General features: G+C 71.8%; 212 protein-coding genes and 2 pseudogenes (2 of these 214 running past the window's edge). 104 read left to right on the forward strand and 110 right to left on the reverse strand.

Annotated elements, in window-relative coordinates:
- On the forward strand, nt 1-2,012 hold the 3' portion of the coding sequence (locus ACFY0K_RS01205; RefSeq protein WP_390638012.1) for a SpoIIE family protein phosphatase. 94 nt of this gene lie to the left of the window's left edge; the window shows 2,012 of its 2,106 coding nt (coding positions 95-2,106); its start codon lies off the left edge, out of view; the stop codon is at nt 2,010-2,012.
- A 136-nt stretch (nt 2,013-2,148) separates the two neighbouring features.
- Entirely contained in the window at nt 2,149-3,012 is an 864-nt protein-coding gene (locus ACFY0K_RS01210; protein ID WP_390638013.1) for an Fpg/Nei family DNA glycosylase, read from the forward strand.
- A gap of 7 nt (nt 3,013-3,019) precedes the next feature.
- On the opposite strand, the gene ACFY0K_RS01215 is transcribed toward ACFY0K_RS01210, so the two are convergent.
- From ACFY0K_RS01215 to ACFY0K_RS01225, 3 genes are all read right to left on the reverse strand, one after another.
- Complete coding sequence (locus tag ACFY0K_RS01215; protein WP_390638014.1) at nt 3,020-3,676, reverse strand: zf-HC2 domain-containing protein; 657 nt, start codon at nt 3,674-3,676, stop codon at nt 3,020-3,022.
- A 149-nt stretch (nt 3,677-3,825) separates the two neighbouring features.
- On the reverse strand, nt 3,826-4,341 hold the full coding sequence (locus ACFY0K_RS01220; protein ID WP_390638015.1) for a hypothetical protein: 516 nt from the start codon (nt 4,339-4,341) through the stop codon (nt 3,826-3,828).
- 144 nt (nt 4,342-4,485) lie between these two features.
- A complete protein-coding gene (locus tag ACFY0K_RS01225) occupies nt 4,486-5,034 on the reverse strand; it encodes a sigma-70 family RNA polymerase sigma factor (RefSeq protein WP_390638016.1) in 549 nt (182 codons plus the stop codon).
- Between the two features lie 221 nt (nt 5,035-5,255).
- Between ACFY0K_RS01225 and ACFY0K_RS01230 the strand changes: the two genes are divergently transcribed.
- Entirely contained in the window at nt 5,256-6,404 is a 1,149-nt protein-coding gene (locus ACFY0K_RS01230) for a CapA family protein (protein WP_390638017.1), read from the forward strand.
- A 22-nt stretch (nt 6,405-6,426) separates the two neighbouring features.
- Here the strand turns inward: ACFY0K_RS01230 and ACFY0K_RS01235 are convergent, their stop codons facing one another.
- The gene (locus ACFY0K_RS01235) at nt 6,427-6,900 is read right to left on the reverse strand and encodes a MarR family winged helix-turn-helix transcriptional regulator (RefSeq protein ID WP_390638018.1); all 474 of its coding nucleotides are present in this window, start codon (nt 6,898-6,900) and stop codon (nt 6,427-6,429) included.
- Between the two features lie 74 nt (nt 6,901-6,974).
- Between ACFY0K_RS01235 and ACFY0K_RS01240 the strand changes: the two genes are divergently transcribed.
- Nucleotides 6,975-7,790: an alpha/beta fold hydrolase gene (locus ACFY0K_RS01240; protein WP_390638019.1), complete on the forward strand. Its 816-nt coding sequence runs from the start codon at nt 6,975-6,977 to the stop codon at nt 7,788-7,790.
- Here the strand turns inward: ACFY0K_RS01240 and ACFY0K_RS01245 are convergent.
- Nucleotides 7,787-9,199 (reverse strand): amino acid permease, encoded by a 1,413-nt coding sequence (locus ACFY0K_RS01245; RefSeq protein ID WP_390638020.1) that lies wholly within the window; start codon nt 9,197-9,199, stop codon nt 7,787-7,789. The genes ACFY0K_RS01240 and ACFY0K_RS01245 overlap by 4 nt on opposite strands.
- A 60-nt stretch (nt 9,200-9,259) precedes the next feature.
- Nucleotides 9,260-10,210: a LysR family transcriptional regulator gene (locus ACFY0K_RS01250; RefSeq protein ID WP_390638021.1), complete on the reverse strand. Its 951-nt coding sequence runs from the start codon at nt 10,208-10,210 to the stop codon at nt 9,260-9,262.
- A gap of 102 nt (nt 10,211-10,312) precedes the next feature.
- Between ACFY0K_RS01250 and ACFY0K_RS01255 the strand changes: the two genes are divergently transcribed.
- Nucleotides 10,313-11,560: an MFS transporter gene (locus ACFY0K_RS01255; RefSeq protein WP_390638022.1), complete on the forward strand. Its 1,248-nt coding sequence runs from the start codon at nt 10,313-10,315 to the stop codon at nt 11,558-11,560.
- On the opposite strand, the gene ACFY0K_RS01260 is transcribed toward ACFY0K_RS01255, so the two are convergent.
- Nucleotides 11,496-11,951: a universal stress protein gene (locus ACFY0K_RS01260; protein WP_382727743.1), complete on the reverse strand. Its 456-nt coding sequence runs from the start codon at nt 11,949-11,951 to the stop codon at nt 11,496-11,498. The genes ACFY0K_RS01255 and ACFY0K_RS01260 overlap by 65 nt on opposite strands.
- Before the next feature lie 250 nt (nt 11,952-12,201).
- Here ACFY0K_RS01260 and lysX point away from each other — a divergent pair, with 250 nt between their 5' ends.
- Nucleotides 12,202-15,474: a bifunctional lysylphosphatidylglycerol synthetase/lysine--tRNA ligase LysX gene (gene lysX / locus ACFY0K_RS01265; protein ID WP_390638023.1), complete on the forward strand. Its 3,273-nt coding sequence runs from the start codon at nt 12,202-12,204 to the stop codon at nt 15,472-15,474.
- 116 nt (nt 15,475-15,590) lie between these two features.
- Entirely contained in the window at nt 15,591-16,427 is an 837-nt protein-coding gene (locus ACFY0K_RS01270) for a polysaccharide deacetylase family protein (protein WP_351955516.1), read from the forward strand.
- A 28-nt stretch (nt 16,428-16,455) separates the two neighbouring features.
- Here the strand turns inward: ACFY0K_RS01270 and ACFY0K_RS01275 are convergent, their stop codons facing one another.
- Nucleotides 16,456-17,130: a class F sortase gene (locus tag ACFY0K_RS01275; protein WP_390638024.1), complete on the reverse strand. Its 675-nt coding sequence runs from the start codon at nt 17,128-17,130 to the stop codon at nt 16,456-16,458.
- Nucleotides 17,131-17,465: 335 nt separating this feature from the next.
- Between ACFY0K_RS01275 and ACFY0K_RS01280 the strand changes: the two genes are divergently transcribed.
- Nucleotides 17,466-18,242: a hypothetical protein gene (locus ACFY0K_RS01280; RefSeq protein WP_390638025.1), complete on the forward strand. Its 777-nt coding sequence runs from the start codon at nt 17,466-17,468 to the stop codon at nt 18,240-18,242.
- A gap of 65 nt (nt 18,243-18,307) precedes the next feature.
- Here ACFY0K_RS01280 and ACFY0K_RS01285 read toward each other — a convergent pair whose 3' ends face one another.
- The 3 genes from ACFY0K_RS01285 to ACFY0K_RS01295 form a co-directional block, all read right to left on the reverse strand.
- Nucleotides 18,308-19,096, reverse strand: a complete 789-nt coding sequence (locus ACFY0K_RS01285) for a hypothetical protein (protein WP_390638026.1) — start codon at nt 19,094-19,096, stop codon at nt 18,308-18,310.
- Nucleotides 19,097-19,292: 196 nt separating this feature from the next.
- Entirely contained in the window at nt 19,293-20,027 is a 735-nt protein-coding gene (locus ACFY0K_RS01290; RefSeq protein ID WP_390638027.1) for a DUF4239 domain-containing protein, read from the reverse strand.
- Nucleotides 20,028-20,087: 60 nt separating this feature from the next.
- Nucleotides 20,088-20,666: a hypothetical protein gene (locus ACFY0K_RS01295; protein ID WP_390638028.1), complete on the reverse strand. Its 579-nt coding sequence runs from the start codon at nt 20,664-20,666 to the stop codon at nt 20,088-20,090.
- 268 nt (nt 20,667-20,934) lie between these two features.
- Between ACFY0K_RS01295 and ACFY0K_RS01300 the strand changes: the two genes are divergently transcribed.
- The 3 genes from ACFY0K_RS01300 (at nt 20,935) to ACFY0K_RS01310 (ending at nt 25,187) form a co-directional block, all read left to right on the forward strand.
- Nucleotides 20,935-21,903 carry an SCO0930 family lipoprotein gene (locus ACFY0K_RS01300; RefSeq protein ID WP_390638029.1) on the forward strand — a complete coding sequence of 323 codons (969 nt, stop codon included), beginning with the start codon at nt 20,935-20,937 and terminating at the stop codon, nt 21,901-21,903.
- A 330-nt stretch (nt 21,904-22,233) separates the two neighbouring features.
- Nucleotides 22,234-23,046 carry an SAM-dependent methyltransferase gene (locus ACFY0K_RS01305; RefSeq protein WP_390638030.1) on the forward strand — a complete coding sequence of 271 codons (813 nt, stop codon included), beginning with the start codon at nt 22,234-22,236 and terminating at the stop codon, nt 23,044-23,046.
- Nucleotides 23,043-25,187 carry an EAL domain-containing protein gene (locus tag ACFY0K_RS01310; RefSeq protein ID WP_351955508.1) on the forward strand — a complete coding sequence of 715 codons (2,145 nt, stop codon included), beginning with the start codon at nt 23,043-23,045 and terminating at the stop codon, nt 25,185-25,187. Before ACFY0K_RS01305 ends, ACFY0K_RS01310 begins: the two co-directional genes overlap by 4 nt.
- 26 nt (nt 25,188-25,213) lie before the next feature.
- Here ACFY0K_RS01310 and ACFY0K_RS01315 read toward each other — a convergent pair whose 3' ends face one another.
- Nucleotides 25,214-25,537: an L-rhamnose mutarotase gene (locus tag ACFY0K_RS01315; RefSeq protein WP_382727719.1), complete on the reverse strand. Its 324-nt coding sequence runs from the start codon at nt 25,535-25,537 to the stop codon at nt 25,214-25,216.
- A gap of 245 nt (nt 25,538-25,782) precedes the next feature.
- On the opposite strand from ACFY0K_RS01315, the gene ACFY0K_RS01320 reads away from it, so the two are divergent.
- The 6 genes from ACFY0K_RS01320 (at nt 25,783) to ACFY0K_RS01345 (ending at nt 34,471) form a co-directional block, all read left to right on the forward strand.
- The gene (locus tag ACFY0K_RS01320; RefSeq protein WP_390638031.1) at nt 25,783-26,601 is read left to right on the forward strand and encodes a FadR/GntR family transcriptional regulator; all 819 of its coding nucleotides are present in this window, start codon (nt 25,783-25,785) and stop codon (nt 26,599-26,601) included.
- Nucleotides 26,602-26,823: 222 nt separating this feature from the next.
- Complete coding sequence (locus ACFY0K_RS01325; protein ID WP_390638032.1) at nt 26,824-30,081, forward strand: discoidin domain-containing protein; 3,258 nt, start codon at nt 26,824-26,826, stop codon at nt 30,079-30,081.
- A 53-nt stretch (nt 30,082-30,134) separates the two neighbouring features.
- On the forward strand, nt 30,135-31,232 hold the full coding sequence (locus tag ACFY0K_RS01330; protein ID WP_390638033.1) for an enolase C-terminal domain-like protein: 1,098 nt from the start codon (nt 30,135-30,137) through the stop codon (nt 31,230-31,232).
- A gap of 25 nt (nt 31,233-31,257) precedes the next feature.
- Complete coding sequence (locus ACFY0K_RS01335) at nt 31,258-32,631, forward strand: ABC transporter substrate-binding protein (protein ID WP_390638034.1); 1,374 nt, start codon at nt 31,258-31,260, stop codon at nt 32,629-32,631.
- Entirely contained in the window at nt 32,628-33,560 is a 933-nt protein-coding gene (locus ACFY0K_RS01340) for a carbohydrate ABC transporter permease (RefSeq protein ID WP_388601142.1), read from the forward strand. Before ACFY0K_RS01335 ends, ACFY0K_RS01340 begins: the two co-directional genes overlap by 4 nt.
- Nucleotides 33,557-34,471, forward strand: coding sequence for a carbohydrate ABC transporter permease (locus ACFY0K_RS01345; RefSeq protein WP_390638035.1), 915 nt, complete (start codon nt 33,557-33,559; stop codon nt 34,469-34,471). The genes ACFY0K_RS01340 and ACFY0K_RS01345 overlap by 4 nt, the downstream gene beginning before the upstream one ends.
- A gap of 95 nt (nt 34,472-34,566) precedes the next feature.
- On the opposite strand, the gene ACFY0K_RS01350 is transcribed toward ACFY0K_RS01345, so the two are convergent.
- Nucleotides 34,567-35,451 carry a LysR family transcriptional regulator gene (locus tag ACFY0K_RS01350; RefSeq protein WP_390638036.1) on the reverse strand — a complete coding sequence of 295 codons (885 nt, stop codon included), beginning with the start codon at nt 35,449-35,451 and terminating at the stop codon, nt 34,567-34,569.
- Nucleotides 35,452-35,570: 119 nt separating this feature from the next.
- Between ACFY0K_RS01350 and ACFY0K_RS01355 the strand changes: the two genes are divergently transcribed.
- The 5 genes from ACFY0K_RS01355 (at nt 35,571) to ACFY0K_RS01375 (ending at nt 40,946) form a co-directional block, all read left to right on the forward strand.
- The gene (locus ACFY0K_RS01355) at nt 35,571-36,242 is read left to right on the forward strand and encodes a succinate dehydrogenase (RefSeq protein WP_351955770.1); all 672 of its coding nucleotides are present in this window, start codon (nt 35,571-35,573) and stop codon (nt 36,240-36,242) included.
- 2 nt (nt 36,243-36,244) lie between these two features.
- Complete coding sequence (locus ACFY0K_RS01360; protein ID WP_390638037.1) at nt 36,245-38,194, forward strand: fumarate reductase/succinate dehydrogenase flavoprotein subunit; 1,950 nt, start codon at nt 36,245-36,247, stop codon at nt 38,192-38,194.
- Nucleotides 38,191-38,940: a succinate dehydrogenase/fumarate reductase iron-sulfur subunit gene (locus ACFY0K_RS01365; RefSeq protein WP_390638038.1), complete on the forward strand. Its 750-nt coding sequence runs from the start codon at nt 38,191-38,193 to the stop codon at nt 38,938-38,940. Before ACFY0K_RS01360 ends, ACFY0K_RS01365 begins: the two co-directional genes overlap by 4 nt.
- A 369-nt stretch (nt 38,941-39,309) precedes the next feature.
- Nucleotides 39,310-40,083, forward strand: coding sequence for a GNAT family N-acetyltransferase (locus tag ACFY0K_RS01370; protein ID WP_390638039.1), 774 nt, complete (start codon nt 39,310-39,312; stop codon nt 40,081-40,083).
- A complete protein-coding gene (locus ACFY0K_RS01375; RefSeq protein ID WP_390638040.1) occupies nt 40,083-40,946 on the forward strand; it encodes a lysophospholipid acyltransferase family protein in 864 nt (287 codons plus the stop codon). Before ACFY0K_RS01370 ends, ACFY0K_RS01375 begins: the two co-directional genes overlap by 1 nt.
- Here the strand turns inward: ACFY0K_RS01375 and ACFY0K_RS01380 are convergent.
- The 3 genes from ACFY0K_RS01380 to ACFY0K_RS01390 all read right to left on the reverse strand — a co-directional run bounded on the left by ACFY0K_RS01380 (nt 40,901) and on the right by ACFY0K_RS01390 (nt 43,679).
- Nucleotides 40,901-41,041, reverse strand: a complete 141-nt coding sequence (locus ACFY0K_RS01380; protein ID WP_390638041.1) for a hypothetical protein — start codon at nt 41,039-41,041, stop codon at nt 40,901-40,903. The genes ACFY0K_RS01375 and ACFY0K_RS01380 overlap by 46 nt on opposite strands.
- A 35-nt stretch (nt 41,042-41,076) precedes the next feature.
- Complete coding sequence (locus tag ACFY0K_RS01385; RefSeq protein WP_390638042.1) at nt 41,077-43,413, reverse strand: ATP-binding cassette domain-containing protein; 2,337 nt, start codon at nt 43,411-43,413, stop codon at nt 41,077-41,079.
- A 74-nt stretch (nt 43,414-43,487) separates the two neighbouring features.
- Nucleotides 43,488-43,679, reverse strand: coding sequence for an antitoxin (locus ACFY0K_RS01390; RefSeq protein ID WP_382727684.1), 192 nt, complete (start codon nt 43,677-43,679; stop codon nt 43,488-43,490).
- Nucleotides 43,680-43,893: 214 nt separating this feature from the next.
- Here ACFY0K_RS01390 and ACFY0K_RS01395 point away from each other — a divergent pair, with 214 nt between their 5' ends.
- Complete coding sequence (locus ACFY0K_RS01395; RefSeq protein WP_390638043.1) at nt 43,894-46,365, forward strand: ATP-dependent Clp protease ATP-binding subunit; 2,472 nt, start codon at nt 43,894-43,896, stop codon at nt 46,363-46,365.
- Between the two features lie 9 nt (nt 46,366-46,374).
- Here the strand turns inward: ACFY0K_RS01395 and ACFY0K_RS01400 are convergent, their stop codons facing one another.
- Nucleotides 46,375-47,373: an LLM class flavin-dependent oxidoreductase gene (locus tag ACFY0K_RS01400; protein WP_390638044.1), complete on the reverse strand. Its 999-nt coding sequence runs from the start codon at nt 47,371-47,373 to the stop codon at nt 46,375-46,377.
- 111 nt (nt 47,374-47,484) lie between these two features.
- Here ACFY0K_RS01400 and ACFY0K_RS01405 point away from each other — a divergent pair, with 111 nt between their 5' ends.
- Nucleotides 47,485-47,976 (forward strand): hypothetical protein, encoded by a 492-nt coding sequence (locus ACFY0K_RS01405; RefSeq protein WP_390638045.1) that lies wholly within the window; start codon nt 47,485-47,487, stop codon nt 47,974-47,976.
- Between the two features lie 19 nt (nt 47,977-47,995).
- On the opposite strand, the gene ACFY0K_RS01410 is transcribed toward ACFY0K_RS01405, so the two are convergent.
- Nucleotides 47,996-48,211, reverse strand: coding sequence for a dodecin (locus ACFY0K_RS01410; protein WP_293996087.1), 216 nt, complete (start codon nt 48,209-48,211; stop codon nt 47,996-47,998).
- A 195-nt stretch (nt 48,212-48,406) separates the two neighbouring features.
- On the opposite strand from ACFY0K_RS01410, the gene ACFY0K_RS01415 reads away from it, so the two are divergent.
- Entirely contained in the window at nt 48,407-49,669 is a 1,263-nt protein-coding gene (locus tag ACFY0K_RS01415) for an extracellular solute-binding protein (RefSeq protein WP_390638046.1), read from the forward strand.
- Nucleotides 49,670-49,801: 132 nt separating this feature from the next.
- Here ACFY0K_RS01415 and egtD read toward each other — a convergent pair whose 3' ends face one another.
- From egtD to egtA, 4 genes are read right to left on the reverse strand one after another with little or no spacing between them, the layout of a single operon-like run.
- Nucleotides 49,802-50,764, reverse strand: coding sequence for an L-histidine N(alpha)-methyltransferase (gene egtD, locus ACFY0K_RS01420; RefSeq protein WP_390638047.1), 963 nt, complete (start codon nt 50,762-50,764; stop codon nt 49,802-49,804).
- Entirely contained in the window at nt 50,761-51,552 is a 792-nt protein-coding gene (gene egtC, locus ACFY0K_RS01425; RefSeq protein ID WP_390638048.1) for an ergothioneine biosynthesis protein EgtC, read from the reverse strand. The genes egtD and egtC overlap by 4 nt, the downstream gene beginning before the upstream one ends.
- On the reverse strand, nt 51,552-52,877 hold the full coding sequence (gene egtB / locus ACFY0K_RS01430; RefSeq protein ID WP_390638049.1) for an ergothioneine biosynthesis protein EgtB: 1,326 nt from the start codon (nt 52,875-52,877) through the stop codon (nt 51,552-51,554). The genes egtC and egtB overlap by 1 nt, the downstream gene beginning before the upstream one ends.
- Nucleotides 52,874-54,211 carry an ergothioneine biosynthesis glutamate--cysteine ligase EgtA gene (gene egtA, locus ACFY0K_RS01435; RefSeq protein WP_390638050.1) on the reverse strand — a complete coding sequence of 446 codons (1,338 nt, stop codon included), beginning with the start codon at nt 54,209-54,211 and terminating at the stop codon, nt 52,874-52,876. The genes egtB and egtA overlap by 4 nt, the downstream gene beginning before the upstream one ends.
- Nucleotides 54,212-54,511: 300 nt before the next feature.
- Here egtA and ACFY0K_RS01440 point away from each other — a divergent pair, with 300 nt between their 5' ends.
- On the forward strand, nt 54,512-55,339 hold the full coding sequence (locus ACFY0K_RS01440; protein ID WP_390638051.1) for a TIGR02452 family protein: 828 nt from the start codon (nt 54,512-54,514) through the stop codon (nt 55,337-55,339).
- Nucleotides 55,340-55,468: 129 nt separating this feature from the next.
- Here the strand turns inward: ACFY0K_RS01440 and ACFY0K_RS01445 are convergent, their stop codons facing one another.
- Together ACFY0K_RS01445 and ACFY0K_RS01450 are read right to left on the reverse strand one after the other, a co-directional pair.
- Entirely contained in the window at nt 55,469-55,918 is a 450-nt protein-coding gene (locus ACFY0K_RS01445) for a type II toxin-antitoxin system PemK/MazF family toxin (protein ID WP_390638052.1), read from the reverse strand.
- Between the two features lie 19 nt (nt 55,919-55,937).
- On the reverse strand, nt 55,938-56,738 hold the full coding sequence (locus ACFY0K_RS01450; protein ID WP_390638053.1) for an alpha/beta fold hydrolase: 801 nt from the start codon (nt 56,736-56,738) through the stop codon (nt 55,938-55,940).
- A 62-nt stretch (nt 56,739-56,800) separates the two neighbouring features.
- Here ACFY0K_RS01450 and ACFY0K_RS01455 point away from each other — a divergent pair, with 62 nt between their 5' ends.
- The gene (locus ACFY0K_RS01455) at nt 56,801-57,214 is read left to right on the forward strand and encodes a MarR family winged helix-turn-helix transcriptional regulator (protein ID WP_390638054.1); all 414 of its coding nucleotides are present in this window, start codon (nt 56,801-56,803) and stop codon (nt 57,212-57,214) included.
- Between the two features lie 203 nt (nt 57,215-57,417).
- Here ACFY0K_RS01455 and ACFY0K_RS01460 read toward each other — a convergent pair whose 3' ends face one another.
- The 3 genes from ACFY0K_RS01460 to ACFY0K_RS01470 form a co-directional block, all read right to left on the reverse strand.
- On the reverse strand, nt 57,418-58,908 hold the full coding sequence (locus ACFY0K_RS01460; RefSeq protein ID WP_390638055.1) for an SPFH domain-containing protein: 1,491 nt from the start codon (nt 58,906-58,908) through the stop codon (nt 57,418-57,420).
- Nucleotides 58,909-59,041: 133 nt separating this feature from the next.
- Complete coding sequence (locus ACFY0K_RS01465) at nt 59,042-59,260, reverse strand: hypothetical protein (RefSeq protein WP_366356216.1); 219 nt, start codon at nt 59,258-59,260, stop codon at nt 59,042-59,044.
- Nucleotides 59,261-59,320: 60 nt separating this feature from the next.
- Nucleotides 59,321-60,745 (reverse strand): amidase, encoded by a 1,425-nt coding sequence (locus ACFY0K_RS01470; protein ID WP_390638056.1) that lies wholly within the window; start codon nt 60,743-60,745, stop codon nt 59,321-59,323.
- A 225-nt stretch (nt 60,746-60,970) separates the two neighbouring features.
- On the opposite strand from ACFY0K_RS01470, the gene ACFY0K_RS01475 reads away from it, so the two are divergent.
- The gene (locus tag ACFY0K_RS01475) at nt 60,971-62,359 is read left to right on the forward strand and encodes an AbfB domain-containing protein (RefSeq protein WP_390638057.1); all 1,389 of its coding nucleotides are present in this window, start codon (nt 60,971-60,973) and stop codon (nt 62,357-62,359) included.
- A 270-nt stretch (nt 62,360-62,629) separates the two neighbouring features.
- Nucleotides 62,630-62,968, forward strand: a complete 339-nt coding sequence (locus ACFY0K_RS01480; RefSeq protein ID WP_390638058.1) for a hypothetical protein — start codon at nt 62,630-62,632, stop codon at nt 62,966-62,968.
- Nucleotides 62,969-63,008: 40 nt separating this feature from the next.
- On the opposite strand, the gene ACFY0K_RS01485 is transcribed toward ACFY0K_RS01480, so the two are convergent.
- From ACFY0K_RS01485 to ACFY0K_RS01495, 3 genes are all read right to left on the reverse strand, one after another.
- Complete coding sequence (locus ACFY0K_RS01485; RefSeq protein WP_390638830.1) at nt 63,009-64,208, reverse strand: homoserine O-acetyltransferase; 1,200 nt, start codon at nt 64,206-64,208, stop codon at nt 63,009-63,011.
- Nucleotides 64,205-65,566, reverse strand: coding sequence for a bifunctional o-acetylhomoserine/o-acetylserine sulfhydrylase (locus ACFY0K_RS01490; RefSeq protein ID WP_390638059.1), 1,362 nt, complete (start codon nt 65,564-65,566; stop codon nt 64,205-64,207). The genes ACFY0K_RS01485 and ACFY0K_RS01490 overlap by 4 nt, the downstream gene beginning before the upstream one ends.
- A gap of 250 nt (nt 65,567-65,816) precedes the next feature.
- Entirely contained in the window at nt 65,817-66,656 is an 840-nt protein-coding gene (locus ACFY0K_RS01495; RefSeq protein ID WP_390638060.1) for a hypothetical protein, read from the reverse strand.
- Nucleotides 66,657-66,684: 28 nt separating this feature from the next.
- Between ACFY0K_RS01495 and ACFY0K_RS01500 the strand changes: the two genes are divergently transcribed.
- A complete protein-coding gene (locus tag ACFY0K_RS01500; protein ID WP_351955448.1) occupies nt 66,685-66,906 on the forward strand; it encodes a hypothetical protein in 222 nt (73 codons plus the stop codon).
- 76 nt (nt 66,907-66,982) lie between these two features.
- Here ACFY0K_RS01500 and ACFY0K_RS01505 read toward each other — a convergent pair whose 3' ends face one another.
- The 4 genes from ACFY0K_RS01505 to ACFY0K_RS01520 form a co-directional block, all read right to left on the reverse strand.
- Nucleotides 66,983-67,633: an NAD(P)-dependent oxidoreductase gene (locus tag ACFY0K_RS01505; RefSeq protein WP_390638061.1), complete on the reverse strand. Its 651-nt coding sequence runs from the start codon at nt 67,631-67,633 to the stop codon at nt 66,983-66,985.
- 170 nt (nt 67,634-67,803) lie between these two features.
- Nucleotides 67,804-68,025, reverse strand: a complete 222-nt coding sequence (locus tag ACFY0K_RS01510; protein ID WP_390638062.1) for a helix-turn-helix domain-containing protein — start codon at nt 68,023-68,025, stop codon at nt 67,804-67,806.
- Nucleotides 68,025-68,516 (reverse strand): DUF2975 domain-containing protein, encoded by a 492-nt coding sequence (locus ACFY0K_RS01515; RefSeq protein WP_390638063.1) that lies wholly within the window; start codon nt 68,514-68,516, stop codon nt 68,025-68,027. The genes ACFY0K_RS01510 and ACFY0K_RS01515 overlap by 1 nt, the downstream gene beginning before the upstream one ends.
- Before the next feature lie 114 nt (nt 68,517-68,630).
- Nucleotides 68,631-68,801, reverse strand: a complete 171-nt coding sequence (locus tag ACFY0K_RS01520) for a hypothetical protein (protein ID WP_390638064.1) — start codon at nt 68,799-68,801, stop codon at nt 68,631-68,633.
- Nucleotides 68,802-69,139: 338 nt separating this feature from the next.
- Here ACFY0K_RS01520 and ACFY0K_RS01525 point away from each other — a divergent pair, with 338 nt between their 5' ends.
- Nucleotides 69,140-69,325 (forward strand): hypothetical protein, encoded by a 186-nt coding sequence (locus tag ACFY0K_RS01525; protein ID WP_390638065.1) that lies wholly within the window; start codon nt 69,140-69,142, stop codon nt 69,323-69,325.
- Between the two features lie 10 nt (nt 69,326-69,335).
- Here the strand turns inward: ACFY0K_RS01525 and ACFY0K_RS01530 are convergent, their stop codons facing one another.
- Nucleotides 69,336-70,562 carry a glucuronyl hydrolase gene (locus tag ACFY0K_RS01530; protein WP_390638066.1) on the reverse strand — a complete coding sequence of 409 codons (1,227 nt, stop codon included), beginning with the start codon at nt 70,560-70,562 and terminating at the stop codon, nt 69,336-69,338.
- A gap of 213 nt (nt 70,563-70,775) precedes the next feature.
- A complete protein-coding gene (locus tag ACFY0K_RS01535) occupies nt 70,776-71,450 on the reverse strand; it encodes a DUF4097 family beta strand repeat-containing protein (protein WP_390638067.1) in 675 nt (224 codons plus the stop codon).
- A 235-nt stretch (nt 71,451-71,685) separates the two neighbouring features.
- On the opposite strand from ACFY0K_RS01535, the gene ACFY0K_RS01540 reads away from it, so the two are divergent.
- The 3 genes from ACFY0K_RS01540 (at nt 71,686) to ACFY0K_RS01550 (ending at nt 74,068) form a co-directional block, all read left to right on the forward strand.
- On the forward strand, nt 71,686-72,444 hold the full coding sequence (locus ACFY0K_RS01540; RefSeq protein WP_390638068.1) for a helix-turn-helix domain-containing protein: 759 nt from the start codon (nt 71,686-71,688) through the stop codon (nt 72,442-72,444).
- A gap of 225 nt (nt 72,445-72,669) precedes the next feature.
- The gene (locus tag ACFY0K_RS01545; protein ID WP_390638862.1) at nt 72,670-72,816 is read left to right on the forward strand and encodes a hypothetical protein; all 147 of its coding nucleotides are present in this window, start codon (nt 72,670-72,672) and stop codon (nt 72,814-72,816) included.
- Nucleotides 72,817-72,880: 64 nt separating this feature from the next.
- Complete coding sequence (locus ACFY0K_RS01550; protein ID WP_390638069.1) at nt 72,881-74,068, forward strand: hypothetical protein; 1,188 nt, start codon at nt 72,881-72,883, stop codon at nt 74,066-74,068.
- On the opposite strand, the gene ACFY0K_RS01555 is transcribed toward ACFY0K_RS01550, so the two are convergent.
- Nucleotides 74,069-74,686 (reverse strand): helix-turn-helix domain-containing protein, encoded by a 618-nt coding sequence (locus ACFY0K_RS01555; protein ID WP_390638070.1) that lies wholly within the window; start codon nt 74,684-74,686, stop codon nt 74,069-74,071.
- Between the two features lie 111 nt (nt 74,687-74,797).
- Here ACFY0K_RS01555 and ACFY0K_RS01560 point away from each other — a divergent pair, with 111 nt between their 5' ends.
- The gene (locus ACFY0K_RS01560; protein WP_390638071.1) at nt 74,798-75,589 is read left to right on the forward strand and encodes an IclR family transcriptional regulator; all 792 of its coding nucleotides are present in this window, start codon (nt 74,798-74,800) and stop codon (nt 75,587-75,589) included.
- Between the two features lies 1 nt (nt 75,590).
- Here ACFY0K_RS01560 and ACFY0K_RS01565 read toward each other — a convergent pair whose 3' ends face one another.
- Both ACFY0K_RS01565 and ACFY0K_RS01570 read right to left on the reverse strand, forming a co-directional pair.
- Nucleotides 75,591-76,529: a 3-carboxyethylcatechol 2,3-dioxygenase gene (locus tag ACFY0K_RS01565; protein WP_390638072.1), complete on the reverse strand. Its 939-nt coding sequence runs from the start codon at nt 76,527-76,529 to the stop codon at nt 75,591-75,593.
- Nucleotides 76,526-77,521, reverse strand: a complete 996-nt coding sequence (locus tag ACFY0K_RS01570; RefSeq protein ID WP_390638073.1) for a zinc-binding dehydrogenase — start codon at nt 77,519-77,521, stop codon at nt 76,526-76,528. The genes ACFY0K_RS01565 and ACFY0K_RS01570 overlap by 4 nt, the downstream gene beginning before the upstream one ends.
- Before the next feature lie 101 nt (nt 77,522-77,622).
- On the opposite strand from ACFY0K_RS01570, the gene ACFY0K_RS01575 reads away from it, so the two are divergent.
- The 11 genes from ACFY0K_RS01575 (at nt 77,623) to ACFY0K_RS01625 (ending at nt 88,432) form a co-directional block, all read left to right on the forward strand.
- Nucleotides 77,623-79,020, forward strand: a complete 1,398-nt coding sequence (locus ACFY0K_RS01575; RefSeq protein ID WP_390638074.1) for an SRPBCC family protein — start codon at nt 77,623-77,625, stop codon at nt 79,018-79,020.
- The gene (locus ACFY0K_RS01580) at nt 79,017-79,352 is read left to right on the forward strand and encodes a non-heme iron oxygenase ferredoxin subunit (RefSeq protein ID WP_390638075.1); all 336 of its coding nucleotides are present in this window, start codon (nt 79,017-79,019) and stop codon (nt 79,350-79,352) included. Before ACFY0K_RS01575 ends, ACFY0K_RS01580 begins: the two co-directional genes overlap by 4 nt.
- Nucleotides 79,349-80,551, forward strand: coding sequence for an NAD(P)/FAD-dependent oxidoreductase (locus ACFY0K_RS01585; RefSeq protein WP_390638076.1), 1,203 nt, complete (start codon nt 79,349-79,351; stop codon nt 80,549-80,551). The genes ACFY0K_RS01580 and ACFY0K_RS01585 overlap by 4 nt, the downstream gene beginning before the upstream one ends.
- A gap of 4 nt (nt 80,552-80,555) precedes the next feature.
- Complete coding sequence (locus ACFY0K_RS01590; protein ID WP_390638077.1) at nt 80,556-81,107, forward strand: aromatic-ring-hydroxylating dioxygenase subunit beta; 552 nt, start codon at nt 80,556-80,558, stop codon at nt 81,105-81,107.
- A 39-nt stretch (nt 81,108-81,146) separates the two neighbouring features.
- The gene (locus tag ACFY0K_RS01595) at nt 81,147-81,995 is read left to right on the forward strand and encodes an alpha/beta fold hydrolase (protein WP_390638078.1); all 849 of its coding nucleotides are present in this window, start codon (nt 81,147-81,149) and stop codon (nt 81,993-81,995) included.
- Nucleotides 81,995-82,816, forward strand: coding sequence for a 3-(cis-5,6-dihydroxycyclohexa-1,3-dien-1-yl)propanoate dehydrogenase (gene hcaB, locus ACFY0K_RS01600; protein ID WP_390638079.1), 822 nt, complete (start codon nt 81,995-81,997; stop codon nt 82,814-82,816). Before ACFY0K_RS01595 ends, hcaB begins: the two co-directional genes overlap by 1 nt.
- Before the next feature lie 121 nt (nt 82,817-82,937).
- On the forward strand, nt 82,938-84,527 hold the full coding sequence (locus tag ACFY0K_RS01605; protein ID WP_390638080.1) for a long-chain fatty acid--CoA ligase: 1,590 nt from the start codon (nt 82,938-82,940) through the stop codon (nt 84,525-84,527).
- Between the two features lies 1 nt (nt 84,528).
- Complete coding sequence (locus ACFY0K_RS01610; RefSeq protein WP_390638081.1) at nt 84,529-84,990, forward strand: hypothetical protein; 462 nt, start codon at nt 84,529-84,531, stop codon at nt 84,988-84,990.
- 16 nt (nt 84,991-85,006) lie between these two features.
- A complete protein-coding gene (locus ACFY0K_RS01615; RefSeq protein ID WP_390638082.1) occupies nt 85,007-85,933 on the forward strand; it encodes a LuxR C-terminal-related transcriptional regulator in 927 nt (308 codons plus the stop codon).
- A 129-nt stretch (nt 85,934-86,062) separates the two neighbouring features.
- Complete coding sequence (locus ACFY0K_RS01620; RefSeq protein ID WP_390638083.1) at nt 86,063-87,286, forward strand: alpha/beta hydrolase; 1,224 nt, start codon at nt 86,063-86,065, stop codon at nt 87,284-87,286.
- 120 nt (nt 87,287-87,406) lie between these two features.
- On the forward strand, nt 87,407-88,432 hold the full coding sequence (locus ACFY0K_RS01625) for an alcohol dehydrogenase (protein WP_390638084.1): 1,026 nt from the start codon (nt 87,407-87,409) through the stop codon (nt 88,430-88,432).
- Between the two features lie 390 nt (nt 88,433-88,822).
- Here ACFY0K_RS01625 and ACFY0K_RS01630 read toward each other — a convergent pair whose 3' ends face one another.
- Entirely contained in the window at nt 88,823-90,658 is a 1,836-nt protein-coding gene (locus ACFY0K_RS01630) for a SpoIIE family protein phosphatase (RefSeq protein WP_390638085.1), read from the reverse strand.
- Nucleotides 90,659-90,896: 238 nt separating this feature from the next.
- Here ACFY0K_RS01630 and ACFY0K_RS01635 point away from each other — a divergent pair, with 238 nt between their 5' ends.
- Nucleotides 90,897-94,991: a molybdopterin-dependent oxidoreductase gene (locus tag ACFY0K_RS01635; RefSeq protein ID WP_390638086.1), complete on the forward strand. Its 4,095-nt coding sequence runs from the start codon at nt 90,897-90,899 to the stop codon at nt 94,989-94,991.
- 3 nt (nt 94,992-94,994) lie between these two features.
- On the opposite strand, the gene ACFY0K_RS01640 is transcribed toward ACFY0K_RS01635, so the two are convergent.
- Complete coding sequence (locus ACFY0K_RS01640; protein WP_390638087.1) at nt 94,995-96,083, reverse strand: helix-turn-helix domain-containing protein; 1,089 nt, start codon at nt 96,081-96,083, stop codon at nt 94,995-94,997.
- A gap of 194 nt (nt 96,084-96,277) precedes the next feature.
- Between ACFY0K_RS01640 and ACFY0K_RS01645 the strand changes: the two genes are divergently transcribed.
- On the forward strand, nt 96,278-98,332 hold the full coding sequence (locus ACFY0K_RS01645; protein ID WP_390638831.1) for a molybdopterin cofactor-binding domain-containing protein: 2,055 nt from the start codon (nt 96,278-96,280) through the stop codon (nt 98,330-98,332).
- 31 nt (nt 98,333-98,363) lie between these two features.
- On the forward strand, nt 98,364-98,822 hold the full coding sequence (locus ACFY0K_RS01650) for a (2Fe-2S)-binding protein (RefSeq protein WP_390638088.1): 459 nt from the start codon (nt 98,364-98,366) through the stop codon (nt 98,820-98,822).
- A gap of 262 nt (nt 98,823-99,084) precedes the next feature.
- Here the strand turns inward: ACFY0K_RS01650 and ACFY0K_RS01655 are convergent, their stop codons facing one another.
- Nucleotides 99,085-100,059, reverse strand: coding sequence for an alpha/beta hydrolase (locus tag ACFY0K_RS01655; RefSeq protein ID WP_390638089.1), 975 nt, complete (start codon nt 100,057-100,059; stop codon nt 99,085-99,087).
- A gap of 334 nt (nt 100,060-100,393) precedes the next feature.
- Between ACFY0K_RS01655 and ACFY0K_RS01660 the strand changes: the two genes are divergently transcribed.
- Nucleotides 100,394-101,275 carry an LLM class F420-dependent oxidoreductase gene (locus ACFY0K_RS01660; protein WP_390638090.1) on the forward strand — a complete coding sequence of 294 codons (882 nt, stop codon included), beginning with the start codon at nt 100,394-100,396 and terminating at the stop codon, nt 101,273-101,275.
- 80 nt (nt 101,276-101,355) lie between these two features.
- Here the strand turns inward: ACFY0K_RS01660 and ACFY0K_RS01665 are convergent, their stop codons facing one another.
- Nucleotides 101,356-101,913, reverse strand: coding sequence for an NAD(P)H-dependent oxidoreductase (locus ACFY0K_RS01665; RefSeq protein WP_351955416.1), 558 nt, complete (start codon nt 101,911-101,913; stop codon nt 101,356-101,358).
- A gap of 103 nt (nt 101,914-102,016) precedes the next feature.
- Here ACFY0K_RS01665 and ACFY0K_RS01670 point away from each other — a divergent pair, with 103 nt between their 5' ends.
- Nucleotides 102,017-102,697, forward strand: coding sequence for a TetR/AcrR family transcriptional regulator (locus ACFY0K_RS01670; RefSeq protein ID WP_382729186.1), 681 nt, complete (start codon nt 102,017-102,019; stop codon nt 102,695-102,697).
- On the opposite strand, the gene ACFY0K_RS01675 is transcribed toward ACFY0K_RS01670, so the two are convergent.
- Nucleotides 102,672-103,868 (reverse strand): FAD-dependent oxidoreductase, encoded by a 1,197-nt coding sequence (locus tag ACFY0K_RS01675; RefSeq protein WP_390638091.1) that lies wholly within the window; start codon nt 103,866-103,868, stop codon nt 102,672-102,674. The two genes, ACFY0K_RS01670 and ACFY0K_RS01675, sit on opposite strands and share 26 nt — an antisense overlap.
- Before the next feature lie 9 nt (nt 103,869-103,877).
- Complete coding sequence (locus ACFY0K_RS01680) at nt 103,878-104,549, reverse strand: TetR/AcrR family transcriptional regulator (RefSeq protein WP_390638092.1); 672 nt, start codon at nt 104,547-104,549, stop codon at nt 103,878-103,880.
- Between the two features lie 215 nt (nt 104,550-104,764).
- On the opposite strand from ACFY0K_RS01680, the gene ACFY0K_RS01685 reads away from it, so the two are divergent.
- Nucleotides 104,765-105,811, forward strand: coding sequence for a LacI family DNA-binding transcriptional regulator (locus tag ACFY0K_RS01685; protein WP_382729192.1), 1,047 nt, complete (start codon nt 104,765-104,767; stop codon nt 105,809-105,811).
- A 36-nt stretch (nt 105,812-105,847) separates the two neighbouring features.
- Here ACFY0K_RS01685 and trxA read toward each other — a convergent pair whose 3' ends face one another.
- The gene (gene trxA / locus ACFY0K_RS01690) at nt 105,848-106,228 is read right to left on the reverse strand and encodes a thioredoxin (RefSeq protein ID WP_390638093.1); all 381 of its coding nucleotides are present in this window, start codon (nt 106,226-106,228) and stop codon (nt 105,848-105,850) included.
- Nucleotides 106,229-106,363: 135 nt separating this feature from the next.
- Here trxA and ACFY0K_RS01695 point away from each other — a divergent pair, with 135 nt between their 5' ends.
- A complete protein-coding gene (locus ACFY0K_RS01695; RefSeq protein WP_390638094.1) occupies nt 106,364-107,791 on the forward strand; it encodes a dihydrolipoyl dehydrogenase family protein in 1,428 nt (475 codons plus the stop codon).
- Between the two features lie 118 nt (nt 107,792-107,909).
- Here the strand turns inward: ACFY0K_RS01695 and ACFY0K_RS01700 are convergent, their stop codons facing one another.
- Nucleotides 107,910-108,554 (reverse strand): peptide deformylase, encoded by a 645-nt coding sequence (locus ACFY0K_RS01700; RefSeq protein WP_390638095.1) that lies wholly within the window; start codon nt 108,552-108,554, stop codon nt 107,910-107,912.
- 123 nt (nt 108,555-108,677) lie between these two features.
- Between ACFY0K_RS01700 and ACFY0K_RS01705 the strand changes: the two genes are divergently transcribed.
- The 3 genes from ACFY0K_RS01705 to ACFY0K_RS01715 are packed head-to-tail and all read left to right on the forward strand — an operon-like array spanning nt 108,678 to nt 111,487.
- Nucleotides 108,678-110,084: a PepSY-associated TM helix domain-containing protein gene (locus ACFY0K_RS01705; protein WP_390638096.1), complete on the forward strand. Its 1,407-nt coding sequence runs from the start codon at nt 108,678-108,680 to the stop codon at nt 110,082-110,084.
- 59 nt (nt 110,085-110,143) lie between these two features.
- Complete coding sequence (locus ACFY0K_RS01710) at nt 110,144-110,560, forward strand: BlaI/MecI/CopY family transcriptional regulator (protein ID WP_390638097.1); 417 nt, start codon at nt 110,144-110,146, stop codon at nt 110,558-110,560.
- A gap of 6 nt (nt 110,561-110,566) precedes the next feature.
- On the forward strand, nt 110,567-111,487 hold the full coding sequence (locus ACFY0K_RS01715; protein ID WP_390638098.1) for a M56 family metallopeptidase: 921 nt from the start codon (nt 110,567-110,569) through the stop codon (nt 111,485-111,487).
- 66 nt (nt 111,488-111,553) lie between these two features.
- On the opposite strand, the gene ACFY0K_RS01720 is transcribed toward ACFY0K_RS01715, so the two are convergent.
- Nucleotides 111,554-111,913: a tetratricopeptide repeat protein gene (locus ACFY0K_RS01720; RefSeq protein WP_390638099.1), complete on the reverse strand. Its 360-nt coding sequence runs from the start codon at nt 111,911-111,913 to the stop codon at nt 111,554-111,556.
- Between the two features lie 137 nt (nt 111,914-112,050).
- Between ACFY0K_RS01720 and ACFY0K_RS01725 the strand changes: the two genes are divergently transcribed.
- Entirely contained in the window at nt 112,051-112,365 is a 315-nt protein-coding gene (locus ACFY0K_RS01725; protein ID WP_390638100.1) for a DUF6343 family protein, read from the forward strand.
- A 2-nt stretch (nt 112,366-112,367) separates the two neighbouring features.
- Here the strand turns inward: ACFY0K_RS01725 and ACFY0K_RS01730 are convergent, their stop codons facing one another.
- Complete coding sequence (locus tag ACFY0K_RS01730) at nt 112,368-112,655, reverse strand: hypothetical protein (RefSeq protein WP_388598900.1); 288 nt, start codon at nt 112,653-112,655, stop codon at nt 112,368-112,370.
- A gap of 208 nt (nt 112,656-112,863) precedes the next feature.
- On the opposite strand from ACFY0K_RS01730, the gene ACFY0K_RS01735 reads away from it, so the two are divergent.
- Entirely contained in the window at nt 112,864-113,436 is a 573-nt protein-coding gene (locus tag ACFY0K_RS01735; protein ID WP_390638101.1) for a dihydrofolate reductase family protein, read from the forward strand.
- A 41-nt stretch (nt 113,437-113,477) separates the two neighbouring features.
- On the opposite strand, the gene ACFY0K_RS01740 is transcribed toward ACFY0K_RS01735, so the two are convergent.
- Nucleotides 113,478-114,260, reverse strand: a complete 783-nt coding sequence (locus ACFY0K_RS01740; protein ID WP_390638102.1) for an Fpg/Nei family DNA glycosylase — start codon at nt 114,258-114,260, stop codon at nt 113,478-113,480.
- Between the two features lie 183 nt (nt 114,261-114,443).
- On the opposite strand from ACFY0K_RS01740, the gene ACFY0K_RS01745 reads away from it, so the two are divergent.
- Complete coding sequence (locus tag ACFY0K_RS01745; protein ID WP_382729210.1) at nt 114,444-114,644, forward strand: hypothetical protein; 201 nt, start codon at nt 114,444-114,446, stop codon at nt 114,642-114,644.
- Between the two features lie 127 nt (nt 114,645-114,771).
- The gene (locus ACFY0K_RS01750) at nt 114,772-115,629 is read left to right on the forward strand and encodes a chitosanase (RefSeq protein ID WP_390638103.1); all 858 of its coding nucleotides are present in this window, start codon (nt 114,772-114,774) and stop codon (nt 115,627-115,629) included.
- A gap of 73 nt (nt 115,630-115,702) precedes the next feature.
- On the opposite strand, the gene ACFY0K_RS01755 is transcribed toward ACFY0K_RS01750, so the two are convergent.
- The 3 genes from ACFY0K_RS01755 to ACFY0K_RS01765 are packed head-to-tail and all read right to left on the reverse strand — an operon-like array spanning nt 115,703 to nt 117,700.
- Nucleotides 115,703-116,509, reverse strand: coding sequence for an SAM-dependent methyltransferase (locus tag ACFY0K_RS01755; RefSeq protein ID WP_390638104.1), 807 nt, complete (start codon nt 116,507-116,509; stop codon nt 115,703-115,705).
- A gap of 34 nt (nt 116,510-116,543) precedes the next feature.
- On the reverse strand, nt 116,544-116,828 hold the full coding sequence (locus ACFY0K_RS01760) for a DUF397 domain-containing protein (RefSeq protein WP_390638105.1): 285 nt from the start codon (nt 116,826-116,828) through the stop codon (nt 116,544-116,546).
- Nucleotides 116,825-117,700 carry a helix-turn-helix domain-containing protein gene (locus tag ACFY0K_RS01765; protein ID WP_390638106.1) on the reverse strand — a complete coding sequence of 292 codons (876 nt, stop codon included), beginning with the start codon at nt 117,698-117,700 and terminating at the stop codon, nt 116,825-116,827. Before ACFY0K_RS01765 ends, ACFY0K_RS01760 begins: the two co-directional genes overlap by 4 nt.
- A gap of 285 nt (nt 117,701-117,985) precedes the next feature.
- On the opposite strand from ACFY0K_RS01765, the gene ACFY0K_RS01770 reads away from it, so the two are divergent.
- The 7 genes from ACFY0K_RS01770 to sbnA all read left to right on the forward strand — a co-directional run bounded on the left by ACFY0K_RS01770 (nt 117,986) and on the right by sbnA (nt 128,229).
- Entirely contained in the window at nt 117,986-118,426 is a 441-nt protein-coding gene (locus ACFY0K_RS01770; RefSeq protein ID WP_390638107.1) for an ATP-binding protein, read from the forward strand.
- A 101-nt stretch (nt 118,427-118,527) separates the two neighbouring features.
- Nucleotides 118,528-118,809, forward strand: a complete 282-nt coding sequence (locus ACFY0K_RS01775) for a hypothetical protein (protein WP_390638108.1) — start codon at nt 118,528-118,530, stop codon at nt 118,807-118,809.
- 321 nt (nt 118,810-119,130) lie between these two features.
- Nucleotides 119,131-121,704, forward strand: a complete 2,574-nt coding sequence (locus ACFY0K_RS01780) for a Pls/PosA family non-ribosomal peptide synthetase (protein ID WP_390638109.1) — start codon at nt 119,131-119,133, stop codon at nt 121,702-121,704.
- Nucleotides 121,705-121,717: 13 nt separating this feature from the next.
- Nucleotides 121,718-124,990 (forward strand): amino acid adenylation domain-containing protein, encoded by a 3,273-nt coding sequence (locus tag ACFY0K_RS01785; protein WP_390638110.1) that lies wholly within the window; start codon nt 121,718-121,720, stop codon nt 124,988-124,990.
- 39 nt (nt 124,991-125,029) lie between these two features.
- The gene (locus ACFY0K_RS01790) at nt 125,030-126,034 is read left to right on the forward strand and encodes a TauD/TfdA family dioxygenase (protein ID WP_390638111.1); all 1,005 of its coding nucleotides are present in this window, start codon (nt 125,030-125,032) and stop codon (nt 126,032-126,034) included.
- Entirely contained in the window at nt 126,031-127,101 is a 1,071-nt protein-coding gene (gene sbnB / locus ACFY0K_RS01795; protein ID WP_390638112.1) for a 2,3-diaminopropionate biosynthesis protein SbnB, read from the forward strand. Before ACFY0K_RS01790 ends, sbnB begins: the two co-directional genes overlap by 4 nt.
- A gap of 36 nt (nt 127,102-127,137) precedes the next feature.
- Nucleotides 127,138-128,229 carry a 2,3-diaminopropionate biosynthesis protein SbnA gene (gene sbnA, locus ACFY0K_RS01800; protein WP_390638113.1) on the forward strand — a complete coding sequence of 364 codons (1,092 nt, stop codon included), beginning with the start codon at nt 127,138-127,140 and terminating at the stop codon, nt 128,227-128,229.
- 81 nt (nt 128,230-128,310) lie between these two features.
- Here sbnA and ACFY0K_RS01805 read toward each other — a convergent pair whose 3' ends face one another.
- Together ACFY0K_RS01805 and ACFY0K_RS01810 are read right to left on the reverse strand one after the other, a co-directional pair.
- A complete protein-coding gene (locus tag ACFY0K_RS01805) occupies nt 128,311-129,516 on the reverse strand; it encodes a cytochrome P450 (RefSeq protein ID WP_390638114.1) in 1,206 nt (401 codons plus the stop codon).
- Nucleotides 129,517-129,555: 39 nt separating this feature from the next.
- Nucleotides 129,556-130,326 carry a hypothetical protein gene (locus ACFY0K_RS01810; protein WP_390638115.1) on the reverse strand — a complete coding sequence of 257 codons (771 nt, stop codon included), beginning with the start codon at nt 130,324-130,326 and terminating at the stop codon, nt 129,556-129,558.
- Between the two features lie 120 nt (nt 130,327-130,446).
- Between ACFY0K_RS01810 and ACFY0K_RS01815 the strand changes: the two genes are divergently transcribed.
- The gene (locus ACFY0K_RS01815) at nt 130,447-130,965 is read left to right on the forward strand and encodes an adenylate kinase (protein ID WP_390638116.1); all 519 of its coding nucleotides are present in this window, start codon (nt 130,447-130,449) and stop codon (nt 130,963-130,965) included.
- A gap of 16 nt (nt 130,966-130,981) precedes the next feature.
- On the opposite strand, the pseudogene ACFY0K_RS01820 reads toward ACFY0K_RS01815, so the two are convergent.
- Nucleotides 130,982-131,444 (reverse strand): annotated as a pseudogene (locus ACFY0K_RS01820) (VOC family protein).
- Here ACFY0K_RS01820 and ACFY0K_RS01825 point away from each other — a divergent pair.
- Entirely contained in the window at nt 131,330-132,250 is a 921-nt protein-coding gene (locus tag ACFY0K_RS01825) for a helix-turn-helix transcriptional regulator (RefSeq protein WP_390638832.1), read from the forward strand. The pseudogene ACFY0K_RS01820 and the gene ACFY0K_RS01825 sit on opposite strands and share 115 nt — an antisense overlap.
- Nucleotides 132,251-132,323: 73 nt before the next feature.
- Here ACFY0K_RS01825 and ACFY0K_RS01830 read toward each other — a convergent pair whose 3' ends face one another.
- Nucleotides 132,324-132,686 (reverse strand): winged helix-turn-helix transcriptional regulator, encoded by a 363-nt coding sequence (locus ACFY0K_RS01830; RefSeq protein ID WP_390638117.1) that lies wholly within the window; start codon nt 132,684-132,686, stop codon nt 132,324-132,326.
- Between the two features lie 229 nt (nt 132,687-132,915).
- Between ACFY0K_RS01830 and ACFY0K_RS01835 the strand changes: the two genes are divergently transcribed.
- A complete protein-coding gene (locus ACFY0K_RS01835; protein WP_390638833.1) occupies nt 132,916-133,926 on the forward strand; it encodes a zinc-binding alcohol dehydrogenase family protein in 1,011 nt (336 codons plus the stop codon).
- Between the two features lie 149 nt (nt 133,927-134,075).
- On the opposite strand, the gene ACFY0K_RS01840 is transcribed toward ACFY0K_RS01835, so the two are convergent.
- Both ACFY0K_RS01840 and ACFY0K_RS01845 read right to left on the reverse strand, forming a co-directional pair.
- On the reverse strand, nt 134,076-134,504 hold the full coding sequence (locus ACFY0K_RS01840; RefSeq protein WP_351955384.1) for a VOC family protein: 429 nt from the start codon (nt 134,502-134,504) through the stop codon (nt 134,076-134,078).
- A 34-nt stretch (nt 134,505-134,538) separates the two neighbouring features.
- Nucleotides 134,539-136,020, reverse strand: a complete 1,482-nt coding sequence (locus ACFY0K_RS01845; protein ID WP_390638118.1) for an FGGY-family carbohydrate kinase — start codon at nt 136,018-136,020, stop codon at nt 134,539-134,541.
- Between the two features lie 364 nt (nt 136,021-136,384).
- Here ACFY0K_RS01845 and ACFY0K_RS01850 point away from each other — a divergent pair, with 364 nt between their 5' ends.
- Entirely contained in the window at nt 136,385-139,171 is a 2,787-nt protein-coding gene (locus ACFY0K_RS01850; protein WP_390638119.1) for a lectin, read from the forward strand.
- Between the two features lie 61 nt (nt 139,172-139,232).
- Here the strand turns inward: ACFY0K_RS01850 and ACFY0K_RS01855 are convergent, their stop codons facing one another.
- Nucleotides 139,233-140,360 (reverse strand): glycoside hydrolase family 19 protein, encoded by a 1,128-nt coding sequence (locus ACFY0K_RS01855; RefSeq protein WP_390638834.1) that lies wholly within the window; start codon nt 140,358-140,360, stop codon nt 139,233-139,235.
- A gap of 85 nt (nt 140,361-140,445) precedes the next feature.
- Complete coding sequence (locus tag ACFY0K_RS01860; RefSeq protein WP_390638120.1) at nt 140,446-141,267, reverse strand: lectin; 822 nt, start codon at nt 141,265-141,267, stop codon at nt 140,446-140,448.
- Between the two features lie 158 nt (nt 141,268-141,425).
- Between ACFY0K_RS01860 and ACFY0K_RS01865 the strand changes: the two genes are divergently transcribed.
- Entirely contained in the window at nt 141,426-143,099 is a 1,674-nt protein-coding gene (locus ACFY0K_RS01865; protein ID WP_390638121.1) for an esterase-like activity of phytase family protein, read from the forward strand.
- 86 nt (nt 143,100-143,185) lie between these two features.
- Here the strand turns inward: ACFY0K_RS01865 and ACFY0K_RS01870 are convergent, their stop codons facing one another.
- The 5 genes from ACFY0K_RS01870 to ACFY0K_RS01890 form a co-directional block, all read right to left on the reverse strand.
- Nucleotides 143,186-144,742 carry an oxidoreductase gene (locus ACFY0K_RS01870; protein ID WP_390638122.1) on the reverse strand — a complete coding sequence of 519 codons (1,557 nt, stop codon included), beginning with the start codon at nt 144,740-144,742 and terminating at the stop codon, nt 143,186-143,188.
- A 58-nt stretch (nt 144,743-144,800) separates the two neighbouring features.
- Complete coding sequence (locus ACFY0K_RS01875) at nt 144,801-145,589, reverse strand: SAM-dependent methyltransferase (RefSeq protein ID WP_390638123.1); 789 nt, start codon at nt 145,587-145,589, stop codon at nt 144,801-144,803.
- A gap of 135 nt (nt 145,590-145,724) precedes the next feature.
- On the reverse strand, nt 145,725-146,489 hold the full coding sequence (locus ACFY0K_RS01880; protein WP_390638124.1) for an SDR family oxidoreductase: 765 nt from the start codon (nt 146,487-146,489) through the stop codon (nt 145,725-145,727).
- A 265-nt stretch (nt 146,490-146,754) separates the two neighbouring features.
- Nucleotides 146,755-147,516, reverse strand: coding sequence for an SDR family oxidoreductase (locus ACFY0K_RS01885; RefSeq protein ID WP_390638125.1), 762 nt, complete (start codon nt 147,514-147,516; stop codon nt 146,755-146,757).
- Nucleotides 147,517-147,533: 17 nt separating this feature from the next.
- Complete coding sequence (locus tag ACFY0K_RS01890) at nt 147,534-148,712, reverse strand: phytanoyl-CoA dioxygenase family protein (RefSeq protein WP_390638126.1); 1,179 nt, start codon at nt 148,710-148,712, stop codon at nt 147,534-147,536.
- Nucleotides 148,713-148,821: 109 nt separating this feature from the next.
- Here ACFY0K_RS01890 and ACFY0K_RS01895 point away from each other — a divergent pair, with 109 nt between their 5' ends.
- Entirely contained in the window at nt 148,822-149,868 is a 1,047-nt protein-coding gene (locus ACFY0K_RS01895) for a LacI family DNA-binding transcriptional regulator (RefSeq protein WP_390638127.1), read from the forward strand.
- 106 nt (nt 149,869-149,974) lie between these two features.
- A complete protein-coding gene (locus ACFY0K_RS01900; RefSeq protein ID WP_390638128.1) occupies nt 149,975-150,208 on the forward strand; it encodes a hypothetical protein in 234 nt (77 codons plus the stop codon).
- A 434-nt stretch (nt 150,209-150,642) separates the two neighbouring features.
- Here ACFY0K_RS01900 and ACFY0K_RS01905 read toward each other — a convergent pair whose 3' ends face one another.
- Both ACFY0K_RS01905 and ACFY0K_RS01910 read right to left on the reverse strand, forming a co-directional pair.
- On the reverse strand, nt 150,643-151,038 hold the full coding sequence (locus ACFY0K_RS01905) for a DUF2267 domain-containing protein (RefSeq protein WP_390638129.1): 396 nt from the start codon (nt 151,036-151,038) through the stop codon (nt 150,643-150,645).
- A 103-nt stretch (nt 151,039-151,141) separates the two neighbouring features.
- Nucleotides 151,142-151,573, reverse strand: a complete 432-nt coding sequence (locus ACFY0K_RS01910) for an Hsp20/alpha crystallin family protein (protein WP_390638130.1) — start codon at nt 151,571-151,573, stop codon at nt 151,142-151,144.
- A 231-nt stretch (nt 151,574-151,804) separates the two neighbouring features.
- On the opposite strand from ACFY0K_RS01910, the gene ACFY0K_RS01915 reads away from it, so the two are divergent.
- Nucleotides 151,805-152,506, forward strand: coding sequence for a Rieske 2Fe-2S domain-containing protein (locus ACFY0K_RS01915; RefSeq protein ID WP_390638131.1), 702 nt, complete (start codon nt 151,805-151,807; stop codon nt 152,504-152,506).
- 129 nt (nt 152,507-152,635) lie between these two features.
- On the opposite strand, the gene ACFY0K_RS01920 is transcribed toward ACFY0K_RS01915, so the two are convergent.
- From ACFY0K_RS01920 to ACFY0K_RS01970, 11 genes are all read right to left on the reverse strand, one after another.
- Nucleotides 152,636-153,088, reverse strand: a complete 453-nt coding sequence (locus ACFY0K_RS01920; protein WP_390638132.1) for an SsgA family sporulation/cell division regulator — start codon at nt 153,086-153,088, stop codon at nt 152,636-152,638.
- A gap of 158 nt (nt 153,089-153,246) precedes the next feature.
- Nucleotides 153,247-153,966 (reverse strand): glycosyltransferase, encoded by a 720-nt coding sequence (locus ACFY0K_RS01925; protein WP_390638133.1) that lies wholly within the window; start codon nt 153,964-153,966, stop codon nt 153,247-153,249.
- A complete protein-coding gene (locus ACFY0K_RS01930; RefSeq protein ID WP_390638134.1) occupies nt 153,963-154,580 on the reverse strand; it encodes an SAM-dependent methyltransferase in 618 nt (205 codons plus the stop codon). Before ACFY0K_RS01930 ends, ACFY0K_RS01925 begins: the two co-directional genes overlap by 4 nt.
- Complete coding sequence (locus tag ACFY0K_RS01935) at nt 154,577-155,362, reverse strand: PIG-L deacetylase family protein (protein WP_390638135.1); 786 nt, start codon at nt 155,360-155,362, stop codon at nt 154,577-154,579. The genes ACFY0K_RS01930 and ACFY0K_RS01935 overlap by 4 nt, the downstream gene beginning before the upstream one ends.
- Entirely contained in the window at nt 155,359-156,405 is a 1,047-nt protein-coding gene (locus ACFY0K_RS01940) for an acyl-CoA dehydrogenase (protein WP_390638136.1), read from the reverse strand. Before ACFY0K_RS01940 ends, ACFY0K_RS01935 begins: the two co-directional genes overlap by 4 nt.
- Nucleotides 156,406-156,474: 69 nt before the next feature.
- The gene (locus ACFY0K_RS01945; RefSeq protein WP_390638137.1) at nt 156,475-156,738 is read right to left on the reverse strand and encodes a DUF5133 domain-containing protein; all 264 of its coding nucleotides are present in this window, start codon (nt 156,736-156,738) and stop codon (nt 156,475-156,477) included.
- Between the two features lie 489 nt (nt 156,739-157,227).
- Entirely contained in the window at nt 157,228-158,247 is a 1,020-nt protein-coding gene (locus ACFY0K_RS01950; protein WP_390638138.1) for an NADPH:quinone reductase, read from the reverse strand.
- A gap of 107 nt (nt 158,248-158,354) precedes the next feature.
- Entirely contained in the window at nt 158,355-159,248 is an 894-nt protein-coding gene (locus ACFY0K_RS01955; protein ID WP_390638139.1) for an aldo/keto reductase, read from the reverse strand.
- Nucleotides 159,245-159,802: a TetR/AcrR family transcriptional regulator gene (locus ACFY0K_RS01960; protein ID WP_390638140.1), complete on the reverse strand. Its 558-nt coding sequence runs from the start codon at nt 159,800-159,802 to the stop codon at nt 159,245-159,247. Before ACFY0K_RS01960 ends, ACFY0K_RS01955 begins: the two co-directional genes overlap by 4 nt.
- 426 nt (nt 159,803-160,228) lie before the next feature.
- Nucleotides 160,229-162,397 (reverse strand): SpoIIE family protein phosphatase, encoded by a 2,169-nt coding sequence (locus ACFY0K_RS01965; RefSeq protein WP_390638141.1) that lies wholly within the window; start codon nt 162,395-162,397, stop codon nt 160,229-160,231.
- Nucleotides 162,398-162,460: 63 nt separating this feature from the next.
- The gene (locus tag ACFY0K_RS01970; protein ID WP_390638142.1) at nt 162,461-162,631 is read right to left on the reverse strand and encodes a hypothetical protein; all 171 of its coding nucleotides are present in this window, start codon (nt 162,629-162,631) and stop codon (nt 162,461-162,463) included.
- Between the two features lie 52 nt (nt 162,632-162,683).
- Here ACFY0K_RS01970 and ACFY0K_RS01975 point away from each other — a divergent pair, with 52 nt between their 5' ends.
- The 5 genes from ACFY0K_RS01975 to ACFY0K_RS01995 all read left to right on the forward strand — a co-directional run bounded on the left by ACFY0K_RS01975 (nt 162,684) and on the right by ACFY0K_RS01995 (nt 166,973).
- Entirely contained in the window at nt 162,684-163,517 is an 834-nt protein-coding gene (locus tag ACFY0K_RS01975; RefSeq protein ID WP_390638143.1) for an alpha/beta fold hydrolase, read from the forward strand.
- A 19-nt stretch (nt 163,518-163,536) separates the two neighbouring features.
- Entirely contained in the window at nt 163,537-164,442 is a 906-nt protein-coding gene (locus ACFY0K_RS01980; RefSeq protein ID WP_390638144.1) for an alpha/beta fold hydrolase, read from the forward strand.
- Nucleotides 164,439-166,037, forward strand: a complete 1,599-nt coding sequence (locus tag ACFY0K_RS01985; RefSeq protein ID WP_390638145.1) for an FAD-dependent oxidoreductase — start codon at nt 164,439-164,441, stop codon at nt 166,035-166,037. Before ACFY0K_RS01980 ends, ACFY0K_RS01985 begins: the two co-directional genes overlap by 4 nt.
- Nucleotides 166,034-166,291: a hypothetical protein gene (locus ACFY0K_RS01990; protein WP_390638146.1), complete on the forward strand. Its 258-nt coding sequence runs from the start codon at nt 166,034-166,036 to the stop codon at nt 166,289-166,291. Before ACFY0K_RS01985 ends, ACFY0K_RS01990 begins: the two co-directional genes overlap by 4 nt.
- 139 nt (nt 166,292-166,430) lie before the next feature.
- On the forward strand, nt 166,431-166,973 hold the full coding sequence (locus ACFY0K_RS01995) for a TetR/AcrR family transcriptional regulator C-terminal domain-containing protein (RefSeq protein WP_390638147.1): 543 nt from the start codon (nt 166,431-166,433) through the stop codon (nt 166,971-166,973).
- Between the two features lie 108 nt (nt 166,974-167,081).
- On the opposite strand, the gene ACFY0K_RS02000 is transcribed toward ACFY0K_RS01995, so the two are convergent.
- Together ACFY0K_RS02000 and ACFY0K_RS02005 are read right to left on the reverse strand one after the other, a co-directional pair.
- Nucleotides 167,082-167,447: a DUF3500 domain-containing protein gene (locus tag ACFY0K_RS02000; protein ID WP_390638148.1), complete on the reverse strand. Its 366-nt coding sequence runs from the start codon at nt 167,445-167,447 to the stop codon at nt 167,082-167,084.
- Nucleotides 167,448-167,523: 76 nt separating this feature from the next.
- A complete protein-coding gene (locus tag ACFY0K_RS02005; RefSeq protein WP_390638835.1) occupies nt 167,524-168,099 on the reverse strand; it encodes a DUF3500 domain-containing protein in 576 nt (191 codons plus the stop codon).
- A gap of 299 nt (nt 168,100-168,398) precedes the next feature.
- On the opposite strand from ACFY0K_RS02005, the gene ACFY0K_RS02010 reads away from it, so the two are divergent.
- Both ACFY0K_RS02010 and ACFY0K_RS02015 read left to right on the forward strand, forming a co-directional pair.
- Nucleotides 168,399-168,743, forward strand: a complete 345-nt coding sequence (locus ACFY0K_RS02010) for a DoxX family protein (RefSeq protein ID WP_390638149.1) — start codon at nt 168,399-168,401, stop codon at nt 168,741-168,743.
- 338 nt (nt 168,744-169,081) lie between these two features.
- Complete coding sequence (locus ACFY0K_RS02015; protein ID WP_390638150.1) at nt 169,082-170,431, forward strand: ferric reductase-like transmembrane domain-containing protein; 1,350 nt, start codon at nt 169,082-169,084, stop codon at nt 170,429-170,431.
- Between the two features lie 115 nt (nt 170,432-170,546).
- On the opposite strand, the gene ACFY0K_RS02020 is transcribed toward ACFY0K_RS02015, so the two are convergent.
- The 4 genes from ACFY0K_RS02020 to ACFY0K_RS02035 form a co-directional block, all read right to left on the reverse strand.
- Nucleotides 170,547-171,170 carry a TetR/AcrR family transcriptional regulator gene (locus ACFY0K_RS02020; RefSeq protein WP_390638151.1) on the reverse strand — a complete coding sequence of 208 codons (624 nt, stop codon included), beginning with the start codon at nt 171,168-171,170 and terminating at the stop codon, nt 170,547-170,549.
- Nucleotides 171,171-171,338: 168 nt separating this feature from the next.
- Nucleotides 171,339-171,644, reverse strand: a complete 306-nt coding sequence (locus ACFY0K_RS02025; RefSeq protein WP_390638152.1) for a hypothetical protein — start codon at nt 171,642-171,644, stop codon at nt 171,339-171,341.
- Nucleotides 171,641-172,657, reverse strand: a complete 1,017-nt coding sequence (locus tag ACFY0K_RS02030; protein WP_390638153.1) for an alpha/beta hydrolase — start codon at nt 172,655-172,657, stop codon at nt 171,641-171,643. Before ACFY0K_RS02030 ends, ACFY0K_RS02025 begins: the two co-directional genes overlap by 4 nt.
- Nucleotides 172,658-172,812: 155 nt before the next feature.
- Complete coding sequence (locus ACFY0K_RS02035) at nt 172,813-174,120, reverse strand: MFS transporter (protein WP_390638154.1); 1,308 nt, start codon at nt 174,118-174,120, stop codon at nt 172,813-172,815.
- A gap of 520 nt (nt 174,121-174,640) precedes the next feature.
- Here ACFY0K_RS02035 and ACFY0K_RS02040 point away from each other — a divergent pair.
- On the forward strand, nt 174,641-175,417 hold the full coding sequence (locus tag ACFY0K_RS02040; RefSeq protein ID WP_390638155.1) for a hypothetical protein: 777 nt from the start codon (nt 174,641-174,643) through the stop codon (nt 175,415-175,417).
- Here the strand turns inward: ACFY0K_RS02040 and ACFY0K_RS02045 are convergent.
- Nucleotides 175,359-176,009 carry a hypothetical protein gene (locus tag ACFY0K_RS02045; protein WP_390638156.1) on the reverse strand — a complete coding sequence of 217 codons (651 nt, stop codon included), beginning with the start codon at nt 176,007-176,009 and terminating at the stop codon, nt 175,359-175,361. The genes ACFY0K_RS02040 and ACFY0K_RS02045 overlap by 59 nt on opposite strands.
- Nucleotides 176,010-176,905: 896 nt before the next feature.
- Here ACFY0K_RS02045 and ACFY0K_RS02050 point away from each other — a divergent pair.
- The gene (locus ACFY0K_RS02050; protein ID WP_390638157.1) at nt 176,906-177,175 is read left to right on the forward strand and encodes a hypothetical protein; all 270 of its coding nucleotides are present in this window, start codon (nt 176,906-176,908) and stop codon (nt 177,173-177,175) included.
- Between the two features lie 70 nt (nt 177,176-177,245).
- On the opposite strand, the gene ACFY0K_RS02055 is transcribed toward ACFY0K_RS02050, so the two are convergent.
- The 3 genes and pseudogenes from ACFY0K_RS02055 to ACFY0K_RS02065 form a co-directional block, all read right to left on the reverse strand.
- Nucleotides 177,246-177,482, reverse strand: coding sequence for a hypothetical protein (locus ACFY0K_RS02055; RefSeq protein WP_390638158.1), 237 nt, complete (start codon nt 177,480-177,482; stop codon nt 177,246-177,248).
- A 34-nt stretch (nt 177,483-177,516) separates the two neighbouring features.
- On the reverse strand, nt 177,517-178,017 hold the full coding sequence (locus ACFY0K_RS02060; RefSeq protein WP_020131489.1) for a cupin domain-containing protein: 501 nt from the start codon (nt 178,015-178,017) through the stop codon (nt 177,517-177,519).
- Between the two features lie 38 nt (nt 178,018-178,055).
- Nucleotides 178,056-179,001, reverse strand: a pseudogene (locus ACFY0K_RS02065) (NADP-dependent oxidoreductase).
- A gap of 251 nt (nt 179,002-179,252) precedes the next feature.
- Here ACFY0K_RS02065 and ACFY0K_RS02070 point away from each other — a divergent pair.
- A complete protein-coding gene (locus ACFY0K_RS02070; protein WP_390638159.1) occupies nt 179,253-180,197 on the forward strand; it encodes a helix-turn-helix domain-containing protein in 945 nt (314 codons plus the stop codon).
- A 354-nt stretch (nt 180,198-180,551) separates the two neighbouring features.
- Here the strand turns inward: ACFY0K_RS02070 and ACFY0K_RS02075 are convergent, their stop codons facing one another.
- The 6 genes from ACFY0K_RS02075 to ACFY0K_RS02100 form a co-directional block, all read right to left on the reverse strand.
- Nucleotides 180,552-181,517, reverse strand: a complete 966-nt coding sequence (locus tag ACFY0K_RS02075) for a pirin family protein (RefSeq protein WP_390638160.1) — start codon at nt 181,515-181,517, stop codon at nt 180,552-180,554.
- 213 nt (nt 181,518-181,730) lie between these two features.
- A complete protein-coding gene (locus ACFY0K_RS02080) occupies nt 181,731-183,461 on the reverse strand; it encodes an RICIN domain-containing protein (protein WP_390638161.1) in 1,731 nt (576 codons plus the stop codon).
- Nucleotides 183,462-183,492: 31 nt separating this feature from the next.
- The gene (locus tag ACFY0K_RS02085) at nt 183,493-184,254 is read right to left on the reverse strand and encodes a carbohydrate ABC transporter permease (RefSeq protein ID WP_388713455.1); all 762 of its coding nucleotides are present in this window, start codon (nt 184,252-184,254) and stop codon (nt 183,493-183,495) included.
- 44 nt (nt 184,255-184,298) lie between these two features.
- On the reverse strand, nt 184,299-185,186 hold the full coding sequence (locus tag ACFY0K_RS02090; protein WP_390638162.1) for a carbohydrate ABC transporter permease: 888 nt from the start codon (nt 185,184-185,186) through the stop codon (nt 184,299-184,301).
- 87 nt (nt 185,187-185,273) lie between these two features.
- On the reverse strand, nt 185,274-186,512 hold the full coding sequence (locus tag ACFY0K_RS02095) for an extracellular solute-binding protein (protein WP_390638163.1): 1,239 nt from the start codon (nt 186,510-186,512) through the stop codon (nt 185,274-185,276).
- Nucleotides 186,513-186,546: 34 nt separating this feature from the next.
- A complete protein-coding gene (locus tag ACFY0K_RS02100) occupies nt 186,547-188,466 on the reverse strand; it encodes a glycoside hydrolase family 127 protein (RefSeq protein ID WP_390638164.1) in 1,920 nt (639 codons plus the stop codon).
- 298 nt (nt 188,467-188,764) lie between these two features.
- Here ACFY0K_RS02100 and ACFY0K_RS02105 point away from each other — a divergent pair, with 298 nt between their 5' ends.
- Together ACFY0K_RS02105 and ACFY0K_RS02110 are read left to right on the forward strand one after the other, a co-directional pair.
- Nucleotides 188,765-189,787, forward strand: a complete 1,023-nt coding sequence (locus ACFY0K_RS02105) for a LacI family DNA-binding transcriptional regulator (protein ID WP_390638165.1) — start codon at nt 188,765-188,767, stop codon at nt 189,785-189,787.
- Between the two features lie 143 nt (nt 189,788-189,930).
- On the forward strand, nt 189,931-192,207 hold the full coding sequence (locus ACFY0K_RS02110) for an MFS transporter (RefSeq protein WP_390638166.1): 2,277 nt from the start codon (nt 189,931-189,933) through the stop codon (nt 192,205-192,207).
- A gap of 96 nt (nt 192,208-192,303) precedes the next feature.
- Here ACFY0K_RS02110 and ACFY0K_RS02115 read toward each other — a convergent pair whose 3' ends face one another.
- Entirely contained in the window at nt 192,304-193,008 is a 705-nt protein-coding gene (locus ACFY0K_RS02115) for a GntR family transcriptional regulator (RefSeq protein ID WP_382727111.1), read from the reverse strand.
- A 99-nt stretch (nt 193,009-193,107) separates the two neighbouring features.
- Here ACFY0K_RS02115 and ACFY0K_RS02120 point away from each other — a divergent pair, with 99 nt between their 5' ends.
- Entirely contained in the window at nt 193,108-193,683 is a 576-nt protein-coding gene (locus ACFY0K_RS02120; protein WP_351955248.1) for an IS607 family transposase, read from the forward strand.
- Nucleotides 193,680-195,137 (forward strand): IS607 family element RNA-guided endonuclease TnpB, encoded by a 1,458-nt coding sequence (gene tnpB / locus ACFY0K_RS02125; RefSeq protein WP_390638167.1) that lies wholly within the window; start codon nt 193,680-193,682, stop codon nt 195,135-195,137. The genes ACFY0K_RS02120 and tnpB overlap by 4 nt, the downstream gene beginning before the upstream one ends.
- A gap of 66 nt (nt 195,138-195,203) precedes the next feature.
- Here tnpB and ACFY0K_RS02130 read toward each other — a convergent pair whose 3' ends face one another.
- Genes ACFY0K_RS02130 through ACFY0K_RS02150 form a run of 5 tightly spaced genes read right to left on the reverse strand, consistent with a single transcriptional unit; the run spans nt 195,204 to nt 200,066 of the window.
- Nucleotides 195,204-196,205: a proline racemase family protein gene (locus ACFY0K_RS02130; protein WP_390638168.1), complete on the reverse strand. Its 1,002-nt coding sequence runs from the start codon at nt 196,203-196,205 to the stop codon at nt 195,204-195,206.
- A gap of 28 nt (nt 196,206-196,233) precedes the next feature.
- Nucleotides 196,234-197,142, reverse strand: a complete 909-nt coding sequence (locus tag ACFY0K_RS02135; protein WP_390638169.1) for a dihydrodipicolinate synthase family protein — start codon at nt 197,140-197,142, stop codon at nt 196,234-196,236.
- The gene (locus ACFY0K_RS02140) at nt 197,142-198,626 is read right to left on the reverse strand and encodes an FAD-dependent oxidoreductase (protein ID WP_390638170.1); all 1,485 of its coding nucleotides are present in this window, start codon (nt 198,624-198,626) and stop codon (nt 197,142-197,144) included. The genes ACFY0K_RS02135 and ACFY0K_RS02140 overlap by 1 nt, the downstream gene beginning before the upstream one ends.
- Entirely contained in the window at nt 198,619-198,918 is a 300-nt protein-coding gene (locus ACFY0K_RS02145; protein ID WP_390638171.1) for a (2Fe-2S)-binding protein, read from the reverse strand. The genes ACFY0K_RS02140 and ACFY0K_RS02145 overlap by 8 nt, the downstream gene beginning before the upstream one ends.
- On the reverse strand, nt 198,915-200,066 hold the full coding sequence (locus ACFY0K_RS02150) for an NAD(P)/FAD-dependent oxidoreductase (protein ID WP_390638172.1): 1,152 nt from the start codon (nt 200,064-200,066) through the stop codon (nt 198,915-198,917). The genes ACFY0K_RS02145 and ACFY0K_RS02150 overlap by 4 nt, the downstream gene beginning before the upstream one ends.
- Before the next feature lie 117 nt (nt 200,067-200,183).
- Here ACFY0K_RS02150 and ACFY0K_RS02155 point away from each other — a divergent pair, with 117 nt between their 5' ends.
- Nucleotides 200,184-200,549, forward strand: coding sequence for a cupin domain-containing protein (locus tag ACFY0K_RS02155; RefSeq protein WP_390638173.1), 366 nt, complete (start codon nt 200,184-200,186; stop codon nt 200,547-200,549).
- Between the two features lie 50 nt (nt 200,550-200,599).
- On the opposite strand, the gene ACFY0K_RS02160 is transcribed toward ACFY0K_RS02155, so the two are convergent.
- Entirely contained in the window at nt 200,600-202,006 is a 1,407-nt protein-coding gene (locus tag ACFY0K_RS02160; RefSeq protein ID WP_390638174.1) for a VWA domain-containing protein, read from the reverse strand.
- A complete protein-coding gene (locus ACFY0K_RS02165; protein ID WP_390638175.1) occupies nt 202,003-202,860 on the reverse strand; it encodes an AAA family ATPase in 858 nt (285 codons plus the stop codon). The genes ACFY0K_RS02160 and ACFY0K_RS02165 overlap by 4 nt, the downstream gene beginning before the upstream one ends.
- Before the next feature lie 155 nt (nt 202,861-203,015).
- Here ACFY0K_RS02165 and ACFY0K_RS02170 point away from each other — a divergent pair, with 155 nt between their 5' ends.
- The 5 genes from ACFY0K_RS02170 (at nt 203,016) to ACFY0K_RS02190 (ending at nt 206,625) form a co-directional block, all read left to right on the forward strand.
- Nucleotides 203,016-203,588, forward strand: a complete 573-nt coding sequence (locus tag ACFY0K_RS02170) for a TetR/AcrR family transcriptional regulator (protein WP_390638176.1) — start codon at nt 203,016-203,018, stop codon at nt 203,586-203,588.
- Nucleotides 203,589-203,647: 59 nt separating this feature from the next.
- Nucleotides 203,648-204,328 carry an ABC transporter permease gene (locus ACFY0K_RS02175; RefSeq protein WP_390638177.1) on the forward strand — a complete coding sequence of 227 codons (681 nt, stop codon included), beginning with the start codon at nt 203,648-203,650 and terminating at the stop codon, nt 204,326-204,328.
- Nucleotides 204,325-204,996 (forward strand): ABC transporter permease, encoded by a 672-nt coding sequence (locus ACFY0K_RS02180; RefSeq protein ID WP_390638836.1) that lies wholly within the window; start codon nt 204,325-204,327, stop codon nt 204,994-204,996. The genes ACFY0K_RS02175 and ACFY0K_RS02180 overlap by 4 nt, the downstream gene beginning before the upstream one ends.
- On the forward strand, nt 204,993-205,934 hold the full coding sequence (locus ACFY0K_RS02185) for an ABC transporter substrate-binding protein (protein ID WP_390638178.1): 942 nt from the start codon (nt 204,993-204,995) through the stop codon (nt 205,932-205,934). The genes ACFY0K_RS02180 and ACFY0K_RS02185 overlap by 4 nt, the downstream gene beginning before the upstream one ends.
- Before the next feature lie 85 nt (nt 205,935-206,019).
- Nucleotides 206,020-206,625 (forward strand): hypothetical protein, encoded by a 606-nt coding sequence (locus ACFY0K_RS02190; RefSeq protein ID WP_390638179.1) that lies wholly within the window; start codon nt 206,020-206,022, stop codon nt 206,623-206,625.
- A 20-nt stretch (nt 206,626-206,645) separates the two neighbouring features.
- Here ACFY0K_RS02190 and ACFY0K_RS02195 read toward each other — a convergent pair whose 3' ends face one another.
- From ACFY0K_RS02195 to rhaI, 7 genes are all read right to left on the reverse strand, one after another.
- Nucleotides 206,646-207,800, reverse strand: a complete 1,155-nt coding sequence (locus ACFY0K_RS02195; RefSeq protein ID WP_390638180.1) for an ABC transporter ATP-binding protein — start codon at nt 207,798-207,800, stop codon at nt 206,646-206,648.
- A 22-nt stretch (nt 207,801-207,822) separates the two neighbouring features.
- Nucleotides 207,823-208,491, reverse strand: a complete 669-nt coding sequence (locus ACFY0K_RS02200) for a lactate utilization protein C (RefSeq protein ID WP_390638181.1) — start codon at nt 208,489-208,491, stop codon at nt 207,823-207,825.
- On the reverse strand, nt 208,488-209,990 hold the full coding sequence (locus tag ACFY0K_RS02205) for a LutB/LldF family L-lactate oxidation iron-sulfur protein (protein WP_390638182.1): 1,503 nt from the start codon (nt 209,988-209,990) through the stop codon (nt 208,488-208,490). Before ACFY0K_RS02205 ends, ACFY0K_RS02200 begins: the two co-directional genes overlap by 4 nt.
- Nucleotides 209,987-210,742, reverse strand: a complete 756-nt coding sequence (locus tag ACFY0K_RS02210) for a (Fe-S)-binding protein (protein ID WP_390638183.1) — start codon at nt 210,740-210,742, stop codon at nt 209,987-209,989. The genes ACFY0K_RS02205 and ACFY0K_RS02210 overlap by 4 nt, the downstream gene beginning before the upstream one ends.
- A 119-nt stretch (nt 210,743-210,861) precedes the next feature.
- On the reverse strand, nt 210,862-212,307 hold the full coding sequence (locus ACFY0K_RS02215) for a rhamnulokinase family protein (protein WP_390638184.1): 1,446 nt from the start codon (nt 212,305-212,307) through the stop codon (nt 210,862-210,864).
- The gene (locus tag ACFY0K_RS02220) at nt 212,304-214,343 is read right to left on the reverse strand and encodes a bifunctional aldolase/short-chain dehydrogenase (protein WP_390638185.1); all 2,040 of its coding nucleotides are present in this window, start codon (nt 214,341-214,343) and stop codon (nt 212,304-212,306) included. Before ACFY0K_RS02220 ends, ACFY0K_RS02215 begins: the two co-directional genes overlap by 4 nt.
- A gap of 140 nt (nt 214,344-214,483) precedes the next feature.
- Nucleotides 214,484-215,653 carry an L-rhamnose isomerase gene (gene rhaI, locus ACFY0K_RS02225; RefSeq protein WP_390638186.1) on the reverse strand — a complete coding sequence of 390 codons (1,170 nt, stop codon included), beginning with the start codon at nt 215,651-215,653 and terminating at the stop codon, nt 214,484-214,486.
- Between the two features lie 268 nt (nt 215,654-215,921).
- Here rhaI and ACFY0K_RS02230 point away from each other — a divergent pair, with 268 nt between their 5' ends.
- The 9 genes from ACFY0K_RS02230 to sigJ all read left to right on the forward strand — a co-directional run.
- Complete coding sequence (locus tag ACFY0K_RS02230; RefSeq protein ID WP_390638187.1) at nt 215,922-217,439, forward strand: sugar ABC transporter ATP-binding protein; 1,518 nt, start codon at nt 215,922-215,924, stop codon at nt 217,437-217,439.
- Nucleotides 217,436-218,476 (forward strand): ABC transporter permease, encoded by a 1,041-nt coding sequence (locus ACFY0K_RS02235; protein WP_390638188.1) that lies wholly within the window; start codon nt 217,436-217,438, stop codon nt 218,474-218,476. The genes ACFY0K_RS02230 and ACFY0K_RS02235 overlap by 4 nt, the downstream gene beginning before the upstream one ends.
- The gene (locus ACFY0K_RS02240) at nt 218,469-219,446 is read left to right on the forward strand and encodes an ABC transporter permease (protein ID WP_352358555.1); all 978 of its coding nucleotides are present in this window, start codon (nt 218,469-218,471) and stop codon (nt 219,444-219,446) included. Before ACFY0K_RS02235 ends, ACFY0K_RS02240 begins: the two co-directional genes overlap by 8 nt.
- Nucleotides 219,447-219,562: 116 nt before the next feature.
- On the forward strand, nt 219,563-220,645 hold the full coding sequence (gene rhaS / locus ACFY0K_RS02245) for a rhamnose ABC transporter substrate-binding protein (RefSeq protein ID WP_390638189.1): 1,083 nt from the start codon (nt 219,563-219,565) through the stop codon (nt 220,643-220,645).
- A gap of 17 nt (nt 220,646-220,662) precedes the next feature.
- A complete protein-coding gene (locus ACFY0K_RS02250) occupies nt 220,663-220,983 on the forward strand; it encodes an L-rhamnose mutarotase (protein WP_390638190.1) in 321 nt (106 codons plus the stop codon).
- A gap of 19 nt (nt 220,984-221,002) precedes the next feature.
- The gene (locus tag ACFY0K_RS02255; RefSeq protein WP_390638191.1) at nt 221,003-222,418 is read left to right on the forward strand and encodes a BNR repeat-containing protein; all 1,416 of its coding nucleotides are present in this window, start codon (nt 221,003-221,005) and stop codon (nt 222,416-222,418) included.
- 100 nt (nt 222,419-222,518) lie between these two features.
- A complete protein-coding gene (locus tag ACFY0K_RS02260) occupies nt 222,519-223,544 on the forward strand; it encodes a LacI family DNA-binding transcriptional regulator (RefSeq protein WP_390638192.1) in 1,026 nt (341 codons plus the stop codon).
- Nucleotides 223,545-223,641: 97 nt separating this feature from the next.
- Complete coding sequence (locus ACFY0K_RS02265; protein ID WP_390638193.1) at nt 223,642-224,943, forward strand: alpha/beta fold hydrolase; 1,302 nt, start codon at nt 223,642-223,644, stop codon at nt 224,941-224,943.
- A 79-nt stretch (nt 224,944-225,022) separates the two neighbouring features.
- Nucleotides 225,023-225,233: the 5' portion of an RNA polymerase sigma factor SigJ gene (sigJ, locus tag ACFY0K_RS02270; RefSeq protein ID WP_390638194.1), read on the forward strand. It continues 686 nt past the right edge of the window; 211 of the gene's 897 nt are visible here — the first part of the coding sequence; its start codon is at nt 225,023-225,025; its stop codon lies off the right edge, out of view.

The raw sequence follows: 225,233 nt of genomic DNA on the forward strand, positions 1-225,233 counted from the left end.
TCGACTGGGATCTCGACGCCGGCCTGTTCCACATGGACACCCAGGCGTACGAGGTGTTCGACCTGACCCCCGAGGAGTACGACGGCCGCCCCGAGTCCCTCGCCCTGCGGGTACCCCCCGCCGAGTCCAGCAGGCTGGACGCGGTGGTGTCCCAGGCCATCAAGGACGGCAGCGAGAACTACGGGACCTACTTCCGCATCCGGCGCCGCGACGGCACCTCGCGCTGGACCCACACGCAGGGCCACATCCGGCGCGACGAGACGGGCCGCCCGCGCCGGGTCGTCGGGATCGTCCGGGACGCCACCCAGGAACTGGAGGACAGCGAGGCCCGCAACCTCCGGGACGCCCAGGGGCAGGCACTGCGCCGGCAGACGGGTGTCGTCCAGGCGGTCACCGCCGCGCTCGCCCACGCCAGCAGCGTCCAGGAGGTCATCGACGTCCTCAAGGACACCCACGGCATCCCCAACCTGGGCGCCACCAGCCTGGTGATGGGCCTGGTCGAGGCCGGCCGGATCCGGCTGGTCGCCGAGGGGCCGGCCGGCAGCTTCGTGCCCGGCACCCGGATCACCCGGATAGACGAGCCCTACCCGATGGGCGAGGTGGTGCGGACCCTGGCCCCACGCTTCATCGAGTCTCCGGAGGAGTTCGCCGAGGGCTACCCGATACTGTGGCCGCACATCACCGACCTGCGCATCACCTCGGCCGCCTACCTGCCGCTGATCGCCCAGGCCCGGCCGATCGGCGCCATGGGCCTGCTCTACAACGACCGGCTCGGCTTCTCCACCGAGGAACGCGCCGTCCTGGTCGCCCTCGGCAGCAGCATCGCGCAGAGCCTCCAGCGGGCCATGCTCTTCGAACAGGAGAAGGACCTCGCCCAGGGCCTCCAGCAGGCCATGCTGCCGCGCACCATCCCCAGCGTGCCCGGTGCCGACGTCGCCGTCCGCTACCGCTCCGCGGCCGCCGGCGGCTCCCTGGGCCGGGACATCGGCGGCGACTGGTACGACCTCATCCCGCTGCCCGGCGGCCGGGTCGGCGCGGTCATCGGCGACGTCCAGGGCCACGACACGCACGCGGCGGCCGTCATGGGCCAGCTGCGCATCGTGCTGCGCGCCTACGCCGCCGAGGGCCACGCGCCGGCCACCGTGATGGCCCGCGCCTCCGTCTTCCTGGACGAGCTCGACACCGACCGCTTCGCCACCTGCCTGTACGCCGAGGCCGATCTGGCCACCGGCGTCGTCCAGGTGGTCCGTGCCGGGCACATCGATCCGCTGGTCCGCACCGTCGACGGCGGCTGCCGCCGGGTGCCCGTCGAGGGCGGGCTGCCGCTCGGCCTGTCCGCCGAGTTCCACAGCCTGGAGTACCCGGTGTCCACCCTGGAGCTGGACCCCGGCGAGACGCTGCTGCTGTGCACCGACGGGCTCGTCGAACAGCCCGGCAAGGACCTCGGGGACGGCATCCGGACGCTTGCCGAGCAGGTCGCCAAGGGGCCGGACGACGTGCGCGAACTCGCCGACCTGCTGATCGAGATCGCCGACGAGCAGGGCGGTGACGACGACGTGGCCCTGCTCCTGCTGCGCCGCCGCGGCTCCGACACCGCGCAGGCCGTCGGCCGCCTCCAGCAGCACGTGGCCTCCGGCGACCCCGAGGCGCTCGCCCTGGCCCGGCACATGGTCCGTGCCGCCGTCCGCGCCTGGGGCGCCGGGGACCGCGCCGACGAGATCGAGCTGGTCGCCGACGAACTGATCACCAACGCGCTGATGCACACCGAGGGCTCCGCGATCGTCACCCTCCGGGTCCTCGTCGGCACCGACCGCCGGGTGCGCGTCGAGGTCGAGGACTCCTCCAGCGCCCTGCCACGCCGCCGCGAGGCCGGCGAGGACGGCGTCTCCGGACGGGGCCTGCTGCTCGTCGACCAGATCGCCGACGCCTGGGGCGTCGAGGCACGCGGCGGCGGCAAGGCGGTCTGGTGCGAGTTCCGCATGCCGGAGAAGGACGACGGCAGCGCCCCGTAAGGGGCGCTGGGGGTACCCCCGGCCGAAGGCTGGGGGAGGAACTGCGAGACCGGCCCCCACGGCGCCGCAGCCGCACCACGACCCGATGCGGCACTTCCGGCGGACCGCACCGCGCAGCGGATGGCACCCTGGACGCATGCCCGAACTGCCCGAGGTCGAAGCACTCAGGGACTTCCTGACCGAGAACCTGGTCGGCCGCCAGGTCGTGCGCGTGCTGCCGGTCGCCATCAGCGTCCTGAAGACGTACGACCCTCCGGTCGGCGCCTTCGAGGGCAGCGAGGTCGTCGCCGTGCACCGGCACGGCAAGTTCCTGGACATCGAGGGCGACCGCGGACTGCGGTTCGTGACCCACCTGGCCCGCGCCGGCTGGCTCCAGTGGAAGGACCGGCTGCCGGACGGGCTGCCCCGCCCCGGGAAGGGCCCGCTGGCGCTGCGGGCGGCCCTGGAGACGGGCGCGGGGTTCGACCTCACCGAGGCCGGCACCCAGAAGAAGCTGGCCGTGTACGTCGTCCGCGACCCGCAGGACGTCCCCGGTATCGCCCGGCTCGGTCCCGACCCGCTCGCCGCGGACTTCGACGAGGCCCGTCTGGCCGCCCTGCTGGCGCCCGAGCGACGGCAGCTCAAGGGCGCCCTGCGCGACCAGAGCCTGATCGCCGGAGTGGGCAACGCCTACAGCGACGAGATCCTGCACGCGGCGAAGATGTCCCCGTTCAAGCTGGCCGCGTCCCTGACACCGGAGGAGACGCACCGGCTGTTCGAGGCGCTGCGCACCACCCTCACCGAGGCGGTGGAGCGCTCCCACGGCCTGGCGGCGGGGCGGCTCAAGGCCGAGAAGAAGAGCGGTCTGCGCGTCCACGGCCGGACCGGTGAGCCCTGCCCGGTCTGCGGCGACACGATCCGCGAGGTCTCCTTCAGCGACTCCTCGCTGCAGTACTGCCCGACCTGCCAGACCGGCGGCAAGCCGCTCGCGGACCGCCGCATGTCCCGGCTGCTCAGGTAGCCGGCGCTCACTTGGGGTCCAGGGTCACCAGGCGCTGCCCGTCCGCGTTGCGCACCTCGTAGCGGTCGATCTCGTCGGGGTGCATCGAGGAGCCGCCCGTCATGGTGCTCACCCGGCCGTCGTGGTCTCGCTCCGCCCAGGTGGTGACGATCTGCTCGGAGCCGTCGTCGCCGACGGCGACCAGCCGGCAGGAGCGCGGCCCGTCCGGGTCCTTGACCTGCAGCTCGATCGTGCTGCCCGAGTCCGTGTCCTCCGACTTCACCTGCGCCCAGATGCCGGAGTGCGCGTCGGTGGCCGCGGTGACCTGCACGGCCGGCGCGGTCTCGTGGCCGACGTAGGCCGCGATGCCGGGGCCCGCGACCGCGAAGACCACCGAGGCGGCCAGGCCGTACAGCAGCTTGCGGCGCTTGGCCCGGTGCCGGGTCGCCACCTCGGCGAGCAGCCGGTCCAGGAGCCGGGGCCCGGGCTGGGCCATGGGGTGCACGAAGCGCGGCGTGGCCCGGCGGTACAGCATCAACTGCCGTGCCGCGGGGCCGAACTCGGTCACGTGTGCCGTGCAGCTGGGGCACTCCATGAGATGGTCCTCGAAGCGGAAGGCCTCCGCCTCGTCCAGCACGCCGAGCGCGTACGCGCCGACGTCGCGATGCCTTTCCAGGGACCTCATGCCGAATCCTCGTGCCGATGGGTGCGGGTGGGGGTTACTCGTTGTTCCTTGCTCCCACCCGTACGCAGTCGGCAGCCGTTTCACTCAAGCCACGTACAGAATCGTAATCAACGGATTCGGAGCGGCCGGGCCCGCGGATTGGTCCTGAATCAAAAAAGATGGATGGCGAGGTGTCCGAGGGGCAGGCCGAGCCGCCAGGCGGGGGTCCACACCTTCGGTCCGTCGTCCTCGCCGAACACCGAACCGCCGCCCGGCACCGCGTCCAGGTCGGGCGCCAGCAGCTCGGTCTCCTCCAGCCAGCGCCAGGCGGCCGTGGCCAGATCCAGGTCCGGTGACGGGCCGCCCGACTCGGCCGACTCGGCCGTCACCACTGTCATACGTTCGCTGACCCAGTCCTGCCACGGCTGGTCGTACGCCGTGAGCGAAAGCCAGTTCTCCAACTGGGACACGACCCGGATGCCCGACAGTTCGCCGTCCGTGTCGGAGAGGAAGATGGTCAGCGCCAGCGCGTCGCGGCCGGCCCGGAACTCGAAGGACGTCGGTGGCATGAGATCGCCGGTGCGCAGCAGCTCGTCGGCGATGTACTCGGCGTACAACCAGGCCATCGGGACCGCCAGTTCCCCGCTCCCGGCCCCGTCCGTGCTCTCTTGACCTCTGTGCAGCATCCCGTCCTGCCTTCCTCCGGTGCGCGCGTGGCCCCGACCCCGGGTCCGTCCCTCTCCCGGTGCGGAACACGGATGAAGACAGCTGATTGCCCAAACATGGTCCTCAGCAAGGCGCTTTACCGAGGTTTGACCTGGCTTGCGGTTTCAGTGCAGGTCGGGTGCATAACCGGGCAGAACCCGGCGCAGGGCGCGCAGCGCGTAGTACGCCCGCGACTTCACGGTACCGGGTGGGATCCCGAGGGTCTGGGCTGCTTCCGCCACACTCGCCCCCTGGAAATACACCAGCACCAGGACTTCACGGTGCTCGGGGGTGAGAGTCTTCACAGCCTCCCGGACGTCGAGCGTCGCGACGGCGCGTTCGGCGTGGTCGCCGGCGGCCCGGGTGTTCTCCAGGACGGCGTCGTGCACCTCGGCGGGCCGCGCCTGCCGGGCCCGGCGCGCGTCGATGGCGAGCCGCCGGCCGACCGTCAGCAGCCAGGGCAGCACGGAGTCGAAGTCGTCGGCGCGCAGCGCCTCGGGGTGCTGCCAGGCGCGTACGAGGGTCTCCTGGACGAGGTCCTCGGCCCGCTGCCGGTCCCCGTCGCTGAGCCGGAGCAGCAGCGCGAAGAGCGGTCGGCCGTGCTCGCGCTGGAGTGCGACGAGCTCGTGCTCGGCGGTCGTCGTCCCGTGGGGAAGGGTGGTTCCGGCCGTCATGGCGGTATGGCATCGCAGGGCCCGGGCGGGGGACAGGGGGCAGGCCGTGATGTGCGGCGGACGGTCGATCGCGTCGGTGAACGGTGCGACGAACGGTCCCGCACCCCCCGAACCCGACCCGGATGGGTCAATCGGGGCGCCTGAGTTGTTTGCGGCCGCCTCCACCTTCGTACCCATTGATCTGTAAATCGGACAAGGCTTGCGACTCTGGGGTACTCCTGATGATCAATCGCAGACGCCAGGCGGCCCTGGCCCTGACCGCCCTGCTCGCCGCCGCGGCCGCATGCCAGAACCACGCGCGGGAGGAGAGCGCCGCCCCGCCCCCGCAACCGGCACCGGCCGTGCCCGCCACCGGCTTCACCCTCGTCGCTTCGGGTGACGTCATGCCGCTGAACTCCGCGTACGACCACGCGAACTTCGACGCGGGCGGCAACGGCTACGACTTCCGCGCGATGCTCGCCGGCGTCGAACCCGTCGTCTCCCGCGCCGACCTGGCGCTCTGTCACCTGGCGACCGTCACCGGCAAGGACGGCGACCGGGCCGGGCTCACCTCCCCGCCGCAGCTCGCGGAGGCACTGGCCGCCATCGGCTACGACGGCTGCTCCACCGCCTCCGACCGCGCCCTGGACGACGGCGCCGCGGGCATCCAGCGCACCCTCGACGCCCTGGACCGGGTGGGCGTCAGGCACGCCGGCACCGCCCGCACCCAGTCCGAGGCCGGCACCCTCACCCTGATGAACGCGGGCCGCGCCAAGGTCGCCCAGCTCTCCTACACCTACGACGTCAACGGCAACTCCCTGCCGCCCGGTCAGCCCTGGGCGGTCGGCCTCCTCGACGAGAACCGCATCCTCGCCGACGCCCGCGCCGCCCGGCAGGCCGGTGCCGACGTGGTCGTGGTCTCCGTGCACTGGGGCGCCGAGGGCACGGACGCCCCCGACCAGCAGCAGCTCACCCTCGCCAAACGGCTCACCGAGGCCCGCACCGGCGGCCGCCCCGACATCGACCTGATCCTCGGCACCCACGCACACATCCCGCAGGCCTACGAGAAGGTCAACGGCACCTGGGTGGTCTACGGCCTCGGCGACCAGCTGGCCGGCGAGATGTACAACAGCCAGGGCCGGCAGGACCCGCGCGGCAACCAGTCCACCCTCGCCCGCTTCACCTTCACCCCGCCCACCACCCCGGGCGGCCGCTGGGAGGTCGCCAAGGCCGAGTTCGTCCCGCAGCTCTACGACGTCGACGCCGGCCGGGTCGTCGACCTCAACGCGGCCATCGACCAGGGGGCCGACTTCACCGCCGCCCGGGACGCCATCCGGGACGTCGTGCTCAGCCGTGGCGCCGCCAAGGACGGGCTGATCATGGGGGAGTAGCAGAGGTCACCGCACGGGCCGGTCACTCGACGTCGACGTGGTCGAAGGTCACCAGCAGCTGCTTCAGCACCCGCACGCACGCCGTGAGCTCGGCGTCGGTCAGGTCGCCGCCGACCTGCCGGTTCAGGGCGTGCTCGCGGGCGAGGACCGCGGTGATGGTCGCCCGGCCCTCGTCCGTGAGCCGGATCAGGGAGGAGCGCTGGTGCGCCGGGTTGGGGGTGACCTCGGCCCAGCCGCGCGCCACCGCGTCGTTCACCATGCGCTGCACGAACTGCCGGCTCAGCGCCATGATCCGGCCCATCTGGGGCACCGTCATGGGCTCGTACCGGCGCAGCAGGTCCAGCACCGAGCGCACCCCGACCGAGGCCCCCTCGATCTGCTCGCCCTGCTCGACCTTGCGGAAGGCGCGCCGGTAGAGGGGGCCGATCAGATCGAACACCTCGGTGATGCGCTCGCCCAGCTCGTCGGGGGCGAGGGGCTTGTCGATGTCGTTCACCCGGCCATCATGCACCTCCCGTCAAGATGACAACTGGGTTGTCAAAGTCTCTCGATGATGACACCTTGGTTGTCATGAATGCTGCTGCGGACGTCCGCTTCCACCCGTCCTCCGACGGCGACCTCGCCTACCTCGACACCGGCTCCGGCGACCCGGTGGTCCTGCTCCACTCCGGGTACGTCGACCACCGCTTCTGGTACCGGCAGATCCCGGCGCTCGCCGCCGAGTACCGGGTGATCGCCCCGGACGTGCGCGGCCACGGCTTCTCCGCCAACGCGAGCGAGCCGTTCCGCTGGGCCGACGACCTCGCCGCGCTCCTGCGCCACCTCGACGCCGGGCCCGCCGTCCTCGTCGGCGTCTCCATGGGCGGGGTGATCGCCACCGACACCGTGCTGGAACACCCCGAACTGGTCCGCGCGGTGGTCACCTGCGGGGCGGTGACGGGCGACTTCCGGTACACGGACCCCTGGCACACGGAACTCCAGGCCGAGTACGCCCGCACCCTGGGCGCCGGTGACATCGAGGGCTGGCTCGACGCCTTCGTGAAGGTCGTGGCCGGCGAGCACCGCACCCTCGACGCCGTCGACCCGGAGATCCCGCGCCGGCTGCGGGAGCTGGCCCTGCACATGATCTCCAAGCACGCGCCCGACGAGCCCGACCGGCTGGTGCGCGTGACCGACTCCTGGTCACGGGTGCCGAAGATCGACGTCCCGGTGCTCACGGTCAACGGCGGCCTGGAACCCGCCGACCTGCTCGCCGCCGCGGAACGCCTGGCCCGCGAGGTCCCCGACGGCCGCGCCGAGATCGTCGAGGGCGCCGGCCACTACCCGAACCTGGAGAAGCCCGAGGAGTTCAACGCCCTCCTGCTCGGCTTCCTCCGTGGCCTCTAACGCCCGGCCAGCCGCGACCTCTTGTACGAGTAGCCGAAGTAGATCACGCACCCGATCACGAACCAGACCGCGAACCGCACCCAGGTCTCCCACTTCAGGAACGTGATCAGCCAGATGGAGAAGACGACACCCAGCGCCGGCACGAACGGCATCCACGGGGTACGGAAGGTGCGCGGCAGCTCCGGCTGCCGGTAGCGCAGCACGATGACCGCCGTGCACACCACCACGAACGCCAGCAGGATGCCGATGTTGGTGAGTTCGGCCGCCTCGCCGATCGGCACGAACCCCGCGAGCAGCGCCGAGGCCACCCCGACGATCCAGGTCACCCGGGTCGGCACGTGCCGCGTCGGGTGCGTCTTCGCGAACCAGCCGGGCAGCAGCCCGTCCCGCGACATCGAGAACCAGACGCGGGTCACGCCCAGCATGAACGTGAACATGACGGTCAGGATGCCGATGATCGCGCCCACCGCGATCACGTCCGCGAGGCCGCTCAGCCCCACCGACTTGAACGCCGTCGAGAAGCCGCTCTCCGGGTCGATGTCCTTGTAGTTCTGCATGCCCGTCAGGACCAGGCAGGCCGCCACGTACAGCACCATCGAGATCGCCAGCGAGTAGATGATCGCCTTCGGCATGTGCCGCTGGGCGTCCTTCGACTCCTCGGCCGCCGTCGACATCGCGTCGTACCCGAAGACCGCGAAGAACACGGTCGCCGCGCCGGTGAACGCGCCGCTGATGCCGAACGGGAAGAAGGGGTGGTAGTTCGACGTGCTGATGTGGAACACGCCGACGGCGATCACCAACAGCACCACCAGCACCTTGAGCACCACCACGAACGTCTCGAAGCGGGCCGCACTGCGGATGCCGAGGTTGAGCAGATACGCGATGAGGAGACAGAGCAGGGCGGCGAACAGGTCGACCCGGTGGCCGTCGCCGGTGCCGGGCGCGCCGAGCATCCAGTGCGGCAGGTTCGCGCCCATCTCCTCGACCAGGAAACCGAAGTACCCCGAGATGCCGATCGCGACCACCGCCACGATCGCCGTGTACTCCAGGAGCAGGTCCCAGCCGATGAACCAGCCCGCGAACTCGCCGAGCACCGCGTAGCCGTACGTGTACGCCGACCCCGCCTTCGGGATCAGCCCGGCGAACTCGGCGTACGACAGCGCGGCGCAGGCGCTCGCCACCCCGGCGATGAGGAACGAGACCAGGACGGCGGGCCCGGCCGTCTCGTTGGCGACCGTGCCCGCGAGCGTGAAGATGCCCGCGCCGATGATGCCGCCCACGCCGATCGCGGTGAGCTGCACCAGCCCGAGCGACCTGTCGAGCCGGGCGCCCTCGGTGACCTCGGTCTCCTCGATGTGTTCGATGGGTTTGCGACGGAGAATTCCTTCACCCATACGGAGCTTGGCCATGTGCCTCACCTCTTCGCCGATCGCGAACGGCTGACGGCCGATCATGATGGCCCAGTGGTCTCAGGGACGGAAGACGCCACGCACGGTCTCGGCCCAGCCCGGCGTCCAGGTCCGGGCGGCGGTGCGCGGCGGGCGGGTCCCGACGAGATGGGCGCGCAGCGCGGCGAGCGCCGGGTGCGGGTTGGCGGTGGCCCAGAGCAGGGAGTGGGGGTAGAGGGGGGTCGGGTCGAGCAGCGGGATCCGGCGCAGGTCGTGGCCGTCCGGCCAGGTCAGCCTGGTCTCCTCGGTGACCAGGGTCGCCACGGTGCCGGAGGCCGCGAGGGCGTCCTGCAACGCCCCGGAGAAGTTGGCGCCGGAGGAGTCGACGGCGAGTCCGAACTCGGCGGCGAGGGAGGCGTAGTACGCGGCCCACTCGGTGCCCGCCACGATCCCCGGGATCCAGATCCGGTGCCCGGCCAGCTCGGCGGGAGTGACCGAGGCCCGGCCGGCCAGGGCGTGCCCGGGGCCGGTGAGCAGCTGGACCGGATCGTCGCACACCCGGACCGCCTCGATCCCCCTCGGCAGCGGCCGGCCCGGCATGGCGACCGCCCGGAAGGACGCGTCGACGGCGCCGGAGCGCAGGGCGGTCAGCGCCGACTCCACGTCGAAGAGGGTGACGACGTCCAGGGCGAGGTCCGGGTGCGTCTCGTGGAAGCCGCGCAGCAGCGCCGCCGGGGCGAGCCGGGCGCCGACCACGTCGACCCGCAGCGGGCGCCGGCCCCGCCGTACCGAGGCGGCCGCCCGCTCCTCGGCCAGCAGCAGCTCGCGGGCGGGCGGCAGGAAGGCCCGGCCGTCGGCGGTCGGCTCGGCACCCCGCGCGGTCCGGGTGAACAGCCGCACCCCCAGCTCCTTCTCCAGCGAGGCGATCCGCTTGGACACGGCCTGCTGGGTGACCCCCAGCACGGCCGCGGCCTCCTGGAACTGCCCGGAGTCGGCCACGGCGACGAAGGTGCGCACGGCGGTGAGGTCCACCTCCACACCGTACAACCGATGGTTGTGGCGGCGGGCCCGGAGGTTGTTTGATCCCACGGCCACCTGCGCGTTTTCATGTCCCGGGTCAACGGGAGGTTGTGCATGGGGCGGCGGTTCGGGTGGCTGTGGGCCGCGTACTCGGTGAGTGCGCTCGGCACCTGGCTCGCCTTCGACGCGTTCTCGGTGATCGCCGTCATCGCGCTGCACGCGGGGCCGTCCGAGGTGGCGCTGCTCGCCGCGGCCGGCCCCGCCGTGGGCGCGGTGGCCGCGCTGCCGCTGGGGCCGTGGGTGGAGTTCCGGCGCAAGCGGCCGGTGATGACGGCGATGGACCTGATCAGGTTCGCGGCCCTGCTCACCGTCCCCCTCGCCCACGCCCTCGGCGACCTCGGCCTCGGCCAGCTGCTGCTCGTCTCGGTGGTCGTCGCGGCCGCCGACATCACCTTCAACGCGGCCTCCGGCGCCTTCCTGAAGTCCCTCGTCCCGGCCGACCGGCTGCTCACCGCGAACGCGCGGTTCGAGTCGACCAACTGGACCGCGCTGGTTCTCGGCCCGCCCCTCGGCGGCGCCGCGATCGGCCTGTTCGGGCCGGTGACGACCGTCGCGGCGAACGCGGTCAGCTTCCTGCTGTCGGCGCTCGGCATCCGGGCCGTCGGCGGCGGCGAGCCGCGCCCCGCACCACGGGACGTGCAGCGGCTGCGCGCCGCGGACCTGCTCGACGGCTGGCGGCACATCCTCACCAGCCCCGCCCTGCGGCCCCTCTTCTTCAACAGCCTCGCCGGCAACGCCCTGATCATGGTCGCCGCACCCCCGCTGGCGGTCCTCATGCTCGGCCGGCTCGGCTTCACCCCCTGGCAGTACGGCCTCGCCTTCGCCGTGCCCTGCCTGGGCGGCCTCCTCGGCGCCCGCGCCGCCCGGCCGCTGGTCGCCCGGTACGGCCAGTGGCGGGTGCTGCGCGCCGCGAGCGCCCTCCGTGCCGTCTGGCCCCTCGGGCTGGCCTTCGTCGGGCCCGGGCTGCCCGGACTGCTGCTGGTGATGGTCCTGGAGTTCGGGGTGATCACCTGCTCGGCCGTCTACAGTCCGGTCTACGCCACCCGCCGCCTGGAGCACACCCCGGACGACCGGGTCGCCCGCACCCTGTCCGCGTGGTCGGTCACCGGCAAGGCCACCACGGCCGCCCTGACCGCCCTGTGGGGCCTGCTGGCGAGCCTCACCGGACCGCGCACCGCGATCGCACTCGCCGGCATCCTGCTCCTGGCGACCCCGCTGCTGCTCCTGCGGGAGACCACTACGGCACGACCGTCACCGGCCACCGTCCCGCCTTCACCAGACGGATCGCGACCGAGCCGATGAAGCGGTGGCCGGCCTGCTCGGAGGCGCCCACCACGACCGCGTCGGCCTTCAGCTCGTCGGCCGCCTTCACCATGCCGTTGTAGGCGTCGCCCCGGAAGGTGTGGAACTCCCAGCGCACCTCGAATATCCCCCTGAGCCGCTCGGCCGCCTCCCGGATCTGCCCGACCAGCTCCTCCGCGATCTCGTCCGTGGTCTCCGCCACCGGCGCCCCGAGCGCCGCGCCGGCCGCCAGGACCGGCTGGACGTACACGATGGCCAGCAGCGCGTGCTGCCGCCGGGCCAGACCCGCGGCGTAGGAGGTCGCGCGCCACGAGGAGTCCGAGCCGTCCATGCCGACCACGATGACCTTGGGGCCGTCCGTGCCCCGCTCGAACTGGTGTTGTTCCGCCACGATCCGAGGCTATCGGAATACGCAGGTCCGGTCAGTGCCCGGGGCGTCCCGCCGGGCTGGCCGTGTGCCGTACGGGTGCGGGCTGTGGGGGGCTGGCCGCGCAGTTCCCCGCGCCCCTGACGGGGCGCCGTGCAGCCCCCTGCTTCTAGGGGCGCGGGCTGCGCGACCAGCCCCCACCGGCCCGCAGCCGCCCTTCGGCCGCGACCGGCTCGACGGGCGGGCCCGGCGGGCTCTTCCTACAGTCGGAGACATGAGTGCCGCCGTGCAGCCCGCCACGGGCAGAGAGCCGGCGGGGCCGATACGCCCGCCTCGCGGCGGACGGCTGACCTGGGTGCCCGAGGCCTTCGGGACGTTCTTCGGCGCCCTCGCCCTGCTGTGCGCCCTGCTCTCCTTCATCGCCCCGCTGCGCGTGCTGCTCCACCCGGTCGTGCACTTCGTCGACGCCGTCGTGGTGCCCGTCAGCCCCAACCTGGCCTACGCGGTCTTCCTGTTCCTGCTCGGCGGCGCCACCGCCGCCCGCAAGAAGGTCGCCTGGTGGCTGGTGGTGATCTACCTCGGCCTGCTGGTGCTGGCCGACGTCCTGACCGTCGCCTTCGGCTTCGGCTGGTACCCGTTCAGCTCACTGGTGGTCTGCGGACTCGCCCTCGCCCTGCTGATCGTGGCCCGCCGGGAGTTCTACGCGGCCTCCCGCAGAGCCGCCGTACGCCGCGCCCTCGCCGTCCTGCTGATCGGCCTGGTCGTGGCGATCCTGGCCGGCTGGGGCCTGGTCTCGCTCTTCCCCGGCTCGCTCCCGCACGGCCAGCACCTGGCCTGGGCGGCCGACCGGGTCTGCGGCGGCCTCGTCTCCGGCGGCAGCTACGGCGGCCGCCCGCCCCGCTTCGTAGCCTTCCTGCTCGGCCTCTTCGGCGCCCTCGCCCTGCTCAACGCCGCCGCCACCCTGTTCCGTTCGCAGCGCCTCGAAGCGGCCCTGCACGGCGACGAGGAGGCCCGCATCCGCGCCCTCCTCAAGGCCTACGGCGACCGGGACTCCCTCGGCTACTTCGCCACCCGGCGCGACAAGGCCGTGGTCTTCTCACCCAGCGGCAAGGCCGCCGTCACCTACCGGGTGGAGGCCGGGGTCTGCCTGGCCAGCGGCGACCCCGTCGGCGACCCGGAGGCCTGGCCGCACGCCATCGCCGCCTGGCTGGACGTGGCCCGCCGGCACGCCTGGGTGCCCGCGGTGATGGGCGCCTCCGAGGACGGCGCCAAGGCCTACGTCCGCGCCGGACTCGGCGCCCTGCAACTCGGCGACGAGGCGATCCTGCACGTCGCCGACTTCGACCTGGGCGGCCGCGAGATGCGGGTCACCCGGCAGGCCGTCAACCGCGTCCGGCGCACCGGCGCGACCAGCCGCATCCACCGCCACGCCACCCTCACCGAGACGGAGATGGAGGAGGTCGTCGACAAGGCCGACGCCTGGCGCGACACCGAGACCGAGCGCGGCTTCTCCATGGCCCTGGACCGGCTCGGCGACCCCGCCGACGGCGACTGCCTGCTCGTCGAGGCCGTGTCCGAGGACGGCCGGCTGCTCGCCCTGCTCTCCTTCGTGCCCTGGGGCCGCGACGGGATCTCCCTGGACCTGATGCGCCGTGACCGCGCCGCCCCCAACGGGGTCATGGAGTTCATGGTCGCCGACCTGTGCGAGGCCGCCCCCAAACTGGGCGTGCGCCGCATCTCGCTGAACTTCGCCGTCTTCCGCTCGGTCTTCGAGGAGGGCGCCCGCATCGGCGCCGGACCGGTGCTGCGGCTGTGGCGCCGGCTGCTGCTGTTCTTCTCCCGCTGGTGGCAGCTGGAGGCCCTGTACCGCTCCAACGCCAAGTACCGCCCCGAGTGGTACCCGCGCTTCCTCTGCTACGGCGAGGCCGGCTCCCTCGCCCGGATCGGCCTCGCCTCCGGAATCGCCGAGGGCTTCGTCTCCGTACCGTCCCTGCGCAAACTCTGGGGAAAGGGGCACCCGCAGACCGGACCGCGGCCCGTCGAGGCGCCGCAGTCCGCGCCGGTGCCCGGTGTCGATGGAGGGGACGGAACCGGGCCCGGCGCACCGGACGCCGGGCTGCCGGACCAGTTCCGGGTCCGGCGCCGCAAGCTGGACCGGCTGCGGGCGGCGGGCGCCGACCCCTACCCGGTGGCCGCCGGCCCACCGCCCCGCGCCCTCGCCGAGGTGCGCGAGGGCGAGACGGCCACCGTGGCCGGACGGGTCATGCTGGTCCGCGACTTCGGCGGCATCGTCTTCGTGACGCTGCGCGACTGGTCCGGCGACCGCCAACTGGCCCTGACCCGCGACGGGTCGGGAGCCGCCCTCGACCGGTTCACCGCCGACACCGACATCGGCGACCAGATCACCGCGACCGGCCGCATGGGCGTCAGCGACCGGGGCGAACCGACCCTCTTCGTCACCGACTGGCGGCTCACCGCCAAGTGCCTGCGCCCGCTGCCCGACAAGCACCGCGGGCTCGCCGACCCCGAGGCCAGGGTCCGCCGCCGCTACCTCGACCTCGCCACCAGCCCCGCCGCCCGCGCCGTCGTCCGTACCCGCTCCACCCTCGTACAGGCGCTGCGCCAGGGACTCCTGGACCGGGGCTACCTGGAGGTCGAGACCCCGGTCCTCCAGCAGATCCACGGCGGCGCCAACGCCCGGCCCTTCACCACCCACAGCAACGCCTACGACCTCGACCTGCACCTGCGCATCGCCCCCGAGCTGTACCTCAAACGGCTCTGCGTCGGCGGCCTGGAGAAAGTCTTCGAACTCGGCCGGACCTTCCGCAACGAGGGCGTCTCCCACAAGCACAACCCCGAGTTCACGATGCTGGAGGCCTACCAGGCGTACGCCGACTACGACGTGATGCTCGACCTCGCCCGCGAACTGGTCCAGGGCGCCGCGACCGCCGCCTTCGGCACACCGGTGGCCCGCAGGGACGGACAGGAGTACGACATCTCGGGCACCTGGCCGGTCCGGACCGTGTACGGGGCGATCTCCGACGTGCTGGGCGAGGAGATCGGCCCCGGCACCGAACTGCTGCGGCTGCACCGGCACTGCGACCGGACCGGGGTGCCGTACACCGCCGACGACGGGCCCGGCGACGTGGTCCTCGAGATGTACGAGCGCCTGGTGGAGGAGCGGACCCGGCTGCCCACCTTCTACAAGGACTTCCCCACCGACGTCTCCCCGCTCACCCGGCAGCACCGCACCGACCCCCGGCTCGCCGAGCGCTGGGACCTGGTCGCCTTCGGCACCGAACTGGGCACCGCCTACTCCGAACTGACCGACCCGCTCGAACAGCGCCGCCGGCTCACCGCCCAGTCGCTGCTCGCCGCCGGCGGCGACCCCGAGGCGATGGAGCTCGACGAGGACTTCCTCGACGCCCTCGAATACGCGATGCCGCCCACCGGCGGACTTGGCCTGGGCGTCGACCGGCTGGTCATGTTCCTCACCGGCCTGACCATCCGTGAGACGCTTCCTTTCCCTTTGGTCCGCCATCGCTGACGCTTCTTGGTCTTTTCTTACCGAAACCTTTTGTTGCTGGTCCGTGCGGGTGCTTTCCCACCGCCGCACCGGTGTTGATGTGCTGCGCCGGAGTCCTGCCGGGCGACTGATGAGTCATGCAGAAGGATCAGTTGTTCACCCGGCGCCGGCTGCTGCTCGCCGGTGGTGCCGCTCTGGGAGCCGCGGGCACCGCGGGCATCGTGCTGGCGGGCAGCGCCGCTGAGACGGCCGGCGGGGCGGCCGCCCCGGCCGCGGGTCCGCAGGCCCGCCCGGCGCTCAAGTCCTCCGCCTTCCGGCTCCAGCCGCTCACCGGGTACGGCCCGCCGCGCACCGCGCCGCGCAAGCTCAAGGTCCGCACGGAACCCATCACGGAGATCTCCCGCAGCGGCCGGCGCATGATGCTCACCTTCGACGACGGCCCCAACCCGAACTACACCCCGCACATCCTGGACACCCTCGCCAAGTACGACGTGCGGGCGATGTTCTTCCTGTGCGGGGAGTGCATCGTCGTGAACCGGGAACTGGTCGCGCGGATGGCCGAGGCGGGCCACGTCGTGGGCAACCACACCTGGACGCATCCGCTGCTGACCACCCTGAACCGCCGTGCGATCCGCGACGAGATGACGAGCACCAGCGACGCCATCGAGGACACCTACGGCGAACGCCCGCAGTGGTTCCGCGCCCCCTACGGCGCCTGGAACCGCGCCGCCTTCCAACTCGGCGCCGAGATGGGCATGGAGCCGATGGCCTGGACCGTGGACAGCACCGACTGGACCGAACCGGGCACCCGCACCATCGTCGACACGATCGAGAACGGCGCCGCCCCCGGTGTCGTGATCCTCTCCCACGACGCCGGGGGCGACCGCTCGCAGAGCGTCAAGGCGCTGCGCGAGTACCTGCCCTACCTGCTGGACAACGGCTACCGCCTGACCGTGCCCCGCCGCCGGACCTGAACGGGCCCGCGCCCGCCCGGTGGCGGCCTCAGCGGGCCTCGACCAGGCGGGCGAAGACCACGACGTTCCCGTCGTAGCCGTTCTGCTTCGAGAAACCGCCGCCGCAGGTGATGACGCGCAACTCCGGTGTGCCCTTGGAACCGTAGACCCGGTCGCCCGGGAAGTTGGCCTTCGCGAAGACCTCGATTCCGTAGATCTCGAACACCGCCGTCCGGCCGTCCTGGCGGTCGACCTCGATCCGGTTTCCCTTCTTCAGGGAACCGAGCCCGTAGAAGACGGCCGGGCCCTTCGTGTTGTCGACATGGCCCACGACGACGGACGTGCCCTTCTCCCCGGGCGAGACGCCACCGCTGAACCATCCGGCCAGATTCGGGTCGTCCGGTGGCGGCGCCGCGATCCAGCCGTCCGTGTCCAGACCCACCGGCATCACCGGCGCGTCGACCCGGATCGCCGGGATCCTGATCCGGTCCGCCGCGGCGAACGGCAGCGCGGCCGGCGCCGTGGCGAAGGTGCCCGGAACCGTGATACGGCTGTCCGGGGCGGCGGCCGAGGCCGGCTGCGGCGGACCGACGTCGAACTCTCCCGAACCGTTGCGAATGAGCGCCAGACCGGTCAGCAGAACGAGCGCTATCACGCCCCAGGGGGCACGCTTCCTCCGGCGCTCCTCCTCTTCGGCGAGCTCGGAAAGTTCGGACGCAGACATTCGCCATCCCCTCTCGACGCGGCCGCCCTCGGGTCCGTATCACGCATGGGAAAAAGCTAAGTCCCCCACGCGCGTGCGGCGACGGGGCGACGGGCGAACGGGTGGCCCGCGGGTATGCGGGTGCGCCATCCGAGTTGCCGTTCTCAGGATTTTTCTGACGGTCCGTGACCTGCGGCAATATCTGATTGTGCGCTTTTCGTTCGGCGTGTCCCCTCACCAGGACGGACCATTCTCGAAATGCGGGCGTGTTCCGGGCAACTGAGGGTCTATTCGGGAGGTGCTTTCTCGCCGATCCACCGGGGACGGTTCCCGGGGCGCCTTCCGCGGAGGAAGAGATGCGAAACTCACGTGCGCTGGCGGCCGCGTGCACCGTGGTCGCCGTTCTCGGCGCCGCCGCCCCCGTGGCCGTCGCCGACGGCCTGGGCAACCCAGGCGGCCCGCCCAACACCCAGGCCCCGGTCGTCGGTGGGGGGGGCGTCGCCCCCGGGACCGGAGTCGGCGGGGTCGGCGGGGTCGGCGGGGTCGGTGGTGTCGGCGGTGTCGGCGGGTTCGGAGTCGGCGGTGTCGGTGTCGCCCCCGGTGTCGCAGGTGTCGGAGTGGTCCCCGGGGTAGTGGTCCCCGGATACGGGGTGGGCGGGTTCGGCGACGGGCGTTTCAACAACGGCAACCGCGGCCGGCGTGAGGACGGGCGCTTCGACGACTTCGACCGCCGGGACGACGGCGCGCGTGACATCGACGTCCAGCCCCGGTCGATCGCCACCGGCCAGCGGATCACCGTCACCGTCAACGACTGCCGCAGCGGCTCCATGACCTCGCGCGCCTTCCGTACGACGTCGCTGTTCCCGTTCGGCGGTGACATGGCGCGCGGTGTCGCCACCATCGACCGGAACGCCAGCCCCGGCCCGTACGACCTGACCGTGCGCTGCGACGGACGCACCCTGCTGCGGCGGGACGCGTTCTTCGTGCTCGGCGGCGTCCGCGGCGGACTCGGCGGCAGCGTCTCCAGCGGGGCCACCCCCGCGGACATGGCCATCGGCGGTGGCCTGGTGGGTGCGTCCGTGCTCGCCGGCTGCGGGTTCTGGCTGCGCCGCCGGAGCGAGAAGCGGCTCTGAGCCGGCGTATCCGTGTCCCGGTCCCGCGGCGGACCGGGACAGGGACCCGCACGGCCGCACCACGATCAGGCGCCCTCCTCCTCGCCGGCGTGTCCGCGCGAGCGCCGGTACGCCGTACCGACCGACACCGCGACGAGCGCCGCACCGAAGCCGATCTCCCCGAGATCGAACCCGCCGACGCTGCCGCCCTCACCGGCCCGGACACCGCGCCCGGGCGGCAGGGGCTGCGGGTTGAGCGCCTGGCGGCTGCCGGAACCGGCGGTGTCCGCACGGCCGTCGACCACACCGTCGGCGCGACCGTCCGTACCGCTGCCGCTGTGCGTACCCGCGTCCGTACCGCTGTCGGTGCCGCTGCCCGCGTGCTCATCGGTACCGCTGTCCGTACCTCCGCCGGCCTGCTCGTCGGTGCGCCCGCTTCCCTCGCTGTTCCCGTCGCCGTGCCCGGCCGCGTGCACGGCGTCCCGTCCGGCCTGCGTGCTGCTGGCGATGGCCAGCTCGGTCGACGCGCTGGTGCCGTCGCAGTTGAACGTCACCCGGTACGACGACTGCGACTTCGCCGTCCGGTCGACCGTGGCCGTGCCCGAGTCCCGCCCCGACGGGATGCGGACCGTGTCGAAGAGACCAGAGGTGACGGTCGCGGCGCCCCGGCAGCCGCTGCCGCGGTCCAGGTGCAGGCTCACCCGGCCGCCCGCCGTGACGGTGGTGGGCGTGATCCGGAAGCCGAAGGACGTGTCACTGGCCCGGCCGCCCTCCCGGCCGCCGCCGGCGGTGTCGCTCGCGAGGATGACCGGGGCGCAGAGGGCGAAGGCGCCGAGGCCCAGCAGGGCGGCCGAGGCAACGCGTATCGCGCGCATGGTGGTTCCTCCGGTCCCCGAGGAGCGGCCTGCGGACCTGTTCCGCCGGTGCCGGAAATGCACCTCGATGATCGGAACGCTAGAAACCTCCGCACATGCGCGCGAACGCTGTAGGGCGAACGGGGGACCAGGATGGGCCGTCCGGGGGACACGGGCGGCGTGGCGCGCCGCTGCACGACGTCCCCCGGTGTGCCCGCTACCCCTTGATGTGCGGGAAGAGGTTCAGGAACGGCTGCGCCGTCGCCGTGATCCCCCGGCTGTACGGCTCGTCGAAGTCCCAGATCAGGAACAGCATGAAGGTGATGGTCGCGGTGAACAGACCGGCCAGGACCAGCTCGCGCCGGGAACGCCTGATCTGCAGCGCGAAGACCATGCCGATGGTGATCGCCGCTCCGGTCAGCAGGCCGATCCACACCACGTTCGGCATGGTCGCCCCGGTCGAGTCGGCCCGGGAGCTGCGCGCCTGGTCGAGCGCGGCCACCTGGTCCACCAGCGGCTGGTAGGCCTGCGCCTGGAAGTCGGACTTCGGCTCGTAGTCGGTGACGTCCTGACGGATCTGCGCGAGCAGCTCGGCACCGTGCCGGGAGAGCCGCCCGTGGTCGGCCATCTCCTTCCATTCCCTGTCGACCACCTGGGCGACGTAGGCGTCCACGTCCGCCCGGATCCGGTCACGAGTGTCGGGCGGATACACCCGCACCCGTTCGTAGATCTCGTGCAGCGCCTGCGCCTCCGCCTGCACATGGTCCTGGGCGGCGCTGCGGGCCTCCCACACCCCGGCCACCGCCAGACCGAGGACGATGGCGTAGATGACGCCGATCCACATGGTCATGTACTCGATGACGTCCGGCGTCTCGGAGGGATCCTCGTCCTCCGCCGCCCTCTTGTCGCGGACGAGGGTGATGATGACGACCACGACAACGGCCGCGAGCATCGCGAGGACGAGAACAAGCCAATCCGGCAACGGAAGCCTCCAGGTTCGGTGGGTCGGCCGTCAGCGCGCGCGGAACGCGGCGACGGCGATGATCGCGGGTACGGCGATGAGCAGGACGTAGGTGACCGGGGAGGTGCGGTTCGGGGCCGTCGCACCGGCCGACCGGACGTGGTACGGCGGGTAGGTCACCGGGGTCGGCGAGGGCCGCGGGGTGGGTTTCGGCGGCGGGGTGGGGGCCGGCTTGGGCCGCGGCGCCGGTGGCGGGGTGGGGGTGGGCGTGGGCTTCGGGGCCGGTGCCCGCCGGGGTGGCGGCGGGGGTGCCGGGCGCGGCGGCTTCGGGGTGGGCGTGGGCTTGGGTTTCGGGGTGGGTTTCGGCGGCGGGGTGGGTGTCGGAGTGGGTGTGGGCGTCGGGGTCGGCGTGGGGCAGGGCGGCGGGGTGGGCGCCGGACACGGCGGGGGAGTGGGCCAGGAGCCCCCGGCGACGGCCACCGCGTGGATGCCGTCGGGACCCGTCGAGGCGTAGGCGCAGGCGTCGGCCGACGCCGTGCCGGCCGGGCAGCCCGCCAGGGCCCACGTCAGCGTCAGCAGGGCCAATACCCTCGGGACGGGCGCGAGTCTGGTCGCTTCGGGTGCATGCACGACGGAGATCATGGGGCGTCGGGCGCCGTCGCACGCCGGAGTACCGGGTGATTGGCCCGAACGGGGGACATGTGACGTAAACCGGTTTGAATCACACCGCATCGCGAATGGCTCGAAGCGTACGCCCGTGCGGGACGCGGTCCACGGCCACAGTGTCCCGAAAGAAATTTGTGCGGTCGTTGAACACTTCGGCCCCCGGCATCCGTACCTGGTGTCGTGCGGCGGCGCAGAGGCGCTGCAATAACCAGGCGATTATGGGGAGTTGACGATGAAGACCTCGTGGAGGAGCGCCTCGCTGGTGGCCACGGCCGCGGGGGTGATGGTGTTCGCGACGGCGTGCGGTCAGGACAACACGACCACTCCGTCCTCGGCGGCCCAGAACGTCGGTGCCACGGCGCCGGCCGGCATCGGCAGCATCACCAACCCCTCTGCCTCCACCGGGGCGGCCAACGGCTACGGCGCCGACGGCAGCCAGGCCTCCAGCTCCCCGGCCGCGGTCGCGCCCGCCGGCAAGCTGACCGTCGCCAGCAACCCCGACCTGGGCAAGGTGCTGACCGACGGCAGCGGCCTCACCCTCTACCGTTTCGACGCGGACACCGCCAATCCCCCCAAGTCGAACTGTGACGGCGACTGCGCCACCACCTGGCCGCCGGTGCCCGCCGGCGACGCCACGGCCGGTGCCGGCATCGACAAGTCGCTGCTCGGCGAGGTCACCCGCTCCGACGGCACCAAGCAGCTGACCGTCGCCGGCTGGCCGATGTACCGGTACGCCAAGGACGTCAACGCCGGTGACGTCAACGGCCAGGGCGTGGGCGGCAAGTGGTTCGCGACCGCCCCCGACGGCAAGAAGGCCACGCTGGCCGCCCTGCCCGGTCTTTCGGTCCGCAAGGACGCCAAGCTCGGCGACATCATCGTCGACAAGAACGGCATGACGGTCTACCGCTTCATCAAGGACAAGGCGTGGCCCAAGGTGGTCTCGAACTGCACCGGCGACTGCCTCGTGAAGTGGCCGGCCGTCGCCGAGGTCGCCTCCAGCGACACCAAGGGCATCGTGAAGAAGGGCCTGATGGGCTTCACCCGCCCCGACGACGGCGCCAAGCAGCAGACGGTCAACTGCTGGCCGATCTACACCTTCTCCGGCGACACGAAGGCCGGTGACACCAACGGCCAGGGCGTCGGCGGTACGTGGTACGCCGTCTCTCCCGAAGGGAAGCTGGTCGGCGCGCCGAGCAACTAGGCATCACCTCAACAGGGTTGACCGCCCGCCCCCTCCGCACCGCACGGAGGGGGCGGGCTTCTGCGCGTCCCCGGGTACTTTTGGCGCCCCCGCTGCAGCGCGCCCCAAAGGGGCGCGGGGCTGTGCCGATATGCGGCTCCGCCGCGTGGGCGCGGGCAACCACGAACCACCCGCACCCGACGAACAAGCCGAACGCCCCCCAAACCGCACACCTGAATTCCCAGGCAGTGACCGGGAACGGATGGTCAATTTCCGTTTCGGCTACCCGCGTTCGCAGGCGATCAGTAGCCTCAGCTCGAACACCGGATCGCCTCAGCCTTGGAGAGATACATGGAGCGTCCCGCCTGGGCCCCACGGAGCATCGACATCTCGGTGCCGAGCGTTTCGCGTATCTACGACTTCTACCTGGGCGGTTCGCACAATTTCGAGGTCGACCGGGAAGCCGCCCGCAAGGCGATGGCCCACCTGCCGGGACTGCCGAAGATCATGCAGGCCAACCGCGCCTTCATGCGCCGCGCCGTCCGGCACGCGGTGGGCACCGGCATCGACCAGTTCCTGGACATCGGCTCCGGCATCCCCACCTTCGGCAACGTCCACGAGGTCGCACAGCAGGCGCACCCCGGCGCGCGCGTGGTGTACGTCGACCACGACCCGGTGGCCGTGGCGCACAGCAACGCCGTCCTCGCGGGGAACGAGGACGCGGACGTGGTCGCCGCCGATCTCCGCAAGCCCCAGGAGATCCTGTCCAGCCCTCAGGTGGAGCGCCTGATCGACCTGAATCGGCCAGTGGCGTTGCTTCTCGTTGCCATACTGCACTTCGTGGAAGACGCGGACGACCCGTACGGGGCAGTGGCACAGCTGCGCGACGCACTCGCGCCCGGCAGCCTGCTTGTTCTCACGCATGCCTCGTACGAGGGAATCCCGTTGCCTGCCGAGCGGGCCGAGGGCGCGGTGGACGTATACAAGGACATTCGCAACCCGCTGATCATGCGCTCACGCGACGAGATCGCAAGGTTCTTCGAGGGGTACGACATGGTGGAACCCGGACTGGTGCCGATGCCGCACTGGCGGCCGGAGTCGGCGCCGGAGGAAGAGGATCCGTTCGCCTTCTCCGGATTCGCCGGCGTGGGGATCGCGGCGTGACCGCGGAGCCGGGCGGCCCGGAGGACAGACTGCGCAGGTTCGCGACGATCTGGAGCCGGGCGGTGTTCCCGGTCACCTCGACGTCCCTGACCCGCCCGGAGTTCGAGGAGCAGCTCCTCCCGCTGGCCCGCCGGCTGAGCGAGATCCTGCTGGCGCACGGCTTCGACACCGACGAGGCCCGGCAGGTGGGCGCCGCGCTCATCGACGCGCACTGCACCGACCCCGAGGCGCTGACCCGCTCCCTCGACTGCGTCGACGCCTACCTGGTCCTGTACTGCGGCGAGGACGGCCCCCAGGACGAGCTGCGGATGCGGTCCTCGCGGATCCAGCACGCGATGGCCGCCGGGTTCGCCCAGGCGCTGCGCGAGCGCACGCTGGCCGAGCAGGAGGCCATCGCCCAGGCCGCGTTGCGCGCCCAGGGCGTGGTCGCGCAGGCACTGCACGCCAGCGAGGCCCGCTTCCGGGCCGTCTTCGAGGGTGCGGCGATAGGAATCGGCATCGCCGACCTCGAAGGCAACGTCCTCCAGGTGAACGGCGCGCTGCTGCGCATGTTCGGCGGCTCCGAGCAGACCCTGCGCGGGCGCAAGGTCAGGGAGTGGGCGCATCCCGAGGACGCCCCCCAGACCTGGCGGCTCTACGAGGAGCTGGTGCGCGGCGACCGCGAGCATTACCACGTCGAGAAGGCCTTCAACCGCTCCGACGGCACGGTCCTGTGGACCAACCTGACGGTCTCCCTGCTCCGGGACGCGGACGGCGAACCGCAGTACCAGCTGGCCCTCATGGAGGACACCACCGAGCGCCGGCTGCTCAACCTCCGGCTGCGCTACGAGGCCACCCACGACGCGCTCACCGGCCTGCCGAACCGCACGCTGTTCTTCGAGCGCCTGGAGAAGGCCCTGTCGGCCGGTGAGGGCCAGCGCTTCGGCCTGTGCTACCTCGACCTGGACGGCTTCAAGACCATCAACGACAGCCTCGGCCACTCGGCCGGCGACCGGCTGCTCGTGGAGGTCGCCGACCGGCTGCAGTCCTGCGCGACCGCACCCGGCGAGATGGTCGCCCGGCTCGGCGGCGACGAGTTCGTGGCCCTGACCACGGGACCGGCCACCCAGCGCGAGGTCGACGACCTGGCCGACCGCATCATGAACGCCCTGGTCACGCCCATCAGCATCGACGGGCGCGAACTCATGGTCCGCGGCTCCATCGGCATCGTCGAGGGCCCGGCGGGCGAGCGCACCCCGGCCGAGGTGCTGCGCAGCGCCGACATCACGATGTACCGGGCCAAGTCGGCGGGCGGCAACCGCTTCGAGCTGGCCGACCCCGAGGCGGACGCCCGCGCGATCACCCGGCACGGCCTGACCACGGCACTGCCGGCCGCCCTGGACCGGAACGAGTTCTTCATCGAGTACCAGCCGCTGGTCCACCTCGGCGACGGCAGCGTCCGCGGCGCCGAGGCCCTGGTCCGCTGGCTGCACCCGCAGCACGGCGTGCTCGGCCCCGACCGGTTCATCCCGCTCGCCGAACACACCGGCCTCATCGTCCCGTTGGGCCGCTGGGTCCTGGAGGAGTCGATCCGCCAGGCCCGCGAGTGGCGAGAACGCTACGGTGAGCACGACAGCGCCGGCCCGCTGCGGATCAACGTCAACCTCTCCCCGTGCCAGCTCTCCCACCCCGGCCTGGTCCAGGACACGGTGGACATCCTGGAGCGGACCGGGGTGGCCCCCGACGCCCTCTGCCTCGAGGTCACCGAGTCCGCGCTCATCGGCGCCGACGACGACCTCCTCAAGCCGCTGCGGCGCCTCGCCGAGATGGGCGTGGACATCGCCCTGGACGACTTCGGCACCGGCTACTCGAACCTCGCGAACCTGCGCCGCCTGCCGGTGAGCATCCTCAAACTGGACCGCTCCTTCACCCAGAGCATGCAGCAGTTCCCCGCGGACCCGGTCGACCTCAAGATCGTGGAGGGCATCGTCACCCTGGCCCACAGTCTGGACCTCGCGGTCACGGTGGAGGGCGTGGAGACGGGGGCCCAGGCGGAACAGCTCCGGATACTGGGCTGCGACACGGCCCAGGGCTGGTACTACGCCCGCCCGGGCCCGCCGGAGCGCCTGCACGAGCTGGCCCTGGTGGACGCGACGGGCTGACCCGGACGCCCCGTCGGCAAGGGCCCTCAGTCGAGGTGGAAGACCTCCTCGGCGGGGGCCCACCGTTCACCGGGGGCCGCGGTGTCCAGCGGCTCCTGGCACGGGTCGGTGAGCGTCCACCACTCGCGGGTCACCGGGTCGGCGGCGATCCGCGCGGTGTCGGCGGCGTAGTCGCTTCCCGAGTACTCGAGATAGCTGAACAGCAGCCCGTCCCGCAGGAAGATCGAGTAGTTGCCGATGTGGGCGCGTCTGAGGGTGTCCAGCACGCCCGGCCAGGCGGCCGCGTGCAGTCGGCGGTACTCGGACTCCTTCTCCGGACGCAACCGGATGACCGCGGCGAAGCGCTGCACCTTGCCCACCTTTCCCTCCCGGGGACGAACGGCGAAGAATCTGTTTCATCCGACGGGCAGGACCCTAAGGATCAGATCCTTCCGGCGCAATGGTCCGGGCGGATGTCCCTTACGTGTGCAATCACTGCGCCTCGCCAGGTACTTGAACCAGTTCCGTCCAACATCTTCCCTCCGTGTAACGCGGGTGTCATAGTGACCACCGCCGATGAACCTGATTCATCCGAACATCGAGGAGGGGGTGCGCCGTGACGGATCCGTCACCGGGCTCCGACGGTCCCTACCGGCCGGGGTACGAACTGGTCGCCGAGCAACTGCTGGAGTACATCGCCGAGCAGAAACTCCGGCCGGGCGACCGGCTGCCCACGGAGGCGGGCCTGGCCGAGATCCTGGGCGCGACCCGCAACGTCACCCGTGAGGCGGTCAAGGTGCTGGCCGCCATCGGCCGGCTGAGCGTGCGGCGCGGTGCGGGCATCTTCGTCGCGGAGGCGTCCGGCGGGCTGGTGGACGACCACCTCTCGCACTTCCGCCCGACGAGCATGGAGGACGTCCTCATGCTCCTCGACTACCGCACGGTGATCGAGTCGGAGACGGCCCGCCGGGCGGCCGGCCTCGCCACCCCCATCGAGGTCCGCACCATCCGGGAGGGCGCGAGCAGTTCCCTGACCGCGGCCCAGCAGAACGACGGGCACGCCTTCGCCCGGGCCGACGAGGCCTTCCACGACGCGGTCGGCGCGGCCTCGCACAACGTGTTCCTGCGCTCGAGCGTCGCCGGCGTACGGCGCCTCGCGTCCCAGTCCGACGTGCTGCTCTTCCACGGCGACGCCCCCGGCTCGCTGGAGGTCGCCGCACGGCAGCATCTCGCCATCGCAGAGGCGGTCGCCGCGGGGGAGGCCGATCTCGCGAGCGAGCTGATGGTGGACCACATCGCCACCACGCAGAGCCAGTTCGAGCGGAAGATCCGCGACCGGCTGTTCAACCTCGGCGACCGCGGTGCCACCGCGCGGCCGACCACGGACAGCGGCCTTGGGGACTCCGGCCTTCCGCCGCAGACGTCGGTGTCGTAGGCCCGTCGTCCGGGTGCGGGCCGGTGGGGGCCGGCCGCGCAGTTCTCCGCGCCCCTTCAGGGGCGGCCGGAACTGCGCGAGCAACCACCTACTGCCCGCATCCGGACGACGAAGGCCCGCACCCCGGGAACCGGGCGGACGACCCGGTTCCGATGCTCCATCCCCATCTCACCAGGCGATTGGATCTCCGTGTCTGTTCTGTCTGTGCGCAGGGGCAGAGCCGTGCCCCTGCCGAGAACCCTCATAACCGCCCTGCCCCTCGCCCTTGCGGTGGCCCCCCTGGCCGCCGCCCCGGCCCAGGCGGCCCCGACAGCGTCCGGTCTCACCGTCTACGTCTCCCCGGCCGGCAAGGACACCGGCCGCGGCACCGCCGACCACCCCTTCAAGTCCCTGGAACACGCACGGGACTACGTGCGCGACGCCAAGGGCAAGGTCCACGGCGACGTCCATGTCCGGCTGCTGTCCGGTACCTACCGGCTCAGCCGCACCTTCGCCCTCACCGCCCAGGACTCCGGCAAGGACGGGCAGCGGATCGTCTACGAGGCCGCCCCCGGCGCGCACCCGGTGATCAGCGGCGGCAAGCAGGTCGCCGGCTGGACCAAGGCCGATCAGGACGGCAAGGTCTACAAGGCGAAGCTGACCGGCCTCGACACCCGCCAGCTCTACGTGAACGGCGAGTTGCGGACCCGGGCCCGCAGCGGGAAGAACCCCGCGGGCTTCAGCAAGACGGCCACCGGTTACACCTTCACCGACAGCAGTATCAGCGGCTACAAGAACCCCTCCGACCTCGAAGTGGTCAGCTCCTGGGGCTGGAAGCTGATGCGCTGCCCGGTCGAGTCGATCTCCGGCAACACGATGACGATGCAGCAGCCCTGCTGGCACAACGCCAACCTCCAGCAGGGCCAGGAGATCCAGAACCCGACCTGGCTGGAGAACGCCCGCGAGCTGCTGGACAGCCCGGGGGAGTGGTACCTCGACAAGAGCGCGGGCGAGATCTACTACATGCCCGAGCCGGGCGAGAACATGGAGACCGCGGACGTCACCGTGCCCGTCGTCCAGGACCTGGTCGACCTGAACGGCACCCGTGACCACCCCGTCGCGGACGTGTCCTTCCAGGGCATCACCTTCTCCTACTCCACGTGGCTCGAACCGAGTTCGTCCGACGGGCTCATCGAGGGCCAGGCCGGCTTCCGGATGGTCGGTGACGACAACCCGACCTTCGACTCCACCCGCCTGAACTGGAAGAAGACCCCCGGGGCCGTCAACGTCGGCCACGGGCAGGGCGTCGAGTTCACCGGCAACACCTTCACCCACCTCGGTGCCGTCGGCCTGAACCTGAACACCGGTACCCAGCACACCACGATCACCGGCAACGTCTTCCAGCAGATCGCCGCGACCGGCATCCAGATCGGCGGGGTCACCTGGGGCGACGCCCATCCCGACGACCCCCGTGACATCACGAAGGACACCCTGGTCGGTGACAACGTCGTCACCAAGGTCGCCGACCAGTACAACGGCTCTCTGGGCATCCTGGCCGGCTACACCGACTCCACGGTGATCACCCACAACAAGGTGTACGACCTGCCCTACAGCGGCATCTCCGTCGGCTGGGGCTGGGGGCTGACCGACCAGGGCGGCAACTCGGCGTACCCGAACAACGCCGGCGTCCCGGTCTCCGACACCCCGACGATCAGCCGTGACAACGTCGTCAGCGACAACGAGATCAGCGACATCATGCAGTCGCAGGCCGACGGCGGAGCGATCTACACGCTCAGCAGCGACCCCGGCGGCAAGGTCACCGGCAACTACATCCACGGCATCCCGGCCCCCGCCTACGGCGCCGTCTACCACGACGAGGGCAGCCGGCACTGGCAGAACACCGGCAACGCGTTCTGCGACGTCTCCTTCCAGTGGCTGCTGATGAATCACGCCCAGGACAACGCGGCGACGGGCAACTTCACCACCCAGCCCGCCTTCAGCGTCCAGTACCTGAGCCAGAACAACGACGTCAGCGGCAACACCACGGTCGGCTCCTGCGACCAGCTGCCCGCCTCGATCGTGCACAACGCCGGCCTGGAGAAGGCCTACCAGCACCTCGACCCGGGCCCCGCGGTCACCGACCACCAGGCGCCCACCGCACCGGGCGGCCTGACCTCGGTCACCGACTTCCCGACCGTCGCCGACCTCAGCTGGACGGCGGCCACGGACGACACCGCCGTCACCGGCTACTCCGTCTTCCGGGACGGCAAGCTGGTCAGCGCCTCCGGCAAGACCTCCGTACGGCTCTCCGGCCTGACGGCGGGACAGACGTACACCTTCACCGTCACCGCCCGGGACGCCGCCGGCAACGAGTCCGCGCCCAGCCAGTCGCTGAAGGTCACCATGCCGGACGGCGCGGACCTGGCGCTGAAGAAGCCGGTCACCGCGTCCTCCGACTCCGAGGGCAACGTCCCGGCCAAGGCGGTCGACGGCGACCTGTCGACGCGCTGGGCGCAGGGCCTGGGGCTGCCCGACCCGTCCTGGATCCAGGTCGACCTCGGCGCGTCGTACGACGTGACCGGAGCGATCACCACCTTCGAGAAGAGCAGCGGCTACAAGTACCGCATCGAGGTGTCACCGGACGAGGTCCACTGGCAGACCCTCGCGGACCACACCGCGGACAACACCACCGCGCAGACCGACTACGCCGACGCCGGCACCCCGGTCACCGGCCGCTTCGTACGGCTCACCGTCACCGGCTCCAGCGGCAACGGCGGCAGCATCTACGACTTCCAGGTCTACGGCACCGCCCGCGCCCCCGGCTCCGACCACACCGCCCCCACCAGCCCCGGACAGCCCACCGCCAAGGCGCTGCTGCCCAGCCTGGTGGACGTCAGCTGGCCGGCCGCCACCGACGACACCGGCGTGACCAGCTACGTCGTCTACCAGGACGGCACCCGCATCGGTGTCACCGGAGACACCACCTACCGGATCTCGGGCCTGCAGCCCGGGACGAAGTACTCCTTCACCGTCGTCGCCCGGGACGCCGAGCTCAACGCCTCCGACCCCGGTCCGGCGGCGGAGGTCACCACCCCGGCCGACGACGACCTGGCCCTGAACAAGACGGCGACGGCCTCCTCCGACTCGGAAGGAAACGTTCCTGCCAAGGCCTTCGACGGCGACCTGTCGACGCGCTGGGCGCAGGGCCTCGGGCTGCCCGACCCGTCCTGGCTCCAGGTGGACCTCGGCAAGGACACCAGCGTCTCCGCGGTGGTGACCACCTTCGAGAAGTCCGGCGGCTACAAGTACCGCCTGGAGTACTCCACCGACGGCCAGAACTGGTCGACCTTCGAGGACCACACCGCCGACAACACCGTCGCGCAGACCAACTACTCCTTCGTCGACCAGCCCGTCACCGCCCGCTACCTGCGCCTGACCGTCACCGGCTCCAGCTGGAACGGCGGCAGCGTCTACGAACTCCAGGCGTACGGCGGCTTCTGAGCCGACCGGTCGCGGTCGCCGCCGTCACCCCACCCACAGAAACGAAAGCCAGGATGAAGATCACCCATGTCGAAGTACACCGGATCGACGTTCCGGCGGCCAGCCCGCCCTTCCGCTGGCGGGACGGGCTGAGCGGCAGCGCTCCGGTCGGCGACGGCGCGGTGCTGCGCATCGGCACGGACGAGGGGGCCGAGGGAGTCGCTCTGTTCGCCCGGCCGGGCGCCTTCACCACCCTCACCGAACTGGTGGACCGGGTCTTCCGCGAGGAGCTGGTCGGGGCCGACCCGTTCCAGCGGGAGTGGCTGTGGCACCGGGTGTGGGAGCTGGACCGCATCCACGAACTCCCGCTCCCCACCCTGGGCCTGATCGACATCGCCCTGTGGGACCTGGCCGGCCGCTACCACGGCCAGCCGGTCTGGCGGCTGCTCGGCGGCTTCCGGGACGCCATCCCGGCGTACGCCTCCACGTCGACGTTCGCCACCACCGAGGAGTTCCTCGACGTCGCCGACCAGTGCCTGGACCTCGGCTACCGGGGCATCAAGCTGCACGCCTGGGGCGACGCCCGCCGGGACGCCGACCTCTGCCTCGCCCTGCGCGAGCACGTCGGCCCCGACGTGCCGCTCATGTACGACGGCTCGGCCGGCTTCGACCTGCCCGACGCGATCCGCCTCGGGCGGGCCCTCTCCGAGGCGGACTACCTCTGGTACGAGGAGCCGATGCGCGAGTTCAGCGTCTCCGCGTACCAGCAGCTCGCCGCGGCCGTGGACGTCCCGCTGCTGGTCGCCGAGACCTCCGACGGCGTCCACATGAACTCCGCGGACTTCATCCGGGCCGGCGCCGCCACCTTCGGCGTCCGGGCCGGCACCACCCTGCGGGGCGGCATCACCGGGGCCATGCGCACCGCCCACCTCGCCGACGCCTACCGGCTCCGCGCCGAGGTGCACGGTTCGGACATCCCCAACCACCACCTGTGCATGGCCATCTCCAACACCACCTACTACGAGTCCCTGGTCACCGCCACGACGGTCGTGCGCGAACGCCACGTGGACGACCAGGGCCTGGTCCACGCCCCCACGGGACCCGGCATCGCCCTTCCCCTCGACCTCGGCTACGGCAGCGAACTCCTGCCGTTCGTCGAGCAGCCGCGCTGACCGGCAAGAACAGAAAGGCAAGACGATGAGGTCTTCCGTCTCCAAGAGAGCGGGCGTGCTGCGTACGGCCGCCGCCGCGCTCTGTCTGACCACCGCGGCGCTCCTGGCCGGGTGCGCCAGCGCCGACACCACCGCGCAGTCCTCCTCCGACCAGTCGACGTTCAAGCCGGCCACGCAGAAGGACGGTTCACAGATCACGGTCTGGGCGGACTCGACCCGGCTGCCGTCCGTGCAGGCGTACCAGAAGGCCCACCCGGACGTGAAGATGGACATCGTCACGTACGACGGCGGGGCCGACGGCTCGACCTACCTCCAGTCCAAGGTGCAGCTCTTCGACCGCACCGGCAGCGGCTGGCCGGACGTGGTCTTCGGCTCGCCCACCGACGTCACCTGGGCCTCCGAGCCCACCAAGCCCGGCGCACAGCCGTTCGCCGCCCCGCTGGACGACAAGCTCGTCCCGCAGAACACCCTGGACGGCTTCGCCAAGGGCTCCCTGACGCCCTGCCAGTTCAACGGCCACACCTACTGCCTGCGCAACGACATCGCCCAGGTCGTCCTCTGGTACAACAAGTCCCTCATGGACAAGTGGGGTTACCAGGTCCCCACCACCTGGGAGGAGTACGAGGCCCTCGGCAAGCAGGTCGCCAAGGAACACCCCGGTTACCTCGTCGGTTCGGTCGGCGACACCAACTCCCACGAGTCGTACTTCTGGTCCGGCCAGTGCCCGGCGTTCGACCTGGTGAAGCCGGACACCCTGCGCACCGATCTGCAGGACCCGAACTGCACCCGCACGGCGAAGCTGCTGGACGGCCTGATCGACGCGAAGGCCGTCACCACCAAGGGCTTCTTCAGCCAGGGCTTCGCCAAGGACAGCGGCAGCAAGGTCCTGATGGCGTACGGCCCGTCCTGGTACGGCCAGTACCTCTTCAAGGCCGCCTTCAAGACCCCGGCCAAGCAGATCGCCGCGGCACCCCCGCTCACCTGGCAGGGCGAGACGAAGGCGGCCACCGGCAACGTCGGCGGCGGGGTCTGGATGGTGTCCTCGCACAGCGCCAACCTCAAGGCCTCCACGGACCTGGTCACCTGGCTGACCACGTCCGACGAGAACCAGGCGTCCGCGCCCACCTACCCCGCCTACACCAAGGCCGCGCAGGCCTGGCTGAAGAACCCGGCCAACAGCGACTACTTCGCCGGCGACGTCAGCGGAGCGTTCGAGCAGGCCGCCGACGAGGTGTGGACCGGCTGGTCCAACACCAAGTTCTCCGACGCCACCGCCTGGTCGAGCGTCGTGCTGCCCGCCCTCACCGCCGGCAAGAGCCTGACCGGCACGCTGCCGGCCTGGCAGCAGGAGATCAGCAACGAGGCGAAGGCACACGGATACAAGGTGGAGAACAAGTGACCCTGCTGGAGACCGAGCACGTCGCCGTCTCCTCCCCGCGCCGTGGCACCCCGCCGCGGCGCGGGGCCCGCGGCCGTGCGGGCTACTGGTTCGTCGCCGCCTACACGCTGCTCCTGCTCGCGTTCGGCATCGTGCCGACCGCCTACTCCTTCTACCTGTCGTTCACCAACGACCAGGGCCAGTTCACCGGCCTCAACCAGTTCGTCAAGGTGGTCCAGGACTACCGCTTCGGGCCCGCCTTCACCCACATGCTGATCTACCTGCTGCTGTGGCTGGCCGCCCTGGTGATCCTGGTCGTCCTGGTCGCGGTGATCCTGCGCAGCCGGGTCCGCCCCGGCACCTCCGCCCTCTTCCGTTTCCTCTACTACATCCCCGGCGCCCTCGCCGGCGTGGCCAGCGTCCTGGTCTGGCTGTTCATGCTGGATCCCGACGTCAGCCCGGTGTCCTGGCTGCTGAAGAGCATGGGCATGCAGACCTTCGCGGCCGTCCTCGCCCCCGCCAACCTCCCCCTGATCCTCATGCTCATCGCCTTCTGGACCGGCGCGGGCGGCTGGATGGTGGTGATGTACGGGGCGCTGAACAACATCCCCGACGAGGTCCTCGAAGCCGCCCGGATGGACGGCGCGGGTCCCTGGCGCACGGCCTGGCACATCCAGATCCCGATGATCCGGCAGTGGATCGTCTACATGACCATCATGGCCTTCGCCACCGGCACCCAGCTGTTCGTCGAGCCCCAGCTGCTCCAGACGGCCAGCCTCGGCCGGGTCAGCCCCACCTGGTCGCCCAACCAGCTCGCCTACGTGTACGCCTTCCAGCAGGGCGACTTCAACGGCGCCGCCGCGATCTCCGTCGTCCTGCTCGCCGTGGGACTCCTGGCCGCCGGCCTGCTGGTCGCCCGCTCGAACCTGTTCAAGTTGGATGAGTCATGACGCAATCAACTCTTCCCCCGGCAGCGGCGGTCCGGCGCGTCCGGCCGTCCCGGGCCCTCTCCTTCCTGATCGTGGCCGTCCTGCTGGCCTTCCTCCTGGTCTTCTTCGTCCTGCCGGTGGTCTGGCTGCTGCTCGCCCCGTCGAAGACGGCCGGCGAGGTGGTCCGCGACAACCCACTGTCCTTCGGCTCGTTCCACCAGATCGGTGCGGCCTGGCGCCACCTCTTCGCGTTCCAGGACGGCGCGATGCTCACCTGGCTGAAGAACTCGGCGATCTACTCGGGCGGTTCACTCGTTCTCACCCTCGCCGTCAGCGTGCCGGCCGGCTACGCCCTGGCCCTGACGAGGTTCAGGGGCCGCAAGACGCTCCTCGTGATCACCCTGGTCACCATGATCATGCCGCAGGCCACCCTGGTGCTCCCGGTCTTCCTGGAGCTCAACCGCTTCCACCTGATCGGCACGGTCTGGTCGGTGATCCTGCCCTTCTCCTTCTACCCGTTCGGCGTGTACCTCGTGTACATCTACTTCGGCAGCAGCCTCCCCAGGGACCTGCTGTCGGCCGCGCGCATCGACGGCTGCACCGAGTGGCAGCTCTTCTCCCGCATCGCCCTGCCCCTGGCGAAGCCGGTGATCGGCCTGGTCGCCTTCTTCAGCTTCGTGGGCAACTGGAACAACTTCTTCCTGCCCTACCTGGTCCTCCCGAACAGCAACGAGTTCCCGGTCCAGGTAGGCCTCAACCAACTCCTCACCTCCACCCCGTCGTTCAACCCGGTGGCCGGCGCAGGCCTCAACATCACCATCCCCGAACTGGCGTTGGCGATCATCATCGCGATCCTGCCGGTCCTGGTCCTGTTCCTCTTCTCCCAGCGCACGCTGGTGTCGGGGATGCTGGCCGGGTCCACGAAGGAATAGGCGGTGCTGACAGCGCCCCTTCTTTTCTTGGGGGCGCGGGGAACTGCGCGAACAGCCCCCACGCACCCGCACCCAACCACGGCGCTCCCACCCCGTCACCTCTCCAACAGCATCCTCTGAAGCTCCCGAGCAGCCCGCGGCGGCGCCACATCACTCCGGTGCGCCAACGCGATCGTCCGATGCAACCCCGGCGGGGCCAACGGAGTGACCCGCAACCCCCGCCCCGACCGCGCCGCCACCATCCGGGGCACCACGGCCACCCCCAACCCGGCCCGCACAAACCCCAGCACCGCGTCCATCTCGCCCCCCTCGACCGCGAAGCCCGGCTCGAACCCAGCGGAGCGACACGCCGCGACGGTCAGCTCCCGCAGGTCGTACCCGTGCCGGAACATGACCAGCCGCTCCCCCTCCAGATCGGAGATCTTCACCCCGCCCCGCCCCCGGCCGGGCACCGTCGCCTCGGGCGAGGACACCACCACCAGGTCCTCCCGCAGCAGCTCCACGGTCGTCAGCGCGGGCGACGCCGGCGGCAGCGGCAGCACGATCAGCGCCAGGTCCAGCGCCCCGCGCGCCAGCTCCCGCACCAGGTCGTGGGAGCCGCTCTCCTCGATCAGCAGCTGGATCCCCGGGTACCGGTCGTGGAACGCCCGCAGCACGTCCGGCAGCAACCCGGTGCACAGACTCGGCGTCGCCCCCAGCCGTACCCGGCCGCTGCGCAGCTGCACCAGTTCCTGCACCTCGTGCCGGGCGGTGTCCGCGTCCGCGAGGATGCGCCGGGCCAGCGGCAGCAGCGCCTCGCCCGCGTCGGTGAGGGTGATGTTGCCCCGCGCCCGCAGGAACAGATCCGCCCCCAGCTCCCGCTCCAGCGCCTTGATCTGCTGGGACAGCGACGGCTGGGCGACATGGACCAGCTCGGCGGCCCGGGTGAAGTGCCGGGTCTCGGCCACGGCGACGAAGTACTGAAGCTGCTGGAACTGCATGGTGACACGATAGCTTGCGGCTATGGAATCCAGCCGTACCATGTCTTGGACCGATCAGGTGGTCCGGCCTTAGCGTCATCCCCATGGCTCTGGCAACGCGGACGGACCGACGGCCGTCCATGGCGCGCACGATGTGGGACAGCTCCGTCGGCAAGAAGACCGTGATGGCCGTCAGCGGCCTCATCATGCTGCTCTACCTGGTCGTCCACATGATCGGGAACCTGAAGATCTACTTCGGGGCCGGCGAGTTCAACCACTACGCCCACTGGCTGCGCACCATCGGCGAACCGTTCATGCACTACGAGTGGACGCTCTGGCTCATCCGGATCGTCCTGGTCGTCGCCGTGGTCGCCCACGCCACGTCCGCCTACCAGCTCAGCCGCCGCGACATCAAGGCACGCCCGAGCAAGTACGTGCACAAGAAGCAGCGGGCCTCCTACGCCACCCGCACCATGCGCTGGGGCGGGATCATCCTCGGCCTGTTCATCGTCTGGCACATCCTCGACCTGACCACCGGCACCGTGCACTCCGGCGGCTTCCAGGAGGGCCACCCGTACCAGAACGTCGTGGACACCTTCTCCACCTGGTACGGCGACGTCATCTACATCGTCGCGATGCTCGCGCTCGGCCTGCACGTGCGGCACGGCTTCTGGAGCGCCGCCCAGACCCTCGGCGTCGGCAGCCGCACCCGCGACCGCGCCCTCAAGATCACGGCCGACGTCCTCGCACTGCTGCTCACGGCCGGATTCATCGCCGTACCCGTGGGTGTCATGACCGGAGTGGTGAGCTGAACATGACCGAATACGTGAACTACACGACCGGCGAACCCGTCTCCGACGGCAAGGCCCCCGCGGGACCGGTCAACGAGCGCTGGGACAAGCGCCGTTTCGAGGCCAAGCTGGTCAACCCCGCCAATCGGCGCAAGCACACGGTGATCGTCGTCGGCACCGGCCTGGCCGGCGGCTCCGCCGGGGCCACCCTCGCCGAACAGGGCTACCACGTCGTCCAGTTCTGCTACCAGGACTCCCCGCGCCGCGCCCACTCGATCGCCGCTCAGGGCGGGATCAACGCCGCGAAGAACTACCGCAACGACGGCGACTCCGTCCACCGGCTGTTCTACGACACCGTCAAGGGCGGCGACTTCCGGGCCCGCGAGTCCAACGTCCACCGCCTCGCACAGATCTCCGTCGAGATCATCGACCAGTGCGTGGCGCAGGGCGTGCCGTTCGCCCGCGAATACGGCGGGCTGCTCGACACCCGGTCCTTCGGCGGCGTCCAGGTGTCCCGCACCTTCTACGCCCGCGGCCAGACGGGCCAGCAGCTGCTCCTCGGCGCCTACCAGGCCCTGAGCAGGCAGATCGCCGCCGGGAACGTGGAGATGCATCCGCGCACCGAGATGCTCGACGTGATCGTGGTCGACGGACGGGCGCGCGGGATCGTCGCCCGGGACCTGATCACCGGGAAGATCGACACCTACTTCGCGGACGCCGTCGTCCTCGCCAGCGGCGGCTACGGCAACGTCTTCTACCTGTCGACGAACGCCATGAACTCCAACGCCACCGCGATCTGGCGGGCGCACCGGCGCGGCGCGTACTTCGCCAACCCGTGCTTCACGCAGATCCACCCCACCTGCATCCCGCGCACCGGCGACCACCAGTCCAAGCTCACCCTGATGAGCGAGTCGCTGCGCAACGACGGGCGGATCTGGGTGCCCACGGCCAAGGGCGACACCCGGCCGGCCAACCAGATCCCCGAGGACGAGCGCGACTACTACCTGGAGCGCATCTACCCGTCCTTCGGCAACCTGGTCCCGCGCGACATCGCCTCCCGCGCCGCGAAGAACGTCTGCGACGAGGGCAGGGGTGTCGGCCCCGGCGGGCAGGGCGTCTATCTCGACTTCGCCGACGCCATTCAGCGGATGGGGCGGGCGGCCGTCGAGGCCAAGTACGGCAACCTCTTCGACATGTACCAGCGGATCACGGACGAGGATCCGTACGAGGTGCCGATGCGGATCTACCCCGCCGTGCACTACACGATGGGCGGGCTCTGGGTCGACTACGACCTCCAGACCACCGTCCCCGGCCTGTTCGCGGTCGGCGAGGCCAACTTCTCCGACCACGGCGCCAACCGGCTCGGCGCGAGCGCGCTGATGCAGGGCCTGGCCGACGGCTACTTCGTCCTCCCGGCCACCATCAACGACTACCTCGCCCGCAACCCCCACCAGGACGCGGTGACCGGCGAACACCCCGTCGTCCAGGAGGTGCTGGCCGAGACCGAGGACCGGCTGAACCTGCTGCTGTCCGTCGACGGCGACCGCACCCCCGACTCCTTCCACCGCGAACTCGGCGAGCTGATGTGGGAGTTCTGCGGCATGGCCCGCACGGACGCCGGACTGCGCAAGGCACTTGAGCGCATCCCGCAGATCCGCGAGGAGTTCTGGCGGCGGATCAAGGTCCCGGGGACCGGCGAGGAGTTCAACCAGTCCCTGGAGAAGGCCAACCGCATCGTCGACTACCTGGAACTCGCCGAGCTGATGTGCCTCGACGCGCTGCACCGCGCCGAGTCCTGCGGCGGCCACTTCCGGGAGGAGTCCCAGACGCCGGACGGCGAGGCCGCCCGCAAGGACGACGAGTTCGCGTATGCGGCCGCCTGGGAGTTCACCGGTACCGGGGACGCCCCGGTGCTGCACAAGGAAGACCTGGTCTTCGAGTACGTCCACCCCACCCAGCGGAGCTACGCATGAAGCTCACCCTGCGCGTCTGGCGGCAGCAGAACGCCGACGCCGACGGCGCGATGTCCACGTACGAGGTGGACGGCATCTCCTCCGACATGTCGTTCCTGGAGATGCTCGACACCCTCAACGAGGAACTCATCCTGCGCGGCGAGGACCCCGTCGCCTTCGACCACGACTGCCGCGAGGGGATCTGCGGCGCGTGCTCCCTGGTGATCAACGGGGATGCGCACGGGCCTGAGCGCACCACCACCTGCCAGCTGCACATGCGGTCCTTCAAGGACGGCGACACGATCGACGTCGAGCCGTGGCGGGCGTCCGCGTTCCCGGTGATCAAGGACCTGGTGGTGGACCGGTCGGCGTTCGACCGGATCATCCAGGCCGGCGGGTACATCACCGCGCCGACCGGGGCGGCGCCGGAGGCGCACGCCACGGCGGTGCCGAAGGCCGACGCCGACTTCGCGTTCGAGCACGCCGAGTGCATCGGGTGCGGGGCGTGTGTGGCGGCGTGCCCGAACGGGGCGGCGATGCTGTTCACGTCCGCCAAGGTGAACCACCTGAACGTCCTGCCCCAGGGGGCGCCCGAGCGGGAGACGCGGGTGCTGGACATGGTGGCGCAGATGGATGCGGAGGGGTTCGGTGGGTGCACGCTGGCGGGGGAGTGTGCGACGGCCTGTCCGAAGGGGATTCCGCTGGTGTCCATTACGAGCATGAACAAAGAGTGGCTGCGGGCTACCCGGAAGGTGGGGAAGCGGTAGCGCCGTCGGGGAGTGCGGGTGTGTGGGGGCTGGTCGCGCAGTTCCTCCCCCGGCCTTCGGCCGGGGGTACCCCCAGCGCCCCTAAAGGGGCGCTCCTGCGAGGGCGCTGACATGTGAAAGACGTTCGCCGTCAGGTGCGGACGGGCGGGGTCGGTGTTGGTGCTCACCGGCCCCGTCTCGCGTTCTTTACGGCCGTTTGATCACGGTGGCGTTACCCTCAGGCGTCCGTGAGTGACCGGAGAGGCCCCGACCCCCGGCATTCAGCAGTCCCACATCCACGGGTCCCGCGCATGTCACGCCGAGTCCAGCCTGCCACGGAAGAAAGCAGGTGCAGATTTCCTCAGCTTCCGCTCGGCGCAGGAGACCTCCATGACCGCCATGCCCGCCTCACCCCCCGCTCTCGCCGCCCCGCCCGGGGACTCCGGCTACCTGGTACAGCTCGCCCGTGACGAGGACGACGTCCGGGCCGCACAGCGGCTGCGCCACCAGGTGTTCGCCGGAGAGATGGGCGCCCGGCTCGACGGGCCGGAGCCGGGACTGGACGTGGACGCCTTCGACGCGTACTGCGACCACCTCCTCATCCGCGAGGCCCTCACCGGCGAGGTCGTCGGCACCTACCGGCTGCTGCCGCCGGAGCGCGCCGCGCTCGCCGGCCGCCTCTACTCCGAGGGCGAGTTCGACCTGAGCCCGCTCGCCCCCATCCGCTCCGGCCTCGTCGAGGTCGGCCGCTCCTGCGTGCACCCCGCCCACCGCGACGGTGCCGTCATCGGCCTGATCTGGGCCGGCATAGCCCGGTACATGGTCGACCGCGGCCACGAATGGCTGGCCGGCTGCTGCTCCGTCCCGCTCGCCGACGGCGGCGCCCTCGCCGCCGCCACCTGGGACCGGGTGCAGGCCAAGCACCTCGCGCCCGAGGAGTTCCGGGTACGGCCGCTGAACCCCTGGGTCCCCGGCGTGCCGGCGTCCGAGGGCCGTACCGAGCTGCCCGCCCTGCTGCGCGGTTACCTTCGCCTCGGCGCCTGGGTGTGCGGCGAGCCCGCGCACGACCCGGACTTCGGGGTCGCCGACATGTACGTGCTGCTGTCGATGCGCCGCGTCAACGCGCGCTATCTGCGGCACTTCCTCTCGCTCGTTCCGGCCTGATGAGCGTCTGGCTGCCCAGCGCGCCCTGCACCCCGGGCGCGTGCGTGGAGCGTGCGGGGTCCCTGACGACCCTGCCCCGGGCCGTGCTGCGGTTCGCCGCGGTGGTGGTCCTGATGCTCGTCGCCATCGCGCTGCTGCCGCTCGGCGGGAGGATCCCCACCGAGTGGGTGCGGCGGTTCTCCCGCACGCTCATCCGGGCCGCCGGGGTCCAGGTCCGGATCACCGGCAGCGCCCCGAGCACCGGCGGGGTGCTGCTCGTCGCCAACCACATCTCCTGGATGGACATCCCGCTGCTGGCCGCCGTCCGGCCGGCGCGGATGCTCGCCAAGAAGGAGATCCGCGAGTGGCCGGTGGCCGGGGCGCTGGTGGCCGGGGCCGGGGCGCTGTTCATCGACCGGGACCGGCTGCGTGCCCTGCCGGACACGGTCGGCCGGATCGCGGGGGCGCTGCGGGAGGGGGCCGCGGTGGTCGCCTTCCCGGAGGGCAGCACCTGGTGCGGCCGGGCCCAGGGACGGTTCCGGCGCGCCGTGTTCCAGGCCGCGCTGGACGCCGGCGCGCCCGTGCAGCCGGTGCGGCTGCACTACCGGCTGGAAGCCGGAGCGGCCAGCACCGTGCCCGCCTACGTCGGCGCGGACACGCTGCTGGCCTCCCTCTGGCGAGTGGTCTCGACCCGCGGCCTGGTGGCCGAGGTGGACATACGGCCAGTGATAGCGGCCGGCAGCCACCCGGACCGTCGTACCCTCGCCCGCGCCGCCCAGCCGGTGACCCACGAGCCGGCCTGGACGCACGCGGCTCTGGTGAGCCCCGAGCGGGCCTCTCAGTGGTCGGTCTCCAAGTGGAGCTTGAGCAGGTCGACGCCGTAGTCGCCGCCGTTGGGCGTGCGGATGACGGTGTGGATGTGCTGCTGGGTGGGCGTGCCGTTCGGGGGTGCGGGGGTGGTGTCCGTGCATGCGCTCAAGGTTCCGGGGCAACCTGAAGCGTTTCTGAAGACCCTCAGGGGAGGGAACGGGACAGATAGGGCGCGGTGACGCTGTCCCCGGCCCGGGCCACCTCGGCAGGCGGGCCCGCCGCGACGATCCGCCCGCCCTGGTCCCCGCCGCCCGGCCCCAGATCGATCACCCAGTCGGCGTCGGCCACCACCGTCATGTCGTGCTCGACCACCACGACCGTGTGCCCGGCGTCGACCAGCCCGTGCAACTGCCGCATCAGCACCTCGACATCGGCCGGGTGCAGTCCTGTCGTCGGCTCGTCGAGGAGGTAGAGGCTGTGGCCGCGCCGGCCGCGCTGCAGCTCGCCCGCCAGCTTGATGCGCTGGGCCTCGCCGCCGGACAGCTCGGTGGCGGGCTGCCCGAGCCGCAGATAGCCGAGGCCCACGTCGAGGAGCGTGGCCAGGCTGCGCACGGCGGCCGGGGTGTCCGCGAAGAACTCCGCCGCGCCCGCCACGGTCAGGTCCAGCACCTCGGCGATGTTCCGCCCCCGGTAGGTCACTTCGAGCGTCTCGGGGTTGTAGCGCGCCCCGCCACAGTCCGGGCACGGCGCGTAGGTGCTCGGCAGGAACAGCAGCTCCACGCTGACGAACCCCTCGCCCTGGCAGGTCTCGCAGCGGCCCCCGGCCACGTTGAAGGAGAACCGCCCGACGCCGTAACCCCGTTCCCGCGCCTGCCCGGTGGCCGCGAACACCCTCCGTACGACGTCGAACAGGCCGGTGTAGGTGGCCAGGTTGGAGCGCGGGGTGCGGCCGATCGGCTTCTGGTCGACGGCGACCAGACGTCCGACCTCGGCCGGTTCCCCGGTGATCTCGCCGATCAGCGTCGACTTGCCGGAGCCGGAGACCCCGGTGACGGCGGTGAGGACACCGAGCGGGAACCGGGCGGTGACCCCACGGAGGTTGTGCCGGGTCACCGGGCCCACCGTCAGCCAGCCGCCGGCGGGCCGCGGTGCGCGGGCCGGGACGGGATCCCGCGCGAACAGGTAGCGGGCGGTGGCGGACTGCGCGACGCCGGCCAGCTCCGCCACCGGTCCGCTGTGCAGCACCTCGCCGCCGTGCTCGCCGGCCCGTGGACCCACGTCCACCAGCCAGTCGGCGGCGCGCACCACGTCCAGGTGGTGCTCCACCACGAACACCGAGTTCCCGGCCGCCTTCAGCCGCTTCAGCACGGTCAGCAGCGCCTCGGTGTCCGCCGGGTGCAGACCGGCCGACGGCTCGTCCAGGACGTAGACGACGCCGAACAGCCCGGACCGCAACTGGGTGGCCAGGCGCAGGCGTTGGAGTTCGCCCGCGGAGAGGGTGGGGGTGGCCCGGTCGAGGCTGAGATAGCCGAGCCCCAGTTCGGTGACGGGTGCGATGCGGGCGGTGAGGTCCGCGGTGAGGACCCGCACGGTCTCCGACTCGGCCTGCCCGCCGAGGAGCCGGGACAGTTCCGTCAGCGGCAGCGCGACGAGTTCGGCGATCGTACGGCCGGCGAACGTCACGGCGAGCGCCTCCGGCCGAAGCCTGCTGCCGCCGCACACCGGGCAGGGCGCACTGGTCAGGAACCGCTCCGCCTTCGCCCGCAGCGTCGGGCTCCGGGAGTCCGAGAAGGTCTTCAGCACGTACCGGCGGGCGCTCATGTACGTGCCCTGGTACGGCCGTTGGATGCGGTCGGCGTCCCGGACCGGGTGCACGGTGACCACGGGCTGCTCGTCCGTGAAGAGGATCCACTCGCGCTGCTCGGCGGGCAGGTCGCGCCACGGCAGGTCGACGTCGTGGCCGAGCGCGTCCAGGATGTCCCGCAGGTTCTTGCCCTGCCAGGCACCCGGCCAGGCGGCGATCGCGCCCTCGCGAATGGACAGCGAAGGGTCGGGGACCAGGGACTCCTCGGTGGTCCGGTGCACCCGGCCCAGGCCGTGGCACTCGGGGCAGGCGCCCGCCGCCGTGTTGGGGGAGAACGCGTCGGAATCGAGCCGCTCGGCGCCCGGCGGATAGTCCCCGGCGCGCGAGAACAGCATGCGCAGGGAGTTGGAGAGGTTGGTGACCGTGCCGACCGAGGAGCGGGAGGTGGGGGCCGAGCGGCGCTGCTGCAGCGAGACCGCCGGCGGCAGCCCGCTGATCTCCGCGACCTTCGGTGCCCCGACCTGGTGGATCAGCCGGCGCGCGTACGGCGCGACCGACTCGAAGTAGCGCCGCTGGGCCTCGGCGTAGATCGTGCCGAACGCCAGGGACGACTTCCCCGAGCCGGACACACCGGTGAAGACGGCCAGCACGTCCCGGGGGATGTCCACGTCGGCGCCCCTGAGGTTGTGCTCACGGGCGCCGCGCACGCGGACGTACGGGTCGTGGGGGCTGTGCATCGGACGGACACTCCGTGACGGACGGCTCGCGGGGCAGGGACAAACCCCGCGATCCTAGCCCGCGCGGTCGGCGTCTACTGCGGAGGGTCGCCCCGCCTCCGCTCCCGTTCGATGTAGTCGTCGGCCTGCTTCTGGGCCGTGTCGACCTGGGACTGGTACTTGTTCCCGGTCCGCTGGTCGATCATGTCGCCGCCCTTTTGGACGCCCTGTCTGGCCTGGTCCTCGTGGCCCTTGAGCATCCCCTTGAGCTTGTCCAGCATGGACATGGCAGCCCTCCTCGCTGGTTTGCGGCTTTCACCCCCAGCGTCACCGGCCGGGGCGCCGTCCGCATCTCGGCGGCCGTCCCCGTGCGGGTCCGGCGCGCCTGTGCGAGCTTGGAAGGCGCGGATTGCCGCCGATCGCGAAGCCCTCCGGAGAGGCTGTCGCGCAGCCGCCCCGCGGCGCCGCCCCGCACAGCTGTCCGCAGAAAGGCCCGGCCCCATGAGTACTTCCGGTTTCGGTTTCGGACGCAGCCCCTTCGAGGAGTTCGACGAGCTGATGTCCCGCTTCTTCGGCGGCGCGGGAGCGGGTGCCCAGCCCCGCCGCGCCCAGCGCGTGGACATCGGCAGTCTGCTGTCCGAACGGGCCCGGGAGCTGGTCGCCGAGGCCCGCGACCTCGCCGCCGTCGAGGGCAGCGACGAACTGGACGCCCGGCATCTGCTGGCCGCGGCCACCACCCACGACTCCACCCGGCGGCTGCTCACCGAGGCCGGCGCCGACCCCGACCAGCTCAGGGCTCGGCTCACCGCCGGCCACGGCGGCGGCGAGAAGGCGGAGCCCACCACCCTCACCCCGGCCGCCAAACGCGCCCTCCTCGACGCGTACCAGATCTCCCGTGCCGAGGGCGCCTCCTACATCGGCCCCGAGCACCTGCTGCGCGCGCTCGCCGCGAACCCGGAGTCGGCGGCCGGCCGGGCGCTCGGCGAAAGCGGCTGGGAGCCGACCCGGATGCCGGCCGAGGGTACCGGGGACCGCAGGAAGCCCAGCACCACGCCGACCATCGACGAGTACGGCCGTGACCTCACCGAGGACGCCCGGGCCGGGCGCCTGGACCCGGTGATCGGGCGGGACGAGGAGGTCGAGCAGACCATCGAGGTGCTCTCCCGGCGCAGCAAGAACAACCCGGTCCTGATCGGTGACCCGGGCGTCGGCAAGACCGCCATCGTGGAGGGGATCGCGCAGCGGATCGTCGCCGGGGACGTGCCCAAGACGCTCGAGGGCAAGCGGCTGGTCTCCCTGGACCTGGCCGGGATGGTGGCCGGCACCAAGTACCGGGGTGAGTTCGAGGAACGGCTGAAGAAGCTGCTCGACGAGGTCCGCGAGCAGCGTGACGAACTCGTGCTGTTCCTCGACGAACTGCACACGGTCGTGGGTGCGGGCGGGGGTGGGGACGGCTCCCTCGACGCGGGCAACATCCTCAAACCGGCCCTCGCGCGTGGCGAGTTGCACCTCATCGGTGCGACCACCGTCGACGAGTACCGCAAGCACATCGAGAAGGACGCGGCCCTGGAGCGCCGGTTCGCGCCCATCCTGGTCGGTGAGCCCACCGTCGACGACACCATCGAGATCCTGCGCGGCCTGCGCGACCGCTACGAGGCCCACCACCAGGTCCGCATCACCGACGAGGCGGTGGTCGCGGCGGCAGAGCTGTCCGACCGGTACATCACCTCGCGGTTCCTGCCCGACAAGGCGATCGACCTGATGGACCAGGCGGCGGCCCGGGTCCGGCTGCGCTCGAAGACCCCGCCCACCGACACCCGGGACATCGAGGACCGCATCGCCGCCCTGAACCGGGAGAAGGACCAGGCCGTCGCCGACGAGGAGTACGAGCGGGCCAAGGAGCTCCGCGACCGCATCAAGGACACCGAGGCCGAGCTTGAACAGGCCGGCGCCGCCGAGGAACACGCGCCCAAGGTCACCGCCGAGGACATCGCCGAGGTCGTCTCCCGCACCACCGGCATCCCGGTCGCCGAGCTCACCGAGGAGGAGCGGGAGCGCCTGATGAAGCTGGAGGAGCACCTGCACGAGCGGGTCGTCGGCCAGGACGAGGCGATCACCGCCGTCGCCCGCGCGGTCCGCCGTGCCCGCGCCGGCATGAGCGACCCCAACCGGCCCGTCGGCAGCTTCCTCTTCCTCGGCCCCACCGGCGTCGGCAAGACCGAACTGGCCCGCGCCCTGGCCGCCGCCCTCTTCGGCGACGAGACCCGCATGATCCGCCTCGACATGAGCGAGTTCCAGGAGCGCCACACGGTCTCCCGGCTGGTCGGCGCCCCGCCCGGATACGTCGGCCACGAGGAGGCCGGCCAGCTCACCGAGGCGGTGCGCAGGCAGCCGTACGCCGTGCTGCTCCTCGACGAGGTGGAGAAGGCCCACCCGGACGTCTTCAACACCCTGCTCCAGCTCCTGGACGACGGCCGCCTCACCGACGCCCAGGGCCGTACCGTCGACTTCAAGAACACCGTCGTCATCATGACGTCGAACATCGGTGCCGACCGCATCCTGGCCGCCGGCACGGAGGACTACGCCAAGGTCCGCGAGGCGGTCATGCCCGCCCTCCAGCAGCACTTCCGGCCGGAGTTCCTGAACCGCATCGACGAGATCATCGTCTTCCGCGGCCTGGACCGCACCCAGCTGCGCGAGATCGTCGACCTGCTGCTGGAACACACCCGACGCCGGCTGCACGCCCAGGACGTCACGCTCGAAGTCACCGACAGCGCCGCCGAGTTGCTCGCCGACCTCGGTCACCAGCCGGACTTCGGTGCCCGTCCGCTGCGCCGCACCATCCAGCGCGAGGTCGACGACCGCCTCGCCGACCTGCTGCTGTCCGGCCAGCTCGTGGCGGGCGAGCGGGCGGTGGTGGACGCGGCGAACGGTGAGATCGTGATCCGCTCCGACAAGCCGGCCACGGTCTGACCGGTCCGGTCAGGAGGCGATGATCCCGGCCAGCCGCCGGTACGAGTCCAGCAGAGCCGCACGGTCGTACGTGCTCGTGGTGACCAGCACCTCGTCGGCACCGGTCTCCTTCAGGACCGTCTCCAGTTCGTGGGCGACCTGGTCCTCGGTGCCGGCGATGTGCCCGGCGAGCCCGGACGCGTAGAAGCCGCGTTCCCGCGCGGTCATCGTCCGGGCCTCGACGGCCTCGGCCGGGGGCAGCGGGGGGAACGTGCCGTGGGTGCGGGAGTACGCCATCGACCAGGCCTCCGGGACGAGCAGCCGGCGGGCCGCCTCGGGGGTCTCGGCGACGGCGACCGTCCCGGAGATCACGACGTACGGCTCGGCCGCCCACGGGGAGGGCCGGAAGCGGTCGCGGTAGCGCTCGATGCCGTGCCGCATCTTCTCGCGGCCCCGGAGGTCGCCGATGACCACGGGCAGCCCGGCCCGGGCCGCGATGTCCGCGCCCTCGCCCATCGCCAGCACGAACGGCGGCACCCGCAGTCCCTCCGCCGGGCGGGCCCGTACCCCCGTCGGCGAGGTCCCCTCGAACCAGCCGAGCAGCTCGCCGAGCTGCGCCGCGAAGTCCTCGGCGTCGCCCTTGTCGCGTCCCAGTGCCCTGCGCACCCCGTCGGTGAAGCCGACCGACCGGCCGAGCCCCATGTCGATCCGCCCCGGGTACAGCGACTCCAGCACGCCGAACTGCTCGGCCACGACGAGCGGCCGGTGGTTGGGCAGCATCACCCCGCCGGTTCCGACCCGGATGGTCCGGGTCGCGGCGGCCACGGCGGCGGCCAGCACGGTCGGCGCCGAGCCGGCGACCCCGGGCACGCCGTGGTGCTCGGACACCCAGAAGCGGTGGTAGCCGAGCGCCTCCGCCTCCCGGGCCAGCGCCACCGTGTCCCGCAGCGCCGCACCGGGCGCGTGCCCCTCGCGGGTGCGGGAGCGGTCGAGGACGGAGAACCGGGTCCGGGCGATGGTTGCGTTCACACAGGGTTCAACAGCCGTGCGGCCACGGGATTCCCGCCGGGCTCCTGCGCCGTGGGCACCCTGGCCGTCACCGGCCGAACCGCCGGGGGCGGCGCGTTCTAGGCTTGCCGGGTGACCGAGAGCAGCAAGCGCCCGATCGCCGTGTTCGACATCGACAACACCCTCGCCGACACCGCGCACCGGCAGCGGTTCCTGGAGCGCAAGCCGCGGGACTGGGACGCGTTCTTCGCGGCGGCACCGCACGATCCGCCGATCGCCGAGGGGATCGCGCTGGCCGTCGCCGCCGCAGAGGAGTGCGACATCGTCTACCTCACGGGGCGCCCCGAGCGCTGCCGCCGCGACACGCTGGACTGGCTCGCCGCCCACGGACTGCCCGAGGGGCGCGTGAACATGCGGCGCAACGCCGACCGCAGGCCCGCCCGGCAGACCAAGCTGGAGATCCTGCGGCGGCTCGCGGAACGGCGTTCGGTCCGCGTCCTGGTCGATGACGACGAGCTGGTGTGCGACGCCGCCGAACGGGCCGGGTTCACCGTCGTACGGGCCCGCTGGGCCGACCGTTCGGCCGCGCTGGAGCAGGCCCAGGAGCGGGAGGGGCGGACCTGACGGTACGGCTTCGGCCTCGTCAGCCTTCTTCGTCGATGCGGAAGCCCACCTTCAGGCCTACCTGGTAGTGCTCGATCTGCCCGTTCTCGATCTGGCCCCTGACCTGCGTGACCTCGAACCAGTCCAGGTTGCGCAGGGTCTGGTTGGCGCGTGCGACACCGTTGCGGATGGCCTGGTCGATGCCCTCGTGCGAGGTGCCGACGATCTCGGTGACCCGGTAGGTGTGGTTGGTCATCGGGAAGCTCCTCTCGTCGTCACTCCACGGTGCCGCATCCGGAAGCGGAGCGCGAGGCGTCGGTTCCGAAACGCCGACAGCCCTTGACCCTCCGTATTGGTCCATACCAAAATCCCGTACACCCGTACGGGCCCCAGTGCTCGTTCCCCCACGCCGGGCCCCTTCGCCTGTCCGCCAGACAGAACAGGAACCCCCGTGAGACCTCGCCGCCCCCTCGCCCTCGTCTGTGTGTCCGCCGCCCTGCTGAGCGCCTGTGGGGTGCTGCCCGGCGAAGGGGGCGGGCGCCACACGGTCACGGTCTGGCTGATGCGGAACAGCGCCTCGGCGGACTTCCTGCGCCGCTTCACCGCGGACTTCGAACGCACCCACAAGGACATCCGTCTGGACATCCGCATCCAGGACTGGACCGGCATCGTCGACAAGGTGCAGATGGCCCTGAAGAGCGACTCCGCCGACGCGCCCGACGTCATCGAGGTCGGCAACACCCAGGTCCCGCAGTACGTCGAGGACGGCCGGCTCACCGACCTCACCCTGGAGTCGATGCGCGACTGGGGCAAGGAGCACTGGCTGCCCGGCCTCGCCGAGCCCGGCTCGGACGACTCCCGCCAGTACGGCATCCCCTGGTACGCCGCCAACCGGGTCGTCATCTACCGCAAGGACCTGTTCAGGAAGGCCGGGATCACCGCCCCGCCGAAGACCCGCGCGCAGTGGCTGGCCGACACCGAGAAGCTCAACTCCGGTGGCAATCAAGGGATCTACCTCGCCGGACAGGACTGGTACACCCTCTCTGGGTTCATCTGGGACGAGGGCGGCGACCTCGCCCAGGAGACGGACGCCCAGTGGAAGGGGGCCCTCGACAGCCCGGCCGCGCTGCGCGGGATGGACTTCTACCGGCAACTCCAGTCCCTCGGCAAGGGACCCGTCGACGCGGACGAGGAACACCCGCCCCAGGCCCAGGTGTTCGCCGGCGGACTGGTGGCGCAGATCGTCGCGGTGCCCGGCCTCGCCCAGTCCATCGTGCAGGAGAATCCCGAACTCAAGGGCGAGATCGGCTACTTCCCGGTGCCGGGGCTCACCGCGGACCACCCCGGCGCCGTCTTCACCGGCGGCTCCGACCTCGTCGTCCCGCAGAACACCGACCGGCCCTACGACGCGACCGCCGTCGTCGGCGCGCTGACCGGCGCCAAGTGGGACACCGACCTGGCCCGCACCATGAACTACGTGCCCAACAAGACCACCCTGGCGGGTGCGGTGGCAGGCGAGGAGGGGGTCGCCGCCATGGCGGCGGGCGCCGCGCGAGGGCGGGCGACCCCCCACACCCCCGACTGGCCGGCGGTGGAGGCCGACAACCCGATCAAGGGCTACATGACCAAGGTGCTCGACGGAGCGGACCCCAGGACCGAGGCCCGCCGCGCCTCCCGCCGCATCACCGAACTACTCGCACCCGACTTCGGATGACTGGCGTCCCCGGTTCTGCAGCGCCCGCAAGGGGCGCTGGGGGTCCCCCGGCCGAAGGCCGGGGGAGGAACGGCTCGACCGGCCACGACGGCGCCGCAGACGACCGACGACACCGCATGTCCGCGGAAACGCTCAGCGGGCCACGCTCAGCGACAGCGCGAAGCGCCCCTGCGCGTCGGTCCACCAATGCGTCAGCTCCAGCCCCGCACCGGCCAGTTCCGCGGTCACCCCGGCCCGCCGGAACTTCGCCGACACCTCGGTGCGCAGCTCCTCGCCCGCCGCGAAGTCCACGGCCAGATCGAGCGCGGGCACCTTCACGGTCTGCGCCACCCGGGACCGCAGCCGCATCTCGATCCACTCGTTGTCCGCGTCCCACAGGGCGACATGGTCGAAGGCCTCCGGGTCGAAGTCGGCGCCCAGCTCCCGGTCCACGACGCCGAGGACGTTCTTGTTGAACTCGGCCGTCACCCCGGCCGCGTCGTCGTACGCCCGGACCAGCACCTCCTCGTCCTTGACCAGGTCGGTGCCGAGCAGCAGCGCGTCGCCGGGCGCGAGCCGCCGCCGTACCGAGGCCAGGAACTCCGCCCGCTCGGCGGGCAGCAGGTTGCCGATCGTGCCGCCGAGGAAGGCCAGGAGCCGGGGTCCCGGCGTCTCGGGCAGCTCCAGGCGGCCGGTGAAGTCGGCGATCAGGGCGTGCACGGACAGCCCCGGCCGCTCCGCGACGAGCGCCTCGCCGGCCTGCGTGAGGGCGCTCTCGCTGACGTCGACCGGGACGTACACCTCCAGGCCGGTGAGCGCGTCGATGAGCAGGCGGGTCTTCTCGGAGGAGCCCGAGCCCAGCTCCACCAGGGTGCGGGCGCCGCTCGCGGCGGCGATCTCACCGGACCGGGCGGTCAGGATCTCCCGCTCGGCCCGGGTCGGGTAGTACTCGGGCAGCTCGGTGATCTGCTCGAACAGCTCGCTGCCACGGGCGTCGTAGAACCACTTGGGCGGCAGCGTCTTGGGGGTTGCGGTGAGGCCGGTCAGGACATCGGCGCGCAGCGCGGCGTCCGTCGCGTCCTCGGGAAGGGTGCGGGTGACACGGAAGGGACTCACGTACAGGGCTCCTTAGGTGGTACCGATGCCAGGTCCTCGACCGGGTTCTCGACGGGCGTGAGGGTGACGCCCGCGCGGCTCGCGGTGAGCAGCGCGCGGTCGGGGACCTCCTGCCAGCGCGGGTCGTCGTCGTACGGCTCGGAGGCGACGACGGTGCGCAGGCCGGGTTCCGCGAGGTAGTGGAGGCTGTCGCCCCAGGCGGTGGCGGTGATGGTCTCGCCGTCGGTCAGGAGGAGGTTGAGCCGGGCCGCGGGTGCCGCCTCGGCCACCTGCTGAACCGTTTCGGCAAGGGCCGGGCCCGGCTCCGTACCGGACCGCAGCCGGTGCAGGGCCAGCGCCCAGACGAACGCCGAGTCGGTGCGGGCCTCCATCGACAGCAGGTCGGCCGGGGGCAGCAGCGGGACCAGGGGCGCCATGGACCCCGGCCAGCCCGGGATCGCCCCGTTGTGGCTGAACAGCCAGCGGCCCGCGGCGAACGGCGCCGCCGCGGCCTCCGCGTCCGCGCCGGCCAGGGTCGCGTCCCGGACGGCGGCCAGCAGCGCGCCGGTGCGCACGACCCGGGCCAGGTCGGCGAAGGACTGGTCGGCCCAGATCGGCCCGGCGCGCCGGTAGCGGGCCGGCTGCGGATCGTCCGGGGCGTACCAGCCGACCCCGAAACCGTCCGCGTTGACCGTCCCGTACCGCTGGAGCCGGGGTGCCCACGACTGCCGGTACAGGGAGTGCTCGGGCTCCACGAGGAGCCGGCCCAGCGGCTCCTCGGGTCCCAGGCAGGCCAGGTGACGGCACATCAGGCGGCCTCCGCCGACCGGGCGGTGCGGAAGCCGGAGAAGATCTGCCGCCGGATCGGGTAGTCCCAGTTGCGGAACGTCCCCCGGCAGGCCACCTGGTCCACGGCGAACGAACCGCCACGCAGCACCTTGTACTCGGGCCCGAAGAACACCTCCGAGTACTCCTTGTACGGGAAGGCGGTGAAGCCGGGGTAGGGCAGGAAGTCGCTGGACGTCCACTCCCACACGTCACCGATCAACTGCCGTACACCGAGCGGGGACTCGCCCTCCGGGTAGCTGCCGGCCGGGGCCGGGCGCAGGTGGCGCTGGCCCAGGTTGGCGTGGTGCGGGGCCGGGTCGGCGTCGCCCCAGGGGTAGCGCCGGGACCGGTTCTCGCCGGGGTGGTGCCGGGCGGCCTTCTCCCACTCGGCCTCGGTGGGCAGCCGGCGCCCGGCCCAGCGGGCGTAGGCGTCCGCCTCGTACCAGGACACGTGCAGCACCGGCTCCTCGGGCGGCACGACCTCCGTGACCCCGAACCGGCGGCGAAGCCACTGGCCGCCCTCCCGGTGCCAGAAGTGCGGCGCGGTGATGGAGTGCTGCCGGATGTGCGCCCAGCCTTCGGGCGTCCACCAGCGCTCCTGCTCGTAGCCGCCGTCCTCGATGAACGCCAGGTACTGACCGTTGGTCACCGGCGTGGTGTCGATCCAGTAGGGCGCCACCTCCCGCCGGTGCGCGGGGCGTTCGTTGTCCAGCGCCCAGGGCTCGGTGGAGGTGCCCATGGTGAACGGGCCGCCGGGGACCAGGACTTCGGGCGGGCCGGTGAACGGCGGCGCCGGAGCCGGGTCCGGGGCGGTCAGGGCCTGGGGGCCCTTGCGGAGCTGATGGGTGATCAGCATCGTCTCGTCGTGCTGCTGTTCGTGCTGCGCGATCATCCCGAAGGCGAAGCCCGCCTCGGTCAGCCGGCTGCCGCTGAACGCCGCGCTGTCCAGCAGGTCCAGTGCCCGGCCGCGCACCTCGGCCGCGTACTGCCGGGCCTCGGCGGGCGGCAGCAGCGGCAGCGAGGGCCGCTCGGAGCGCGGATGCTCGAAGGCGTCGTAGAGGCTGTCGATCTCGGGCCGCATCGCGTCCCGGCCGCCGACGTTGCGCAGCAGCCAGAGCTCCTCCTGGTTGCCGATGTGCGCGAGGTCCCAGACCAGCGGGGACATCAGCGGGGAGTGCTGGGCGGTGAGGTCGGGCCCCTCCACGCAACTGGTCAGCAGCGTGGTGCGGTCGCGGGCCGTGGTCAGGGACTTCAGCGCCCGGTCCCGCAGGGCCTCGATATCGATGTCGACGTCGGTCTCGGTCATGCGCTGATGTCCTTCCCATGGGCGCGACCGGCCGTGCCGCGCAGTCGGTCCAGCAGGTCGTCGGCCGGGCAGCGGCCCCGCAGCACGTACCTGTCCCGGTACGCCCGCACGGCGTCCACGACCTCGGAGCTCGCGCCGATCCTCGGCAGGGCGTCGAGCGCCGCCGTGAAACAGGCGACGGCGGCCTCGTGCAGCTCCGGGTCGCGGAGCCCGGAGCGGGCCGCGTCGATCCACAGCGGGTTGTTCGGGGCGGGCCGCGGGCCCGCCCGCTCGGCCAGCGGCTTCACCGTCCGGTACGCGGTCTCCGCGGCCTCATGGTCGTCGAACAGCGCCGCCGTCACCGCCAGCGGCACGATCCACCCGTCGTCGCCGGGCTGCGCGTCGATCATCCGCAGCTCCAGATGACCGCGCGGCCTGACCGGCGGGAACAGCGTGGTCAGGTGGTACGCGAGATCCGCGCCGGTGGGCGGGGCGGGCGTCCTTGACCGGGTCCAGGCCCGGAAGGTCAGCTCCTCGGGGACTTCCCAGGGGCCGCCGTCCCGCCGTAGGCACATCACCGGTGCGTCGAGGACGTGCCGGGCCCAGGCGCTGCGCGGGTCGCCGTCCAGCGGGGGCGCGCCCGCACGGCCCGCGCCGATCTCCATCCACAGCAGCTGCCGGGTGGAGACCCAGCCGGTGGGCCGGTGCCCGACCAGCGGGGAGTTGGCGAACGCGGCCACCAGCACCGGGCCCAGCTGATGGGCCAGCCACCAGCGCCGGGTGTAGCCGAGCGGGCCGGGCTCCTCGTGGCCGGCGTCCAGGCAGACCTGGACGGACGCCGAGGAGCACATCATGTGGCGGCCCGCCGTGCCGGTACGGTCCAGGCAGCTCTCCATCGCGTCGTAGCGCGGCTCGCGCAGGAAGCGGCGGGGGGTGTGCCAGGGATCGTGACCGACGCCCACGAGTCCGAGGTCCTGTTCGGCGAGGACCGTGCGGACGGCGTCCAGGTCGGCGGAGACGGTGCCGATGCACTCCGTGAGGGAGGCGGCGGGCGGCGAGCTGAGCTCCAGCTGGCCGCCGGGTTCGACGGTGAGCGCCGACCCCAGGGGCACCGTGCGCAGTGCGGCGTAGGCCGCTTCGAGTCGTTCGGGTGTCACCGGGAGCTGCGGCGTGCGCAGCTCGTGGACCAGCCATTCCACCTCGACCCCGAGCGTGCGGGGCGGGCCGGTCTTGAAGCAGATGCCCTTGACCAGGGCCTCCACCTCGGCTTCGGTGACAGCCGTGCGGTCGTCCGAGAAGTCGGTTTTCACCGACCCGTCGGTACAGTCGCCGCTGTCGGATATTGAGTCGGACATGTCGGGATCCTCCTGAGATTCCACCATGCCACCGTCCCGGCCGTGGATGCGTCCGGGGCGGCATCGTCCGTCCCACCCAAGACCTTCACGTCGATTCGCACAAGGGTGCCTATCGGGACGTTCTAGATCGGTAACCTCTTCTTCCTTGCTGCTTCGTTGCGGCTTCCTTGCGTGTTTCCGGCCGTTTCAGGCCGGCGAAACTCCGTTGCACGGCACCACCAGCATCGCCCAGGATGCGTGCATGAGCACGACGGGGGAGGCCGCGCGGGCCGCGGCCATGGCGTCCACGGGGGTGGCGCCATGAGCGCGCGCCTGCGCGGCATCGCACGGCAGACCGAGGAGATCGTGGCGGCGGGCGGCTACCGCACGCCCGACGGCCGGGAGGTCCTCCTGGCCGCGGACATCGCGGCCGCACGGGCGGGGACGCGGTTGTACGGCCCGGAACCGGTGCCGGTCCCGCCGGGCCAGGACCCGGACCCGGACGCCGTCTTCGAGGTCACCGGCGAGAGCAGCCTGGAGGCCGCCCGCCGCCTCGCCGACGCCCCGGTGGCCGTGCTCAACTTCGCCTCGGCCCGCAATCCGGGCGGCGGCTACCTGAACGGCGCCCAGGCGCAGGAGGAGGCCCTGTGCCGCGCCTCCGCGCTGTACACGTGCGTGCGTGAGGCCGCCGCGTACTACGACCACCACCGCGCGCACCGCGACCCCTTCTACACGGACCGCGTGATCCACTCCCCGGCCGTCCCGGTCTTCCGCGACGACCGTGGCGCGCTGCTCGCCGAGCCCTACCGCGCAGGTTTCCTCACGGCCGCCGCGCCCAACGCGGGCGTGATCCGGCGGACGGCTCCGGAGCGGACCGGCGAACTGCCGGGGGCCCTCGCCGTACGGGCCGAACGGGTGCTGGAGGTGGCCGCGGCCCACGGCTACCGGCGACTGGTCCTCGGCGCCTGGGGCTGCGGGGTGTTCCAGAACGACCCGGCACAGGTCGCGGCCGCCTTCCGGGGACTGCTGGGCCCCGGCGGCCGGTTCGCCGGGACCTTCGCCCACGTGGTGTTCGGCGTCCTGGACCGCACACCGGGCTCCGTGGTCCGGGGCGCCTTCGCCGAGGCGTTCCGGACCATTGAGGTCTGAGCGGCTCTGGTGAAGTGCGCCCCGTAGGGGCGCTGGGGTCCCTCCGGCCGAAGGGCTGGGGGAGGAACTGCGCGACCAGCCCCCACCGGCCCGCGGTGAACCAACGGCGCAACCAGCGCAGCGCCCCGCTCAGTTCCAGCCGTAGCGCTCGTGCAACCGGTGGCGTACGAGGTTGAAGCGGCCCCGGTCGAGCGCGCAGGCCTCGCGGCGCATGCCGTCCTCGTGCAGGCGCAGGACGCGGTCCACGTCCACCCAGGAGTCGCGGCCGGTGCGGTCCCACGGCCCGCTGCCGATCGCCACCCATTCGCGGTCGTTGTCGTGCCGCTTGCTGGACAGCTGGACGGCGAGCAGGGTGCCGGCCGCCTCGCGGGCGACGACCAGCACCGGCCGGTCCTTGCCTCGCCCGTCGTTCTCCTCGAAGGGCACCCAGGTCCACACGATCTCACCGGGGTCGGGGTCGCCGTCGTGGGCGGGGGAGTACTCGGTGCGCACCTTGCCGACCTCGTGCGGGTCGGCCTCGGTGGTGGCGGTGGAGCCGTATCGGCCGGGGATGTTGTCGTCGTCGATGAACGCAGTCACGAGGGCACCCTAAGGGGCCTCAGCCGGCGAGAACAGGCGGGGTCCCGGGGCGGCGCAGCTCCGCCTCGATCAACTCGGCGGTTACGTCGGGGCGTTCGAGATGCGGGAGGTGACCGGCCGCGGGGACCGGCTCGAACCGGCCCTGCGGGAAGGCCTTCGCGTAGGCGGCCCCGTAGGCGGGCGTGACGATACGGTCGCTCTCGCCCCAGATCAGCAGCGCGGGCTGCCGCACCCGCCCCAGTCGGGGGAGCAGCTTCGGGTCGCTCATCCGGCCGCCGTCCGTGAGCAGCCGCATGGTCGCCATGTTGGCCTGGCGGCGGGCGAGTTCGGCGGCGGGGAGGGTGGCCGGGTCGACGTAGAAGCGGTCCGGGTCGTGCCACGAGTGCTCGGCCTGGGCGCGCGGGTCCAGCGCGAAGAAGTCCGTGACCGGTTCGCCTTCGATGTCCGCGCCGACCGCGTTGATGAGGACCAGGCCGGAGATCAGTCCGGCCGTGTCGCGTATCGCCATCTCGGCGGCGAGGCGGCCGCCCAGCGAGGAGCCGATGACCAGGACGTCGCTCAACTCGCCGTCCTGGAGCAGGTGGAGATACGCGACGGCGAGGTCGTCGACACCGGTCAGCCAGTCGGGGCGGGGTGTGCCGTCCCAGCCGGGGTGGACCGGGGTGATCGTGTGGGCCGTCCCGGCGAGGCGGGCGGCGAGGCCGGAGACCGTGGCCGGGCCGCCGCCTCCGTGGAGCACGAGCACCGGGCGGCCGGAACCGGCTTCGGTCAGGGAGATGGGGAGGTCGGGGTACACCTGGGCGGTGCGGTTCGTCGTCATGCCGCTCAATCTAACTAAGGATGTTGATATAAACAAGCTTAGTCATCGGATACAGTGGAGCCATGCACGATGACCTGCAAGTTCTCGGAAGAGCGGTGAAACAGGCCCAGTACCGGCAGCACCGGGCGATGGACAGCGCGCTCGCCGCCGTCGGCACCACCCTCGCGCAGTGGGACGCGCTGCGCGCCATCGACCGGTCGCCCGGTGCCTCGGCGCGCGAGCTGGCCGTGGCCACCTTCCAGAGCGAGCAGGCCTTCGGCACGCTGGTGGGCCGGCTGGCCGCGCAGGGTCTGGTGGAACGGCGGCCCGGCCACGGGCGGCGGATCCGGCACCACCTCACCCCCGAAGGGGAGCGGACGCTGGCGGCCGGGCACGGGGTGGCCGGCGAGGTGCTCGCCGGCTGCTTCGCCGGCCTGTCGACGGCGGAGCGGACGACACTGCTGGAGCTGCTGCAACGGCTCAACGCACAGGAGTGAGTACGGGGGTGTCCCCGGCCAGGGCCGGGGACACCCCCCCTACTTCGGTTCAAGCGGCACCGGCAAGGTCCGCCGCGTTCGGCAGTGCCCCGAAGGGGCGCTGGGGGTCCCCCCCGGCCGAAGGCTGGGGGAGGAACTGCGCGACCAGCCACGACGGCGCCGCAGTCGGCAGTCGGCATGTTGCGGCACTGCCGGCGGCGTGGCTACTCGCCGCCCTCCTCCACCTGCACCTTCTGCGACTTCGGAGCCGTGACCCCGTTGAGGACCGGTGACGTCACGCCCGGCGCCTGCCCGTTCTGGTTCATCGACGCGAGCAGCTGCCGGGCGAGCCCGAGCCCCGTGCCGCCCATGGTGAGCGCCTTGGCGAACAACTCGGCCATGCCGTCGGCGCCGTTGAGCAGCACCATGTTGTCGACGTTGCCGAAGGCGGAGGCGCCGGCCTTGACGATCTCCGGCCAGTTCTCGGCGAGTTGCTGGGCGACGACCGCCTCCTGGTTCTCCGCGAGGGCGGCGGCACGGGCCTTGATGGCCTCCGCCTCCGCGAGTCCCTTCGCCCTGGCCGCCTCGGCCGCCGCCAGACCCTTCGCCTGCGCGGCGGCCGCCTCCGCCTCACCGGTCGCCCGGGTCGCCGCCGCGGTGGCCGTACCCCGGGACTTGGTCGCCTCGGCCTCGGCACCCGCGGCCGTCTTGACCCGGGTCGCCTCGGCCGCGGCCGCCAGCTCCGTCTCCTTCGCCTTCGCCTGGGCCGCCGAGATACGCGCGTCACGCTCGGCCTCGGCCAGCGTCCGCTTCTCGTAGGCCTTGGCGTCGGCCGGCTTGCGGACATCCGCCTGGAGCTGCTGCTCGCGCCGGTGCGCCTCCAGTTCGGCGACCCGCGTCTCCTGGACCACGACCTCCTGCCGGGCGGCCGCGTCGGCGAGCGGACCCGCCTGCCGGGCCTGGGCGGCCGCCTTGTCCCGCTCGGCCTGGTAACCGGCCTGGAGGATCTCGCTGTCCCGGGTGGCCTCCGCCATCCGGGCGAACGACTGCTGCTCCGCCTCGGTGGCGAGCCGGTTCGCCTCCGCCTGCGCGATGCGCGCGTCCCGCTGCACGGCCGCCGCGTGCGGCATCGCCAGGTTCTGGATGTACCCGGTCGGGTCCTCGATCTCGTGGATCTGCAGGGAGTCCACGATGAGCCCCAGCTTCTCCATCTCGGTGCCGCAGGCGGCCCGGGTCTGCCCGGTGAGCTTGTCCCGGTCGCGGATCATGTCCTCGACCGTCAACCCGCCCACGATGGAGCGCAGATGACCCGCGAACACGTTGTGCACCCGCTCGGACATCATCTTCTGCTGGTCCAGGAAACGGCGGCCCGCGTTGGCGATCGACACGAAGTCGTCGCCCACCTTGAAGATGACCACACCCCGCACCTTCAGCGGAATGCCCTGCTGGGTCACGCAGTCCACCGACAACTCGGTCTCGTTGAGATCCAGGGACAGCTTGCGCACCGCCTGCACGCCCGGCAGCACCAGCGTGCCGCGCCCCGTGACGATCCGGAACCCCATGCCCTCTTCGAGACCCTCGGTCCGATGCTTCGAACCGGAGATGATGAGCGCCTCGTTCGGCTCGGCGACCCGCCACATCATCTTGAACACACCGATCAGCACGAGAACGGCGAGAACCGCCACCCCCGCAACGACGCCGACAACCATCGGCATACGCCCCCTTTGAATGGTGCCCTTTCGGCACCGAACGAAGGGAGTGTGCGCCCGTGCGGGCGCCGGGTGAAGACGCTGACGATTCCTTGTTGCAATCTTGACGCATGCGCCCCTCACCTGGGGCTATGCCCGCTCAACTGTCGTACGCGGGCGTGACGTAGACCGTCCGCGGCGGCAGATACTCGACCACCATCACCACCGTGCCGCGCTCGATCCGGCCGGTGCCGTCGGCGGCGTACGCGAGGAAGTGCTCGGCGCCTCCGCGGACCCGGACGATCACCTCGCCGACGAGCCCGGGCCCGATCGCTCCGCTGACCCGCCCCACGAGCCCGACCATCGACGCATCGTCCATGGTCAGAGAGTACGGGCAGGTCAAGCGCGGGGAAAGTGGCCTGCTTTCGGCCTGCTGCTCTCATGCCGCCGAGGCGTCGACGGCCGTGGGCCGCGGCGGCCAGAGCTCGTGCCAGCGCAGCTCGGCCTCCAGCTGGGCGGCGACGGAGACCAGCAACGGCTCACTGTCCGCCGGCCCGAGCAGTTGCGCTCCCACCGGCAGCCCGCCCCCGGCGAACCCGGCGGGCACGTTCACCCCCGGCCACCCCAGCACGTTCCACGGCCAGGCGTAGGGGCAGGCGGCGATCATCGCCCGGTCGGTGGCGAACTGGCCCAGCCCCAGCAGCGCGCCGACGCGGGGCGGGGGAGCGGCGGTGGTCGGCGCGAGGACCAGGTCGTACGACGCGAAGAAGGCGCCGATCCTGCCCCGCAGGCCGGCCTCCGCGCGCCGGGCGGCCCGCAGCGGGGCCCCGCCGAGCAGCCGGCCCAGGCGGGCCGCCTCCAGGGTGCGCGGGTCGAGCAGGTCCGGGTGCGGCGCCTCGCGGACGCGCTCGGCGATCCCCGCCGTGGCGCGTGGGACGAAGGTCAGCCCGATCTGGCCGTAGGGCGGGTCGGCCTCCTCGACCGAGTGGCCCAACTCGGCGAGTGTGTTGGCGAGTTCGAGGACGCGGGTGCGCAGCTCCGGCTGGAGGCGGGCGGGGAGCGCGGTGAACGGCGGCTTGAGGGAGAGGGCGATGCGCAGCCGTCCGGGGTCCCGGCCGACCGCCTCGGTGAGCGTCACCCGGGTGGGCTGGTGCGGATCCTGCGGATGGTTCCCGCTCGCCGCGTCCAGCAGCAGGGCCGCGTCGGCGACCGTGCGGGCCAGGGTGCCGTTGACCGTGATGCCCTGGAAGGACTCGCCGCGCGGCCAGGTGGAGATGCGGCCGCGCTGCGGCTTGATGCCGACGAGGTGGGTCCAGGCGGCCGGGATGCGTACGGATCCGGCACCGTCCGAGCCGAGCGCGGCCGGCACCAGGCCCGCCGCGACGGCTGCCGCGGACCCGCCCGAGGAGCCGCCCGGAGTGTGCCCGGGCTGCCACGGGTTGCGGGTGGCACCGAAGGCCGGCCCCTCGGTGAACGGCCACTGCCCGAGCTCGCACGTATTGGTCTTGCCGACGATCACGGCCCCGGCCGCGCGCAGGCGCCGTACCGCCTCCCCGTCCTCGGCCACCGGCGGGAACTCGCCCGGGCAGCCGAAGGCGGTCGGTTCGCCGGCCACGTCCGTGTCGTCCTTCACCGCGACCGGCACCCCGAGCAGTGGCCGCCGCACTCCGGCGGCCAACTCCCGGTCGGCGGCGTCCGCCTCGGCGAGGGCGGCCGTGCGGCGCACGATCCGGAAGGCGTTGACGGAGCCCTGGCTGGCCTCGATGCGCGCGAGAGTCTCCTCGACCAGCTGACGCGAGGTCAATTCGCCTGCGGCCAGGGTGCGTACGGACTCGGCGAGCCCTGCGGAACGGTCGTACGGCATACGGGAACCCACCTCCGGGGCGCAGCATTTACCGGAGAGTAACGTCGATCCGGCCCCGTCGGGACAGGTTTCGCACAGGCGGCGTCCAGCCGCGCCCCAGTCCTGCGCAAAGCATTGACGTGCACCTGGCGCGACTCCTACTTTCTGCGTCGACTTCTCGAACTCCGTTCGAGATACCGGACACATCGCTGTGTCCGCGTCTGCACGAGCCCCCGGAGAGCCGCCGTGACCACACGTTCCCCCGCCCCGTCCCGTCGCGCCCTGCTGCGCGCGCTGGCCGCCCTGCCCGCGACGGCCCTGGCCCTGGGCGAACTGCCCGGCCTGCTCGGCGCGGCCGACGCAGCCGCCCCCGCGAGCGGCTACGCCACCCGCTACACGATCGTCCCGTTCCTCAACAGCGACGACGGCACGGTGAACGTCTACCAGTCCGACGACGCCACCGACTTCCGCCTCCTGCAGTCCTCGGCCTACACCCCGCCCGCCAACCGCATCCGCGACGCGAGCATCTTCAAGCACACGGACGGCTACTACTACGTCACCTACACCACCCACACCTGGGAGGACGAGAGCACCACGATCGGCTTCGCCCGCAGCGCCGACCGGGTCGGCTGGACGTTCCTGTACGACTACACGATCCCCCTCACGAACCTGTCCCGGGCCTGGGCACCCGAGTGGTTCGTGGACGGCGACGGCAGCGTCAACGTCATCGTGTCCTGCTCGACCGCGGACGACGAGTGGATCTTCACCCCGTACGTCCTGACGGCGACCGACTCCGCCCTCACGGCGTGGACCTCACCGACCGCGCTCTCCGGCATCGGCCCGAACCACATCGACACGTACATCGTGAGGACCGGCTCGACCTACCACGCCTTCACGAAGAACGAGACGGCGAAGTACATCGAGTACGGCACCGCCGGCAGCCTCAAGGGTCCCTACACGATCTCCAGGACCGGCGACTGGGCGGGCTGGGGCAGCTACCGCGAAGGCCCCTCCGTGATCCAGCTCGACAACGGCGGCTGGCGGATCTTCTTCGACGGCTACGGCGACGGCACCTACTACTACAGCGACAGCTACGACACGTTCGCCACGTGGTCCGCGCCGACCGCCCTGCCGACCCTCTCGGGCACGGCCCGGCACTTCACGGTGATCAAGGAAACGGTGCCGGGCGGCCCGTCGCCGACGAAGAACGCGACCCGCTCCCTCCAGTCGGTCAACTACCCCGCCCGGTACTGGGAGGAGGTGTCCGCTCTCCTCAACCTCCCGGTGGTGACCAGCTCCAGCGCCACCGTCGACAAGCAGGCGGCCACCTTCACGGTCGTCGCGGGCCTCGCCGACGCCAACGCCTGCTCCTTCCGCGACGCCTCGGGCGACTACCTGCGCCACTACGACTTCCGCGGCCGCTTCGACCCGAACGACGGCACGACGACATTCGCCCAGGACGCCACGTTCATCGCCCGCACGGGCACGGCCGACGGCTCGGTCCGCTTCGAGTCGTACAACTACCCGGGTCACTACCTGCGCCACTACAACTACCAACTCCGCGTGGACATCTCGAACGGCACCGACCTGTTCCGGCAGGACAGTTCGTTCGTGGCGGTGGCGCCCTGGGGCTGAGCTGCAATCGACGTGTGTGCCGTCGCTGCCGGGCGCGGTGACGGGGCGTGAGTGAGTGTCAGGTCCATCATGCCTGCTCGGACGTGGTTTGCGGTAGGACGGAGCGCACGTCCGTTCAGGCTTGTCCGGGGTGGTGAACTGCCCGCAGACTCGTCGTCATCCACTCACCGACGTGCGTGTCGGCATCCGTTCCCGGGTGCCGGCGCGTTCGTCGTGCTGTCCCGTCGTGGGACGGGTGCAGGCGGGGGTGGGGGGAACGGAGGGGGATCGATGGATCAGGACATGGTCATGCGGGCGAGGGTCCAGTTGCTCAGTGCCAACCGGCGGGTGGTGGGCGGCACCGAGGGGTTGCGGATCTACCGCCTGCTGGCTCAGGTCGAGCCGGAGGTGTACGGGTCCAAGCTGGCGTACGTTCTGGTCGAGGCCAGTGCGTCGCCGCTGGTGCGGGAGCTGCCCGGGCAGCGCCTGGCGTTGTTGGACGAGGCGGTCGCGGTGGCGTCGGCTCTGGACGTGGCGAATCCCTACCGAGCCAAGGTACTGGCGAAGGCGTTTGCCGCCAGGGGGGAACTCGTGGAGTCCCCCCGGGACACACCGGCCGCCGGACGGTGAACCTGGACAGGCGGACGCTGTCCGACGGGGCCGGCCGTGTTCACGATCGTTCCGCTGAGCCACGGGAAGGCTGCGGCAGGCCTTCGGGCATGGCGCCGGGGACCAACTCGGCCACGAGTGCGGCGACCTGCTCCGTCTCGATCAGGAAACCGTCGTGCCCGTACGGGGACTCGATGACCCGGACGGCGTCCGCCGTGCCGATGTTCGCTGCCAGTTCGGCCTGTTGGGCGAGCGGGTAGAGGCGATCGGAGTCGACGCCCGCGACCAGGGTGCGGGCGGTCACGCGGCCCAGGGCGGCACGCACGCCACCGCGGTCACGGCCGATGTCGTGCGCGTTCATCGCCTCGGACAGCACCAGGTAACTGCCCGCGTCGAAGCGCCGGATCAGCTTGGCGGCATGGTGGTCGAGATACGACTCCACCTGGTAACGACCGCCGCCGAGCGGGTCCTCGGCACCCTGAGGCGCACGGCCGAAGCGGACTTGGAGTTCCGGCTCGCTGCGGTAGGTGACATGGGCCAGGCGGCGGGCGAGGCCGAGGCCGGCGTGCGGGCCGTGCCCCGTGTCGTGGTAGTCGCCGCCCTGCCAGTGCGGATCGCCGCGGATGGCGTGCAGCTGGATGTTCGCCCAGGCGATCTGCTCCGCGCTCGCCGCCGCCGTGGTGGCGAGCAGCAGCAACGCCCCGGTGCGCTCGGGGTGGGTCACCGCCCATTCCACGGCGCGCATCCCGCCCATCGAGCCGCCGACGACCAGCGCCCACCGGTCGATACCCAGTGCATCGGCCATCCCGGCCTCGGCGGCGACCTGGTCGCGCTGGGTCAGGAAGGGGAAGGCGCCGCCCCAGCGGCGACGTCCGTCGGGACGCGGCGAGGCAGGTCCCGTACTGCCCTGGCAGCCGCCCAGGACGTTCGGGGCGACGACGAACCACCGGTCGGTGTCCAGCGCCAGGCCCGGCCCGACCAGCCCGTCCCACCAGCCCGGGGTCGGATGGCCGGGCCCGGCGGGTCCGGCGACATGGCTGTCACCGGTGAGGGCGTGCAGCACGAGCACGGCATTGGCGCGGTCCGGCGCGAGCTGCCCCCAGGTCTCGAACGCCAGCCGGACGCCGGGCAGTTCACCGCCGGCCTCCAGCGACAGCGGCTTCTCGGCCACGTACCACTGCCGGTGCCCGGCCGGGTCCCCCTCCCGCCAGGCCCCGGTGGCCGGCGGAAGGGGAACCCCGGTGGTGGGTACGGCGTTCAGGACGCGCCCTTGGCCGCGCGGAAACCGGCCTCCAGGTCGGCCTTGAGGTCGGCGAGGTTCTCGATGCCGACCGACAGGCGCACCAGGCCCGGCGCGGTGCCGGTCGCCGCCAGCTGTTCCGCGTCCAGCTGGCTGTGGGTCGTGGAGGCGGGGTGGATGATCAGGCTGCGTACGTCACCGATGTTGGCGAGGTGGCTGAACAGTTCGACCGCGTCCACGAACCGCTTGCCCGCGTCGACGCCGTCCCTCAGCTCGAACGAGACCACCGCGCCGGCCCCGCGCGGCAGGTACTTCTGCCCCGCCTCGTACCACCGGCTGGACGCCAGGCCCGGATAGTGGACGGCGGCGACCTCGTCCCGCTGCTCCAGCCACTCCGCCAGCGCCAGCGCGTTCGCGGAGTGCCGCTCGATGCGCAGGCTCAGCGTCTCCACGCCCTGCAGCAGCAGGAACGCCGAGTGCGGGGAGAGGGCCGGGCCCAGGTCGCGCAGCAACTGCACGCGCAGCTTGATCGCGAAGGCGCCGGGGCCGAGCGCGGGCCAGTACTGCAGCCCGTGGTAGCTCGGGTCGGGCTCGGTGAAGTCGGGGAACCGCTCGGCGTGCGCACCGAAGTCGAAGGTGCCGCCGTCCACGACGACGCCCGCGATGGCGGTGCCGTGGCCGCCGAGGAACTTGGTGGCCGAGTGCACGACGATGTCCGCGCCGTGCTCAATGGGCCGCAGCAGATAGGGAGTCGGCACCGTGTTGTCCACGATCAGCGGCACGCCCGCCGCGTGGGCGGCGTCCGCGACGGCCCGCACGTCGAGCACGTTGCCGCGCGGGTTGCCCAGCGTCTCCGCGAACAGCGCCTTGGTGTTGGGCCGGACCGCCGCCCGCCAGGCGTCGACATCGTCCGGATCGTCGACGAAGGACACCTCGATGCCCAGCTTCGGGAGCGTGTGCCGGAACAGGTTGTACGTGCCGCCGTACAGCGACGTGCTGGAGACGATGTGGTCCCCGGAACTCGCCAGCGTCAGGATGGCGAGCGTCTCGGCCGCCTGCCCGGAGGACAGCGCCACGGCCGCGACACCGCCTTCCAGCGCGGCGACGCGCTGTTCGAAGACGTCCTGGGTCGGGTTGTGGATGCGGGTGTAGATGTTGCCGGGCTCGGCCAGGGCGAACAGGTCGGCGGCGTGCTGGGTGTCCCGGAACACGAACGACGTCGTCTGGTAGATCGGCGTCGCCCGGGCTCCCGTCGTCGGGTCCGGCGCGGCCCCGGCGTGAATCTGCTTGGTCTCGAAGGACCAGGCCGAGGTGTCGGGTCCGGCGGGCGTCTCGTCGACGGTGTGACCGGCGGTGACGGAGTCGATGGGCTGGCTCATGGCGGATGCTCCTTGTGCGGGCAGGCGTGAGGGTGCGACGGCGCGCGTGCGGGCACGCGTCCGTGGCAGAGCAGAGTGGAGAAGCGGAACTGCGGGAGAGGTGGAAAGGGCCGGAGCGGAGCGTCAGCTCTCGGCGCGACAACCTGTCGCGGTGACACGCACGTAGTCCACGTGGCGGCGGGTCACAAGCACGGTCATGGAGACAGAGAACCACACAGGGGCAACCAACGCCAGCACGATGGGGCCCTCTTCACCGAAGTGACGCAGTCGGACACACCTTCCCGCAGGGGTGAGCCGCCCCCACCGACCGGTCCGCCCATCGCCGCCGTCGGTGCCGCAAGGCGGGCCGGCTGTCGCGCCCCCGGTGCTCGTACGCCGTCCGTGCCGGGCCGGGAGCACGGCACCGGCGGACGGCAGGCGGGAGCGGGCGGCGGCTCGGCTCCGGCTTGAGGCCGTCGGCGATCGGATGGACAGTGAGAATCATGAACCGGCACCGGCGGCCATCGCGGAAGGCTCCGTGGATAGCGGGCGGAGCGGCCGTGGTCGCCCTGGGCGGCGGTCTGGCAGCCTGGGCGCTGCTGTCGTCCGACCACGGCGGCAACGCCTCCCACCCGACGCCGTCACCCGTGGTGACGCCGTCGGCGTCGACGCCGAGCCCGTCCCCGTCCCTGTCACCGCGGCCGTCGGCCCCGAGTTCACCGGCCCCGTCGACGCCGAAGCCCACTCGGACCCCCGAGCCCAGGCCGACCCGGACCGTGCCGCCGGTGCCGACCGCCACCCGGCCGGCGCCCCACCGGACGACCCCGGCCCCCCCGTCGGTGCAGACGCCGCCGGCGCACACGCCGACCACGAAGCCGGCGCCTCCCCACACACCGACGCCCACACCGTCCGTCACCCCGCACGGGCCGAGCGCGCCCCCGCCCTCGCCGTCCCCCACGACCACGCGGCCGAGCGCGCCCGCGCCGTCGCCGTCCCTCGCGACGACCCGGCCGAGCGTGCCCCCGCCGTCCCTCACGACGACCCGGCCGAGCGCGCCGCCCCCTCCGCCGCCGTCACCCACGACGACCCGGCCGAGTCCGCCCCCGCTCACCGCACGGCCTTCGCAGACACCGGGGCCCATGACTCCGGCCCCGACGGTCACCGGCAACGGACCGGGAACGACCACCTGGTTCACGTCGCCGCAGGCCGTGGCCGCCGCCAAGCGGATGGCGGCTGCCAGGACGGTCGGCGACCCGGTCTGCTCGCTGTCGGCCGTGGGCCAGCCGAACCCGAGCCTCGTGCCCCAGGTCGGGCGCATCGGCATCGGGCACTACGACGGCTACTGGTGCCTGATCTGGTAGCCGGTCAGGGGTGGGCAGGGTGCCCGCGGGGTTTGTCCGGTGCCGCGTTCACTCGAATGGGCGAAGGGGTGCGGGTTCAGTAGCCGACCGTGAAGCGCTCGCCGATGTGGCGTGGTTGTTCGATCTCGTCGAGCAGGGCGACGGCGTAGTCCTCGGCGGAGATGCGGCTGCTGCCGTCTTCGGCGATGAGCAGGTCTTCCTTGGCGATGCGATAGACGCCTGTCCGCTCGCCCGGCTCGATCGTCGCGGCGGGGCTGAGGTTCGTCCACCGCACGTCGCCGACGGTGCGGCAGAAGTCCAGCGCGTCCCCGTGGGCGTGCATGATCTGGAGCAGGAACTCCGGCAGGCCCTCTGCGTCCCAGACCTGCCTGCCGTCCGGCGTGCGCAGGGAGCCGGCGCCGCCGACCAGGACGAGCCGTGGTGCCGGTTCCCCCAGGCTGCGGATGCCGGCGATCAGGGATTCGGCGCTGGGCCTGATGGTGGCGATGTGGCCCGGCCCGTCGCCTCCGCCGACCGCGCTGACCACGACGTCCTGCCCCTTGGCCGCCTCGGCGACGGACCGGGGATCCAGAACGTCGCCGGTGACCACGGTCAGGCCGGGGTCGTTCCGGGTGAGCTTCGCCGGGTCGCGTGCGACCGCTGTGACCAGGTGGCCGCGACGGAGCGCCTCGTCCAGGATGCGGGATCCGATGGTGCCGGTGGCGCCGAACAGGGCGATCTTGGACATGCGAATGAATCTCCAGTTCCCGTTGACCGTCTCCGGGTTCGCAGATTACCGAGGCCTTTCATGACAAACGTGCGATGTCGGGCCGATCCCGGCGATCTGCGTTCATTCGGTCCAGCGGTTCAGCGGTCCAGCGGCCCGGTGGTGTTGCGCTGCCGCGGTCCACGCCCGCGTCAGTCGGCGGCCGGCTCCTCGGCCTCCCAGCGCAGCAGGTCGCCCGGCTGGCACTCGAGTACCTCGCACAGTGCGGCGAGGGTCGCGAAGCGCACCGCCTTGGCGCGGCCGTTCTTGAGTACCGCGAGGTTGGCGGGCGTGATCCCCACGCGGTCGGCCAGTTCGCCCACGGACATCTTCCGCTTGGCCAGCATCACGTCGATGTCGACGGCGATCGGCATCAGATCACCTGGTCCAACTCGGCCTGCATCCGCGTCGCTTCGACGTCACGGGCGACGGCCTGGGCGAGCAGCATCCGCAGTACGAGCACGATGAGCGCGACCCCGAGGACGGCCACGCCGATCCCGCCCATGATGACGGTGACGCCCGGATCGTCCCGCTGGCCCGGCGCGTCGACGGCCGTGACCGCGAACCACAGGAGGGCGGCCGCCGCGATCGCGCCGATCACGCCGTCCACGTACCGGAAGGCGGCGTGGGAGAACACGGTTCCGCGCCGCACCATCGTCACCAGCCGCCATACGCAGACCAGTGCGACCTGGACCGCGGCCATGCCCAGGATCGTGATCACGCGCAGTGCGGTCAGCGGGAGCGTCCCGTCCTCCGGGTCGTTCCCGCTCACCAACGTCCAGACCATCATTGCCTGTACGAGCCCGGTGCCGGTGAGCACCAGCGCGAGTACGGCGCGCAGCGTACGCACTGCCAGCTTTCCCATGACCTGACCTTCCATCGAATGGCGATGGAAATCTATCGAGTCTCGATGGATGCCGCAAGAGGTGAGGGCGGTGGCGTCCGTCTGCTGCGCAGCGAGGCGGCCATGGCCGCGCGGTCAGCGGCGCCGGTACGACCGGGCCGTGCCGATCCCCGCCACGTGCAGGGCCAGGGCGGTCAGCCCCAGCAGCATGACGTTCGTGGAGGTGAACGTGTCATTGGTGCTGATGTCCGCCGCGTTGATCAGGAAGGCGATGAAGAACAGGACTGCTGCGACGATGCCGGCCATGAGCGGGCTCCTCTCGAAGGGTGAACTCCCGTATGCCCGCACATCACCTCCACAAGCCCGTCGCCGGGCGACCACAAGGGAACGCGTCGGTCGCCGTGGGGCGCCCGCGTGAGCGAACGGCCGTGCGCGGGCGGCGGGACGCGGTCCGTAGTCGCCGGTCGTTTCGGGTGATACTCGGTCATTTACCTTGCGGATTTCTCAATTCGGCGCGACAACCGTGGAAGACGGCCAGAATGTGGCGGTGAGGCCGGTGGTGTGGGGCGTCGGCTGTCGCGTGCTGTGAAAAGGGAGTTCCGTCTTCGGGCAAGGGCGTACGCTCCGCGTCGAAGGAGGGTGCCATGGCCGCTCACGCGAAAGCGATCGGGATCTGGTGGCTGGCCGCGATGGCCGCCCTGACCACGGCGGTCATCGCGGTCGTCCTCGTCGTGCAGGCAGACTCGGGAGAAGCGTCCCCGCCCCCGCCGTCCCCCCTCACCGCACCGCCGGCGAACGCTTCCGGGGCGGCGACGAACACCGCCCCCTAGTGGCGTGCCGTCAGACCGTCGAGAGGTCGATCGCGCGGTCCAGGTCGTGGGGCCGCAGGACGCGCAGGATCGCTTCGAGGAGGTAGTAGTCGGCGTAGGGGAGGGAGATCTCGATGCCGTCCTCGGCGGGGCGGTTGCGGGTGCAGCGGGCCACGACGGCCTCGGCGCGGGTGGAGTGGGTGGTGAGGCAGGTCTCGCACAGGGCGTCGAGGATGCGCAGCGCGGTGGTGCGGTAGGACAGGTTGCCCGAGGCGGCGGCCAGGTCGAGCAGCCCGCAGGCCATGACGGTCCCGGCGGAGGCGTCCTTGACGTCGTACGGCTGCTGCGGTGCCCGGTAGTCCCAGACGGGTACGTGGTCCGGGCCGAGGGCCTTGACCGCGTAGTCGGCGAGCGTGCGGGCGGTGGCGAGGAACCGGTGGTCGCCGGTGCGGCGGTACATCGTGGTGAAGCCGTAGATGCCCCAGGCCTGTCCGCGGGCCCAGCAGGAGGTGGGGCTGTAGCCCTGGACGGTGTTCGGGCCGACGGGGGCGCCGGTGGCGGGGTCGAGGTCGTAGGCGTGCGGGGTGGAGCCGTCCGGTCGCGGGAAGAGGCGCTGCGTGGTCTGCGCGTGTCCCACGGCCGCGTCCATGAACGCGCTCTCGCCGGTCTCCCGGGCGGCGAAGACGAGCAGGTCGAGGTTCATCATCGTGTCGATGATCATGCGCCCCGCGTTGTCGGAGGTGCCCAGCGCACCCCAGGCCCGCAGGTAGCGGCCACGGGGGTTGTAGCGCTGGAGCAGTGAGCGGGCCGCCTGGACGGCGCCGTCCCGCCAGGACGTGTCGCCGGTCAGCCGCCAGGCGGTGACCCAGGACGGGGTGAACAGGAAGCCCAGGTCGTGGGTGCCGGTGTCGTACCGGCGGGGGGCGAGCTTCGCGGCCGATGCCAGGGCGAGGGTGCGCAGGCTGTCGTCGCCGCTGTGGAGCCAGCTCATCCAGAGGATGCCGGGCCAGAATCCGCCGACCCAGTCGCCGTTCTGGGAGTAGACCCACTTCTCGGACTTCGTCCCCACGGGGAAGGCGCTCACCCCGGGCGCGACGGCACGCACCTTCGCGACCGCGTAGTCCGCCGCGCCTCGCAGCACCGCCTCCGTCGCCGCCGGCACCCGGCCGGTGAGCGCCTGCGCGGACTGAGGTACGGCGGCGTACGCCACCGCGGCGCCGCCTGCGGTGGCCAGCACGGCCCTGCGGGACATGTGCATGGGTGCCTTCCTCTCCAACTGAACCGGTGAGCGGGGGAGTTGAAGGAGTCTCGCATGCGACGGCGTCGGCGTATACACATGTGCGCAAGGTTCAGGTATGTGAATTACTCTCGTGGGGCGGACGGTTGTTGCCCAGGGCGGCGGGTCGTCGCCCGACTGGGCCCCCGAGGGGCCCGGCGATCGGGTCGCCGGGCCCCTCGGGCGGACGGCCGATCAGCCTGCCTGGAGGCTGCGGGCGGTGATGTCGCCGCGGGACGTGGTGGCGCGGATGTCGAGTTCGGCGGTGCCGTCGTTCTTGAGGGCGTTGCTGACGCGGCCGTGGCCGGTGCCGGCGTCCAGGGCGGCGGAGACCCCGGTGGCGGCGGTGACCGAGATGTCGCCGTCCTGGGTGCGCAGTACGACCGTGCCGCGGGTCGCCTCGTTGATCCGGATGTCGCCCCGGGCGGTGCTGATCTCCGCGGAGCCGCCCAGTCGGCCGACCTCGACGTCGCCGTCGGTCGCGGTGAGGCGGAGGCTCGTGGCCTCGTCGATCTTGATGCTGCGGTACGCGCCGTCGAAGACGACGTCGCCGAGGCGTCCGACCCCGCGCAGCTCGGTGCTGGCCGCCTTCGCCTCGACGCCGGAGCCGGCGGGCAGCTGGACGGTGACCTCCACCGAGCCGGAGGGGTCGAAGAGCTGGTTGCCGGGGGTCCCGGCCGTGATCCGCAGGACACCGTCGGAGTAGGAGACGGCGGTCTGCTCCGCCGCCTTGACGTCGCGGCTCCTGGCGGGGTCGGCGGGCAGGACCTCGACCGTGGTGTCGGCGCGGTCCGCGGCGATGAACTGGACGCGTCCGGCGGGGATGTCCAGGACGGCGGAGATCGGAGCGGGGGTGTCGAACTTCTGCATCGTGGTCTCCCGTTGGCGTTCCTTGTTTCTGACAATGGAAACGCTACGTTGCTTTCCGGGTTGCGACAATGGATTCGTTGCGTAAGAAACACATAGCTGCACGTCAAGCTGCTAAAAGTGTTGCAACTGTTCTGAAGGTAATGCAACGCGAGCTCGTCGAGCGTTGCAATGGATTGAGAGCGAACGCTATCCTCGGGGGCGGGGACCGCCCCGCGGGAACAGTGAGGAGATCGTGATGCCGGGAGGCAGGCTCAGGCAGCAGGAACGCCAGCAGATCGCGCTGGGGCTGGCCGACGGCCTCCCCTACGCCGAGATCGCCCGCCGTATCGACCGGCCGACCTCGACGGTCACGCGTGAGGTGATGCGCAACGGCGGCCCCGCCGCCTACCGCGCCGACCTGGCCCACCGCGCCACCGAGCGGCGCGCGCACCGGCGCCGGCCCGCCTCTTCCCGGGGGCGGGGGGCGGCGCCGCAGCCGCACGGACGGGACGCGGAGGCCGTTGCCGAGTACGAGGAGACGCTCACCACGGTCTTCATGCAGTCGGGTACGCCCAAGATGATGGCCCGGGTGCTGGCCTGTCTCTGCATCAGCGACGCGGCCGGCCTCACCGCGTCCGAACTCGTGCAGCGGCTCCAGGTCAGCCCGGCGTCCGTCTCGAAGGCGGTCGCCTTCCTCGAGGAGCAGGGGCTCGTCCGCCGGGAGCGCGACGAACGCCGCCGCGAGAGCTACTTCGTCGACGACGACGTCTGGTACCAGTCGATGATGGCCAGCGCGCGCGGCACCGCCCAGATCGCCGAGACCGCACGTCAGGGCGTCACCGTCCTCGGCGCGCGCACCCCGGCCGCCAACCGTCTGGAGAACATCGCACGGTTCCTCGACTTCGTCAGCGAGAGCATCGCCCGCGCCGCCGAACAGGCCCGTGAAGTCCTCCACAGCAAACCCGCGACGACCACCGCCGACGACACCGGCCGTCCGGGCCCCGGGCCCGCATAGGCGCGCGGCCGGGCGGCGGAGTTCACAAGTGTCTCCCAGTCCGTGCTCATCGTCCCTGGCCGGGGGCCGTGCCTTCGACGCGGGCGGGTTAGCGTGACGGTGTGCCGCGCGCAGGCCGGACGGCGGTCCTCCGGTGCCGGCCGCAACCGGTCTCCCCGGTCGATCCCGGCGGTTCGCTCACCGACCGTTCACAACCCCCTCACCCGCGCGGAGGCGGCCGTTCGGGTGGCGCAGGAAAGGTCCTGGCGGCCAAACGAGGGCTTCGCCGTCTCCGGCTCCGACGAGTGCAGCGGCGGCACCAAGCCGGTGTGGTGGTCCGACGACAGCAACGACAGCGGTCACGCGCTGCGCAGGGGCACCGTCACCCGCTGACGCCCTGCCGGGCCGCCCGGGTTGCGCTGTATCGTACGCGCGGCATCACACGCACCACCGGAACATGCGTCAACTCCCTTACCGGCACGTCGACTTCACCGACGTGCCGGTTCCTTTCGCCGCCCCCGGAGGAACCGTGGCAACCAGCCGCCCCCACCGTTTCCGTGCGCCTCTGACCCGACGCAGATCCTTCGCCGTGACGGCCGCCCTCGCCGCCGTCTGCGGTGCCGGACTCACCCAGCCGACCGCGGCCCACGCGGACGCCGCCGCCGACCGCGCCGCACTCGCCCAGTGGTGGGCGCCGGTCAACTTCCAGGACGTCGACTCCACCGGCGAGACCGCGCTCGGCGGCAAGTCCGACTACATCACGTCCTACGACTACGACGGCGACCTCAACGGCCGCAACAACTGGGAGAACACCAGCCAGTTCCCGCTCGCGGCGCACGTCTACTACTCGGTCGTGCAGACCCCGTCCTTCTCCTACCTGCTGTACACGTACTTCCACCCGCGCGACTGGTCGGACGGTGTCCTCGACAACTACCAGGAGGACCTGACCGAGCACGAGAACGACGCCGAGGGCGTCCTGGTCGTCGTGGCCAACGACGGTTCCGCGCACGGCCAGTTGAAGGCGGCCATCACCGTCGCGCACAGCAACTTCTACTCCTGGGTGCCCGCCGGCAGCGACTTCACCAGCGGCCAGGAGAGCGTCGACGGCACGCTGAAGCTCCAGGGCGACCCGCACGACGACGGCCACGGCCGCCCGTTCACCACCCAGCAGCCCAACACCCACGCCGCGTGGGCCGAGGGCTACCTGTCCCAGGAGCGCAGCCAGTACGCGAGCGGCGACGGCATCGTCTACTACCCCGGCTCCACCGCCGAGGTGCCGTCCGGCTCCAACGACCGCGACGTGCAGTACACGCTGACCGACGTCTTCGCGGCGAACGGCATGTGGGCGAACCGCACCCTCACCACACTGTTCGCGACCACGAACAACTTCGCCGGCGACGACAGCTCCAACCCCTACGGCGCCAAGTGCGGCGCGGGCGGGGTCCTCGGCCCGGCCAACGGCGCCTGCGACACCGACGCGGCCAACCCGCCGTGGGCCTGGGACGACGGCGACGACCTGCCCGGCCGGGGGTACCTCGCCACCAACCCCGCCGAACTCGTCTGGGACTACTTCAACTGGCCCGGCAAGCCCTCCGCGCCGGACCTCGCCTACACCTGGGACCAGTACAACGGCATCACCTCCTGATCAGGCTCCGGGCCCGCGCTGCAGCACCGTGGGGCTGATCTGCCGCAGCTGAGGCAGTGTGGTGACCATGTGGGCGACCACGCGTTCGCTGAGGCAGACATGGCGGTGGGGGATGTCCCCGGGGAACCGGGCGAAGTCCCCCGCCGCCAGGTCGACCGGTTCGGTGAGCGGGCCGGTGCGCAGTTTGCCGGTGATCACGTAGACGTGGTGGAGCGTGCCGGCGGCGTGCGGGACGACGGGCTCGGGCTGTTTGCCGCTGCGTTCGAGACGCAGCACCAGCGTCCGTACGTACCCCGAGCCGTAGACCTCGTCCAGCAGCCGTTCCGACCAGTTGCCGGTGTCCGACCACTGGCCCTCGTCGTGCCGCTGGACGTAGACCGGTGTGCCCCACTCGGTGAGCAGCCGGCGGGCGGGCACGTCCAGGGCCGCGCCCAGCAGCGAGAGCGTCTCCACGGTCGGGTTGCCCGAGCCCTGCTCGATCTTCGACAGCGTCTGCTTCGAGAGACCGGAACGGCGCGCCAGCTCACCCAGCGACATGGCGCGCTCCAGCCGGAACCGGCGGACATTGCGGGCGACCAGCTCGTTCTCGTGGGCCAGGTCGTCACTTTTAATGTGCATCCCGTCATTGTTGACGGACGCTCGACCGGATGGCCATGCTTGTCACGTAAAAGTTTCCGGCCGGTCAACTGTAGTTGACGCCGAACCCCCTCGAAGCTGAGGTGAACCGCCATGACCACCGCCTCCCTCGCCTCACAGGCCCGCGACGACCGGGCCGCCGTCGACAAGGCCATCAGCCTTCTCGTCGCCTTCGGTGACAGGGCGAGCAGCGGGGTCGGCGTCAGCGAACTGGCCCGGCGGGCCCAGCTGAGCAAGTCGACCGCGCACCGGGTGCTGGGGATGCTGGAGCGCAACGGGGTCGTGGAACGCGTCGGCACGGACTACCGGCTCGGCGAGCGCCTGCACCAGCTGGGCCGCTCCGTGTACGCGGCCGGCCACGAAAGCCTGCGCGACCTGCTCCTGCCCTACCTGACCGACCTCTACGAGCTCACCCGGCACACCGCCCACCTCGCCGTCCTGCACGGCACCGACGTGGTCTACCTCGGCAAGCTCCACGGCCACCGCCCGGCCCCGGTCCCGTCCCGCATCGGCGGCCGGCTCCCCGCCCACGCCACCGCCGTCGGCAAGGTCATGCTCGCCTACGACGCAGAGGCCGCCGCCCAGGCGATCGCCGGACCACTGCACCGCTTCACCGCCCGGACCCTCACCGACCCGGCGGCACTCTCCGACGAACTGGACCGGATCCGCCGTACCGGCGTCGCCTACGACGAGGAGGAGAGCCAGCTCGGTCTGAGCTGCGTCGCCGCGCCCGTCCTGGGCCGCTCGGGACGGGCGGTGGCCGCGCTGTCCGTCGCCGGGCGGCGCGGCCACGTCGACACCCTGCGGCTCGGCGCCGCCGTACGCCGGGTCGCGGCGGCGGCCTCCCAGGCACAGCAACGGACGGGCCGGCTGCCGCGCCCGTGACTCACACCGGCTCTGCCGTGGCCACCGCGAAGCCCGCGATCCACTCCGGGACCGGCGCGTAGAACCGCGAGGTCATCCGGTAGCCCCCGGTGGCGGCGAGGGACGCGAACGCGGCGATCCAGGTGCGGACCTCGTGGGCCGAGCCGCCACCCTCCGCTCCCATCCACTCCACCGTCCAGGAGTCGACGTCCGCCAGCCGCCCGCTCTCGAAGACGTCCAGGACCAGGTTGTCCCAGACCGGGTTGATGGGGATCATCCGGGTAGAGCCGGCCGCGTACTCCCGGCCCGCCCGCACCACCCGCTCCTCACCGCGGGCCCGCTGCTCGGGGGTCGGCGGGTGTCCGTCGATCAGGGCGTCCGCGACCCGCGGCGGGGCGCCGTCCAGGACCGGGACGGGCGGGTCGTGGGAGAGACCGCCCGAGCCGAGGAACAGCACCCGGCGGTCGAGGCCGGCCGCGGCCTGCCCGACGGCCGTGCCCAGCGCCCGGATACGGCCGACCGGGCCGAGCGGGGTCGCGACGCCGTTGACGAAGACCGGGACCACCGGCACCTTGTCGATCCCGCCGAACAGCACCTCGAGCGGCTGAACGAAACCGTGGTCGACCGTCATCCGCGCCGACACGGTCAGGTCCACGCCGTGGTCGAGGACCCCGCGGGCCAGTGCCGTGGCCGCCTCCGCGTCGACGGACAGCGGACCCGCCGCCGACCCGAAGTCACCGACGGCATGCGCGGCGGTGGCGAGGCAGAACGGCGGCATCTCCTTGTAGAAGAAGCCGTTGTAGTGGTCGGGGGCGTACAGGACGACGAGTTCCGGGTCGTAGGCGCGGACGAAGGAACGGGCCCCCTCGACCGCCGCCGCCACGGCCGCGAGGACCTCGGGCGCCGGATCGTTCCTGCCGATCAGCGGGGAGTGGGACAGCCCGACGGCGGCGGCGTTCACGATGGTTCTCCCTCGGTGCGGGGCTGGGGGTGGACGACGAGCTTGCCGGTCAGCCGCCCGTCGATCATGAGCTGGAACCCCTTGTGGATCCCGGCCAGGGGCAGGGTGCGGTCGACGACCGGACGCAGACCGGTGGCGTCCATCAGCTTCAGCAGGGCGACCAGTTCGCCGCGTGTGCAGCCGGTCGAGCCGAGGATGCGCTGCTGCAGGTAGAAGACCCGGCCGAGGTCGGCGGGCGGGTTGGTGCCGCTGGTCGCCCCGGCGATCACGACCGTGCCGCCCGGACGCAGCGACCTGAGCGAGTGCGACCAGGTCGCCTCGCCGACCGTCTCCACCACCACGTCCACCCGCTCGGGCAGCCGTTCCCCGGTCCGTACGGCCCGGCGCGCGCCCCAGGACTCGGCCCGCGTCCGCTTCTCCGCGCTGCGGCTGGTGGCATAGACGACCGCCCCGGCGGCCACCGCCAGCTTGATCGCGGCCGAGGCGACCCCGCCGCCGGCGCCCTGCACCAGCACCCGGTCGCCGGCCCGGATCCCGGCCTGCGTGAAGAGCATCCGGTAGGCGGTGCCCCAGGCGACCGGCAGACAGGCGGCCTCGTCGAAGGTGAGCCACTCCGGCTTGGGGATCAGATTCCGGGCGGGGACGGACAGGTACTCGGCGAAGGCGCCGTCGTGCCGCTCCGACAGCAGCGCCCGGTCCGGGTCCAGCGTCTCGTCGCCCAGACCGGCGTCAGCGTCGGCGATCACCGGGTGGACGAGGACCGCGTTGCCGTCCTCGTCGTACCCCGCCGCGTCGCAGCCCAGCACCACCGGCAGCCGTTCGGGCGGATGGCCCACCCCGCGCAGGGTCCACAGGTCGTGCATGTTCAGCGACGACGACACCACACGGACGGTCGACCAGCCGGGACGCGGCCGGGGCTCGGGAACGTCTGCGACGACGAGGCCGGCCAGCGGGTCGGTCGCGCTCTGGGAGACGGCGGTTGCGGCAAGCATGGAGGCACGCTCTCCCGCCGCCCGGGACCGCCGACAGCCTGTGTGCCGCCGTACGGAACAGCCGTTGGCACCCGTCTGACCTGCTGCTGTTCGCTGAAGCCATGACCTCGACGAACGAACCCAAGGGCGCTGCCACGGCGGCACCGCGCGGGGCGCTCAGTCGCCCCGCGGACCTGGCACGGAACATCGACGTCTCCGGGCTCGTCGACACCGAGGGCGGACTGCTGGACCGCGTGGTCTTCACCGACCGGGAGCTGTACCGGCAGGAGCTGCGCAGGGTCTTCGCGCCGAGCTGGCTGTTCCTCGCGCACACCGACCAGTTCCACCGGCCCGGCGACTTCTTCACCACCTACATGGGCGAGGACCCGGTCGTCGTCACTTTGGACCGCGACCGGCGGATCCGCGCCTACCTCAACTCCTGCCGCCACCGGGGCGCCCGCGTGTGCCGTGCCGACTCCGGCACCACCCGCAACTTCACCTGCACCTACCACGGTTGGTCCTACAACCTGGACGGCTCGCTGGTGAGCGTCCCCAACCGGGACGGCTACCCCGGTGAGTTCGCGCCGGCCGACTGGGGCCTGGTGGAGGTCCCGCACGTGACGACGTACCGCGGGCTGGTCTTCGGCACCTGGCACCCGGACCCGGTCCCGCTGCGCGAGTCGCTCGGCGACATGGCCTGGTACATGGACGCCATGCTCGACCACGACGACGAGGGCACGGTCGTCGTCGGCGGGATCCACAAGTGGGTCCTGGAGGGCAACTGGAAGCTGGCGGCCGAGCAGTTCGCCACCGACTGGTACCACGTGAACATGAGCCACGCCTCGGCGCTCATGCTGCTCGCGCCGGCCGGCCAGAAGCCCAAGGACGAGGTGGTGCACCGCACCGGCCGTCAGTACGTGGACCCGAACGGCCACGGCGCCGGCTTCCCGGTGCACCCCAGGAACCGGTTCGACGCGCAGACCGTGCACAAGTGGACGGACTACGACGCCCTGCGCGAACGCCTGGGCGCGGCCCGGGTCGAGGGACCGCTGACCAACGGCCACGCCACCGTCTTCCCGAACTTCTCCTACCTTCCCGTCAACGGCTCCATCCGGGTCTGGCACCCCAAGGGTCCCGACCGGATGGAGGTATGGGCCTGGACCATCGTCGACAAGTCGATGCCGGAGGAGGTCCGGGAGGCCCAACGCCTGTACAACCTGCGGACGTTCGGGCCCAGCGGGATCTTCGAGCAGGACGACGGCGAGAACTGGAGCGAGGTCCAGGCCGTCTCGCACGGCTTCATCACGGGCGGCGTCGCCCTCAACTACCAGATGGGCATGGGCAGCGAGCGCCACGACGGCCGCCATCCCGGTCTGACCAGCGAGCTGTACAGCGACGCCGCGGGCCGCGCCTTCTACGGCCGCTGGCGCGAGCTGATGAACACCCCTGCCTGGCACGAGGAAATGCACGAGGAAATGCAAGAGGAAACGCGCGAGGAGAACGAGGAGAGCAAGGCATGAGCAACGGCATCCGGGTCGCCGCCCTCGACGACATCCCCCAGGGCGAGGGCCTCGCCGTCGACAGGGCGATCACCGGCACCGCCGACGACATCGCCCTGCTCCGCGACACCGACGACACCGTGTACGCCCTCGACGACACCTGCACCCACGAGGACGCCTCCCTGGCCGACGGCTGGGTGGAGGACGGCTTCGTCGAATGCCCCCTGCACGCCAGCAGGTTCTGCCTGAAGAGCGGCGAGGTCCAGGGACTGCCCGCGACCAGGAACACCTGCCCGCACCGGGTCGAGGTCCGCGACGGCGAGGTCTGGCTCTTCCCCGGGGAGACGCCGTGAACGTGGTCGTCGTCGGCGCCGGCATCGCCGGCGTCAGCACCGCCGCCGCCCTGCGCTCCCAGGGCTTCGACGGCGAGCTCACCCTCGTCGACGCGGGCGAATTCCCCTACGACCGGCCGCCGTTGTCGAAGGACTACCTCGCCGGCACCAGGCCCGCGCCGCAGCTCGCCCTCCAGCAGCCGTCCTGGTACGACGACCAGCGCGTCCGCCTGGTCAACCGCACCACCGTCACCGCGCTGCGCCCGGCCGAGGGCAAGCTCGAACTCTCCGACGGCACCCTGCTCCCCGCCGACCGGGTCGTCCTCGCCACCGGCGGCCGCGCGGCGCGCCCGCCGATCCCCGGCATCGACGGCGAGCGCGTGCACGTGCTGCGCACCGTCGAGGACGCCGACCGGCTGCGCGCCGCGCTGACCCCCGGCGCCCGCGTCCTCGTCGTCGGCGCCGGCCTGATCGGCGCCGAGACCGCCTCGACCGCCGTACGCCTGGGCTGCGCGGTCACCCTGGCCGACCCGCTGGCCACCCCGCTCGCCGCGGTGCTCGGCGCGGAACTCGCCACCTGGCTGCACGACATGCACACCTGGCACGGCATCACCACCGTCCAGGCGGCCGTCGAGTCGTTCACGGACCGCTGCGACCACATCGGGGTCCGGCTGACCGGCCGGCCCGGATCGCGGTCGTACGACGCCGTCGTCGTCGGCGTGGGCATGGTCCCGGACACCGGACTCGCCGAGCGCGCGGGCCTCGACGTCGACCGGGGCGTCCTGGTCGACGCCGGGCAGGTGACCTCCAACCCCGCCGTGCTCGCGGTCGGCGACCCGGCCCGCCCGCGCGGCCGGGTCCGCGCCGAGCACTGGGAGGCCGCCCAGCAGGACGGCGCCCGGGCCGCCGCCACCCTCCTCGGCGCTCCGGCCCCCGCTCCGACGGCGCCCTGGTTCTGGACGGACCGGCACGGCCTGCACATCGAGGCGGTCGGCAACCTGGCGTCCGCCGCCGAGACCGTCGTACGCGGTTCCTGCGCCGACCCTTCCTTCGCGGTCTTCGGCCTGCGCGACGGCCGGGTGGTGGCCGCCGCGGCCGTCGACGACTCCGCCGCCGTACGCGCCGCCCGCCGCATGATCGACCGCCGGACACCGGTCGACGCCGGACGGCTGGCGGACCCCGCCGTGAGCCTGCGCGCCCTGCCGCGCCCCGAAAGGTGACCCCGTGACATCCACAGCTCAACGCGCCGACCGCGACACGCACTTCGAGGTCGAGCAGTTCTACTACGAGGAGGCCGCCCTCCTCGACGACGGCCGCTACGCCGACTGGCTTGAGCTGCTCGCCGACGACCTCGACTACTGGATGCCCACCCGCACCAACCGGCTGCGCCGGCAGCAGTCGCTGGCGGTGGCCGCCCGGGGCGAGGCCGCGTTCTACGACGAGACCAAGGAGAGCCTGGCCTGGCGCATCCGCCGGTTCGACTCGGGCATGGCCTGGGCCGAGGACCCGCCGTCCCGCACCCGGCACCTGGTGACCAACGTGATGGTGCGGCACAACGACCCGGCCGAGAACCCGGAGTTCACCGCCGCCGACCTCCATGTGCGCTCCGCGTTCCTGGTCTACCGCAACCGACTCGAACGCGAGGAGAACGTCTTCGCCGGCAGCCGCACGGACGTGCTGCGCAGGGGCGAGGACGGCGGTCTGCGGCTGGCCCGCCGGACCGTCCTCCTGGACCAGAACGTGCTGTCGGCCAAGAACATCTCGACCTTCTTCTGATTCTGCTGATCCTTGTGATTCTTCTGATGGGGAACTGCCTTGACCGAACTCAAGCACCATCGCGTGGCCACCTCGCTGGGGGAGATCGCCGTCGCCGAGACCGGTGAGGGACCGGTCCTCGTGATGCTGCACGGCGGCGGCCCCGGCGCCTCCGGCGTCAGCAACTACCACCAGAACCTGGCCGCGCTGGCCCGGCACTTCCGGGTCGTCCTGCCCGACCAGCCCGGATTCGGCGGAAGTTACCGCCCGACGGAGGCCGACCTGGCGGAGCGGTCGATCACCGCGATCACCGTCGACGCCCTCTTCCAGGCCCTCGACCCGCTCGGCATCGACGGCTTCCACCTGCTCGGCAACAGCCTCGGGGGAGCGGCGGCCCTCGCCATGGCCCAGCAACGCCCCGAGCGGGTCAAGCGGTTGGTGCTGATGGCTCCGGGCGGCGGCTGGCTGCCGTTCGGCCCGACGCCCACCGAGGGACAGAAGGAGATGTTCCGCTACTACCACGGCGGCGGGCCCAGCGAGAAGAAGATGGCCGCCTTCATCCGGACCATGGTCTACGACCACAGGCAGTTCGGCGCGGACGTCGTGAAGGCCCGCTACGAGGCCTCCCTCGACGAGAGCCACATCGACTTCTACCACCGCTACAACGCGGCCTTCGCGCGGCGCGGCGGAATGGACCCGCTCTGGCGCGACCTGCACCGGATCGCGGCACCCACGCTGCTGCTCTGGGGCCGCGACGACCGCACGATCACCCTGGACGGCGCCCAGCTGATGCTCAGGCAGATCCAGGACGTGCAACTGCACGTGTTCGGCCGCTGCGGACACTGGGTGCAGCTCGAACGGCAGCCGGAGTTCGAGGAACTCGTCGTCGGCTTCCTCGGGGAGCGGTGATGGGCTGGCTCGACGGGTACGCCGCCCTGGTCACCGGCGGGGGCGCGGGCATCGGCCGCGCGGTCACCGAGAGGTTCGTCGCCGAGGGCGCCTCGGTCACCGTCTTCGGCCGGGACAAGGGGCAGTTGGACGAGGTCGTCGCCGTCGCGCCCGACCGGATCCACGCCGTCACCGGTGACGTCCGCGACTCCGGGCGGCTGCACACCGCCGTCGCCGAGACCGTCGAACGGTTCGGCAAGCTCGACACCCTCGTCGCCAACGCAGGCGTCTGGGACTACCAGCGCCAGCTCACCCGGCTCGCCGCCGCGGACCTCGACGCCGCCTTCGACGAGGTCTTCGCCGTCAACGTCAAGGGCTATCTGCTGGCGGCCGAGGCGGCCTGGCGGGAGCTGGTGAAGAGCCGCGGCAGCATCGTCATGACCCTCTCCAACGCCTCCTTCCACGTCAACGGCGGCGGCCCGCTCTACACCGCCAGCAAGCACGCCTGCCTCGGCCTGATGCGCGAACTCGCCTACGAACTCGCCCCCAGGGTCCGCGTCAACGGCGTCGCCTGCGGCGCCATGAACACCGACCTGCGCGGCCCCGAGGCGCTCGCGCTCGGCGACCGCTCGATCTCCGCGTCCTTCGCGAGGAAGGCGCCGGACGCCCCGCCGCTGATCCCCCTGCACGACTCCAGCACCGACCCACGCGACTTCACCGGCCCGTACGTGCTGCTCGCCGCCCGCGAGCAGAGCGGCCCGATCACCGGCCACGCGATCTCCGTCGACGGCGGCATCGCCGTCCGCGGCTTCGCGCACCCGGCCGGCGGCGACCACCTCTGACGGCGCCCACCTCTGACGGCGAACGACGAGCAACGACGAGCAACGACGAGCAACGACGCATGAACGACGACCGGACGACGACCGCATGACGACCGATGACACTCGACGAGGAGTGCTGACCGTGCCCAGTCCCCACCCGCGCAACTCCGGACTCCGGGTCGACCTCAACCCGGCCGCGGCGGTGGCCCGCCACGCCCGCCACCAGACCGGTGACGTGGTCGTCCGCTACGCGGGCGGCGACCTCACCTACGCCGAACTCGACGACAGGGCCGCCCGGCTGGCGAGCGTCCTTTCGGACGGCGGTGTCGTGGACGGCACCCGGGTCGCCTATCTCGGCCTCAACAGCCCGGCGTTCCTGGTCACCATGCTCGCCGCGTTCCGGCTGGGTGCCGTGTTCGTCCCGGTCAACTTCCGGCTCGCCGAGCCCGAGCTGGAGCGGGTCCTGGCGGGCAGCGGCGCCGAGGCGATCGTCTGCGAGGACGGCCACCGGCTCGCGGTCGACGCGGTGCGCGGGGCGACGGAGCTGCGGCGCCTCCTGCTGGTGGACGACGACCCCGAGGCACCGGCCGCCGACGGTGGTGCCGCCGGCTGGGAGCCCTGGTCGCCGCTGATCGCGGCCGCCCCGCCGGCCACCGCCGTCGCCCCGAAGTACGCCGACGACCCCGCGATCCTGATGTTCACCTCCGGCACCACGGGGACGCCCAAGGGAGTCGTGCTCACCCACGGCAACGCCTGGTGGAACTCCGTCAACGTCGACCTGCGCCTGGACACCCGCCGCGGTGACGTCACCTATGCCGGCGCCCCGCTCTTCCACATCGGCGCCCTCAACAGCTTCGCCCTGCGCACCCTCGTGCGCGGCGGCACGGTCGTCGTACGCCGCTCCTTCGACCCGCAGGAGTGCCTCGACGACCTGGTCGAGCACCGGGTCAACACCATGTTCGGCGTCCCGCAGATGTTCGCCGCCCTGGCCCGCGTCCCGGGCTTCGCCGACCGGGATCTGCACGAACTGCGCGCGGTGGTGGTCGCCGGCGCACCGGTGCCGCCGTCCCTGGTCGAGCTCTACGCCGGGCGCGACGTCCTGCTGCAGCAGGCCTGGGGCCTGACCGAGACCGCGCCCTTCGCCACCCATCTGCCCGCCGAGCGCACCCTGGAGAAGCTCGGGTCGGCGGGGATCGCCATGCCCTACACCGAGGTACGGGTCGTGGACGCCGTCAGCAACGAGCCCGTGAAGCCGGGGGAGCCCGGCGAGATCGTGGTGCGCGGACCCAACGTCACCGCGGGCTACTGGAACAACCCGCAGGCCACGGCCGCCGCGTTCGACGAGGAGGGCTGGTTCCACTCCGGGGATGTCGGCCATCTCGACGAGGACGGCTGCCTCTACATCGTCGACCGGCTCAAGGACATGATCATCAGCGGTGGGGAGAACGTCTACCCGGCCGAGGTCGAGCGGGTCCTCGCGGCCATGCCGGGCGTGCTGGACGTCGCGGTGGTCGGGGTCGCCGACGAACAGTGGGGCGAGGCCGTGGCGGCGGTCCTCACCGTCGCCGACGGCACCGGCATCGGCCTGGAGGACGTCCGCGCGTACGCGGCGGGACGGCTGGCCCGCTACAAGCTCCCGCGCCGGCTCACGCTCGTGCCGGCGGTGCCGAGGAACGCCTCCGGGAAACTGGACAAGACCGTCATCAGGCGGCTGGCGGCGGAGGAGAGCTGAGATGACCACGGTGCCCGGGGTCCCGGCCGGCCTCGCCCCGGACCGCGGCTGGGCGGCCGAACCGAGCGGTCACGGCGGCACCACGGCCGGCTTCCACCTGCGCCGGGACGGGGTGACGGTGGACGTACGCCTGGAGCGGTGTGCCGCGGGACGGCTGCGGGACGCGTATCCGGCCGGCGCTCGCGACCTGGAGGTACGGGTGGGCGCCGGCTGCCCGGACGGCCTGCTCCCGGCGCTGCTGCGCAGCCTCACGGCGGCGGTCCTGGCCGCCGATCCGCACTGCCGGCGGGTGGTCCTCGCCGTGCCCGTCGGCGACCGGGGCGGGCTCACGGCCGCCGAGTCGGCCGGTTACCGTTACGCCGTGGACGTGGACCTCGGGACGGACGAACTGGCCCTGCTGGTGGCGGAACCCGACTGGGTGACCGTCACCGACATCGACCTGGACCGTGTCCCGGGCGCCTGAGAACGGGGCACAGCAGATGACCGTACCCGCCCTCACCCCGGCGCAGCTCTCGGCGTTCCGGCTGCTGCTCCACGACGTGCGGCGGGTGGCCGGCGTCGACCTCGTCGTCGGCACGTTCATGGACACCGGCGCCGACCACTACGTCGTCGACCAGCTGGTCGGGGTCACCAGCGACGGCCTGCGCAACCTGCGGGTCACCGTCGGCGCCGGACTCGGCGGCAAGGCCATGCTGCTGACCAGGCCCGTCCTGGTCCAGGACTACTGCAGCGCGGAGGGCATCACCCACGACTACGACGCCGCCGTACGCCGGGAGGGGGTCGCCGCCTCCTTCGCCGTCCCGATCCGGGTACCCACCGGGCCGCGGGGCGTGCTCGTGGGCGGACTGCGGCACGAGCACGTCTTCGGCGACCGCGTCATCGGTGACGTCCTGACGTTCGTCCGCGCCCTGGAACGGGACCTCGCCGAGGACCTCACCCTGAACCGCCGTCTGGCGCGCCTGCGGGCGGCGACCGGAGCGCGCGCGGGCGGCGGCGCCGCGGCGGGCAGCGTGGCCGAGCGGCGGCGGCTCGTCGGCGTCTGCTCGGAACTGGTGCAGATCGCGTCCTCGATGGCGGACGGGCCACAGCGGCGGCAGATCGAGGCCCTCGTCGTGCGCCTGACCGACGACGCCGACGACGCCGACGAGGTGCCGGGGGCCGCGGACGACGTGCTGACCGCGCGGGAGCGGGAGATCCTCGCCGAGGTAGCCCTCGGCGCGACCAACCGGGAGGCCGCCGCGCGGCTCGGCATCGGCGCCGAGACCGTCAAGTCCAGCCTCGCGTCGAGCATGCGCAAGCTCGGCGTGCCGAACCGCGCCGCACTCGTGGCGGCCGCCCTGGCCCCCCGAACGGGGGGCGTACGCGGGGGAAGCGTTGCCGGACCCCGGGGGCCGCTCCCAGGCTGATCACCGGCCTGCACCCGCGGGCGCGTCGTGGTTGCTCGCGCAGTTCCCCGCCCGTGCCCCGTCAGGGGCGCCGGGAACTGCGCGACCAGCCCCCGCCGGCCCGCACCCGAACGAGAGACACGCACCCCCATGCCCAGCAACCCCCCAGCCACCCGGACCCGGCGCACCGCCCGCGCCGCGTTGCTCGTGGTGGCCGTCGCCGTCGCCCTGTTCGTCCTCCTCGGACAGCTGACGGCGGTGCTCCCCGTCGGCTTCTGGTCCCCGGTCCTGTCGGTCCTGGCGCTGCAGCTGCCGATGCTCCTGCTCTCCATCGTCCGGGACACCTTCGGCTCCTGGAACATCGTGCTGGCGGCCCTGGCCCTGGCCGTCGGCCTCCTCACCCTGCGCCGCCGGAGCGGACGGCGCCGGCTGCCCGTCGCCGTCACCGCACTGAGCGGAACCGCGCTGCTGCTCACCCTGATCACCACCACCGTGCAGGTCTTCTCGGTGCACGGCGCGACCGGCGACTGGTTCGTGTTCTCACCGGCCTCCCCGGCGAAGGCGGCGGGCCGGGGCCCCGACCGGACCGTCACCTACGCCACGTTCGGCGGCCAACAGCTGAAGGCGGACCTCTACCTGCCGAAGACGAAGGCCGCCGCGCCGCTCGTCGTCAGCATCCACGGCGGCGGTTTCATCTCCGGCTCGCGCGGCCCGACCCCGTACACGGGCTGGCTGGCCGACCAGGGCTACGCCGTCCTCGACGTCGACTACCGGCTGGCCACCGCGACCCGGCACACCTGGAACACCGCGGACGCCGACGTCGGCTGCGCCCTGACCTGGGCCACCGCGCACGCCTCCCAGTACGGTCTCGACATGGACCGGGTAGCCACCTTCGGCGGCTCCGCGGGCGGCAACCTGGCCGTCAACGTCGCCTACAAGGCCGACGCGGGCAGGCTCAAGCCGAGTTGCGGCACCGCCGCTCAACTGCCGAAGGTGAAGGCCGTGATCGGCTCCTACCCGGTCGTGGACATGACGGCCTCGGTGCCCGACTCGGCGTACGGCGGGCAGGTCGCCGACGAGTACGTCGGCGGCAGCCCCGCCCGCTACCCGGAGCGCTTCCGGGCCGTCGACGCCGCGAACCAGATCGGCCCCGACGCGCCGCCGACCCTGATCCTGCAGGGCTCGCGCGACCACCTCGTCTTCTCCGGCCACACCAAGGCGTTCGCCGACCGGCTGACCGCGGCCGGCGTCCCGCACCGCTACGTCGAGCTCCCGTTCCTGGAGCACGCCTACGACCAGTCCTCCGTCGGCATCGGGACGAAGGCCACCCGGGCCCTGATGCTGCCCTGGCTGCGGAAGTACGTCGGGAGCTGACCGCCGGAGCGGGGGCGGCGGCGCCGGGCGGGGCTCGACGCGCGCGATCGGCCCGGAGCTGGTGTGCTGGGTGAGGGGGCTTCGGACCGAGCCCGTCGTACCCGTTCCGGGAGAAGACGCATGAGTACCTACCGAGTCGCGCAGGTGGCCGCCCTGGGCGGGCCGTTCGAGATCGTCGAGCGGGAGGTGCCGAGGCCGGGCCCCGGCCATGTACGGATCGCCGTGGAGGCCTGCGGCATCTGCCACAGCGACACCTTCTTCGTCACCGCCGCACTGCCAGGTATCACGTTCCCGGTGGTGCCCGGCCACGAGATCGCCGGGCGGATCGAGGAACTCGGCGAGGGCATCGAGGACTGGGGCTGGCGGATCGGCGACCGCGTGGGAGTCGGCTGGTTCGGCGGCAGCTGCGGCCACTGCAAGCCCTGCCGTCAGGGCGACTTCATCGTCTGCGAGAACCTGAAGGTGCCCGGCTGGACCTACGACGGGGGCTTCGGCCAGCAGGTGATCGCGCCGGTCGACGCCCTGGCCCGCATCCCCGACGGGCTGACCTCGGCCGACGCGGCGCCCCTCGGCTGCGCGGGCGTGACCACCTTCAACGGCCTGCGGCGCAGCCCGGCCGAGCCCGGTGACCTGGTCGCCGTCGTCGGCCTCGGCGGACTCGGTCACCTCGGCGTCAAGTACGCGGTGGCCATGGGCTTCGAGACGGTGGCCATCGCCCGCGGCGCCGAGAAGGCGGACTTCGCGAAGCAGCTCGGTGCCCACCACTACGTCGACTCCACGACCGAGACCCCGGTCGCGGAGGCCCTGCAGTCGCTCGGCGGCGCCAAGGTCGTGCTCGCCACCGCGGGCAACTCCCGGGCGATCTCGGCGGCCGTGGACGGGCTGGGGCCCCGGGGCGAGCTGGTGGTGATCGGCATCGACCCCGAGCCGCTCGGGATCAGTCCGCTCCAGCTGCTCACGGCCGCGCGGGAGATCCGCGGCCATCCGTCCGGCACCGCGCAGGACGTGCAGGACACCATGGAGTTCAGCGCCCTGCACGGGATCCGCCCGACGATCGAGACCGTACCGCTGGACCAGGCGGACGAGGCGTACCAGAAGATGCTCACCGGGGCCGCACGCTTCCGCATGGTCCTCACCTACGACTGAGACCCGCGGCCGAGACCTGAGGCCGGGACCTGCGCCGAGGCCGCGGCTGGGAGCAGCGGCTGGGCGTCATGCACCCACCGCGACGCCCTCCTCGTACTGACCGGCTGCAGCATGGGCCGGGACGTCAGGCGCAGCACCCCGGCCGAGGCCGCCGCGACCGCCACGGCCACGAAGGCCTCGCCGGTCAGCGCCCAGCAGGCCCGTCGGCAGCAGCACCCCTTCGTACATGTGGAGTTCGACGGCCCGGTCCGGGCGCCGCCGTACGGTGACGAGCACCGCGGCGGCCGTGGCCGGCAGGACCAGCAGCAGGCGGTGAACGAGCCACGCACGGCGTTGTCACACGGCTGCCGGAGGCACGGCGGGCGCGCTCTCCCGCGCACCGGCGTGCGCTCAGCCGCGTACCGGGCGGGCCGCGAGCAGCGCGATGTCGTCCTCGGAACCGGCGGCGAGGTGCGCGAGGACCGTGTCGACGATCTTGTCCAGCGGATCGGTGGGGGACAGCGACAGCCCCGTCAGCCGGGCCAGACCGCGGTCGATGTCCTCGCCGCGCCGCTCCACGAGACCGTCCGTGTACAGGAGCAGCACACCGCCGCGTTCCTGGGTGACGCGCTGCTCGTAGCGCCCGAGCCCGCTGCCCAGCGGCGGGCCGACCGGCACCGGGACGAGCTGTATGTCGCCCTGCGGGGAGAGCCAGACCGGCGGCAGGTGGCCGGCGCTGGCGTAGGTGAGGGTGGCGACGTCCGAGTCGCCGAGCGCGAGGAAGCAGGTGGCCACCCGCTCGAAGCCGGAGTCGGCGACCATGCGGTCCGCGTGCTGGAGGATGCGGCGCGGCGAGAGCCCCGCGAGGGCCAGGGCGCGCAGCGTCGAACGGTAGTGGCTCATCGCCACCGCCGCGTCCACCCCGTGGCCCATCACGTCCCCGATGACCAGCATCGTCCGGCCGTCGGGCAGCGCCAGGACGTCGTACCAGTCGCCGCCGATCATCGAGCCGTCGTCGGCGGGCCGGTAGCGGCCCGTGGTCTCCACACCGCCGTGCTGCCGCAACTGGCCGGGCTCGGCGAGCAGGGCCCGCTGCAGTTCCAGGGCCATGGTGTGCTCGCGTTCGAAGCGGACCGCGCGGTCCAGGGCGCGGGCGGCGCGGGCGGCGAGTTCGCGGGCCACCGTGGCGTCCTCGTTCGAGAACGGCGCGGAGTCCCCGGCCCGGGCCAGCAGCAGGATGCCGAGCACCCGGCCGTCCGCGACCAGCGGGGCGAGGAGCACCGAGTGGACCCGGGCGGTCAGACACGCCTGGGCGGGCGCCCAGCGCGGGACCAGTGACCGCCACTGCGCCGCGGTGATCGCGTTGCGCCGCCAGATCCGGCCGGCCGCCAGGTTCCGCCGGGTCCCGGTGCCGCGCGGCCAGCCGACCAGCTCGCCGCGCGCGTCGAGGGCCGCGAGACCGGTGACCAGCCCGGGACGGGTGGCGTACGCCGCGAGCCGGGTCGGTGTCCGCCGCGCCGGCACGGTGTCCGGCGGACTGAGCTCCACCCCGGCCGCGTCCGCGAGTTCCGGTACGACGAACTCCGCCAGCTCCCGGCAGGTCCCGGCGACATCGGTGCCGGTGCCGATCCGGGACGCGGCCGAGTCCAGCAGCGCGAGGCGCCGGTGGGCGCGCTCCAGCTCGTACACGTACTGCTGCGGCTCGCTGATCTCCAGGCCCACCGCGGCCACGCCCACCACCCGGCCCGTGCCGTCCACGAGCCGGTGGTAGACGCACCGCCACTCCCGGACCTGGTACGGCGAGTCCACCCAGGTGCGGCCGGTGACGACGGCCTCGCGGGGCCGTCCGTCGCGGATGACGTCCCGCAGTACCTGGTCGGGCCGCCTGAGGTGGGGCAGCACCTCGCGCTGGGTGCGGCCCAGGTAGGCCGCGGCGGGCACGCCCGTGGTCCGGGCCATGTGCGGGTTGACGTAGAGGTAGCGCAGATCGGTGCCGAGCACGGCGAAGCCCACGGCCGCGTCCTCGACGATGCCGCGGAGCATGTCGGCGTAGCCGATGGCGGCGGGCGGTGCGTCCGCGTCGGCCGGAGCCGGTGTGTCCCGCGCGAGGGGCGCGACCGGCGCCTTCGGGGCGTCCCGGGCGCCCGGTGACCCCGGTGTGTCCCGTGCGGTCGCTCCCGTTGGTGCCGTCGGTGCGACCGGCGGTGCCGGTGCGGCCCGTCGTCGTGAGGAGGTGTCCCTGTCCACCCGGTCCTCCTCGCCTGCCCCCTCCCTCGGCCGCCCTCATCGTGCAACAGGTCCCGGCACGGCGCATCCCGGCACCGCTCCGGCCGGCATCGCGGGCGCCTTCGCTCACATCGCCCGGAGCGGGACTGTGCGGCGGTCTTAACCCCCGTTGATCGGGAGCGGTGACGCCGGTGTAATCAGCCGTACCTACCGTCGGGACCGGACGGAAGAGGCTGACCAGCAGGAACAGGGGGCGCCCGTGGCCGCGCCGGACTCGCGCAGCACCGACACCGGCAGGGTGCGGACCGTCTGCTCGTACTGCGGGGTCGGCTGCGGCATGGTCCTGGACATCGGCCGGGGCCCGGACGGCCGCCGTACCGTCCTGAAGGCGTCCGGCGACAAGGAGCACCCGGCGAACTTCGGCCGGCTCTGCACGAAGGGCGCCACCACCGCCGACATGCTCGCCGCACCCGGCCGGCTGACCACCGCCCTGCTGCGGCCCGAGCGGGGCGCGGAGGCGGTGCCGTCGGCCGTGGACGCGGCGGTCGCCGAGACCGCGCGGCGGCTGCGCGGGATCGTCGACGAGCACGGCCCGGACGCGGTCGCCCTCTACGTCTCCGGCCAGATGAGCCTGGAGGCCCAGTACCTCGCGAACAAGCTCACCAAGGGGTGGCTGCGCACCAACAACATCGAGTCCAACTCCCGGCTGTGCATGGCAAGCGCCGGCACCGGCTACAAGCTCTCCCTCGGCGCCGACGGTCCGCCCGGCTCGTACCAGGACCTCGACCGGGCGGACGTCTTCCTGGTCATCGGCGCCAACATGGCCGACTGCCACCCCATCCTCTTCCTGCGTCTGATGGACCGGGTGAAGGCGGGCGCGAAGCTGATCGTCGTCGACCCGCGCCGCACCGCCACCGCGGCCAGGGCCGACCTGTTCCTCCAGGTCAAACCCGGAACCGACCTCGCCCTCCTCAACGGCCTGCTCCACCTGCTCCACGAGCACGGGCACACCGACCCCGACTTCATGGCCGCGTACACCGAAGGCTGGGAGGCGATGCCGGAGTTCCTCGCCGGCTACCCGCCCGCCACCGTCGCCGACATCACCGGCATCCCCGAGGCCGACCTGCGCGCGGCCGCCCGGCTGCTCGGCGAGGCGGGGGAGTGGACCAGCTGCTGGACCATGGGCCTCAACCAGTCCACGCACGGCACCTGGAACACCAACGCCCTGGTCAACCTGCACCTGGCGACCGGGAAGATCTGCCGCCCCGGCAGCGGCCCGCTCTCCCTCACCGGCCAGCCCAACGCCATGGGCGGCCGGGAGATGGGGTACATGGGCCCCGGACTGCCCGGCCAGCGGTCGGTGCTCGTCGACGCCGACCGCGCCTTCGTCGAGGAACGGTGGGGGCTGGCGCCCGGCTCGATCCGCGCCGACGGCGTCGGCAAGGGCACGGTGGAGATGTTCCGGAAGATGGCCGACGGCGAGATCAAGGCCTGCTGGATCATCTGCACCAACCCGGTCGCCTCCGTCGCCAACCGCAGGACCGTCATCGAGGGCCTGGAGGCCGCCGAGTTCGTCGTCACCCAGGACGCCTTCACCGACACCGAGACCAACGCCTACGCGGACGTCGTCCTGCCCGCCGCCCTGTGGACCGAGACCGAGGGCGTCCTCATCAACAGCGAGCGCAACCTCACCCTCGCCCGCCCCGCCGCCGACCCGCCCGGCGAGGCCACCGCCGACTGGCGGCTGATCGCCGGCGTGGCCCGCGCGATGGGGTACGAGGACGGCTTCTCCTACGACCGCGCGGAGGAGATCTTCGAGGAGATCAAGCGCTTCCACAACCCGCAGACCGGCTACGACCTGCGGGGTGTGACCTACGACCGGCTGCGCGCCGCCCCCGTCCAGTGGCCGGCCGCCACCGCCGACGGCCCCGACCGCAACCCCGTCCGGTACCTCGGCCCCGACGGTTCCCTCACCTTCGCCACCGCCTCCGGACGCGCCGTCTTCCACGCCAGGCCGCACCTGGACCCCGCCGAGATGCCCGACGACGACTACCCGTTCGTCCTGAACACCGGCCGCCTCCAGCACCAGTGGCACACCCTGACCAAGACCGCGAAGGTCGCGAAGCTGAACAGGCTCAACCCCGGCCCGTTCGTCGAGGTCCACCCCGAGGACGCGGCGGCGCTCGGGCTCGCCGACGGCGACTCCGTGGAGGTCGCCTCACGGCGCGGCCGCGCGGTGCTGCCCGCGGTCGTCACCGACCGGGTGCTGCCCGGAACCTGCTTCGCGCCCTTCCACTGGAACGACCTGTTCGGCGAGTACCTCAGCGTCAACGCCGTGACCAACGACGCGGTGGACCCCCTGTCGTTCCAGCCCGAGCTGAAGGTGTGCGCGGTGTCGCTGACCAAGGTGGCCACGCCGGTGAGCGTCCAGGTGCCCGGCGCGCAGGAGACCCCGGCCGTCGTCGACGCACCCGTTGCCGCCGCCGCGCCCACGGCGGTGCTGCCGCCCTCCGCCGCCTCGGTGTTCGGCCTCGACCCCGCCCCGCCGCCGGTCCTCACCGCAACCGAACGGCAGTACCTGGTCGGTTTCCTCGCCGGCATCCAGGTCGGCGCCCCGGGCGTCCCGGTGCTGCCGCCGGACGCGCCGTTCAGCCCCGAACACGCCCTGTGGGTCAACGGCACCCTCGCCGGCATGTACTCCCGGTCCGCCGCGACCCCGGTCCCCCTGCCCACACCCGGCCGCCAGGTGGTGGTCCTGTGGGCCTCGCAGACCGGCAACGCCGAGGACTTCGCCGCCACCGCCGCCGAGCGCCTCACCGCGGGCGGCCACGCGGCCTCCCTCGTCGCCATGGACCAGGCCGACCCGGCCGCCCTGCCCACGGGCGCCGACCTGCTCCTGATCACCAGCACCTTCGGCGACGGCGACGCCCCCGACAACGGCGCCGGTTTCTGGGACGGCCTCGCCGCCCTCGACGCCGGGCGCCTCGAAGGCCGCCGGTACGCCGTGCTGGCGTTCGGCGACTCCAGCTACGACGACTTCTGCGGGCACGGGCGCCGCCTGGACAGCCGGATGGACGAGCTCGGCGCGGTCCGGATCACGCCGCGCACCGACTGTGAACCGGACTACGAGACCCAGGCGGAGGCCTGGCTGGACCAGGTGCTCTCCGCCCTCAAGGACGAGCCCGCGTCTTCCGCCGCGACAGACTCCGCCCCCGCGCCCGCCAGGTCTTCGCGCCCGGCCCCCACCACCGCCCGGCTCGTCGGCAACCGGCTGCTCAGCCTGCCCGGCGCCGTCAAGGAGGTCCGCCGGTTCACCTTCGACACCCGCGACAGCGAGACCCCACTGGTCTACGAGGCGGGCGACGCACTCGGCGTTCGTCCCCTCAACTCCGCTGCCCTGGTGACGGAATGGCTGGACGTCACCGGCCTCGACGCCGCAACCGCCGTGGAAGTGAACGGAGTCGGTGAGATCCCCCTCGCCGAGGCCTTCTCCCGCCACCTGGACATCACCCGCGTCACCCCTGACCTGCTCCGCTTCGCCGCCGAACGCATTCGTGACCCTCGCGAGTTGCGGAAGCTGCTGCGCCCCGACAACAAGGACGAGCTGGCCAAGTGGTCCTGGGGCCGCCAGGCGGTCGACGTCGTCGCCGAGTTCGGGATCCGGGCCGGCGCCCAGGAGTGGGCGGGCGTCCTCGGCAAGCTTCAGCCCCGCCTGTACTCCATCTCGTCCAGCCCGCTGACCGACCCCCACCGGGTCTCGCTCACCGTCTCCGTCGTCCGCTACGAGAACCTGCACGGCCGGCCGAGGCAGGGCGTCTGCTCGCCGTTCCTCGCCGACGCCGGACCCGGTACGCCGGTCCCGGTGCACGTCCAGCGCTCCCCGCACTTCCGGCCGCCCGCCGACCCGGCGACCCCCATGGTCATGGTCGGCCCCGGCACCGGCGTGGCGCCGTTCGTCGGCTTCCTGGAGGAACGCCGCGCCCGCGGCCACCGCGCCCCCAACTGGCTGTTCTTCGGCGAACAGCACCGGGCCACCGACTTCTACTACGAGCAGGAACTCACCGTCCTGCTCGCCGACGGCACCCTGAGCCGCCTCGACACCGCCTTCTCCCGCGACCAGCGTGCCAAGGTCTACGTCCAGGACCGGATGCGCGAACACGGCCCGCTGCTGTGGTCCTGGCTCCAGGACGGCGCCCACTTCTACGTCTGCGGCGACGCCTCCCGGATGGCCAAGGACGTCGACCGGGCCCTGAAGGACATCGCCGCCGTGCACGGCGGACTGACCGAGGACGAGGCGACGGCGTACGTCAAACAGCTGGCCGCGGACCGGCGTTACGTCCGGGACGTCTACTGACCCCTACCGGCTGTCCATCAGGTGGTGCATGGTGAGGGCGAGTTGCAGCCGGAACCGGCCCTGCGGAGTGCGCACCGGCCAGCCCAGCAGCTGCTCGGCGTGCGTCAACCGGTCCTGGAGCGTGGAGTGATGGACGTTGATGCCGGCGGCCGCCGCCCGCAGGCTCGCCGTCGACGCGACCGCGTGCAGCGTGCGCAGCATCCAGGGGGCGTCCGCCGCGGCGGCCCGCACCGCGCGGACGTCCGGCGCCGGTTCCGCACCGGGTACGACGAGATCGGCGAGCAGCGCGACCCCGCCCAGGTCGTCGGCGTGCACGACGGGTGGGCCGCCGGGCTCCCGCGCGCCACCGTCGCCGGTGAACCGCAGCGCGGTACGGGCCGCCGCCCAGGACTCGGGGAGGTCCGCGACGGCCGCCGCCGTGCCCACGCCCGCGCGTCCCCCCGGTACCACCGGTGGCCGGCCGTCGCCCACGACCCGGGGGAACCGATCGCGCGCGCTTCGGGGCGGCCCGCCGTTCGTGCTCCGGGCCGGTCCGTCGGCGACGATCCGGGGTGGACCATCGGCCACCGCCACCGCCCGGAAGCGCGCCGCCGGGTCCGCGGTGTCCAGGCCGAGCCCGCGGGCCGCGTGCAGCCGGGCCGGTAGCGGGACGCCGGCGTCCAGGACGGCCTCGACCAGCGCGGGGTCGTCCACCGGCGGCCCCGGGGCCCGCCCGCGGGTGCGGTCGAGCACGGACCGCACGGCGGCCGAGGCCCGCTCCAGGATCACCGCGTCGACGACGCTCGGCCCTTCGGCCCCGGCCCGCTCCAGCCACAGCGCCGGCGGCCCGCCCGGCACCAACGGCGTACCCGGCCACCCGGGCCCGGGCGCGCCCACCACGTCCGTCCGCCGGCCGTCCGGCTCCACCCGCACCCGGACTCGCCGCTCCTCGTCCGCCAGCCGCGCCGGGCACCCGGCGAGCACGGCGGCCCCGCGCACCAGCGCCTCCACACCGGCCCGGGTCTCGGCCAGCCGGTCGAAGTAGGCGATGACCGCGACGGCGGCCCCGGCATCCGGGTCCACCGCGGCCAGCCGCCCCGCCAGCTCTTTCATACGGCCATGATGCGCCATCCGGCGCTGCGGCGAGCAGAGCCCGGCACGGCAGGCAACCCGCGCGTGCCCCCGCCCCTCCTAGCTGTCGAGACCCGGCGGCACACAGCCCCGGCACAGGAACCGGCCGACAGGAGCTTCGCTTGGACCGCAACGGGCCCCCACGGGCCGCCGCCGGACCGTCCCGCCGGAGTTTCATGGTCCACACGGTGGCCGCGGCCACCCTCACGGTCGCCGCCCCGCTCGGCTGCGACACCCCGCGGGCCGAGGGCGCCACCGCGGCCCCCGGCGTCCTGGTCACCGGCACCGACGAGGAGATGCTCGTCCTGGAGGTCACCGCCGCCAACGAGGTCGTCGTACGGCTGCCCCGCGTCGAGGTCGGCCAGGGCATCACCACCGCCGTCGCCATGATGATCGCCGAGGAGCTGGACGCCCGCCTCGCCGACGTCCGGATCCCGCTCGCCGACGCCCGCGGCAAGGGCAACCAGTACACCGGCGGCTCCAGTTCGGTCAGTTCGCTGTACGGCCCGGCCCGGCAGCTGGCCGCCACCGCGCGCGCCCGGCTGGTGACCGCGGCCGCCCGCCGCTGGCGGCTCCCCGCGCACACCCTGCGCACCTGGAACACGCGGGTGGTGGCCCCCGACGGCCGGACGGCCACCTTCGGCTCCCTCACCGCGAGCGCGGCCCGGATCCGCACCCCGGACGTGTCGAACAGGCCCAAGCCGGCCTCCCGGCACCGGGTGATCGGGAAGCCGACGACCAGGATCGACGCCCGGGACATCGTCACCGGCGCCGCGAAGTACGCCGGTGACCTGGCGGTGGCGGGTGCGAAGCCGGCCGTGGTGGCCCGGCCGCCGACCCTGCGCGGCAGACCGGTCTCCCTCGACGACACGGCGGCCCGCGCGCTGCCCGGCGTGCACGCGGTCGTGCGGATCCCGGGCGGGGTCGCCGTCGTGGCGGACACCTTCCACCACGCCTTCCAGGCCAGGGACGCGTTGCGGATCAGGTGGGCCGACGGACCGCTCGCCCCCCTGTCCGACAAGGAGATCCGCGCCCGGCTGCGGGCCGCGGTGCCCCGGCTCGGCACCCCGCCGCGCGGATCGACGCAGATCGAGGGCGAGTTCGCGTTCGCGTTCGTCAGCCATGCCCCGATGGAGGTGCTCACCGCCGTCGCCGACGTCCGCGCCGACCGGGCCGAGCTGTGGTTCGCCACCCAGACCCCGATGGACGCCCGCGAGGCCGTCGCCGAACTGCTCGGCCTCCCAAAGACCGCGGTGCGGGTCCACGTGACGCGCGGGGGCGGCTCGTTCGGGCGGCGGCTCAACTTCGACCAGGCCATCGAGGCGGTGCTCGTCTCCAGGGCGGCCCGCCGGCCCGTGAAGCTGATGTGGAGCCGCAACGACGACATCCGGCACGGCAGGATGCGCCCCGCCGACCACCACCGGATCCGGGCCAGCGTCGCCGGCGGCCGGGTGGTGGCGTTCCAGCACATGTCGGCCTCGGTGGGAGAGTCGTCCGACGAGAAGGGCCGCACTGCGCAGTCCGTCACGGTACGGCCGCTGCCCAGCGACAGCGGGCTGTACAACTTCGGCCGGGTGAGCGGCGATTCGGGCGGCATCGAACTGCCGGTACCGCTGGGTGCCTGGCGCTCGGTGGACTCCGGGACCATGCGCACGGCGGAGGAGATCGTCGTCGACGACATCGCCCGCGCGCTGGGCCTGGACCCGGTCGCCTTCCGCCGTACCACACTGCGCAGCAAGGCGGTGAAGGCCGTCCTCGCCAAGGCGGCAGCCGCCGGGCGCTGGGGGCGCCGGATGCCCGCGGGCACCGCCCAGGGCGTCGCCGTCCACGAGGAGTACGGGTCCGCCGTCGCCTGCCTGGCCGAGATCGACGCCACCGACCCGAAGAACCCGCGGGTCACCAAGGTGGTGATGGCCGCCGACGTCGGCACGGTCGTCAACCCGCGCGGCCTGCAGGCGCAGCTCATGGGCACCGCCGTGGACGGCATCTCCACCGTGCTGCGCGCCGGGCTGCACATCGACCGGGGCGCGGTCCGCGAGGGCAGCTTCGCCGACTTCCACTACGCCCGCCAGCGGCACGCCCCGCTGGAGTTCGAGGCGCACGTCGTCCCGTCCGGCGGGGATCCGGGCGGCGCCGGCGAACTCGGTGTCCCCGCGGCGGCGGGCGCGGTCGCCAACGCCTACGCCCGCGCCACCGGCACGAAGCCCCGCAGCTTCCCCCTCGACTTCTGACCCCGCCGCTCCCGACTCCCAGAAGGCACAGATGAGTTCGTACTCCTTCGTCCTCAACGGCAGACCGGTGACGGTCGAGGCCCCCGCCGACATGCCTCTCCTGTGGGTCCTGCGCGACCTGCTCGGCGTCACCGGACCCAAGTACGGCTGCGGGGTGGGCGTCTGCCGCGCCTGCACCAGTCACCTCGACGGCGCGGAGATCCAGCCGTGCACGGTCCCGGTCGCCCACTGCGCGGACCGTTCGGTCACCACCATCGAGGGACTCGCCGACGGCGACACCCTGCACCCCGTCCAGCAGGCCTGGCTGGACTGCGACGTGGCCCAGTGCGGCTTCTGCCAGCCCGGCCAGATCATGGCGGCCGCCGCCCTCCTCAGACGCACCCCGCACCCGACGGACGCCGACATCGACGCCATCGAGAACGTCTGCCGCTGCGGCACCTACTCCAGGATCAGGGAGGCGATCAAGAGGGTGTCAACTGAAGGGGGTTGAGTGCCCCCCTGGGGCGACGGCCACGGGCCCGGCACCCTCGACCACCCCTTCGCCACCCCGGCCCGCGCCCAGCGCGCGGTTCGGGCCGTCGCCCCGCGCACCTCCACTTCACCTCCAACACCCTCCTCACCCCGGCCAACCCCTGCCAACCCCTGCCCCACCCACCCGACCTGCAGCACCATCACGGCCGCCGCCGGCCCCCGACCGCCGTACCGCAGCCGACTGGGCCCGGGCCCGCGCTGACCGCGGGCCCGACCGGCTCTCAGCGCGCCAGCACCCGCCGCAGCCAGTCCGTGTGTGCCGCGCGTGCCGACTGGGACACGGCGGCCTGCGGGGCGAAGCCGTCGAAGCCGTGGAAGCCGCCGGGCCAGACGTGGAGTTCGGCGATGCCGCCGGACTGCCAGATGCGGGAGGCGTAGGCGACGGTCTCGTCGCGGAAGGTCTCGGCGGAGCCGACGTCGAGGAAGGCCGGGGGGAGGTTCGTGAGGTCGGTGGCGCGGGCCGGGGCCGCGTAGGGGGAGACGTCGGGGCCGCCCCGGCGCTCGCCGAGCAGGGCGGTCCAGCCGGTCTCGTTGGAGGTGCGGTCCCAGAGGCCGAGGCCCTTCATCTGGTGGCTGGAGGGAGTGTCGTTGCGGTCGTCGAGCATCGGGCAGAGCAGCATCTGGCCGATCACGGACGGACCCTGACGGTCCCTCAGGAGGAGCGCCAGGGCCGCCGTGAGGCCGCCGCCCGCGCTGGCGCCCGCGATCACGATCCGTTCCGGGTCGCCGCCGATCTCCTTCGCGTGCTCCGCGGTCCACAGCAGCCCCGCGTACACGTCCTCGACCGGCGCGGGGTGCGGATGCTCGGGCGCCAGCCGGTACTCCACCGACACCACCACCGCGCCCAGCTCCTTCGCCCAGGCCAGCGGGGCGTCCACGCCCACCCGGCTGTTGCCGAGCACCATGCCGCCGCCGTGCACGTGGTAGATCACCGGGAGCGGACCGGAGGCTGCCGGGGCGACCGGGCGGCAGATCAGGAGCGAGATCTCGGGGGCGTCCGCGGGGCCCGGGACCGTACGGTCCTCCACGTCGAACGCGCCCTCCATCGTGAGGTCCAGCTCGGCCAGGAGCTGTATCCCCGCGCCCTGCCGGATCTCGGGTATGTCCGCCATCGTGAACGAGGGAGAGATCGTGTCCTTGATCAGCTCCAGGGCGGCGGCGAGTTCGGGGTCGAACGGGGGCGGTACGGCAGTCATCGCGGCTCCTCGATGCGGGGTTCTGCGGTTCGTATGCCCATGATCCGGTCGGTCGTGCGCTGACCGGGGGCGCCGGTCGGCGGAAGCTCCCCGCCATCCGGCGGGTGTCTGTCCGGAAGCATGCGCAGACACGCCGGGCCGCCGAAGCCGGGCTTGACTTCGAGCGCGCTCCAGGATCTAGCGTCGAGGTCGCGGACGACGGTCGGTGCGGATGCAGACGACCGGTGCCGAACGTCGGCGTGGAACACCAGAGCGGAACATCAACGCGGAACTCCGGCGCGGGACTCCAGCGCGGGACTCCAGCGCGGAACCTCAGGGCGGAACGGAGAACGTCATGCGCGTGGGCGTGCACATCAACCGGTTCAACCACCCCGGCGGTGGACCCGCCCTCGGCGCCGAACTCGCCGCCGCCGGTGCGGCGGCCGAGGCGGCGGGCGTCAGCTGGGTCTCGGTGATGGACCACTACTTCCAGATGGAGTTCAACGGCGGCGCCGAGGACCCCATGCTGGAGGCCTACACCACCCTCGGCTACCTCGCCGGCCGCACCTCGACCGTGCGGCTCGGCGCCCTGGTGACGGGAGTGACGTACCGGCACCCGGGGCTGCTCGCCAAGATCGCCACCACCCTGGACGTGGTGTCGGGCGGTCGCGCCACCCTGGGCATCGGCGCCGCCTGGTACGACCGTGAGCACCACGGACTCGGCGTGCCCTACCCGCCGCTCAAGGAGCGCTTCGAGCGGCTGGAGGAGACGCTCAGGATCTGTCTGCAGATGTGGGACCCGGAGAACGACGGTCCCTTCGAGGGCCGGTACTACCAGCTCGCCGAGACGCTCTGCGTGCCCGCGCCGGTGAGCACCCCGCACCCCGAGATCATGATCGGGGGCCAGGGTGAGAAGAAGACCCTGCGCCTGGTCGCCCAGTACGCCGACGCCTGCAACCTCATCCCCTCCTCCCCGGAGGAGCTGCGGCACAAGCTGGAGGTGCTGCGCGGTCACTGCGACACCGTCGGGCGGGACTACGACAGCATCCGCAAGACCATCGCGTACGGCGCCGAGCCGGTCACCGCGGGCGACCTGGACGCCTTCACCCGGGACATCGAGGGCTACGCCAAGCTCGGCCTCGACACCGTCATCCTCTCGCCGCGTCTCGGCGAGACCTCGCAATGGATGGAGACCTTCGCCGCCCGGGCCGTCGAGCGGCTCGCCGGGATCGAGTGAGCGGAAGCGGGAGGCGGGCCGCGGGCCGCGGGGCACGCGAAAGGGGCCGGCGGGTTTGCCGGCCCCTCTCAGGGGGTGGGTCAGGCGGCCACGGCCACGTTGCCGTGCAGGCGGGCGACGACCTCGGTCAGCTGGGCGGCGACCTCGGTGTCGTCGGCCGGGTGGGTCTCGGCGAAGCGGGTCACCGAACCGGGGATCGACAGCTTGATGTCCTCGATCACCTTGCCGCCGGCGATGCCCACGGCCTTGCGGGCCTCGTCCTGCGCCCACACACCGCCGTACTGGCCGAAGGCGGTGCCGACGACGGCGACCGGCTTGCCGCCGAAGGCGCTGGCGCCGTACGGGCGGGACAGCCAGTCGATGGCGTTCTTCAGGACGGCCGGGATGGTGCCGTTGTACTCGGGGGAGAAGAGCAGGAAGGCGTCGGCGGCCTGGGCGGCCTCGCGCAGCTTCGCGGCGGCGGCCGGGACGCTGCCCGCGACGTCGATGTCCTCGTTGTAGAACGGGATGTCGGCCAGGCCCTCGAAGACCTCGACGACGGCACCCTCGGGGGCGAGCTTGACGGCCGCCTCCGCGAGCTGGCGGTTGTGCGAACCGGCGCGAAGGCTGCCGACGAGCGCAAGGATGCGGACAGACATGGGGAACTCCAAGAGGGGGGTGAAACACTGCCGTAACGAATTCGGACCACGGTCCGGATAATTTCTAACACGCTAAACGGACCTCGGTCCAGTTCTGTTCCCGATGCTTTACGCTGTCTTCATGTCCAGCGTCCTGCCGCCCCTCCCACAGCCCCAGGAGCCCTTCGACACCCCGCAGTTGCTCGAGGTCGGACCCGCTCCCGAAGAGCCGTGCCTGCGCGCCGACGCGGCCCGCAACCGTGCCCGGCTGCTGGAGGCCGCCGCCCGGCTGATCGCCGAGCACGGGGTGGCCGGCGTGACCATGGAGGCGGTGGCCGCTGCGGCCCAGGTGGGCAAGGGCACGGTCTTCCGCCGCTTCGGCGACCGCACCGGACTGCTGATGGCGCTGCTCGACCACTCCTCGCGACAGCTCCAGGCGGACTTCATGGGCGGGCCCCCGCCCCTCGGCCCCGGTGCCCCGCCGGTCGAACGGCTGCGCGCGTTCGGCGTCGCGGTGCTCTACCGCGCGGCCGAGCAGCTGGACCTCCAGCTGGCCGCCCAGCCCGAGCCCACCAGGCGCTACGCCAATCCGCCGATCCAGGCGCTGCGCACCCACATGACGGTGCTGCTGCGGCAGATCGATCCGGACGCCGACTGCGAACTGCTCGCCCAGACGCTGCTCGCCTACCTCGACCCCGCCCAGATCCACCATCTGACCAGGCAGTGCGGCATCCCGATGGAGCGCCTGGAGGCCGGCTGGACCGACCTCGTCGACCGCGTCACGCGGACGGCACCGCCCCGCTGACGTCCGCCTCGCTGACGTCCCCCTCGCCGCCGTCCGGCCCGGCGCCGGTGAACATGTCGACAAGGCCCTGCGGCGCGTCGGCCCGGAACAGCATGGCGCCGCTCGCCGCGGAGTCCGCGGCGGACCGCTCGGCACGCGTGAACATCTTCTCCTCGTAGGCGGCCAAGGCGGCCTCGGGGTCGCCGGGGTGCGCGGCGAGCGCGAGGCCCAGGTCAGCGCCGTCGATCAGCGCCAGGTTGGCGCCCTCGCCGGCGAACGGCGACATCAGGTGCGCCGCGTCACCGAGCAGGGTGACCCCGGGGACCCGGTCCCAGCGGTGGCCGACCGGCAGGGCGTGGATCCGCCGCGGCACCAGCGGGCCCTCGGCGTCCGCGACCAGCGCCCGCAGGCTCTTGTCCCAGTCGCCGAAGTGGGCGAGCACGGCCCGCCCGGCGGCCTCGGCGTCGGTGAAGTCGATCCCGTCCAGCCACGCCTCGGGCGCCTCCACCGCCGTGTACACGTGCAGGCTGCCGTCGCTCTCCCGGTGGCCGAGGAAGCCCCGGCCCGCGCCGAGCGCGAACAGCATGCCCCGGCCGACCACTTCGGCGCTCACCGGGTGCCGTACGTCCGCGTCCGGCAGGTCCGCCTCCACGAACGAGACCCCGGTGTACGCGGGCCGCGCGTCGGAGACCAGTGGGCGGATCCGGGACCAGGCGCCGTCCGCGCCGACCAGCAGATCGGTCGTGAAGGAGTCGCCGTCCTCCAGGGTCACCTCGTGCCGCCCGTCACCGAGCGGGCGGGCGCCGATGACCTTCGCGCCCCAGCGGATCACGCCCTCGGGCAGGGAGCCGACCAGCAGCCGGCGCAGATCTCCCCGGTCTATCTCGGGCCGCCCGCCTGCGCCGTCGTCGGGGATGTCCAGCAGGACCCGGGCGTCCTTGTCCAGGACCCGCGTCGCCTGGCCGCCCGCGTGGACGTGCGCCAGGAACGCGTCGTACAGCCCGGCCGCGCGCAGCGCCACCTGGCCGGAGTCGTCGTGGATGTCGAGCATGCCGCCCTGGGTGCGGGCCGTCGCCGACGCGTCGAGGTCGAAGACGGCCGCCTCGACGCCGTGCACGAACAGCACCCGGGCGAGCGTGAGCCCGCCGAGACCGGCTCCGACGATCGCTACGGGGTGGTGGGGAGTGGACATGAGGGTCTCCTAGTCATGGGGTTCGGGTACGGCGGTGTGCTCGATGCCGTTGATCAGGGCCTGGAAGGCCCAGGACACGCGGGCCTCGGGCGCGCCCGACAGGAGCGCCCCGGAGGCGGCGGCGATGTGCGGATGGGTGCGGTCCGACACCCGGCTCAGCGCCCGGCCGAGGGCGTCCCAGTCCTCCTGGGACGCCTCGCCCGCGTGCTCGGCGGCGGTCGCGGTGGCGCGCTGGAGCAGCAGGTCGACGCCCCAGGCGGCCCGCTCGCGCGGTACCCCGCCCTCGTCGAGCAGGCCCAGCAGGGTCTCGATGAGGTCCAGGTAGTGCGGGCCGCTCGGCCACGCGGTCAGCGCGGAGCGGGCGAGGCTCGGATACTCCATGAGCATCCGTGTGTACGCGATGAGCACCTGCTCCAGCCGCTCCCGCCAGCCGCCCTCCGCCGGGGCCGGGCCGACGGAGCCGAGGAGCTCGTCCAGGACGGCCGCGTGCAGTTCGGCGGTGTTGCGGACGTAGACGTACAGCGAGGCCGGTCCGGTGTCGAGCTCCTGGGCCAGGCGTCGCATGGTCACCTTCTGCAGGCCCTCGGCGCGCAGGATCCCCACGGCGGTGGCGACGATGCCCTCCCTGGTCAGGGCGGGCTTGGCGGGGCGCTCCCGGCGGGAACGGGGAGTTGCTGGCATGCGTTCACTGTAACGAACATGTTCGTTGCGAACAAGTTCGTGACGAACATGTTCGACCGATCGCATGAAGCACCCCGGATCGGCTGATCAAGACCTACGGCGAAGGGCCTCGGGAGCCCACGCGACGGGCCTTCGGGGCGGCTGATCAGGGCCGAACTCGTCTAACCGTCAACCACCTTGCCCCGCCGGTCCCCCCTCCCCGGGGTTCTGCCAAGATGCCGTACGTCATGGTGCACATCCCGAAACCGCCCTCGGCAGCGTCGCCGGTCCCGCGCTCGGTCCCCACGAGCGCCGATGTGGCCCGCCTGGCGGGCGTCTCCCGCGCGACCGTCTCCTACGTCCTCAACAACACCAGCGCCGTCCGGATCAGCGAGCCCACCCGCCGCCGGGTCCACGAGGCCGCGAAGGAACTCGGATACGTCCCCCACGCGGCCGCCCGCAGCCTGCGCGCCGGACACAGCCGGATGGTCCTGATGCCCGCCCCTGCCATCGCGATGGGCCCGCTGTACGGGCAGTTCATCAACGAACTCCAGTGGGCCCTCAGCCGCCTCGACTACACGGTCGTCCAGTACGGCACCGTCGGCCTGCGCGGTGACGAAGCCGCCCGCGCCTGGGCGGAGTTGAGGCCGGTGGCCGTGCTGGTCCCGGACGCCGAGCTGGGCCCCGAGGGCGTCGCGGTCCTCAAGCGGGCCGGCGCCCGCGGCGTGGTCACCTTCGGCCCCGAACGCGTCGAGGGCGCCCACGCCCTGCTGATGGACCACGACGCCGTAGGCCACTGCGCCGGACGCCATCTGTACGCCCGCGGCCGGCGCCGGATCGGCGTGGTCGTCCCCGCGGAGACCGGCCTGGAGACCTACTCCCGGCCCCGTCTCGAAGGCGTGCGCCAGGCCCTGCGCGGCACCGACGCCCGGGTGACCGGGGTGCCGCTCGCCTACACCGAGCAGTCGGCGGCCGAACTCGCCGCACGCTGGCCCGAGTTGGAGATCGACGCGGTGTTCGCGTACAACGACGAGTACGCCATGCTGTTAATGCGCGCCCTCCAGGACGCGGGCGTACGCATCCCCGAGGACACCGCGGTGCTCGGCGCCGACGACCTGATGCTGGGCCGGCTGCTGCGGCCCCGGCTCTCCACGATCCACATCGACCTGCCCTCCGGCCGGGAGCTGGCCGAACTGGTCGACCGCGTGGTGCGCGACCCCGGCGCCGAACCGGAGACGCACCGGGTGCTCGGCGCCTCGGTCGTGCAGCGCGAGTCCAGCTGACCCCGGCCGGCGCCGCGCCACTCGGCCTGCCCGTTCCTACTCGCCCTGCGTGGCGTCCTGCTGCGCGGCGATGCTCTTGCGGACCTCGTCCATGTCCAGCTTCCGGGCCTGGCCGATGACGTCCGCCAGGGCGGCCTCCGGCAGGGCGCCGGGCTGGGCGAAGACGGCGACCTGGTCGCGGACGATCATCAGGGTCGGGATCGACTGGATGCCGAAGGCCTGCGCCAGCTCCGGCTGCGCCTCGGTGTCCACCTTGGCGAAGACGAGGTCGGGGTTGTCCTGCGCGGCCTTCTCGTAGACCGGCGCGAACATCCGGCACGGGCCGCACCAGGACGCCCAGAAGTCGATGAGGACGAACTCGTTCTCGGTGACCGTCTGGTCGAAGTTCTCCTTGGTGAGCTCCACGGTGCTGCTCATGCGTGCTTCCCTCTTCCTGACGTGGGGGGCGCCCCGGGGCGGGGCGGACCGCTCGCCACAACATGTCCGGCCGGGCAGGTATTCCGCCTGCCTACCCGTGTGGCCCCCGCGCACACCACCCGCAAGACTGGCCCCATGACGGAAACGGAATCCATCGCTTACGACGTCGTGGTGCTCGGGGCCGGGCCCGTGGGGGAGAACGTCGCCGACCGCACCCGTGCGGCCGGCCTCACCACCGCGGTCGTGGAGAGCGAACTCGTCGGCGGCGAATGCTCGTACTGGGCCTGCATGCCCAGCAAGGCCCTGCTGCGCCCGGTCATCGCCCAGTCCGACGCCCGCCGCCTGCCAGGCCTCGCCCAGGCGGTCCAGGGCCCCCTCGACACCGCCGCGGTCCTCGCCCGCCGCAACTACTTCACCTCGAACTGGAAGGACGACGGCCAGGTCGGCTGGCTCGACGGCATCAGCGCCGACCTGTACCGCGGCCACGGCCGCCTCGCCGGACCCCGCACGGTCACCGTGACCGGCCCCGACGGCACCCTCACCACCCTCACCGCCCGGCGCGCGGTGGCCGTCGCCACCGGCACCCGCGCCCAGCTGCCCGACCTGCCCGGCCTCGCCGAGGTGAGGCCCTGGACCAGCCGCGAGGCCACCAGCGCCCAGCAGGCGCCCGGACGGCTGATCGTCGTCGGCGGCGGTGTCGTCGCCACCGAGATGGCGACCGCCTGGCAGGCCCTCGGTTCACGGGTGACCCTCCTGGTCCGCGGCAAGGGCCTGCTGGGCCGCATGGAGCCGTTCGCCGGCGAACTCGTCGCCGACGCGCTCAAGGAGGCGGGCGTCGACGTCCGCACCGGTACCTCCGTCCGGTCGGTCACCCGGGAGGACGGCACGGTGGTGGCCGTCACCGACGGCGGCGACCGCATCGAGGCCGACGAGATCCTCTTCGCCACGGGGCGCGTCCCGCACACCGACGACATCGGCCTGGACACGGTCGGTCTGGAGCCGGGCTCCTGGCTGTCCGTCGACGACACCCTCCTGGTCGAGGGCACCGACTGGCTGTACGCCGTCGGGGACGTGAACCACCGGGCGCTCCTCACCCACCAGGGCAAGTACCAGGCCCGGATCGCGGGCGCGGCGATCGCGGCGCGCGCCGCGGACACGCCGCTGCTGGACGAGCCGTGGGGTGCGCACGCGGCCACCGCCGACCACCACGCCGTACCGCAGGTCGTCTTCACCGACCCGGAGGCGGCGGCCGTCGGGCTCTCCCTCGCGGAGGCGGAGCAGGCCGGGTACCGGGTGCGGGCCGTGGACGTCGAGTTCTCGTCCGTCGCCGGGGCCGGGCTGTACGCCGACGGCTACAAGGGGCGGGCCCGGATGGTGGTCGACCTGGAGGCGGAGATCCTGCGCGGGGTCACGTTCGTGGGGCCCGGGGTGGGTGAGCTGATCCACTCGGCGACGATCGCGGTGGCCGGGGAGGTGCCGATCAGCCGGCTGTGGCATGCGGTGCCGTCTTATCCGACGTTGAGCGAAGTGTGGTTGCGGCTCCTTGAGGCGTACCGGGGGTAGGGCCGAAGGGGGCGCCTCGGGCTGCCGGCCGACTGCGGCGCCGCCGTGGCTGGTCGCGCAGTTCCTCCCCCAGCCTTCGGCCGGGGGTGCCCCCAGCGCCCCTGGCGGGGCGCTGGGGTCACGGCAGTTCGAAACCCAGGGCCTCGGCGGCCGTCGCCGGGGTCGGCTGGGTCCAGCGGTCCGCCATGGCGGCGTTGGAGGACAGGGAGCGGAGCTCGGCCCGGTCCAGGTACAGCGTGCCGTCGAGGTGGTCGGTCTCGTGCTGGACGATGCGGGCCGGCCACCCCGTGAACACCTCGTCCACCCGGTGCCCGTGCTCGTCCGCGCCGGTCAGCCGGACGCTCGCGGGCCTGGCCACCACCGCCTGCCAGCCCGGCACGCTCAGGCAGCCCTCGAAGAACGCGGCGCGGGCGGTGCCGACGGGTTCGTAGACCGGGTTGACCAGCACCCGGAACGGCTGCGGGACCCGGCCCCGGGCCACCGCCACCTCCTCCGGCACCGGTGCCGGGTCCTCGATGACCGCGATCCGCAGCGGGACGCCGACCTGGGGTGCGGCGAGGCCCACGCCCGGTGCCGCGTGCATGGTGATCCGCAGTGCCTCGACGAAGCGGGCCAGCAGGGCCGGGGCCAACTGCCCGTCGTACGGCTCGGTTCCGCGCCGCAGCACCGGGTCGCCGGCTGCGATGACGGGCAACGGGCCGCCGGGAGCGAGGAGTTCCTCGACCTGCTCGGCAAGGGGTGCGCGATCGCTGGGAGATGCCATCGGGCCAGCATGCCATGGCGTGGGGTGTGACTCAGGTCACTTCGGGTGCGGGGAACTCCGCCGGGGAGCGGTCCGACTACTGGACCGTCCCCGCCCCGCAACCAGTCCCCGGAGAAGCCCTCGATGTCCATCGCCCCCTCGACCGCCACGGACGAGCAACCCCCCGTCCCGGCCGCGTCCCCGAGCCGCTGGGCCCCGCTGCGTCCCCTCGTCCTGCGCCTGCACTTCTACGCCGGCGTCCTGGTCGCCCCCTTCCTGCTGGTCGCTGCCACCACCGGCCTGCTGTACGCCTTCTCCTTCCAGGCCGAGAGGCTGGTGTACGCCCATGAGCTGACCGTCCCGGTCGGCGGGACCAAGCTGCCGGTCTCCGAGCAGGTGGCCGCCGCCCGCGAGGCCCACCCCGAGGGCACGGTCTCCGCGATACGGCCGTCGCCCGAGGCGGACGCGACCACCAGGGTGCTGCTGTCGGGCGTGCGGGGCGTGGACCCGGACCACACCCTCGCGGTGTTCGTCGACCCGTACACCGGCAAGGTGCGCGGCGCGCTCGAACAGTACGGCTCGACGGGTGCGCTCCCGCTGCGCACCTGGATCGACGAACTCCACCGCGACCTGCACCTCGGCGACACCGGGCGGCTCTACAGCGAGTTCGCGGCGAGTTGGCTATGGGTGATCGCGGGCGGCGGCCTGGTGCTGTGGTTCGCCCGGCGGCGGGCGCTGCGCAAGGTGCGCGGCACCAGCGGGCGGCGACGCACGCTGGGCCTGCACGGCACCGTCGGTGTCTGGGCCGCGGCCGGTTTCGTCTTCCTCTCGGCGACCGGCCTGACCTGGTCCACCTACGCCGGCGCCAACATCGACGACCTGCGCACCTCGCTGGGCCAGGCCACCCCCTCCGTCTCCGCGGCCGCGAGCGGCGGTGAGCACGCCGGACACGGTGCCGCGGCCGGGACCGGCGGTGACGCCGAGCACGGGGTGGGCCTGGACACGGTGCTCGCGGCCGCCCGGGCGGAGGGGCTGGGCGACCCCGTCGAGATCGTCCCGCCCGCCGACGCGAACAGCGCCTACGTGGTGCGGCAGGTCCAGCGCAGCTGGCCCGAGAAGCAGGACTCCGTCGCCGTGGACCCGGGCACCGGCGAGGTGACCGACGTCCTGCGCTTCGCCGACCACCCGGTCCTCGCCAAACTCACCCGCTGGGGCATCGACCTGCACACCGGCATCCTCTTCGGCCTGGTCAACCAGCTCGCCCTGGCCGTGCTCGCACTCGCCCTGATCCTGCTGATCGTGTGGGGCTACCGCATGTGGTGGCAACGCGGCCGCGGCCCCGCCTTCGGCCGGCCGATCCCGCGCGGCGCCTGGGCGGAGGTCCCGCCGTACCTCCTCGTCCCGGCGATGGCGGTGGTCGCGGTCCTCGGCTGGTTCGTGCCGCTGCTCGGGATCCCGCTGGCAGCCTTCCTCGCCGCGGACATCGTGCTCGGCGAGATCGCGCACCGTCGTGGCCGCCGCACGTACGGGGGCCGGGCCGGCGTGAAGTAGCGTGGTGGGGCACGCCGATGCGCGTGTCATCACATGCCGACGCCGGAGGGAGACGGGCTATGGCGCGGGCCCGGCGGGGGCAGGGGCAGCTGGAGGGCCAGGTGCTGGGTGCCCTGCGCGAGGCCGGCGGTCCCGTCACCGCCGCCTGGGTGCAGGAGCGGCTCGGCGGCGACCTCGCCTACACCACCGTCGTGACCATCCTGACCCGGCTGCTCGCCAAGGACGTCGTCGCCCGCGAACGGCAGGGCCGCTCCTTCCTGTGGACGCCCACCGCCGACGTCGCCCGGCTCGCCGCCCTGCGGATGCGCCGGCTCCTCGACGGCGAACAGGACCGGGAGGCGGTGCTCGCCAGCTTCGTCACCACCCTGCCGCCCGGTGACGAACAGGTGCTGCGGGCCCTGCTGGACGCCGCCGGGCCGGGCCCGGTGAACACTCGGAACATCCCGCCCGCGGACTCCGGCGGTACGGAAGACTGACCGCCCATGGGGGTCTTCGTCTTCCTGCCACTGGTCCTGCCGCTGACCGCGTGGCCCGTCGCCCGGCTGGCCGAGGGGCGGCTGCATCCGCGCACCGCCACCCGGCTGCTCACCGCGGTGGCCGTGGTCATGGCCGGGTGCAGCACGCTCTGCCTCGCCCTGCTGATGGTGGTCGGCACCGCCCAGCTCCCCGGCAACCCCCTCCCGGACGGCTGGTCCGACCCGGAGGTACGGGCCGCCGTCCCGCACGACGGGATCGCCGGCCGCGCCGCCATCCCCGCCCTCGCCGCGGTCGCGGTCCTGTGCGGCCGCACCCTCCGCCGGCACCGCCGCGTCGCCCGGCGGGCCCGCCGGGCGCTCACCGCACTGCCCGGCCGTGCGGTCGCCGTGCTGCCCGACAGCACCCCCTACGCCTACGCGCTCCCCGGCCGGATCGTCGTCACCACCGCGCTCCTGGACGGCCTCGCCCCGGGCGAACGGCGGGCCCTGTTCGCCCACGAGCGCGCCCACCTCGCCGCCCGGCACCACCGGCACCTCCTCGCCGTCCACCTCGCGGCACGCGCCAACCCCTTCCTGCGGCCCCTGCGCACCGCCGTCCGCTACACGGCCGAGCGCTGGGCGGACGAGGAGGCGGCCCGCTCGGTGGCGGACCGGCGCACGGTCGCGCGGGCCATCGGCAAGGCCGCGCTGCTCTCCGCGGGCACCCCGGCGCCGACGCTGGCAGCGGTGGCCGCCACCGGTCCGGTGCCGCGCCGGGTCGCCGCCCTGCTCGGCCCCGCCCCGGTGGCCCGCAGCTGGCCCTCCGCGTTCACCGCGGCCGGCCTCGCCGTCTGGGGCGCCGCCGCGGGCACCCTCGTCTCGGCGATGTCCTCGGCGAACTCGGCGGTGACGCTGTTCCTGATCCTGCGCGCGGCCGCGCCTCTGTGACGGCCCGTACGACCGCGAAAGGGGCCCCTGACCATGTCAGGGGCCCCTCCTCGTCGGTTGCCGCTCTCACTCCTCCGGGAAGTCCCCGGCCAGCGCCGAGGCGATCCGCAGGTGCGGCTCCGCCTCCTCGTGCCGGGCCTGCCGCTGGAGCGTACGGCCCAGCATCAGCCGGGCGTAGTGCTCCACCGGGTCGCGCTCGACGATCACGCGCAACTCGGCCTCCGCGCGCCGCAGTTGGGCCGAGTGGTAGTAGGCGCGCGCCAGCAGCAGCCGGGGTCCGGTCTGCTCCGGCGCCTCCTCGACCAGCCCGGCGAGCACCCGCGCGGCGCCCGCGTAGTCCTTGGCGTCGAAGAACAGCTGCGCTCGCGCCCAGCGCTCGGCGGCGGTTCCCTGGTCGTAGTAGGTGGTGTCGTACGTCGTGTCCACTCGTGACCTCCTTCGGCGCCGACAACGTACCGGGTTGGTTGAAAATTCCACCAACTCTGGGGAGGGGCTGGTTCGGCGGTGCCGGTGCGGGCGACGCGACGGTGGACGGGACCCGATCGCCGGGGAAGGGGAGAGCTGTGGACCACGATCCCCGCGAGCGGGCGCGCCCCGGGCCGGCCGGCGGCCGCCGTGTGCGGACCGGTACCGAACCGGTCACCGCTCGCAGCCCGGTGCGTCTGCGCCGGCTGCTGAGCAGTCTCTTCCTGCCCCTGTTCGCCATGGCGGCAGCCCTGTTCGCCGCCTGGGCCGCCGCCTCCGGGGCGGGTGACAGCCCCGGCCGCGGCGCTCTGGTCACCCTTGCCGCGGTCTGTGCGGCCCTGGCGGTGGCGGCGGCCGTGGACCTGCTGGTCGTGGGCCGCAGGCTGCGCCGGGAGCGTGTCGGCCCCCGGTGAGGTCAGGCCCTGGTGGCGGGCCCCGTGAAGCGGCCGGACGCGGTACCGGCGCCGCCCGCGCGCGGGCCGTGGCGGTGGTGGAGCGCGCCGCCGGTCATGACGGCCAGGGCCAGGCAGAAGATCAGCGCCAGCGCCAGACCGGCGCAGAAGATCGCCAGCGGGCCGAGCGTGGCGATGTGGTGGTCGAGCACGGACACGGTGTAGCCGGGTCCGCCGGACAGGTTGCCGGCGATCGCCAGGGCGGTGAAGGCGACGGTCGCCGCGAGCAGAAGCAGTCCGAGGAACAGCATCCCAGTCATCTCCTCAGGTCCGCGGGGGAACGGTCCTGCCCGGTCGAGTACCTGAGGAGCGGGGGATTACACGGCATCGCCGGGCTCCGGCGCCCTCGTCACGCCCGCCATCCGACAAGCTGAGCTTTCTTGACAAATTTAATTGTCGGTTAGAGGGTGGAGGGACCGCGGAGTACCGCGGCAGACCCCGGACCGCGAGGAGACCGCGATGCGTACCCTGATCAGCACTGCCTTCATCTCCCTCGACGGCGTCGTCGAGGCCCCGGGCGGCGAGCCCGGCTACCGGAACTCCGGATGGACCTTCAAGGGCGTCGAGTTCGTCCCCGAGGCGTTCGAGATCAAGGAGCGGGAGCAGAAGGAGTCGACCGCGGTCCTGATGGGCCGGACCAGTTACGAGGCGTTCAGCCCGGTGTGGCCGGACATGGCGGAGTTCGCGCACTACAGGACACTGCCGAAGTACGTCGTCTCCACCACCCTCACCGAAGGCGACCTGGTGTCCAACTGGGGCGAGACCACGATCCTGCGCTCGGTCGACGAGGTCGCCGCCCTCAAGCAGACCGACGGCGGCCCGGTCATCGTGCACGGCAGTGCCGCGCTCAACCACGCGCTGTCCGACGCCGGTCTGATCGACCGCTACCACCTGCTGGTCCATCCCCTGCTGCTCGGCGCGGGCAAGCGGTTGTTCAGTGCCTCGGACAAGGACACCCAGCAGCTGAAGCTGGTCGAGCACGAGGTCTACGCGAACGGCGTGCAGAAGAACGTCTTCGACGTCGTCCGCTGACCGCGTGCCGCTGCCGGCCCGGCCCGCGCCGGGTGGCCGCGTCAGTGCTGGCAGGCCGGGCACCAGACCGTGCGGCGGCCGGAGACGCGGCGGGAGCGCAGCGGGGTGCCGCAGCGCGGGCAGACCGGATCGGCTTCGTCGCGGTGGCCGGTGAGCCAGCCGGGGCGGGGTGGCACGCGGGACGCGCGGCAGGAGGTGGCGAGCACGCCTCGCATCGCCGTGAACACATGACGTGCCTCGGCCTCGCCGAGGTCGCGGGCCGGCCGTCCCGGCGCGACCCGGGCCCGCCACAGGATCTCGTCGCAGAGCAGGTTGCCGAGCCCGGCGATGGCGGACTGGTCCATCAGCAGGCCCTTCACGGCGCCTCGCCGCCCCGCGAGCAGCGCGAAGAACTCCCCGCGACCGATGTCGAGGGCGTCGGGTCCCAGCCCTTCCAGCATGCGCGCCACCGCGCCGGGCCCGTCGGCCAGCCGCACGCCCTGGAGTTTGCGCTGGTCGCGATAGCGCAACTGCCGTTCGCCGTCGAGTGTGAGGATCACCCGGTCGTGCCGGTCCAGGGGATCGCCGGCCGAGGCCGGTACGAGCTCACCGGTCATGCCGAAGTGCCACACCAGGGCCGGGCCGTCGCCGACCGGCGCGACCAGCAGCTTGCCGTGGCGGTGCGGCCGGCCCAGCCGTCGGCCCTCCACCTCGCGCCGCAGCCGCCGTACGCCGACGCCGCGCAGGACGCCCGCGTCCCGCACGTCCACGCGGCGGACGCGGCGCCCCCGGCCGCAGGAGTCCAGCACCTCGCGGAAACCCTCCACGTCCGGCAGCTCGGGCATGATTCCTCCCGGCGGCGATCTCGTCGTGCCCGCCGAGGCCCGGGTAGCCGCCCGCGCCCCCGCCAACCGTCACGAGGAGTCGGGGCGGGGGCGGCGCCGGCTCGTCCCGTGCCGTCCGAGGGCGCGGCCCGCCGCATGATCCGGGCCGCCCGGGGGCATCCGGAGACTATGGAAGGCGCGCCTGTGATCGTGCAGCCGCCCGGCCCCGACGGCGGTCGGCGGGTCACCATCCGCGGGGAGTACGTCGGCATCGCGTACCACCTGCTCGACATCGTCGAGTTCCTGCGGCGCGCGGGCCTGCCCGAGGCCAGTACGACGGTCGACGATCCCGAGCTGATCGAGTGGCGCGGCATCGGCCCGCAGGCCTGGACCGCCACCGGCTGACCCCGGACCGCGCCGGCGGCCTTGTTCGACTCTACGAACTTTCTGCGTGACGGGTACACATCAGTGCGCTCAACTGATAGGAAACCTTCCTATCGGTGAACCTCCTCAACCCCCCACTGGAGCCGCTGTGCGGAACCCGAACGACACCACCACGACCCACCCCGTCCTGACCTCCCGCCGCACCCTGCTCGCCCTGCTCGGCGCGTCCGCCGTCGGTGCCGGAGCCGTGCTGCTGCGCCCGGCGCACGCCTCCGCCGCCGCGCCGGCCGCGAGCTGCGTGGGCCTCGACGACCCGGCGAAGAAGGAGATCGCCATGAAGCTGGTGTCGAGCGCGGAGAACTCCTCGCTCGACTGGAAGGCGCAGTACAAGTACATCGAGGACATCGGCGACGGCCGCGGCTACACCGCCGGGATCATCGGCTTCTGCTCCGGCACCGGCGACATGCTCGACCTCGTCCAGCTCTACACCGACCGCAAGCCCGGCAACGTGCTCGCCAAGTACCTCCCCGCCCTGCGCCGGGTCAACGGCACCGACTCGCACAGCGGCCTGGACCCGAACTTCCCGGCGGACTGGCGCAAGGCCGCCCAGGACACCGCCTTCCAGCAGGCCCAGAACGACGAACGCGACCGCGTGTACTTCAACCCGGCCGTGCAGCAGGGCAAGACGGACGGGCTCGGCACGCTCGGGCAGTTCACCTACTACGACGCCATCGTCATGCACGGCGACGGCGACGACGCCACCAGCTTCCGCAACATACGCAAGCGCGCCCTCGGCCACGCCAAGCCGCCGGCGCAGGGCGGCAACGAGAAGACGTACCTCAACGCCTTCCTCGACGCCCGGGTGTGGGCCATGAAGCAGGAGGAGGCGCACAGCGACACCACCAGGGTCGACACCGAGCAGCGGGTCTTCCTGAACAAGGGCAACCTGTGCCTGAACACCCCGCTGGACTGGAAGGTGTACGGCGACAGCTACCACATCGGCTGACGCCCCCGGGCTGTCGTACCGCACCCCCATGCGGTACGACAGCCCGGAGGCTGTTCCCCCCTCGCAGTGGCCTCTACGGCTTGATGCCCACCCCGGTCCACAGGCTGACCTCCGCGTCGGCGGCGGTCGGCTCGGCGTCGGGGCGCCAGCGATGGCCCACCGAGACACCGGGATCGAGCAGTTCGAGCCCGTCGAAGAAGCGCGTCACGTCCGCACGCGAGCGGAACTGCACCGGGGTGCCCGCGTTGTTGTAGATGGCGGTGACCTTCTGCCAGGTGTCCGGGTCGAAGTCGGGCGTGCAGTGGCTCAGGGCGAGCGCGCTGCCCGAGGGAACCACGTCCAGCAGCCGGCTCACGATGCCGTACGGGTCCTGCGCGTCCGTCACGAAGTGCAGCAGGGCGTTCAGGGACAGCGCCACCGGCCGGCCGAGGTCCAGCACCTCCGCCAGTTCTGGGGCGTCGAGCAGTGACTGGGGGTCGTTGACGTCCGCCTCGATGTAGGTGGTACGGCCCTCGGAGGTGCTGCGCATCAGGCGCTCGGCGTACTGGAGCACCAGCGGGTCGTTGTCGGCGTACACCACCCGGGCCTCGGGGACCACGGACTGGGCGACCTGGTGCAGGTTCGGCTCGGTGGGGATGCCGGTGCCGATGTCGAGCCACTGCCGGATGCCGTGCTCGCGGGCGAGGACGCGGGTGGCGCGGTGCATGAAGGCACGGTTCTCCCGGGCGCAGACGAAGATGCCCGGGTAGGCGGACGCGACGGTCTCGGCGGCCACCTTGTCGACGTCGAAGTGGTCCTTGCCGCCCAGGTAGTAGTCGTACATGCGGGCGGAGTGTGGCCTGCTGGTGTCGATGTCCCGCGCCGCGGGCGAGTTGGTCATCCTGAACCTTCCAGGGGGGTGGGCGGGGGAGAGGTCAGCCGGTGGTGAGGTGGTCGGCGAGGCCTCGCTTGACCCCCGCGACGAACGCGGTGATCTCCTCCGGGGTGTAGATCAGCGCGGGGCCGGCCGGATCCGTCGACTGCCGCAGGGCGATCCTGCCGTCGGCGAGCTGTTTCGTCTGTACGCACTGACCGCCGTTGGGGCCGCTCCAGGGCGACTCCCAGCCCTGTTCCCCCAGGTCCGATGCGGGCATGCCGTTGTACACGTCGTGGACACTGCCGTCGAAGCAGCTGTCGAAGGAGGCGTCGAAGGTGGTCATGAGTACTCCTTGCGCATGCGGTTCAGCAGCGCCCTGCTCTGCGCGTCCGAAGTGAGCAGGGACATGCGGTTGTGCGCCTCCAGGTGGGCGACGACGTCGGAGCGCTGGTCCAGGTACATCGCACCGGACAGGACCTCGGTGTAGACGACGTCAGGCAGTTCGGGCTCCGCGAAGCGGAAGTAGGTGAACGGGGCGCACACGCCCACGTGGGCGCCGGCGGTGAACGGGACGACGTCGACGCTGACGTGCGCCAGCTCCGAGGCCTCCAGCAGCCGTTCGATCTGCTCCCGCATCACCTCGGGCCCGCCGACCACCCGGTGCAGCACGGCCTCCTCCATCACCACCCACAGCGTCGGCGTGTCGGAGCGCTCCAGCAGGGCCTGGCGGCGCAGCCGCAGGTTCACCCGCCGCTCCAACTCCTCGTCGCTGTCGTTGGGGAAACCGCCGCTGAGCACATGGCGGGCGTACTCCCGGGTCTGCAGCAGCCCCGTGGCGTAGTGCGGCTCGTACGTGCGCAGGGTCGTCGCGCCGGTCTCCAGGCTCACGTAGGCGCTGAACCAGGTGGGCAGCACGTCCCGGTAGGTGTGCCACCAGCCGGGCTCGTTGGCCCGCTCGGCGAAGGCGACGAACTCGTCGCGCTCCTGCCGGTCGGCGCCATAGGTCTCGAGCAGTTTCTCCACGTACAGGGGCTTGAGGGCGACCTCCGCCTTCTCCAGCCGGCGGATGGTCAGGGGGGTGACCCGAAGCGCCCGCGCCGCGTCCTCCAGTGACACACCCGCTCCCTGCCGCCGCTCCTGGAGCCTGCGGCCCAGGATCATGCGCAGCACGGTGGGCGCACTGGTGCTCCCCGCGTTCGAACGGCCTTCGCTCACGCCCTACCTCCTGAGGGACTGTCACCCGGTCGAGTGTGGCAAACACTTGCTGAAGCGGCCAGACCGAAACCGGCATGCTGAAATTATCAGGGAGTCGGTTGCAGCCTGAACTTGCATGCGCGCATGATTACTTGAGTAACCGCGGCCACGAGTACGGACGACGCCACGCACCCCGTGCGACCGTTGCCCAGTCCTGCCCGCCCGGCCGCGCCGCTCCGCCCGTTCTGCCTGCTCAGCCCGCTCCGCCCGCTCTCCGCCGCGCCCGTCTTACGGAAGGCAGCCATCGTGTCCCCCCACGCGACCACCCCCCGCGATCTGTTAGACGTAGACGCTCCCGACCGTGCGCACTGGCTCGAACTGCCCTCGCACCGCTCCAGCGTGCGAGTCGCCCGTCGCTCCGTGAGAGCCAGGCTCACCGGGTGGGGACTCTCCCGCGAGGTGTGCGAGGACGCGGTGCTGCTGGTGTCCGAGCTGGCCACCAACGCCGTCATCCACACGCTGAGCGTGCGGATCCTGTGCGGCATGGGGCTCGTCAGCGACGGATGCGTGCGGCTGGAGGTCCACGACCACGACTACTCCGGCGGCGGGCTGCCACGGCGCGACCCGGGCCCCGACGACGAGGGCGGCAGGGGGCTGCTGCTCGTCGAGCAACTCGCCGACTCCTGGGGCGTCGACCGGTCGAGGCTCACCAGCGGCCACGCGGTGTGGGCGACGCTGACGGTCTGACGGGGGAGCCGACGGGGCTGTCGGACGGGGGACAACCCGGTTGTCGAGGGCTGGAGTTGCCGATTTCGTGCGGGTGTACGGGCGCGCATATGATCTTGGTCGTGACTGTGCAGAACTCTGACAAAACGCCCTCCCGTAAGCAGCGACTGCAGGAGAAGCAGCGCCGCCAGCTGGCGGTGGTCGACACCGTCGACAAGGCCGAGGTGAAGGTCCGCAAGGCGGAAGCCGAACTGGCCGTGGCCGTCGCCGAGGCGGTCCAGGTGTTCGGTGACGAGCGTGCCGCCTCCGAGGGGCTCGACATGCCCGTGGAGGCCGTACGCCGCTTCGTCGGCATCGCGGCGCACGAGACCGCCGTCGCGGTGGTGGACGGCGCCGACGGCTGACGCGACCCGGGGATCCGTGCCCGTACGCCGCCGGTGAGGGCTCCCGCCGGCGCGGCACGGATCCGGTCACGACCACCGCCTGTGGTGGCCCTTTTCCCCGGCCGATGCCGGTGCCCGTGCCGGGTGCTGCCGGCCGGGGGGCCGCCGTTCGGGTGATTCGCACGCTCCTCTTCCGGGCGTGAAACCAAGGGAACGCGGGCCTGCCGGCTCATGCCGGGCGCTCGCCCCCGCTCATGGGACAAGTGGCAGGTAAGCCTCTTATCCGGACAAACTGAATCCGCCGGTTCGTGATCAGGAACATCCCGTTCTCCAGGAGATCGCATGGTGGAACAGTCCTCCGAGGTCGTTTCGGAGCCGGATGAACCTGCCGTCGTCCTGACCGGAACCGGCCCCAGAGGGGCGGAGACCGAGCGGCGACTCGCGCAGGCACTGGCCGACCTCCTCGACGCCGAGACCGTCCCGGTCGACGGCCACTTCTTCACCGACCTCGGTGCCAACTCCCTGGTCATGGCCCAGTTCTGCGCACGAATACGCAAGGCCGCCGACCTGCCCTCGCCGTCCATGCGGGACATCTACCGGCACCCCACGATCCGGAGCCTCGCGGCGGCGCTCGGCGAGACCGCCCCCGCCCCCGCCGATCCGGTGCCCGCCCCGCAGCCGCCCGAGCCGGCACCGGGCCCGCGCCCCGCCCGGTGGAACCATCTGGTCTGCGGAACCCTCCAGTTGCTGGTCTTCCTGGGCTACTCCCTGGTCTCCGGATACGTCACCGCCACGGGATACGAGTGGATCGCCACCGGCAAGGGACTGGCCGACGTCTATCTGCGGTCGCTGCTCTTCGGAGGCAGCGCGTTCGTGGCGCTGTGCACCTTCCCCGTCGTCGCGAAATGGCTGCTCGTCGGCCGCTGGCGCCCCCGCGAGTTCCCCGTCTGGGGCCTGACCTATCTGCGGTTCTGGCTCGTCAAGGCGCTGCTGCACGCGAACCCGATGGTCTTCCTCACCGGGACCCCGCTGTACGTGCTCTACCTGCGGGCCCTCGGCGCCCGCATCGGCAAGGGCGTCACGATCCTCTCCCACTCCGTGCCCGTCTGCACCGACCTGCTGACCGTCGGCGCCGGCACGGTGATCCGCAAGGACTCCTTCTTCCTCGGCTACCGGGCGCACGCCGGACACATCCAGACCGGCCGCATCACCCTCGGCACGAACGCCTTCGTCGGCGAGAAGACCGTCCTGGACATCGACACCTCCGTCGGCGACGGCGCCCAGCTCGGCCACTCCTCCGCCCTGCACCGCGGCCAGGCGGTCCCGGACGGCGAACGCTGGCACGGATCCCCCGCGGAACCCACCAGCACCGACTACATCCGGATCGCCCCGGCCGACTGCGGCACCCTGCGCCGCGCCTGGTTCGGCCTCGGCACGCTGCTTCAGCTGTTCCTCCTGTACGTCCCGCTGGCCGTCGGCGGCGCCTACATGGTGTTCACCGAAGTGCCGGTGATCGGCAAGCGGCTCGACTCGACCACGGCCGCGCTCGGCTGGTCGGAACTGCTCCCCGACGCACTGCTGCTCTCCGCCGTGCTGTTCTTCGGGCTCCTCGTCGTCGGACTCGCGGCCCTGTGCACCCTGCCGCGCCTGTTGGGCCTCCTGGTCAAGCCCGACAAGGTCTACCCGCTCTACGGGTTCCACTACGCGCTGCAGCGGACCACGGCCCGCATGACGAACGTCAGGTTCTTCGCCTGGCTCTTCGGCGACAGCTCCTACATCGTGGGCTACCTCCGCGGCATCGGATACGACCTGTCACGGGTCGAGCAGACCGGGTCGAACTTCGGCACCGAGGTGCAGCACGAGACACCACTGCTGGTCACCGTCGGCAGCGGGACGATGGTGGCCGACGGCCTCTCCGTCCTGAACGCCGACTTCTCCAGCACGTCCTTCCGGCTGTCCCGGGCGACGATCGGGGCGCACAACTTCCTGGGCAACAACATCGCCTATCCGGCGGGCGCCAGGACCGGCGAGAACTGCCTCCTCGCGACCAAGGTGATGGTGCCCATCGACGGCGAGATCCGGGAAGGCGTCGGGCTGCTCGGCTCACCCTGCTTCGAGATCCCCCGCTCGGTGGACCGCGACGCGAGCTTCGACCATCTCCGGACCGGCGAGACGTTCCGCCGCCGGCTGGCCGCGAAGAACCGCTACAACCTCCGCTCGATGGCGCTGATGCTGTTCGTGCGCTGGCTGCACACCTTCGCGCTCACTCTCTTCGGCCTCGCCTCCGTGGACCTGTACGGCGTGGTCGGACAGGTGGTCATAGCGGGCTACTTCGCGCTCACGCTCGCCTTCTCCGCCGCCTACTTCGTCCTGGTGGAGCGCTGCCTCGCCTCGTTCCGCGCACTGCGCCCCCGGCTGTGCTCCATCTACGACCCGTACTTCTGGTGGCACGAACGGCTGTGGAAGGTCCCGGACCACTTCCTCAACATCTTCAACGGAACCCCGTTCAAGAGCCTGGTCTGGCGGCTGCTGGGAGTGCGCATCGGCCGCAGGGTGTTCGACGACGGCTGCTACCTGACGGAGCGGACCCTCGCCACCATCGGCGACGACTGCACCCTCAACGCCGGCAGCAAGATCCAGTGCCACTCGCAGGAGGACGGCACCTTCAAGTCCGACGTCACCACGATCGGCGCCGGCTGCACGCTGGGCGTCTCCGCCCACGTGCACTACGGCGTGACCATGGGCGACGGCGCGGTGCTCGCACCCGACTCCTTCCTCATGAAGGGCGAGGAAGTCCCCCCGAACGCCCGGTGGGGCGGCAATCCCGCGGTGGACATGCCGGACGGCGGCAGCCGGTCCGCAGGCGTCGCCCGGGGCACGACAGCAGCCGACGCCGCCACGGCGACCGTGAGCTGAGGAAGGTCATTCGATGGGAACGCGCGTGGAGACGGACCGGGAGTTCTGGACCCGGACACTGACCGCCGGCGGCGCCACCGCCGTGCCCCGCTGGGTCCGGGAACCGGCGCCGGGAACGGCCGGACACCGGACACCGGTGCCGGACGACGTGACGCGGGCGGTGCGTCAGGTGGCCGGTCAGCAGGGCCTGCCGGCCGGCGCACTGCTGCTGGCCGCCCACCTCAAGGTGCTGGCCGCGCTCTCCGGCGAGCCGGACGTGGTCACGGGCCTGGTCACCGACGCCGGCGGCGAGCCGCTGCCCTGCCGGGTGTCCGTCCCCCAGGGGAGCTGGTCCGCCCTGCTCACGGCCGCCGCCCACGCCGAGGCGGAGGTGTCGGCCCACCGGGACCACCCGGTGGCGAAGCTGCGCGGCGAACTCGGCCTGACCGAGCCCCCGTACGAAGTCGCCTGGGGTCCTTTCGGAGTCCAGGCGGCCCACGCCGACGGATGCGTCCTGGATGTGCGCTGGTCCGACCGGGACGGCCGGCTGACGCTGCACGTGCGATACCGCACCGACGTCCTGGACGCCGAGGCCGCCGCCCGCATCGGCGGCTACCACCTCACCGCGCTGCGGCTGCTCACCGCGGACCCCGGCGCCGACCACACCCGGCAGAGCCTGCTCTCCGCCGAGGAACGGTACGAGCAGCTGGAAGGCCTGGCCGGGCCGCACCGCCCGCTGCCGGACGCCCGCGCGCACGAACTGTTCGAGCAGCGGGTGCGGGCGCATCCGCAGGCCGTGGCGGCCGTGCACGGCACGCGGGAGTGGACGTACGACGAACTCAACCGCCACGCCAACCGGCTGGCCCGCGCCCTGCTGGCCCGGGGCCTGGGCCGGGAGGACGTCGTCGCCGTCGTCTCCGAGCGCACCCTCGACTGGCTGGCGGCGGTGCTGGCGGTGTTCAAGGCGGGGGGCGTGTACCTGCCGATCGAACCGCACTTCCCGGCAGGCCGGATCGAGGCCACCCTGTCCCGGGCCGGATGCCGGCTCGCCCTGGCCGAGCCCGCCAGCACCGCCACCCTGGACGGGGCGCTGGCCAAACTGCCGGACGTCGAGAAGCTGCCGTTCGACACGGCGTACGCCGAACCGCACGCCGACGACGACCCCCGGATCAGCGTCGACGCCGGTCAACTCGCCTACATCTACTTCACCTCCGGCTCCACCGGCGAGCCCAAGGGCGCGATGTGCGAGCACGCGGGCATGCTCAACCACCTCCACGCCAAGATCGACGACCTGGAGATCGGCGCCGGGACGGTGGTCGCGCAGACCGCCCCGCAGTGCTTCGACATCTCCCTGTGGCAGCTCGTCGCCCCGCTGCTGGTGGGCGGGCGGACCCTGCTGGTCGAGCAGGACGTCATCACGGACGTGGCCCGGTTCACCGACACCCTGGAACGCGGCCGGGTCGGCGTGGCCCAGCTCGTGCCGTCGTACCTGGAGGTCGTGGTCTCCTACCTGGAGAAGCACCCGCGCACCCTGCCGGACCTGCGGTACGTGTCGGTGACCGGCGAGGCGCTGAAGCGCGAACTGGTCCAGCGCTGGCTGGCGGTCCAGCCGGGCATCGGCCTGCTCAACGCCTACGGGCTGACCGAGACGTCCGACGACACCAACCACGAACTCCTGACGGAGGTGCCCGACCGGGTGCTGCTCGGCCGGCCCGTCAACAACGTCCGCGTGCACGTCGTCGACGAGCACCTGGCACCGGTACCGCTGGGCGCCCCGGGACTCATCGCCTTCTCCGGCGTCTGCGTGGGCCGCGGATACGTCAACGACCCCGAGCGCACCCGGGAGGCGTACCGCGCCGACCCGTACCGGCCGGGCGAACGCCTCTACCTGGGCGGCGACTGGGGGCGCTGGCACCCCGGCGGCAAGCTGGAGTTCCTGGGCCGCCGGGACAGCCAGGTCAAGATCCGCGGGTTCCGGATCGAGATCGGCGAGATCGAGAACTGCCTGCTGCGGGTGGCCGGCGTACGGGACGGCGCGGTGGTCGTCGCCGAGCGGACCGGCGGCGGCAAGCAGCTCATCGCCTTCTACTCGGGCGACCGGCAGGATCCGCAGGCCCTGCGCGAGGCGCTCGGCGCGACACTGCCCGCCTACATGGTGCCCTCGGCCTTCCACCGGCAGGACAGCCTGCCGCTGACCGCCAACGGCAAGATCGACAAGAAGGCCCTCACCAGGCTGGCCGAAGCCGCCCCCGCCGGCGAGGCACAGCGGGCGGGCGGCGCCCCGCAGGGGGCCGACGCGGGTGGACTCGGCGCGACCGAGCGGAAGGTGGCCGCCGCCTGGGCCGAACTGCTGGGGGTGCCCGTGGAGCAGGTCGGCCGCACCGACCACTTCTTCGACTCCGGCGGCACCTCCCTGACCGCGGTCAGACTCAGCCTCGCCCTCGACCGCGCGGTGTCCCTGAAGGACATCACCCGGCACCCGGTCCTCGCCGACCTCGCCGCCCTCCTCGACGGCCCGGCCCGGCAGCGCCCCGAGCTGCTGCTGACCCTGGCGGACGGTAACGGCGCCCCCGGCAGCGCCCTGGTCTGCTTCCCGTACGCGGGCGGCAACGCGGTCAACTACCAGCCGATGGCGGGCGCGCTCGCGGGCAGCGGCCTCGCGGTCCTGGCCGTGGACCTGCCCGGCCACAACCTGGCCGAACCCCCCGAGCCGTTCGCGTCCGTCGAGGAGGTGGCCGAGCAGGTCGCCGCCGAGATCACGGCACGCGGCCTGACCCGGGTCCTGCTCTGGGGCCACTCCTCGGGAACCGCACCGGCCGTCGAGACGGCCAGGAGGCTCCAGCAGCGGGGCGTACCCGTCGAACGGCTCTTCCTCGCCGCGCACCTGCTCGGGACCGCCGCCGAACGCCGCACCGCCGTCGCCGAGCTGACGCACCTGAGCGACGCCGAGATCGCGGCCCGCCTGGCCGCGGACGGCGGCCACCCCGAACTCGCCGAGCTGAACCCGCGGCACGCCGCCCACATCGCCGCCGCATACCGGCACGACTGCGCCGCGGCCCACCGCTACTTCGGCTCGGCCCTGGAAACCCCGCCGTCCGCCAAGTTGTCCGTCCCGGTCTCGGTGGTCGTCGCCGCCGACGACCCGCACACCGCCGGCCACACCCGGCTGCACCGGGACTGGCTGCTCCTTGCCGACCGCGTCGAGCTGCACGAACTCGTCGACGGCGGCCACCACTTCCTGCGCACCCGCCCCACCGAGGCCGCGCAGGCCGTCCTGACCACCGTCCTCCCCCTCGCCTCCTCCTGACCCGCCACACCCCAGGCGGGCGACCGAAAGGAACCCGAGATGCCGTCCTCCTCCCTGGCATCAGCGCTCGACGTGGAGCTGCGGCCGGACAAGCCGGCCCTGCTGTGCGTCGATCCACCCGACGACCCCCCGAAGTGGGCGGCCGAGCACCGCGAGGCGCTGCGCGCCCAGGTCACCGAGCACGGGGCACTGGTCGTCCGCGGCCTCGGACTGCGCGACACCGCCCAGGTCGGTGCCGTCTTCGGACAGCTGGCCGGGGAACTCATCACGGAGCGGGAGGCCTTCGCCCCCCGTGAAGCCCACCTGCCCGGCGTGTACGCCTCCACGCCCTGGCCGGCCAACCAGCCCATGTGCATGCACCACGAGCTGAGTTACCAGCTCCAGGTGCCCGGACTGATGCTGTTCGCCTGCCGCACCGCGCCCGAGCAGGGCGGGGCGACGGCGGTGGCCGACGCCGAGGAGGTGCTGCGGGCGCTGCCCGCCGGGCTCGTCGAACGGTTCGAGCGGGAGGGCTGGATCCTGACCCGCACCTACAACGACGAGATCGGCGCCGGCCTCACGGAGTCCTTCGGCACCGCCGACCGCGCCGGGGTCGAGCGCTACTGCCGGGCCAACGCCATCGACTTCACCTGGCAGCCCGACGGCAGCCTGCGCACCGAACAGCGCCGCAACGCCGTCGTCCGGCACCCGGTCACCGGCCGCCGCTGCTGGTTCAACCAGATCGCCTTCCTCAACGAGTGGACCCTCGCCCCCGAGGTCCGCGAGTACCTGGTGGACGTCTACGGCGCGGACGGACTGCCGTTCAACACCCGCCACGGCGACGGCAGCCCGGTCGGCGAGGACGTGGTCCAACTGATCAACAGCACCTACGAGGCACACACCCGGCGCGAGCCCTGGCACCAGGGTGACCTGCTGCTCGTGGACAACATCCGCACCGCGCACAGCAGAGAGGCCTTCACCGGCGAGCGTCAGGTGCTCGTCGGCATGGGCGACCCCGTCCGGCCTGCCGGGGACTGCCAGGCCCTGGAGGCGAGCGAGCGATGACCGACGTACTGCCCACGGCCGCCCGGGCGGCCCGGCCCGGGCGCGGATCCGCGCCGACCTTCGCGGTGATCACCGGTGAGCGGGTGCAGCGCGCCCTGAGCGGCCGCGAGAAGGAACTCGTGGAGCTGGTCGAGACCGTCTACCGGCTGCACGACGCCGGGGACTCGGTCAACCCGCCGTCGTACTTCCTGCGCTTCGAGGACCGGCCGACCTCGCGGATCATCGCGCTGCCGGCCTCCCTCGGCGGGCCGGTCCAGGTGGACGGCCTGAAGTGGATCTCCAGCTTCCCGGAGAACGTGGGCGCCGGGCTGCCGCGGGCCTCCGCGGTGCTGATCCTCAACGACCACGACACCGGTTACCCGTTCGCCTGCCTGGAGAGCTCGATCATCAGCGCCACCAGGACCGCGGCCTCCGCCGCCCTGGCCGCCGACTGGCTCAGCCGCAACCGCACCCGCCCCCGCCGGGTGGGCTTCCTCGGCACCGGCCTGATCGCCCGCTACATCCACACCTTCCTGGCCGGCACCGGCTGGGACTTCGACGAGATCGGCGTGCACGACCTGTCCGCCGACAGCGCCGGCGGCTTCCGCGGCTACCTGGAACAGACCGGCACCGGCGCGCGGATCACCGTCCACGACAACGCCGAGGACCTGGTCCGCGGCAGCGACCTGGTGGTCTTCGCCACCATCGCCGGCCAACCCCATGTCACGGACCCGGCCTGGTTCACCCACAACCCGCTGGTGCTGCACGTGTCCCTGCGCGACCTCGCCCCCGAGGTCCTCATGGGCGCGGCCAACTTCGTCGACGACGTCGACCACTGCCTGAAGGCCGACACGTCACCCCACCTGGTCGAACAGCTCACCGGGAACCGTGACTTCCTCAACGGAACCCTCGGCGACGTCATGGCCGGCCGGGCCGCCCCGCCGCCCGACCGCCCGGTGATCTTCTCGCCCTTCGGACTCGGCGTCCTCGACCTCGCCGTCGGCAAGTACGTCTACGACGAGGTGTCCCGGGCCGGGGACCTCAGTCTCATCGATGACTTCTTCCACGAACTGCGCCGCTACGGCTGAGGCAGTCGTCCTCGGCCCGGCACCAGGAGGCCCGCCGTGCCTGTCATCTCCGCTCCCTACGCCTTCAACGAGGGCGACCTCTACGTCGACCTGGAGTCGATCTGCGGACACCCGCTCTACCTGAAGTGCGAGGCCTTCAACTTCGCCGGATCCATCAAACTGAAGGCCGCCAACGAGATGGTGGAGAACGCCGAGCGGGACGGAATCCTGAAAGCGGACTCCGTCCTGGTCGAGTCCTCCTCCGGCAATCTCGGCGTGGCGCTCAGCATGATCGCCGCCAGCAAGGGTTACCGGTTCCTGTGTGTGACGGACTCCCGTTGCAACCTGTCGACCAGGCTCCTGATGGAGGCGCTCGGCAGCGAGGTGCACATCGTGGCCGACCAGGACTCCAACGGCGGGTTCCTGGGCACGCGGATCGAGTATGTCCGCTCCCTGTGCGCGTCGGACGACCGGTACGTGTGGCTCAGCCAGTACACCAACGTGGGCAACTGGACGGCGCACTACCGCACCACCGGCCCGGAGATAGCCCGCCGGTTCCCGGAACTCGACGTGCTGTTCGTCGGGGCGGGCACCACCGGAACCCTGATGGGCTGCGCCCGCTACTTCCGCGAGTGGCACCGGCCGGTGCGGATCGTCGCGGTGGACGCGGCCGGGTCGGTGGCGTTCGGCGGCGAGCCGGGCCGCCGGATGATCCCGGGCCTCGGCATGAGCATGCGCCCGCCGCTGCTCGACGAGTCCTTCGTCGACGAGGTGATCCAGGTGGAGGAGCCGGACACCATCCGGATGTGCCACCGCTTGGCCCGGCACGGCTTCCTCTTCGGAGGCTCGACCGGGACCGTGGTCAGCGGCGCGACCGCCTGGCTGACGCGGCACGACGCCCGCGACCTCACCGCGGTCGCCATCGCACCGGACCTCGGCGAGCGCTACCTCGACACCATCTACCAGACCAACTGGCTGCACGACCTCTACGGCGACCAGGTGCTGGCCACCGAGGACGGCGACCTGGTGCCCCGCACCGCGGGCGACGGCCAGGTGCTCGGCACCAGGGACACCGCACCGGCGAAGCCCCTGCCCCGGGAGCCCAAGTCGGCCTCCCGCGCACCGGCCCGCCGGCGTACCAGCACCTGACGGCGGCGCACGCCGGCAGCGGCCCCCCGGACCCGCCCACGCGGCGGTGACCGGGGGGCCGCCGCATGCCGGCCGGTCCGCTCAGTAGCGCACGGGCAGGGCGCGCAGCCCGCGGGTGCGCATCGACGGTCGCCACTCCAACCGGTCCACCGGGACGTCGAGTTCGAGCCGGGGGAAGCGTGCGAGGAGCGCGCCGAGGGCGATCTCGGTCTCCAGCCGGGCCAGCGGCGCGCCCAGGCAGTAGTGGATGCCGTGGCCGAGGCCCAGGTGCCCGGTGGCGTCGCGGCCGAGGTCGAGCCGGTCGGGCTCGGGGAAGCGGCGCGGGTCGCGGTGGGCCGCCGCGAGGGCCAGCAGCACCGTCTCGCCCGCCGGGACGGTGACGCCGCCGATGACGACGTCCTCGGTCGGGAAACGGCGGATCGCGAGCGGCGCGGGCCCGTCGTAGCGGACCAGTTCCTCCACGGCCGGCCCGAGCCGGGCCGGATCCGCGCGCAGCGCGGCCAGCTGCCCGGGGTTCTCCAACAGGGCCAGCGTGGCGTTGCCGATCAGATGGACGGTGTTCTCGTACCCGGCGAACAGGATGAGGAAGGCCAGCGACATCAACTCGTCCTCGCTGAGCCGGTCCTCCTCGTCCCGCACGGCGATCATGGCGGAGAGCAGGTCGTCGGCGGGCTCGGCACGCTTGCGGGCGAGCAGCCCGGCGAAGAAGGCCAGCAGCGCCCCGACGGCCTCCTTCGCCCGCCCGGGGCGGGTGGGGTCCGGGACGACGAGCGCGTCGGTCCAGGACCGGAAGTCCGGCCGGTCCCCCTCGGGCACGCCCAGCAGCTCGCAGATCACGGCGACGGGCAGCGGCGCCGCGTAGGCGGAGATCAGATCGGTACGGCCGAGGGGCGCCATCGCGTCGAGGAGTGCGCCGGCGGTCGCCCGGACGGGTTCGCGCAGCATGGCGATGCGGCGGGGCGTGAAGGCCCGGGACACCAGGCGCCGGACGCGGGTGTGGTCCGGCGGGTCCATGTTCAGCAGGTTGGCGTCGAGCGCGGGAGGCAGCGCGAGCCCGCGATAACTGCCGGGCCTGGCGTGGGCCTTGTCGAGGGAGAGCCGCGGGTCGGCCAGGGCCTGCCGCACGTCCTCGTACCGCGTCACCAGCCAGGCCGGCAGCCCGTCGGTGCCGGCGACCCGGTGCACGGGCCCGGCCTCCCGCAGCAGGGCGTACCCGGCGTACGGGTCGGCGAGCAGCTCCGCGGGGTCAACGGCACTTGGAGCGGGGGGCGTTGTACTGGCGTCCATGCTCCAACCCTAGACAGTGCGGGCGCGGACGGGGGTCGGTCACCCGGAGGCCGCCGGGGCGCCGTCGGCGGCGTCGGGGGAGCGCAGCAGGCGCAGGAAGGCCTTGACGCCCGCGATGAGTTCCTGGTTGTCGGTGAGCCGGTTCACCGTGGACTCGAACTGCCTCCCCAGCGCCACCATCCTGCGGTCCGCCGCTTCGGCCCGTTCGTCCGAGCGCTGGGCCAACGCGTCGACGGCATGCCGCAGTTCGGCGAGGGCCCGATGCTGTTGCGCCGCCTGCTCCGCCAGGACCCGCGTCCCGGCCTCGGCGCGGTCCAGCCGGGCGTGCAGTTCGACGACGTCGTCCCGCGGGTACGTGACGTCCCTGAGGAGGCTGCCCAGGCGCCTGCGGAGCTGGCCGAAGTAGGCGCCGGCCGGCCGGAAGAAGGTGCTCAGCAGGAAGAACGCGGCGAACCAGTACCCCGTGAACTCGCCCGTCGCCCAGGTGAGCGCGACGACGGCCGCGGCGGTCACGAGGTGCCCCGCGACCGCCGCCCGGAGCATCGCGCGGGCGATGCGCGCGGCCTCGGCATCCCGGGCCGCCGGTACCGTCATGCCCTTCTCCCGGCTGACCGCGATCTCGGCGAGCACCGCATGCGCCCTGAAGTACAGGTTCCAGGGCAGGGTGAGCAGGAGCAGCAGCCACAGCAGGCTCAGCACCCCCGCGCCCACGGCGAACACCACAGCGGGCGGCGCCCCCGCCACGTACGCGACGATCAGCGCCGCGGCCGCCGCGACGACGGCCGCCAGCGCTCCGAGAAACCTGCCCATGGCCCGTGTCCCCCTGTCTCCCGCCCGCCGGTACGGCCCATCGTCCCTGCCCCGGCGCGCGGCGGCATGAGTAGCCGTACTCAGGGGAGCGCAGGTGAGGCCGCGGGATAGGGTGCGCGGATGGAACGGATCTTGGTGGTGGGTGTCACCGGCGCGGGCAAGTCCACGCTCGCCCGGGCCCTGAGCGGTCGTCTGGGCCTGCCCTACCACGAGATGGACGCCCTGTACTTCAACGGCCCCGGCTGGGCCGTCAACGGCGAACTGTCCGCGGACGTGGCCCGGCTCACCGCCGGGCCGCGCTGGATCATCGACTCGCTCGGCTACCCGGAAGTCCGTGACCTGCTGTGGGACCGGGCCGACACCGTGGTCTGGCTGGACTATCCCAGGCGCGTCGTCATGCCCCGCGTGCTGCGCCGCTCCGTCCGGCGCACCGTCACACGCGAGGCCCTCTTCGGCGGCAACAGGGAGACCTGGTCGGGGTGGCTGAGCCGGGAGCACCCGGCCTGGTGGGCCTGGTCCCAGCACGGCCCCCGAAGCCGCGAGATCGGGCGCCGGGCCGGGGATCCCCGTTTCGCCCCGCTCGACACCCACCGCTTCGCGCACCCCGACGACACGGCGGCCTGGCTGGCCGCTCTCTGAGAGCACGTCCGAGGCGTCAGCGCCCGGACTTCGCGACGGCCGCCGGGGTGACGGGATGAAGAAGTGACGAGGTTGCCGTCGGGGCCGCGGAACAGCGGCGACCGCTTGCCCCAGGGCATCGTGGTGGGCTCGGTGACCAAATCCTTCAGGTTCCGGTGGACGCGGTCCACGTCGTCGACGAGGAACGGATCGAGACGAAGTCCATGGGATCTCCCTTGGCCGTGCTGAAGGCTCGCACCACGCAGGCCGGGAGAAATAGTGGACAGAATCGGTCCGGTATGCGCGCTAGATTGTGTCCATGTCCCGACCCACCGGCCGCGTGCTGACCCTCCTGGAACTGCTGCAGTCGGGCGGCACCCGGACCGTGGCCGAACTCGCCGACCGGCTCGGCGTCGAAGGGCGCACCGTACGGCGGTACGTGGACCAGCTGATCGACCTCGACGTGCCCGTGGAATCGGTGCGCGGCCGCTACGGCGGATACCGGCTCGCCCCCGGCTACCGCCTGCCGCCGCTCATGCTCGGCGACGACGAGGCGCTGGCCGTGCTGCTCGGCCTGGTCGCCGGCCGCCGGGCCGGGCTGACGACGGAGCTCACGGCGAGCGAGACGGCGGCGGCGAAGATCCGGCGGGTGCTGCCCAGGCACCTCACGCACCGCCTCGACGCCCTCCTGGAGGCCCTCGCCTTCACCGACCGGCCCGGCGAGTTCGACACCCCGGACGCCGGGGTCCTGCTCACCGTCGCCGACGCGGTACGCCACCGCCGGCCGGTCTCGATCCGCTACACCGACCGCGACGGACGACGCAGCGAACGCACACTGCACGCGTACGGGATCGTCGCCCACGCGGGTCGTTGGTACGTCACCGGCAGGGACGCCTCGGCCGGTGCGGACCGGACCTTCCGGCTCGACCGCATCGCGGACGCGCGGACGCTGCCCGGCTCCTTCGAGGCGCCCGAGGGCCCCGGTGCCGCGGAGCGCGTGCTCTCCGGGTTCGCCACGGCCGGGTACCGGCACGAGGTGACCCTGCGGATCCACGGGACGCCCGAGCAGATCCGGGCCCGGCTGCCCGCCGCCGTCGCGACCCTGGAGGAACACGAACCCGCGGCGGACCGGGACCCGGCGGCCGAGCGCTGGCTGCGGGTCGAGCTGCGGGTGGAGCGGCTCGACTGGCTGCCTCCGGTCCTCGCCGCACTGGACCGGCCGTTCGTCGTCGAGCGCCCCGGCGAACTGCGCGACCTCGTCGCCGCCCTCGCCGACCGCCTCGCGTCCTGCGCCCGCCAAACCTGACGGCGGGCGGGCCGGCCCGGAGCGGTCGGAACCCGCGCCGGAGACCGCCGTCCACCCGGTACGACCCGCCGGGTCAGCGCGACGCCGGGAACCGCTCGATGTTCTCCTCCACCCAGGTGCGCAGGTGGGCCAACGGGCGGCAGGCGTCCTCGCCGAGCGCAGTCAGGCTGTACTCGACGCGGGGCGGGACCTCCGGGTAGATCTCGCGGTGCACTAGGCCGTGATCCTCCAGACGCCGCAGCGTCCGGGTGAGAACCTTCGGGCTCACCCCCTGCAGCCGCGCGCGCAGCGCCCCGAAGCGCTGGGGACCCTCCTCCAGCGCGCCCAGGGCGAGGGCGCTCCACTTGTTGGCGAGCAGATCCAGCATGTCGCGGCAGGGGCAGGCGGCGAGATAGACGCTCTTCGGGTCGTCGCACAGGTGAGCCGTGGTCGTCATACAGCAATAGTACCCAAAGGGAACCATGGGCCCTTGCGGGTAACCACGATCCGTTTCGTACTGTCGCGGACGTGGCCGCAGGCACGGACCGCCCGCCCGCGGGTGCTGTCGGTGCGGCCGCGTTGTGCCGATGCACCTGGAACGGAGCGGCGTCGTCCGCGGCTCCCGGAACACGCACCCATGGAAAGGCCGGACCACCATGAACGCCACGTACGACATCCCCGCGACGATGCCCGCGGTCGCCTACCGCACGTCGCTGCCCGTCGAGGACGCCGAGAGCCTGGTCGACGTCACCCTGCCCACCCCGGAGCCGGGACCCCGCGACGTGCTGGTGCGCGTCGAGGCGATCGCCGTCAACCCGGTGGACTACAAGATCCGGCAGAACGCCGACCCGGGCGGGGAGCCGAAGGTGCTCGGCTGGGACGCCGCCGGGACCGTCGTCGCCGTCGGCGGCGACGTGGAGCTCTTCTCGGTGGGCGACGAGGTGTACTACGCCGGCGCGGTGGACCGGCCGGGCGCCAACTCCCGCTACCACGTGGTCGACGAGCGCATCGTCGCCCGCAAGCCGGCCACCCTCTCCTTCACCGAGGCCGCCGCGCTGCCGCTGACCTCGCTCACCGCGTGGGAGGGGCTGTTCGAGCGGCTCGGCCTGCGCACGGGCGCCCTGGAGCAGACCGGTGCCCTGCTGGTCACCGCGGCCGCGGGCGGCGTGGGCTCGATCACCGCGCAACTGGCCGGCGCGCTGACCAGCCTCACCGTCATCGGCACGGCGTCGCGCCCCGAGAGCGTCGACTTCGCGCGCCGCATGGGCGCCCACCACGTCGTCGACCACCACCGGCCACTGGCCGCACAACTGGCCGAAGTGGCGCCGGACGGCATCGACTTCGTCTTCAGCACCACCGGGACCGAACGCAACCTGGCCGCGTACGCCGAGACGCTCACCCCCTTCGGCCGGATCGTCGCCATCGACGACTTCGAGGCGCTGCCCCTCGGCGTGCTCAAGCCGAAGAGCATCTCCTTCCACTGGGAGTTCATGTTCACGCGGTCGATGTTCCGTACGGCCGACCAGAGCATGCAGCACCACATCCTCACCCAGGTCGCCCGGCTGGTCGACGCCGGCATCCTCACCACCACGGCCACCCGCGACCTGGGTCCGGTCAACGCCGCCAACCTCCGCGCGGCCCACCGCCTCCAGGAGAGCGGCTCCGCCATCGGCAAGACCACGCTCACCGGCTTCTGACCGGGCGTCGGACGACGCCGAGCCACGGCCGGCGGCCGCGGCCGGAGCGGCTCGGCGAGCGCTCCCGGGGCCCGACGAACGGCCCTCGCCACCGCGGGAGAAAAACCTGATCCGAGCGGTCCGTGAGCGGGCGGCACGTGCCTGAACGGTCAGTCGATGCAGAACTCGTTGCCCTCGATGTCCAGCATCGGGATGCACGCGTCATTGCCGTCGTACAGCGTCCTCACGTGTACCGCGCCGAGCGGGACCAGCCGCGCGCACTCGGCCTCCAGCGCGGCGAGCCGCTCCTCGCCCACGAGGCCGGTGCCGACCCGCACGTCGAGATGCACCCGGTTCTTGACGGCCTTCCCCTCGGGCACGCGCTGGAAGTAGAGCCGCGGGCCGACGCCCGAGGGGTCCACGCAGGCGAACCACGCGTCCCGCTGCTCGGGCGGCTGCGCGCGCCTGAACTCGTCCCAGGTGGCGAACCCCGCCGGCGGCGGTGGTACGACGTACCCCAGCACCTCGCACCAGAAGCGGGCGAGACGCTCGGGTTCCGCGCAGTCGAAGGTGACCTGGAACTGCTTGATCGCTGGCATCGGCGCACCATAGCAGGGCGAATCCGCGCGCCGGTCAGGCCGTTCGACGTCCGGTCCGCTGGTCGTGGGCCAGGGCGTGGGTGACCGCGGTGGTGCTGTCGTACAGGTCCCGGTACTGGGCGAACCGGCGGCCGTAGACATCCGCGGTCGTGGGATCGGGCCGGACCACCGACTCCGGCGGGTTCCACGCCGTGATGTCCGGCCGGCCGGTCAGCCCTGCGGCGAGGAAGGCGGCACCGTAACTGGCCCCGATGGTGGTGCGGGCGACGATCTGTTCGAGGCCGGTGACATCGCTGACGATCTGGGGCCACAGCCCGCCCCGGGTGCCGCCGCCCACCGCGACGATCCGCCGGATGTCGGCCCCGGCCGCGAGCATCGTTCCGACGTTGTGCCGGACCCCGTAGGCGGTCGCCTCCAGCGCCGCCCGCATCAGGTCGCCCCGGGTGTGACCCAGCGTCAGGCCCGCGATCACCCCCCGGGCGTCGGGGTCCATGACGGGCGTGCGCTCCCCGGCGAAGTAGGGCAGCATCACCAGGCCGTTCGCACCCGGCGGCGACGCGGCCGCCTCGCCGAACAGCACGCCGGGCCCGACGCCGCCGAAGAGCTGTCCCAGCCAGTCGGTGACGGCTCCGGAGGTCGCCATGCCGCCGGCCAGGCAGAGGGTGCCGGGCAGGGCACCCACCGTGGACCACATCGACGGGCTGGTCACCAGCCGGTCGACGGTGTTCACCAGGAACATCGTGGTGCCGTACATCAGCATCAGGTCGCCGACACCGTGGCCGCCGACGCTGACGGCCTCGCTCCAGGCGTCGATCGTCCCCACGATGACCGGTGTCCCCGCCGGGATGCCCGCGACGGTCGTCCGCACCCGCCCGGCCTCGTCGCCCGGCCAGCGCAGCGGCGGGAGTTCGAGGCCGGGTGCGATGTGCTCGGCCCACTCGGGGATCCAGCGCTGCTCGTGGATGTCGAACAGCGGGGTGCACTGGCTGGCGGAGTGCAGGTCCAGCACGTAGGCGCCGGTCAGCCGGTGGGCGAGCCACGACGCGGGCATGTAGAGGCGGCGGGCGCGCGCCCACGCGTCGGGCTCCCGTTCGCGGATCCAGGCGAGCTTCGGCCCGACGGCCTGGGACGACAGCGCCGAACCGCACCTGCGGAAGACCGTGTCCGGCCCCAACTCCCGGTTCAGCCGCGTGATCTGTTCCCCGGCGCGGGTGTCCACGCCGTACAGCACCGCCGGACGCACCGGTTCGTCCGCGCCGTCGACCAGCAGGGTGCACGGGCCCATGCCGCTGACTCCGACGGCACGGACGGTGAGGTCGTCGCGGTCCAGGAGTTCGGCCGCGAGCGAGACGAACTCGTCCCACCACACCTGTGCGTCCATCTCGACGTGCCCCGGCCGGGGACGGTCGACCGCATGACCGCGTACGGCCTCGCCCAGGACGCGGCCGGCCGTGTCCACCACCACGCCCTTGGTACTGGAAGTGCCCACGTCCACTCCGAGAACGACGTCGGTCATGCGCTGCCTCCCTTGGCGCCGGATGCGCCACCGTAGTCTGCCGCTCCGCGGTGACGCCGTCCGCGACCCGCAGGCCGGCGCCCGGCTCGCGTCGTACCCGGCGGACCGCCCTGCGGCAGTCGTTGACATGCCCCTGCCTTGTGGCTAGCTTCACGGACAGTTCCCGCTCTGCTCCCGGGGCGCTCACGGCCCGGGGACCCCTCGAAGCGTTCGTAGCTCAGGCACCTCGTCTCCACGGTCGGACAACGTTGTCAGCCTCGGCCATCCGACCATCCGGCGCGCGTCGTTCCTCATCCGGGTCGCGTTCCCGACCGCGCCGACAACGTTGTCGGACCCTCAACTTCCGAGTAGAGGAGCAAACCCCGTGATCACACGACTGTCGAGACCCCCCGGCACCATGGCGATCGGTCTCCTCGCGGCCGCGGCGCTCGCCGCGGCCGGACTGTGCACGCCGGCGTGGGCCGCCGGGAAGGCCGCGCTCGTCACCGCACCGGCCACTCTCGTCAATCCGTTCATCGGAACGTCGAACCAGGCCGACGACTTCCCGGGGGCCGACGTCCCGTTCGGCATGGTGCAGTGGAGCCCGGACACGCCGTCGCGGCCCGACGGCGGGGGCTACGAGTACAACGACTCGTCGATCACCGGCTTCAGCCTGACCCACATCGCCGGCCCCGGTTGCGGCGCGGCCGGCGACGTACCCGTGCTGCCCACGGTGGGAGCGGTGAACACCGGTGCCACGGACGCGTTCTCGCACGCCGACGAGTCGGCCTCCGCCGGGTCGTACAAGGTTACGCTCAACAACCAGGTGACCACCGAGCTGACCACCACGACCCGCAGCGGCATGGCCCGGTTCACCTTCCCCTCGACCAGCCAGGCCAATCTGATCTTCAAGTTGACGGGCAGTCAGAACGGCGCCAGTTCGACCCAGTTCACCAAGGTGTCGAACACGGAGGTCAGCGGGCAGGTCACCAGCGGCCACTTCTGCGGCGCGGGAAACACGTACACGGTGTACTTCGACATGGTCTTCGACCAGCCGTTCGCCTCGCAGGGCAGCTCGCTCGCCAAGGCGTCGGCCACCACTCCCCGGGTCACCGCCGGGGCCTCGAAGAACGCGGCCGAGAGGCCCAACCGGCCGGTCCTGCACGGCAAGAACCCAGGCACCGGGCACCACGGGTCCGCGAAGACCACAGGGAGCAGCGCCGCCCCTGCCGCCGCCGCCTCGAACGGCTACGTCACCTTCAACACCACGAGCAACCCGGTCGTGCAGGCCAAGGTCGGCATCTCCTACGTGTCCGTCGCCAACGCGGTCGCCAACCGGACCGCGGAGAACTCCGGCTGGGACTTCGGCGCGACGCGGACCGCGGCGCAGAACGCGTGGAACAGCACGCTCGGCAAAGTGCAGATCGCCGGCGGGACGGCCGCACAGCAGCAGAGCTTCTACACGGCGCTCTACCACTCACTGCTGCATCCGAACGTGATCAGCGACAGCAACGGCCAGTACTACGGCTTCGACGGGAAGACGCACACCGTGGACGCCGGTCACGGCGCGGTGTACGCGAACTACTCCGGCTGGGACATCTACCGCTCGCAGGCCCAGCTCGAAGCCCTCGTCGCTCCCCAGGTCGCCTCGGACACCGCCCAGTCCATGGTCGACGACTACGCGCAGACCGGGATATTCCCCAAGTGGTCGGAGAACAACGGCGAGTCGTACGTCATGGTCGGTGACCCGGCGGACGCCATCCTCGCGGACTACTACGCCTTCGGCGCCCGGAACTTCGACACCACGGCCGCCCTGGCCGACATGGTGAAACAGGCGAGCACCACCAACAACGACCGCCCCGGCCTCGCCTACCTGAACTCGCCGGGCTACATGCCGCACGACGGCAGCTACGGCTGCTGCAACTTCTACGGCCCGGTGGCCACCACCCTGGAGTACGACACCGCCGACTTCGCGATCTCCGCGATGGCCGGAGCGCTCGGGGACACCGCGAACCAGAAGACCTACGCCAACCGAGCGCAGGACTGGCGCAACGTGCTCAACCCCGCCTCCGGCTTCGTGGAGCCCCGCAACGCGAGCGGCTCGTGGACCGGCGGCTTCGATCCCACCAGCGGCACCGACATGGTCGAGGCCGACTCGTGGATCTACACCGGGATGGTGCCCTTCGACATCGGAGGGCTTGCCCACGCCAAGGGCGGCAACACGGCGATGAACCACTACCTGGACACCGTGCTGCGCAGCTACACCGGCGCCAACGGCTACGCCTGGGTCGGCAACGAGCCGAGCATCGAACTCCCGTGGGAGTACGACTACACCGGGCAGCCCTACAAGACGCAGGGCACGGTGCGGGCGATCCAGGACCAGATCTGGTCGAACACCCCGGGCGGCCTGGCCGACGGCAACGACGACCTCGGTGCGATGAGCGCCTGGTACGTGTGGTCGGCGCTCGGCATGTTCCCCGAGACGCCCGGCACCGCCGACCTCGCCCTCGGCTCCCCGCTGTTCACGCAGGCCGTGGTCACGCTCCCGTCGGGCAGGACGCTCGCGGTCAACGGCAACGGCGCCGCCGACAACGCCCCCTACGTCCAGTCCGCGGCGTGGAACGGCACGGCGTGGAACAACGCCTACGCCCCCACCACCGCGATCACGGCAGGCGGCACGCTGGACTTCACGCTGGGCACCGGCGCCAACACCTCCTGGGCGACGGCGGCCGGCGCGGCGCCGCCCTCGTACGCGGGCGACACCACCGCGCCCACCTCGCCGCGGATCGGTCCGCTCACCTCGTCGGTGGCCTCGAACCTGTGCGCGGACGTCGCGTCCTCCGGCACCGCCGACGGCACCCACGTCCAGATCTGGGGCTGCGACAGCACGTACGCCCAGGACTGGATCGTCGCCGGCGACGGAACGGTCCGGGCCCTCGGCAAGTGCCTGGACGCCGACCACAGCGGGACCACCAACGGCACGCTGATCCAGCTGTGGACCTGCAACGGCACCGGCGCCCAGCAGTGGACCGCCGGCAGCAACGGGTCGCTGGTCAACCCCGAGTCGAAGCTGTGCCTCGACGACCCCAACTCCTCGACGGCGAACAGCACCCAGCTCCAGCTGTACACCTGCAACGGCACCGCAGCCCAGAACTGGAGACTGCCGGGCTGAGCGGCACCGAGCCGGCCGGGCAGCCGAACGCCCGGCCGGCTCCACGCACCCGCGGGGGTGATCAGCAGTACAGGTTGGCGCCGGGGGTGACACCGAGGATCGACGTGAAGCGCTGGTAGGCGTCGACGCGGCTCTGGACCTGGGCCGGGTTGCGGCCGTCGCACTCCAGGGAGCCGTTGATGGAGCGGATGGTCTGGCCGAAGCCGGCGCCGTTGACCATGGCGTTGTGCGGGGTCATCGTGCCGGGGCCGCTCTGGGTGTTCCAGTACCACAGGCCGGTCTTCCAGGCGACGGCCGAGTCGTTCTGCACCAGCCAGGGGTTGTCGAGCAGGTCGATGCCGAGCGCGTCACCGGCCGCCTTGTAGTTGAAGTTCCAGCTGAGCTGGATGGGGCCGCGGCCGTAGTAGGCGGCCTGGCCCGCCGGGCAGCCGTAGGGCTGGCTCCAGTCGCAGTACGTCGGGTAGTTGGCGGTGTTCTGCTCCACGACGTACACCAGGCCGCCGGTCTCGTGGCTGACGTTGGCGAGGAAGGCGGCCGCCTCCTGCTTCCTGGTGGTGTCACTGCCGGTGGTGGCGAAGCCGGGGTAGGCGCTGAGCGCGGCGGTCAGGCCCTGGTAGGTGTAGAAGCCGTTCCGGTTCGGGAACATCTGGTTGAACTGCGCCTCGCTGACCACGAACCCGGACGGGTTGCCGCCTCCGCCGTCACCGGCCGGGGCGTTCCACTTCTGGTTGGCGGCGCCGGTGCAGGTCCAGATCTGCAGGCGGGTGCCGTTGGCGCTGTTGTTGTCCCGCACGTCGAGGCACTTGTTCGCGGCGGGGTTGACGATGTCGTGGGCGGCGGTGACGACCCACTGCTGGTTCGCTCCGCCGGAACAGTCCCAGAGCTGGACGGCGGACCCGTCGGCGGTGCCGCGGTCGACCACGTCCAGGCACTTGCCGAGGGCGCGCAGGGTGCCGTCGCCGCTGTTCGACCAGCTCTGGGCGCCGGTGCCGTTGCAGTCGTAGAGCTGGACGGCGGTGCCGTTGGCGCTGTTGGCGCCGGCCACGTCGACGCACTTGCCGGCCAGTCCGGTGATCTGGCCGGTCGCCGCCTGGGCCGGGGCGACGGTGAACAGGGCGGACAGGACGGCGGCGAGGACGACGCCCAGTGTCAGTCGGCCGAGGACGCCGCGCCCGAAGCGGCGGGACATGACGAGAGGTAGGCGCATGGAGAGCTGCTCCTGACGTGAGACGAGGGGGGTGGGAGCGCGTGACCGGTCTGCCGGGGCAGACGTCTCAGCCGAGGACCTGCTGGGTCACGACGATGTGTCCGGCGTCGGGGTCGAGGACGCCGCCGAGCCGGCTGAAGGCGCCGTCGGTCAGATCGAGGCACTTGGGTTCCTGCGGGGTCTGGGTGAACGTGCCGCGGTCGTTGATCCGAACGGTCAGGGAGCGGCCGTTGGCGATGTTGGTGACCTGGACGCGGGTGCCGAAGGGCAGTTGGGGCTGGCGGGAGAGGGAGGTGGCGGCCGTGTCGGCGTTGTTGTCGAAGACCTCGCCGCTGGCGGTCAGCGCACCGGGCGGCTGGGGGCCGTAGTGCGTGGCCCAGCACTGTTCGCCGGACTGCTGCTGCGCGGGGGCGTTCCACTTCTGGTTGTCGGCCCCGGTGCAGCTCCAGATCTGGATCCGCGCACCGTTCGCGGAGGAGCGGTCGGTCACGTCGAGGCACTTGTTCGCGGCCGGGTTGACGATGTCGTGGGCGGCGGTGACGGTCCATTGCTGGTTGGCGGCGCCGGTGCAGGACCAGAGCTGGACCTTGGCGCCGTCGGCGGTGGAGTTGCCGGTGACGTCGAGGCACTTGCCGAGGGCACGCAGGGTGTTGTCGGCGCCGGTGGTCCACTGCTGGGCGCCGGTGCCGTTGCAGTCGTAGAGCTGGACCGGGGTGCCGTCGGCGGTGCCGGCGCCGGCGACGTCGAGGCACTTGCCGGCGAGGCCCGTGACCGTGCCCGTCGCCGCTGCCGCCGGTGTCGCGGTCAACGGGCCGAGCGACAGGGCCAGCAGGGCTATCACGGGAGTGCCGCGTAAGGCGGCGGTGAGGTAGGGAGAGCGAGCAGCCATGGCGGGAAAGTAAAAGGTCTATACCAAGTCCGTCAAGATGTGAACATGACAGATGTGGTGGACACCCTGGGGCCCGAAGGCCGACAACAGGCCACTTTGAACCGTGGGTTCACCTGATGGCGACTCAGGGTTCACCCCGGACCTACAAGTTCATGGGCATGACCTCAAGACCTCGCTCGCGCAAGCGCACCCGGATCGGCATAGCGATCCTTGTCACCGCCGCCGTGGCGGGCACGGGCACCGTCGTGGCCCAGGCCCACGGCTGGCTGTCGGCCCCGACGCACGACTTCGACGCGGCCGCCGACTCGTTCTCCGGCCACGGCAAGGTGACGGGTGACGTGCTGCGCAACGACTACGGCGCGACCGCGGTCGTGCGGCACACCGCCCCGTCCCACGGCACGGCGACGGTCGACGCGGACGGCACGTTCACGTACACGCCGGACGCCGGCTTCAAGGGCACGGACACCTTCACGTACACGGCGACCGACGCCGTGCAGCTGTTCAAGGACACGCAGCGCAACGGCGACCCGCTGCCCTCGCTCGCCACGGTCGCGGGACCGGGCGGTACGACCACCCGCATCTCCGGCGAGGGCTACGGCTCCGCGCTCACCCCGGTACCGGGCAAGTCCGGCCGCCTCTACGGCCTCACCGACCGCGGTCCCAACGCCGACGCCCCGGACGGCAACAAGTCCGAGATGCTCACCGACTTCACCCCGCAGATCGGTGAGTTCAAGCTCGACAAGGGCAGGGCCGAGCTGGTCAGGAAGATCACCCTGAAGGGCCCGAAGAGCCTGGGCGGTGTGCCGTACAGCGGCCGTCCGCCGCACGACACGAGCGAGGTCATCGACGACGTCACCGCGACGAACGCCAACGGCGGCACCCCCGTGCCCGTCGGGCGTGACCCCTACGGCTACGACTCCGAGGGCCTGGTGGCGCTGCCCGACGGCACGTTCTGGGTCTCGGACGAGTACGGTCCGTACCTCACGCACTTCGACGCGAACGGCTACGAACTGGGCCGGCTGACCCCGTACAAGGACAGCCAGGACAACCAGTTCCACAAGATCCTCGGCTACCTGCCGGCCGAGCTGGCCAACCGCCTGAAGAACAAGGGCATGGAAGGCCTGACGGTCACGCCGGACGGCTCGGCCCTGGTGGGCGTCATGCAGGCCGCGCTGCAGCAGCCGGATCTCGGCAGCACCAAGGCGTCCAACCTCGCGCCCACCCGCATCGTCACCATCGACCTGCGCACGTTCAGGACCAGGCAGTACCTGTACCTGCTGGACGACCCGGCCACCACCGGTGACGCCAACAGCGAGATCACGGCGCTGTCCGACACGAAGTTCGTCGTCGACGAACGCGACGGAAACGTCGAGCCGTTCGCCCGGAAGTCCCTCTACGAGGTCGACATCAACGGCGCCACCGACGTCAGCGGGCTGACCATCGGCGGCAAGTCACCCGAGGCGTTCGTCGGCAAGGTCGGCACCAACGCCGCGCTCACCGCGCTCACCGGCGCAGGCGTCCAGGTCGCGCAGAAGCAGCCGTACCTCGACGTCGGGACGCTGGTGAGCCAGCTCGACCCCAGCGGGAAGTTCTTCGGGCACGACAAGGTCGAGGGCGTCGCCACCACGGACGCGGGCAAGACGCTGTACCTGTCCAACGACGACGACTTCGGCATCGACACCATCGCCGTCGACCCCGACGGGAAGTGGACCGTCCACCAGAAGGTGCTGCCGGCCACGGGCCGGACCGACAACGGCGAGATCCTGAAGGTCGACACCACCAAGCTGCCGGCCGTGCTCAAGACCGTCACGGTCACCGTCCGCGTGGACTGACGCGGCCCGCGCGCCGGACCGGGCCCGTCCAGTCGGTGGACGGGCCCGGTCCGGCTGCCCACGGCGCCCGCACGCGGCAGTCGCCGCTAGTTCTTCTGCAGGGCGCGGGTGACCCCCGCGATGACGGCGGTCGTCAGTATCCAGCCGAAGGCGATCAGCAGGTAGGCCAGCCACTGGAGGCCCTCCTCCGGCCAGTACCAGGCGGCGCGCTGGCCCAGGCCGCCGATGGGGATCAGCAGGTCGAGGGTGTAGACGAGCGGCTGGAACGGAGCGCCCTGGCCTTGCTGGACCGGTTTGGGGGAGTGGCCGCCGAAGGACAGGGTGCCCAGCAGGGTCAGCGCGAGCAGCCAGACGCCGGCCAGCCAGGGGCGGTAGCCGTAGCCGACGGTCACGTCGAGCAGGTGGCCCCACGCCCGCGCGGCCGGGGGCAGGGTCCGCCGCCGGTGGCGCTGACGGGCGAGGAGCACCCGGCGGGCCTCGTCGTCGTGCCCGGCCTTGCGGTACCAGCTCGCCAACTGCTCGTAGGGCTGGGGGTTGTAGCCGGGGCTGCGCCGTATCCACGCCACCCGGCGGGCCACGGAGTTGCGCTGCCCCGCCGCCTCCGGACTCCCGCCCGCCTCGTCCCCCCTGATGGCGCCGTACCCGAAGCCGTCCAGCTCCACCACGTCCGGCCAGCTGCGTTCGCCGTCGCGCAGGTACGACACCTGCGCACCCCGCAGGTCCACGGCGCCCGACGGCGGCCGGGCGAGCGTGAAGTCGAAGTCGACGGCCTGCATCAACGAGGCCGACAGGGACGGGCCGTTGCCGCCGGGCGGCCCGTTCAGCACGGCCCCCGCGAAGCTCAGGCCGGCCGAGATCCGGGCACCCCGCAGCTCCACGGTGCCGTTCGCGACGAATCCGCTGGACAGGACGACCGTCGAGGTCACGCAGTTTTCCAGGTTGAGCGCCAGGCCACGCGGGCTGGGCTCCTCAAGGCGCGCGCCGTTCATGTACAGCCCTCCGGGCAACTGCGCACCCGGCAACCGTACTTCACCCCGTGCGACGAACCCGGGCCGGCAGAAGAGGCCCCCTTCCATGACCAGGCCGCCGCCGGCCAGGGCCCACCCGCCGGGCGCGTTCAGCTCGGCCCTGTTGAGGATCACCCCGCCGGTCACCCGGGAGTTGGTGAGGGACAGGGCGGTGATGCGATGGTGGAAGTGCGACGGGGCGCCGCTCTCGACGATCGAGCGCCCCAGGTCGAGGTTTCCCTCGATACGGGCCGCCCCGGCCTCGATGCCGGGCACCCGGCAGCCCTTGAACACGAGCGTCTGGGTCGTCGCCCCGAGCAGGTTCACCGCCTCCTCGAACCAGCACTCCTCCAGCCAGAGGGCGTACGCGAGCTGCGCGCCGGCCAGGTCGAGCGGTCCGGCGATGCGCGCTCCGGCCAGCCGCAGACACGGCACGGCGCCGGGTTGCCCGCTGCGCGCGCCCAGCATCAGCGCCGCGATCACGGAGGCCCTGACCGTCCGCTCCGGCCCCCAGCGCCCACCCTCGACGACGCGGTCGTCCCCGGGCCCGTCCGCGCGCAGGCTCACGGCCCGCCCCTCGGGAAACGCGTCCCACAACTCGCGTTCCGGCGAAGTCAATTCGTCGTATGAGAACACTCGTGCAGCGTAGTGATCCTCCTGCGTTCCCGCCTCGCCCCCGGGGGCGGGGGCGTTGTCACGGCACGCGGGCGACGCCGACGTAGAAGCCGCTCAGCTCCTGGGCGGGAGCCGGTGCGTCCTGGTACCAGTGGGTCGCCGTGACCAGCCCGGGAGCCACCAGTTCCAGGCCCTCGAAGAACGGCTCGATCTCGGCCCGCGTACGCATGCGCAGGGGGATCTCGCCCTTGCGGTAGGTCGCGTTCACCGACTTGACGAGGTGCGGGTGCTCGTCGGTGGTGCCGTGGGAGAACATGAAGTAGCTGCCCGAGGGCAGCGCGTCGAGAATCGTCCGCGTCAGACCGTAGGGGTCCTCGTCGTCGGTGATGAAGTGCATCAGCGCGATCATCGACAGCGCGACCGGCCGGGTGAAGTCCAGGAACGTACGGGCGTGGTCGAGGATGGTTCCCGGCCTGCGCACGTCGGCCTCGATGTAGTCCGTGGCTCCCTCGCGGCTGCTGAAGAGGAGAGCCTCCGCGTGCCGCAGCACGATGGGGTCGTTGTCGACGTAGGCGATCCGCGCCGACGGCACTATGCCCTGCACGATCTGGTGCAGGTTCGGCTCGGTCGGGATGCCCGTACCGATGTCGAGGAACTGGTCGATGCCGTTGCCGGCCAGCCAGGCCGCAGCGCGGTGCATGAACGCCCTGTTGCGCATGGCGTTGAGACGCGCCTCCGGCGGCAGCTTCGACGCCACCTCCTCATCGACCGGATAGTTGTCCTTGCCGCCCAGCAGCCAGTCGTAGACCCGTGCCGGATGGGGCCTGCTCGTGTCGATATGGCCGTCGGAAGAAGGTAAGGCGGTCATGCATGACTCCAGCGCGCACTAGATCACTGACCGGCTCACCGAGGTCGCTTCGCGCGCCGCGGACGAGGCGGTGGGGGGCGTTGTGATTGTGCCATTGGCCAGGCCTTCGCGCAGAGTTGCCGTTCGGTGCAGCGGTCACAGGGCCGAGCCGCCGGACGCGTCGATGCACTGACCCGTCACCCAGCGGGAGTCCGTGGAGGCGAGGAAGGCCACGATGTCCGCGACGTCCGCGGGTTCCCCCATCCGGCCGAACGCGGAGAGCGCCGCATGCTGGGCCTCGGCCTCGGGCGTTGCCCAGCGCCTTCGGTTCATGTCCGTCCTGACGAAGCCGGGTGCCACACAGTTCACCGTGATCTGCCTGGCCCCGAGCTCCTTGGCGAGCGTGTGGGTAAGGGCCTCCAGAGCCGCTTTCGCCATGGAGTAGGCGAGGGCGGACGGGAGGGCGACGCGGGTGGCCGCCGAACTGATGTTGACGATACGGCCGCCGTCGCGCAGCAGCGTGAGTCCTTCCTGCACGAGAAAGAGCGGGGCTCTGGCGTGTACGGCCATGAGCCGGTCGAAGTCCTGCGGGGTCACCTCGCGGACGCCGCCCCCGATGTTGAAGCCCGCGTTGTTGACCAGGACGTCCAGCGCGGTCGGCTCGCCCAGTGCGCGCAGGCCGGCGTCGAACCGCTCGTACACGGTCCGGATGCCGTCGGGCTCGTCGAGCGGACCGCGCAGCGGGAACGCGCGCCCGCCGGCATCGGTGATCAGCGCGACGGTCTCGCGGGCCGAGGACTCGTCACTTCCGTAGTGCACGGCGACGAGCGCGCCGTCCGCCGCGAGACGGCGGGCGATGGCCCGCCCGATCCCCCGCCCGGCGCCGGTGACCAGAGCCGTTCTGCCGTTCAGCGTGCCCATCGGGCCCCCACGTCATGAGCGCGTCACATGTGCTGGTGATCATAACTTGCTCCAGAAGCCGCAAAACCGGCGTGCTCACCCGGCAGAGAGGGGGGACAGCGGGTCGGCGACTCGCCTCCGGGCGGCGCCCAGGACACCGATCCGCAAGGGTTCGTCCGTCATCATCCCTCGCACGCTCCGGTGGTCCGGCCCAGCCTGATGATTCCCGAAGGCATGTATGTCCGTTGTCCTGTTCCCCGCCTGTCCGGTTCCCCGACGGAGGGGTTCAGCCCTGGGCGCCGATGACGTTCTGGTCCCAGTCGATGACCGAGCCGGTCACCACCCCGCTGCGGTCGGACAGCAGGAAGACGACGAAGTCGGCGATCTCGTCGACCTGGCCGAGCTTGCCCATCGGCTGGGCGGCGGCCGCCTTCTCCCGCCAGTCGTCGCCCGCGTCGTGGAAGGCGCGCTGGACCGCGTCCTCACCCTCGGTGTCGGTCCAGCCGATGTTGAGGCCGTTGATCCGGATGCGGTCCCAGCGGTGGGCGTGGGCCGCGTTGCGGGTGAGCCCGGCGAGTCCGGCCTTGGCCGCGGAGTACGGGGCCAGGAAGGGCGGCCCGCCGTGGGCGCAGTTGGAGCCGATGTTGACGATCGTGCCGGGCGTCTTACGGGCGACCATGTCGGCCACGGCCGCCTGCATGGCGAAGAACGGCGCCCGCAGGTTGATCGCCATGTGCTGGTCGAACAGCTCCGGCGAGGTGTCCAGGAGCGAGCCGCGCGAGGTCAGCCCGGCCGCGTTGACCAGACAGTCGATCCGGCCGTGCACGTCCAGGGTGCGTGCGACGCTGTCGCGCGCCTGCGCCGGGTCGGCGAGGTCCGCGCGTACGAAGCGGGCGCCCGTCTCGGCGGCGAGCCTCTCGCCCACCTCGGCCCGGCGGCCGGTGAGGACGACGCTCGCACCCTCCCGTACCGCGGCCCGTACGATGCCCGCGCCGATGCCCTGGCTGCCGCCGTTGACGAGGACGACCTTGTCCTCGAGGAGTCCCATGAGTCGCGGTGTTCCCTTCAGCTCTGGCGGCGCTCGGCGCCGGCCTGCAGTTCCTCGCGCAGCCGACCGGGGGTCCAGCCCTCGGTCACGGCCTGCCAGACAGTGTCCGCCTGGGAGGGCGGGGCGAGACCGTCGACCGGCGGGTCGAGGTCCAGGTTGGTGGGGAAGGGGTAGCCCTCGGCGGTGGCGGCGACCACGCGGCGCAGCCAGTCCTGCGAGACGCCCTCGGCCTTGCGGCGCAGCAGCACCGGGAAGAGGGCGCGCGCCATCGCCGCACGGTCCACCGTCTCCATCGCGCGCCCGAAGGCCGAGGAGATCTGCAGCAGGTTCGCCATGCGGCGGACGCCGGCCGAGCGGTTGTACCCGGCGGCGTGGAAGAGCGCCGGGTTGAAGAAGGCGGCGTCGCCCTTTTCCAGGGGGAGTTGGACGTGATGGGTGTCGAAGTACTCGACGAACTCGGGGAGTCGCCAGGCGAGGTAGCCGGGCTCGTACTTCTGGGAGTGCGGGAGGTAGAGCGTGGGGCCGGACTCCACGGGCATGTCGCAGTGGGCGACGGCCCCCTGGAGGGTGAGGACGGGGGACAGGCGGTGCACGTGCGCCGGGTAGGCGGCGGCCCGCTCCTGGGAGAGGAACCCGAGGTGGTAGTCACGGTGCACGCTCTGCGCGGCGCCGCCCGGGTTGACGACGTTGACCTGCGAGGTGACCTGGTAGGCGGGGCCCAGCCAGGCGTCGGCGACCAGCGCGATCATGTCGTTGGCGTAGTAGTCGGCGAACACCTCGGGCGCCCGTAGGGCCACCTTGTCCAGGGCGTTCCAGACCCGGTCGTTGGCGCCCGGCCTGGCGAAGTGGTCGCCGCGGGTGGCACCGCTCGCGCGCTCCTCCTCGATCAGCGCGGTGAAGGCCTCGGTGGCCCGGTCGACGACGTCCGCATCGGCGAACGCGCCCTTGAGGACGACGATGCCGGGGCCGTCGAACAGCGCCCTGACCAGTTCGCCCTGCACCTCGCGCCGGCCTTCCGGGGTCGCCGTGAGGGCGCGGAGCCGGTCGCTGTCGTAGAGCGGGACGTTCTGCTCCACGCGCTCGGCCGAGGGGGTGTCGGCGGGATCGGTGCGCTGGTCCACGAGGGAGCGGAACGCGTCGAGGTCGCAGTCGGCCTCGGTCAGCCAGGTCCGCGCTCCCGCGGTTGAGGTGGGCATCCGTGGTCCTTTCGCGGTCCGTGCATTTCTGCCAGTCTTGAGAACCCGAACCCATCATTCAATGCTTTCCAATACATCAAAAGTGCATCAGAAGCTCTTGGAATCCGTCATGAGGCACCCCTACCCGATCAGGGAAATCGCCCGCCAGGCAGGCCTGAGCACGGCCACGGTGGACCGCGTGCTCAACGAGCGCGGCAACGTGCGGGAGAGCACCGTCAGGGAGGTGCGGGAAGCCATCAAGGACCTGGACCGTCAGCAGGCGCAGGTCCGCATCGGCGGCCGCACCTTCATGATCGACATCGTGATGCAGGCACCGGAACGCTTCTCCACCGCGGTGCGTGAGGCCCTGGAGGCCGAACTGCCCTCCCTGCATCCCGCCGTCGTGCGGTCGCGCTTCCACTTCCGTGAGACCGGCCCGGCCGCCGAGCTGACCGGGACACTTGACAAGATCGCCAAGCGCGGTTCGCAGGGCGTGATCCTCAAGGCACCCGACGTACCCGAAGTCACTGCCGCCGTGGAACGACTGGTCGCGGCCGGTATCCCCGTCGTCACCCTGGTGACCGACCTCCCGCACAGCGCCCGCCTGGCCTACGTCGGCATCGACAACCGCGCGGCCGGCACCACGGCCGCCTACCTCCTCGAACAGTGGCTGGGCGACCGTCCCGGCCATGTGCTCACGACCATCAGCAGGGGTTCCTTCCGGGGCGAGGAGGAGCGCGAGATGGGCTTCCGCAGCGCGATGCGCCTCGCCGATCCGCAACGGTCCCTGGTCGAGGTCACGGACAGCGACGGCCTGGACTCCACCCAGTACGACCTCGTCCTCGACGCGCTCCGACGCGACGGGGACATCGTGGCCGTGTACTCCGTGGGCGGCGGCAACCGCGCCACCCTGGAGGCATTCGAGGCCCTCGGACGGGAATGCGCCGTCTTCGTCGCCCACGACCTGGACCGCGACAACACCCGCCTGCTGCGCGAGCGCCGCCTGTCCGCGGTGCTCCACCACGACCTGCGCCAGAACATGCGCCGCGCGTGCCAGACGGTCATGCGTGCCCACAAGGCACTCCCGTACGACGGCCCCGCCCTGCCGTCGGCGATCCAGGTGGTCACACCGTTCAACATGCCGCCCGGGACCCCGTCCACGGCGACCACGGACTGAACACCGAAGAACCGCCGCCGACTTGCCGCTGCGGCCCGGTGAGGGTGACGGTGGCCGGGCGATACAGGAGCCGGACTGGCCCGACTGCGCGACGTGCGGTCGGCGCATGGACCACCTGCTCACGGTCAACAGCGCGGAATTCGACGGGGCGTCATGGCGAGCCTGGCTCCCCGTGGAGGACACTCCCGAGACCGGCACCGTCTGGGACCTCCCCTACGACGACCGCCGGCTGATCCAGAGCCCGCCGGGCCTGATGTTCGGCGACATGGGCGGCATCTACCTCTTCACCTGCCTGCACTGCCCCGACCGGCCCTCCTCCCACCGGTTCGACTGCTCGTAGAGCGCCGGGCCACCAGGCCCTGAAAACGCCGCGGTTGTAGCGAAGCGTCCATACGGCGACGGCGACGGCGACGGCGACGACGATGGTGATGACGGCCGTTCCCACGACCGAGTCGGTGGCGGCGAAAGTGCCACCGAATCCGGCCACGCCCAGGGCCGCACCCACCGCGAGGCCGGTCTCCCGATCCACGCGGCCGCCACCGCCACCGCATGCCAGACACTTCCGCCCCCTGCAGCTGTGCAGGTCATCGATGACTCCGGAGAGCGCGAAGGGAGGATGGCCCTGTCCGCATCACCGACATGCCGAGCCGCGTTCTTCGACAGTGATACCGGCATGGCTGTCACGCCGTTTGAAGCGGCCTGCGATCTGAGGCCAGGTCTGTCACCAGGTCGTGGTGGCCGGTGTGTGGTCACCGGGTAACCGGGGGCGGGCGGTCAGGTGGGCTGGGGACGGCCGAAGAGGAGGTCGTAGCCTGCGGGGAGCTGGAGCAGGATCTGCTTGAGGAGGTCGTCGCCGGTGGCGTCGGCGACCACGGACAGGACGGCGCTGACGTCCCAGGCCGCGGTCTGTTCGGTGGCGCCCTCGATCCAGGCCGCGGTCGCCCGCACGAACCGCTCCGGGGACAGCGGCTCGGCGCTCTGCAGCGGGTTGAGAAGGATCAGGGCGAAGCCTTCCGGTAGACGCGCCGCCAGCTGGGCGCGTACCTCGCCGACCAGGTGTGCGCCGAGCAGGGCGAGCACCACGCGGGCCGCGCGCTCGGCTTCCTCCAGAGTCTGGTATTCGCCGCGTTCCTTCACCTGCTGGAGGAACGCTTCCCGTCGCACTGTCACGTCGCCTGTCACCCCTTCTTCAGGTCCATGGGGCGCGGAGGACGGGCCAGGGGGAGATCAGGTGCCCGCCCTCCGCCGCTGTTCACCCCTCACGGGGTCCGGCTCAGCCGGAGATCTCCTTGTGGTCGGCCCCGACGCCGATGGAGATCTTGCGGGGCTTGGCGCGCTCGGCGATCGGGATGCGCAGGGTGAGCACGCCCGCGTCGTAGTCGGCCTGGATGTGCTCGGTGTCCAGCGTGTCGGCGAGCACGATCTGGCGGGAGAAGACGCCCAGCGGCCGTTCCGACAGGTCCATCTGCACGTCGTCGGCCTTCGCCACGGGCCGGCGCTCGGCCTTGACGGTCAGCATGTTCCGTTCGACGTCGATGTCGATCGCGTCCGCGCTGACGCCGGGGATGTCGAAGGTCACCACGTACTGGTCACCCTCGCGGTAGGCGTCCATCGGCATCGGGGACGGCCTGGACCAGGTGCCGGCGCCCGTCAGTTGCTGGGCCAGCCGGTCGATCTCACGGAAGGGGTCGGTGCGCATCAACATCGTGAAACACCTCCAGCGGGTTCGGGCAGTTGCTGCCAATGCGCCTCACTGGCACCGTTGTAACACGTCATCTAATGGATGACAAGCCAAATGTCATCCAAAGGACGACGATCAGGGGAGGCGTCCATGATCCCGGCCGACCGGCCGGCATCGTTCAGCGCCGGTGGACGCGGCCGCTGCCCGTGCGCCGAGCCTGCTGCAGGCGATCCGTCTGGGTGTACGGTCGCGCCGATGGTGCAGGTGCCGATGGGCGCCTGGCTGTCGTCCGTTGTTCTGGACTTCGTGCCCGGCGCGGGACGGCCCGCCCGTGTCCTCGTCGGGCTGGGCACGGTGACGGCGCTTCCCGCCGCGCTGGCCGGTTGGACGGACTGGGCGGAGCAGCATGACCAGCAGATGCGCACAGGCCTGGTGCACGCGGCTGCCAACGCCGGCGCGGTCGTGCTGTTCGGTGCGTCGTTCGCCGTGCGTGGGCATCGCCCGAGGGCCGGCCGGGCGCTTGGTTTCGGGGGTCTGGTCTGTGCGGGTGCCGGCGGGTTCGTCGGCGGCCGTCTCGCCTACCGGCAGGGGGCGGGCGCCAACGAGACCGAGCCCGTTGCCCACCTGGTGGACCCCGGCTGGCACCGGCTTGGCCCGGTGGGTGACCTGAAGCCTGGAACCCCCGAGCGGCGCATGCTGGGCGAGGTGCCGCTGCTGGTGGTACGTGCCGAGGACGGCACCGTTCGTGCACTGGCCGACCGGTGCAGCCACCTGTCGGGACCGCTGTCCGAGGGCGGCATCGACGACGGCTGTGTGTCCTGCCCCTGGCACGGCAGTGTGTTCCGGCTGTCCGACGGTGCCCCGGTGAGCGGTCCCGCGACCGCGCCGCAGCCGTGCTTCGAGACCAGGACCGAACCGGACGGCGTCCTCGCCGTCCGGCTGCCGGGCGCCGGCTGACCCGATGGCTCCCGGAGACGGAGTCGACTCGCCGTCGGACATGCCTTCATAGTCCGCGTCGCTCACCAGCCGCCTGAGGTGAACCCGTCGGCGGCGGGATCAGCCCGGAAGGGTGTTCACGATCAAGGATCAGGCCTCTTCTCGTCCGAGCAGAGGCGCGAGGAAATCCTCCCACTGCAGGTGATCGCTCTCCGTGCCCGAGGGAACGAGCTGCAGTGTGACGTCCAGCCAGTCGGAGATCACGTCCCAGTCTGCCTGGAAAACGGCGCAAGCCCTGAGCGGTCCGAGCCGGATGCACAGCCGTCCTGGGGTGCCCGGCGGGCGGACGGGCCATACGGCCACGTCGCCGATTCCCTCGTGGCGGCGCAGGCCGAGCAGAAACGCCTCCCGCGACAGTGACCACCGGACCGAAGCGCCCTCCGTCCGCAGGACGACGCGGATGGCGAACGGGTCCAAGGCGGTGTAATGCAGCTCCAGGTCGAGCTGCACGGCGGGCCGATCGGCGCGGACCAGGTGCGCATAGTGGCGCAATGTGGTGACACGGTGCGGATGGACCTCTGTGAGGGTGACTGGCTTGGACACGACTGGTCACTTCCGAAGAGAAGGGGGGTGGGGCCGGCGGCCATCGGCCTTCCTCGTACCGGCCGTCCGAAGTACGAGGTGTGGCAAGTACCCGCGGGGCGGTGGGGCATGTGAGAAGGAGGGGCCGCGCCGGTCCGGGCGCCCCGAATGCGTCGTGCCTAGGGCGACGCACCCTCTTGAAGGGCCAGGCCGACGAGATGATCACCGAATCCGCCGCTGGCTCGTGGGCGCAGGCGTCCTGACGTGGCGACAGGACATTCGGCGGTGCGCAGGACCCGGTGCCCTCCACGGCCCAGCGCCGCGACGAGACCGCGATCTTCGCCCACCGGCACCGGAGGGAAGCCCCCGACAGCCACGTAGGATTCAGCGGACACTCCGAGGTTCGCGCCATGCACATGGGGGTGGGTCCAGGGGCCGTACGCCGGGCGGGAGGCGGTGTAGCGCACCTGGTGGCGGGCCGCCAGGCAAGGCGGATGGTGCGGTCCGGGGATGACGGTGACGGTGCCGACGACCGCGTCCCATCCCTCGCCGGCGCGCGCCTGCTGGAAGGCGAGCCAGTCGGGTGGCACGAGACTGTCGGCGTCGGTCGAGGCGAGCCAGAGTCCTTCCGGGCCGCCCAGCATCTCCAGGGCGCGTTCCGCCGCGGCGGCTCGGGCCAGCCCCACGTTGCGTCCCCCGACCTGAACGACCTGGGCGCCCGCGCGCAGGGCTGTGGTCACCGTGCCGTCCGAGCAGCTGTCCGCGGTGACCACAGTGATCGCCGGCACCGCGTACAGGGCGGGGTGTTGCGCGGCGGCACGGATCGCCTCGAGGGACCGGGGGAGAAGGTCCTGCTCGTTGTGGGCGGGGACGAGGACGGCGAGCGCGCGCGGTCTCACACCAGGCCTTCCGCGGCTGCGGGGGAGCGGGGGGCCGCCCCGTCGTCCTGGCGGCGGCCGAACGTCTGCAGGACGAAGTCCTCCTCGCGGTGCTCGCTCGACAGGGCCAGTTCCGGAACGGACGTGAGGATCTCGGCGAGTTCCGCGCCGGTGCGCAGGTGCTCGGGCACCGGGTGGTTCCAGTGGACGGCCACGAGGGTGCCGCCCGGCTCCAGAGCGTCGACCGTGCGTCTGAGCAAGGTGGCCAACTCGACGCCGTCGAAGTAGTACAGAAGCTCGGACAGTACGACGAGGTCGAAGGTGCCCGGCGGCCACTGCGCGGGCACGGTCAGATGGCGGACTTCGACATGGGGCAGCTCCCGGGTTCTGCGAGCCGCGGTCCCCGCCGCCGACCGGACTCGGTCGCAGGCGAGCAGGGCGTCACAGCGCTCGGCAAGCCGCAATGTCAACTCGCCGACGGAGCAGGCGGGTTCGAAGGCACGACGGAAACGGGCGCGGGGGAGGGAGGCGAGGGTGAGGTCGTACTTGCGCTGCTCGTACCAGCGCTCGGTCAGGTGCCAGGGGTCGGACGACTCGCGGTACATGTTCTCGAAGTACGAGGGCGGCGTGCTCACTGGAACAGGACCTCCATGGGGCGCAGGTGGTGGGCGAGTTCCTCGGGCGGGAGGATCGCCGCCTCGTCGGGTCCGGTTCCGAGCGGTCGGATCTGCGTGGTGAACCGGCCGATCGCCGCTCGCTTCAATACCCGGATGTGTGGCGGGAGGTCGACGCGTCGCGCCGTCTGCCAGGGAATCCGTGCGTCCTCCGGCGTCGCCCAGTGCCACATCCACACCGGATACAGCCAGCAGAGCGTGCCTGCGCGCTGCGCGGCCGCGCGAGCCGCGCGGCCGGCCGCCTCGTGATCACTGTGCACGTCACCGGTCCACGGTGCGGCGACCAGGTCCGCAGCACGGACGAGCGGCGTGAGGGCTTCCACGATCTGCTCCTCGTGCCGGGCCACCCCGGTGTCCGGCACCTGCAGGCGGACGATCCGGGCGTGGACGGCGCCGAGCTCGGTGAGGGCGTCCCGCAGCTCCTGTGCCCGTAGCCGTGCCAGGGCGGCGGGTGTCACTACCCGGCTGCGGGGGTGCGAGCCCTCGCCGTCCGTGATCGAGACGACGGTCAACTCCACAGCACGCTCCGCGAGTACGGCCATGGCCCCGCCGAAGCCGAGCACCTCGTCGTCGGGGTGCGCAGCCACCACGACGACCCGGCCGCCGGTCGGCAGGCGGGCCGCCGGGAGCGTCTCCCATCCGTTCCATCGACGCCAGTACGTCTCGTCGGTCCCGGGGGCCTGGATCGGGTTCGCGGGGCCGGAGACGGTGCCGGCCCGTCCGGTGCGCGGCAGGGGGCTCACCGGGAGTCCTGCGGGCGGGCGAGGAGGCTGCCGAGTTCCGCGAGGTTGCGTTCGCCGTGGTGCTGACGCAGGTAGACGGTCAGGTCGGCGACGTTGCGGGCGTGGCGAAGGTCGTGGCAGAGCGGAGCGGCCCCGGTGGCGCGCCCGACCCGCGTCAGCACCTCGCTGCACACCGATTCGACGAAGGCGCGTACCCGCAGGCTTCGTGCCCGTGCCTGGCCTTTGCTGTCCGACGGATCCTCGTCGATCTCCGCAGCTGCCCGCAGAAGCACTGTGGCGGCGGCGTGCAACTGGACGTCCACGGCGCCGAGATGCGCATCCGCGTGCGGGTCGGCTCGGTGGGCCGTGGCGCGGTGCAGGGTGCGGGCGACGGCCACGGCGCCGCCGTACCAGCAGGCGGCGACCCCGATCCCGCCGTGCTGGAACCCGGGCCGGCGCACGTAGGAGTCGACCCCGCCGACTGCAACCGCGGGCACGTGGTCGAAGTGCACATCCGGTGTGTCGCTGCCGGCCATCCCGACGGCCTGCCAGCTGCCTTCGACCGGTACACAGGCGCGCGGGTCGACGGCGACGGCGAAGAGCCGCCGTCCCTCCGGTGTCCGCGCGGTCACCAGGGCGTCGGTGCAGCTGCGTGCGCCTGAGCAGTACGGTTTCAGGCCGTCCAGGACCCATCCGGCGGCGGAGGGAGTGGCCTCGAGGGTCGTGCCCGGAGGTTCCGCCGCCCACACTCCCCAGCGATGGCCGGGCCGGTGCGGCGGGCCGTCGAGTTCGGCGAGGATGGCGAGCGCGTCGACATGCCCCTCGATCAGACGTGCCAGGCTCAGGTCCTCCTCGGCGATCGACTGCAGGGCGGCCAGGCGGGCCGTGGTCCGCCCGGAACCGGGCAGCGGGAATTCCAGCCTTCCGGCGTCGATGGACTCGACCGCCGAGGCGAACCGCGCGGAGCTCTCCCTGCGGGCCGCATCCGGCGTGATCCCGTCGTATCGCGCGTGGTCCGGCCCGTCTCCGGCGGAGACATCGGGCGACAACGTACTGCCCGTCATAGGTGGTGTCCTTGCTACTCATCCGGCCGGTGTCTCGGCCTGAATCAACCGGGCGGTCAGGGGACCGGTTCAGACGGCCAGGGTCTGGCCGGCCTGATCTGGGCTCGCGCCGTCGGGGCGGGCTGCTGCGTCCGATTGTTCGGTGGCCAGGAGCCGGTCCGCCGTCGCGAGGGCGTCCTTGATCTCGCATGTCCCGGTGACGACGCACAGCGTGTAAGCGGTGTCCTTGAGGATCCCTCGCCTCGCGGCTGTGTCGTGTTCCAGCACCCGTGCACACGCTTCCGCATAGCGAGCCAGCAGCGCACGCAGCATCTGGGCATGGGGAGTGATCACGCGGACAGGCTCCTTGCTCTGAGGCAACTCGCTCCCCGGGTGTCCGGCGGCGCCCCTTTCATGCATGGCTGCCACAGCGGTGCGTGCAGGACGGTTGAACCCGAGGACGCCCGGACTGAGGATCATCACCTTTCGCATCTTCCCTGGGCGCCCGAGTCGGGCGTGATGGCGTCGCCACTTGTCCCACGGAGCCGCTTCGCCTCCTCTGCACGGCGCCGATCGGCCCGCACGCCGGGTGAGCGGGAGCTCCGGGGCACCCCGGCCGCGTCCCAGGTTCAGATGACGGTCGCCCTGACGGTGATCGCCGGCGAACTCGTCACGAACGTCCTGCGGCACAGCGGCAGCCGCCCAGCAGCTCGGGGTGCTGGGCGGCGAAGCGATGGCGGATCTGTCCGCGTTGAGGGACGTACTGTTCGCAAATTGTCGTGGGGATGGCGCTGGACCAGTCGTTCGAGGTGAGTTCAGGGGGGCGCGGTGGCCGACCGGACGTCAGGACGTGACGTCCACCAGGACTTTGCCGACCGCGCGGCTCTCGACCGCTCGGTGCGCGTCGGCGGTGCGGTCGAGGGGAAAGCGGATCAGCGGCAGACCGTGCTCCTCGCCGACCGGCAGCGCGCCGTCGCGCAGTGCGGCGGCGACGTCCTGGACGGCCGCGGCGCGTGCCTCCGGACCGGCCGTGTAGAGCACAAGGAACTGGAAGCGCGTGTTCAGCACCATGTTCTGCAGTACGTTCAGTTCGACCGGACTGTCACCGTCGTTGGCGTAGGTCGCGATCGTGCCGCGGGTTCGCAGCACGGCCAGGTCCAGTGCGAGGTTCGTGCCCAGCGCCACCTCAGCGACGATGTCGACGCCTTCCGGGGCGATCTTGCGGATCTCGGCGGCCGGGTCGCCCTCGCGGTAGTTGATCACGTGGTGGGCTCCGGCGGCGGTGGCCAGCCCGGCCTTCTCCGGGCCGCTGACCGTGCTGATCACGGTAGCGCCGGCCCATCGGGCGAGCTGGATCACCGCGTGCCCGACCGCTCCGGCCCCGCCCGCGGCGAGCACCACCTTCCCGTCGAGTGCCCCGGGGCGCAGCCGACGCGGCCCGTCCTCGGCGACGGTGAGCGCGCGGTGCGCGGTCAGCGCGGGGACGCCGAGTGCAGCGCCGACGTCGAAGCCGGCCTCGTCGGGCAGCGGCACGGCCTGTTCGGCGGGCACGACGGTGAACTCGGCAGCGGTGCCGGTGGGCCGCCCGGCGGCGGCCATGAACAGCCAGACCCGCTGACCGACCCGGCTCTCATCGACACCCTCACCGACGGCGTCGATCGTGCCGGCGCCGTCGAGGTGCGGGGTGACCTCGGAGAAGTGCTTGGGATGACCGGCGCCGGAGCGCGCCTGCCAGTCGGTCGGGTTGACCCCGGACACGGCGACCCGGACGCGAACCTCGCCGGGGCCGGGCGCGGGCAGGTCACGGTCGACGAACTGCAAGACGTCGGGGGCGCCGTTGTCTCGGTAGATGATGGCCTTCATGATCCGTCCTTGGAGCCTGGTGGAGCGGGATTTCTCGGCGAGGCCTGGCGGGTCGTCAGGGTGTCCGGCCTGTGGTGCGGTCGTGACCCGGGCCGAGCTGGTTCCGGTCAGCCGATCGGGACTTCGCTGGAGCGGGACTCGATGCCGTCGAGAGTGGCGAGGGCCGCGGCGTCGAGCGCGATCTCGCTGACCGCCATGTTGGCCTCCAAGTGGGCGACGCTGGCGGTGCCGGGGATGAGCAGCACGTTCGGGGCGTGGTGCAGCAGCCAGGCGAGGCCGATCTGGGAGGGCGTGACGCCCAGAGAATCGGCGACTGCCTGCACCGCCGGCTCGCCGGTCGCCTTGGGCAGGCCCGGGAACGCCCCGCCCAGCGGGAAGAACGGAACCCAGGCGATGCCCTCGGCCGCGCACAGCTGCAGCATGTCCTCGTCGTCGCGGGAGACGAGACTGTAGGCGTTCTGCACGCAGACGACGCCGACGGGCAGGGCACGGCGCAGGCCGTCGAGGGTGACGCTGCTCAGGCCGATCGCGCCGATCTTGCCCTCGTCGCGCATGGCGGTCATCACTGCGAGCTGGTCGTCGAGATCGACGACCTGGTCCCCCTGGGGACGCAGCCCGGGGCCGGTGTCCAGGCGGCGCAGGTTGACGACCGCGAGCCGGTCGACGCCGAGGCTGCGCAGGTTGTCCTCGACGCTGGCGCGCAGCTGCTCGGGACGCTGCGCCGGACGCAGCGGCAGGCGCCCGCCCGGGTCGGGGTCAGCCCCCACCTTCGTGACGACCAGGACGTCGTCCTCGGGGCGAAGTGCCTCGCGGATCACGGCGTTGGCGAAACCGAAGCCGTAGAACTCGGCGGTGTCCACGTGGTCGACGCCCAGCTCGACCGCGCGGCGCAGCAGCGCGACGGCCTCGCCGCGGCGGTCGTGGAGCCGCTCGAGCTGCAATGCGCCGTAGCCGATCCGGAAAACGGTGCGTGCGGCGAACGAAGCGGTCGCGGTGCTCACGACGGTGCCTCCTCGGTCGGTGTTCGCAAGGCGGTGTACAGCAGTTCGGCCTGATAGAGCGCCATGACCCGGTGGGCGATCGGAGCGGCGTGCTCCCGGGCCTGGGGCGGCTCATGGTGCTCGACCTTGACGAGCCAGGCCGTGATGCAGTCGTGCAGCATCGCGCGCATCCGGTCGGTCATGTCGATGACGATGGTGCGGACGGCCGGGTCGGTGGTCGCCTCAGCCCAGGTCTGCACGCCGACCCGGGCCTCGGCCGGATCGATCGCGGCGATCAGGCGGGAGAGCAGTTCGTCGGGGCTGGGTGGGGCGTCGGCCGCGGCGTACTCGCCGAGGACGTCGGCGCGCTTGGCGAGCACCTCGCGGGCGGCGACCCGGACCAGGTCGGCCTTGTTGCGGTAGTGCGCGTAGATCGAGCCGGCCGAGAGGCCGGACTCGGCGGTGATGTCGGCGATCGAGGTCCGCTCCAGGCCGTTGCGGCTGAAGCAGCGGACGGCGGCCTCGGCGATCTGAGTACGCCGGAGTTCCTTGCGCGCGTCGGTGAGCCGAGGCACCACACCTCCCACAAAAAGAATCGCTGTTCTGCTTATGGGAGAAACTAGCAGAATCCTCGTTTTGTTTGTGCTGGGTGCGTGTCATACGAGCAGGCCCGGTCACGCCGACCGGGCCTGCTTTGGCCATCGGCCTTGACTCCGGGCAAGGCCGCACCTGCGCATCCTGCTGCCGCCGGCCCGGCGCCGGCGGCCGGGTGAAGGCGTAGCGTGTCTTTCGGGTCTCGTGCCAGCCGTTGCAGGGTGCAGAAGGCGTGGGCGGCGGAGACGAGGGCGACGTGGTGGTGCCAGCCGTTCCAGGTGCGGCCTTCGAAGTGGGCGAGCCCGAGGGCTTGTTTCATCTCGCGATCCGGTCCGGTGGGACCGGTGGACGACCGCCCGCGCGGCGCACGAACTGATCCGTCTCCTCACGCAAGACCACCGTGGTCGTCACGCGCGGGGGCTTCCGGGCAGGGCCTGCTCGGCCCAGATGACCTTGCCTTCGTGGCCGTGCCGCGTGCCCCAGCGTTCGGCGAGCTGGGCGACCAGCAGCAGACCGCGGCCGCCCTCGTCGTAGACACGGGCCCGGCGCAGGTGCGGGGCCGTGCTGCTCCCGTCGGCGACTTCGCACATCAGTGTCGACTGGAAGATCATCCGCAGCTGAACCGGATCCTTTCCATAACGGATGGCGTTCGTGACCAGTTCGCTGACCATGAGCTGGGTGGCGAAGTCCAGCTCCTCCAGGCCCCATGCGGCCAACGAGTCCGACGCATGCTCGCGGGCGGTGGCCACCACCGCCGGATCGGAGGGGAGATCCCACGTGGCGACAAGGCCGGCATCCAGCGTCCGGGTGCGGGCCACCAGGAGGGCGACGTCGTCGGCGGGGCTGGTGGGGAGCAGCGCGGACAGCAGCGCGTCGCAGGTCTCCTCCAACGAGGCCGGCGCCCGGGCGAGGACGTCCGCCAGCAGCGCAAGCCCGGCGTCCACGTCACGGACGAGGCTTTCGATGAGGCCGTCCGTGTACAGGACCAGCAGACTGCCTTCCGTCACTTCGAACTGGGCTGTCTCGAAAGGCAGCCCGCCCAGCCCCAGAGGCGGGCCGATCGGCAGCTCCGGGAAGACGACTGCACGTGCGGCCGCGCCGGTGCCGACCGTCGCGGGAGAGACCAGGGCCGGCAGCGGGTGTCCGGCGCTGGCCACTGAGCACAGGCGGGAGACCGGGTCATAGACCGCGTACAGGCAGGTGGCGCTCATCTCGTCCGAACCCCGCGTCTCCTCGCGCTGGAGCCGGATCACCACGTCGTCCAGATGGGTCAGCAATTCATCGGGCATGAGATCGATGTCCGCGAGGGTGCGCACGGCCGTCCGTAGCCGGCCCATGGTGGCGCAGGCGTGCAGGCCCCGGCCGACCACGTCGCCGACGACGAGTGCGACACGGGCTCCGGAGAGCGGGATCACGTCGTACCAGTCGCCTCCCACGCCGGACTCGGCGGGCAGGTAACGGGAGGCCGTCCCGACCGCGCACTGTTCCGCCACCGGCTCCGGCAGCAGACTGCGCTGGAGGGTGAGGGCGGTGTCACGCTCGCGGGTGTAGCGCTTGGCGTTGTCGAGGTGGATCGCGGCTCGCGAGGCGATCTCCTGGGCCAGGAGCAGTTCTTCCTCGTCGAAGGCGGCGGAGGTGCGGTGCCGGAAGAACTGCACCAGGCCCAGTGGCCTGCCGTGGGCCCACAGCGGCACCAGGAGCATCGAATGGACGCCGAAGGTACGCAGGGCCTCCCGTTGGACCGCGGACTGCGCCATCCACTGCGGGACCTGTGCGGCGGTGATGCTGCATCGGATGGGCTGCCCGGTGGCCAGCGCGCGGCCGGGCTCCGATCCCTCGGGGAAGGTGTGGGCCTGCCCCAACGGGAACGCGGAGTCCGGGCAGTCGTCCAGGGCGGACCGTTGGGCGATCCGGCGCACCACCGGTCGGCCGGTAGCCGGTCGTGTGGCCCTGCCCGGGAGCAGGGCGTCGAGCAGGTCGACGGTGACCAGGTCGGCGAGGTATTCGGTGCCCACATCCGCCAGTTCGTGCGCGGTTCGGGTGATGTCGAGTGTGGCCCCGACCCGGCGGCTCGCCTCGTTGACCACCACCAGCCGACGCTGCAGCCAGCGGTCGCGCTCTTCCTGGTACGCCGCCACGGCCTCTTCCGCGACGCGGTTCATGTACGTGAAACTCTGTGCGTTCAAAGTGATCAACGCTTCGCTGGCCAGGCCATTGTCTGCGGCCAGCCGGTAGACCTCCTCGCCGACGATGCGGTGGAAGCTCGCATGGCCCAGCCTGAACGCCCGCAGGAAATCGTTGAGCGGCACTCCGTGCCGCGCGAGCACGCGAGCGGTCTCGATATCCGCGGGCGGGATCGCTGACGAGGCCGCGTCGAGGCTGTACTCGTTGATGTCCAGCGCGGCGGTGACATGCTGGGAGACGGCTGCCGACGCCACGATGGCGGTGTCCTCGTACTCCCACACCCATGGAACGTCGGGCGAGATCTCCCTGAGCACGGCGTCCGTCAGCTCGTCCGTGCGGGGCCTGAGCTCTCGGGCAAGATCACGCAGGAAGGTGTCGACGTCGATCCCCACATGAGCAATGTACGGCGAGAGGGACCTGGACGCAGAGCCGAGTGTCAGGGGGCGACGAGTGCCTCAGTGTGAGAGCGCCACAGCCTTGATCGCCGCGGCGCTGATGTGCGCGGCGGGGTCGGCGGGCGTTCTCCTGCTGACCTCCTCCACCTGGATGGGCGGGTCCGGCGGACGATTGGCAGCGCGGCGCACAAACTGATCCGTCTCCTCGCTCAAGACCACCGTGGTCGTCACACGCGGGGGCTTCCTCTTGACACGACCGCATATCGGTAACAGTGTAGCCATTATGAGTACCTGGTCTGAGCCCCTGCCCGATTCCCGGTTCATCGAGGTGGACGGCCTGCGGATCCACTACAAGCGCGCTGGGCACGGCCCGGCACTCGTGCTGCTGCACGGCAGTGCCTCATCCCTGCAGCACTTCGACCGCGCGACGGATCTGCTGTCGGATTCGTTCGATGTCATCCGTCCTGACCTGCCGGCGTTCGGACTGACGGGCCCGCGCAAGGACCGCGACTACCGCGTTCCGGCGTACGCCGCGACGGTGGCGGGCTTCCTGGAGGCGCTGGGCGTGCCGCGCTACGCGTTGGCCGGCAATTCCCTGGGCGGCAACGTCGCCTGGAACGTCGCGCTGGACCATCCGGAGCGGCTGACCGGCCTGGTGCTGGTCAATGCCACCGGCTACCCGGAGAAGACGGTGCCGGCGGGGATGCGCCTGACCCGCAACCCGTTGGTGCGGCCCCTGCTGAGGCGGGTGATGCCGCGCGGTGCCATCGAGCGCAGCCTGCGCGACAGCGTCGGGCCGTATTCGCAGATCGTGGACGACGCCATGGTGGACCGCGCCTATCAGCTCATGAGCCGTCCCGGTAACCGCTCGGCTTTCGTCGACTTCTGCAACACCGACCAGCCGGACCGCAGCGCGCAGATCCCCCGCATCGCGGTGCCCACGCTGGTGCTGCGCAGCGCGAGCATCGACGGCCAGCACTTCGCCCGCGACATCCCCGGCGCCCAGGAGCTCGTCCACCCCCACGGCGGACATCTGCTGCCGGAGGAGGAACCGGAGTGGGTCGCGGACGCGATCGCGAAGTTCCTCGGCTCCTGCGCCGACACCCCCGCGAACTGAGGGCAAGGAGGCCCGTTCCATGAAGTACTTCGTCGCCTCGGGCGAGGACCGCAAGCTCACCGCCGACTCACGCAAGGCGCTGCGCGGCAGTTTCGTCGAGCTGTCCGACGGCGTCACCCACTACGAGCTGACGGGGCCCGAGCACGGGGACGTGGTCCTGATGGCAGGCGCTCTGACCATCCCGCTGTCCTACTGGGACGGCCTCGTCGGGGAGCTGCACGCCCGCGGGCTGCGCACTCTGACCTGGAGCGCCTACGGCCGCGGCTACTCCGACCGGGTGCGGGCGCGCTACGACGAGACGCTGTTCACGCGGCAGCTGGCCGAGCTGACGGACCGGCTCGGCCTGACGGCGCGGCCCCTGCACCTGGTCGGCACCTCCATGGGCGCGCTGGTCAGCATGACGTACGCCGCCCAGTACCGCTCGTCGCTGTCCACGCTCACCATCGTGGGCCCTGCCGGACTTGCCAAACCTCAGCTGACCTCCCCTCACCGGCTGCTGCGCAACGACTGGCTGGCCGGCCTCATCGCCCGGCGGCGCGGCCGACAGATACTTCAAGGACACCTGGGGCACAACGTCCGCGACCCCGAGCTCGGCGCGAAACTGACCGAGATGGTCCTCGACACCTTCCGCTTCGAGGGCTCGCTGTACGCGATCTTCGACACGCTGCAGCACCTTCCTTTCTCCGGCCGTGACGACCTCTTCCGGCGGACGGGGGCACTGGGCATTCCGACGCTGCTGCTGTGGGGCGACGAGGACGACGTCACGCCGCTGGTGCACTTCGACACAGCGCGCGCTCTGCTGAAGCCTCGTAAACATCACGTCATCACCAAATGCGGGCACATGGCCCCATTCGAACGGCCTCGCGACGTTGCCGATCAGCTCGTCTCGTTCGTGTCCGCACGCACCGAAAGGCTCGACTCATGAACAACCCGCAGGCCATCGACGTCCTCATCATCGGTGCCGGCCCATCTGGCTCCGCCTTGGCGATCGACCTCGTACGCCGCGGACTCGACGTCCGGATCGTCGACAGGTCCCCCCACGCCTTCGACGGCTCGCGCGCCAAGGGCATCCAGCCCCGCAGCCTCGAAGTCCTCGAAGACCTCGGCGCTCTCGACGACGTGCTGGCCGGCGGCGACATCTATCCCAAGCTCGGGCTCCATGCAGGACCCATCGGTGTGCCGTGGAAGATGTTCCCCCACAAAGAGGCAACCCCGGACGTCCCGTACCCGAACACCTGGCTTATCCCGCAGTTCCGCACGGACCGCGCCCTGCACGCCCGGCTCGGTGAGCTCGGCCGCGAGGTCGAGTTCGGCAAGGAACTGACCGAGCTGACGCAGGACGAGGACACGGTGGTCGCCAAGGTGGTGGGCGCGGACGGGGTCGAGGAGATCGTCGCCCGCTATGCCGTGGGGGCCGACGGCGGCTCCAGTGCGGTGCGCAAGCAGCTCGACATCGGTTTCGCGGGGACGACGGACGAGTCCGACCGCGTGCTGATCGTGGATGCCTCCGTAAGCGGCCTGGCCCGCAACCGGTGGCACATGTGGCCCGGTCTCGGCGGCAAGCTCATCGGCGCCTGCCCGCTGCCCCACAGCGACATGTTCCAGTGGATGATCCGGCTCACGCCCGACGAGAAGCCGCCCCAGGAGATCGGCGCCATCATCGACCGGATCCACTCCCACACTCGCAACCGGCACATCCAGCTGCACGAGATCCACTGGAAGTCCGTGTTCCGGCCCAACATCCGTCTTGCGAAGCACTACGGCCGCGGACGTGTCTTCCTCGTCGGCGACGCCGCGCACGTCCACACCCCGGCCGGTGCCCAGGGCCTGAACACCGGTATGCAGGACGGCTACAACCTCGGCTGGAAGCTCGGCCAGGTCCTCGCCGGAGCCGACCCGGCCCTGCTGGACACCTACGAGGCCGAGCGGCAGCCGATCGCCGCCGGGGTCCTGGGCCTGTCCACGGAGAAGTGGGGCGGCATCGCCAAGCTCGACCCCTCCAGCATGAAGCGCGGCAAGGACGAGCAGCAGCTCTCCCTGACCTACTACGGCGGCCCGCTCGCCCCCGCCGACAGCGACAGTGGCGACACCGGCACGCTGCACGTGGGCGACCGCGCCCCGGACGCCCGACTGCTCGGCGCCGACGGCGCCGAGACCCGCCTGTTCAACCTCTTCCAGGGACCGCACTTCACCGCCATCGCCTACGGCCCCGGCGCCGCCCGGGACCTCGAACTCCTCGACTGGCCGACGACGGGCGCCCAGCTGAAGCGGCTCACCGTCGGATCGGCCGCGGGCGACGGCCGCGCCTTCTCCGACCCCGAGAACACGCTGCTCAGTGCCTACGGCCTGACCGGCGACACGCTGCTGCTGATCCGTCCCGACGGCTACATCGGGCACATCGCCACTCGGGATTTCCTCACCACCACACGAGCCGCCGTGCGGGCAGTGACGCCGCAGGCAAGGACCCGCACCATGTCCCAGCCGAGTCACACCTTCCCCGGTTCGGGGGCCACTGAATGAGCCGCATACTGCTGCGCGGGGCGCAAGGCATCACGATGACGCGGGACCGGCCGGACGCCGAGCATGTCGACATCCTCGTCGACGGCGAGACCACGGCGGCCGTTGGCGAAACCATCGAGGCGCCCGATGCCGAGGTCGTCGACTTCTCCGGCCGCGTCCTGCTCGCATCCGGCCTCGACGATGTCAAGGACCGGCTACGCGAGTCCGGAGAGCGGCTGCTGCGCGGCGTCGGGCCCGCGGGCTCTCCCGGCTGACATACCGCAACGGCCCCCACGTATGACCCGCGCGCCGACGCGCACGACATCCCGTTCTCGTCGGCGCGATGGCCACGCGCCCTCAGAGCCGCACACCGCGGCCTCGTTCCCACAGGAAGAAGGTGCCGTGAGCAGCCCCATGCCGACTACCGAGGGGATACCCCGCGACGCCCTGCACCAGGAGCAGATCATCCAGGCGGCCATCGCCCTTCTGGACGAGGGCGGCATCGAGAGTCTGAGCATGCGAAGACTCGGCAGCCGTCTCGGCATCACCGCGGCGGCACTCTACTGGCACGTCAAGAGCAGGCACGATCTGCTCCTGCTGGCCGCTGACGCCGTCTGGGGGCAGACACCTCTCCCCGCTCTCGACGGCATCGAATGGCGTCCGGTCCTCCTGGCCATGGCCGACAACCTGCGTTCGATGCTTCTCAGGCACCCCTGGCTGCTGGCCGCCATGACCATCCAGCCTCTCGACGGCCCGGCCAGGGACCGCCATGACGAGCACCTGCTCGCGGTCTGCGAGGCCCCCGGCCTCACCAGGCGGGATGCCGAGCAAGCCGCCCAGAGCGTCGTCACGTTCGCGATCGGCGCCGCCCTCGCAGCCACCCCTCGCCCGTATGTGTCCTTCGGACTGCAGTCACTTCTCGACGGCATCGAAGCCAGGCTTGCCGCCCGTACCTGACCCGACACAGCAGAAGACTCGTCGTCGACGATCAGCAGGGTGGTCATGGTGCTGGTTCTTTCGTGGGAGCCGGCGGTACGGGTGTGTACGGCGCTCCCCGAGTACGCCCTACTCGTGTGCGATGTGTGCGATGTGTGCGCGGTGTTCGGCGAGTACGTCCAGTCCGAAGTCGGAGGTCAGGTCACGCCACACCGAGTGGGCGTGGTTGGCGTACCGCTGTGTGTTGTCGTACTCGATGAGGACGCGAGGGTCCTGCACCCGGTAGCAGTGCGGTTCCCCGGCGTCCGTGCTGCCCGCCCAGCCGAAATGCACCGCGTCGAGGACGGTGTCAGAGGCGTAGTGGGTGTCGTAGGCGTCTGCGAGGAACTCGGGTGCCCGTCCGGTGTAAAGGGTGACGAGCCGGCGCAACAGGTGCCGCTGCTCGTTGTTCAGGTCGCGACCGCTGATGCCTTGGGGGGGAATCGTGATGGCCACGTGCGCGTGATCGTTCTCGGTGTATCCGCTGCCCGCTTCCGCCCGGCGGTCGATGTCGTCGACAAGCCGGTCCAGCTCAGGGTCGGCGAACCGGCCGCGCCACAGGGTCCTGCATGTGCATCATCGTGTCGCCGTGTTCGACGCGTAGGCGGTTGCCGGAGACGATGTCCGAGACTGCGGACGGGTGGAGCAGGGCGCTTTGGAGTTGGCCCGTGTCCAGACTGCGGACCAGTTGACGGGCCGTCTCCTCGGGGCCTTGCAGGGGCCGCAGGGTGCCTCCGATCAGCTCGGTCGTGGCCGGGTCGGCACCGATGAAGCACGGGGTCGTGGAGACGAGCCGGCCGGCGACGACGAGGTTGTTCAGGGAGATGTGGTGGCCGCCGAACCGCCATGCCCAGACACGGTCGCCGGGGCGGCCGAAGATCCTCAGCCAGTAGAGGCCGGGGTCGCGTCCGCGCTGCCGGCCCCAGTGGATCCGCCACCCTTCCAGCTGGCCCAGGACGTTCTCCAGTCCCATCACGGTGGTGACCGTGGCGTAGCCCGGGATGGACAGTCCGGTGGCCACCAACTGCATGGCCAGGCTCTGTTGGCGGGCGTTCTGGTCTCGGACGGCGAGCCCGCCGTGGTCGGTGGGGGTGGAGAACCAGCGCAGCCGCTCGGCCTCCGCATCCGGGTGGAGCGGGGAGCTGCGTGAACGTCGTTACGCCCACGACACTGGGAAGTCACTCCGGAGCCGACCATCATAACGGTTACGCTGTTTCCGTTATTGCGCTAGGCTGGGCCGCTGCGTCGATCGACCAAATCGCCCGTCTGGGCGCCGAGCGATGCGCCCGGCCGGCAACTCGACCGCGCCCGACACATCCCATAACGGTCTCGTGACGACCTGCCCGCCATCAGGTCGTCGCCTTTGGCGCCCACGCCGCCACGACGCCGACACCCTGGAGATACCTCGTGATCCTCACCATCACCCTCGCCTGCGCCATCGCCTTGATCTTCGGGGCGAGCGGAGTGCTCAACACACTCGCATTGCCGAAGGCGCGCGAGCTGGCCGCCGAGACCGGCTTCTCCGTCGCCGCCTACCGCCGCATCGGCGTGCTGCAACTGGCAGGAGTCGCCGGCGTGGCGCTCGGCCCCGCCGTGCCGCCGCTCGGCGGCATGGCGGGGACCGGGCTTCTCCTGCTGCTCGCCGGAGCTGTGGTCGTACACCTGCGCAACGGCGACCCGGTTGCCAAACTCGCGCCCGCCATCGTGTGCGCGGTGCTTGTCGCCTCATACCTCGCGGCCTTGTTCGCCTGAAGCGCTGCGGATCGAGTCCACGCCTCCACGGATGGGCGGCTCCGGCGGTTCCGCCCTGAAAGCAATGCGGCCCCGAACTGTGACTTCAGCCCGTAGAGCCGGCCGACGGGGATGGCTTCGGACCGCCGCGCTCCCGAAGGGCAGAGCCAGGGTCGGCCGACGGTCATCCGAATGCGCCACTGGACCAAAACCAGCTTAACGGCTACGTTGTAGCCAATATTGGAGGTGGCAGGAAACGCAGCCACCTGGGCTCAAGGGCGCTCAGGCCGCGACCGCACGGTCCGCCTGCCTTCACCAGCGCCCCTCCGTCCACAGTGCCGACCCCCGAGGGGTAGACGATGCCCGTCCTGATCGTGATAGCGATCTACGCTATCCGGATCGCGCGCGCCCCCTTGGACGCACGCCTGAAGAAGCGCCACGTCGGACCCCTGTCGGTCACGACCGGAGCGGTCATGCTCTATCTGGCCTGGGACTGGCTCAGGCCCGAGGGCCTCAGCGCCGTCTATTTCGCCGGCGAGTTCGCCGGCGTCCTGTCCGCCTACCTGATGTCCTGCACCCTGGTGCTGGCCACCCGCCTGATGTGGCTGGAGCAGTGGTTCGGCGGCCTGGACCGCATGTACCGTCAGCACAAGCTGTACGCCGTATGGTCCATACTCCTGCTCACCCCCCACCTGCTCCTCCACTTTTTCTCCGGTTTCGACGGGAGCCGGTACGGCTACGCCCACCGGACCGCGTCGGTAGGGATGGGCCATCTCCTCGGCGCCGTCTCCGCCATCGGCCTGCTGCTGCTCGTCCTCATCTCACTCGGCCAGGTCGGCCGCATCCTCCGACTGCCCTACGAGCGCTGGCTGTTCCTGCATCGCCTCACCGGCCTGCTGCTCCTGTCGGCGCTGTTGCACGGCTGGTTCCTCGATCTCGTCATCAACGGGTCCACGCCCCTCCTGGCGATCTACGTCACCATGGCCACCATCGGCATGACCGCCTACGCCTACGACGAACTGGTGCTACGGCGCAGGGAGCCCCGGGCGGACTACACCGTCCACCGTGTCGCGCGGCCGACACGCGACATCCTCGACCTCACCCTCACGCCCACCGGCCAGACGACGCTTCCCGTGACAGGGGGCCAGTTCGTCTACCTGCGGGTCGGCGGCTGGCACGAACACCCCTTCAGCGTCGCAGGAACGCAGGCCGACGGCTCGGTACGCCTCACCATCCGTGCCCTGGGCCGCGGTACACGCGGCCTCTACACGGACATAAGCGAAGGGCACCCCGCAACCCTCAAGGGTCCTTACGGCATGTTCGACCACACCCTCGGCGGACCCCGGCAGATATGGATCGCGGGGGGCATCGGTATCGCACCCTTCCTCGGCTGGCTCACCCACCCAGGTGCAGCGCCGCCCCGCACCGACCTCTTCTACTGCGCCCCCACAGCCGAAGACGCACCGTTCCTCCCGGAACTCACCGCAGCGGCAGCACACCGCCCCGAGCTCCGGCTCCACCCGACGTTCAGCCGCAGCCACGGCCGTCTGACCGCCGAAAGAATCCAGGCCGAGGCCGGACCGATCACCCCCGACACGCACGTCTTCCTCTGCGGCCCTGCCTCCATGATCGAAAACCTCACTCGCGCCCTCCATCGCCAGGGCGTCCCCCGCCAGCATCTCCACGCCGAGCACTTCGCCTTCCGCTGACGAGCCGCCGACCACACGAGAGCACGCGCTCAGCACCAGCGGCTGTGGCGACGCTCCATGCCGACCGCGCAGCCTCCGTAGGCGGGCGGCCTCAGGTTCGCATCGTCCTGGCTGGTCAGGCGTCGTCGCGCAGCTGGGCAAGCCCGCTGAGAAGGAGTTCGAGTCCGAAGGAGAACTCGTCCTCGATCGGAACGGGCATCGACTCGGCGACGGTGACCGTCGCCGGGAACAAGGCTGGATCGACGCTTCGAAAAACGGCGGACAGTTGTGCGTCGTCGAGTTGCCCGCCGCCACGACCGTTGACCTGGATGGCGAATCCGAGGACGTAGCGGGAGAAGGTGGCAAAGGCGTGCGCAGCCAGTCGCGGCGGGAAGCCGCTGTCGAGCAGCGCCGCAACACAGTGCTCCCGCAGCGCCATGGCGTTCGGCCCCATGGGAACCTCTTCGACCATCAGGCGCGCCGCGTTCCGGTGCCGGGCCAGGGCCTCGAACATGGTGTGCGCGACCGTCCGCAGCGCTTGCTGCCAGCCCATCGCGAGGAGTTCGTCGCCATTCAGTTCCACGGCGCCGAACATGCGGTCCACGACATGGGCGACCAGCGCTGCCCGGTTGTCGAAATGCCGGTACAGCGTCGCCGTGCCCGAGCCCAGGCGCTGGGCCAGCGTCCTCATCGAGAGAGCGTCGGCCCCTTCATCGTCCACGATCTGCAGTGCGGTGGAGACGATGCGCTCCAGCGGCACGGGCGGACGCCCTGGGCGCCGAGCCGATGCCGTGGTCGCTCGCGTAGGACCAGCTGCTGCCACTGAACGTCCACCTCCTCGGCCAGCACCATAACAGCAACACTGTATCCGCTTTGGAGATCGCCGGTTGGGCATGGACCGCCGGGGGCACCGCACCGCGGTTACGGCTCAGGCATCACCACGCGGCAGTTCACAGGCGCGTGGTGAAGCGGCCGTCGGCAGCTTGCGCAGCCAGCCCCGCCCGGCAAGCTTGGACACCTTCCCACGCAACGGCTCCAGCTTGCCCGGCACCGCCAGCTCCAGCCTCAGTTCCTCGCCGACCTGCTTGACCATGCCCGGGCCGCCGGCGCCCCGGACGATCGCGAGGCCGCGCTGAGGCAGACTTATCCGCTCGACCAGCCCGAGCATCCCAGCGAGCCCGCATGCCAGCCCTCTGACCAGCACGTTCGAGATGGCGGATCTCCCATGGATCACGGCTCGACCAGCGCCGTGCGGAGCGCGTCGAGCATGGCGATGCGGAAAGCGGTCATCGATGCCGCCTTCCCGTCAAACAGAGCGTCGGCTCCGTGGTACATGCCCGGCTCGACGCGCGACTCGCAGGCGACCCCCGCCTCACGCAGGCGCCGCGCGTATTCGACACTCTCTGAATAGAAAAGATCGAGGTCACCGACGCCGATCCATGTCGGAGGAAGACCGGTCGGATCAGCACGCCTTGCCGCGGAGATGTACGGGCGGTCGTCCTCTTCCTGCGGTGGCCGGCCGAGGTATGCGGTCCATGCGAAGCGGTTGGACGCCGGCGTCCAGGTGTAGATGTCGCTTTCACGGGGCGCACGACGCAGGACTGTGCGATCGTCGAGCATCGGGTACTCCAGCAACTGAAAGCGAACCGGCACTCCAGTGTCGTGCGCACGCTGGACCACGGTTGCTGCCAGCCCGCCGCCGGCGCTCTCCCCGCCGACGGCGATACGGTCGCGGTCGAGCCCCAGCTCGGCGGCATTGTCATGCAGCCAGCACAGTGTGCGATAGCAGTCGTTGAGGGCTGCGGGAAAAGGATTTTCCGGCGCGAGACGGTAGTCGACACTGACCACGAGGAGCCCGAGTTCCTCGGCAACACGGCTGCACCACGCGTTCGACTGACGCGCGGCGCCGACCACCATTCCTCCGCCATGGATCCACAGCAGAGCCCCGCTCGGTGCTTTGTGGCCTCCAGCCCGGTAGATCAGCAGGTTGACCGCAGGGTCGGTGTCGGTGGCGGGTACGGCCCGTCGCTCGAGGCCCACGCCGGGTCTGATCGTGGTTCTGGTCAGCGGCACCACCTGACGAGCGATGGCACGGACCACGGCATTGCCCAGGTTCAGCGGCACATAGAGCGCAGGGTGTCGCAGCTCTGGCGGCACCACGGCGAGAGCGCGACGACGTGTGTTGGTTGCCGCAGCGGCTCCCAGGGCCGCCAAAGCGCCCAGGCCACCCAAAACAGGGTAGAGCATCGGGAGCTAGCACCTTCCTTCTGCAGAGGGGGATACATCGCGGACGTACGCGGTGGCGTTCGGTCCGTCGTCGCCGCCGGGAGGTCAGGCAAGAGGCAGCGGCAGATTTCATGAGGGGCGTCGTCAAACAGGCCGAGCATGTAGAGCAGATGGAGCTACCAGGCCGCACCACCTGTGAGCGGCGGCTCCACATCAGCATGGGGAAAATTCTGCTTTCCCCTGCTGCCGTCTTGTCCTCGCAGGGCGACCAGGGCACTCGCGGCCAGCAAGGCCACGGCCAGACTGAAGCCGACCCCGGCTGCCTGCAGGCCAGCGAGGTCGGCGGCCAGTCCGACACCGATCACGGGCAGTGAGATCGCTACGTACATCACGATGAAGAAAGCGGAGGCGACCTCGGCACGCCGGCCGTCGGGCGCGTTTGAGTTGAGCATGGTCAGGGCCGCCCGGAATGCTATGCCTTGCCCAAGTCCGGCGACTGCACCAGCGACCACCAGCAGTGTGAGCGATCGTAGAGTGAGTCCCGCGGTGAGCAGGCCCATACCGACGATGAGCAGGGCACACGCCACGGGCAGGGCGGCGCGGCCCAGTGGCCGTACGAGGGTGATCTGTCCGAGCGCCGAGGCCGCACACACGGTACTGACCACGGCTCCGGCCAGGGCCGGGGCGGACAGGCCGAGGAGTCGGCTCAGAAAGGACGGTGCGACGGAGGTGTACAGCCCGAGCACCGCGAATCCGGCGAACCCGGCCGTGGCGGCCCGTGTGAACGTGCCCCGCATCGCGGCTGGTACCCGAGGCCGTGTCACCCTCAGACGCGGGCCAGTCCTGGCCGTCGTCACGGTTTCGGGCATCAGCCAGACACCCACCACCGCGGCGGCCAGCAGGGTCAGGTGCACCAGGAAAGGAAACCGGGTTGGATTCGGGGACAGTTGGGCCAGTGTCCCGGAGAGGACGGGGCCCGCTCCCAACCCGCCTATGTTCGCCACGGTAGCCACCAGGGTGGCCCGGTCGTTCGCGCCCGTGGCGGCCAGGTCGACCAGCGTGGCGGTCGCGGTGCCGGTGAAGATTCCCGCGGAGAGCCCTGACAGCAGCCGTCCCACCAGTAGGAATGTCAGATCATTTGCGCTCAGGAAGACCGCCGCGCTGAGGGTCGAGCATGCCAGTCCGGCCAGCAGAGTTCGTCGGCGTCCGACACCGTCCGAGACCTGTCCGAACAGCACCAGTGCCGTGAGAACACCGAAGGCGTAGACCGAGAAGATCACCGTCGTTGTCAGGGTCGAGAAACTCATCTGCCGTTGGTAGAGCAGGTAGAGCGGTGTCGGCAGGGTCGTACCCAGCATCGCGATGTGCAACGCCAGGGCGACCAGCCAGAACGCAGTGCGACGCGGAACCGTCCAGCGGCGGGAAGGCCCGCCTGCCCGTGGGGGAGTTTCGGACAGGCGGGCGCGCGAGCGGGACGCAGTCATATGCCCTTCCCGCAGCCTGGTGAGTGTGGCTCGGCGGGCGGATGTGTTCTCACGTCACTTCTTTCCTGTCAGTTCATAGGCAGTGGCGAGAGCGTGTGTCGACCATGCCGCGCGGCACGCGGTCCCGACTCCCACGGTCGGCCGGCCCCTTCTGTTGCCGAGCCCGACGTGGAGCAGGGGAGTTCCGCATTGCGTCAGCACCCGATGATCGGCACGGTGCGGAGTGTGGTGACGGCGGCATACGGAAGTGCGGCAACCGGGTCAGGTCGCACACTCCCTCGGAACAGGTCAGGATCGATCGGCCAGGTCAAGCGCCCCAAGCCTTTAACGGATACGACGTTGCCATTAATGGTCGGGGCGCGTCAAGCGCCTCGGCGCCGACGTGCGGTTGCGGCCGCTACCGAGTCATCGCGTTGACGTGAACTCCGGAATAACGGTAACGTTGTAGCCGTTATCATTCGCTCCGCCCACGCTGTTTCAGTCGCGCGGCTTCCCTGGCTTGTTCCCCGAGGAGTACGAGGTGCTGGAGCAGTTCCGCAGGCACGCCTGGGCCTCAAGGGCGACGGAACCGGCCACGGCCACACTCTCCCGGCCCGATGACGTCGCCACGGCGCTGCACCCGGCCGCGGTCAGCAACAGCTGGGGCACCGGCGAGTTCTCCGAGGAGGCCTTCTACGACGGCCACTGCAAGCTGGCCGACTCGGTATGCGTCCAGTCGACCGGGGACTCCGGCTACCCCAGCGGCTACTCGGCCACCAACTCCTACGCCCTGGCCATCGGCGGCACCAGCCTCCGACTGGACGCCGAGGGCAACACCACGGGTGAGACGGCGTGGAGGTCCACCGGTGCCGGGCTGGGCTACTTCGAGCCGCGCCCGGCCTACCAGGACGGCGTGCAGTCCTCGCCACTGCGGGCCACGCCGGACGTCAGCTTCGTGGCCGATCCATCCACCGGCGTGCCCGTCTACATGACCATGACCGAAGGGGACACCACCAGTTCCGTGTGGTTCAAGGTGGGCGGCGCCAGCCTGTCAGCCCCGATCTGGGGCGCGATCATCGCCTCGGCCGACCAGCTCCGGGCCACCGCCGGCAAGCCGCACCTGGCTTCCGACGGCCCTGAGGGCGACACCGCGCACACCGATGTCTACGCGCTGGACAGCACCTCCCTGCGCGACATCACCTCCGGCTCCAACGGCCGCTGCGGTGCCGAGTGCACGGCTGGGCCGGGCTACGACACGGTCACCGGTCTCGGCTCGCCCGTCGCGGGCGTCGACGCAGCCTTGGCGGCGCTGAGGTAAGCGCCCAGCGCACGAACGCAGGGGCCCGGCATCCCTTCTGGACGCCGGGCCCCTGAGCTGTCAGTCGAGGCCGGGCCGGGCGCCGGGTGACCTCACGGGCGTCGTCCGGAGGGACGCCGACCATGCGCAGGACCATCTCTGCCAGGTCGGAGACGGCCTCGTCCCCGTCGAGGTCAGGACGGACCAGCCCCAGCGCCACAAGGGACATCAGTGTGCCGCCCACGGCAGACAAGGTGGTTGTCGCGTTTCGGCAGGTGAAGCGGCCCCATGCGGTGCCGTTCACCAGGTCGTTGGTCAGCCACCACCCCGCACGCGTTAGGGGCCGCGCGGCGTCCTCGACGGCGGCCCACTCCGCCTCGCCGGTGGTGCCTTCGGCGACGAGGGCGGTGTACGCGGCGGCCACGAGCTGGTGGCGGCAGCGGGTGCCCCAGGTGATGGCGCGGTCGGTTCCCTCCAGGGGAGGCACCCGATACCGCGTCGACCACTCCTCGGCCTCGGCCTGCTCCGCGACTCGCTTCTTCGCCAGCCAGTCGGCCTTGGACTCGGTGTCCTCGTCTTGGGCGGCGCGCCAGCAGTCGGTGCTTATCTGCACTTCACCTGAACGAGTGCGATACGAGGGCGAGATCCGTCGCGGTGGGTTCCGCCGCTGGGTACCGTGTGTACATGTCCACTCGCGCGGAGTTGCGTCACATACGCCGTATCGACCGCTGCATGGGGATCATTCTGCCGAGGGTGGTCCGACGCGTGCTCAACGGCACGGTGTCGCAGCCCGGTTGGTTGCCTCGTCGCTTGATGACCCTTGTGTCGGGTGACGTCGACCTGGATGCCGGCGTCGGCGCAGTCTGGCTCGTCTGGCGTCCCGGATCTGCGAGAACGGAGACGCATACTGCACTGATTGAGCGCTGCGGCGAGAAGTGGCGGTGCATAGGTCGGGGGAGTGCGTCGGGCGGTGATCTGCCAGCCGAGAGGCGGGCGGTGGGCCAGCCAGGGCAGGTCGGCATGATCGAGCTCGGCGGAGGCACAGGTTGCCTGAACCATGCCTATCGCCTGCGGCATCGTCGTCCGGACTCCATAGGGATGGGCCCGTGGGTCGGGTCCAGCGAACTCCGGGTGGCGGCCGAGGTGGATCATCTCCTCCTCGGTGACCGACGGGTCGAGGTGCCTGGGCATGGGTGGCTCGTCGTGGTCTGGAAGTCCCCGTCCACGGGCCACGGGGGGATGCGCCCGCTCCTCGTGGCTGTGGGGGGTGACGGCTCGGAACTCTCCAGGATCGGCCCTCACGACGGTATGGACAGCTATACCTGGGCAGAGTTGCGAGGCCAGGTGGAGTGGTAGCTGCGAGTCCTTCGTCAGCGCGGTCCTCCGGGTCCGAGAAGCCGTATCTCACCGAACGTGATCCGTTGATTTCTACTGGTCAGGCATGGTTTGGCTCGGGGTGAGGGAGGCATGCGGACGTCTTGTATCTGCTTCATGACCGAGGGGTGCGCGGTGGCGTCGGTGCTGGGAATGCTGGAGGAGCGGGAGGCGGCTGCCCGGGTACGGGTGGAGGGCCTGTGGGAGGAAGCCGCGCGGTTGGCTGAGGTGTTGGAGGCCGCGGCGATCGAGCTGGATCGGCGGGTGATCGCGCGGGAGGAACTGGTCGAGGACCTGGCCTTGTCCGCCTCCGAGACGACTGCCGTGACCGAGGCGGAGCAGGAAACGGTGCCCTCACCAGTGCCGGGGTCGGTGGTGCCGCCCTGGCGGGACGCCTGCCGGTGACCGTGCTCGCGCCCGGCTACCAGCGGCCTGGCAGAACGCGGGTGGGTCCTCCTGGAGGCATCGGGGATGTTCAGTGCCGGCCGGCGGCCCGTGGCCGTGCCAGACGCCGGCTCATCCACGTGACCGTCTCCCACCGGATCACCGCCTCGCTGCTGGCCGGAAACGTCTCGTAGTCCCGGGCCAGACGGCGGGAGTTCATCAACCATGCGAACATGCGCTCTGCCACCCGGCGTCTGGGCAGCACCACGAACCCTGTCATGCCGTCGGTGCACATGACGATCTCCAAGGTCCGGGCGAGTTTGTCCACGGCAGACCGGTGCCGGGCTTGCCGGGCCTGCGAGCTACAGGAACTCGCTCCGGTAGGTCGACGCCAACTCGGCGGCCCGGTGACGGCGTTCGGCGAGTTCGTTGTCCGACAGCTGCGGGGGCGGTGCGTCTTTGCCGACGACGACGTCACCGATGCGTGTGAAGTATTCGTCCTGGCCTGCGGGGGTGCACATGCACAGCATGCGGGCCGGCGCACCCGACGCGTTGCGAAAGTTGTGCGGCGCGTTGGCCGGGATGTTGATCGTGGACCCGGCCCGTACGGTGTGTTTTTCGCCGCGGAAGGTGAACTCGATCTCGCCCTCGAGGATCGTGAACATCTCCTCGAAGTCGTGCCGGTGCGGCGGCGGGCCTCCGCCGTCGGGGATGCGCATGTCGATCAGGCAGTACCGGCCGTCGGTCTGCTCGCCGGTGATCAGCATGCCGTAGGTGTTGCCCACCAGTGAGATGTACGTCGTGCCGGGGTCGTCAGGGTTCGCCACGGTCAGCGAGCGCGACGGATCGTCGTCGGGGATCATCGGGGTCGTCTCCTTCACAGCTCAGTCAGGTGGGCGCGTCAGGCGCCGGGCGTGACGACGACCTTGCCGCTGGGCAGTACGCCCGCGGCAGCGTCGGCGTGCAGGGCCGGCAGCTCGGCCAGCGGCACCCGCCGGGCGACCTCGACGCGCAGCTCGCCGCCGTCGATCAGCTCCGCCAGGTGCGACAGCTGCTCCGCGTCGCTGCGGACGAACAGGTCGATGCCGCGTACGCCGCGCTCCTCGTCGGTGGGAGCGGGCATCCACACGGTGGTGTTCACCAGGACACCGCCGGGGCGGATCAGACCGAGGAGCGCATCCAGCTGTGCCGGTTCGACCGGCGCGAGGGTTGAGTACGACGTCGACCGGCTGGCTCACCGCCGCGACGACGTCGGCGGTCGTATGGTCGATGACCTCGTCCGCACCCGCGGCCGTGACGCGCCGACTGCTGCGCGGACCGGCCGTGGCGATCACGAAGGCGCCGGCCTGCTTGGCCAACTGCACGGCGAAGCCGCCGACCGCTCCGCCCGCACCGTTGACCAGCACGCGCTGCCCGGCGGTCAGCTCGGCGTGCTCGAACAGCGCCTGCCACGCGGTCAGGCCCACCAGCGGCAGCGCGGCCGCGTCGGACAGCGCAACGCTCTTGGGCGCCGGCGTCAGGGCCTCAACCGGGGCCAGGACATACTCCGCGGCGGCGCCGGGTCCCGCCATCGGCAGGAAGCCGATGACCTGGTCCCCGACCTGGACGCCGGTCACGCCCTCGCCGAGCGCGTCGACCGTGCCGGCGACGTCGATGCCGGGTGTGTGCGGCAGCGTCACAGGGATCGGCCCCTGCATGAACCCGGCGCGGATGTTGGCGTCGACCGGGTTGAACGACGTCGCCGCAACACGGACACGCACCTGCCCGGCGCCTGGAACCGGCTGCTCCACGTCCTCGTAACGCAGGACGTCGGGGTCGCCGTACTGGTGGAAGCGCACTGCCTTCATAGTTCTTCTCACTTTCGCCCGCGGGGTCGCGGTCGCCTTGCGCCGCGTGCGAAGCAAGACACGGTGGCTGCGGCGCCGGCACGGCTGGCAGGCGGTAGATCGTTGTGGAGGTCGAAGCGCCACCAAGCGTAGGAACAGGCGTACGTGGAACGGGTGTACCTTCGCGACACAGGATGGGATTCCGGCGACATCCTCATCGGGGCGGAGGGCACATGACGAGCAGGCCGCGTTTCCGTGGCCCGGGGGGCAGGGTGGGTACGTTCACCGTCGACGCCGACTCCACCGGCACCGGTCGGGGAACGTGGGAGCCGTTCACCGACACCTGGAACGACCGCATGAGGGACCTGTACCCGCTGCCGGAATTCAGCGCTTCCACGGTCGACGGCTTCCAGGGAACGATGCGCTCGGTGACGCTGGAAGACACCGCCGTCAACGAGCTCTGGGCATCCTCATCCGTGAGCACCCGGGCAGTCGGAACGCACGAGCACGATCAGATCAGGCTGTACGTCGGGCTGCGCGGTGCGGTGGCCCTGCAGAACCCGCACGATCAGGGCGGTGACGTGTACGTCTCGGCCGGCACCTACTTCATGCACCACGTCGTGACGGAGAATCACTTCCACACCACCCCTGTGATCGGCACTCGCATCTTCATCTTTCCCGGCGACGCCCTGCGGCCCCTGGTCGCCGGGAAACCGCGCACCGGCCAGGCCACCTCGCCCGCAGCGCAGATCCTCATGGCACACACCAGCATGGTGCAGCGGACCGTGAGCGGCCTCCGCCCGGCGGGGGCGCACGCGTCCCGCAACGCCCTGCTCGAACTCGCCAAAGGGCTGATCCTCGACCATTTCGACGACCGCGAGCCCGCCTTCACCCCGGCGCTGGCGCAGGCGGCCAAGGACCTGGCAGATGCCCAGCTCACCGACGCCGAGTTGTCGCCGGCCGCGGTCGCCGCGCAACTGCACGTCTCCGTCCGGACCCTGCAGCGGTCCTTCGCGAGTGTGGACGAGTCGTTCAGCGCCTACATCCGCCGCCGACGCCTGGAGGAAGCGGCCGAGGCACTCACCGCGTCCGGGTCACGGCTCACCGTCTCCGAGGCGGCCGCGCGTTGGCACTTCACCGACAGCAGCCACTTCATCCGCGCTTTCAAGAAGCAATACCACGCGACACCAGCACAATTCGCACGCCGACTGACGTAACGCCTCACCCGGCCGCCGCGCGGAGCAGCGCCGGGAAGGCCGCGAAGCTGTCCACCATGTGCTCGGGTGTGACCACGCGGCTACCCATCAGTGCCGGCCGGCGGCACGTGGCCGTGCCAGACGCCGGCTCATCCGGAGGGTGGAGCCTTCCAGGAGAATCTGATTATCCGTCAGTAAAGTCAGCATTGAGTCAGCATCAGTCCGATCAAAGCTGACCACGGCTGGCGAATCCTGTACTTCGAGGGGTGACGGAACGGGCGGTGTTACGCGGTTTGCTCTCGCTATCTTGATGAACCGGGCGGGGCGTCTCTCGCCTCGCCCGGTGGTGCGTGTGCGGGGTCGCGAAATCCCAGCTCAGCGCACTCGCCCCCGTGGCTTCAGTGGTACCGGCGGCAGTTCGGGGGCGGGCAGGGGCGCTCCGTCGTAACCCTTCACTTCCCCAAATCGCGTCCCGCTCATCCAGTCCTCCCGGGCCCGCTCGATATCCTCCTGCGTGCGTCCGACGAAGTTCCACCACATGATCAGCTCCTCCTCGAACGGCTCGCCGCCCAGGAGCATGATCGCCGCGTCCGACTCGGCGCGCAGGGGGAGTTCGGTGCGGCCGCAGCCCAGGTAGAGCATGGAGCCCGGGAGTACCGGCACGCCGTCGACGTGTACCTCGCCGGACATGGCGAGGACGCCGTACTCGAAGTCGGTCTGCAGAGGCAGGCGGAGGTCGGCGCCCTGGGCGAGGGACAGGTCCGCGCCGACGATGGGGGTGAACGTCGTACCGGGGGACGTCGCGCCGTCGAGGGAGCCGAGGATGACCGTGGCGGTCAGGCCGGGCGCCGTGACCGTCGGCAGGTCGGGGTGGTGCTCGAACCGCGGGTCCGTGTGGCGGTGCGAGTCCGGGAGAGCCACCCACAGCTGGGCGCCGTGCAGGTACCGGGCGTGCGGCCTGGGGCTCTCCTCGGAGTGGCTGATCGCCCGGCCCGAGGTCATCAGCCCCAGCTCGCGGGGGCGGATCGTCTGCAGGCTGCCGGTCGAGTCGCGGTGCAGGACCTCGCCCTGGTGCAGCCAGCTGACCGTCTGCAGCCCGATGTGCGGGTGCGGCGGGACCTGCATCCCGGGCTCGTCGGCGATGTCGTCGGGGCCGTAGTGGTCGACGAACGCCCAGGCGCCGATCATGCGGCGGCCGAGGTTCGGCAGCAGCCGGCGCACCTCGGTCGACTCGCCGAGTTGCACGTGGCGGGGGCTCAGCAGCTCGCGGACGGGTTCGGCGACGACGAATCCGCGGCCGCCGCACACGCTCGGAACGGGCGCGCGGTCAAGGTTGCTCATGTCGGACAACTTAGCGGCCGAAGGTCCCCCTTGCCGAGCGGTCGGCCGGTCGTACGGAATCCGTCCCTCACGTTGTGGAAGACGGCTCTGTCCGCGTGCGAGCGGCCCCCGTCACGACGACCGCCCGCCGGTACGTCACGGAGCGGGCCGTGCGGGGCGGCGAACGCCGGTCGCCGCTCCGCACGGGTGTGCTCGGGTCCGCCGTGGCGTACGTCAGCGGGCGGTCAGTTTCCACAGGTGGTCGGCGGTGCCGTTGTCGTCCCACTGGAGGACCTGGGCGCCGGACGAGGTGCTCATGCCGGTCACCCCGAGCAGCAGCCCGCTGTTGTAGTTGGCGATCTTGTAGGAGCCGTCGCCGGACGGGATCAGCTGCCAGAGGTGGTCGGCGGTGCCGTTGTCGCCCCAGATCAGGGCGGTGCCGCCGTCGCTCGTGCCCGCGTCGGTGATGCCGAGGAGCAGGCCGCTCGCCTGCTGCCGGATCTTGTAGAGGCCGTTGCCCGCCGCGACCAGGGTCCAGTTCTGGTCGGTGCCCGTGGTGGCGGCGGCCTGGACGACGAGGGTGCCCTGGGCGGTGCCCGCGCCGCTGGTGTCCAGGGCGAGGCCGCTGTTCCTGTTGGTGATCTGGTAGCGGCCGGCGAGCGAGGTGGCGGTGCCGCTCGGGGTGACGGTCAGGTGATAGCCGTCGGAGGCGTTCATCGTGACCGGCACGGTGATCGAGCCGCCGCTGACCGTGTAGTCGGAGTCCGAGATCGTCACCGGACCGGCGACCGCGGTCGTGCGGCCCTTGGACGGCGTGTACTCCAGCCTGACGTGCACGGTGCTGCCGAAAGCGGAGAGCGAGGACAGCCCGTTGACGGTGACGGCACACGAGCCGGTGCAGCCGCCGGTGACCACGCTGATCTGGTTGCCCGCGCCGTTGCGGGCGGCGAAGCCGTCGATGCCGGTCTGCGCCGGCGGCGTCGTGACCAGCATGTTCCCCGACATGTCGCCGTACCACTTGTACAGCCAGTAGGCGCCGTCGGGTGATCCGCCGGTGTCCGTGAGGGTGTCGCCGAGGGTGCCGTAGTGGTTCCAGAAGGCCAGCTCGGCGTCGTGCACGCCGGCCCGCTCGAACTTGGCGACATAGCTCGCGAGCGGCCCGGGGACGCCGACCTCGCTCGTGGTGCCGTACTCCTCGACGGCGATCGGGCGGGGGCTGAGACCGAGGCTCGACTCCAGCGCCCGGTAGTCGGCCACGTGCGCCGCGATGTTCGCGCTGCTCTGCAGCTCGTGCCAGCTGACGATGTCCGGCACGGCGTTGTTCGCGACGGCGTCCTGGAGGAACGTCCTCATCTTGCTGTCGGTGTACGTCGCGAAGCTGGGCCCCTGAACGGGGGTGCCGGCGTCCTTCGCACGGACCTCCTTGTACGTCCGCGACCAGCCGTCGTCGAAGGCGCCCGCCGCAGAGGTGTCCCAGGTGCCGTCGGGCTCGTTCCACAGCTCGTAGGCGGCGACGTTCGTGGCCCCGGAGGACTTCACCGACGCGACCTGCCTGTCCACGGCCGACAGCCAGTCGCTCCAGCTCACCCACTTGTAAGGGAAGTCCGGGTACCAGTCCGGCATCCGTACGACGACCTTCGCGCCGGCCTTCGCCGCCTCGGGGGCGACGGTGAGGGCGTCACCGCCTGGAGTGGACTCGCCGTTGGGCAGCTGGCTGCCGCCGGGCGCCATCTGCACGAAGGTGTTCGGCTTCAGCGGCTCGACCAGGCTGTCCGTCGGCACGCTCGCCGTGTCGAGACCGTAGAGGCTGCCCGAGGCCACGTGCGTGACCGGCCGCAGCGTCTGGTCGGCGCTCACCACGAGGGTGGTGGCGGAGGTGGGCGCCGCGTGGGCGGGGGCGGCGGTGCCGAGGGCGGCCGTGAGGATCACGGCGGCGAGCGTGGCGCTGCGGGGTGTGCGGCTCATGGCATGCGTCTCCTCGAGGAGCCAGGGGGTGTCAGTCCTTCACCGCGCCCGCGGTCACGCCCGCGGCCACGTAGCGCTGGGCGAGGACCAGGAGGACGGCCGCGGGGACCGACGCGACGACGGCGGTGGCCATGATCGCGTTCCACTCCTGGTTGTTGTTGCCGATGTACTTGTAGATGCCGAGCGTGATCGGCTTCCAACTGCCGCCGCCGTCGAGGGTGTTGGCGAAGACGAAGTCGGACCAGGCCCACAGGAAGCCGAACAGCGAGACGGTGACGACCGCGTTGCGGCTCAGCGGGAGGACGACCGACCGGAAGGTGCGCCAGGTGCCGGCGCCGTCGATCCGGGCGGCCGAAAGGAGTTCGCCGGGGATGCCCGACATGAACGCGGTGAAGATCATGACGCCGAAGGGCACGGCGATGGTGGAGTCCGCGACGACCAGCCCCCACCAGGTGTTGAGCAGACCGAGGTCCAGGAAGATGCCGTAGAAGCCCATCGCCATGACGATGCCCGGGACCATCTGGGCGATCAGCAGGGCCAGGCTCAGCGCCCCGCCCCCGCGCGGGCGCAGCTTCGCCAGCGCATAGCCGGCCGGGGCGGCGATCAGGAGGGTGAGGGCGACCGTGCCGATGCCGATCAGCAGGCTGGTGCCCAGGTAGGGGAGCTGGTCGTCGAGGACCGCCCGGTAACCCTCGAAGGTCGGGTGCAGCGGGAGCAGGTCCGGCGGGTCCTTGCGCATGTCCTGCTGCGGGGTGAGGGACACGTTGAGCATCCAGTACACCGGGAACAGCATCAGCGCCGTGAGGAGGAGACCCAGCACGGTGTGGCCACGGGACTTCACGCCTCCTGCCTCCTCTGGACGCGGACGTACAGCAGGCCGAAGACCAGCGCGATCAGGATCAGCATGGTGCCGACGGCCGCACCGGGACCGAACCTGGGCAGCAGCGTGCCGAAGCCCAGCTGGTACGACCAGGTCGCCAGCGTGGCGGAGGCGTCGCCGGGGCCGCCCTTGGTCATGATCCAGATCAGGTCGAACACCTTGAGGGTGTAGACGAGCCCCAGCAGCAGGGTGATCGCCGACACCGGGCGCAGCAGCGGGAAGGTGATCCGGCGGAACTGCTGCCAGGCGCCCGCCCCGTCGAGGGCCGCCGCCTCGTACAGCTCACCGGGGATGTTCTGCAGGCCGCTGTACAGGATGACCAGGTTGAAGGGGATGCCGATCCAGATGTTGGCGACGATCACCGAGGTCAGCGCCCAGTCGGGCGAGGTCAGCCAGCCGATGGGGCCGACGCCGAGGAAGTGCAGGACGTAGTTCACCACCCCCGACTCGCTGTTGAACATCCACGACCACGTCGACGCCGACACGATCAGCGGCAGCAGCCAGGGGATCAGGAACAGTGCCCGCAGCACGGTCGAGAGCCGGAAGTGCCGGTTGAAGAAGACCGCGAGGGCCAGCCCGATGACGTACTGGAAGGCGATCGACACGAGGGTGAAGACCATGGTGTGCCGCAGCGCCGGGCCGAACGTCGGATCGTCCAGCACGGTACGGAAGTTGGCCCAGCCGGAGAACGGCGCGTCGCCCGCCACGAAGGAGCGCACGGTGTAGTCGCGCAGGCTCAGGTCGAGGTTGCGGTAGAGGGGATAGGCGTAGAAGGCGGTGAGGTAGAGGAGCAGGGGCGTCACGAAGGCAAGCGCCGTCAGCCGCCGCCGAAGGGACGGGGACAAGCGAACTTCCTGTGGTGCAGCGCCCTTGAAGGGGCGCGGGGAACTGCGCGACCAGCCCCCGCCAACCCGCAGATTGACGGCCACCGGTCAGCCCTTGCCCGCCGCAGCCTGCGCAGCGTTCAGCGCGTCCTGCGGGCTCTTCCCGCCGGAGAGCGCGGCCTGGACGGCCGTCCACAAGGGCTGCGAGATCGTCGGGTACCTGGTGCCGAGACCACCGCTGGTCCGGCCCCGCGCCGCCGTGACCGCCGCCACCCACGGCTTCAACTCCGCGTTCTTCGCCACCTGTTGGGACTGCACGGCGGAGGTCGGCGCCACGTACATGAGGGTGGTGTCGGTGGCCAGCAGGCTGGAGTCGCTGGTCAGGCAGCCGACGATCTTCTTGCTGACGTCATAGCGCGAGGTGTCCTTCTGCACGGGCACCGTGACGAACTCGCCACCCGTCGGCACCGGCGCCGAACCGCCGTTCTGCGCGGGGATGTTGATGACACCGTACCCGAACCCGGCCTTGTCGGCGTTGCCGAGCTGCCAGGTGCCGTTCTCACTGAACGCGTAGTCGCCGGTCGCGAACTCCTGCCAGCTGGTGGTCTGGGTGTTCTGCAGCACGTCCTTCGGCGCGTACCCCGCGTCCACCCACCGCTTCCACAGCGACAGCGCGGCAACTCCCGAGGCGGAGTCGAGCTTTGTCAGGTCGCCGCCCGCGCCCCAGAACCACGGCAGGAACTGGAAGCTGCCCTCCTCGGTGTTGATCGCCGAGAAGGTGATCCCCTTCTTCCCGGCCGCCTTGACCTTCTTCAGCGCGGCCGTGAGCGACGCCCAGTCCTTGACGGAGGCCGGGTCGACACCGGCCGCGGCGAGGACCTTCTTGTCGTAGTAGAGCGCGAGGGTGTTGGCGCCGATCGGGACGCCGTAGGCAGCGCCGTCGATCGTGCCGGCGCCGATGATGTTCTTCTGGATCGACGCGGTGTCCAGGCCCAGGTCACTGGTCTTGGTGAGGATCCCGGCCTCCACCAGCGTGGAGACCACCGGGTTGTCGACCAGCATCACGTCCGGCGCGTTGCCCTGCTGGGCGGCCAGCAGCGCCTTGTTGCCGAGGTCGGTGGTGTCGTACGCGGTCCGCTTGAGCCTCACCCCGGCCGCCGTGGCGCACGCGGCGACCCGCTTTCCCCAGTCGGAGGAGGCGTCGAACTGCGGGTACGGGTCCCAGAAGGTGTACGTCCCGCCGGCCGGGGACGACGATCCCGAGGAGCCGGAACCGCCACCGCAGGCGGTGAGGGGGAGCAGGGCGGCCGTGGCGAGGGCCAGGACGGTACGGCGGGTTGGTATCACGGGCTGACCTCGTTGTCGTAGGACGTCGGGTGTCTCAGGAGGTGGGGAGCCAGACGCGCATGCTGCCGTCCTCGCGGTTGGCCCAGACGTGGTACGGGATCGCGGTCAACTCGACCGGCTCACCCCCGGGTTCGGCCGCCGGTCCGGTCGCGGGGGCGTACGGCCACCAGCCCCGGTCCGGGATGCGGCGCCGCCGGCCCGCGGCCACCACGGTGGTGACACCGCCGAGCAGGTCCGGGCGGTGCTTCACGGCGAGCGGCCGGGACGGGTCGAGGACGATGTCGTCGAGACCGCCGTCCGGGTGGTCGACCTGCTCCAGGCAGTGCACGAGCGGCCCGCGCTCGATCGCCACACAGCCGCGTACCGCGTCCACGCGCGGGTCGGCCGCGGTGAGCCGGGGCTCCAGGGCGAGCTCGAGTACCACCAGGTCGCCGGGCGTCCAGGTCCGCGACAGCCGCAGCCAGCCGTCGTCGGCCGGCGAGTCGTACGTCTCCCCGCCGCACCGCACCCGGAACTCGCGGCACCACGCGGGGATGCGCAGCGACAGCGTCCACGGTTCGCCGGACGGCGTCTCCTCGACGGTGAACGCGATCGTGCCGTGCCAGGGGTAGTCCGTCTCGGCCCGCACCCGGACCCGGTCGGTCGCGTACGTGCCCGTGACGAACTGGTGGATCTGCAGGCCCTGTTCGTCACCCGACGCCAGGTAGTGCGGCAGACTCGCCAGCAGCCGCATCACGTTGGGCGGGCAGCAGGCGCAGCGGAACCAGCGGGTGCGGCGGGCCGACTGGTCGCCGCCGGTGTCGGTGTGGCCGTCGCGGACCTGGAGCGGGTTGACGTACAGCCAGCGCTCGCCGTCCAGTGAGACCCCGGCCAGGAAGCCGTTGTAGAGGGTGCGCTCGATCAGGTCGGAGTAGCGGGCCTCGCCGGTGAGCAGGGCCATGCGCCAGCTCCACTGGACGGAGGCGATGGCGGCGCAGGTCTCGCAGTAGGCGCGCTCGTTGGGGAGTTCGTAGGGGTCGCCGAACTCCTCCTGGTCGTGGTGCGCGCCGAGCCCGCCGGTGAGGTGGGTCTTGGTGGTCGTCATCGCGTTCCACAACCGCTCGCCCGCCGCCCGGAGTTCGGCGTCCCCGGTCTCCGCCGCCAGGTCCGCGGCCGCCGCCAGCAGGTACAACTGCCTTACGGCGTGGCCCTCGACGTCCGTCGCTGCCCGCAGCGGGACCCGGTCCTGGCAGTAGGCGTCGCCGCCGAGCAGGCCGTGGCCGTGCCGGTCGACGAAGTAACCCGCCAGGTCGAGGTAGCGGCGCTCGCCGGTCTCCCGGTACAGCTCCACCAGCGCCGTCTCCACCTCCGGGTGGCCGTCGATGCCGTCGAGGGGCCTGCCGCTGCCAGGGAGGCCGAACACCGAGTCGATGTGGTCGGCGAACCTCCGTGCGACGTTGAGGAGTTCGGGCCGGCCGGTGGAGCGGTGGTGGGCGACGGCGGCCTGGATCAGATGGCCGGCGCAGTACAACTCGTGCCCCCAGCGCAGGTCCTGGTACCGCTCACCCCCCTTGACCAGCTGGAACCAGGTGTTGAGATAGCCGTCGGGCTGCTGGGCTTCGGCCACCAGGGCGACGATCCGGTCCACGTCGGCGGCCAGCAATTCGCCACCCCCGTCGGCGAGTTGCCAGGAGGCCGCCTCCAGCCATTTGTAGACGTCGGTGTCGACGAACGGGTACGCGCCCTGGAACACGCCCTCGGCGGTGCCCGCCGCCAGCCGCAGGTTGTGCAGGTTTCCGGCGGACTCCAGCAGGTCCGGTCCCTGTGGGAGGGAGACGCGGGCGTTGGTCGCGCGCCGGTCGTGCCAGAAGCCGCCGTCGACGGTGACGGCCGCCGGGCGCAGCGCGGTCCTGGCATCAGGGGTGGGGCGGACCGGACCGGCGGGGGAGGGCAGGGCGGAGTGGGTGCGGGGCATGGTTCTCCGGGGTGGGGAGGGGCGGGGGCCGGGGCACACTGTTTCGGGATATCGAACGACGTTTGGAGAGTCGAGCACGAGGCGGCGCGGTGCGGCGGTGCGGAACCGGTCTGCGCAACCGTTTTCCCGCCGAGAAGTACAGGGCAGCCCGAGGGGCGGGTCAAGACGCCCGGCGCAGATTTTTCAAGTTGCCTGGTAGGACTGGTACTTCGGGCGGGCGGCTGCGACGATGTGGGGCGGCTCTGCCGTCGGGAGGCCGACGGTGGAGCCGAGGATCCGTTCAGGAAAAGGTTTGCCCGTGACCTCTGCTCCAGGCTCTCCGCCCGCCGGCCGGGCCAGGCTCGCCGATGTGGCCGCGCTCGCCGGTGTCAGCGTCGGTACGGCGTCCAAGGCGCTGAACGGCGCCGGCCGGATGCGCCCGGAGACCCGGCAACGGGTGCTGGACGCGGTGACGGCGCTCGGGTTCCGGCCCAACCAGCACGCGCAGAGCCTGCACAGCGGCCGCAGCTGGACGGTCGGCCTGATGACGACGGACGGCATCGGCCGCTTCAGCACCCCGGTGCTGCTCGGCGCCGAGGACGCGCTGGGCGCTGGGAAGATCTCCGTACTGCTCTGCGACACCCGCGGCGACGCCATCCGCGAGCAGCACCATCTGCGCACCCTCACCGACCGCCGGGTCGACGGCATCATCGTCGCCGGCCGCCGCACGGACCCCCGCCCGCCCCTGACCGGCATCGACCCGGCGATCCCGGTGGTCTACGCCCTCTCCCCGTCGAGCGACCCGGCCGACACCTCCGTCGTCACCGACGACCGCGGCGGCGCCCGGCTCGCCGTGGAGCACCTGCTCGTCACCGGTCGTACCCGCATCGCCCATGTCACCGGACCCGAGCACCACCAGGCCGCCCGCGACCGCGCCCGGCACGCGGTCGGGCACCTGGCCGAGGCGGGCCTCGAACTCGCCGCGGGGCGCGTGCACTTCGGGGAGTGGAGCGAGGCCTGGGGGAGGCGCGCCGCCGACGCGGTGCTGCGGACGGCACCCGGTACGGACGCCGTCTTCTGCGGCAACGACCAGATCGCCCGGGGGGTCGCGGACGCCCTGCGCGAGCGGGGGAGGGACGTGCCGGGGGACATCGCCGTGGTCGGCTACGACAACTGGGACACGATGGCCCTCGCCTGCCGGCCTCCGCTCACCACCGTCGACATGAACCTGGCCGAGATCGGGCGGATCGCGGCGCTCCGGCTGCTCCAGGCCATCGACGCCGAGCCGGCGCCGGGGGTGCACACGGTGCCGTGCCGGCTGGTGGTGCGGGAGTCGAGCTGACGTGGCGTGAGCCGAGCCGGTGTGGCGGCGGGCGCGCGGTGAATCTTCACCGCACCGGCCCGAATCCTGGTTGCTTAAGTCAATCAATTGACTTACATTCAGGAGGGTCGTGCAGACCCCAGCGGCTCTACGGAGGCCCGACCATGTCCCATGTACAGCCCCGGCCGGCAGCCGCCGGGGGCTCCGCCGCGCCGCGGACCAACGTCGTCGTCGCGGTGCTGGCCTTCGGCGGGATCGTGGTCTCGCTGATGCAGACCCTGGTGATCCCCATCGTGCCCGAACTGCCGAAGCTGCTCAGCGCCTCGGCGTCCAACGCGGCCTGGGCCGTCACCGCCACGCTCCTCGCGGCCGCCGTCGCCACCCCCGTGATGGGGCGGCTCGGCGACATGTACGGCAAGCGGCTGATGCTGCTGACCAGCGTGGTCATGCTGGTCGCCGGTTCGGTGACCGCCGCCCTGAGCGACACCCTCGTGCCGATGATCGTCGGGCGGGCCCTGCAGGGGCTGGCCTCCGGCGTGATCCCGCTCGGCATCAGCATCATGCGCGACGAACTCCCCGCCGAACGGCTCGGCTCCGCCACGGCGTTGATGAGCGCCTCGCTCGGCGTCGGCGGCGCCCTCGGCCTGCCCGCCGCCGCGCTGATCGCCGACCACTTCGACTGGCACGTGCTGTTCTGGACCTCGGCCGCGCTCGGCGTCGTCGCCGCCCTGCTCGTCCTCGTCCTCGTACCGGAGTCGAAGGTGCGCACCGGTGGCCGTTTCGACCTGCCCGGCGCCCTCGGCATGGCGGCCGGCCTGGTCTGTCTGCTGCTCGGCATCTCCAAGGGCGCCGACTGGGGCTGGTCCAGCGGCACCACGCTCGGCCTGTTCGGCGCCGCCGTGGTCATCCTGCTCGCCTGGGGTTTCTACGAACTGCGCACCCGGGAGCCGCTGGTCGACCTGCGCACCACGGCCCGCCGCCAGGTCCTCGTCACGAACCTCGCCTCGATCGCCTTCGGGTTCTCGATGTTCGCGATGTCCCTGGTGCTTCCGCAGCTCCTGCAGTTGCCTCGGGTGACCGGCTACGGTCTGGGCAAGTCGCTGCTCGACGCCGGCCTGGTGATGGCCCCGACCGGCCTCGTGATGATGGCCATGGCGCCCCTGTCCGCCCTCATCTCCAAGAACTTCGGCCCGAAGGTCACCCTGATGTGCGGCGCGGTGATCGTGGCCGCCGGGTACGGGCTCAACATCGTGCTGATGGACGCCGTCTGGCAGCTCGTGCTGGTCTCCTGCATCATCGGCGCCGGCATCGGCTTCGCCTACGGCGCGATGCCCGCGCTCATCATGGGCGCCGTCGACCCGCACGAGACGGCCGCCGCGAACAGCCTCAACACCCTGATGCGGTCCATCGGCACGTCGACCGCGAGCGCCGTCGCCGGAGTGATCCTGGCCCAGATGACCACCGTCTTCGGGACCGCGACCGTACCCTCCGAGAACGGCTTCAAGGTGGTCATGGCCGCCGGCTCGGGCGCGGCGGTCCTCGCGCTGCTCGTGGCCGCGTTCATCCCGCGCCGGAGGCCGGCCGCGGTGCGGGCCGCGGCGGTGCGGCCCGTGGCCGAACCCACGGTCGAGCAGCCGCCGGGCGCGGAGGAGACACCGCGGAACGTCCCCGCCGTCGGCGACGGCATCCGGGTGCACGGCCGGGTGCGCGGCGCCGACGGAACCGGCGTCGGCCGGGCCGCCGTCACCCTGATCTCGCCAGGCGGCCGCCAGCTCGGCCGCGCGGTGGCCGACTCCGGCGGCGGCTACGCGGTGACCGCACCCGGCGAGGGGACGTACGTCCTGATCGCCTCCGCCGACGGCTGCCGGCCGCAGGCCACCACCCTCGTCGTGGACGCCGAACCGGTCGCCTACGACCTGCTGCTCACCGGCAGCAGCGGCCTGGCCGGAGCGGTGCGGGCCGCGGACAGCGGAGCGCCGGTGGCCGGGGCGACCGTGGTCGTCACCGACGCGCGCGGGGACGTGCTCGCCACCCAGCAGACCGACGGGCTCGGCGAGTTCACGGTCGGCGACCTGGTGCCGGGCACCGTGACCCTCGCCGTAAGCTCGCCCAAGCACCGCCCGCTCGCCCTGCCCGTCGAGATATCCGGGACCGGTACCACCAGGGTCGACGTCGAGCTGCGGCCCGGCGCCCATGTCCGGGGCACGGTCCGCGGAGCGGGAGGCCCGCTGGGCGACGCCCGGGTCACGCTGGTGGACGCCGCCGGCAACGTCGTCGGCACGACCACCACCGGCGACGACGGCGCGTACGCCTTCTCCGACCTGGACAGCGGTCAGTACACGGTCGTCGCGACCGGCTACCCGCCGCACGCCGCCGGGGTGGCCGTCTCCGGCGCCGACGTCCACGACCACGACATCGAACTCGCCCATCCCGGGGCGTAGTTCGCAGGAGCTGCGCAGCGGGCCAGGCGAAGTGCAGTGCGGTTCGTCGGCGCCGCGGTCGGCCGACGACCTGCCGCGGCGCTTCCGGCGGAGCGCTCAGCCGTGCTCGGGCTGCCGGGCCGCCCACAGGCCGCGGACGTGGCCCAGGTGGCGGGTCATGACCTCGCGCACGGCCGGCTCGTCGCGGGCAAGCAGAGCGTCGAGGAGCTCCAGATGCTCCTCGGCGGAGGCCTTCAGGCGACCCGCCTCCACCAGCGCCGTCAGCCCGTACAGCCGCGAACGGCGCCGCAGGTCCCGTACCACCTCGACGAGATGGTCGTTGCCCGCCAGTGCCAGCAGCCGCAGATGGAAGGCCAGGTCGGCCTCGACGTAGTCGATCAGGTCGCCCTTCACGGCCGAGGTGACGATCTCCAGGGCGACCGGGCGCAACGCCTCCAGCTCGTCGGGGTCGGCGGTGGCCGCGAGGGCGACGGTCGTCGGAATCTCGATCAGGGACCGGACGTGCGTGTACTCGTCGAGCTGCCGCTCGGAGAGGGCGGTGACCCGGAACCCCTTGTTCGGGACGATCTCTACCATGCCCTCCTTCACCAGCTCCAGCATGGCCTCGCGCACCGGGGTCGCGGAGACGCCCAGGCGGGGAGCGAGCCCCGGCGCCGAGTACACCTCGCCGGGGCGCAGCTCACCGGCGATCAGCGCGGCACGCAGGACGTCCACGACCCGCTCCCGGAAGTTCGGCTTCCGGCCGCCGAGCGACGGAATGGCGGGCTTGGCGGTGGGCGGGCTGCTGGGCCGGTCGGCCATGGCGGAACTCCTGGATGGTCGTCGGGGGGTGAAAGCTGCCACAGATTTTCTAGTCATTCATAGTCACCTCTAGTCGCGTATTTCGAATATCTTGATCTTGTGAAGCTTTCGGAGTGGGCGCGGCAGCAGGGCGTGAGCTACCAGACCGCCTGGCGGTGGGTGAAGGACGGGAAGATGCCCGTCCCTGTTCGCCAGGCGCCGTCCGGGACGTGGCTGGTCGACGAGGTCGCCGTCCAGCCGTCCGGGCGGGTGGTGGCGTACTGCCGAGTGTCGTCCGCCGACCAGAAGACCGACCTCGATCGGCAGGCGGCCCGGGTGGTGGCTGGCGCGAACGGGTTGGGCCTGGCCGTCGGCGAGGTCGTCACCGAAGTCGGCTCAGGACTGGACGGGCGGCGCCGCAAGCTGCACCGCCTGCTGTCAGACCCGAACGCCGCCGTGGTCGTGGTCGAGCACCGTGACCGGTTGGCCCGGTTCGGCGTCGAGCACCTCGAAGCCGCCCTGTCGGCATCCGGGCGGCGGCTGGTCGTCCTCGACCCCGCCGAGACTGCTGACGACCTGGTACGGGACATCACCGAGGTGCTGACGTCGATGTGTGCTCGCTTGTACGGGCGCCGGGCGGCGAAGAACCGTGCAGCCCGCGCGGTGGCCGTGGCGACCGGCGAGGACGCCGAATGAAGAAGTTCCAGGCGCAGCCCGGGTTCGTGGTGCAGGCGTTCCGGTTCGCCCTGGACCCGAACGCCGCCCAGGAACGTTCGCTGCGTTCGCACTGTGGTGCGGCGCGTGCCGCGTACAACTGGGCTGTCGGCTGGGTCGAGGCGTCGTGGTGGCAGCGCCGCGCGGAGGAGACATACGGCGTCCCCGAGGCCGGGCTGACCCAGTGGCGGCCGTGGTCGCTGCCGTCGCTGCGGAAGGCGTTCAACGAGGCTAAGCACACCGGCCCACGGTTCGCCTCCTGGTGGGAGGAGAACTCCAAGGAGGCGTACAACACCGGCCTGGCGAACGCTGCTGCCGCGTTCGACAACTACGCGAAGTCCCGGCAGGGCAAGCGGCGTGGCCGTGCGATGGGCATGCCGCGTCTCAAGTCGAAGCGGAAGGCACGTCTGTCCTGCCGGTTCACGACCGGCACGATCCGCGTGGACGCCGACGGCCGACACGTGACACTGCCGAGGCTGGGCACGATCCGTACCCACGAGCCTGCCGGGAAGCTCCTCGCAGGCGTCCAGGCCGGGACGGCCCGGATCCTGTCCGCAACCGTGCGGCACGAACGCGGACGCTGGCTCGTCTCGTTTCAGACCGAGGTCGAGCGCGACCTCGAACACGTGGCGCGGCCGGAGGTGGCGGTCGGCATCGACCTCGGGGTGAAGACCCTCGCGGTGACGGCCGACAGCACCGGCGAGATCCGCACAGTGCCCAATCCCCGGCACTACGACCGGGCGCGTGAGCAGCTGCGCCGCGCATCCCGCGTCGTGTCCCGCCGCCAGGGCCCCGACCGGCGCACCGGGCAGAAACCCTCCCGCCGGTGGGAGAAGGCCAACGCCCAGCGGAACAAGGTCCACCACCGGGTGGCGAACCTCCGCCAGGACGCCCTGCACAAGCTCACCACGGGCGTTGCGGCCGAGTACGGCACCGTCGTAGTCGAAGACCTCAACGTCGCCGGGATGCTCCGTAACCGGCGCCTGGCCCGACAGATCGCCGACGCCGGATTCGGCGAGATCCGCCGCCAGCTCACCTACAAGACCCGCCGGCGCCACGCCACCCGCCTCGTGGTCGCGGACCGCTGGTACCCGTCCTCGAAGACCTGTTCCGGGTGCGGCACGGTGAAAGCCAAGCTGCCGCTGCACATCCGGACGTACGAATGCGACGCCTGCGGCCTGGTCATTGACCGGGACGACAACGCCGCACTCAACTTTGCCGCGCTCGCGGCAGCCGCAGTAACTGGTACCGGAGTGGCCGGAGACCAGGGCACTGTCCCGGCGGTGTCGAAGCCTCGTGGAGCCGACCGCAAGACCCGCACCACCCGTCCCCGCCGTAAGGCGGAGGCGGGGCGGGCAGGTGGCGCAACCCTGCCACACCAGCGGCAGACGGAGACGAGAGACCGTACTCAAGCCGAAGCCCTCACGCTCTGGTGATGTGACGGACCTTCCGGGCAGAAACGCCCGGAACGCTGAGACCCGACTACGGTCTCGGCAACGGAATCAGAGTACGAAGCCGGCCGGGAACGGGTCGGCAGGGTCCAGCAGATACTGGGCGGTGCCGGTGATCCAGGCCCGCCCGGTGAAGCTGGGCAGTACCGCCGGGCGACCCGCGACCTCGGTGGTGCCGAGGAGCCGGCCGGTGAACCGGGTGCCGATGAACGACTCGTTCACGAACTCGGTGTCCAGCGGGAGTTCGCCGCGGGCGTGCAGCTGGGCCATCCGGGCGCTGGTGCCGGTGCCGCAGGGGGAGCGGTCGAACCAGCCGGGATGGATGGCCATCGCGTGCCGGGAGTGGCGGGCCGTGGCGCCGGGGGCGATCAGATGGACGTGGTGGCAGCCGCGGATGGACGGGTCCTCGGGGTGGACGGGCTCCGCCTCGGCGTTGATCGCCGCCATGAGGGACAGACCCGCCCGGAGGATGTCGTCCTTACGGGTGCGGTCGAAGGGGAGGCCGAACTCGTCGAGGGGGAGGATGGCGTAGAAGTTTCCGCCGTATGCCATGTCATATGTCACTGACCGGCCGTCAGCCAGCACGATCTTCCGGTCCAGCGCGACCGGGAACGACGGTACGTTCCGCAACGTGACGTTCCGCGCCGCGCCGTCCTCCACCGCCACCTCGGCGACGACCAGGCCGGCCGGGGTGTCGAGCCGGATGGTGGTCACCGGTTCCACGACCTCCACCATCCCGGTCTCCACGAGCACCGTCGCCACGCCGATCGTGCCGTGCCCGCACATCGGCAGATAGCCGGAGACCTCGATGTAGACCACGCCCCAGTCGCAGTCGGGCCGCGTCGGCGGCTGCAGGATCGCCCCGCTCATCGCGGAGTGCCCGCGCGGTTCGTTCATCAGCAACTGCTTGATGTCGTCGCGGTGTTCACGGAAGTACAGCCGCCGCTCGTTCATGGTCGCGCCGGGGATGGTGCCGATCCCGCCGGTGATCACCCGGGTCGGCATGCCCTCGGTGTGCGAGTCGACGGCGTGCAGGACGAGTTTGCTGCGCATGACGCTCCTGGAGGGTGGGCGGGTTCCGTCACGCCAGTCCGGCCGCGACGGCCTTCTCGGTGGCCGCGCGGACCACGGCCTCCTGCTCGGGCAGCAGCGGCACGCGCGGCGGGCGGCAGGGACCGCCGCGCCGGCCGACGATGTCCATGGACAACTTGATGGCCTGCACGAACTCCACCCGGGAGTCCCAGCGCAGCAGCGGATGCAGCTGTGCGTACAGCCGCCCGGCGGTGTCCAGGTCCCCGCGCACCGCCGCGCGGTACAGCTCGACCGACGCGGCCGGCAACGCGTTCGGGTAACCGGCCACCCAGCCCTTGGCCCCCGCGATCGCCAGCTCCAGCAGGACGTCGTCGGCGCCGATCAACAGGTCCAGGTCCGGGGCGAGTTCGGCCAGCTGGTAGGCGCGCCGGACATCTCCCGAGAACTCCTTGACGGCGTGGATGTACCCCTCACCGTGCAGCTTGGCGAGGAGCTCCGGGACCAGGTCGACCTTGGTGTCGATGGGGTTGTTGTACGCCACCACCGGCACCCCGGCCTTCGCGACCTCCGCGTAGTGCGCAAGGACCGACCGCTCGTCCGCGCGGTAGGCGTTGGGCGGCAGCAGCATCACCGCCGCGCAGCCGGCGTCCCGGGCCTGCTCGGCCCAGCGGCGGGCCTCGGCCGAGCCGTAGGCGGCGACCCCGGGCATGACCCGGGCACCGCCGACCGCGGCCACGGCGGTCTCGACGACCTTCGCGCGCTCCTCGGGGGTGAGCACCTGGTACTCACCGAGCGAGCCGTTCGGTACGACCCCGTCACAGCCGTTCCCGACCAGCCAGGCGCAGTGCTCGGCGTACCTGTCGTGGTCGACGGAGAGGTCGTCGCGGAGCGGGAGGGCGGTGGCCACGAGGACGCCCCGCCAGGGGTGGGAGTGGGGGTGGGAGTGGGGGGTGGGCATCAGGGGTCCTCCGAGGGGGCTGGGTGGTCTGCGTCGTCCGGGTGGTATGTGACATAGCACTGTTCGTCGTCCGCGCCGCCGGCCCGCGCGAGCACCCCGAGCGGCACCGGCCGCGCGAACGGCCTGCGTGCCGCCGTCTGAGGGCAGCCGGCCAGCCCGGCGACCGCCGGCGCGCACATCCGCCCCTGGCACCAGCCCATCCCGGCCCGCGTGAGCAGTTTGACGGTCCGTACGTCTCCGGCGCCCAGCTCGGTCACGGCCCGCCGGACCGCCCCGCCGGTGACCTCCTCGCAGCGGCAGACGACCGTGTCGTCCGTGACCTGCTCGGCCCAGTGCGCGGGCGGCGCGTAGGCGTCGTCCATCGCCGCGGCGAACCGGCGCAGCGCGGCACGGGCCCGAGCGGCCCCCGCCCAGTCGCGCGGGTCCGGCTCCCGGCCCGAGAGCCGCTCGGCCGCCGACCTGCCCGCGACGTGCCCCTCGGCGAGGGCGAGGACCGCGCCGCCGACGCCGGTGGCCTCGCCCGCCGCCCACACCCCGGGTACGTCGGTGCGCTGCTCGTCGTCGACGTGCACCGCGACCTCGTCGATCCGGCAGCCCAGGCCCTCGGCGAGGTCGGTGTGCGGGAGCATGCCGTGCCCGACGGCCAGGGTGTCGCAGTCGATGCGCCGCCGGGTGCCCGGCCGTACCCGGCCCGCGGCGTCCAGCGCGGCGACGGTGACCGCTTCGAGCCGCAGACCGCGCCGGTCGCCGTGTGCCTCGACGACGGTGTGGTGGACCAGGGGCCGCACGCCGTGCCGCAGCAACCGGGCCGCGTAGTGGACGCCTTCGGCGAGCTTGCCCGGGTGGGCGGCCAGTGCGGGGGAGCGCCGTACGAAGGCCCGCGGGTCGGCCGACTCGACCAGCGCCGCCACCCGGGCACCCGCCGCCGCGAGGCCGGTCGCGACCGGCAGCAGCAGCGGTCCGGTGCCGGCGACGACCGCCGTACGGCCCGGCAGTACCAGTCCGCCCTTCAGCATGGCCTGCGCCCCGCCCGCCGTGACGACACCGGGGAGCGTCCAGCCGGGGAAGGGCAGCACCTTCTCGTAACCGCCGGTGGCGAGCAGTACGGCGTCCGCGCGTACCTCGACGGCACGTTCCTGTTCGGGGCCGAGCAGGGCGTGCACGGTGAAGCCGGACCGACGCCGCGTCACGCACCACACGTGATGGTCCCGCAGCTGCGTCACCAGCCCTGCCGCGACGAGCCCGTCGAGGCCGGCGCGCAGACGTTCCCAGTCGCGCCACCGGTGGTGCAGCGCCTGCGGGCGCCGAGCGCCGAGCCCGGCGGCGGGCTGCCGGTAGAACTGGCCGCCCGCCTCGGGCGCCGCGTCGACCAGAGTGACCCGCAGACCGCCTCGGGCGGCTGCCAGGGTGGCGGCGAGACCGGCGGGCCCCGCGCCGATCACGGCGAGCCGGGGCGCCGACTCCGGCCGACGGGCGTCAGTCATCGTGCCCCGTCCCCCGCTGCGTACGGATCGCGTCGCCGGGGTGCACGGGCACCACACAAGCCCGTTGATTGGGACGGCCGTTGACGGTGACCAGGCAGTCGAAGCAGACGCCGATCCCGCAGAAGACCCCGCGTGGCCGTTCCTCACCGCGGGTGGTCCGCCAGGACGTGACACCGGACGCCCAGAGCGCGGCCGCGACCGTCTGACCCGGCAGCGCCACGATCTCGCGCCCGTCGAAGGTGACGGTGAAGGCCGGGCCGGGGCGGGCCTGCACCAACTCCAGGGGATTCACGGGCTCTCCTCGCCGAAACGCTCGGGACGGAACGGGGTCAGGTCCAGCTCGGGTGCCTTGCCGCTGAGCACCTGGGCGATCAACTGCCCGGTACCGGTGGCCAGTCCGATGCCCGCGCCCTCGTGCCCGCAGGCGTGGAGGAGACCGGGCGCCCGGGGGTCGGGACCGATGGCGGGGAGGTGGTCGGGCAGGTACGGGCGGAAACCCAGGTAGGTGCGCATCGCCCGGATCCCGGACAGGAAGGGGAACAGCCGGACGGCACCCGTCGCCAGCGCCCGTACGGCCGGCAGTGAGAACGACCGGTCGAAGCCGACGCGTTCCCGGCTCGCGCCGATCAGGACCGGCCCGGCCGCCGTGCTCTCGACGACCGGCGAGGTCTGCAGCGCGGCCGAGTCGCTGGCCACGTCGGCCACGTAGTCGGCGGCGTACACCTTGTGCCGTACCCGGCGCGGCAGCGGCTCGGTGACCAGGACGAAGCCGCGCCGGGGGAGGACGGGCAGGTGCACACCCGCGAGCGCGGCCACCTCGCCGCCCCAGGTCCCGGCCGCGTTCACCACGGCCGGGGCGTGGATGTCACCGCGCCCGGTACGGACACCGCGTACGGCACCCCCGGCATCGCGCAGCACCTCCGTCACCGTGCGGCCGGTCGACAGCCGGGCACCCGAGGCCCGCAGGAGATGTGCGGTGGCCAGGGTCGGCATGACCTGGGCGTCCTGGGGGTAGAGCACGCCGCCCGCCAAACCGGGCGTCAAGTACGGCTCAATGTCGCGGAGTTGGTCCGCGCCGACGTTCTCCGCCGTCACCCCGCACGCCCGTTGCCGGGCGGCGAACCTCTCCAGCGCGGCCAGTCCCTCGGGTTCGGCGGCGACGACCACCCCGCCCTTGGGCTCGTACTCGATCCGGTCACCGAACTCCCCGGCCAGACCGGTCCACAACCGGCCCGACAGCAGGGCGAGTTCGAGCTCGGGCCCGGGCTCCTTGTCGGAGACGAGCAGATTCCCCTCGCCCGCCCCGGTCGTGCCGCCGGCCACCGGGCCACGGTCCACCACGATGACGTCCAGACCCGCCCGGGACGCGTACAGGGCGCAGGCGGCACCTGCCATGCCGGCCCCGATCACTACGACGTCGCAGGTCAGTCGCGTACTCACGCCAGTAATATGTCACATAGCACACCCTCACGGGAAGACCCCGCCGTCGATTGGCGCTCCCGATTTGACAGGCAGACGATGAAGTGGTGGACGGAAGTTCGAAGGGAGGACACCGTCATGCTGGAGATCAAGACGGTCGACAAACCGGACGAGCGGCGTGACTTCCCCCGCGGCCACCTGGAGGCCGTGCACATGACCGGCCTCGACTTCGCCATCGGCACCTTCGAGCCGGGCTGGCGCTGGTCGGAGTCGGTGGCGCCGATCGCGGGCACCGAAAGCTGCATGGTCCACCACAACGGCTATGTGGTGCAGGGCAGGATGCACGTCGTCATGGACGACGGCGGCGAGGGCGAGATCGGCCCCGGTGACGTCTTCGTCCTTCCGCCGGGACACGACGCCTGGATCGTGGGGGACGAGCAGTGCATCGTGTACGACTTCGCCGGCGGCATGGCGACGGGCTACGCGAAGGCCGAGGAGAGCTGAGAGCGGCCGAAGGGTGCCGTCACCTTCCGCGGGTGACGGCACCCGGTGTGTCACACCGGCAGCAGCCTGGCGATCAGCCCGCCGAGCTGGCGTGCGGTGCGGCACTCGTGCATCTCCACCAGCTCCGCGTAGTCGGGCGCGGCCGAGTCGCCGGTGCCCCACAGGGAGAGCGGTTCGGGGTTCAGCCAGTAGACGCGCCGTGCCTGTCCGGCGATCCGGCGGACGGCGGCGAGGTTCGGGTCGAGGTTGTTGGTGCGGGCGTCGCCGAGCACGAAGACCGTGGTGCGCGGGCCGACTGCGGCGCCGTACCGCTCCGCGAACTCGCCGAGTGCGACGCCGTAGTCGCTGCTGCCGTGCCAGCCGGTGAGGGTCGCCTCGGCGCGGATCCGGGCCCCCAGCCCCTCCGGATCGGCCCGGCCGTGCTCCAGGAGGCCGGTCACCTCGTCGATCCGGTTGACGAACGCGAACACCCGCACCTTGCTGAACTGGTCGTGCAGCGCCTGCACCAGCAGCATCGTGAAGTCGGAGAACCCCGACACCGAGCCCGAGACGTCACACAGCAGCACCAGCTCGGGACGGACCGGCCGGCGCCGGCGCAGCACCGGCCGCATCGGCACCCCGCCCGTCGACAGCGAACCGCGAAGAGTGCGGCGCAGGTCGATGGTGCCGCGCGCGGCCCGGCGGCGGCGCGCGGCCAGCCGGGTGGCCAGTTTCCGCGCCAGCGGCTGCACGGTCCTGCGCAGCTCGGTGAGCTGTTCCCGCCCGGCGGACAGGAAGTCCACCCGGTCGGCGGACGGCGCCACCGCCCGCCGGGCGATCCGGTCCCGCCCGCGCCGCTCGGCCACCCGGCGCCGGGCCTCCGCCGCGACCATGCCCCGGAAGGCCTCGATGCGCCGCCGGATCTCGTCGTCGAGCAGCCGGTCCGCGAACCCCTCGGCGCCGCCCCGCCCCCGGACGTCCGCCCGCACCCGCGAGAGGAGCGTCTGCGGCCGCAGCCGGTCCAGGGTCTGGTACGACGACCAGCCGTCCGAGCCCGGCGAACTCCCGTACCCGCCCAGGCCGTCCACGGCCTCGGCCGCCAACTGCCGCAGCAGCGCGGTGTCGTCGTCGGCAAGGGCGGCGGCGAGCCGCTCCCGGAGCTCGTCCCGGTCGCCGGACGGATCGCCGGAGCCGCCGCGGGGCGCGCCCACCGCACGCGGGAAGTAGAGGTCGAAGACCTGGTCGAACACGGCCCGTTGCCCGGGGCCGTGCAGCAGGGTCGCGGCCAGCCCCTCGCGCAGCTGCTCCCGGTCCGCCAGGCCCAGCGCCGCCACCGCCCGGCCCGCGTCCACGGTCTCCCCGGTGCCGACCCGCACCCCGTGCGCCCGCAGTGCGCCGACCAGGCCCGTGAGCCGGTCGGCGAGGTCGGCCGGAGCGTCGCCCGCTGCCTCGGCCGGAGCTTCGGCCGGCGTGCTCACAGCGCGTCCAGGTCCAGCTTGGCGGCCGCCTTCTGGATGTCGTCCTGGTGCTTGAGGATCACGCCCAGGGAGTCCCGTACGACCTGCTCGTCCAGCGTGTCGGCACCCAGGGCCAGCAGGGTGCGGGCCCAGTCGATCGTCTCCGCCACCGACGGGACCTTGCGCAGGTCCATCGCCCGCAGCGCCCCGACCACCCGCACCACGGACTCGGTCAGCGCCTCGGTGAGCCCCGGCACCTTCAGCCGTACGATCCGGCGCTCCAGCTCCTCCTCCGGGAAGCCGATGTGCAGGAACAAGCAGCGGCGGCGCAGCGCCTCGGACAGCTCGCGGCTGGCGTTGGAGGTGAGGACGACGAAGGGGCGGCGGGTCGCGGTGACCGTGCCCAGCTCGGGGACGGTCACCTGGAAGTCGCTGAGCACCTCCAGGAGCAGGCCCTCCACCTCGACGTCGGCCTTGTCGGTCTCGTCGATCAGCAGCACCTTGGGGTCCTCGCCCCGGATCGCGGTGAGCAGCGGGCGGGGGAGCAGGAACTCCTCGCTGAAGATGTCGGTGCGGGCCTCGTCCCAGGTCTCGTCCCGGCCGGCGCTGATCCGCAGCAGTTGCTTGGCGTGGTTCCACTCGTACAGCGCCCGGGACTCGTCCACGCCCTCGTAGCACTGCAGCCGCACCAGCCGGGCTCCGGCGACCTGGGCCACGGCCTTCGCCAGCTCGGTCTTGCCGACCCCGGCGGGGCCCTCGACGAGGAGCGGTTTGCCCAGCCGGTCGGCCAGGAAGACGGTGGTGGCGACGGCGGGGGAGGCGAGGTAGCCGGTCTCCGCGAGGCGGGCGGAGACGTCGTCGACGGAAGTGAACAACGGGGCCTCCGGCTGATCGGGGTCGTGGAACGCACGCAGGTCTGGGACGCGCGCGGGGAACAGGTCCGGGTCCTATCTAAGCGCTTGTTCACCTCCCCTGCCACCCTGTATACCGATCGGTTTCCTCACAGTGTCCCACGCGGTAACCTCGGCGTATGGCCACCACAGACAAGGCGTCCCCCCGCGACCGGCTGCTCGACGCCGCCGGCGAGCTCTTCTACCGCGACGGCGTCTCGATCGGCGTCGAGGCGCTGTGCAAATCCGCGGGGGTCTCGAAGCGCTCGATGTACCAGCTCTTCGGCAGCAAGGACGAGGTGCTGGCCGCCAGCCTGGAGCGGCGCAGGCCCTGGTACGAGACCCAGCTCAGGTCCCCGGACGCCGAGACGGCCACCCCTCGCGAACGGATCGGGTACGTGTTCCGCCGGGTGGAGGAGAACGCGGCGGCCCCCGGCTACCGCGGCTGCCCGTACCTCGCCGTCCTCGTCGAGCTGAAGGACGGCGACCATCCCGCGAGCGTGGTGGCCCGCGCCGCCAAGGAACTGCTGCAGGGCTACTTCGAGCAGCAGGCCGAACAGGGCGGTGCGGCGGATCCGGGCCTGCTCGCCCGGCAGCTCATGCTGGTCTTCGACGGGGCCAGCGCCCGGGCCGGTGCCCACATCGAGCACCTCGACGACGGGCTGGTCACCCGCACGGTGACCACACTCCTGGACGCGGCCGGGCTGAAGTAGCCGCCCGGACGGATCACCACAACGCGCCGGGCCGGTCGCCCGCCCGGTGCAATGGAGGCGTGACCGCGCCCCCGAACGACTGCCTCGCGCGCAACGAGTGGATCTGCGGCGCCTATCTGACCAGCCGCCGCCAGATCCTCCTCGACGCAGTCGGCCAGCACCTCCGGCTCACCGCGGTCTCGGTGCTCGTCGCCCTCGTCATCGCCGTCCCGCTGGCCCTGCTCGCCCGCCGCCGGCGCTGGTCGGCCGGACCCGTCCTCGGCATCACCACCATCCTGTACACCATCCCGTCCCTGGCGATGTTCTCCCTGCTCCTGCCCCTGTACGGGCTCTCGGCCACCCTCGTCGTCGCCGGACTGGTGCTGTACTCGCTCACCCTGCTCGTCCGCAACATCCTCGCGGGCCTGCGCGCCGTCCCCGAGGAGACCAGGCAGGCCGCCCGCGGCCTGGGCTACGGCCCGATACGCCTCCTGCTCACCGTCGAACTGCCCCTCGCCCTGCCCGCCGCGATGGCCGGCCTGCGCATCGCCACCGTCTCCGCGGTCTCCCTGGCCACCGTCGGCGCGATCGTCGGCTTCGGCGGGCTCGGCAACCTGATCTACGCCGGCATGAACACCTACTTCAAGGCCCAGGTCCTCACCGCCTCCGTGCTCTGCGTGCTGATCGCGGTCGCCGCCGACCTGCTGCTGCTCGGGGTGCAGCGACTGCTCACCCCGTGGACGCGGGCGGCCCGCACGTGAAGACGCTCACCGACGCCTGGGCCTGGCTCACCGACTCCACGCACTGGTCCGGTGACGACGGCATCGGGCACCGGCTGCTCCAGCACCTCGCCCTCACCGTCGTCTGCCTGGTCATCAGCTGCCTGATCGCGCTCCCGGTCGCGCTGGTCCTCGGCCACCTCGGCAAGGGCGGCGCGCTCGCCGTGAACATCTCCAACGTCGGCCGGGCCGTCCCCACCTTCGCCGTCCTCGTTCTGCTCCTGCTCACCCCGATCGGCAGATGGGGCGAGGGACCCACCGTGGTCGCCCTGGTGCTGTTCGCCGTGCCGCCCCTGCTCACCAACGCCTACGTCGGCATGCGCGAGGTCGACCGGCACATCGTGCAGGTGGCCCGGGGGATGGGGATGACCGGGCGACAGATGCTGTTTCACGTGGAACTGCCCCTTTCGCTCCCCATGGTCCTCAACGGGGTGCGGATCGCCGCCGTCCAGCTCGTCGCCACGGCCACCATCGCCGCACTCGCCGGCGGCGGGGGACTCGGCCGGATCATCACCGCCGGATTCAACCTGGCCAGCACACCCATGGTCGTCGCCGGGGCGATCCTGGTCGCCGTCTTCGCGCTGATCGTCGAGGGGGTCTTCGAACTCGCCGAGCGCCTCGCCCCGGTCTGGCTACGGGGCTCGCGATGAGACTCCGTGCGGCGGCCGCCGCCGCCCTGCTCCTCGCCCTCACCGCCTGCACCACCGGACCCTCCCTGGAGGACCGCGGCGAGGTCACCGCACCCCCGGGCGACAGCAGACACCTGACCATCGGCTCCGCCGGATTCACCGAGAGCGACCTGCTGGCCCAGATGTACGCCCAGCTCCTGAACCAGGCCGGTTACCAGACCTCCCTCATCACCGTCGCCAACCGCGAGCTCTACGAACCCGCCCTGGAGTCCGGCCAGATCGACGTGGTCCCCGAATACGCGGCCACCTTCGCCGACTGGCTCAACGCCAAGACCAACGGCCCCGACGCGCCCCCCGTGGGCTCCCCGGACCTCACCACCACCATGCGGGCGCTGCGCCGCCTCGCCACCCCGCGCGGCCTCACCGTCCTCGACCCGGGGCGGGCGGTGGACCAGAACGCCTTCGCGGTCACCGCCGCCTACGCCCGCCGGCACCACCTCAGGACGCTCAGCGACCTCGGCGCCTCAGGCCTGAAGGTCCGGCTCGCGGCGGGCGACGAATGCGTGCAACGGCCGTACTGCGAACCGGGGCTGAAGAAGGTCTACGGCATCGACATCACCGGCATCGACCCCAAGGGCGTCGGCACCACCCAGGCCAAGCGGGCCGTGCAGAGCGGGCAGGACCAGATGGTGCTGACCACGACCACCGACGCGACGCTCGACCAGTTCGGGCTGGTCCTCCTCGCCGACGACAGGCATCTGCAGAACGCCGACTACGTCGTCCCGGTCGTCAACCGCTCGCGGGCCGGCAGCGAGCGCGTCACCAAGGCGCTCGGCAAGCTCAACGACGTCCTGACGACTGCCGACCTGGCCTCGATGAACCAGCAGGTCGACAGCTGGCGGCGGCTGGCCCAGGACGTGGCCCGGACCTATCTGCGGGACAAGGGCCTGTTGAAGTGACGGCCGGCGCCGTGATGCCCGGCGGCGTGTGCCCGGCAGCGCGACGCCAGGTCCCGTTGTCAGTGGCGGGCGGTACGTTCGGGGCATGGGGATCTATCTGGTGAGTGTCGGCGCGCAGGAGTGGCTCGACGGCGACGACGAGCACGAGGCCGAGGGCGGCAGGGGCGCCCTCGCCTCGGCCCTCAACGGCGAGTTGCGGCGGCGCGGGCAGGCACCGTACGAGTCGGTGCCCGAGGCGGCCGCCTTCGTGCGCGGCTCGGGACTGTCGTTCGAGGAGAAACTGGTACCGGCCATGGACGGTCTGGCCGCACTGTGCCGGGAGCACCTGTCGCCACGGGAGGGGGAGCTGCTGCTGGGCTGGTCGGTGCTGGTGCCCTTCTCGCTCGACGAGGAGATACGGCTGCCCGTCGAGTCCGCCTACACCGACGACACGGTGGTCGCCGGCGCGCCCGAGGTGCTCGCCCTCGCGCAGCGGCTGGCAGCGGTGATCGGACTTCCCGTCGAGGCGATACCGGAGGCCTGCGACAACCTCGATCTGACCATGTGGTTCCTGGAGGGGCAGGCGAAGGAGACGGCCGAGTCCCGCCCCGGCCCGTGGGGCGAGGACCTGGACACCGCCTTCTACGTCGCGCTGTACCTGCGGGCCGCGCAGCACTCGCTGCGCCGCGGCTGCCCGATGACGTACTGCTGACGGACAGCGGGCTGCGCGGGTCAGGCGTCGGAGACCGAGTCGAACGGCACCTGGCCGCGCGGGACGCCGCGCGCGTCCGCGTCCACCGAGCGGCGCAGCGCCTCGTGCAGCTTGGCCGGGGTGAGGACACCGAGGAAGCGCGAACCGTCCAGTACCGCGACCCACCCGGCGTCGTACTGGAGCATCACACCGAACGCCTGCTTCAGCGGGGCGCCCACCGGCACCCACGCCGTCATCCGGTGGGCGAGCCCGTCGATCGTGCCGCCCGCCGCCAGCTCGTCCCGGCCGACCCAGCCGTGCAGGTCCCCGTCCGGGTCCAGGACCACCGCCCACCGGGCACCCCCGGCTCGCAGCCGTGCCGCGGCGCGCTCGGCGGACTCGCCCAGGCGGACGACCGGCGGCTGCTCCAGGTCGTCCGGCTCGACGTCGGTCACCGAGAGCCGCTTCAGCCCGCGGTCCGCGCCCACGAACCCGGCCACGTACGGCGTGGCAGGCCTGCCCAGGACCGCACCCGGAGTGTCGAACTGCTCGATCCGGCCCTGCCCGTACACCGCGATCCGGTCGCCGAGCCGCACCGCTTCCTCGATGTCGTGCGTGACCAGCAGCACCGTCTTGCGCACTGCGGCCTGCATCCGGAGGAACTCGTCCTGCAACTGCTCCCGCACCACCGGGTCGACCGCGCCGAACGGCTCGTCCATCAGCAGCACCGGGGGATCGGCGGCCAGCGCCCGGGCCACGCCGACGCGCTGCCGCTGCCCGCCGGAGAGCTGGTCCGGGTAGCGCGGCCCGTACGTCTTCGGGTCCAGGCCGACGAGGTCGAGCAGTTCGGCGGCGCGGGCCCGGGCCCGGTCCCGTCGCCAGCCGAGCAGGGCCGGGACGGTCGCGGTGTTGTCGAGGACCGTGCGGTGCGGGAACAGGCCCACCTGCTGGATGACATAGCCGATCCGGCGCCGCAGCATCACAGGGTCGACGCCCGCGACGTCCTCGCCGTCGACGAGGATCCGGCCCGACGTCGGTTCGATGAGCCGGTTGACCATCATCATCGTCGTGGTCTTGCCGCAGCCGGAGGGGCCGACCAGCGTGACGAGTTCACCCGCGGTCACCTCGAAGGAGAGCCCGTCGACCGCGGTCGTCCCGTCCGCGTACCGCTTGGTGACCTGCTCGAACCGGATCATTCCCTCACGTTAACCGCGACCGTCACGATCCGCCCGTACCGGCCCCGGTGCCCTGCGAGCCGCCGCCGACGAGCACCACCTCCAGAGTGCGCGGACCGTGCACCCCCTCGACCCGGTCCAGCTCGATGTCGCTGGTCGCGGAGGGGCCGGAGATCCAGGTCAACGGGCGTGCCGGGTCGAGCCGTTCGAGCGCCTGCGGCACGGACGACACCACCTGGTCCGGGACCCGCACGACACAGATGTGGTGATCGGGCACGAGGGTGATCCGGCGGCGGCCCTGGTCCGGGCCGCCGTCCAGCACGATCGTCCCGGTCTCGGCGATCGCCACCGCGCAGCCGGTGACCACACTGCCGACCCGGTCGAGTTCGTGCGGGGTGCTCCCGGCCCGGTCCGCGACCTGCTCGGCGCCGGTCGACGCGAGCCACTCCGGAGGGAGCCCGGTGGGCACGGCCACCGAGCTCGAACCGTGCTCGGCGACCAGCCGCCCGATCACCGCCGCCAGTTCGTCCTCCGTGCACCGGTGCACGCGCGCCCGGTAGTCCGCCAGGTTCTCGGCGAGCAGGTCCACCGTCTCCGCGACGCTCCGCTCCCCGTGCTCGCGCAGATACGCCCGCTCGACCGGCGCGTCCTCGTCCCGCACCTCGGCCAGCGCCCGCCGCACCCGGCCCAGGATCCGCTCCCTGCTGCTCACTTCGCGCCGTCCTTTCCGCCGCCGGTCCGCTGCCACCAGTCCCGGAACGGCTCCGCCGGTACGGCCGGCAGGTCCCGCGTCCCGGTCCATGCCCGGCCGGGACCCGGCAGGGTACGGGGATGCAGCCGGCGGCTGCGGGAGGCGAGCCGCTGGCCGGTGCGCAGGGCGGCCGGGTGGGAGAACGCCCAGCGGGCCGCCCGCATCGCCGCCCGCTCGGCCGCGTGCCCCTTGGCCGGCTTGAGCAGCACCTTGTTGCCGCCCCGGACCGCCTCGCCGCCCTCGACGACCCGCTCGCGCAGGTGCACAAGGACCTCGGGGATGTCGATGGCGACCGGGCAGACCTCGTAGCAGGCCCCGCACAGCGACGAGGCGTACGGCAGGGAGGCGTCGATCTCGCTCCCGGTGCCCCGCAACTGGGGGCTGAGGATGGCGCCGATCGGGCCAGGGTAGACCGAGCCGTAGGCGTGGCCGCCCGCCCGCTCGTAGACCGGGCAGACGTTGAGGCAGGCCGAGCAGCGGATGCAGCGCAGGGCCTGCCGGCCCACCTCGTCGGCGAGGGTGTCGGTGCGGCCGTTGTCCAGGAGGACGAGGTGGAAGGTCCGCGGTCCGTCGCCGTCGGTGGTGCCGGTCCACGTCGAGGTGTACGGGTTCATCCGCTCGGCGGTGGAGGAGCGGGGGAGGGTCTGCAGGAAGACCTCCAGGTCCCGCCAGGTCGGCACGATCTTCTCGATGCCGACGACCGAGATCAGCGTCTCCGGGAGGGTGAGGCACATCCGCCCGTTGCCCTCGGACTCGACGACGACCAGGGTGCCGGTCTCGGCGACCATGAAGTTCGCGCCGGAGATGCCGACCTTCGCGCGCAGGAACTTCTCGCGCAGGTGGAGCCGGGCCGCCTCGGCGAGTTCGGCCGGAGTGTCGGTGAGACCCGCGGGCGCGGGGCGCCCCCACTCGCCCATCTCCCTGCGGAAGATGTCCCTGATCTCACCCCGGTTGCGGTGGATGGCGGGGACCAGGATGTGCGAGGGCCGGTCGTGTCCCAACTGCACGATCAGCTCGGCGAGATCGGTCTCGTAGGCCCGGATGCCCTCGGCTTCCAGCGCCTCGTTCAGGCCGATCTCCTGGGTGGCCATCGACTTGACCTTCACGACCTCCGACTCGCCGGTCTCCCTGACCAGTGCGGCGACGATCCGGTTCGCCTCGTCGGCGTCGACGGCCCAGTGGACCGTACCGCCCGCCGCCGTCACCGACTCCTCCAACTGGACCAGATAGCGGTCGAGATGACGGAGCGTGTGGTCCTTGATCTGCTTGCCCGCCTCGCGCAGCGCGGCCCAGTCGGACACCTCGGCCACCGCCTTGGCCCGCTTGGCGCGGATGGTGTGCGTGGCATGGCGCAGGTTCCCGCGCAGGACGGGGTTGTTGACGGCCTCGTGCGCGGCCTTCGGGAAGGCCGGCTGGGTGGCCGGGGGAAACTCGGGCATCCCTACGAACGTCCCGCTCATACGGCCGGATCCTCCTCGGTGCTCGCCAGGATCTCCGCGATGTGCACCGGCCGCAGCCCGCTGCCGAGCCGGGTCATGGTGCCGCCGATGTGCATCAGGCAGGAGTTGTCGGCCGCGCACAGCACCTCCGCGCCGGTCGACTCGGCGTTGCGCACCTTGTCCGTGCCCATCGCCGCAGAGACGTCGGCGTTCTTCACCGCGAACGTGCCGCCGAACCCGCAGCACTCCTCGGCGCCCGGCAGCTCCACCAGCTCCAGGCCCTTGACGGCCTGGAGGAGACGGCGGGGGCGGTCGCCCAGCCCCAGACTCCGCAGCCCGTGGCAGGTCGGGTGGTATGTGACATAGTGCGGATAATATGCCCCGACGTCCGTCACCCCCAGGACGTCCACCAGAAACTCCGTCAGCTCGTAGGTCTTCGGCACCACCGGCGCCAGCGCCGCCGCCAGCCCGCCCCCGCGCCCCTCCGCCCGGGCCCGTTCGCCCATCCGCGGATACAGCTCCCGCACCATCGCGCCGCAGGAGCCGGAGGGGGTCACGATCGCCTCGTACTCACCGAAGACATCGGAGAAATGCCGGGCCAGCGGCTCCGCCTCATGGCGGTACCCGGTGTTGTAGTGGGCCTGCCCGCAGCAGGTCTGAGCCATCGGGAAATCGACCTGGACGCCAAGCCTGGTCAGGAGTTTCACCACGGCGCGGCCTGTATCCGGATAGAGCGTGTCGTTGACGCAGGTCAGGAAGAGGGCGACACGCATCGCGGCTCCTAGAGGTCGATCATCGGATGAGTGCAGCCTAATGGGCCGATTCGATCAGCGGGAGACCCGGTCACGGTGCGGCGGGTCGGAGCCGCCGCCGAACGGGCGGCGGCGGTTCGTCATCCGGTGGCCGGCCGTGCTTCGGCCGCCTCCCAGCGGGCGGTGCCGCCACGGGGCACGTACCGGGTCAGCGGCTGGGTGCGGGTGAGCAGCCGCCGCATGTCGGCCAGGTCGCCCACGACACCGTGCGCGCGGGCCTGGACCAGCACGTTCCCGAGCGCGGCTGCCTCCGCGGGCCCCGCCACCACCGGCAGCCCGCAGGCGTCGGCGGTGAGCTGGCAGAGCAGCGCGTTGCGGGTGCCGCCGCCCACCACGTACACGGTGTCCACCGGATGGCCGGCGAGCCGCTGCGCATCCGTGACCGCCCGCCGGTGGGCCAGCGCCAGCGAGTCGAGGATGCACCGGGTGATCTCACCGGGCGTCCGCGGCACCGGCTGCCCGGAGGCCCGGCAGGCCTCGGCGATCCGCTCCGGCATCCGCCCGGGTGCCAGGAACGCGGCATCCCCCGCGTCCACCACCGACCGCAGCGCCGGCACCCCGGCCGCCTCCCGCAGCAACCCGCCCAGCTCCGGGTCGCCCCAGGCCCGTACGCACTCCTGGAGCAGCCACAGCCCCATGATGTTGCGCAGATAGCGGACCGTGCCGTCGAGCCCGAGCTCGTTGGTGAAGTTGGCGGCCCGGCTCTCCTCGGTCAGCACGGGAGCCGTCAGCTCCAGTCCGGCCAGCGACCAGGTGCCGGTGCAGATGTAGGCGAACCGTTCGCCGAGCGCCGGTACGGCGGCGACCGCCGACGCCGTGTCGTGCGAGCCGACGGCGGTCACCGGCACCGGCCCGGTCAGCCCCGTCTCCTCCAGCACCTCGGGCCGCAGCACCCCGGCGGGATCCCCGGGCCGCCGCAGCGGCGCGAACAGCCCGAGGTCGACCCCCAGCCGGTCCGCGATCTCGTACGACCACTCGCGTGTCCGGGGGTCGATCAGCTGGGTGGTGGAGGCGTTGGTCAGCTCGGTGCCCTGCTCGCCGGTCAGCCAGTACGACAGCAGGTCCGGGACGAGCAACAGCCGCTCGGCATGCGCGAACTGGGCACTCGACCGCGCCGCCACCAGCTGGTAGAGGGTGTTGAAGGGCGCGTACTGGAGCCCGGTGCGGGCGTACAGCTCCGCCGCCGGCACCCTCGCCCACACGTGCTCGGCGATCCCCTCGGTCCGCGCGTCGCGGTAGTGCACCGGGTTGCCGAGCAGGGCCCCGTCGGCGTCCAGCAGACCGTAGTCCACGGCCCAGCTGTCGACGCCGACGGAATCCACCTGCCCTGCGGCCCGCAGACCGTCCAACACTCCGGCGTACAGGCCGAGTACGTCCCAGCGCAGCCCCTCCGGCACCCGCACCGGCCGGTTCGCGAACCGGTGCGCCTCGGCCAGCTCCAGCGAGTCCGGGCCCACCCGCCCGACCATGACCCGCCCGCTGGACGCGCCCAGGTCGACCGCCGCGTACGCCTTCGGCGAGCTCATCGCAGGAACGCGGCCGCCACACCCGCGTCGACGGGCACGTGCAGCCCGGTGGTGTGGGTGAGTTCGCCACCCGTCAGCGCGAACACCGCGTTCGCCACGTGCTCGGGCAGCACCTCACGCTTGAGGATGGTCCGTTGCGCGTAGAACTCGCCGAGCTTGGACTCCTCCACCCCGTACACGGCGGCCCGCTGTGCCCCCCACCCCCCGGCGAAGATCCCCGACCCGCGCACCACACCGTCGGGGTTGACCCCGTTCACCCGGATCCCGTGCTCACCCAACTCGGCGGCAAGCAACCGCACCTGGTGCGCCTGGTCCGCCTTCGCCGCCGAGTAGGCGATGTTGTTCGGCCCGGCGAACACGGCGTTCTTCGACGCGACGTAGACGATGTCACCGCCGATCCCCTGCGCGGTCATCACCCGCGCCGCCTCCCGCGACACCAGGAAGGAACCGCGGGCCATGATGTCGTGCTGGAGGTCCCAGTCCTTCGCCGAAGTCTCCAGCAGCGGCTTGGAGATGGAGATCCCGGCGTTGTTGACGACGAGGTCGACTCCGCCGAAGGCCAGTACGGCGGCCCGGAAGGCGGCGACGATCTGCTCCTCGTCCGTCACGTCGACGGTCACCGCGACGGCCCTGTCGGCCCCGCCGAGTTCCTCCGCCACCGTCGTCGCGCCCTCTGCGTCGAGATCGGCGACGACGACACAGGCCCCCTCGGCCGCGAGCCGGTGCGCGATCGCCTTCCCGATCCCGCTCCCGGCCCCCGTCACGAGCGCCACCCGGGTCGCGAGCGCCTTCGGCCTCGGCATCCGCCGGAGCTTGGCCTCCTCCAGCGCCCAGTACTCGATCCGGAACTTCTCCGACTCCTCGATCGGCGCATACGCCGACACGGCTTCGGCGCCGCGCATCACGTTGACGGCGTTGACGTAGAACTCGCCCGCGACCCGTGCGGTCTGCTTGTCCTTGCCGAAGCTGAACATGCCGACGCCGGGCACCAGCACGATCGCGGGGTCGGCGCCGCGCATGGCGGGGGAGTCCGCTTCGGCGTGGCGCTGGTAGTAGGCGGCGTACTCCTCGCGGTACTCGGTGTGCAGCTCGCGCAGCCGTGCCACGGCTTCCTCCACCGGTGCGGTAGCCGGAAGGTCAAGCACGAGGGGCCGTACCTTCGTCCGCAGGAAGTGATCCGGACACGAGGTCCCGAGTGCCGCAAGCCGCGGATGCTCGGCCCGGGCGAGGAAGTCGAGGACGACCTCGGAGTCGGTGAAGTGCCCGACCTGCGCCCGGTCCTGGGAGGCGAGCGCCCTGATGTACGGTGCGAGGGCCGCGGCCCGCTCCCGCCGCTCGGCCTCCGGCAGCGCGCCGTACCCCTCGACGACGGGCCCGAAGGGTTCCGCCTTCCCGCGCTCCGCCAGGAACTTCTCGGCGGTGCGGATGATGTGCAGCGAGTTGCGCTCGCACTCCTCGGAACTGTCGCCCCAGGCGGTGATGCCGTGCCCGCCGAGGACGCATCCGATCGCCCGCGGGTCGGCGGCCTTGACCGCGGCGATGTCCAGCCCCAGCTGGAACCCCGGCCGCCGCCACGGCACCCACACCACGCTGTCCCCGAAACACTCGGCGGTCAGCTTCTCCCCGTCCGCCGCACAGGCGAGCGCGATCCCGGAGTCCGGGTGCAGATGGTCCACGTGCGGCGCGTCGACGAGCCCGTGCATGGCGGTGTCGATCGAGGGCGCGGCCCCGCCCTTGCCGTGCAGGCAGTAGTCGAAGGCGGCGACCATCTCGTCCTCGCGGTCGACCCCCGGGTACACCCCGGCGAGCGCCCGCAGCCGGTCCAGCCGCAACACGGCGAGCCCGCCCTCGGTGAGCGTCCCGAGATCCCCACCGGACCCCTTCACCCACATCAGCTCGACATCACCTCCGGTGACGGGATCGGGGGCGGTGCCCTTGGCGGACGTGTTGCCGCCGGCGTAGTTCGTGTTGCGGGGGTCGGCGCCGAGGCGATGCGAACGGGAGAGGAGGGCGGCGGCTTCGGGATGGGTGGACATCAGGTTCCTTACTGGTCGAAAGAGGGTCACTGCATTCCCTGGGGGCGCTGGGGGTACCCCCGGCCGAAGGCTGGGGGAGGAACTGCGCGACCAGCCACACCCGGCCCGCACCCCGCGACGAAACAGATCCCGGCAGACGCTTACGCCCCCCACCCCGCCTGCTGCCCACCAACTCGCTCGGCGACGACCTTCTCGGCCCACCCGGACCGCCGGTATGCGGCAAGCGGATCGGCATCCAACCCCATCTCCTCCCGCACCTCCCGCAGCAACGGCCGCACATCCGTGTCGTACGCGTCCATCAGCACCGCATTCGCGGCCAGCACATCCCCGGCGGCCTGCGCATCGGCCAACGCCTCCCGGTCCACCAGCAACGCCTTCGCCGTCGCCTCCTGCACGTTCATCACCGACCGGATGATCGCCGGGATCTTCGCCTCGATGTTGTGGCACTGGTCGAGCATGAAGGCGACGTCGGCGGTGAACCCACCGCCCCGCACCACCTCGTACATGATCCGGAAGAGCTGGAACGGGTCCGCGGCCCCCACCATGAGGTCGTCGTCCGCGTAGAACCGCGAGTTGAAGTCGAAGCCGCCGAGCTTCCCCTCCCGCAGCAGCGTGGCGACGATGAACTCGATGTTGGTGCCCGGAGCGTGGTGGCCGGTGTCGACCACGACCTGCGCCTTCGGCCCCAGTTTCAGGCAGTGCGCGTAGGCCGTCCCCCAGTCCGGTACGTCGGTCGTGTAGAAGGACGGCTCGAAGAGCTTGTACTCCAGCAGCATCCGCTGCCCCTCGCCCAGCCGCGCGTACACCTCGGCCAGCCCCTCGGCCAGCCGGTCCTGCCGGGCCCGGATGTCGTCCTGACCGGGGTAGTTGGTGCCGTCGGCGAACCACAGCTTGAGGTCCTTCGACCCCGTCGCGTCCATGATGTCGACGCACTCCAGCAGATGGCCGACGGCCTTGCGGCGCACCGCCGCGTCCGGGTGGCAGATGCTGCCCAGCCTGTAGTCGTCGTCCTGGAAGGTGTTGGAGTTGATCGCCCCCAGCCGCAGGCCCCGCTCCTCGGCGTGCTTGGCCAGGCCGGCGTATCCGTCGGGCTCGTCCACCTTGTCCCACGGGATGTGCAACGCGACCGTCGGCGCGACCCCGGTCGCGGTGTGGACCTGCGCGGCGTCGTCCAGCTTCTCCTTCGGCGAGCGTGGCACGCCCTGCTGGGCGAACACCTTGAAGCGGGTCCCCGAGTTTCCGTACGCCCACGACGGCGTTTCGACTGCCTGGGTCTTCAGCGCGGCCTTCACCGCGGCGAGGTCGGTCACTTCGGGGCTCCTGGGGGATCGGAACAACTGAGTGGTGAAACGATTCAGGACCGCAAAGTATGAGCCTCTCGCAGGGGTGTCAAGCACTACGACCAACCCTGTCCCCCGTGACTCCGCCGTGAACTTCGGCTATCGAAATTTTTTCGACACGGACCCATTGACGTGACATGCCCGTGGTGCCTACGGTCCCGGCAATCCAGTTGAAACCTTTCACGACGCCGTGAGGTCCGGTGCCCCACCGCCTCGCCGGTGTCGTCGAGGAGTCCCCATGACCCACCCGTCCGACACGGGACCGGCCCCGGTGCTGGCGCTGAAGGACGTCTCCAAGTCCTTCGGTGCCGTGCGCGCCCTGCGGGACGTCTCCCTGGAGCTGTTCCCCGGCGAGGTGCACGCCCTCGCCGGGGAGAACGGCGCGGGCAAGTCGACGCTGATCAAGACGCTCGCCGGAGTGCACCGGCCGGACGCCGGGCAGGTGCTGCTCGACGGCGGGCCCGTCGTCCTCCACGGCCCCGGCGACGCCCGCGACGCCGGAATCGCCGTGATCTACCAGGAGCCCACGCTCTTCCCCGACCTGTCGATCGCCGAGAACATCTTCATGGGCCGTCAGCCCCGGCGCGCCCTCGGCCGGATCGACCACAAGGCCACCCGCGCGGCCACCGCCGCCCTGATGAAGCGGCTCGGCGTCGCCCTCGACCCCGACCGCCCCGCCCGCGGCCTGTCCATCGCCGACCAGCAGATCGTCGAGATCGCCAAGGCGCTCTCCTTCGAGGCCCGGGTCCTGATCATGGACGAGCCGACGGCGGCGCTCACCGGCAGCGAGGTCGCCCGTCTCTTCGGTGTCGTCCGCACCCTGCGCGACCAGGGCGCCGCCGTGCTGTTCATCTCGCACCGCCTGGAGGAGATCTTCCAGATCTGCCGCCGGGTCACCACCCTCCGGGACGGCGCCCGGATCGCCAGCGAGCTCGTCGACGGCATGACCGAGGACGACCTGGTCCGCCGGATGGTCGGCCGGGAGCTGGACGAGCTGTACCCCAAGCAGGACGTCAGCCCCGGCGAAGTCGCCCTGAGCGTGCGGCGGTTGACCCGCGAGGGCGTCTTCACGGACATCTCCTTCGAGGTGCGGTCCGGTGAGATCGTCGGCCTCGCCGGTCTGGTCGGCGCCGGCCGCACCGAGGTCGCCCGCGCGGTGTTCGGCGTCGACCGCTGGGACGCCGGCGAGGTCGAGGTCCGGGGACGGCGGCTGACCAGCGGCGCACCCTCCGTCGCGATGTCCGCCGGCCTCGCCCTCGTCCCCGAGGACCGGCGCGCCCAGGGTCTGGTGATGGACATGTCCATCGAGCGGAACATAGGCCTGACCGGACTGCGTACGACCGTGAGGGCGGGCCTCGTCGACCGGGGCGCCGAACGCAGCCGCTCCCTGGACTGGGCGGTCCGGCTCCAGGTGAAGTACGCCCGGATCGCCGACGCCGTCTCCACCCTCTCCGGCGGCAACCAGCAGAAGGTCGTCCTCGCCAAATGGCTCGCGACCGGCCCGAAGGTGCTGATCGTCGACGAGCCGACCCGTGGCATCGACGTCGGTACGAAGGCCGAAGTGCACCGGCTCCTGGGCGAGCTGGCCGCCGACGGGGTGGCCGTCCTGATGATCTCCTCCGACCTGCCCGAGATCCTCGGCATGGCCGACCGCGTGCTGGTGATGCACGAGGGACGGATCACCGCCGAGATCCCACGCTCCGAAGCCAGCGAGGAAACCGTGATGGCCGCAGCGACCGGGAGGGCCGCCGCATGACGGTGACCGCCTCCGAGCAGACCCCCGTCGCAAAGACGCCCGAGTCCGCCGGGACCCGGCTCGTCGACCGCGTCTTCAAGATGCGTGAACTCGCCATCCTCGTCGTCTTCCTGGTGATGATCGCCGTCACCCAGGCCGGCAACAGCCAGTTCCTCTCCGCGCAGGGCATCAAGGACCTGCTGCTCAACGCCACCATCCTGGTGCTGGTCGCCACCGGCCAGTCCCTGGTGGTGATCACGAGGAACGTCGACCTGTCGGTCGGTTCCACCCTTGGTGTCACCGCCTTCGCCGTCGGCGACTACCTGCACGGCGGCGGCAACCCGGTCGTCGCGATCCTGCTCGCCGTGCTCCTAGGCATCGGCTGCGGCCTGCTCAACGGCCTGCTGGTGAGCCTCGGCCAGGTGCCCGCGCTCGTCGTCACCCTCGGCACGCTCTACATCATCCGGGGCGTCGACTCCATCTGGGTCGGCTCCCGGCAGATCACGGCCGCCGACCTGCCCGGCTCCTTCGTCGACTTCGGCTCCGGCGGCCTGTCGGCGATCCCCTGGCCGGCCCTGATCGCCCTGGCGGTGCTGGTCGCCACGGCCTACTACCTCAAACACTTCCGCAGCGGACGGGAGTTGTACGCCCTCGGCTCCAACCCCGAGGCCGCCCGGCTGGCCGGCATCCCGGTCCGCAAGCGGATCCTCACCGCGTACACCTTCTGCGGCGCCCTCTCGGGGCTCGCCGGGGCGATGTACCTCGCGCGGTTCGGGAACGTCGACTCCGGCACCGGCACCGGTTACGAACTCACCGTCGTGAGCGCCGTGGTGGTCGGCGGCGTGGTCTTCACCGGCGGCTCCGGGAGCGTGTACGGCGCCGCGCTGGGCGCGCTGCTGCTCACCTCCGTCAACAGCGTGCTGCCGGCCCTCGGGGTCAGCTCCGTGTGGGTGCTCGCCATCAACGGCTGCCTGCTGCTGCTCGCCATCGCCGTCGACCGGATCGTCGCGTTGCGGGTGGCCGCCGCCCTGAAGAAGAGGAGCATCCGCCATGCCTGACTCCCTGACCCGCGCGGTCCGCTGGGACACGGTCGTCGGCGCGCTGCTGATCGTCCTCCTGCTGCTGTCGTTCGGCTTCGTCGACGGCTTCGGGAACTCGCTCAACCTGTCGTTCCTGATCGGCAACACCCTGCCGATCGCGCTGATCGCCCTGCCGATGACCCTGCTGGTGGTGGCCGGTGAGATCGACCTCTCGGTCGCGTCGACCGCCGGGCTCTCGGGCGCCGTCATGGGCAGGCTCTGGAACGAGGGCATGGCGATCGAGACGATCATCCCGCTGTGCCTGCTGCTGGGCGTGGCCTGCGGACTGGTCAACGGGCTGCTGGTGACCCGCCTCGGGCTGCCCTCCCTCGCCGTCACCATCGGCACGCTCGCGGCCTACCGGGGCATCGCCCAGATCGTGCTCGGCTCCGACGCGGTGACCGACTTTCCCACGCAGTACCTGGACTTCGCGGCGGGCCGGCTCGGTGACACGTTCCTGCCGCGAGCCTTCCTGCCCTTCCTGGTGCTGCTCGTCATCGCCGTGGTGGTGCTGCACGCCACCCCGTTCGGGCGGTCGCTGTTCGCGGTGGGGGCGAGCGAGGAGGCGGCGCGGTTCGCGGGCATCCGCGTCAAGCGCCACAAGCTGATCCTGTTCGTCGCGACCGGGTTCATGGCCTCTCTGACGGGGGTCTTCTGGGCGCTGCACTACGCGAGCGCGCGGTACGACAACGCGACCGGCCTCGAACTCTCCGTTGTGGCAGCGGTGTTGCTGGGTGGCATCGACTTCGACGGGGGCAAGGGGACTCTGGGCGGCGCGATTGCCGGGGTGTTTCTCCTCGGGGCGTTGCAGAACGTGATGAGTCTGCTGAATGTCTCCGCGCAGTCTCAGATCGTCGTGACCGGTGTGTTGCTGGTTGTCTCGGTGCTTGGCCCGAGGGTCGCCCGACAGATCGCCCTTGCCAGGCACAGGGGTGCGAAGGCCGTCTGAACACTGCGGGCCGTGTGTGGCTGGTCGCGCTCGCGCGGCGGAGCCGCACATGCAACGCAGTCCCGCGCCCCCGAACGGGGGCGTTCCCAGAGCCGTTACTCAAAAAAGGAACCGTCATGCGTAAGTCGTCCCTCCGGCGTGCCTGCGTGGCCCTCGCCGCCGTGTCCTCCCTCGCCCTCGCAGCCACCGCCTGCGGTGGCACCACCAAGAACAACTCCGGCAGTGACGAGACGTCGGCCGCCACCTCCACCGCCAAGGCCGATCCGAACGCGGCGCTGAAGAAGGGGCTCACTGTCGGGTTCCTGCCCAAGCAGGTCAACAACCCGTACTTCACCTCCGCCGACAAGGGCGGCGAGAAGGCGCTCACCGAACTGGGCAGCAAGTACAAGGAGGTCGGGCCGTCCAGCGCGACCGACACCTCCGGGCAGGTCAGCTACGTCAACACGCTCACCCAGCAGCAGGTCGATGCCATGGCCGTGTCCGCGCAGGATCCCGGCGCCCTGTGCACCGCGCTCAAGCAGGCCATGAGCAGCGGCATCAAGGTCGTCACCTACGACTCCGACACCAACGCCGGCTGCCGCAACGCCTTCGTCTCGCAGGCCGGCGCCGAGGACCTCGGCCGTACCGAGGTGCAGCTGCTCGCCGAACAGATCGGGTACAAGGGCGAGATCGCGATCCTGAGCGCCGCGCAGACCGCGACCAACCAGAACACCTGGATCGGGTACATGAAGGAGGAGCTGAAGGACCCGAAGTACAAGAACGTCAAGCTGGTCAAGATCGCCTACGGCAACGACGACGCCCAGCAGTCCTTCCAGCAGACCCAGGGCCTGCTCCAGCAGTACCCGGACCTCAAGGGGATCATCTCCCCGACCACCGTCGGCATCAAGGCGGCCGCCCAGTACCTCTCCGGCTCCAAGTACAAGGGCAAGGTGAAGCTGACCGGCCTCGGCACGCCCAACGACATGCGGCAGTACGTCAAGAACGGCACTGTCGAGGGCTTCGAGCTGTGGGACCCGGCCAAGCTCGGCGACCTCGCCGCCCGCACCGCCGTCGCGCTCGTCTCCGGGCAGATCACCGGCAAGGAGGGCGAGACCTTCAGGGCCGGCGACACCACGTACACCATCGGCAAGGACGGGGTGATCAGCCTCGGCAAGCCGACCGTGTTCGACGCGAAGAACATCGACCAGTTCAACTTCTAGGTCGTCAGGGAGCGTTGATGCAGCGGGTCTGTTTCCTCCTCAAGGTCCGGCAGGACCGCCTCGCCGAGTACCGCGAGCGGCACGCCGCCGTGTGGCCGGAGATGCGCGCAGCGCTCTCCGCCACCGGCTGGCACAACTACTCGCTCTTCCTGCGTGACGACGGCCTGCTGGTCGGCTACCTGGAGACGGAGGACTTCGAGGCCGCTCGCGCCGGCATGGAGGCCACCGAGGTCAACGCCCGCTGGCAGGCCGCGATGGCACCCTTCTTCGAAGCCCTCGACGGCGCCCGTCCCGACGAGGCGATGAAACCGCTCACCGAAGTGTTCCACCTCGCCTGAACCACGACAGGAGCCGCTCGTGAAGAGACGTACCGTGCTCGGTGCCGCGTTCGCCGGCGCCTTGGCCACCCCCGCGGGCACCGCCCGTGCGGCCGGCCCCGGACCGTCGGTGAGCAAGCAGCAGACCACCCGACTCGACGCCCAGGCGATCTACTTCGTCTCCTACGACGGCCTGGTCAACAACAACTCGTTCCAGAAGAACGGCCTGTTCACGTACCAGGGCCACCAGTACGCCGCCTGGTACACCTCCACCGGCGCCGCGGTGATCGGGCGCCGGGTTCTCGGCGGCTCGTCCTGGTCGGCCGTGACCCTCGCCCACCGGCTGAAGTCCAGCGACTCGCACAACGTCATCTCCATGGGAGTCTCGAGGATCGACGGCCGGCTCCACATCACCATGGACTCGCACAGCGACGGCTTCTTCTACGTGAAGTCGGTGGCCGGGCTGCTGGACGACCCCGGGACCACGCCCTGGACCCCGGCCGTCCTCGGCGCCGTACAGACCTCGCTGGACGGGCTGCCGCTCACCTCGCAGTTCACGTATCCGCAGTTCGTGCAGACCCCCGAGGGCGGGCTCCAGCTCAGCTACCGGGTGGGGGTCTCCGGGAACGGCCGTAACGCCCTTGCGGAGTACGACGGTTCGGGCTGGACCGCGCTGGGGGAGTGGAGCAGCTCCACCGGGACGTACACGAGCGCGCACGGGTCGTCGACCGCCCGCAACATGTACCTGCACGGCATCGACTACGACGCCGGCGGGCGGCTGCACGCCTTCTTCACCTGGCGTGAGCAGTCGGCGTCCGTCATGTGCAGCAGCGGTGGCATCACCAACCACGACACCGGCTACGTCCACTCCACCGACCGCGGCCGCACCTGGCGCAACGACGCGGGCGCCCTGGTCGCCACCACCGGCAGCTCGGACACCGTCGCCGTCACCGACTCCGGGCTGGTCGTCGACTCCCTCGACCCGGACCACTCCCTGATGAACCAGGAGAGCCAGTGGACCGACTCCGCCGGCCTGCCGCACGCCATCATCAGCTACGTCCCCGGCCGCTTCGGCCAGTGCACCACGGACTACGTCGCCGACCGCACCGCGAACGGCCGCGCCTTCCACCTCCGCAAGAACTCCGCCGGCACCTGGCAGAAGACCGAGATCCCGGTCGCCCTCAACTCCAGCCAGCGCACCAAGCTGGTCCTGGACACGTACGACAACGCCTACGCCGTCCTCCCCTACGGCCGGATCGCCGGCGCGTCCAAGGCCTCCGGTTACTCCGACTGGGCGCTGCTCCACGACGGCAGCGGCCTGAACGCCTTCGGCGAGGTCGTCGTCGACGAGCTGCGGGCCAAGGCCGACAACGTGCTGTCGTTCATGTACCAGGAGACGTCGAGCGGTACGACACCCTCCGCGCTCCACGTCGTCGACTTCGCCCTGCCCGCCTGACCCGGACCGGTGTGCGAGTCATGTCGTAATGTGAAGCCCTTCCGGATGTGCCCTTCCGTGCCGTGAAGGCGCCGTCCAAGTTTCCTGGAGGTCTCGACCGATGGCCCAGTCGGTGGGTATCAAGGACGTCGCCCGCGCCGCCGGCGTCTCGGTGGGCACGGTCTCGAACGTCATCAACCGCCCGGACACCGTCGCCGACGAGACCAGGGCACGGGTGCAGTCGGCGATCGACCGGCTCGGCTACGTCCGCAGCGAGTCCGCGCGCCAGCTGCGCGCGGGCCGCAGCCGGATCATGGGCCTGCTCGTCCTCGACATGGGCAACCCCTTCTTCGTGGACGTGGCCCGCGGCGCCGAGCGGGCCGCCCGGGACGCCGGGCTCGGGGTGATGGTCTGCAACAGCGCGCAGAACGCCGGCGAGGAGGCCGAGTACCTCTCGCTCTTCGCCGAGCAGCGGGTGCGCGGCGTCCTGCTCACCCCGGCGGACGCCACCGGCCGCAACATCGAGACCTTCCGCCGGCACGGCATCCCCTTCGTGCTCGTCGACCGGGTCGCCGAGGGCGTCACCGAGTGCTCGGTCAGCGTCGACGACGTGGCGGGCGGCGCGCTGGCCGTGCGCCATCTCGTCGACGCCGGGCACCGCTCGATCGCGTACGTCAGCGGGCCGCCCGGCCTCAACCAGGTCCGCGACCGCCGCACCGGCGCCCTGAACGCCCTCGCCGAGGCCGGGCTCGGCGAGGGCGCGCTGCGCGAGCTGCCGACCGAGCGGCTCGACGTGGCCGCCGGGCGCGACGCGGGCGCCCGCCTGCTCGGCCTCGCCGACCGGCCCACCGCCGTCTTCTGTGCCAACGACCTCCTCGCCCTCGGCCTCCTCCAGGCCATGTACGCGGCCGGGGTGGTCGTCCCGGACGACCTCGCGATCGTCGGCTACGACGACATCGAGTTCGCCGCCGCGGCCGCCGTACCGCTGACCTCCGTCCGCCAGCCCGCCGTCACCATGGGGGCGATGGCCGCGGAGCTTCTCCTGGAGGAGACCGAGGAACGCGAGGGACAGGCGGCGCACGAGCACCGCCGGGTGGTGCTCCAGCCGGAACTGGTGGTGCGGCGCTCCAGCCTCGCCGCCCGCTGATCCGTTATTCAGTAACGATTTCATGATCCGGGGGGCGGTTCCGCCAGGAACGTGTGCTGAACTGGGACGCGACCGTCCGTCCGTCCCGGGAGAAACGTTGAGCCTCAGCTACCGCCAGCCCGGCGTCGTCCTCACCGACCGCCGTTTCACCGTCCCCCTCGACCACGCGGACCCGGACGGTGAGACCGTCGAGCTGTACGCCCGGGAGGTGGTCGCGAGCGGCAAGGCGGACCAGGAGCTGCCCTGGCTGCTGTACCTCCAGGGCGGTCCGGGCTTCGGAGCGAATCGTTTCGTCGGACGGCAGGCCTGGCTCGACCGGGCGCTGGCCGACTACCGTGTCCTGCTCCTCGACCAGCGCGGCACCGGCCGCTCCACCCCGGTCAACCGGCAGACCCTCCCGCTGCGCGGCGGCCCGGCCGCCCAGGCCGACTACCTCGCCCGCTTCCGCGCCGACTCGATCGTCCGGGACTGCGAGGCGATCCGCCCGCAGGTCACCGGCGGCGCCCCCTGGACGACCCTCGGCCAGAGCTTCGGCGGCTTCTGCACGGTCACCTATCTGTCGTTCTTCCCGGAGGGACTCCAGACCTCCCTGATCACCGGCGGCCTGCCCGCCCTGGACGCGCACGCCGACGACGTCTACCGCGCCGCCTACCCGCGCATCGAGCGCAAGGTCGCCGCGCACTACGACCGCTACCCGCAGGACGTCGAGCGGGCCCGCCGGATCGCCGAGCACCTCCTGGAGTGCGAGACCCAGCTGCCGAACGGCTACCGGCTCACCGTCGAGGCCTTCCAGTCCCTCGGCCTGATGCTGGGCATGAGCGACGGCAGCCACCGCCTGCACTTCCTCCTGGAGGACGCCTTCGTCCGCACCCCGTCCGGCCTGGAGCTCTCCGACGCCTTCCAGGAGCAGGTCCAGGGCCTGCTGTCGTACGCGAGCAACCCGCTGTACGCCCTGGTCCACGAGCCGCTCTACGGCCAGGACGCCCGCCCCACCGCCTGGGCGGCCGAGCGGGTGCGCGCCGAGTTCCCGCAGTTCGACGCGGCCAAGGCGCTCGCGGGCGACGCCCCGGTGCTGTTCACCGGGGAGACCGTGCACCCCTGGATGTTCGAGACCGACCCGGCCCTGCGGCCCCTGAAGGCGGCGGCCGACCTGCTCGCCGCCCGCACCGACTGGCAGCCGCTCTACGACCCGGCCCGCCTGGCCGCCAACGAGGTCCCGGTCGCCGCCGCCGTCTACCACGACGACATGTACGTCGACGCCGGGCACTCGCTGGCGACCGCCCGGGCCGTACGGGGCCTGCGCACCTGGGTCACCGACGAGTTCGAGCACGACGGACTGCGCGCCGGCGCCCCCCGGGTCCTGGACCGGCTCCTCGCCCTCGTCCGCGACGAGGTGTGACCGCCGCCGGCAAAACAGGTTGCGGGTGCGGCGGGTCCGCATAGTCTGCGGCCGTGGACGAACGGGGGACACGAACGTCATGAACACGGACACGGAACGGCTGGCCGACCGCTTCCAGGAACACCGCGGCCAGCTGCGCGCGGTGGCCTACCGGATGCTCGGCTCGCTCGCCGAGGCCGACGACGCCGTGCAGGAGGCCTGGCTCAAACTGGGCCGCACCGACGCGGACGAGATCAGGAACCTGGGCGGCTGGCTCACCACGGTGGTCGGCCGGGTCTGCCTCGACATGC

It is taken from the genome of Streptomyces sp. NPDC001507, assembly GCF_042894765.1.
In the GTDB taxonomy this organism is placed as follows: Bacteria; Actinomycetota; Actinomycetes; order Streptomycetales; family Streptomycetaceae; genus Streptomyces.

What these genes read in the sequence shown, in the direction of transcription:
- ACFY0K_RS01210 (WP_390638013.1), top strand. Translation starts at nt 2,149, where the DNA reads ATGCCCGAACTGCCCGAGGTCGAAGCACTCAGGGACTTCCTGACCGAG.
- ACFY0K_RS01215 (WP_390638014.1), bottom strand. Translation starts at nt 3,676, where the DNA reads ATGAGGTCCCTGGAAAGGCATCGCGACGTCGGCGCGTACGCGCTCGGC.
- ACFY0K_RS01220 (WP_390638015.1), bottom strand. Translation starts at nt 4,341, where the DNA reads ATGCTGCACAGAGGTCAAGAGAGCACGGACGGGGCCGGGAGCGGGGAA.
- ACFY0K_RS01225 (WP_390638016.1), bottom strand. Translation starts at nt 5,034, where the DNA reads ATGACGGCCGGAACCACCCTTCCCCACGGGACGACGACCGCCGAGCAC.
- ACFY0K_RS01230 (WP_390638017.1), top strand. Translation starts at nt 5,256, where the DNA reads ATGATCAATCGCAGACGCCAGGCGGCCCTGGCCCTGACCGCCCTGCTC.
- ACFY0K_RS01240 (WP_390638019.1), top strand. Translation starts at nt 6,975, where the DNA reads ATGAATGCTGCTGCGGACGTCCGCTTCCACCCGTCCTCCGACGGCGAC.
- ACFY0K_RS01245 (WP_390638020.1), bottom strand. Translation starts at nt 9,199, where the DNA reads ATGGCCAAGCTCCGTATGGGTGAAGGAATTCTCCGTCGCAAACCCATC.
- ACFY0K_RS01255 (WP_390638022.1), top strand. Translation starts at nt 10,313, where the DNA reads ATGGGGCGGCGGTTCGGGTGGCTGTGGGCCGCGTACTCGGTGAGTGCG.
- lysX (WP_390638023.1), top strand. Translation starts at nt 12,202, where the DNA reads ATGAGTGCCGCCGTGCAGCCCGCCACGGGCAGAGAGCCGGCGGGGCCG.
- ACFY0K_RS01270 (WP_351955516.1), top strand. Translation starts at nt 15,591, where the DNA reads ATGCAGAAGGATCAGTTGTTCACCCGGCGCCGGCTGCTGCTCGCCGGT.
- ACFY0K_RS01275 (WP_390638024.1), bottom strand. Translation starts at nt 17,130, where the DNA reads ATGTCTGCGTCCGAACTTTCCGAGCTCGCCGAAGAGGAGGAGCGCCGG.
- ACFY0K_RS01280 (WP_390638025.1), top strand. Translation starts at nt 17,466, where the DNA reads ATGCGAAACTCACGTGCGCTGGCGGCCGCGTGCACCGTGGTCGCCGTT.
- ACFY0K_RS01285 (WP_390638026.1), bottom strand. Translation starts at nt 19,096, where the DNA reads ATGCGCGCGATACGCGTTGCCTCGGCCGCCCTGCTGGGCCTCGGCGCC.
- ACFY0K_RS01290 (WP_390638027.1), bottom strand. Translation starts at nt 20,027, where the DNA reads ATGCTCGCGGCCGTTGTCGTGGTCGTCATCATCACCCTCGTCCGCGAC.
- ACFY0K_RS01300 (WP_390638029.1), top strand. Translation starts at nt 20,935, where the DNA reads ATGAAGACCTCGTGGAGGAGCGCCTCGCTGGTGGCCACGGCCGCGGGG.
- ACFY0K_RS01305 (WP_390638030.1), top strand. Translation starts at nt 22,234, where the DNA reads ATGGAGCGTCCCGCCTGGGCCCCACGGAGCATCGACATCTCGGTGCCG.
- ACFY0K_RS01330 (WP_390638033.1), top strand. Translation starts at nt 30,135, where the DNA reads ATGAAGATCACCCATGTCGAAGTACACCGGATCGACGTTCCGGCGGCC.
- ACFY0K_RS01335 (WP_390638034.1), top strand. Translation starts at nt 31,258, where the DNA reads ATGAGGTCTTCCGTCTCCAAGAGAGCGGGCGTGCTGCGTACGGCCGCC.
- ACFY0K_RS01345 (WP_390638035.1), top strand. Translation starts at nt 33,557, where the DNA reads ATGACGCAATCAACTCTTCCCCCGGCAGCGGCGGTCCGGCGCGTCCGG.
- ACFY0K_RS01350 (WP_390638036.1), bottom strand. Translation starts at nt 35,451, where the DNA reads ATGCAGTTCCAGCAGCTTCAGTACTTCGTCGCCGTGGCCGAGACCCGG.
- ACFY0K_RS01355 (WP_351955770.1), top strand. Translation starts at nt 35,571, where the DNA reads ATGGCGCGCACGATGTGGGACAGCTCCGTCGGCAAGAAGACCGTGATG.
- ACFY0K_RS01360 (WP_390638037.1), top strand. Translation starts at nt 36,245, where the DNA reads ATGACCGAATACGTGAACTACACGACCGGCGAACCCGTCTCCGACGGC.
- ACFY0K_RS01365 (WP_390638038.1), top strand. Translation starts at nt 38,191, where the DNA reads ATGAAGCTCACCCTGCGCGTCTGGCGGCAGCAGAACGCCGACGCCGAC.
- ACFY0K_RS01370 (WP_390638039.1), top strand. Translation starts at nt 39,310, where the DNA reads ATGACCGCCATGCCCGCCTCACCCCCCGCTCTCGCCGCCCCGCCCGGG.
- ACFY0K_RS01375 (WP_390638040.1), top strand. Translation starts at nt 40,083, where the DNA reads ATGAGCGTCTGGCTGCCCAGCGCGCCCTGCACCCCGGGCGCGTGCGTG.
- ACFY0K_RS01385 (WP_390638042.1), bottom strand. Translation starts at nt 43,413, where the DNA reads ATGCACAGCCCCCACGACCCGTACGTCCGCGTGCGCGGCGCCCGTGAG.
- ACFY0K_RS01390 (WP_382727684.1), bottom strand. Translation starts at nt 43,679, where the DNA reads ATGTCCATGCTGGACAAGCTCAAGGGGATGCTCAAGGGCCACGAGGAC.
- ACFY0K_RS01395 (WP_390638043.1), top strand. Translation starts at nt 43,894, where the DNA reads ATGAGTACTTCCGGTTTCGGTTTCGGACGCAGCCCCTTCGAGGAGTTC.
- ACFY0K_RS01410 (WP_293996087.1), bottom strand. Translation starts at nt 48,211, where the DNA reads ATGACCAACCACACCTACCGGGTCACCGAGATCGTCGGCACCTCGCAC.
- egtC (WP_390638048.1), bottom strand. Translation starts at nt 51,552, where the DNA reads ATGTGCCGTCACCTGGCCTGCCTGGGACCCGAGGAGCCGCTGGGCCGG.
- egtB (WP_390638049.1), bottom strand. Translation starts at nt 52,877, where the DNA reads ATGACCGAGACCGACGTCGACATCGATATCGAGGCCCTGCGGGACCGG.
- egtA (WP_390638050.1), bottom strand. Translation starts at nt 54,211, where the DNA reads ATGTCCGACTCAATATCCGACAGCGGCGACTGTACCGACGGGTCGGTG.
- ACFY0K_RS01440 (WP_390638051.1), top strand. Translation starts at nt 54,512, where the DNA reads ATGAGCGCGCGCCTGCGCGGCATCGCACGGCAGACCGAGGAGATCGTG.
- ACFY0K_RS01450 (WP_390638053.1), bottom strand. Translation starts at nt 56,738, where the DNA reads ATGACGACGAACCGCACCGCCCAGGTGTACCCCGACCTCCCCATCTCC.
- ACFY0K_RS01455 (WP_390638054.1), top strand. Translation starts at nt 56,801, where the DNA reads ATGCACGATGACCTGCAAGTTCTCGGAAGAGCGGTGAAACAGGCCCAG.
- ACFY0K_RS01460 (WP_390638055.1), bottom strand. Translation starts at nt 58,908, where the DNA reads ATGCCGATGGTTGTCGGCGTCGTTGCGGGGGTGGCGGTTCTCGCCGTT.
- ACFY0K_RS01465 (WP_366356216.1), bottom strand. Translation starts at nt 59,260, where the DNA reads ATGGACGATGCGTCGATGGTCGGGCTCGTGGGGCGGGTCAGCGGAGCG.
- ACFY0K_RS01470 (WP_390638056.1), bottom strand. Translation starts at nt 60,745, where the DNA reads ATGCCGTACGACCGTTCCGCAGGGCTCGCCGAGTCCGTACGCACCCTG.
- ACFY0K_RS01480 (WP_390638058.1), top strand. Translation starts at nt 62,630, where the DNA reads ATGGATCAGGACATGGTCATGCGGGCGAGGGTCCAGTTGCTCAGTGCC.
- ACFY0K_RS01490 (WP_390638059.1), bottom strand. Translation starts at nt 65,566, where the DNA reads ATGAGCCAGCCCATCGACTCCGTCACCGCCGGTCACACCGTCGACGAG.
- ACFY0K_RS01500 (WP_351955448.1), top strand. Translation starts at nt 66,685, where the DNA reads ATGACTCCGGCCCCGACGGTCACCGGCAACGGACCGGGAACGACCACC.
- ACFY0K_RS01505 (WP_390638061.1), bottom strand. Translation starts at nt 67,633, where the DNA reads ATGTCCAAGATCGCCCTGTTCGGCGCCACCGGCACCATCGGATCCCGC.
- ACFY0K_RS01510 (WP_390638062.1), bottom strand. Translation starts at nt 68,025, where the DNA reads ATGCCGATCGCCGTCGACATCGACGTGATGCTGGCCAAGCGGAAGATG.
- ACFY0K_RS01515 (WP_390638063.1), bottom strand. Translation starts at nt 68,516, where the DNA reads ATGGGAAAGCTGGCAGTGCGTACGCTGCGCGCCGTACTCGCGCTGGTG.
- ACFY0K_RS01520 (WP_390638064.1), bottom strand. Translation starts at nt 68,801, where the DNA reads ATGGCCGGCATCGTCGCAGCAGTCCTGTTCTTCATCGCCTTCCTGATC.
- ACFY0K_RS01525 (WP_390638065.1), top strand. Translation starts at nt 69,140, where the DNA reads ATGGCCGCTCACGCGAAAGCGATCGGGATCTGGTGGCTGGCCGCGATG.
- ACFY0K_RS01530 (WP_390638066.1), bottom strand. Translation starts at nt 70,562, where the DNA reads ATGCACATGTCCCGCAGGGCCGTGCTGGCCACCGCAGGCGGCGCCGCG.
- ACFY0K_RS01535 (WP_390638067.1), bottom strand. Translation starts at nt 71,450, where the DNA reads ATGCAGAAGTTCGACACCCCCGCTCCGATCTCCGCCGTCCTGGACATC.
- ACFY0K_RS01540 (WP_390638068.1), top strand. Translation starts at nt 71,686, where the DNA reads ATGCCGGGAGGCAGGCTCAGGCAGCAGGAACGCCAGCAGATCGCGCTG.
- ACFY0K_RS01550 (WP_390638069.1), top strand. Translation starts at nt 72,881, where the DNA reads ATGCGTCAACTCCCTTACCGGCACGTCGACTTCACCGACGTGCCGGTT.
- ACFY0K_RS01555 (WP_390638070.1), bottom strand. Translation starts at nt 74,686, where the DNA reads ATGCACATTAAAAGTGACGACCTGGCCCACGAGAACGAGCTGGTCGCC.
- ACFY0K_RS01560 (WP_390638071.1), top strand. Translation starts at nt 74,798, where the DNA reads ATGACCACCGCCTCCCTCGCCTCACAGGCCCGCGACGACCGGGCCGCC.
- ACFY0K_RS01570 (WP_390638073.1), bottom strand. Translation starts at nt 77,521, where the DNA reads ATGCTTGCCGCAACCGCCGTCTCCCAGAGCGCGACCGACCCGCTGGCC.
- ACFY0K_RS01575 (WP_390638074.1), top strand. Translation starts at nt 77,623, where the DNA reads ATGACCTCGACGAACGAACCCAAGGGCGCTGCCACGGCGGCACCGCGC.
- ACFY0K_RS01580 (WP_390638075.1), top strand. Translation starts at nt 79,017, where the DNA reads ATGAGCAACGGCATCCGGGTCGCCGCCCTCGACGACATCCCCCAGGGC.
- hcaB (WP_390638079.1), top strand. Translation starts at nt 81,995, where the DNA reads ATGGGCTGGCTCGACGGGTACGCCGCCCTGGTCACCGGCGGGGGCGCG.
- ACFY0K_RS01610 (WP_390638081.1), top strand. Translation starts at nt 84,529, where the DNA reads ATGACCACGGTGCCCGGGGTCCCGGCCGGCCTCGCCCCGGACCGCGGC.
- ACFY0K_RS01615 (WP_390638082.1), top strand. Translation starts at nt 85,007, where the DNA reads ATGACCGTACCCGCCCTCACCCCGGCGCAGCTCTCGGCGTTCCGGCTG.
- ACFY0K_RS01620 (WP_390638083.1), top strand. Translation starts at nt 86,063, where the DNA reads ATGCCCAGCAACCCCCCAGCCACCCGGACCCGGCGCACCGCCCGCGCC.
- ACFY0K_RS01625 (WP_390638084.1), top strand. Translation starts at nt 87,407, where the DNA reads ATGAGTACCTACCGAGTCGCGCAGGTGGCCGCCCTGGGCGGGCCGTTC.
- ACFY0K_RS01640 (WP_390638087.1), bottom strand. Translation starts at nt 96,083, where the DNA reads ATGAAAGAGCTGGCGGGGCGGCTGGCCGCGGTGGACCCGGATGCCGGG.
- ACFY0K_RS01645 (WP_390638831.1), top strand. Translation starts at nt 96,278, where the DNA reads ATGGTCCACACGGTGGCCGCGGCCACCCTCACGGTCGCCGCCCCGCTC.
- ACFY0K_RS01650 (WP_390638088.1), top strand. Translation starts at nt 98,364, where the DNA reads ATGAGTTCGTACTCCTTCGTCCTCAACGGCAGACCGGTGACGGTCGAG.
- ACFY0K_RS01655 (WP_390638089.1), bottom strand. Translation starts at nt 100,059, where the DNA reads ATGACTGCCGTACCGCCCCCGTTCGACCCCGAACTCGCCGCCGCCCTG.
- ACFY0K_RS01660 (WP_390638090.1), top strand. Translation starts at nt 100,394, where the DNA reads ATGCGCGTGGGCGTGCACATCAACCGGTTCAACCACCCCGGCGGTGGA.
- ACFY0K_RS01665 (WP_351955416.1), bottom strand. Translation starts at nt 101,913, where the DNA reads ATGTCTGTCCGCATCCTTGCGCTCGTCGGCAGCCTTCGCGCCGGTTCG.
- ACFY0K_RS01670 (WP_382729186.1), top strand. Translation starts at nt 102,017, where the DNA reads ATGCTTTACGCTGTCTTCATGTCCAGCGTCCTGCCGCCCCTCCCACAG.
- ACFY0K_RS01675 (WP_390638091.1), bottom strand. Translation starts at nt 103,868, where the DNA reads ATGTCCACTCCCCACCACCCCGTAGCGATCGTCGGAGCCGGTCTCGGC.
- ACFY0K_RS01680 (WP_390638092.1), bottom strand. Translation starts at nt 104,549, where the DNA reads ATGCCAGCAACTCCCCGTTCCCGCCGGGAGCGCCCCGCCAAGCCCGCC.
- ACFY0K_RS01685 (WP_382729192.1), top strand. Translation starts at nt 104,765, where the DNA reads ATGCCGTACGTCATGGTGCACATCCCGAAACCGCCCTCGGCAGCGTCG.
- trxA (WP_390638093.1), bottom strand. Translation starts at nt 106,228, where the DNA reads ATGAGCAGCACCGTGGAGCTCACCAAGGAGAACTTCGACCAGACGGTC.
- ACFY0K_RS01695 (WP_390638094.1), top strand. Translation starts at nt 106,364, where the DNA reads ATGACGGAAACGGAATCCATCGCTTACGACGTCGTGGTGCTCGGGGCC.
- ACFY0K_RS01700 (WP_390638095.1), bottom strand. Translation starts at nt 108,554, where the DNA reads ATGGCATCTCCCAGCGATCGCGCACCCCTTGCCGAGCAGGTCGAGGAA.
- ACFY0K_RS01705 (WP_390638096.1), top strand. Translation starts at nt 108,678, where the DNA reads ATGTCCATCGCCCCCTCGACCGCCACGGACGAGCAACCCCCCGTCCCG.
- ACFY0K_RS01710 (WP_390638097.1), top strand. Translation starts at nt 110,144, where the DNA reads ATGGCGCGGGCCCGGCGGGGGCAGGGGCAGCTGGAGGGCCAGGTGCTG.
- ACFY0K_RS01715 (WP_390638098.1), top strand. Translation starts at nt 110,567, where the DNA reads ATGGGGGTCTTCGTCTTCCTGCCACTGGTCCTGCCGCTGACCGCGTGG.
- ACFY0K_RS01730 (WP_388598900.1), bottom strand. Translation starts at nt 112,655, where the DNA reads ATGCTGTTCCTCGGACTGCTTCTGCTCGCGGCGACCGTCGCCTTCACC.
- ACFY0K_RS01735 (WP_390638101.1), top strand. Translation starts at nt 112,864, where the DNA reads ATGCGTACCCTGATCAGCACTGCCTTCATCTCCCTCGACGGCGTCGTC.
- ACFY0K_RS01740 (WP_390638102.1), bottom strand. Translation starts at nt 114,260, where the DNA reads ATGCCCGAGCTGCCGGACGTGGAGGGTTTCCGCGAGGTGCTGGACTCC.
- ACFY0K_RS01755 (WP_390638104.1), bottom strand. Translation starts at nt 116,509, where the DNA reads ATGACCAACTCGCCCGCGGCGCGGGACATCGACACCAGCAGGCCACAC.
- ACFY0K_RS01760 (WP_390638105.1), bottom strand. Translation starts at nt 116,828, where the DNA reads ATGACCACCTTCGACGCCTCCTTCGACAGCTGCTTCGACGGCAGTGTC.
- ACFY0K_RS01780 (WP_390638109.1), top strand. Translation starts at nt 119,131, where the DNA reads ATGGTGGAACAGTCCTCCGAGGTCGTTTCGGAGCCGGATGAACCTGCC.
- ACFY0K_RS01785 (WP_390638110.1), top strand. Translation starts at nt 121,718, where the DNA reads ATGGGAACGCGCGTGGAGACGGACCGGGAGTTCTGGACCCGGACACTG.
- ACFY0K_RS01790 (WP_390638111.1), top strand. Translation starts at nt 125,030, where the DNA reads ATGCCGTCCTCCTCCCTGGCATCAGCGCTCGACGTGGAGCTGCGGCCG.
- sbnB (WP_390638112.1), top strand. Translation starts at nt 126,031, where the DNA reads ATGACCGACGTACTGCCCACGGCCGCCCGGGCGGCCCGGCCCGGGCGC.
- ACFY0K_RS01805 (WP_390638114.1), bottom strand. Translation starts at nt 129,516, where the DNA reads ATGGACGCCAGTACAACGCCCCCCGCTCCAAGTGCCGTTGACCCCGCG.
- ACFY0K_RS01810 (WP_390638115.1), bottom strand. Translation starts at nt 130,326, where the DNA reads ATGGGCAGGTTTCTCGGAGCGCTGGCGGCCGTCGTCGCGGCGGCCGCG.
- ACFY0K_RS01815 (WP_390638116.1), top strand. Translation starts at nt 130,447, where the DNA reads ATGGAACGGATCTTGGTGGTGGGTGTCACCGGCGCGGGCAAGTCCACG.
- ACFY0K_RS01830 (WP_390638117.1), bottom strand. Translation starts at nt 132,686, where the DNA reads ATGACGACCACGGCTCACCTGTGCGACGACCCGAAGAGCGTCTATCTC.
- ACFY0K_RS01835 (WP_390638833.1), top strand. Translation starts at nt 132,916, where the DNA reads ATGCCCGCGGTCGCCTACCGCACGTCGCTGCCCGTCGAGGACGCCGAG.
- ACFY0K_RS01840 (WP_351955384.1), bottom strand. Translation starts at nt 134,504, where the DNA reads ATGCCAGCGATCAAGCAGTTCCAGGTCACCTTCGACTGCGCGGAACCC.
- ACFY0K_RS01845 (WP_390638118.1), bottom strand. Translation starts at nt 136,020, where the DNA reads ATGACCGACGTCGTTCTCGGAGTGGACGTGGGCACTTCCAGTACCAAG.
- ACFY0K_RS01855 (WP_390638834.1), bottom strand. Translation starts at nt 140,360, where the DNA reads ATGTCCCGCCGCTTCGGGCGCGGCGTCCTCGGCCGACTGACACTGGGC.
- ACFY0K_RS01860 (WP_390638120.1), bottom strand. Translation starts at nt 141,267, where the DNA reads ATGGCTGCTCGCTCTCCCTACCTCACCGCCGCCTTACGCGGCACTCCC.
- ACFY0K_RS01865 (WP_390638121.1), top strand. Translation starts at nt 141,426, where the DNA reads ATGACCTCAAGACCTCGCTCGCGCAAGCGCACCCGGATCGGCATAGCG.
- ACFY0K_RS01875 (WP_390638123.1), bottom strand. Translation starts at nt 145,589, where the DNA reads ATGACCGCCTTACCTTCTTCCGACGGCCATATCGACACGAGCAGGCCC.
- ACFY0K_RS01880 (WP_390638124.1), bottom strand. Translation starts at nt 146,489, where the DNA reads ATGGGCACGCTGAACGGCAGAACGGCTCTGGTCACCGGCGCCGGGCGG.
- ACFY0K_RS01885 (WP_390638125.1), bottom strand. Translation starts at nt 147,516, where the DNA reads ATGGGACTCCTCGAGGACAAGGTCGTCCTCGTCAACGGCGGCAGCCAG.
- ACFY0K_RS01890 (WP_390638126.1), bottom strand. Translation starts at nt 148,712, where the DNA reads ATGCCCACCTCAACCGCGGGAGCGCGGACCTGGCTGACCGAGGCCGAC.
- ACFY0K_RS01895 (WP_390638127.1), top strand. Translation starts at nt 148,822, where the DNA reads ATGAGGCACCCCTACCCGATCAGGGAAATCGCCCGCCAGGCAGGCCTG.
- ACFY0K_RS01900 (WP_390638128.1), top strand. Translation starts at nt 149,975, where the DNA reads ATGGACCACCTGCTCACGGTCAACAGCGCGGAATTCGACGGGGCGTCA.
- ACFY0K_RS01910 (WP_390638130.1), bottom strand. Translation starts at nt 151,573, where the DNA reads ATGTTGATGCGCACCGACCCCTTCCGTGAGATCGACCGGCTGGCCCAG.
- ACFY0K_RS01915 (WP_390638131.1), top strand. Translation starts at nt 151,805, where the DNA reads ATGGTGCAGGTGCCGATGGGCGCCTGGCTGTCGTCCGTTGTTCTGGAC.
- ACFY0K_RS01940 (WP_390638136.1), bottom strand. Translation starts at nt 156,405, where the DNA reads ATGACGGGCAGTACGTTGTCGCCCGATGTCTCCGCCGGAGACGGGCCG.
- ACFY0K_RS01950 (WP_390638138.1), bottom strand. Translation starts at nt 158,247, where the DNA reads ATGAAGGCCATCATCTACCGAGACAACGGCGCCCCCGACGTCTTGCAG.
- ACFY0K_RS01975 (WP_390638143.1), top strand. Translation starts at nt 162,684, where the DNA reads ATGAGTACCTGGTCTGAGCCCCTGCCCGATTCCCGGTTCATCGAGGTG.
- ACFY0K_RS01980 (WP_390638144.1), top strand. Translation starts at nt 163,537, where the DNA reads ATGAAGTACTTCGTCGCCTCGGGCGAGGACCGCAAGCTCACCGCCGAC.
- ACFY0K_RS01985 (WP_390638145.1), top strand. Translation starts at nt 164,439, where the DNA reads ATGAACAACCCGCAGGCCATCGACGTCCTCATCATCGGTGCCGGCCCA.
- ACFY0K_RS01990 (WP_390638146.1), top strand. Translation starts at nt 166,034, where the DNA reads ATGAGCCGCATACTGCTGCGCGGGGCGCAAGGCATCACGATGACGCGG.
- ACFY0K_RS01995 (WP_390638147.1), top strand. Translation starts at nt 166,431, where the DNA reads ATGCCGACTACCGAGGGGATACCCCGCGACGCCCTGCACCAGGAGCAG.
- ACFY0K_RS02015 (WP_390638150.1), top strand. Translation starts at nt 169,082, where the DNA reads ATGCCCGTCCTGATCGTGATAGCGATCTACGCTATCCGGATCGCGCGC.
- ACFY0K_RS02030 (WP_390638153.1), bottom strand. Translation starts at nt 172,657, where the DNA reads ATGCTCTACCCTGTTTTGGGTGGCCTGGGCGCTTTGGCGGCCCTGGGA.
- ACFY0K_RS02035 (WP_390638154.1), bottom strand. Translation starts at nt 174,120, where the DNA reads ATGACTGCGTCCCGCTCGCGCGCCCGCCTGTCCGAAACTCCCCCACGG.
- ACFY0K_RS02060 (WP_020131489.1), bottom strand. Translation starts at nt 178,017, where the DNA reads ATGATCCCCGACGACGATCCGTCGCGCTCGCTGACCGTGGCGAACCCT.
- ACFY0K_RS02075 (WP_390638160.1), bottom strand. Translation starts at nt 181,517, where the DNA reads ATGAGCAACCTTGACCGCGCGCCCGTTCCGAGCGTGTGCGGCGGCCGC.
- ACFY0K_RS02080 (WP_390638161.1), bottom strand. Translation starts at nt 183,461, where the DNA reads ATGAGCCGCACACCCCGCAGCGCCACGCTCGCCGCCGTGATCCTCACG.
- ACFY0K_RS02085 (WP_388713455.1), bottom strand. Translation starts at nt 184,254, where the DNA reads ATGCTGTTCCCGGTGTACTGGATGCTCAACGTGTCCCTCACCCCGCAG.
- ACFY0K_RS02100 (WP_390638164.1), bottom strand. Translation starts at nt 188,466, where the DNA reads ATGCCCCGCACCCACTCCGCCCTGCCCTCCCCCGCCGGTCCGGTCCGC.
- ACFY0K_RS02110 (WP_390638166.1), top strand. Translation starts at nt 189,931, where the DNA reads ATGTCCCATGTACAGCCCCGGCCGGCAGCCGCCGGGGGCTCCGCCGCG.
- ACFY0K_RS02115 (WP_382727111.1), bottom strand. Translation starts at nt 193,008, where the DNA reads ATGGCCGACCGGCCCAGCAGCCCGCCCACCGCCAAGCCCGCCATTCCG.
- tnpB (WP_390638167.1), top strand. Translation starts at nt 193,680, where the DNA reads ATGAAGAAGTTCCAGGCGCAGCCCGGGTTCGTGGTGCAGGCGTTCCGG.
- ACFY0K_RS02130 (WP_390638168.1), bottom strand. Translation starts at nt 196,205, where the DNA reads ATGCGCAGCAAACTCGTCCTGCACGCCGTCGACTCGCACACCGAGGGC.
- ACFY0K_RS02135 (WP_390638169.1), bottom strand. Translation starts at nt 197,142, where the DNA reads ATGCCCACCCCCCACTCCCACCCCCACTCCCACCCCTGGCGGGGCGTC.
- ACFY0K_RS02140 (WP_390638170.1), bottom strand. Translation starts at nt 198,626, where the DNA reads ATGACTGACGCCCGTCGGCCGGAGTCGGCGCCCCGGCTCGCCGTGATC.
- ACFY0K_RS02155 (WP_390638173.1), top strand. Translation starts at nt 200,184, where the DNA reads ATGCTGGAGATCAAGACGGTCGACAAACCGGACGAGCGGCGTGACTTC.
- ACFY0K_RS02170 (WP_390638176.1), top strand. Translation starts at nt 203,016, where the DNA reads ATGGCCACCACAGACAAGGCGTCCCCCCGCGACCGGCTGCTCGACGCC.
- ACFY0K_RS02185 (WP_390638178.1), top strand. Translation starts at nt 204,993, where the DNA reads ATGAGACTCCGTGCGGCGGCCGCCGCCGCCCTGCTCCTCGCCCTCACC.
- ACFY0K_RS02190 (WP_390638179.1), top strand. Translation starts at nt 206,020, where the DNA reads ATGGGGATCTATCTGGTGAGTGTCGGCGCGCAGGAGTGGCTCGACGGC.
- ACFY0K_RS02195 (WP_390638180.1), bottom strand. Translation starts at nt 207,800, where the DNA reads ATGATCCGGTTCGAGCAGGTCACCAAGCGGTACGCGGACGGGACGACC.
- ACFY0K_RS02205 (WP_390638182.1), bottom strand. Translation starts at nt 209,990, where the DNA reads ATGAGCGGGACGTTCGTAGGGATGCCCGAGTTTCCCCCGGCCACCCAG.
- ACFY0K_RS02210 (WP_390638183.1), bottom strand. Translation starts at nt 210,742, where the DNA reads ATGCGTGTCGCCCTCTTCCTGACCTGCGTCAACGACACGCTCTATCCG.
- ACFY0K_RS02215 (WP_390638184.1), bottom strand. Translation starts at nt 212,307, where the DNA reads ATGAGCTCGCCGAAGGCGTACGCGGCGGTCGACCTGGGCGCGTCCAGC.
- ACFY0K_RS02220 (WP_390638185.1), bottom strand. Translation starts at nt 214,343, where the DNA reads ATGTCCACCCATCCCGAAGCCGCCGCCCTCCTCTCCCGTTCGCATCGC.
- ACFY0K_RS02230 (WP_390638187.1), top strand. Translation starts at nt 215,922, where the DNA reads ATGACCCACCCGTCCGACACGGGACCGGCCCCGGTGCTGGCGCTGAAG.
- ACFY0K_RS02235 (WP_390638188.1), top strand. Translation starts at nt 217,436, where the DNA reads ATGACGGTGACCGCCTCCGAGCAGACCCCCGTCGCAAAGACGCCCGAG.
- ACFY0K_RS02240 (WP_352358555.1), top strand. Translation starts at nt 218,469, where the DNA reads ATGCCTGACTCCCTGACCCGCGCGGTCCGCTGGGACACGGTCGTCGGC.
- rhaS (WP_390638189.1), top strand. Translation starts at nt 219,563, where the DNA reads ATGCGTAAGTCGTCCCTCCGGCGTGCCTGCGTGGCCCTCGCCGCCGTG.
- ACFY0K_RS02250 (WP_390638190.1), top strand. Translation starts at nt 220,663, where the DNA reads ATGCAGCGGGTCTGTTTCCTCCTCAAGGTCCGGCAGGACCGCCTCGCC.
- ACFY0K_RS02260 (WP_390638192.1), top strand. Translation starts at nt 222,519, where the DNA reads ATGGCCCAGTCGGTGGGTATCAAGGACGTCGCCCGCGCCGCCGGCGTC.